This is a genomic window from Trichocoleus sp. FACHB-46, from assembly GCF_014695385.1.
GTDB lineage: Bacteria > Cyanobacteriota > Cyanobacteriia > FACHB-46 > FACHB-46 > Trichocoleus.
On the sequence record NZ_JACJOD010000006.1, the window covers coordinates 55,658 to 286,343 of the forward strand.

Below are 230,686 nucleotides of genomic sequence, written 5' to 3' on the forward strand. Positions count from 1 at the left end.
ATATATGAGCACTTCCAGCGACATGGTTTAGCAGAGGGCCGACTGGCTTCTCCTAACTTTAATGTTCAAGTTTATCTGGCTAATAATTCAGATTTAATTGCAGAAGGTTTCAATAACCAGCAAGCCTACGAGCACTACCTAACGTTTGGTCAAGGAGAAGGTCGTCCAGGCAGTGACTATGTAGGTGACTCTCTAGCTAGTGCTCGGTTAGTCGGATTGAGTGCTACTCCAAATAGCATCACGGATTTTGTAGGTGCTTCAGACACGGCAGATTGGTATCAGTTCACGCTTGATAGAGCAGGGGAATGGCGGCGATCGCTCAATGTGCAGAATGGTAAAGTGACGTTACAACTTGCCCAAGATAGCAACAACAATGGCGCGATCGAACAAGGCGAAATTCTTCAAACTTTAACTGCTACCTCGGCTACAACTCTTGCAGACACTGGCGGCATCCTGGAATCAGGCAACTACTATGTGCAAATTGCGCCTGCTAATTCTGAAACAAACACAAATTATTCCTTGAGTCTTGCAGTTAATCCTTCGCCTCTGTTGGCCAATAATACTGGACTCACTCTCAAAACAGGCTCGATGAGAGTGATTGATAGTAATCAATTACGAGTAGTAGATGCTGATACGAATGCAACTCAGTTGATTTACACGCTCAAAGATGTGCCTCTTAATGGCAGTTTGCAGTTAAATGGTTTAGCCATAAGCGTGAATCAAACCTTTACCCAAGATGACATTAATCAAGGTCGAGTCAGTTATCAGAACAATGGAGGAACTATAACCAGCGACTATTTTGGCTTTACGGTAACTGATGGGACAACTACCCTCGATAGCAACTTTAACTTTTCTCTAGGTCGTAACCTGCCCAGCCTGTTAAAGGATATCAATCCCGGAGCAGGTAGTTCTGAGATCTATGATCTCACTAATGTTAATGGCACGCTTTATTTTCGGGCAAATGATGGTGTTCATGGCAGCGAGTTGTGGAAGAGCAATGGCACGCCTGAAGGCACAGTTTTAGTCACAGATCTTAATCCAGGGGCATCATCCTCTAGCCCTATTTTCCTCACTAGTTTCAATGACAAGCTTTACTTTGCTGCTGCCATCAACAATGGCACAAGTTTCAGATCTGGTCTTTGGAGCAGCGATGGTACAGCAGAGGGTACAACACTTGTCAAAGAACTATTCATTGTCAATCACATGGATTCTCCACCTGAGAGTTTGCTAAACGTCAATGGTATTCTCTACTTCAGTGTTTATGATGAAGTTACAGGTCATGAGTTGTGGAGAAGTGATGGTACGGCTGAGGGGACCGTCTTAGTCAAAGATATTGCTACAGGAAGTGGAGGCTCTCGTCCTTATGGTTTGACCAACGTTAATGGCACGATCTACTTTATGGCAGACGATGGCATTCGTGGGAGAGAGTTGTGGAAAAGCGATGGCACGGTTGAAGGCACTGTCTTAGTGAAAGATATTAATCCAGGGTCATCATCCTCTGATCCTATATTTCTCATAAATGTTGATGGCACTCTTTTGTTTTATGGTACTGACGGTATTCGTGGGAAAGAACTGTGGAAGAGCGATGGCACAGCTGAAGGCACTGTCTTAGTGAAAGATATTAATCCTAATTCTTTCTTTGGTTCTTCGCCCAATTTCTCAGGCTATGTCATTAACAACACTCTATACTTTTCTGCTAACGATATTACTCACGGCTTAGAACTGTGGAAGAGTGATGGCACAGCTGAAGGCACTGTCTTAGTGAAAGATATTAGTCCTGGTGCTAGTAGTTCCTCTCCTTTACCTGGCTATGTCATTAACGACACGCTTTACTTTGCAGCCAGGGATGGTAGCAATGAGCTTGGGCTTTGGAAAACAGATGGTACTTTAGCAGGCACAACTCTCATCAAGGATATTGACCTTTGGTTTCAGGGCCCGTTTGGTAGTGAGGCCAATCTGGTGAATATTGATGACACCCTATATTTCACAGGTGATGGTGGTTCTAATGGTATTGAATTATGGCAAACAGATGGTACTCCAGAAGGAACATCAATGGTTGCAGACATCTCGGTTGGTTCTGGGAGCTCGTACCCAACTTATCTAACTAACATTAATGGAACACTGTATTTTACAGCCAATGATGGCGTACATGGAGCTGAGCTCTGGATGATCGAGCCCAGTGTGGTAGCTGGATAGGGATTAGGTTCGCGATCGCCTAAACACTCAAATATCGCCGCAGGAAGGTTTCGAGGGATTCCATTTTGATGTGGAAGGTAGATTCCAATCGCTCTATCTCCTTGGAAGTGCAGAAAAACTCATTAGCAAGGAGAGTTCGGAGAGTGCCCAAAGCCTTTTGGGTTCTGGAGTTAACTATACCAACTGCGGTTCTCACACTGTCGAATAGGAATAAGGGAGGGTTCACCACAATGGGATCGCGATCAAAGATGCGGCCAAAGATGGCAGGGATATCTGATCGCTTTAATATTTCGGGTCCACCCACCGCAAAGATTTGATTGTGAGCAGCTTCGTTAAAAACAGCATCAACGCTAATTCTGGCGAGGTCGTCGGTGCTGACGATGGAGGAACGATTGTGAGGATCGCCAATCAAGAGATAGATTCCGGTGTTGCTAAACTGCTCGGCGAGAGGCAGCAAGTTAGACGAAAACCCAGAGGGCCGCAGGATGGTGTAGCTGAGGCCGCTGTTTTGTAGATAGCGCTCCACCGCAAACTTGGCTTTGAAGGTGGGAGAGTCTTCATAACCGCGATCGCCTCCTAGCACCGAAATAAAGACGAAGTGCTGCACCCCATTCGCTTTGGCGGCATCAATTAAGTCAATATTGGCGCGGTAGTCCAGCGTTTGGGCATCACCATCACTAGAGCCAGTAGCGCCGTGAGCGCTAATGACGTATTGCACACCCTGGCAAGCCTTTTGGATATCGCGTTCTTGTCGCAAATCGCCAATAAAGATCTCTGCGCCACGATGTTCTAGTTCGGCATAGCGGGAGGTTAGCCGCACAAACGCTCGTACCGTTTTTTCTTGCTCACACAGCGTGTGGACAATTTTGCGACCTAGCCCTCCGGTGGCTCCAGTGACTAAAAACATAGGGGTACTCAACTGGAAGGTGAACTATCTGATGCAGTGTAGCAAGTTCAGTTGAAGAGTTTGCAACTATCTAAAGTGCGACCTCCAGTTCGACAGTTACAGGTGCATGGTCGCTAGGTTTCTCTAATTGGCGGGGGGCAACGTCGATGGTGCAAGCGATCGCGCGTTCGTACAAGGCGGGAGTTAAGTAGTGATGGTCGATCCGCCAACCACTATTGCGTTGAAACGAGCCAGAGCGGTAGTCCCACCAACTAAAGTGCCCCCCATCCTCAGTAAATTTGCGAAACACATCAGCAAAGCCCAGCTCTAGAACTGTTTGCAAAGCGGCGCGCTCGTGATCCGAGGCCATAATGTGTTTTTCACGGCCCTTGGGGTTATGGATGTCTCGGTCTTCTAGAGCAATGTTGAAGTCGCCACAAACTAAAATTTTGGGTTGGCTGCTGTCTTTAAGGCATAAAGCTGCAAGATACTCGCGGAGAACCTGGAGCCAACGCAGTTTATAGACATACTTTTCGCTGCCCACTTCGGAGCCGTTGGGGACGTATAAATTGACGATGCGAATGCCATCTAAAACCCCTGTAATCACTCGTTTTTGGGCATCAAGTTCACCTACTAAGCTTTCGCCTAAAATTGGGGTGAATCCAGCGGTGATATCTTCTAAGGGAGTGCGGCTGATTAGGGCAACGCCGTTGTAAGACTTTTGCCCAGAAATGTAGAGGTGGTAGCCTAAATCGGTGAAGGGCGATCGCGGAAAGTCAGCATCTATAACTTTGGTTTCTTGCACACACAACACATCAACCGGATTGGCTTGCAACCAGTTGAGGACATGCTCTAGACGGGTGCGAATGGAGTTGACGTTCCAGGTGGCAATCTTCATGCAGGCTCAGCGATCGGGTCTTTAATTTTAGGGTGTTTCAGTCTCCCTTGGGGAGTATGCCACGGGCTAGATGCCTTGACTAGTTCAGCTTGGTGAAATGCGAGATCAGTTTGAGCAGAGATAATAGGGGAGAACCTTAAACTTTGATTCCCTCTCGTTATGGAGAATGCAGAGTAGGGTGGTATGGCGCGTTAATAATGGCTGTGACCCTTGTGAGTTAGGAGGCGAGTAAATGGAAATTCAGCGCCGGATGGCTGTGGCAGCTAAGGGCATCGTTTTAGGTATCGCGATCGCGCTCTTGGCCAGTTCTACTCAGTCTTTCGTCTCAAACTCCCCCGTCTCAGCTTCTAGTCCGGCGGTTTTGTCTGCGTCTGTTCCAGTGGCTGAGGCTCCTGCCGTTACCCCAGCTTCTAGCGTATCTCCTGGTGCCCCAGCCGTGGAGAAGGAGGTGCCTTATGTGGTGACGCCGAATGAAGTCGTGGCTGAGATGCTCAAAGTGGCGAGAGTTACAGATCGTGATCAGCTCTATGACTTAGGCTCCGGTGACGGGCGGATTGTCTTGACCGCAGCTCAGAAGTACGGCACTCGTGGGGTTGGAGTAGAACTCGACCCGAAGCTGATTCAAGAGAGTAATGCCAGCGCTCAAAAGGCGGGTTTGGGCGATCGCGTCAAGTTTTTGCAGCAGGATTTGTTTCAAACCAACCTCCGCGATGCCACCGTAGTAACTCTCTACTTGTTGCCTGCCGTTAACCTTAAATTGCAGCCTAAGCTCTTGAATGAACTTAAACCGGGGTCGCGAGTGGTTTCTCATGCCTTTGATCTGGGCGACTGGAAACCCGATAAAACCTTAACGGTGAAAGTGCCTAAAACCGGCCGCATTCACGCGGTTTACTATTGGGTGGTGCCAGCGCAGGTAGCAGGCAATTGGCAAGGAACGCTAGCTACCCCGTTGGGAAGACAGCCAGTCAATCTGCTATTGCGCCAGCAATTTCAGCAAGTAACTGGTGTAGCGACAGCCGGAAATGCCACGTTGGCCATTAGCAATGCCAAATTGACAGGCAATCAAATTAGCTTCACCACTAACAAAAAAGTGCAAGGTCAAGCGGCAACGATTCAGTTTACAGGGCGGGTAGAGGGCAACACACTGAAAGGAATTGCCACGGTCCAAGGGGCGGGTTTACTGACTGGGAAGTACAATTTGGTTGCTCAGCGTCGGTGACAGTTGCGTCGCGATCGCGGGCTGCGAAGGAGCGAGGATCATTTGCACTATGACCTCCTGAATACCGAATTCTTGCTGCATTTGCGTTTGAATTTGCTGCAACAAGCGATCGCGGGCTAGCCCATCTCTCAAGTTCACTTGTAATTGCACACACAGCACTTCTTGTCCCAGAGCGACCGTCCAAAGCTTCAGAGCGTCAATGCTAACCACCGCTTCGTGCTGCATGAAAGTTGCTGCGAGGGTTGGGAGATCAATCTGCTGAGGGGTGCGTTCTAGCAGAATATTCAAACTTTGCTGAATCAGCGGAATGGCTCCAGTGGCAATAAATCCAGCCACAAGTAAGCTAATCGCACCATCGGCCCAGAGCCAGTGCAGCTTGCCGACTGCGATCGCTGCCAAGATGACGCCCACAGAACTAATGGCATCGGCCACCATGTGCAAAAAGGCTCCCCGCAGGTTCAAGTCGTGGTGACTGTCGTGATGCAAGAACCAGGCATTTAAGCTATTCACGCCTAAACCCACCACAGCCGTGATCAGCATGGGCAAGCTGAGGATTTCAGTCGGGGGAGATTGTAGACGGGCGATCGCTTCCCATCCGACCCAGCAGGCGATCGCGACTAAACTCAACCCATTGGCTAAAGCCGCTAAAATCTCCACCCGACGGTAGCCAAAAGGAGCTTGTTCAGAAGCAGGTAGACGAGCAATCCAGGTGGCTAACAGTGCTAAAGCGAGTGATAGCGTATCGGAGAACAAATGCCCTGAATCAGCCAGCAATGCCAAACTATGGCTGCGATGACTCACGACTAACTCCGCTAGCGAAAAACAACCCGTCAGGATGAGCGCTATCCACAGTAAGCGCAGCTTCTGAATCGGGGTGCTGCCTGGGTCTAGAGAGGCAGTGGGGAGGGAGTGGTCGCAATGCGAGGAGTGATGATGGTGAAGCATTAATTGAGGAAACAGGGAGCCTTAAAGCGATCTACTCTAGAGTAGATGCAATTTCTCTGATGCAAGCTCCCCATATAATCACAATTTTCCCGAAAACTGCCGATCTACCACTTTTTGTAAGGCAAGAATTTCCCAGACATCGTGAGTTTGACGCGATCGCCCTTCGGGTCTGTTTCCTTCTCTACATCCATCGTGAAGTCGATCGCACTCATGATGCCGTCTCCAAATTTCTCCTGAATCACTTCTTTCAACGGCATGCCATAGACCTGCATAATCTCGTAGAAGCGATAAATTAGCGGATCGGTTGGTACTACTGGCCCTAGGCCTTTGAGGGGATATTCAGTCAGCTCAGATGCTACGTCTGGCCCTAATCCTAAAGCCTCCACTAATTTACTAGCTTCATCCTCAGAAGCACTCGCTTGGCGATAAAACAAGGCGGCAATCCAGACTTCATCGCGTCCCAGAATTTTTTCTAAATCTGTAAAACTCAATCCTTGAATTTGCTTCGCAGCTAGTAGTTTCTGGGTAATTGCTGGAATCGTCATGAAAAATTCACTCAATATTCATCGATTCCACTAGTAACTAAAACTACACTACGTAGTTGTAACTAAAGTTACGGGTACATCCAGTTTGGTGTTAACGTCACCTCAGGAACATTTACCGCTTAAGCCAAGTCTAATGATTCTAGCTTCAGAGATAACTCTAAAGGAGGATGCTCTGGTATCCCAAGAATCAGTATTTTTCACTCACAGTTTGAGTGTTGCGCGGCGGGAGCGGCATTTTCATACCTGATGGTAATCTAGATAGTCGCTCTCATCACTGACCTGCATTGAGTAGAGACTACTGAAGAGAACTGGGATTGTAAGCAACAGGGGGCCAATTGAACATGACTACCGGATCGAGGTCATTTCCACAATCCTTATCTCCTTCTAGAGCAAGTGTTCCATCTACCCATAGGACTGTACAGGCAAGCTATCCCTTGTCTGGGTCTGGTTCTAGTATGTCTAGTTTGGCCCCTCAACGGAGTGACTTTGACAAAAACAAAACTCACTTTATTGCTACCTATCGGGACTGGCCGATTTGGCTAGTGCATGTGCGGATCAAACGCCAAACGGGCTTTGGCCAAAAATATCCTGTGTTGCAGTGGCAGCATCCCGCTGATCAAGGACAGGGAGGTCTACGCTACACCTATCAGATTCGCCCCCGGGAAAGTTTGAATCAAGCTTTAGAGATTGTGCGAATTTTGATTGACCAAACCATCGCGATCGCCCAACAACACGAATCCTAGTTAACCAAATAGTTAACCGGATGCCAATTTGTGAGCATGGCGCGTGGTTTCGGGCAACCGCCACTTGGTGGTGCAGCGCATCACATAATCGATCGCAGTCAGCAGACTAATGCGATGCCCTAACGAAATGTAGAGAGGTTTAGTGCCAACACGGGTCCGCAGCACGGCTCCAACCGTTTCACCCCGATGCTGAAGCGGTTGCCAAGCACCCCGCTCTTCTGGCACCTCGTCATGTTTTCCGACTAGTAAAGACTTACCAACTCCGACCGCAGGCAAATTCACTAGTAGCCCCAAATGAGCGGCAATCCCCATCCGTCGAGGGTGAGCGATGCCATGACCATCACAGAGCAACAAGTCGGGGGGAGTGGCGATTTGTTCTAGCGCATCTAGGACAGCAGGAATTTCTCGGAAAGACAAAAAGCCTGGAATGTAAGGAAAGGTGGTGGGACGACGGGCGATCGCGTGTTCCACCAGTTGCAACTCCGGAAAACTTAAGACGGCGATCGCGGCACGAGTAATGGTTCCACCTTCCTCAAAGCCCACATCAACCCCAGCGACGCGCTGCACCGCTCCTAGTTGGTCTTCCTTGATGATGTCACCGCGCAATTGCTGCTGAATTATAGTGGCTTCTTCAGCGGTGGCGGGCCAAGGATGCTGTTGTTGGATCTTCATAGAGAATGACTGTCGCGATGACCATCGGGCAGAATAGTAGTGCGATCGATATAGGCTGTTTCTAAATCCACGAGCTGAGCGCGATAGAGGTTACAACCAGCGAGCTGGGCTGCTTGAAGTTTGGCCTTTTCTAGGTTGGTGCGGCTAAGATTTGCAGAGGATAAATTTGCCTGACTCAGATCGGCATTATACAAATCTGCCCCAGATAGGTCGGCCCCAGTCAAATTCGCCCCTTGCAAATTGGCATGGCGCAGATTCGCTCGCGATAGATTTGCCTTTTGTAGATTGGCTCCAGCTAAATCGGCTTGATAAAGCTGAATATTGCTCATTTCCGCTGCTGGTAACTGGGCTGCCTGTAAGTTGGCATAAGTGAGATTGGCGTAGGGAAGATGAGCGGTGGCTAGGTTGCTTCCTTGTAAATTGATGTTAGGTAGCTCAGCTTCAAATAGAAAAACTTCCCCGGCATCAATGTTACTAAAATCTCGTTGCCCTTCGGCATAGCAAGATAGTATTTCTTTGGCACTGACCCTCTGCATGGTAACCATTCCCGACAGTACCTTCGTCAAACTCTTTGCAGGATTGACGCGAGATACATAATGAGCATTTATACTTAACTTGTAATTAAAATGTAAAATAGTGTGACAAAAAATACTGTTGCTTTAACGCTTTTTTAAGAATCCCTGATTGCGATCGCACTTATTAACCTATCTACTTAACCTATTTACATCGAACCTCCAAGCTTGCTGCCATTGTTTTATCCTCCAACTGTGGCAGATTAAAACTTTAGCCACATCTGTCGCCTTGGGGATACTCTCGCTGTAGTCATGAACAGACTATGAATAGGGTGTAGGTATAGGATCAATTCAGGTGCCAAGCTGCGTTTCTGCGCAAACAGACACTTTAACCCTGAGAGATGTCAAGATCTAAATAGGGACGTAACTGCACTGCCCAGAAATCTCTATGCCAGAACTTCGAGTCTCGATTGCTCAGCACTACCACGAGCGGACCAAATATGATCCGCAAACCCTTGCCAGTAAAAGCCATCACTTGGATTGGGAGAGTCAGCCTGTTCCGTTTAAGGAATACAAGATCGGCACTACCTTTGATCTCAAGCCTTATTTAACTGACTCACAAGAAGTCTTGGCTGAAGATGCAGAGACTGCTTGGTGGCAACGATTGTCGCGCCTGCTATTTTGCAGCTACGGCTTAACAGGCATGATTCCCACAACCGGAAGTCCAGTTTATTTACGGGCTGCGCCTTCAGCGGGGGGTCTGTATCCGGCAGAAGTGTATTTAGTTTCCCGTGGGACCCCATTCCTACCCGCTGGGTTGTATAACTATCAGTCTAAAAGTCACTCGCTGTGGCATTTCTGGGACAGCAATGTTTGGCAGAAATTGCAATCGGCTTGCTTTTGGCACCCTATTTTAGATGACACGCAGATGGCTTTAGTCACGACTGCGGTGTTTGCTCGCTCGGCATGGCGCTATCAAGACCGCGCCTACCGACGCATTTTTTTGGATGCTGGGCACTTGCTGGGCAACATTGAGTTAGCCTGCGCTCTCAATGACTACCGACCGCATTTGATCGGTGGATTTGCTGACGAGGCGCTTAATCAGTTGCTCTACCTCGATCCGGACCAAGAAGGAGCGATCGCAGTGATTCCGGTGGCCGATTTGCTAGAAGTGCAAGAAAATTTGCCGCTTTCGGTAACAGCCTTACCTTCGGCGACTCAGACCGAGTATCCCAGTATTCCTGATGGAGAGTTGCTGAGCTATTTCCATCAAGCTACTCAGATTCAGCCAAACGCAGCCTTCAAAAAGATCCCCAAAATACCACCACGAGCCAATCGAGAGAAGGCTCAATCGGATCAATACAATTTTCCGTTTTGCCTAAAAGTTTCTACGCTGTCTCAGCCGATTGTTTGGGGAGAGAACTTAGGGGCTATGCAAGAGACCATGCTCCGCCGTCGTTCTACCCGCGCCTACAGCGGAGAGTCAATTACCCTAGCAGAACTGAAAGCATTACTGGACTTTACTTACCAGCCTGAGCACTATATTGAACAGGAATTGGATGGGTATCCAGACTATTTCGTTTTGAACTCGATTCAGACCTTTATTGCAGTTTCTGGTGTGATTGGCTTAGAAGAAGGCTGCTACTACTACGCCCCGCACTCTCAGGAATTACGACAAATCCGCTTCAAAAACTTCCGGCGAGAGTTGCATTACTTATGCTTGGGGCAAGATTTGGGTCGTGATGCCGCAGCAGTGGTGTTTCATACGGCGGACCTGAAGACTGCGGTGGCTCAATACGGCGATCGCGTCTACCGCTACCTCCACATGGATGCGGGACACTTGGGGCAAAAGCTTAACCTGGCTGGCATCCATCTGGGTTTGGGTGTCAGTGGCATTGGTGGCTTCTTTGATAATCAGGTGAATGAAGTGTTAGGCATTCCGGTGGATGAAGCCGTTCTCTATATCACCACCCTCGGTCGCCCCCGCTAGCTGTTGACTATTCTGGTTGCCTAATCTGAATGGCCACAGGCATCTTCGTATTGGTAGGTTTCAATGCGGACAGCACAGCGATCGTACTGCCAACGAGTTAGTCTGAGTGAGTTTGCTTGGGGGCTAATCACGACCACAGAAGCATAGTCAGGCCCAACGCCGAAGGTTTTGGTTGCAGAGTGACTCGGATTAGATTTAGCAGTTGTTTTCACTGTAACCAGACCGACTTTCGAGGGACTATCGAGCGCGATCGCTACATCCTTTTGTTCGCCCGATTGCAGCTCCAATCCTTTCGGCTGAGCTTGATTGATCGTCACTTGGACAGGCTCAGGCATGAGATTCACCAGTCTCACTGTAGGTTCAGGACGACTCAGCTTGTCATTCAGCACTAGCCCTTGGAGTACCTGGCCTTTCTGAAATAGAGCTACGGTATAAAACTGCTCAGCTTCTAAATTAAAGCTCTGTTTTGGCTGAGACTCTGGCTGGGACGAGACGGAATTGAGAGAGAGGGCGTACTTTCCCGCAGGAATACGTTGGGATGGAATGATTTGCTCTGGAGAGTAAGAGGCATGAATCGGTTGCTGGTTTAAGTGCAGCGTCTTCACAGTGGGTTTAGCATCCAGCAGCCAGTAGTTCACGTAAGCCAAGTTCTCAGCCTGGGATGGCATCGCTAGTCCCACCCCAGTTGCGAGGACTGATAACAGCATCCAGCCTTGATGATGAAGTGGCATTGCTGATTCTCCTAACCCTTAGTGATAAAGAACTGCTGATGAACGGCTCGCTAAAAAATCAAAGCAATTTCGTGTCAGTCTCTATGCGCTTTACCCTCAACGGCGCGAACTAATAACGCACTGATTTTTGCTAAAAATTGCCTGATTCAAGGACAATTTCGCTGATTTCTCAACAAGGGAATGTAGTGAAGGGTACAAATAATACGGATGAGTGAAGCTATGGTACGGCTGAAGTCGTCAAGTGAGGCGTGAGCGGGATGGTGAGGCAAAACCACACCTGGTTATTGGCTGGATTGGTTCTAGGCATTTGGAGTTCCAACTCTCCCGCTTGGGCAAAAGAGTATCTGCTCAAATCCACCCCAGAAACTGTGATTTGGGGACGTTTGTATGGCAAGACAGCTAAGCCTGCTCTACGCATTCGATCTGGAGACACTGTAACCATTGAGACCGTCTCCCACGAAGGCATTTTGGAAGATCAGTCCCAGGATGGTACTGCCGCTGGAGCGATCGAGTTCTTGACTCAGAAAGGAGTGCCCGAAAAAGAGATCCTGCAAGACCAATTAACTGTCCGAGCGAACGTCCCTCATGATGGCAAAGGGCCTCATGTCGTGACTGGGCCGATCTATGTCGAAGGAGCCATGCCCGGAGATGTCTTGCAAATTGAAACTCTCAAGATTGAGCACCGTGCCTCTTATGGGTTTGTGAGTAGCCGTAAGGGTAAAGGAGCGCTTCCCGGAGAATATCCTGTCGGGGACAAGGTCGCTGATAGCAAATACATCAAAATCGTGACTGATCCTCAAGCTGTTCAGGCGATTCTGAGAACGCGCAAAGGACAGACTGCTTCTCAGCTCCAGTACGCCAACTTCAAGCGAGAAGGAATTACTGGATTAGGAATCCTGAAACCTGACACGCCTGGTTCGCCTTCCTATGAGATTCCCTTAAAACCATTCATGGGGCTGATTGGTGTTGCGCCTGAAAATGATGCTGAAACCGTAAACTCTGTGCCTCCAGGCCGTTATGGTGGCAATATTGACCTGAATTTAATCACAGCGGGAACTACGCTATATCTCCCTGTGCAAGTTCCTGGTGCCCTGATGTATACTGGCGATCCTCACTGTGCTCAAGGAGATGGAGAGGTTGCTTTAACCGCGATCGAGTGTTCTCTAAAGCCAACATTTCGGATTACTCTCCGCAAAGATCTTGCAGCTAAAAAAACATTTACCGCACCGTTCCTAGAAACTCCGATCGCCTTTGTTCCGATTGGGCTGAATCAAGATTTGGATGAAGCGATGAAGGATGCAGTGCGTAAAAGCCTGACTTTTATTACAGAAGTTACACCCCTCAATGGGCAAGAAGCTTTACAACTGAGCAGTGCCGCAGTAGATTTTGAGGTCACTCAAGTTGTGGATATCGTCAAGGGAATTCATGGAGTGATCATGAAAGATCTGATCAAGGTGAATCGAATTAAATAACCCGCAGAGTCGCACCCCACGCTCCAGGGCCTAAATAGGAGCAAACAACTAACAGCAACCATTAAATCTGCTTTGAATATCCAACGTGACTGAGCTGGGATATTCAAAGCAGATTTATTTTGACTGATACCTAAAGAGTCTCACTTCAACTACCCACACTTCAGCCTCCAGAACTATCTCTGAAAAGCCGAGCGACTTTAGATCAGGCTATCGCTAGATGTATGAAGGGCATCTTCTAACAAATGCTACTGATATACGACTGGCCTGGAACGGAGGAATAATTTGGATCTTGAGACAGTATTGGAATATACGTCTGATGCAGTTACCGAACTAGATAAAGACTGGAACTATACCTGCGTTAACTATAGTGCGGAACTTCTGCTGCGACGTAAACGAGCTGAGTTGTTGGGTCACTCTCTATGGGAGGTTTTTCCCGAACTGCTCAATACACCAGCAGAAGCAGAACTAAGACGCGCCATCACAGGTTCTATTGCTGTCAAATTTGAGTTGTTTCTTCCAGGGTTGTATGCGTGGCACGAAGTGCGGGCTGTCCCCACTGAACAGGGGTTAATCCTATTCAGCCGCGACATCTCAGATCGCATTCGTGTGCTCCGAGAGGAAGCAGTACGGGCGGAAATTCGGAATATGCTTGAATATGCCCCCGTACCTATCTGCATTATGCGAGGGCAAGAGCATCGAATTGAGATCCATAACCGCAGCTTCCAGCAACTAATTGGCGATCGCAATTTTGAAGGTCTGACGATGCGAAATGCCTTTCGGGAACTAGAAGCACAGGGCTTCTTTGAGCTGCTAGATCAGGTATATGCCACCGGCGAGACCTACGAGGGCAAGGAATTGCTAGTCCGCTACGATCGCCATGGTACCGGGGAAATGTATGAGGGTTATTTCAATGTCATTTACCAGCCCCTCTTAGATACCACTGGGCAAGTCTGCGGGATTTTAAGCCTGAATATTGAGGTGACCAAAGAAGTGCTGGAACGGCAGCGTGTTGCCCGGATTGCCACAGAGCGAGATGCCATTCTGCAACAACTGATTGAGGGAGTCATTGTCACAGATGCCGAGGGACGTATCACCTTTGTCAACGAGGCAGCCTCTCGGCTCCACGGAGTTGCCAAGTTAGATGTGCTGCCTGAAGGCTATACCGATACGTATCACCTTTATACAGTGGATGGTAAACCCTACCCTCCAGCAGAACTCCCCCTGAGCCGCGCTGCACTGCGAGACGAGATCGTGACTGAAGCTCGCTGGCGCATCCGGCGACTGGATGGGACGGAGGTGCTGGTAGAAGGGAATGCCCGCCCCATTTATGATGAGCAGAGTAGAAAGATTGCCGCAGTACTCACTCTTCGGGAATTAGCGGCTAAATCCTGAAATGCTACTTAATCGGGACTGCTTGATGCAGGCGATCGCGGTTAAGCAATAGCATGCTAAAAATATTTCTAGTTTAAAAGCTGGTGACAAGACTCGAACTTGCGACCGGCTGATTACAAATCAGCTGCTCTACCAACTGAGCTACACCAGCGCATTGGCTAAAAATCAGTATATCAAATTCTGCAACACTCCTCACTCCAAATTTAATTGAATTAAAAATCAGCGATCGCTTCATCCCCTGACAATTTATTTGCGTTTTTGCAAATCTCTCGGTACTATCTATGTTCAGATGGAAATCCGGTATCCCGACCGACTAACTGGGGTTTGAAAGGAGATTAAAGGTTATGGGTCTGTGGCAACGTGGCTCGAAACGACGAGAGGAGCCAGCTCAACGGGTAATTAGTAATGCACTCAAGTTCTGGACCAACATACTGCGTTGCTGCGGCCCGCAAATGTTCAATGGGTTGAAATTCAGTTCCCTGAGAGGCTTTGTCTCACTGTTCCTAGTCGGCATGACTTTGAGTGTAACGATCGCCGCTTGCTCTGGCGATGGTGGCAACACTACTACTGCTAGCTCTCCAGGTGCTACAGGTGGGAGTGCTGCCAAAAAAGAAGTTGAACTGACTCTAGTTTCTTTTGCTGTCACCAAATCAGCTCACGACAAGATTATTCCTAAGTTTGTGCAGAAGTGGCAGCAAGAGCACAACCAAACTGTGGTTTTCAAGCCCAGCTACGGTGGCTCTGGCTCCCAAACCCGCGCTGTCATCGATGGTTTGGAGGCAGACGTGGTGCATTTAGCCCTCGGCTTTGATGTGCAAAAGATTGAAAAGGCTGGACTAATCGAGGCGGGTTGGGACAAAGAAGCTCCTAACGATGCTGTGGCTAGCCGTTCTGTCGCCGCGATCGTCACTCGCGAAGGCAATCCCAAAGGCATTAAGGATTGGACAGATCTCGGTAAGGATGGCATAAGCTTCATCACCGCTGACCCTAAAACTTCCGGTGGTGCCCGTTGGAACTTCTTGGCGCTGTGGAATGCTGCTGTGAAGTCAGGTGCGGATGATGCCAAAGCCCAAGAATTTGTAGCTAAAGCCTACAAAAATGTGCCCGTTCTGCCCAGAGATGCGCGGGAAGCCAGTGACATCTTTTTCAAGCAGGGCCAAGGAGATGCCTTGATCAACTATGAGAACGAAATTCTCTTAGCCGCTGAAAACGGCGAAAAACTTCCCTTCGTCATCCCCGCAGTCAACGTCTCGATTGACAACCCAGTGGCTGTAGTCGACAAGAACGTAGACAAGCATGGTACTCGCGAAGTTGCAGAAGCTTTTGTGCAGTATCTCTTCTCTCCAGAAGCCCAGCAAGAATTTGCCAATACAGGTTTCCGTCTGAGCGACCTCAATGGTGCCCAAGCGAAATCTCTGGAAAGCAAGTATCCCCAAGTGAAAGATTTGGCCACTGTAAAAGATTACGGCGGCTGGAGTGAAGTCCAGAAGAAATTCTTTGATGATGGTGCTATCTTCGACCAGATTCAAGGCAAATAGGTAGTAGTCACTCGCTGACTCTCCTCTTTGTGCGGGCGATCGGGGCAGGCTTTTGGGATACTTGATGAGTTCAAGATCAACGGCTAAAAGCATCTGCCCCGATTTATTTTTGATCTCCTAGCTTGACCTAGGCTGCTGTCTTTAAATTGCTTTATGGCTGTCTCAACTATTTCTCCATCTGCTTCCCCTCAACCCAAAAATCCGGTTCAACGGCTCTTAGGGTTGTCTTGGCCTTGGCGGATCACGCTGGGGTATCTCACAATTATGCTGTTGTTGCCTGTGGCAGCGCTGATTGCTAAGGCAAGTACCGAAAAACCTGCTGACTTCTGGCGAATTGCGACTAGCCCTGTCGCCTTGGCTACCTATAACGTCACCTTTGTCACAGCTTTGATTGCGGCCCTGATCAATGCCGTTTTTGGGGTTTTAATTTCCTGGGTTTTGGTTCGCTACGACTTTCCCTTCAAACGCATCATTGATGCCGCGATCGATTTACCCTTTGCCTTGCCTACCTCAGTAGCAGGTTTGACTCTAGCCACAGTTTATAGCGACAACGGCTGGATCGGTTCTTTGCTAGCGCCTTTTGGCATTAAGGTCGCCTTTACTCGATTGGGGGTAGCGGTGGCAATGATCTTTATCTCCCTACCGTTTGTGGTGCGGACTCTCCAGCCTGTATTGCAGGATATGGAGAAAGAAGTAGAAGAAGCTTCTTGGTCTTTAGGCGCTTCTCAGTTCCAAACATTCCGGCGGGTGGTATTGCCCCCCTTGATGCCAGCGATTTTGACTGGCGTGGCGTTGGGCTTCTCCCGAGCGGTCGGTGAGTATGGGTCTGTGGTCATTGTGGCTTCTAACGTCCCGTTCAAAGACTTGATTGCCTCCGTGCTGATTATTCAACGCCTGGAGCAATACGACTATTCGGGTGCCACTGTGATTGGCACAGTTCTGTTGGGCATTTCGCTTCTAATTCTTTTGGCAATTAATCTATTGCAAGCTTGGGGACGGCGGTATGAGCTCTAGTTTGGCAGGTAAATCCTTTAATCCTGAAATCTCCCAGCCGAAAGCTCCAACTCCGACTCAGCAAAGAACTTGGGTGAAGGGAGTTTTGATTGGCATTGCGCTCTTTTACTTAGCGTTGGTCTTGTTTATTCCCGCTTTCAACGTCTTCGTGCAAGCGTTTAAGGATGGAGTAGGGCCGTTTTTAGGCAACTTGACGGAGCGCAATTTCCTCCATGCTGCCAAGCTCACGCTTTTAATTGCGCTGATTGTCGTGCCCATCAATACGGTGTTTGGGCTTTGTGCGGCTTGGGTGATTGCCCGCAACCAGTTTCGGGGACGCACTTTTCTCATTAGCTTGCTGGATGTGCCCTTTGCGGTTTCTCCAGTCGTAGCGGGCTTGATGATTGTGTTGCTCTACGGACGCAATGGCTGGTTTGGCTCTTGGCTAGAATCGGGCAATATCAAAATTATTTTCGCCATGCCTGCGATGGTGCTAGCCAGTGCCTTTATTACCCTGCCTTTTGTCGCTCGTGAAGTGATTCCAGTTCTGGAAGAGGCAGGCAGTGACCAAGAGGAAGCAGGCAGAACTTTAGGCGCTAATGATTGGCAGATTTTCTGGCGAGTCACGATTCCTAATATTCGCTGGGGCTTGCTTTACGGCGTGATTTTGACCAATGCCAGAGTCATGGGCGAGTTTGGGGCGGTTTCTGTGGTGTCGGGCAACATTGCTGGCCAAACTCAAACCCTGCCCCTGTTTGTGGAAGAAGCGTATAAGCAATACGCTACGCAATCGGCCTTTTCTGCGGCAGTTTTGCTCGCTTTTCTGGCGGTTGTGACTTTGATACTGAAGGAAATTTTGGAACGTAAAACCAAAATCAAAGATATTGAATAGGAGGCAGATCATGTTGACAGATGACAGCGATCGCTATGCTCCCCTAAATCGCGAAAACCAAGAAGCCACGGCTCTTGACGCATCCCAGCCATCGGGACAGGACTCTGCTGCGGATCATAGATACACTCAAACCCGCATTAGAATTCGTATCCCCAAGAACTACCATCAAGAACCTGTGATTTCTCGCTTAATCTCTCAGCATGGCCTCACGGTCAACATTACAGCAGCTCTGCTGGGGGCGAACGCGCGAGATGATGGCTGGTTTGACCTAGAACTTCAAGGCACCGCTGCCCAAATTGACAGTGCCTTGCTCTACTTAAATGAGCTAGACCTGGAAATTTGGCATGATTCGAGTGCTCAAGAGGATGGGTGGTAATGCGGGCACCCATGCTGGAGCAAGAGCAATCTAGCGGGATCGGGAAACCCCAGACAGTGCTCGGTGCTAGGCGATCGCGTCTGCCTCGATGCACTGAAAGCGCAACCCAAGTTCGCATCAAATTGCGGATTCCAGCCCAACGTCGTCAAGAACCAATTATTTCTCACCTGACAGCCCAGCATGGCCTCAGCGTTAACATTACTGCGGCTCGACTCAGCCCCAACCCTCAAGAAGATGGCTGGTTCGACCTAGAACTGCGGGGGACTCCTCAGCAACTTCAGCAAGCGTTAGCCTATCTGCAATCCCTGAACATCACAATTTGGGGTAAACCCAATCCAGATGGAGACGGTTGGTTGTGAGGGATAGGAACTAGGAGACAGGAGACAAAAAAGCAGGGTAGAACTGAAATCAATTCGTTCTACCCTGCTTTTTTGCTTTTACTCTTCAGTGTGGTTGAGAACCACCACTAAGCCATATTGTTCTCGATCGCCCAGCGTGCTAACTCTGTGCGGTTGTGTAAACCTGTTTTGCCCAGCATGTTGCTGACGTGGCTTTCAATCGTCCGTTGACTAACATTTAATTCGTCAGCGATTTCCCGATTGGCCATCCCACGGGCCACAAACTGCACTACCTTTAACTCGGTTGGAGTCAGCTCGACATCAAAGGGTACCTGGATTTTGGGGCCATTATCCACGCCCTTGGTTTGATGCTGCATCATCCGGGATGCTTGCTTCAGCGAGGACTCCACCTGAGCCACCAATTCCTCAGGCTCAAAGGGCTTGACCATGTAGACATCGGCTCCGGTGTTTAACCCTTTGACGCGGTCTTGGCTTTGTCCCTTGGCTGATAAGAATAGAACTGGAATCCAGCTAGTGCGAGAGTCCTCCCTCACATGCTTTACGAGTGAATAGCCGTCCATCTCTGGCATCATCACATCGCAAATAATCATGTCTGGAATATCTTGCTCCAGAATTTCTAGCGCTTCACGGCCATTTTCTGCTGTTACTACTTCATACCCGCGGAATTCCAGGTAATCCTTGACTAACAGAATTAAATTAGGGTCGTCATCAATTAGCAGTAGCCGTTTATGATCTCCCACGCTCGCTTCCTTCATGCTTTGTCACTCGCCATGCCTGGATTAATTAAAGTTTGTAGATAGAACTTTTTGTATTGTTGTCACATTCTACTAGACCTGTCACTGTCTGCTACGTATCCCTTCATTAATATAGTGCCTGATCAGGAATTGACAGTTAGTCTAGTAGGTTGCTGACTTCATCAATTATTTACCTACTTTAAGAATGGCAGGTGATTTTGGCAGCAGACTTAACAAGTTTTTTCATTATCAAAGTATCGTTGGCAAAATAGGCTTAATTCGAGTTGATTAGTATTTTTTAACAAGAGTAGCCATCGGTGCTTTGAAGCGAGAAATAACCTTAGGTTCGCTTAATCGTTAAGCCATGATGCTGGCGTTTTTTCCTCTACACAAAGTTAGAGCTGCGATCGCTCAATCATGCGTTACTGCCAGGGTTTCAGTGGCTGAATCGTCAACTTTTAGGTCGATTGTAGCGGTGGTTTCGGACGAATTCGGCAACGGATGAGTCAAAAAAGCAAATTCTGACACAATTTGATTGCCAATCAAGTGTTCTTGAATAATGCGCTCAATCACTTCTGGAGTCGCACTGTGATACCAAACTCCATCCGGATATACGACTAAGATGGGGCCTTGCTGACAAACGCGCAGGCAGTTGGCTTTAGTCCGAAAAACGTATGGAGATGCGGCAGCGCCTGAATCTGCGATCGCCTCCTTAGAAATCGCCCCAGTCGCAGCAGGAGGGGTGTCGAGCTTCAGTTCCTTCAAGCGCCGCTTGAGATAGTCCCAGGATGCTAAGCTCAATTGCTTGTCGCAGCACTTGGGCACCGTCTGGTCGGCGCAGATAAAGACATGCCGCTGGATTTGATCGAGCTTTAGGGCTTGAGCACAACTGGCAAGAGAGTTGCAATCAGAAGAAGCGCTAGCACTCATGACTCCTCAGGCTCTTGCCGGACGCGACGGATAGGCAAGTTCGCAATCAGAGCCGTGACTCGTTCATTGTTAGCTAGAGAAAATTCCAGACCCTCAGCGTCAATCTCAACGTAACGAGAGACCACGTCTAAAATTTCTCGCCGCATTTGATCCATCGACTCAGGGCTGAGGTCAGCGCGATCGTGAGCCAAAACAAATTGCAGACGGCGCTTCACTTCTTGGCGGCTACTTTCGTTGCCTGGACGGGGAAATAAGCGTTCTAACAGTTCATTGATCATGGAGCTTGGGGAGGGTCAAGAGTCTGGCAAAAGCATGGAATAGAAAGAGAGGCTAAAGGCTAGCGATGCGGTAAATGCAATCTGAGTAAAAGCCTTGACCTAGGAAAAGCGGTTTAGAGAATCTTGGTGGAAAAAAATCTACGAATGCGGGAGAAAACGCTGCCGTTGTTAGGGGTGAGGTCTAAAAACTCTACAGTTTCGCCTTCTAAGCGGCGGGCAATATTACTGAAAGCAGTGCCTGCGGTCGAAGGAGTCTCGGATAAAACTAAGGGTTCCCCTCGGTTGGTGGAAACGATCACCCGTTCGTCGTCAGGAATAATACCGATGAGAGGAATGGCCAGAATTTCTTGCACGTCTTGCACTGACATCATGTCATTGACCTGCACCATCGCAGGCTTGAGGCGATTGACGATCAGACGAATTTTCTTGACGTTATTGGCTTCTAGCAAACCCACGACTCGATCTGCGTCTCGGACTGCGGCGATTTCTGGGGTGGTGACGATCAAAGCTTCTTGAGCAGCGGCGATCGCATTCTGGAAGCCCATCTCAATCCCAGCAGGGCTATCCACTAGAACGTAATCGTAAGCTTTAGCTAAGGCGCTAACCACCTGCTTCATCTGGTCGGGACTGACTGCGTCCTTGGTGCGGTTTTGGGCAGCGGGTAACAAGGCGAGACGGCTTTGGCGCTTATCTTTCACTAGCGCTTGCTCTAGCCGACATTCACCCGCCAACACTTCCACCGCTGTATAAACGATGCGATTTTCTAGGCCTAACAGCAAATCTAAATTTCTCAGGCCAAAATCTGCGTCCACAACCACAACTTTGCGACCTCGTTGAGCCAGGGCCATGCCCAAGTTGGCTGTGGTGGTGGTTTTGCCCACCCCTCCTTTTCCAGATGTAACAACAATAACGCGACTCATGAGGTGGTTAGACGAATGAACTTTACTTCAACTTTCAATTAACTTTAACTTAAACCGCATTTTCACCGAAATTAATTCAGCGAGACTTATTAATCGTCTGCGATCGCCGCTTCCAATGCACCAGAACCAATATCGGTGAAACTGACGCAGAACCTAGAATTCTTCATTCAACCATTCTCCCGTCAAAATGTCAGGAGTTTTGGCCTGACTGGATAGAGATCAGCAGTTGAGTTTTAGCGAAATCGGCAGAGCGGGCGATCCGTATTCCTTCGCTGGTAACATAAGCCACTTCTGGGTAGTACTGCGCAGGTGGCTTTTCAGGAGCGCGAGCTAAAGACTCAGCAATCCGCAGTTGGGTCGGCTCCATTTGCAGCGCCATAATTCGACACTGGGTATTCCCACTCGCGCCCGCATGCGCCACACCCCGCAACCGCCCCCAAACCAAAATATCGCCGTCTGCAATCAGAGAACTGCCAGGGTTGATGTCTCCGAGCACCACAATCGTACCGGGATGGCGAATCTCGACCCCAGAACGCACCGTGGTCTGAATGTAGAGCGGATCAGCTAAGGCGGGCGGTGGAGTAGCAGTCGGTTGGCTGAGGTGAGCCACAGGAGCTTGTTGCTCAACTGAGTAGCCTGCGGTGGCTGCGGCAACAGCAGTTTGACGACGGCTTGTGGAGACCCGCTTGAGTTGCAGTTGCACTTCCAAGAGGGCATCGGCGATCGCCTGGAGTTGTCGCCCATCCAATAAGCGATCTCGTGCTATCAAATGCACAACGGTTCCGGGTTGCCAAAAGCGATCGCCTCCCGATAAGCGTTGCTTGAGTTGTTGCCACAAGTCCGCCCAAGTTAGCGCAGTCGGGGAAGGCGGATCTGTCGTTTCCGTTTCGGGAGGCAACATCAAAAGTAATTGCCCCTCTTCACTCTTAAACCGCACCTGGAGGTCTTTGATCAGAGGTTGTTCTGGAGAAGCTGACTCTCCGGGCTGAGCAGCCGCATCGGGAGCGGCATCAGGAACTGCGCCACCAGCCGTAACAGAACTTTCCGCAGCAGACTCGGCAGGTGCCGTTGGATTGAGAGGTGGCGCTGTACTTGTGGTTGTGGCTCCGGCAGATGCAGGGTTAGGAGTTACAACTGCGTTGCTTTGAGTGGGGGCAGCAGATGGAGCAGCAATAGGATTGTTGGAAGAATCAGAGGTCATGCGAAACGTGCCTAAGCGGTTAGAACCTGAAACGATTCTGGGAGACTTTGCAGATTCATTTCTCCTCATGGAGAGGGTAGGACTGTATTTTAACTAGGTTTGTTGAGCCGACGATAAACCGTAGCTAACCCATCGGCATCCCCCACATTGCCAGGAAACAGCACCACAGGCAAGTTGGGGAAGAGAGGATGGTTGGCGGGAGTGCAAACCATTGAGCAGCCTGCCAGAACTTGGCCTAAGAGTCGAGCAGTAGGCAAGTTTAAGCCTGTGCTCAGCACATCGTTGGAGGTAATGCCTCCTTTACTAATGAGAAAACCAATCTCGCGGGGTAATCCGCGCACGACATCCATTAGCAACGCTGAAACGGCTGTACCAAAGTCTAGGCGTACCTGCACATCTTCAAAGGTGAGTTCTTGGCGACTGGTGTAAACCACGGGCGTTTTTCCAGCATCATGAGCCTCACGGACTGCTTGCAACGTTTCGTCTAAGAGAGCAGCACGACTTCCCGCATCACCATCTTTTAACCGCGCCACCGTCACCTCAACCCCCACAACCCCTGGTTCTTGCAGCAGGCGTTCTAGCTGTTCCGTGGTTTTCTTGACGTGAGAACCCACAATCACTGCCCCCGGTTTGCCATCTCTGGCGTACTGGGCCATATCTTCTGGCGCAGTGGGTTGGGGAGGTAGGGCAGCTAGCGCGGTAAGCAAACTGGCCGCACTGCGAAACAAGAACCGCTTTCCTTCGGCCGCTACTGCCAAAATATCAGCTGCAAAGTGATTTAAGTCGGCTTGGTTTTCCGCATCGACTACGCCGCATTGATTGTGGTTGAGTTGCAGCAAGCGATCGCGCACCCCAGCTTGAATGTCAGCCGTGAGGAAGCGCTCAACTTGATCAGCAGTAATACGCCCTTGAGTTTTCTCCTCCACATAATCAGGCAGGTAGCTGTGGTGGTAAGCAAACACAGAGTCATGGGCAAATTCGGTTTCATGCACTGGAGTTGGCACCCCATTCACCACCAAATAATGGACGCTGTCTCGCGTGAATCGCCCACCCTCAAAGAAAGCAGGGACGAGAAAGTGAGCGTCAAACGGACCCAACTCCTCCGCGATCGCATCGGTTTCGACGGGGTAGTGACCACGTAGCGTGGAGTCAGAGCGACTAACAATTAGAAAATCTTGGATGGATTCGAGGGCGATCGCTTGCTTTAAGTTCTGGCAAGCTTCCCGCGTCACGATTGTGGCTTCTTCGGGTGACAAGGCACGAGTATTGGTCAAAACAAAAAAGATGGGAGACTCATCAGCTAACCCGACTCGCAGCGTCTCTACATCCCAGCGAGTCAGGAGCAGACAGCTATGCACGGTCTGTGAACCCGTGGGGTCGTCATCTAGAACAATAATTTTGGGCTTGGTAGTCATGCTTAACTGAATCGCTGATTTTGCAACTTTTTCATTTCTGCTTGCACATCGACTGCGATGTCCAATGCCTGATTCAGCAATCGTCCATGCTCGCTGGCTTGATCATTAACTTGTAAAGTCGCTAGAGCTGTCAAGTTATTGTCAAATAAATCCGAATGGCGAGCAATGAAGCGTTGATTTGTTCGCAAAATCCTTTCCGTTTTCAGCGCCCGAACTAAATCAGCTCTGGTGAGCGCCAAAGCCTCAATTACCTGCTCACGATTGTTCAGAGCTACTTCTGAGTTACCTGCCGCTTCAATTTGATCATTAATGTCAATCGCTTTGATCACCGCGTTGTAGCGATCGACATCCATCACCAGATTAATTAGATGACGATTTTTCTGACTAAAGAGAATCGTCTGCACATCATCTACAATCAGCCCTACCACCGCACTGAGATGCAACGCGATTAGCAGAAAAGTGTGGTTGGCAAAGTTTAGGGCTAAAACCCAATAGCTGAGACCGAGGAGGGCGATCGCGAGTAGAGTCCTGAGAATTTCCCAGCTCACTTGCCTTCTGGTAGGAGGAATCAGCAAGTCACCGCGACGCATCCCACTCAGCCGTCGTAGCTCGCCTTTAGTAATCTCCAAGCTCTGTAAATCCGATCGCATCAGTCGATGCTCCTCGAAACCTGCTGTGCCCCTACCTTAGCAAGAGACGGATAGGGGCAGAGTTATGCTCTAGCCTTAATGAACGAGTTCGATCGCACGTTTGGCGATCGCTTCCGCAGTCAAGCCATTGAAAGCCATCAGTTCTCCGGCGCTGGCTGTGGTTTCACCTCGTTTCCAAGCGAAGGTGTCCCGCTTGCTAGTGCTGCGGAGCATGATCGGCTCTAGCATGCCGCTGGCACCGCCTGTAATGCCGAGCAGGGCATCGCCGCCAAATAGGGCTGCAAAGCCAGCATCATCCAAGAAAGTGCCGTCAGCTTCAGAGCAGGTGTCCCAAGCCACATCAGAGGCACGGTAGAGGCGACGGGGGTTGACGATGGAGACGACCCGCACCGCGAGTCCTTCTGTCTCCAAGAAGGTAGCGGCTTCTAATGCTGGAATGAGGGTCATGTCGCCAATCACGGCCAAGACTACGAGCTTGCCGCCTTCTGTACCTGCGATTTCTTGGAGCGTGACGGCTCCTTGCTCTAACCCTTGCTGAGCTTGGGCAAACGTGGTGCGAATCGGCAGAGGTGATTTGCTGGCTGTGATCACAATGCCTTTGTTTTTAGTCGTTAAGGCCCAGTCGTAGCAAACTTGGATGCTGTTGGCATCGGGTGGAAACAGCGGGAACACGTTGCCATTCCGCATCATGGCGGCAAAGTAGGCTTCCACTTCGGGCCGTTGGTGAGTCCAACCGTTGCGGCCTTGCTCTAAGGCTCCAGCCGTAAACAGCGTCACGGTGGAAGGGGTGGGGCGGCGCAGCTCAGACATGGCTTGCGTCACCGTTTGCCAAATCGGTAAGCCGTTGATGGCAAATGATTCGTAGGAACACCAGAGCGTACGGCTCCCCATTAATGCCAAACCTGCGGCCAGTCCTGCACAAGCATCTTCACTCAAAGGCTCGTAAACCTGACCTGTGGGGCTTTGGTTGTAGAGATCGTCGGTGGTGGGATGAATGATTTTGAGAGCTTGGTTGATGTTAGCAATTCCCGAAGCTTCGTTGCCGTCCGCATTTGTCACGATGTAGTTGCGATCGCGTTGCCCGACCGCAGCTACCAAGTGCCCCATCGCTGTCGTAGATACTTTAGGATCACCACCCACCGAGTACTCTTCTAGAGGTAGTTTGCCCAAGTCAGGCAAGGGGAGTTCCGACTCAGTCACCGCAGTTTTAGCGGATGGCCCCCCATTCGATCGCTCAAAATTGGTCCGCACCAGTTCCCAAGCTTTACTTGGCAAAGCGCGAGCTTGCAGTGCTGCCACAATATCGGGGTTGTCGAGGGTGTGGTGGGCGTAGAGGTTGTGGGATTTCGCACCGCGAGCATGTACCCCAGCCCCCTTGAGTTGCTTGATGATAAATACCGTCAGCTTGCCGCCCAACGCTGACTGAGCTGCTTGATCTACTCCTGCTAATACCGCCTGTGTAAACGCCAACCGCTGCTCAAATGAAAAAGCAGTGCTATCGACATAATCTCCAGATTGGTTCTGGTCATCGAAGGCTTTGGCATCCACCAAAATTACTTCCTCAAACCCATTGCCGCGCCAGAAAGCCAGCATTTCCTCATTAGACTTCAGCGACACCATGCTGTGGTGCTCTTGGCTAAAGCCATTCCAAACCAACACGGGTAGGAAATTGGTTGCTTCCGGGTAAGCCGTGTGGAAATGGGCCATCGAACTCATAATGTAAGGCTCACCCAAACCGCCATCGCCTACCGTGTAAGGAAATAGCGTGTTCCGGTGTAGAAGCGCCGCCGCCATCGCAAAGTGTTGCCCCTGTCCCAACGGTCCCGCCGGAGCCAAAATGCCCGGAATAAAGCCCGACAAGTGCCCTAATAGCCCGTGCTTTTCCCGGAAGCGATCGCGCAGTTGTTGCACCGTCTTGATGCCCATTGCTTCCAACGAGCGATCGAGAAACATCCCACTGTAGAACCCAGGTGCGTGGTGCCCCACCTCCGTAATGATGTTCTTGTGACCCAACATCACCAGCGCCGCATAAGCCTCCGCTTGGCTGGCAAACCCACCCGGATGCCCCGAAGCCTTACTTGCCGTCACCTGCAAAATCAGATAACGCAACGCATCCGCCGCTAGCATCGTTTGATAAACCGCTGCCTGATCCGTCGAACTCGCAATCGCCTTTTGCCCCTCCGCGATCGCCGGAGCTTGGCCATAGGCATCAAACCCAGGCACCGTATCACCAAAATACTGAATGCCCTCACAGAAAGCAGGAACAGCGGACATAGGATTCGGAGTGACTGCGGTCATGCTGAAGACACCTATTTGCAAAAACGGATCAGGTCAAATAACCCTTTCCCATAGTACAGGGAGGAGTGAGGGGTGAGGGTTGGAGGGTAAGGCAGGAGCTAAAAGAATTTAAGAAGTCGAAACACTAACACTTAAACTCGTTTGGAGGGGGTCTGGGGGACGCAACCGTCCCTCAGCGGGGGTTTGGGGGCGAGTGCCCCCAAGGCTCGGATTCGCAAATGATTCTGTAGATACAGACACGTACACCACTTCCTAGACAAGCTAACTACCATAGAGAGAACAACAGACGATCACCGTTCTGAAGCAGAGGACAAGCACTATGACCGCTACATTATCTGTGCCGCAGTCCATCGAATCTTGGCTTGGCGAAGAAGCCCAAGACCTCCTAACCCACAAAGCCAAAATTTCCAAAGACCTTATACATTTGCCTGGCCCCGATTGGATCGAGCGCATCTTTGCCCAGAGCGATCGCTCCCCCCAAGTTTTGCGGAGCCTCCAACAGCTCTACTCCTATGGCCGCTTAGCCAACACAGGCTACTTGTCAATTCTGCCCGTAGACCAAGGCATTGAACACTCTGCGGGTGCCTCCTTTGCCCCCAACCCCATCTACTTCGACAGCGAGAACATCATTAAATTAGCGATCGCCGCGGGCTGCAACGCGGTTGCCACCACCCTCGGCGTATTAGGCAGCGTGTCGCGCAAATATGCCCACAAAATCCCCTTTATTCTTAAACTCAACCACAACGAACTCCTCACTTACCCCAACAAATTCGACCAGATCATGTTTGCCTCCGTCGAGCAAGCCTGGAATCTGGGAGCTGTGGCCGTGGGAGCCACCATTTATTTTGGTTCCGAAGAGTCCGATCGCCAAATCCAAGAAGTCAGCCAAGCCTTTGCCCTTGCTCACGAATACGGCATGGCCACGATTCTCTGGTGTTACCTACGCAACGACGCTTTCAAGCAAGATAAAGACTATCACCTCGCGGGCGACCTCACCGCCCAGGCAAACCACCTCGGCGTTACCATCCAAGCCGACATCATCAAGCAAAAATTGCCTGAACTGAACAACGGCTATAAAGCAGTTGCCCAAGCCACAGGGGCAAGCTACGGCAAAACCCATGAGAAGGTTTATTCCGAACTCACCACCGATCACCCCATTGACCTGACCCGTTATCAGTTGCTCAACTGCTACGCTGGACGAGCGGGCCTGATCAACTCTGGCGGTGCTTCCGGTAAAAATGATTTTGCCGAAGCCATCCGGACTGCTGTGGTGAACAAACGCGCCGGGGGTTCTGGCTTAATCTCAGGCCGTAAGACCTTCCAGCGTCCGTTTGAGGAAGGAGTGCAACTCTTTCACGCCATTCAAGACGTTTACTTGTCACCCGATGTGACGATCGCCTGATGATTTCTTTGTGATTGACGCTTTGCGATTTGAGATTTTGGATTAATCTAGGAATCTGACATCTAACAAACCTGAAAGCGTAATGAAGCTGGCAGCACGAGTGGGGCAGGTATCACCTTCTTTGACATTGGCGATCGCCGCAAAAGCGAAAGCTCTGAAGGCCGAGGGCATTGATGTGTGTAGTTTCAGCGCTGGGGAACCCGACTTTGACACCCCCACGCATATCAAAGAAGCTGCTAAGCAAGCGCTGGATCAGGGCAAAACTAAGTACGGGCCAGCGGCAGGGGAACCGAAGCTGCGAGAAGCGATCGCCCAGAAACTGCAAAGCCAGAATCACCTGTCCTACCGAGCGGAACAGATTGTCGTTACCAATGGCGGCAAGCATTCTCTGTTCAATCTTATGCTGGCCCTATTGAATCCCGGCGATGAGGTGATTATTCCTGCCCCCTACTGGCTTAGCTACCCAGAAATGGTGAAGCTCGCCGCAGGAGTGCCTGTGATCCTCGAAACAGATGCTGCCAGTGACTTCAAAGTCACCCCCGACCAACTGCGCCAAGCCATCACGCCCAGAACGCGGTTGTTTATTCTCAACTCGCCCTCCAACCCTACAGGCGTTGTCTACACCCCCGATGAAATTCGTGCGATCGCTCAAGTCATCGTCGAGAAGGACATCCTAGTGGTTTCTGACGAAATCTACGAAAAGATGATCTACGGCGACGCAGAACATCTCAGCATCGGAGCGGTGAGTCCAGACGCTTTTGACCGCACCATTATCAGTAACGGTTTTGCCAAAGCCTACTCGATGACTGGCTGGCGAATTGGCTACCTGGCAGGCCCGACGGATTTAATCAAGGCAGTCAGTACGCTGCAAAGCCACAGCACTTCTAATGTCTGCACCTTTGCTCAATACGGGGCGATCGCGGCTTATACAGGTTCTCAAGACTGCGTGGAAGAAATGCGGCAAGCCTTTGCCCAACGCCGCCAAGTGATGCTAGATCACCTCAACGCGATTCCTGGTCTGAGCTGCCCGCCACCAGACGGAGCCTTCTACCTATTCCCCAATATCAGCAAGACTGGCCTCAAGTCCTTAGAGTTCTGTGATGAGTTGCTTGAAACCCAACAGGTCGCGGTAATTCCAGGTGTTGCTTTCGGTGCAGATGACCACATCCGCCTCTCCTACGCCACCGACATGACCACGATCGAAACAGGCATGGAGCGCTTAGCAGAATTTGTACGATCGTGTTTCTGAAGTAAGGAGTTGGAGGGGCGATCGCTGAGTTAGACAAGGCGGTCGCTCCTATAATAAATTGCCTTGTTTTTTATACCTATTTTCTAGTGGTTTCTAATGTTTTTAACATATCAGGATTGATTTGCAAGCTCTTTTATTTTCTTATCGTTATAAGAAACTTTTTTCTCCGAAATTGTTGCTGCACCTTGCGTTGTCAATAATCTAAAAACTTCTTCTGCTGCTTCAGGTGAATCTTTAAACTTGTTCTTGATACTATTAAGCAAAGTATCCTTCTTAGCTGGTCTATTTTTACTGTAGGTAACGAGATGCATACAATATGTTTTGATTGGCGAAACTAAAACCCTAGGTTTAACTGTAGTTTCTGTAACTGTAGCAGTAATTTTCTTTTCCTCTTTCTTGGTGCCTATACGCTCTGCTGAACGTCCTTGGCTTTTAAGTAAATTTACAACATGATCTAAGTCAGTATCATTTGAAATAATTGCAAAATGTGTTTCTCTATGTAGCTGTTGCATTAAGGCACCTGCAAAAAAGCAAATACCAAAATCTGCTGCATTTTTACCACCATTTGTCATTTTAAAGATTCTCAATTTATTTGAGCTCACTGTTGCACTCAATGGGATAAGCCAGTCAAGAGGTATTTTGGCTCCAGTTTGTGCGTAGCAAATTACAACTTGTGAGAATTGCTCCAAATTTTTTTGTAGCTGATAAATCTGATCAGGACAATTTTCTAAGTCAATTAATAGTACTCTACCTATCTCATCATTTTGATTAACGATTTGATCATCTTCCATCATGGATCTTCATGGATATAAGCTTACAAAACAATCTAAAAGTGAACGCTCAAACGTAACTAATTTATTTTTTCTATACAACTTTAATAAATTAAGCCAGTCCTTCGTTTCTTTGTATAGTTTTTGTGAGCCATCCTTTAGCATTTTAACTAGTAGAATTTAGTAACGATGCGTCATCTATTTGCCAGCAATCGTCCTATTCATCGAGAATACTATCTCAACAGAATCGCTCCAAGCCATCCCAGGTTGAGCGAACGGGTTCTCGTAGTCTGGGATCAGCTAAACCAACCTCTTCCAATGTGTAACTGCCGCGACCAAAATTACAGGGTGCGCAAGTAATCACGACATTCTCTAAATCATTGTTGCCACCTCTGGCGTGAGGCAGCAGATGATCGTATTGCAACCATAGAGCTTGGAAGGCGGAATGTTGTTCTGGATTCGTTTTTCCCCACGGTAGGGCATCTGGATAAAACTTTCTGAGGCGATCGCGGACTTCACCTCGGATGACTGGGACACCGCAAAATCTACAGTGGTAGCCGTCCCGTTGATGCAGAAAATGTTTTTGGGCTGCTGTTGGCATCCGATTTGGAACCCGTTGATCTTTCGGCAAGTGCGGAGGTGCGTTCGCTACAACTCGGTACTGCGTGTAAGGACTGTTGGCACCCCAGAGAGATTCTGTCCACTCTCGAACTGTGGGAATATCGGCAAGACAGATCAAAGCCTCAGCCAAATCAAATCGTCCGATAAGGTGGGCTGATACTGCTGCATCCAAATAACGTACGGCATCTGCAATTTCAGGAATTGGCTCTCGAAGACAGGGGCGATCGCTCAACCTCTTCTCCACAAGTTAAGTTGCATCAAAAAAGCCTCTAAATCGAGACAAGGGTGACTTGAACTGCGATCTAAAGGCTTGAGGTTTGCAGGTGAGTTAATACCTGTTAATGAAGCGAGTAAGTATTAACTAATTGGCTGTTTTTACTGTAGGTGGCATCACCACTTTCTTAGCTAAGCCAACTGCTTTGAGCGCTTTAATTGCCCACCAAGTGACATCAATTTCCCACCAATGGCGGCCTGCGGGTGCCACATTTGGCTGAGCGTGATGGTTGTTGTGCCAGCCTTCGCCATAGGTGATCAGAGCTGCCCACCAGAGATTGCGGGAGTTGTCTTCCACTTCGTAGGTGCGGTAGCCGCGCAAGTGAGAGACAGAGTTGATGAACCAAGTGCTATGCCACAACAGTACTGCGCGTAAAAACAGACCCCAGACCACATACGACCAACCACCGATCGCGTATAGCCCTAGGCCCATCGGGATTTGCAGAAACACATGATAGCGATCGAGGAAGCGATAGTAAGCATCACGAGCCAGATCGGGAGCGTATCTGTAGTACTTCTCGGGATTAAAGAATTCGTCACGCGGGTACAAAACCCAGAGCATGTGGCTCCACCAGAAACCGCGCTTGGAAGAATAGGGATCTTTGTCTACATCTTCAGCAAAAGCGTGGTGTTGGCGATGACCTCCAATCCAAAAAATTGGCCCGCCTTGTAGCGCTAAGGCTCCGATGGTGATGATGACGTACTCCAACCATTTGGGTACTTGAAAACTGCGGTGGCTGACGAGTCGGTGATAGCCCAAGCAGATGCCAATGCTGCCAAACAGCCAATGGAGAAACAGGGTAACGCCTAGAGCCGACCACGAAAAAAACCAAGGTGCCAGCAAAGCGATGGCATGAAAGCTCCCGAAAAAGAGCACATTAGACCAACTCAGCGACAGGGATGGCCTACCTGTAGCAGCAGGCGCAATGGAATTAGAGGTCATAAATTTCCTATTTGAATGCCGTACTTAACCAGTGCTGGGGAGTTTCAGAACTGGTGAACTCGCCCTCGCTGTTCACTGGTTGTGCCTTGGTTTTGATCGAAGTCAAAAAAGACCGCTACAGTAGGAGGATGCAAGCCATACTTACATAGCTTAGCAATCCCATCCAGCAATTGCAAGTGGTACTTGCATTTTATCTATGTCTGCTCAACGAAGTCTGACGCGACAGCGCCTCATTAACGCGGCCATTGAGCTGTTTACGGCTCAGGGGGTCACCGAAACCACAACAAGACAAATCGCTGAACTAGCAGAGGTCAATGAAGTCACGCTATTTCGGCATTTTGGCAACAAGCATGGCCTGCTGCTGGCGGTGCTGGAGGACTCTGGGATGTTTACCCAACTCGGCGAGTCTCTGATCCAGCAGGCCAACCAAACTAGCAATATTGCCCAAACCCTTAAAGACTATGCTAACGCTTGTCTCCAGGCGCTGGAGCGTGTGCCAGACTTTGTTCGCTCTGTGGTTGGGGAAGCAGGTCAGTATCCTGCCGAGAATCGCCAGGCTTTGGGGCAAGGCATCACAGAGGCGAATCGTTATGTTGCCGAGTATTTAGCCACAGTAATTCATCAGGGACATTTGCGAACTCTCCTTCCGGCAGAAAAGTTGGCTAGTCTGCTCAACGGCATGTTGTTGGGGTATGCCGTGATCGAGTTCACGAGTGAGTTTCACGAACTCTGGGAAAGCCGAGATGACTTTTTAGATAATTTGGTGGAGCTGTTTTTGCATGGAGCTGTGTTTCAGTCAGAGGCGCAGCTAGAAGCGATGACGGCTTATCCTGGGGAGGCGATCGCTCCTTTGGGCTCGGAATCTATAGCTGATCTTCCTGCTCCTTTAGTTCATGCTATTTTGCAACAAGCGAAAAAACGGGGGTTGCAAGAATATGCGATCGCCTACGTGCTGTTTGCAGCGGGTTTGAGTGTGTCTGAAATAAGTGCTTTGCAGCGATCGCAGCAGTTTAGTGCCACTCAGCAACATTGGTTGCAAGTGCTTCGCAATGGGGTGAGACAAGTACCAGTCAACCAGTGGATTTTGGGGCAACGCTATGGCTCCTATACTCGCAATCCCCTGACTCACTGGCTCAAAAGTCGTAAAGATGCCCAGTCTGCTTTGTTTCTTTCGGCTACGGGCGAACCGATTTCAGAGGTGGAAGTGCGATCGCAATGGCAGCAGATGATAGAGAACTTGTTGACCCCGGAAGGGCACCCACCCCGGATTGAGCAAGCCCAACCAACTTGGTGTGTGGAAATGCTGATGCGGGGGTTGAGTTTAGAAGACCTAAGTATGCTAATTGGTTGGGATATCACTCAGTTGCAAGCCTACGTGCAGCGGGCCAAAACTAAAGCGGCTCTAGAACAAGCGATTCGCCTCGATCAGAAAACATAGATTATGCCAAACTCAACTCACGGTGTGATTGCTGCGGGACATGCCAAAACAGCCGAAGCAGGGCTGGAAATGTTGCGCTTAGGGGGTAATGCCTTTGATGCGGCGATCGCAGCGGTAATGGCGGCTTTTGTCGTGGAGCCGACGCTGACTTCTCCGGCAGGAGGAGGGTTTCTTTTAGCGCATACGTCTCAGCAAGAAGATATTTTATTCGATTTTTTTACTCAAACACCTGGTTCTAAAAAGGCCCAATCTGCTTTAGATTTTTACCCGGTTGATGTCAACTTTGGTGGGGCGATTCAAGAATTTCACATTGGCTTGGGCTCGATGGGAGTACCAGGAAATGTGGCTGGCATTTTTCACGTGCACCAAAGGTTAGGTAGGTTGCCGTTTCAGGCGATCGCAGAACCTGCAATTCACTATGCCAAAAACGGTGTAGAAATTTCTGATTTTCAATATTTCTGCTTTCAAATTCTCAGCCCTATTCTGACCGCTTCGGCAGAATCACGCCAAATCTTTGCTCCTGACGGTCCATTGGTCGCACTTGGAACCAATTTGGTGATGCCAGACTTGGCAGAGACATTAGCTTATTTAGCTAAAACTGGACCGAAGGGATTTTATCAAGGTGATATTGCCCATCAAATTGCTCAAGACTGTGAAAACTCTGGTGGTTATTTAACCCTGGAAGATTTGCAGCAGTATCAGGTGATTGAACGTCACCCTCTGACGATTAATTATCGCGATAATATTCTATTGACCAACCCTACTCCTAGCTCTGGCGGCACTTTAATTGCGTTTGCTTTGGAGCTTTTGTCTGCGATCGATCTGACAGCTTTTGGGTTTGGCAGTGCTCAACATTTAGATCTTTTGGCTACAACGATGCGATTGACGAATGCAGCGCGTCGAGAGCAATCTTACCAACTCTTCCAGCAGGATTCTCAAGCATTTCTGGACGGTGCTCAAGTGGAAGTGTATCAGGCGCAGTTATCGAATGCCGTGAATAAGTGGGGCAGTACAACGCATCTGAGCGTGATTGATGATGAAGGCAATGCTGCGAGTGTAACTACCTCTAATGGCGAAGGTTGCGGTTACATAGTTCCTGGCACTGGCATCATGATGAATAACATGTTGGGAGAGGAAGATTTGAACCCAAATGGCTTTCATCAATGGCCGGAGAATACGCGCATTGCGTCTATGATGGCTCCTACGATTGTGTTGAAAGATCAACAGCCAGAAATTGTTTTGGGTTCTGGGGGTTCCAATCGAATTAGAACCGCAATTCTGCAAGTAATTTCTAATATTTTAGATTTCCAAATGCCTGTGGCAGCCGCAGTGGAGAGTCCACGAATTCATTGGGAAAACTCTGTATTTAATGTTGAGCCAGGATTTAGTGAGGCTGAGCTGAGCAAACTGCATCTGCCGCCGGACGATGAACGGGTGTTGTGGCAGCAGGAAAATATGTTTTTTGGTGGCGTGCATACTGTGATACGAGATGCAGACGGAACCATTACGGGTGCGGGCGACCGCCGTCGTAGTGGTGTTGTAATGAGCTGCTAATTTTGGGCTCGTTCAGCGACTCGTATGAAATCCTTGAATTTCTTCTGGCTCTTCGTACTCCACTTTGACTTCCTGGACGACCGCCATCTGTGGCCCTTTGTGACACCACCGAATCATCTCTTCCAGCAATTCTGGTGGACCCTCAAATACTGCTTCTACTCGTCCGTCGGGTAAGTTCTTGACCCAACCATTGACTCCTAGGGTTTCTGCGGCCTGACAAGTTGACATGCGATAACCGACACCTTGGACTCGCCCAGAAATCCAAACATGTGCTCTTGGGTGGTTAACGTTTGCCATTTAGCTGCCCTCTAATGCGGAACTCAGCGCTCACAATCGAGGCTTGAGCTTGACTATTAGTCTTATGAATGTTGCTCTCCATTTATGGCGCTGCCAGAAACTAACCTCTGTCAATAGTTGGGTTAAAGGTAATGATTTTAGTTAGAAGCTTATGTCTTGAGCAGGGTTAAGCCCACTGTACCGCTTGTTAAATTTCAGGGGTTGTTAATTTCAAGCTCCTATGACATACACTGACATTGCCAATAATCAAAAGCAAGCGATCCAAAGTTTCCAATCCTTTGATGCAGATACTCAACTTGCTTTTTTGTGGTTTATTTATGAGGAACTGAAGGGTTCTCTCACCCCCAAAGGTGGCCCTGACACCTCTGGTTTCGCGATCGCTCAAGGGGTTGTCGATCGCATTCAACAACTGCCTCAAGATCAACAGCTCCAAGCTCAACGGGATGTCGTAGCTGGCCAACCCTCGGAGTTTGGTACTTCTTATGGAGACTTCAACTCCAGCAACAGATTGGCTTTCTGGTATCTGTTAGCTCAAGGCATGGAGAACGGTCAGATCGTTAATGTGCCTTCTGACTATCAAATGTCTGGTGATGCTCAAGAGTTCTTTAATGCGATTAAGGGGCTAGAGTTTAATGACCAAATTACGTTTATGCGGAATGTGGTTTCCTGCATTGGTCCTGAGCCCAAAGAAGGCGCTGTTTTCACCTAAGGTGTTGGGTGAGCTGAATCGTCTGTAAAAGATTTTTGTGGTTGTTTGACCTAGTTTGTATAAGAAAAGAGCTTGGGGGCACCTGCCCCCAAACCCCCGCTGAGGGACGGCTGCGTCCCCCAGACCCCCTCCAGAAGTGCATTGGGGTGTTGAGTATACCTGATGAATAGGAGAAGGAGACTTTAAGGAGAAAAAATTTTTGGGTTGGATTTGGGGTAATTTTTTAGATCGGGCTAAAAGTTTTTGCGAATTCTGTGGTTCGTTTATGTCTGATCTACCTCCTCTCAATCCTGATACTGTCTGGGATATCCTTAACGACAAAATTGATGATGCGATCGCCAATGGTTTGGTTTGGCATTGTTTGGGATATCGCTACGATGACGTGAATGGGCATTGGGATGTAACGGATGTGGCTCCAGATTGGCGAGAGGCGTATCCTGAACCTCCAGATTTTATTGAGAGTCGCCCCGCAACGGTGAAGCTGACGCGATCGATTCCAGCAGAAAATAAACAGTTGCTGAAGGAGCAGTTAGGGTTTACTGGCTACAAGGTAGGTGAGCTGGTGCCTCGACTGACGCGCCGAGCCACAATGGCAAATTGGTTACTTAGTTATTTACGTAGTGCCAGTACTTAGTGGAACAAGTGCTTGGCAGAATAATTCCTTGGCAAAACAAGTACTTGGCGGAACAATTGTAGGCATTAGACTTGTCTCTATAGATACCGAGGGGATTCAGGTTTTCCCTCATATGGGGCAAGGTCTATGTTTCCTGTGCTACTCTCGTCTTTGGTTCTATCTGGCCAAGTTCATATTTCTGTCCCGGTGAATCAATACCCTTGGGGCTATCCTGGCTATCCTCATGGCGGCAATATCATCATTGTTCAGCCGCAGCAGATTCAGCCGCCTGTTCTGGTAGAGTTTGATGCGTTAGGCAAGGATTGGGGGAGTGTGTGGATCAATGGCGAAGAAGTCTACCGTCCCAAGCTTTATAATCGTCGGCAGGTGTTGAATCTGGCTCCTGGTAGCTATCGAGTTGTCCTGACTGGTATTACCAAGTACGATGTTTGGTCGGCGGGTTATCTGAATGTTGGCCGCACAGGTACGCTGCGAGTGGTGTTTTCTAAGACAGACGGCGTTTATGTCCAAGGCGACCCTAGCGCTTGGTTGGGCGATCGCGATGTTCGCAATGGGATGGAAGTTTGGCGGCGCTAATCTTTAGGAGCCATACTTGAGAATGGCTACGAATCCCTATGCTTGGTTGAAACAGTCCCTAGAAACCATTCACCGAGCGGATTGGTATCGTTCGGTGCAAACAATTGAAAGCCAAGCTGGGCCAGTAGTGCGCTTAGCAGGGCGAGAAGTGCTCAACTTTGCGAGCAACGATTACTTGGGCCTAACCAGTGACGATCGCCTGATTCAAGCGGCGATCGCAGCCACACAAAAGTTTGGTACGGGGAGTACGGGGTCACGGCTGATTACGGGGCATCGAGAACTCCATCGGCAGTTGGAACTAGCGATCGCGGCTCTGAAGCAAACTGAAGATGCGTTGGTGTTTAGCTCTGGGTATTTGGCTAATTTGGGCGCGATCGCGACTTTGGTCGGTAAGCGCGATTTGATCTTGTCGGATCAGTACAACCACTCCAGCTTGAAGAATGGAGCCATTCTCAGCGGAGCTACAGTAGTGGACTATGCCCACTGTGATGTGGCTGACTTGAGCACCAAGCTAACCCAACAGCGCGATCGCTACCGTCGCTGCTTGATTCTGACCGATAGCGTCTTTAGTATGGACGGTGATCTCTGCCCCTTACCAGAGTTGCTGGCGATCGCCACGGAGTTTGAGGCAATGCTGCTGGTGGATGAAGCCCATGCCACAGGCGTAATGGGAGCGACGGGAGCAGGTTGCGTTGAGCATTTCGGTTGTACTGGGCACCCCTTAATTCAAATTGGCACTCTGAGCAAAGCGCTCGGTAGTTTGGGCGGTTATGTGGCTGGCTCTGCTACTTTGATTGATTTCTTACGCAACCGCGCCCCCACTTGGATTTACACTACAGGTCTTTCTCCGGCGGATACTGCCGCGGCCTCAGCCGCGATCGCGATCGTGCAGCAAGAACCGCAGCGACGGGCTCAACTTTGGCAGAATGTAGCTCATCTCCAACAATTAATTGCGGAAAGTTGGAGCGATGCTCCGATTGCTTTTGAGCTAAAGCCCCTCCCCTCTGCGTCACCGATTCTTTGCTTTCAAGTGCCAGATGCGGCAACGGTGCTCCAGATAGGGCAAAAACTCAAACAAGCTGGAATTTTTGCCTCGGCGATTCGACCCCCCACGGTGCCGACTAGCCGAGTTCGGATTACGGTGATGGCTACTCACACTTCAGCTCACTTGCAACAATTGGCTGCTGCTTTAAGCCAAGTTACTACCTGAGCTGTCTGAATCCATAAACCAAAGTCCCAAAGCTACTGAAAGGTATGTTGGAGTTAAGACACCTCTGGGTGGGTATTGCTGTTTTCTTGAAAGTGTGCATAAAGATAAGCGCTTTGGCGGTTTTTTTAACCTGACAGAATTTTTAATCTAGAACCTCTATCTACAAATACTTATGATTATTTATGAATCAAAAAATAATTTTCACTTGTTCTCATCTGCCGCCACACTTGCCCTTGGGCTACCAGTTTTTCGAGGCTCCCGACTTTATTGAATGTGAGCTTTTGGAAGGGGAAACTTCACAAGAAGCTTTAGCCAGGGCTAAGACTGCTGGCCTGACAGTGGTCGGTTGGAGCGTCAAAAAATCGCACCCTAAAGTCTAAGGCTGGGGCTGCAAGGACTGGGCCGCAAGGATTGCGCTGCAAAGATTGAGCGATCGCTTGTCATCCTACCCAATTGGCCATAAAGTCGCATCAAACTGATAACTGTTGAACTAGCTGATACTAATTGATCGTGGTTGAGTTACCTGAATTTGTTGGAGCAGCGTTAATTTCTGTCTAGAGAGAGATTTTGTAGCGCGATTGCTAACTGAGGTTTAAGTTTTTTTACTAAATCGGGCACCCTGAACTTGAGAAAGGATCTGTCCTCGTCCAGATATCCGGGTTAGTTGCCATGCGCTGTCTTTCCGTATTGCTGTTGGGGTCTTCAGTGCTGAGCTTGCTAATGCAGCCCCCAGCGGTTGCCGCAGAAACCGATGCCGTACCAACTGAGGTGATTCGAGCCCAAGGGTTCTGGCCCCAAGCCCAGCAACTGCTGCAAGCCCAAATTTTGTTAGTCAATCGCATAGAACGGGCGGTGGCTGAGCCTGATCCAAATCAAGTGCGGGCGGCACGAGGGCAACTAACTTTACAGACTGCGGCTGTAGATCGGTTTCTTAAGAGCCAGTATCCCCTGCCTAACTTACTCTGTGCGCCTACCAGAATCCGAGTTGGCAATACAGAAGAACCGTTCACGGTTGGCTCTGGCCTTAGTCAGTCGCAGGGTACCGTTTACTGCAATCTATACCAATCAACTCAAAGATTAGCGTCCCTAGGTGATTTACTCGATCGCCGCCTGTTTATGCTGGCATCGATCGCGGAAGTGAAGCCACTACGAGTCGTGGGAGAACGACAAGCTCTCTCGCTCCCAGGCACCCCCACTCAAAGCCCTAACTTAGGCAAACCAGCCACCTACCGCTATGGCACCGCTCCCACTTTGCCGACTGAGAAGCCACTTGTAATTGGTCAAGCTGCGAAAACAGCGATCGCGGATTATGTGCCACCCATGTCACCCGCGATCGCCCCGCCTCCAGAAGCCGCTCCGCTTCTGCAATCGATCAAGCAACTGTTGACTCGTACCCAAAGCGCTTTCCCCAATGCAGCCAGCTTTTCCGCTCCCACTCGGCAAGTAGAAGCTCTAGATCAATACGCCTACGGGCTTTATCCCAAAGAACGTCAGCTTTATGCCAAGTTTCTAGAGCAGCCCAACACTGGTATTGCTCGTGTCCTGTTGTCTGAGGCTTACCGCCCCCCACCCAGCGCTTTACAGAATCGCTTAGAACCCACGGTCGCTGAGCGCTTTCCATTTGTCCCTTTGGTGCAGTCTGAGGCAAAATTCACCCCTCGATTTCTGCTGGAGATTGAGAATGGCCGCTTTCAACTCGTGCAGTCTGGCTTAAATTACGGTTTTTTGGCTCCGATGGGAGATGTGCCGATAGAGTCTTTGCAAGCTACACTCCCGACTCAGCAAGTGGAGTTAGCTCCTGATCTGCGGCAATTTTTTCTCACTTATGCGCCACCCAATCAACTCGACGCGATTCAAACCGATCGCCGCCGCTTCTTGAGTGGAAAAGTCAATAACCTAGCGCTGAATCAGCCATTAATGAGCCAAGCCCCCATTAGCTTGAACCAAACTTATTTAATGCGATCGCTGCAATTCCAGATGCCAGAGATTGTGATGAGTAGAGAACCTGTGTCTCGTAGCGATCGCCGCTATCTAGATCTGTTACTAGAAACCCCTAGTAGTGACCACCTTCTAGCGTTTCGGCCAGTGATTCGGCACTCCGATGGCACCTACACTGTCTTGTGGCGAGTCTTGCAGCAGTTTCCAGACCCCCAGATTCAGGATCTAGATAAGTACGTCAATTTAGATTAACGGGCCAATTCCTGGTTGGGACCAATCTGCGCTAGCGTAGAATTGATGTTCACTGTTTAGTTTGCTGTGCTACCCAATCGACGCCCCACTGTACGGGCTGGCTTGGCTGCCTCGCTGCTCGTTGTCTTAACGGCTTGTGCCAACAGCTCCACAGGTAATGTTTTCAAGGACTCTCTAGCGGCTGATTCTAAGTTGCGAGAGAGTACTGGCAATGTGGGGCAACCAGGGGGTGATGGGCAAACTGCAACGAATGCCAACCGACCCGCTGACTTTCCGGCAGAAATTCCGATTTATCCAGAGTCACAATTACAGGACATTGTTCCAGTCGCTAGTCCGACTCCTGCCAGTCCTACCCCGACAGGTGCCGCAACGAATGCCACTGCCAACCCAACGGAGAAGGCAACTGGACAAGCCCAATGGACCAGCGGTGATCCGAGTAACTTTGTACAAAGCTTTTATTTACAGCAGTTGCAAACCAATGGTTGGCAATTGGTAAGTCAGGCGACTCAAGATTTGCCTGCTACCTTGGTGGCACGGCGGAATGACTTACAAATCACAGTGGCGATTGGAGCTACGGCAACTTTTGCCTTGCCTACTCCCAGCGATCGCCCTGATAATGCTAGTCCTGATACTGCTAGCCCTGCCCCTAGCTCAACCCCCATCCCTAGTAGTTCATCCACCAGTACTGTATTCACGATTGATTACGCCTACGAGAGTGGCAGTGTTGCGTCTCAAGCGGTCAATCCCAATTCTGAGGCTCCCCAACCCGGTGATTCGGAGTTTGTCGGTCCCGTTTTAGAGGGAGCCACCGCATCAGGTACAACCAGCCCAGCCACATCCACACCTGTTACGGCGAATCCTCAAGGGTTCACCGACCTCGATAAAGCCCCAAAAGAACTGCGGTCTTACCTCAAAGATCTGGCACAGTTAGGAGTTTTACCCCTCCGCTCTAGCGACACCAAAAGCGCTGCTGCCAATCGCTCAACCCTGTTTGAGCCAAACAAAATCATTACTCGCCGTGAGTATGCCCGCTGGCTAGTTACAGCCAACAACCGCATTTATAGCGATCGCTCTGGGCAACAAGTTCGTTTGGGTTCTAGTGGTACCAAGCCTGTATTTCAAGATGTGCCGAAAACTAACCCAGATTTTGAAGTGATTCAAGGGCTAGCTGAAGCAGGTATTATTCCGAGTCCCTTGTCCGGTGAGGCGACTGTAGTCAGCTTTCGGCCCGATGCTCCATTGACGCGCGAAGTCATGTTGTTGTGGAAGTTGCCGCTCGATACCCGCCAAGCTCTGCCCGCTGCTTCTTTGGATGCAGTGAAAGAAACTTGGGGCTTTCAAGATGCTGGGAAAATTGATCCGAAAGCGCTGCGAGCGGTCTTGGCTGATTTTCAAAATGGGGATTTGGCCAATATTCGTCGAGCTTTGGGATATACCACGCTCTTTCAACCCAAAAAATCAGTGACGCGGGCAGAAGCCGCTGCTACCCTTTGGTACTTTGGCTCTCAGGGAGAAGGGTTGTCGGCGCTGGAGTTATTGCAAAGTCCGTCAGGGGTGACTGCGTCGCCTCGCCCAGCTGGTCCTTAAAGGATGGCTCATTGTTTTAAGCCTAAGTCCTGAAGGGTTTGTGAGAGCCGCACCCCCTGAGGGCACGCCTCTCACAAACCTCAACCGGATAATTATTTAGGACAGCTACAGCGCCTTCTATAAATCTCAGGAAAATAAATCTCCTTAAAACTCCTTCGGTTGATCCCCAGAATTGCCTAGAATGAGGCCAGAGCCCTATTAGGAGAGGCATTTGCTATGCCCAAAACTGTTGCGGAAGTCATGAGCCGCAATCCCATCACCGTTAAGCCTGAAACCCCGCTTCAGGAAGTGGTTCAGATTTTGGCAGAGCGACGAATCAGTGGCCTACCAGTCGTTGATCAGTCCGACAAATTAATCGGTGTTGTTTCCGAAACAGATTTGATGTGGCAGGAAACTGGAGCCACCCCCCCTGCCTACATCATGATTTTAGATAGTGTGATCTATTTAGAAAATCCATCCCGTTACGAGCGGGACTTACATAAAGCCCTGGGTCAAACTGTGGGGGAAGTGATGAGTCGCGACCCGGTGACGACAAATCCCGATCAACCACTGCAAGAGGCCGCTCGTTTAATGCACGAGCGTAGTATTCATCGCCTGCCTGTTTTAGATGCCACGGGTCACGTCATTGGGATTTTAACGCGGGGTGACATTGTCCGAGCGATGGCTGCCCACCAAGATTAACAAAATCAATTGCTTGAAAACATTGATAGATCAGGCACCTAGTGCCGCGATCGCCATTTCCATACCAAAAGCGAGATTATCAACATGAGTATTACGCCCGAATCTGTGCAAGCTTTACTGCACTCAGAAGACTTTGGCGATCGCCTGCGAGGAGTGAATCAACTCCGCCAGCTAGAGCCTGCTACGGCCTTTGAACTGATTCAAACCGCAGTAGCAGATAGTAGTGCAAGAGTTCGCTATGCGGCGGTCAGCCAGCTTTCCTCCCTGGGCCACCACGATCTAGCTCAAACCGCAACGATTTTGCGCGATCGCTTACACAATGACTCAGAGCCTGATGTGCAAGCTGCCGCTGCTGATTCCTTGGGAGCCTTGAAACTACAGGATGCGCTGGAAGATCTACAGCAACTTTATCAACAAACCCCAGAGTGGTTGGTGCAGTTCAGTATCATTGCGGCCTTGGGAGAACTCGGTGATCCCCGTGGTTTTGAGTTGTTAGAAACGGCCCTGACTTCTGAAAACGAATTAGTTGAAATGGCGGCGATCGGTTCGCTTGGGGAATTAGGCGATCGCCGCGCTATTCCTTTGTTGGTGTCCTATGCCTCTCATCCTGACTGGCAAGTCCGCCATCGGTTGGTGCAAGCTTTAGGACGACTCGGTGGAGCCGAAGCGCAGTCAGCGTTGACAACGTTAGCTCAAGACCAAGTGCCGCAAGTAGCTCAGGAAGCCCAAGAAACCTTGCAATCTGTCTAAAGAAACTGTATCAAGCGACTGCGAAGCGGACATGGGTTTTCCTTAAAGTTCAGCTAGTAGGAACAATTTGTCGTCCAGCTAAGTCCATAATATTGGGCAAGGCGAATTACCCATCGCTGAGCCCAGACTAAATTTTAGAAATATGGCATTAAGCTAAGCCCACCCTAGTCATAGGGCGGGTTTTATTTTGTCAAAAAACATGCTTCCTGCCTGCGTGTTATCACCACAATAGTTCGAGCTTAAATTGATTGAAATTAACCCAATCATGAAGGTACTCATTAAATTCTCTACAGCTGAATACCTTCTAACTTAAAGAATGAGTGAAGATTGCCCTGCCACGATGGTACTTCCCACTAGCCGTGTATAGAGTAGTTACGGCAGGGTCAAGCAAAAGACAGTTTCATTCAGGTAGGTAGTCGTTTTAACACTTAGCTTCTAGTCGCTAAAACTGTTGAAACTTAGTGTAGTTCCTGGTCTGAATTACGCGATCGCTACAGTAACCTGGCTGGAAAAGGATGAATTCCTACATCCAGTCTTCCGACTCAGTTCTCAAGCCAGGCTCTAGGCCGTTCGGCCCTTAGCATCTACCGCCCCATCCGATGCACGTATCGTGTGGTCCTTATCAGTCTGACTTCAGGACTCCAGCTTGTTTCAGCTGGGAGCTCAAAAAATTTCAAAGGTAATTAGTACCACCTTAGAAAGGCTTTTGCCTACGTCACGCATTACTTACGGAGACACAACATGAATCCTTGCAAATCTTTAGTAGCTGTAGCTGCTATTTCTACCCTAATGAGTGTTTCTGCTCCTGCACAAGCTTTTAGCTTCGCGGGTGCTACCTCTAATACAGACGGGAGTTTCTCCTTCGCCAACACGACTAATGTTCAGTTTGACTTCTTTGCATCCCATGGTGCATATCAATCTGATTTCAATGTCTATGACTCCAGCAAAAAGTTCGTGACAACCTTATTCACAGAGCTTCAGGCCAAAGACCCAGGTAGCAGCAACAAGAACGATGCGAAAGGAACCTGTCCTTTATCCGTACAGCCTTGCCAAACTACCTTTACATTCGCTAAAGGTGTCAGCTACTTCCTCGGCTTGACTGCCAAGGGAGCCAAAACTGTCTATACAGATTCTGCTGAAACCTCCTTCAATTTCGTCAGCGGTAGTGAAACCTTTGATTACTACACAAACTTCAAGGGTAATGGCTCCGACTTGAGTCAACGAACCAAGAAAACCATCACTGCTGCACCAGGAACTACCTTGATTGCTGTAAATGATTCTTGGAAAGGGGACAGAGATTATAACGACTTTATCGTGACTGCGGAATCTGTACCTGAACCAGGCACAATTGGTGCATTGCTAGGAGTCGGTGCGCTTGGTTTCATGGGTCGTCGTCGCAAAGCAGGTGCAGCTGAGAAAGCGTAAATAAGCCGCAATTAACAACCTGAGAAAAAGGTGAGCAGCTAGAAAAACTGTTCACCTTTTTTTACTATGGTTTACATAAAAATCGCTGCAATCGCAATTAGTAGCCAGGACTTAGCAATTACCAACCATGATTGTTAACCCAAACTTCAGGGATCTACATGGGTTACGCCGTAAGTTGAATCATGCGACCTTGGACGACACTGTGAAGCAGCCTCACTTCTATTTACTCTTTCCCAACATTTTTGGCTACATGGGTGGCATTCAAGTTTACTCTGCAGTGTTACTTCGGGCGTTGCAGGAGTTATATCCAGAAGCTGAATATGATGTGTTTCTAAAATATGACCGCTCTGACAAAGTTAACCTTCAAGACTTGGAGTTTTTGCCTCAGACTCGGTTTCACTACTTTGGGCAATCTCATGGCGATCGCAATCTATGGCGACGGTATGGGATGGCGAGCCTAGCAGCAGCCAAAATGGTTGGCTTAGGGCTTCGGCAGCGCCCGACCCTGATTTTGACAACCCACTTAGATTTTTACAGCGTGGTCTTTGATTGGTTTAAGCGTCTGACGGGGGTACCGTACGGCGTGGTTTTACATGGCTTGGAAGCTTGGAATGTTGAGAACGCAGCGCTCAAGGCTGTGCTCCAGCGAGCTGACCAAGTGATGGCAGTCAGCCACTACACGCGCGATCGCTTGTTACGCGAACAGTCTCTGCCGTCAGATCATGTAACTGTGTTGCCCAACGCCTTTGATGCTAGCCGCTTTAAAATTGCGCCTAAACCAAACTATTTATTAGAGCGTTACAGTTTAACTCCTGATCAACCCGTGATCTTGACTGTCTCTCGCCTTGATCAAAATACTGGCTACAAGGGTTACAACCAAATTATTCAGGCATTGGTAGAAATTCGGCATCATATCCCAAATGCCCACTATGTGCTAGCTGGTAAGGGGAACAATGTGCCTTACATAGAAGCATTGGTGCACCAGCTCAATCTTCAAGATTGTGTCACCCTAACCGGATTTGTGCCCGAGTCAGAACTTTGCGATCACTACAATCTTTGTGATGTGTTTGCCTTACCAAGCCGTGGAGAAGGGTTCGGCATTGTTTATTTAGAGGCTTTAGCTTGCGGCAAACCAGTTCTGGCCGGAAACCAAGACGGAGCCGTTGATCCCCTCCTCAATGGGGAAATAGGCTGCTTGGTTGATCCCGATGATGTAGAGGCGATCGCGAAAAATCTCACACAGATCCTCCAGGGAACTCACCCTAATTCTTTGCTGGGCCAGCCAGAAATTCTCCGTCGAAAAACCATTGAGAATTTTGAGTTTGCCCAATTTCGCCGCATCTTATCTCAATCATTACAGTCCTTGCAACTACCGCAAATCTAGACTTGCAGCTCGCGATGCCTCTCCTGAATGAACTGACACGAGCTCAAATTAGTCTTCTGACTATATTTTTGAGTGAGGTTTCGGTACAATGGTAATAGTAGATTAATAATTCTAAAAACTTAAAAAGCCTGAGAAGCGTTGTCCTTCATGCAACGTAGATTGAGCTATAGAAAGTCAACTTGTTTCAGTCTTGATCTAGTGAGTAATTTCTGTAATAAGTTTCAGTAATTACCGTAGTGTTAGGCTGGCGACTTCCTTCTAGTGTTTAAAGGCATGACACTAACCAACTCAGGCTTGAGTGAAAGAAGGTTACTAGGTTATTCTCAGGGTGATTGCTTAACAAACCAATGTTTGTTTATCCACCTGAAAACTACGGGGTTTTTTAAGTGATTTCGGTTTCACTTCGGCCTGTAGGGCGCAATTGGGGCACAGTTAGCTTTGCTTCTACCCTTTATCTCTATCCAGTTCTAGATTTACTGCTTGCAGAGGTTCCAGCTCAGTGGCAAGCAGAGCTTAGGCTAGGGCTACAAGAAGCACTAGTGAACGCGGCGAAGCATGGGAACAAACTAGACCCTAGCAAGACAGTTCTAGTTCGCTTCTCTGTAGTGGAAAATCAGTACTGGTGGGTGATTTCAGATCAGGGATCAGGGTTCGCGCCTCCTACCTCTTGTAGCTCTGGTTGTTCAGAACACCTACCTCATAACGAGAAAGAATGCGGTCGGGGTCTGTACATTCTTTACCAAGTGTTTGACCGAGTGCAGTGGAACGCTTCTGGGACTGAGTTAAGACTGTGCAAAGAGGTGAGTAATCGTTTCAAGTTGCCTCTGGTTCGCTAATAATTTTGGCTTTTATATCCAATGTCCTCATTTGGGGCATTCTAGGTGAGATGCCACTCACTCAAGCAGCATCTTCAGTAATGTAGGCTACTATTTTTGAGTGATCAGGCACTCGTGCTCCTAAAAATCAGTCACTGGTGTCAGGATTCTCGTTGAACAATATGGTTAAAACTGTGAAGCGATCGCACAACTGGTTATCTCGCTCGAAAAATCTCGATTTATTCTTGTTGGCTGGTTGCTCCTGCCTCTTGACCCTGATTTACCAGCCAGTCGGCGAAGCGTTTTCTAGCTCTGGAGCGATCGTGAAAGGCACGACTTCGGTAGCGACTACAGCTATTGTGGAAACTAAATCACGGGGATCAAGCGCAATTCAATTGACGTTGCCAGAGCGAAAGCTTGATCCCAGTCAGGACGCGGAAGCTGATCAGAGTTAAAACATTCTCGTTAAAGCTTGCTCAGGTGCTTCAGCCTGCGGAAGCTCAAACTTCGGAATCGGAGCTGGGTGGGTAGCTGGCTGGGCGATGGCCATGTGTTGGGCACGGAGGCGCAGACACAGAACGATCGAGCCATCCAGCGGCTTGGCGAAAACGGGCTAAAGCTTCTTCTGGTTGATCTTTGAGCAAAAAAACTAAAGCGGCGGCGGCTTGTTCGCTAGCACGCACTTTCCGGTTAGACTTTAGCCGATGCCAGTCCATGTCTGTTAAGGTCAAGCGGGCTGCTAGGGCTTGAGCCAGTTCGAGAGTGCTCAATTCTTGCAGATGTGCGGTCTGAGGGGCAGTGAGACCTTGAGCGATCGCTGCTGGTTTGGAAGTTGCATCCGGCATAAGCAAGTCCTAAAGGCGTGTGAGCTGGGTTGGCATCTAACCCTACTTTACTATTGTTGTCATGAAGCTACCGCCCGAATCATCATCGCCTTCACCGCCTGAACCGGATGCCGAACTGACTCATGCTGATGAATCTTCAGCGACTTTCGATCAAGAGTTTGCGGAGACGGTACAGGAACTAGAGCGATCGCTGCAATCTCTCAAAGAACGTTACACTCAAATTCAGGACGACCAATCCCGTCAGAACAATCTGCAACAGCATTTGGACCAAGTGCAACGTGACTTGCGACGGACGCGATCGCAGGAAGTACGCCAAGAACTCCAAGCAGAACTCAAGCAAATTCGGCAGCAGTTAGATGCCTTGGAGGTCGCCCTAGAAAGCCAGTTACTCTCCTGGAACAGCTTGAAGGATGTTTTCTGGCAAGCGATGCGTTTTGGTGGTTTGGGCGTTGTTGTAGGCTGGATTTTGAAGTCCTGTGCCAATTAGCCCCCGATTTTAGTGTTTAACGATGATAGCGACACGACGGATTGCAGAAGTATTGCGCAGCGGTGAACCCAATGAAGCGATCGCCGTTCAGGGTTGGGTGCGAACCAAGCGAGAGTTGAAGGGCTTTGCTTTCGTAGAAGTTAACGATGGCTCTGCTTTAGCCAGCTTACAAGCGGTGCTGAACCAAGACTTGCCCAACTATGAGGAAGTGCTGAAGCAGGCCAACACGGGTGCCTCGATCGAGATTTCTGGGGTTCTAGTTCCTTCTCAGGGCAAGGGACAGCGAATTGAGCTGCAAGCCCAATCGGTAACGGTTTACGGAGAAGCCGATCCAGAGAGCTTTCCTTTACAGAAGAAGCGGCATTCGTTTGAGTTTCTGCGTACTATTGGTCATTTGCGTCCTCGCACGAACACCCTAGGGGCTGTATTCCGGGTGCGGAATGCTTGTGCCGCTGCGATCCACGAATTTTTCCAAGAGCGGGGCTTTTTGTGGGTCCATACCCCTGTGATCACGGCGAGTGACTGTGAAGGGGCGGGGGAAATGTTTGCAGTCACGAACCTGAATCTGAAACAGGTGCCGCTAACGGACGCGAAAGAAATTGATTACAGCCAAGACTTTTTCGGGAGACCTGCCTACTTGACGGTGAGTGGGCAGCTCGAAGCCGAAATCATGGCAATGGCATTCAGTAATGTCTATACGTTTGGTCCGACGTTTCGAGCTGAGAACTCTAACACTTCCCGCCACTTAGCTGAGTTCTGGATGGTGGAGCCAGAGATGGCTTTCTGTGACCTAGACGGCGATATGGATTTGGCCGAAGCGTTCCTGAAACATATCTTCAAGACGGTGTTGGAGCGCTGCCCGGAAGATATGGAGTTTTTCAATCAGCGGATTGATGATACAGTGCTGGCGACGGCGGACAACATCATCAATAATCAGTTTGAGCGGCTGACTTATACTGATGCGATCGCCCTACTGGAGAAATGCGATCGTAAGTTTGAGTACCCTGTGGAGTGGGGTCTAGATTTGCAGTCGGAGCATGAGCGCTACTTGGCGGAAGAAGTATTCAAAAAGCCTGTAATTTTGACAGATTACCCAACGCAGATCAAGGCGTTCTACATGCGCCTAAGTGATGATGAGAAAACGGTGCGGGCAATGGATATTCTGGCCCCTAAGATTGGGGAGATTATCGGCGGTTCGCAACGGGAGGAGCGCCTAGATGTGCTGGAGCGGCGGATTAAAGCCCAAGGATTAGACCCAGAGATTTATTGGTGGTATCTCGATTTGCGTCGTTATGGAACGGTGCCCCATGCGGGTTTTGGTTTGGGGTTTGAGCGGTTGGTGCAGTTTATGACGGGGATGACGAATATTCGAGATGTGATTCCGTTCCCGCGTACGCCTTTAAGTGCTGATTTTTAGTTTTTGGGGCTAAATCCGAGCCTTGGGGGGACTCGCCCCCAAACCCCCGCTGAGGGACGGCTGCGTCCCCCAGACCCCCTCCAGAAGTAACCCTTACTCTCTTCAGTTCCTCTTGTGGATGCTAGTCAGAGCTATGTTTACCTATGCTTTAATCTGGTTCCCCCAAGCTTGGGGGGTAGGGGGGCTTGTTTAAGCTTTATCTATTTAAGAAATTGGGCTGGAACGATTGATTGTGGCTGAAAAACGAGTTTTGATTTGGTATCGCAATGATTTGCGGCTCCATGACCATGAGCCTCTGCATGAAGCGCTGCAGGCTGGGGCTGAGGTGGTTCCTTTTTATTGTTTTGATGCTCGGCAGTTTGATCAAACCTCGTTTGGTTTTCCAAAGACGGGGGCGTTTCGGGCGCAGTTTCTGTTGGAGGCGATCGCAGATTTACGGGAAAGCTTGCGATCGCTGGGCAGTGATTTGGTGGTGCGTCGGGGTTTGCCTGAGGCCATCATTCCGGAACTAGTTAATCAACTGCAGATCTCGGCGGTTTACTGTTATGGCGAGGTTACGTCTGAGGAGACGGTGATCGAAAGGGCATTAAAAACTGCACTACAACCTTTAGGGGTGGAGCTGAAGACTTTGTGGGGTCAGACGCTTTATCATCCCGATAATTTGCCGTTTGAGATTGCTGAGCTACCGGAGCTGTTCACCAATTTCCGGAAGCAGGTGGAGAAGTATGCCAATGTCGATCCCGCGTTGCCGAAGCCTCAGAAGTTGCCTTCTTTGCCCGACGTAGAGGTGGGTGAGTTGCCGCAACTGGCAGATTTGGGTTTGGAGCTGCCTGTTGTGGATGAACGTGCGGTGGTGCAGTTCAAAGGTGGGGAGACGGCAGGGCTGGCAAGGCTGCATGAATATTTTTGGCAGCGCGATCGCCTCAAAACCTATAAGGAGACGCGCAATGGCATGTTGGGGGCAGACTATTCGTCGAAGTTTTCGCCTTGGCTGTCGTTGGGTTGTTTGTCGCCGCGTTACATCTATGAGCAGGTGCAGGAATATGAGTCCCAGCGGATTAAGAATGATTCAACCTACTGGCTGATTTTTGAGCTGCTGTGGCGCGATTATTTCCGGTTTGTCTGTGCCAAACATGGCGATCGCGTGTTCTATCGCTCTGGCTTGCAAGGGTTGGCGATCGCATGGAAAGATGACCCGGAGCGTTTTGAGCTGTGGAGGCAAGGGCAAACGGGTTTTCCGCTGGTGGATGCCAATATGCGAGAGCTGGCGGCAACGGGATTTATGTCCAATCGCGGTCGTCAAAATGTCGCGAGCTTCTTGACGAAGAATTTGGGCATTGATTGGCGAATCGGTGCGGAGTATTTCGAGTCGATGCTGATTGACTACGATGTGTGCAGCAACTGGGGCAACTGGAACTATACGGCTGGTGTGGGCAATGATGCCCGTGGCTTCCGCTTTTTCAATATTCTCAAGCAGTCGAAAGATTACGACCCGCAGGGTGAATATGTGAAGCACTGGCTACCAGAGCTAGCCAATGTTCCTGCTGCGAAAGTACATGAACCGTGGAAACTGCAACCTGTCGAACAACAGCGCTTCAACGTCAGAATTGGTGTGGATTATCCGCGTCCAGTAGTGGATCTATTCAAGTCGGCGGAGGCGAATGAGAAAATCTATAACGCTGCCACTCCTCAGAATCAGCGCCCGATTTCTAAACGCAGCGGTAAAACGGCTCGACTCCGGTAATTGGTGCTACCACTAGCAGCAGAGGGTTGTAGAAAAATGGGTAAGGCCAGGACGAGCAAGCCAACTAAGAAGAGATAGGCTGCTAGGTCAAAGATGGTAAATCCTTGGGAACTACGTGTTCTAGTCTGAAAAAGCCCTTTAGTCTGAAAGCGTCTATTCATCGGTAGTTTGCCCTGTGGAGGTGGCGGAGGAGATGCTTGTAGTGTGCCCAATTGCAGTCTCCTGTTCTCGCTTCATCCACCTTGCTGATAAGCAAATCAGGACAAAGGCGATCGCCTTTGGGAAAGAGTTAATAGCTGCGATCGCTGAAGCCAGATGCTAGGTTAGCGGTGAACTCAACGGCAAGTGAGTTTTGGCGGTTGGGCTAGGAGGGGCAGATGAAAAGCGAAAAGGACAAGATGCTGAGCAGTGAGCTTTATGACCCACTCGACCCTCAACTTTGCGCTGAACGCCGTCGGGCTCGCCTGTTAATCAAGACGCTCAATGATTCCCGCGATGACCAACCGGAGGAGCGTCGCCGCATTATCCAAGAGTTGTTCAAAATCACAAATGAAGAGGTTTGGATTGAGCCACCGTTCTTCTGCGACTATGGCACTAACATCACATTGGGCAATAAGGTTTTCTTTAATTTCAACTGCGTTGTTTTAGACGTTGCCGAAGTTTTGATTGGTAGCAATGTCATGTTTGGGCCTGCGGTGCAAATCTACACAGCGACTCATCCACTCAGCGCTAGCGATCGCCGTACAGGTTTGGAACTGGCTAAGCCAATAGAGATCGGCTCAGATGTCTGGGTTGGCGGTGGTGCCCTGATCCTTCCGGGTGTCCAGATTGGGGCGGGTTCAGTCATTGGGGCAGGCAGTGTAGTGACGAAGAGCATTCCAGAGGGAGTACTTGCAGTAGGCAATCCTTGCCGTATCATTCGTGAGGTGAAGGATTAGCTTTGGGTAGAGAGCGATCGCCTCTCAACAGTGACGAAATTAAAGCATTGTGGAGTGATTCGGTCAGGGTAAAATTTTCGCCCTATACTGGCTAGACATTCTCAGGTGAGATTGGGAGCATGGGCAGTCCCCCTTCTGAGCAGCCAACTTTTGATGTGGTGGGTAAATCGCGATCGGATGATCTAGGAGCGATTCAAGCGCTACCTAAGTTAACTCCAGCGGTGGTGCAGCGGGTGCAAGAGGGGTTAGCGGCAGCTCGCGATCGCACAGTTCGAGCCAGTATTCAATCAGCACTAGATGAGACAGAGGCGATCGCGAGAGGTCAGTTTGAGCGACCCGTATCAGGTGAGTTTCGGCGAACTGTGTTGCGATCGCTGATTCACAGTTTGTTTCGGGTGCGAGTGGAATATCCGGAGCGGATTCCCCAAGGCCCAGCTCTGCTTGCAGCTAACCATCTTAATCACATTGACCCGTTCTTGCTGCTCTCGGAAGTTCCAGGTGTGCCGTACTACCACATCTTGGCGGATGCCCGGACGCTCTATAACAAGTGGTGGAAGCGGCAGGTGTTACGGCAGGCGCGGGGGGTGATTCCGGTCGAGCGGCGCTGGCGAGAGGAAACTGCGGTGATAGAGGCGGCCAAATGCGATCGCCCCGATTTGGCTGAGCTAGCAGCGGCTTTGGAGCAAGATGTTCCGGCGGGGAATGCGATCGCGGCTTTGCGGCAAATTGATCGGGCGGTGCAAGCAATTTTTGCTCACGGTGATGGCATTATCCTGTTTCCGGAGGGGGGATTGGGCACGCTAGAAGGACAATTGCGTTTACCCTTAAAACGGGGGACTGTGATCTATGCATTGCGGGCAGGAGTACCCATTGTGCCAGTTGCGTTAATCGGCACCAAAGACCTCTATTTTCGTAAAACTTTAACGGTCAGGTTTGGTGAACCGCTGCACTTTCCTGCCTCCCATCGCCCCAAACCTCATGAAGCCCAAGCCGCCATGGACGCATTGCAAGCGGCTTTGCTGCAACTGTTGCCCCTAGATTATCAGGAACCAAACGGGGTGAGGCTATTCCGCAAATCTCTGAATCACCTGTTTTGGTAAAGTATCGCGATCGCTGGAAGAAAACTATGGATCGAACTGAGTTAGCCTTTACCCCCGCTGTTGAGCAAGCACAACTGATTCGTGCCAAAACAGTGTCGCCGTTAGAACTAGCCGAGCTGTATCTGGAGCGGATTCAACGGTTAGATAGTCAGCTTGGTAGCTATTTCACGGTCACCGCAGAGCAGGCGATCGCAGATGCCAAAGCCAAAACAGAGATTCTCGCTCAGAACAACGTTGATGAACTGCCACCGTTTTTTGGGGTGCCGATTTCGGTTAAAGATTTGAGTGCGGTGCTAGGGGTGCGTTGTACCTACGGCACTCCGGTAATGAAAGACAATATCGCTAACTATGAAGATGGCGTGGTGACGCGGATCAGGCAAGCAGGCTTTGTGATCCTGGGCAAAACCGCAACGTCTGAGCTGGGTTCTTTTCCTTACACAGAACCTCTAGGCTTTCCTCCCGCTCGAAACCCTTGGGATTTGGACTACACGCCCGGTGGGTCTAGCGGTGGGGCAGCAGCAGCAGTGGCGGCAGGGCTATGTGCGATCGCTCAAGGCTCTGATGGTGGTGGCTCGATTCGGGGGCCAGCGGCTTGTTGTGGGTTGGTGGGCATTAAGCCTTCTAGAGGCCGAATTAGCTATGCACCTGTAGGCGATCGCTTGAGTGGGCTTGCCACCAATGGCCCTTTGGCCCGCACCGTCACAGACGCGGCAGCCCTGCTAGATGTGATGTCCGGTTACACCACAGGTGATCCTTATTGGCTCCCAGACCCGAATCCTTCCTTCCTTAAGGTGGCAGAGCAAGCCAAAGCTACGGCTGGGCAACCTGTACCACCGCTCCGAATTGCGTTCTCGACTGCGGTGCAACCGATTGGAGAAGCTGAGCCCGTTTGTCAGCAAGCGGTTTTAGATACAGTGAAGTTGTTAGAAAAGATGGGGCATCAAGTTGAACCGGGTTGTCCTGACTTTGCGGATCTGGTAGAGCCGTTTACAGTGGTTTGGCGAGCGGGAGTGGCAGCATCCGGAATTCCAGGGGAGTATCTGCAACCGATGAATCGCTGGATGCTAGAGCAGTCTGATTCTTGTGGGGAATATCTGCAAGCGGTGGGGATGATGCAGACGATCGCCCGTCGCATTGTGGCTTTCTTCAATACCTATGATGCGCTGGTGCTGCCTGTCTTTCTGCACCCCACAATTCGGGTGGGAGAATGGGCTGACTTAGACCCTGCCGAAACCTTGCAGAAAATTACCAATTGGGTCGCTCCTTCGCCGCCATTTAATGCCAGTGGTCAACCTGCGCTCGCCATTCCAACCGGATTTGATCCGCGAGGGTTGCCTGTGGGGGTGCAAATTGTGGGGCGACCTGCGGCGGAGTCTACTCTGATTGCTTTGGCGGCTCAGATTGAAGCCTTACAGCCTTGGAGCGATCGCCGTCCTCGCTTCGCTCTTTGAGTCAGCGTCAACATGAAATTGAGATTGCCTTGGCCACCTGTTCGGCCCCGTCGTACTTGGACCCCCTATCTCGTTTTGGGGGGAGCATTGCTGCTAACCACCGTTGCGACTGCTTACGTGGCGGCTGTGGCGCGAGCCAAAGACCAAATACGATTCGAGAATGCAGTTCAGCGGACTGAAGATGCAATTCAAAATCGTTTAGAAACCTACATCGCCCTACTACGCTCCAGTAGTGGATTGTTTGCTGTCAATCAGGGCCTTACCTCAGCCCAATTTCGCACTTATGTAAAACAGGTAGAACTAGGGCGGCGTTATCCAGGCACTCAAGGGATTGGGTTCTCGGTACGGCTGACGACAGACGACAAGGATGCTTTTATTGGTGAGATGCGACAGCAGGGCTTTACTAACTTTGCCATTCAACCAGACTTTCCGCGAGCCGAGTACCACGCCATTATTTACTTAGAACCCTTCGACCAGCGCAATCGAGCAGCCCTCGGGTTTGATATGTTTACAGAACCAGTGCGGCGGGCAGCGATGGAGCAGGCTCGTGATTCTGGAGCTGCGGCAGCTTCGGGTCGAGTGACTCTCTTACAAGAGATTGAGCAAAATAAGCAAGCAGGTTTTTTGATCTATGTACCGCTGTATCGTACGGGGGATACTCCTGGTACAGTCGCCGGGCGGCGGTCAGCTTTGCAAGGCTTCGTCTACAGTCCTTTCCGAGCCGATGACCTGATGGCAGGTATCTTCGGCAATGAACAATATCCAGCGGTTGAGTTCCAAATTTATGACGGATCTGATCGAAACCCACAAAGCTTGCTGCACCGCTCGGATCGATTGCGGATTCACCAACGCTTGCCTTACCGTCCTCGGTTCACTACATCTAGGGCGATCGCCATTGCGGGTCGAGCTTGGCACATCACTTTCACCTCTAGCCCAGAGTTTGAACTAGCTTCTAGCAAGAGCTTCGTACCATACATTGCCTTGAGTGGAATTGGGTTGAGTTTGGCGCTGTTTTGGGTGACGCGATCGCAAGTACAGGCTCGGTCTGTCGCTGAGCGATCGCTGGCGGAGTTATACCAGTCAGAACAAGCGCTGCGCCAGAGTGAAGAACGCTTCCGGACGCTAATTGAGCAATCACCTTGGAGCACCCAAATTTTTGCACCTGATGGTCGCACGATTCAGGTGAACCAGGCTTGGGAAGAACTGTGGGGCATCACGCTAGAGCAGTTGGGTGACTACAACGTTTTGGCCGATCAGCAATTGGTCGAGAAAGGTCTCATGCCCTATCTTCAACGGGGATTCGCCGGAGTCGCCACCGCTATCCCAGCGGTCTTGTATGACTTGGAAGCTACGCTACCCGGAATCGCTTCGCGCTCAGACTCTCAGTGTTGGGTGAGAGCCTTTATCTACCCCGTGAAGGACAAGCAGGGCCGCCCGCGTGAGGTAGTACTCATGCATGAGGATATTACTGAACAAAAACAAATAGAAACTGCTCTCAGAAATAGCGAAGGGCGCTTCCGGCGTTTATTTGAAGCAGATATTATCGGTTTGTTTTTTGCGGGGCGCACTGGCAACATCTTGGAAGCCAACCACGCCTTTCTGCAAATGGTCGGTTACACACCCGAAGACTTGTCAGCAGGTCGGCTGCGTTGGGATGCCTTGACTCCTGCTGAATATCGTTATCTAGATGAGCAGGCCATTCTAGAAGATCAGAGAGGTGGCGTTTGCTCTGCTTACGAAAAGGAATTCATTCGCAAAGATGGCAGTCGGATTCCGGTTTTGGTGGGTGGTGCCCGGCTGGAAGAAGATCCGAATGTAGGAATTACCTTTGCCTTAGATTTAACCGAGCGCAAGCGAGCAGAAGAGGCGCTACGATTCCTCGCCCAAGCTAGTACGGTTCTTGCTTCCTCTCTAGAATACGAAACTACGCTCACGAGCGTTGCTCAACTGGTGGTGCCCACTTTAGCGGATTGGTGTGGGGTGGATATCATTCAGCCCGATGGCGCGGTGCAACAACTGGTGGTTGCCCATGTTGATCCAGCCAAAGTCGAGCTAGGACATAAACTCCGCCAGCAATATCCGCTCGATCCGAATGCTTCCACAGGTCTAGCCCAAGTGTTACGGACTGGCCATGCCGAACTTTACCCAGAAGTCACTGATGCCATGCTGGTGCAGGGAGCCCGTGATCCTCAGCATTTGAAGCTGATGCGGGAAATTGGCTTCAAATCTTTAATGATCGTGCCGCTGGTAGCGCGTGAGCAGATTCTAGGAGCTATCATCTTTGTGGCTGCTGAGTCAGGTCGGCGCTATGGTAAAGCTGACTTGGCCTTGGCCGAAGACTTGGCTCGTCGCGTAGCGATCGCGGTGGATAATGCCCGCCTCTATGCGATTGCTCAACAAGAACGCACCCAAGCCGAAAATGCCAACCGCACAAAAGATGAGTTCTTAGCCACCTTGTCCCATGAGTTGCGAACCCCCTTAAATGCCATGCTGGGTTGGACGCAATTGTTGCGATCGCGCCAGTTTGACGAAGCGATGGTGGCACGGGCTTTAGAAACAGTGGAACGCAACACCCGCTCGCTGGCAACTTTGATCGAAGATATTTTGGATGTTTCCCGAATCATCACGGGTAAGTTGCGGCTGAAAGTGCGTCCGGTGGATTTGGTAGCAGTGATTGAAGCTGCGATCGAGACAGTGCGTCCTGCTGCCGATGCTAAGCAGATTCTTTTGCAATCTGTGCTGGACTCATCGGCCAGCCCGATTTCTGGGGATAGCGATCGCCTCCAGCAGATTGTCTGGAATCTTCTCTCCAATGCCATTAAGTTCACCCCATCCGGTGGCCGAGTGCAAATTCAGCTAGGGCGGAACCAGGCTCAGGCGGAAATTATCATCAGTGATACAGGGCGAGGTATCAACCCAGAATTTTTGCCTTATATCTGGGAGCGCTTCCGCCAAGCAGACAGTTCTACCACTCGCTCCTATGGTGGCTTAGGATTGGGACTGGCGATCGTGCGGCACTTGGTAGAACTGCATGGCGGAGTAGTGCAAGCCGAAAGTCTAGGCGAAGGCCAGGGAGCTACTTTTAGGGTTAAATTGCCCTTGATTATGGCTCGCTTAGAATCGACCAGCCCTGAGCCAGCTTCTACGACTAGCAGCAATCTAGGCGTCTCAGAACCATCTATCGATCTGCAAGGTTTACGAGTGCTGGTGGTGGATGATGAACCCGATGCCCGCGAATTTGTCGCGACTGCTTTAGAACAATGCGGTGCGAGTGTGATTGCGGCTGCTTCTGCCACAGAAGCTTTGGCGGCCATACAGCAGCAACGCCCAGATGTGCTGGTGAGCGACATTGGCATGCCAGAGATTGATGGCTATACCCTGATTCATCAAGTGCGATCGCTACCAGCCGAGCAGGGAGGGCACATTCCAGCGGCGGCCTTGACTGCATATGCTAGAGAAGACGACCGAAACCGTGCACTCCTAGCTGGTTTTCAACTGCATGTCTCCAAGCCTGTGAGCCCATCCGACCTGATTGCGACAGTTGCCCACTTAGCAGGACGTACCACCCCTCACTCAACTTAGGACCACGATTGCTTCCGACGCTCAGCAACAGCTTGGCGGGTGCTGCGAGCTTGAGCCACTAAGCTTCTAGATTGGGCTACTGCTCTGGTGCATCGCATCCTAGCTCCTAAAGCAATTTCGGTATTTCGCTCCAGCGCAGTCTTGAGGCCAGCAAATCGTCCTTCTAGACCATCCACCTTCTGCCTAAGATCCAAAACATCAACTTCTAACTTCTGATCATTCGCTTTCAAGCTGGCAATCTCAGCAATCAAATGCTCGATGGTGAAAGCCAGATCCAAGTTTTGCCGCAGGGCTTCTACCACTAAATCGGCTTTGTCTACGCCAGTCATAGCCGATCGCAACTCCAGAGCTTCAAAAACTTCTGCTGGGATGTTTAGCCCTTTGAGGTTTGGATTCATAGCACAACTAGAAGGGTCATTACCCTTTCCCTCTCATGAATGAATTGAGCAAAATCAAAAAAGCAGAGTTGGTTGCTTGACAGACTCTAGGTGTGTCTTCTGTGCCAATTTCTACTAAATCACTAAATCATGAATCAGTCTATCGTGGCGGCAAATTGGGTTTTAGCGTTGGCCTTAAGAGAATTCGCTATAAGCCGTAAATCTATCTAGGCTCATGGATGCAGGCTGAGGTGGACTGTCCAAACTGTCCAGCTTTTCCTGTTGCAGTTGCAGGACTAACCACTGAATTTCATCCTGCAACACCATCTCAAATCGTTGCCCGATCGCCGCTTGGTACGGATCACTCGGCGTTGGCTCGGCTTGCTGACTTTCTAAGCGCAACCGACAAGTCATTAAGCGGTGCTTAATTAACTTCAGCCGCTCGGCTGGCTCTATGTGGCTAAAGAAGAAAACCTTGATGCAAAACCGCGATCGCGCATTCACCCAACTTTCGTGGGGGTGAGCCATCATTTCTTGCTTCCAGCGATCGCGTCCTTGAGATGTAATTTGGTAGATCTTCCGGCTGGGGCCTCCCTGACTCGCTTCCTCAGTTTGAGTCATGATGTCACCCCGGTCCTCTAAGCGTTTGAGCAAGGGATAAATCGCCCCATAGTTGACGCTAATACAACCACTCATAAACTGCTCTAGCTGCTGTTTGAGGCGATATCCATGCAACGGTTGCTGTTGCAGAAGTCCGAGAGCGGCTAGTTCAAGCATGGGCTAATTCAAAGAATTTGCTTATAACAAATTGATATACCTAGTAAGTGTACCGAAATTTGTAAAGCAAAGTTAAAATTTCAGAAACGACGTTCGAGTGGTTCGTTCAAGTTATGCCACAGTCTGCTGACGTAAAGCCTCAAACCTCAGAACGATTTCCGCTACTGCTGGCCAGTCGAGCGTTGCTGCTGATCCTGCTGGTAACTGTATCAGGCTGCGGAATTTTCACCAAAGCAGATGCAGAAGCACCTCGGCAGCAGAACGGAGGGGCACGCGGTGGCCCAACTCCAGTGGATGTGGCGATCGCTGAAACTGGCTCCTTGCAAGAAAATTTGGAATTTACCGGAACAACTCAGCCGCTGCGGGAAGTATCTCTGCGGGCTCAAGTGGAAGGCCAATTGCTCGATCTCCTCGTTGATGCGGGGGATACGGTTAGTGAAGGTCAAACAGTCGCCCAGTTAGATGCTTCGCTGTTGACTACCTCAGTCACGGAAGCCCAAGCGGAATTAGCTACCCGCCAGTCGGAAGTGGCTCAAGCGGAAGCGGAAGTGAATGATGCCAGGACGCAGGTGGAAGAATCGCGGCTCCAACTGCAACAAGCCCAATCCGATGCGGCGCGGCTCCAACAGTTGTTGCGTGAAGGAGCGATCGCCGCTCAGCTTGCTGAACAAGCCCAGACTGAAGCTCGTACTGCGGCTCAAGCTCTACGCTCGGCTCAAGAGCAAGTCCGCACCAGGCAGCAGGCAGTGGTGGCGGCTCAAGGGCGGGTGGCAGCTCAGCGAGCTGTGGTGGCTCAAGCGAACGAGCGGCAATCTTATGCAACGCTGAGTTCCCCGGTGACAGGTGTGGTGCTGAAGCGAGAAATGGACCCAGGCACTTTGGTGCAACCAGGCACCGAGATTCTGCGCTTGGGTGATTTGAGCAGCGCTAAAGTCATCGTCAACGTCGCGGATAAGCAACTCGGCACCATTCGCCAAGGGCAAGACGTGCGGGTGAGCTTAGATGCGTTTCCCAATCAAGTCTTTAGTGGGGAAGTAACTCGGATTACGCCTGTGGCAAATGCTCTTTACGTCCCGATTGAAGTTACGATTCCCAACGAGAATGGTCGTGTGGGTAGTGGGCTATTTGCGCGAGTGAGTTTTGTGCAGGGGCGATCGCAACGGGTCGTAGTGCCAGAATCGGCCATTCAGTCAGAGCGAGGTCAGCGAGACCAGCAAGGCCAGCAACAGCGCACTAACGCCACTAGTAATGCCACTTTATTTGTCGTGGATGGCAATACCCAAGAACCCAAAGCCGTGGCCCGCTCTGTCACCTTAGGCCAGCAAGCTAACGGGAAAGTGGAAATCTTGTCTGGCTTGCGCGTGGGTGAAGAGTTTGTAGCTCGTAGTGGCCGACCGCTTAAGGATGGTGCCCCGGTGCGTCTAAGCATTCTCTCGGAAACTCAACCTGGCCAAACTCAAAAACCGACTCAACCCACTCAAACCACCCAGCCTACCCGAACGACTCAACCTAATCCAAACCAAGGGAAACAGCGGTAATGCAAGCTCCTCAACCCAAAGGCTTTAGCGTCAGTGCGATCGCGATTCGTCAGCATATCGGTACCCTGATGCTGACCCTAGCCGTGATTGTGGTGGGAATTTTCTTCCTCACGACGCTGCAAGTTGATCTGCTGCCCTCCATTACCTATCCCCGGATTGGGGTGCGGGTAGATGCGCCGGGAGTTTCTCCAGAAGTGGCAGTCGATGAAGTCACCAAGCCCCTGGAAGAAGCGCTTTCTGCAACCGAGGGAGTGGTGCAAGTCTATTCCCAAACGCGCGAAGGACAGGTGAGTTTAGACCTGTTCTTTCAGCCAGGTGGTGATATTGACCAAGCTCTGAATGAAGCCACGGCTGCCTTCAACCGAGCTAGGGGGCGTTTGCCAGAAACGGTAGAGGAGCCGCGCCTCTTTAAGGTTGATCCATCGCAATTACCTGTTTATGAGTTTGCTCTAACTTCGCCTTCCCGTGAAAGCGTGGATTTGCGCGTGTTTGCCGATGAAGAGCTAGCCCGTGAGTTAGGCGTTGTCCCTGGGGTTGCTTCCGTCGATGTCTCCGGTGGTGTGGCCGAAGAAGTCCGAGTCAACATCGACCTCAACCGTCTGCAAGCGTCTGGTGTGGGGCTGACAGATGTATTGAATACCCTGCGCGATCGCAACGTCGATGTGGCTGGAGGTCGCATTCTAGGCTCTAGCGTAGAACCACTGACCCGCACCGTGGGTCGATTTCAAGACGCCAACGAAATTGCTAATTTGTCATTTGAAACGAGAGGCAGAAGCTCCGCTACGAACCAAGCACCTAGTAGCGGAACCACACAAGGGGGGAACAGTACTTCCTCTGCAAGTTCTCCTCTGACTAGTCGGGTTTACTTGCGAGACTTTGCTGAGATTATTGACGGTAATGAAGAACAGCGTGTATTTGTGGCGCTGAATGGCCAGCCTGCCGTTAAAGTCAGCGTGCAAAAGCAGCCCGATGCCAACACAGTTGCAGTGGTAGATGGTGTCAAAAAAAGGCTGGAAGCCCTCAAGCAGTCTGGTTTAATTCCAGAAGACTTAGAGATCCGTCCAACCTTAGATGAGTCGCGCTTTATTCGTAACTCCATCTCCGATGTGACAGGTTCCGGGATAGCAGGCGCAGGTTTGGCAGCTCTCTCAGTTTTGGTGTTTTTAGGTTCATTACGACAGACATTCATTATCTCTCTCACGATTCCTTTGTGTGCCTTGGCGGCGGCGATCGTGATGAAGCTGTCTGGTTTCTCCCTCAACGTTTTTAGTCTAGGGGGGCTCGCCATTAGTATTGGCCAAGCGGTGGATACCTCTGTGGTCATTTTGGAGAACATTAATAAGCGAGTCGCAGAATCAAGGCAAAGTGCAGGCGAGGGAACTGCAACTGAGTATTCGACCCAAGCCGCGAATGAAATCGTTGAGGAGAGTAGCCGAGAAGTTGAGTCTTCCTTGGTGGCAGCGACTGGAGCCAACTTAGTGTCGGTCCTGCCATTTGTCCTAATTGGTGGTTTTGTCTCCTTACTCTTCAACGAATTAATTCTCACCATTTGCTTTGCGGTAGTTGCTTCTCTCGTTGTTGCCGTCACAGTGGTGCCGATGCTCTCGGCGCGACTGCTGATGCTGCCTTGGTCGAGTCATGTCGATCGCTTTTGGATATTGCGGAAATTTAACGAACGCTTCGACTCAGCCACTCGTAGCTACGCTAATACTTTAGCCAAAGTGGTGCGTCACCGATTGGTCGTGGTTGCGATCGTCATTGTCGTTTTAGGTGGCGGCAGCTTATGGATGGCAGGTCAAATTTCTCAAGAAATTTTGCCACGCATCAGCACAGGTCAAGCCAACTTATCGGCTCAGTTTCCCCCAGGTACCCCGCTCGAAACCAGTCAGAAGGTGATGGCTAGAGTCGATCAAATTCTGCTGGAACAGCCTGAGACAGATTATGCCTTCACGACCGTCGGTGGCTCTTTGTTTGGCAGCAACACGAGTGCCAACCCGCTCCGTGCTACCAGCACAGTTACACTCAAGCCTGGCAGCGATGTTGAAGCTTATGTAGCTCGAGTCAGCAAAGAGTTTGACAAACTAAATTTGGCTGGTATTCGACTGCGGCTGAACCCTGGCCAAGTGCGAGGCATTGTGCTGAATAACTCTCCAGTGCGGGGGGCAGAAATTGATGTAATTCTACAAGGCCCGAATGCTCAACAACTGAGCCAAGCTGGACGCCAGGCGTTGCAAGCTTTGGATGATCGCGTTGCTCTCGCCAGCTTCCGACCCGATGCAGATGAACGCCAACCAGAAGTACAGATTCGCCCAGATTGGGAACGTCTGGCTACTGTTGGTTTAACGACTCAAGATATTGGTGACACCATCCAAACTGCCCTAGAAGGCTCAGTACCCACGCAACTCCAGCGAGGTAACCGCTTAGTGGATGTGCGAGTAGAACTCAATCAGACAGCCATCCAGCAAGCCTCTGAATTGGCTCAACTTCCCTTGTTTGTTGAAGATAGCCGCCGGATTCGACTTGGTGATGTGGCTCGGATTGAAGAAGGTCAAGCACCCGGCGAAATTCAGCGCATCAACCAGCGGCAAGTATTTATCATTGCAGGCAGCTTGAATGAGGGAGCTAGTTTGGGCGCAGCCCTGGAGGAAGTCAATACAGTCCTAGCTGGAATTGAGCTACCCGAAGGAGTATCAGTGTTGCCTAGCTCTGCAGCGGAGTCAAGTCGTCAGTTGCAAGATTCTCTAAAGACCCTTGGTGGGCTGGCTGCGTTTCTGGTCTTTGTGGTCATGGCGGTGCAGTACAACTCCCTGATTGATCCGTTGGTAATCATGCTGACTGTGCCCTTAGCGCTAGCAGGTGGCATTTTAGGTCTGTACGTCACCAAAACCGCGATCGGTGCCACAGTCGTAGTTGGAGCCGTTTTGCTTGTGGGGATTGTGGTCAATAACGCCATCATCATGGTGGAACTAGCCAATCAGATTCGAGAAGAGGAGGGTTGCGATCGCCGCACCGCCATTCTCACCGCCGCTCCTCGACGTTTACGTCCGATTATGATGACCACTGTCACCACCGTTCTAGGCCTATTTCCCCTCGCGCTGGGAATTGGAGAAGGGTCAGAATTTTTGCAGCCTCTAGGGATCGTGGTTTTCTTTGGGATGTCCCTTGCCACAGTGCTCACTCTATTTATCATTCCCTGCTTCTACACCTTGCTCCATGATTGGCATGGTGGCTTCGGACGCAAACGGCGCTTGGCTCCTCAACCCATTCCTGTGGAAGTACCCCCTCCTACAGTTTCTGGGCGACGCTAAAAGCTAACTCTTGGTAGACGCAGAACGGAGAAGCGATCGCTACCGTTGAACTAGCGTTTTCCAGAGTTTCTATGTCCTCTGCCCCTCAATCCCGTTATCGCCGCAAAGAAATCCTTCGGGGTATCTTTGCGGTTTGTCTGATTATTGTTGGCATCAGCCACTTCGTCAGACCAGAACAATACGCCCGCATCGTACCGCCACCGTTTCCCCCCTTCGCCTCCGTCTACATCAGTGGCGTTTTTGAGATTCTAGGGGGCATTGGCTTAATGATTCCCTTCGTTAGTGTGGCAGCAGCTTGGGGCTTAATTTCCCTGTTTATTGCGGTGTTCCCTGCCAATATCTACATGACATTGCACAACATCAAGATTGACGGGATCCCCCAAAACCAAGCTCTGTACTGGGCTAGGCTTCCTCTCCAAGCTGTGCTAATTGCCTGGGCCTACTGGTACACCCGTAACCCAGAAACCCAAGCAGGAAGTAACTTAATCCCTAATTCCTTCCCCGAAGCGAAGACGCACTAATTTAGTAAACAACGGAAGTTAATTTGTTTTGGAGGGAGTCTGAGGGACGGTTGTGTCCCTCAGCGGGGGTTGGGGGCAAACGCCCTCAATGGCCTGGTTCTTAGCAAATACTTAACGATTGTCGTACCGCTTCCAATAACGGTGATGACGGATCACCTCATCCGTACTCGTCTCAAACGGATAAGACCCACCCAAAACCCGAATCTTAGAACACCCAAACAAGCTTTGTAGCCTGGTTGAAATGGGTAGCAAACTGTTGATCACCTGCGATCGCACATTGCTACTCGTACAAGAAATAATTAGCTCCACCCCTCGCTCTAGCGGTACCAGTTGCCAATCGCAAAAACTAAAGAGCGGGTTGAGCGTACGACTGAAAGAACTAGAAAAACGTTGATACCGAGCAGCGGCCTGACTAAACTGCTGAGCGATCGCGGTATCGGTACTCCCAGAATGAGGCTGGTCATCTGGCTGTGTATTCATTCTTACCGTGTGTGAAGTCGCGGACTTGGATTTAGTATTCTTACGCGACCCTGGGATTCCAATCAAGCCCGTTTTTACGGCTTATTTTGCTCCTCGGAAATTTTTAGTTAAATCCGCGATCGCCTAGTGCTTTTATATACGTCCACATCACCGAAAAATAACTTTAGCAATTAAATAACTTCACTTTCACTACCAGCATTTTCTCAACCCAATGGGAGGAAAACAAGCTCATGCCGTTGGATGACCACACCGTAGGAGGTGACAGCAGCGCTGCCAAAGCTAACTTGAGATCAATCGAGCCCTTACTCAAGTAACAGCAGGAATTGCATCATGGCTTACTCTCTAACTCAAATCAAAGAAGTTTTGGATGGATTGGGATATAACCTAGGCCCCAACGGCATTAACGGCAACTACGACGCCACCTTAGATATCTACACTCAGGCAGCATTACGCGAATTTCAAGCCCAATACAGCTTGCCAATTACAGGCAGATTAGATGCCGCAACAGAAATTAAAGCTGGACAAATCGTGAAAAATCTTCAGTACAGCTTGAATCTAACCGTCAATGCTAAGCTGCCTGTAAGCGAATTTTACGGTCCTCTGACTCTGCGAGCCATGAAGACCTTCCAACAAACTTATAGCTTGCCAGCAACTGGAATTGCTAATTTAACCGTTCGGAAAAAGCTGGACGAAGAAGCTAAAAAGCGTCTGCCTCGTGGTGCAGATTTCAATGCTCTCCAAGAGGAAGCCCTACAACAAGTAGTCTAATAACTGCTTAAGCTTAATCATTGTGACGAACTTCTTGCTCTCATCCCCCCTACTCAGGGGGTTTTTTGCGTTTTTAGCTTTTCTACAAGTTAAAGCAAATAGCTGCCAACCCACCTGAGTTAGTCTCTGGTAAGCCTCCAGGGCATCTAGTTGTAGTTTTAGTTGAGAAAACGGCGATCGCCTGAGCTTGTTGGTCTGCATTTGCCTCAACTCCCAGGAGCTTCAGCGTTCTAGGCAGTTCTGCTTCTAGCACCTGTTTGCGTGGGCAGTTCCCACCTGCATGCAAGAATGCAAACGCAGCTCTGAGAGTTTGAGTAAAGCAAAGTTCCAGCCCTTGATGTGGTGCTCGATTCTCTGCTTCAGCCTCGATACAAAGTTAGAAAAGCTATCTACTTGCGACTGATTGGCTAGATTAATTAGCAGCAGTCATCTTTAAGCTCTGCTACAACCAGGACTCCTCCATGCAACCGCTTGCCGCCTTGCCACATCGCTGTTGATGCTGCTTCGTGTAGAGCAACAAAATTTTTGCCATGTGCTGGATAAAAAGCAATTCCGCATGAAACTGTGAAAGCAGCCTGAATCTTGAGATAGCTCCCGTCGGGAAAACAGTAGGAGCGTTCCACTGGGGGTACGAATGAAAAGTGCTGTCTGACCATGCCACAAACTTTCATTCCGACTGAGGCAACTTCTGCCATCTGTCTTCTACCTAGAAAAACTACAAACTCATCTCCACCAGAACGAAAAACGCTTGCATCTTCTGGCGTGACCTGGCGGATCAGATAGGCAAGCTGTTTAAGTTTGTGATCCCCTGCTTGATGACCATAGCGAGTTAAAGAGGATAAATCCATCAATGTCTAACAAAAGCATTCCAAACTGATCCTGCTCACCCACCAAATAGGCAAAGTGCTCCTGCATTAACTTCAGAGTAGGTAAGCCAGTTAAAGGATCATGGTCTGGATGGTCCATTTTGCTCTAGCAATGTATTTCAAGCTCAAATAACAACGTAACTCTGGAGCTGCTTTTAACGGGCGGCAGGGAGTGCCTTGTTTTACAATTTGATTAGAATTTAACCTTACTTGCTCGCAACGACCCTGAGACAGAAGTCTGATAAGATTAAGAGTTTGCAGAGAATCACGCGCATGCGGTCAGGAGACACCCGATATGGCTCGAATGTATTACGACGCTGATGCCAATTTAGACTTATTAGCTGGAAAAACCATTGCAATCATTGGCTATGGCTCTCAAGGTCATGCCCACGCTCTCAATCTCAAAGATAGTGGCATGAACGTCATCGTCGGGCTGTATCCAGGGAGCAAATCTGCTGCAAAGGCCCAAGAATCAGGCTTGACGGTTAAAAGCGTAGCTGATGCTGCGGCTGCGGCTGACTTCATCATGATCTTGTTACCTGATGAAGTGCAAAAGACCGTATACAAAGAAGAGATTGAACCCAACCTGAAGGCAGGCAAAGTTCTTGCTTTTGCGCACGGCTTCAACATTCACTACGGTCAGATCGTGCCTCCTAGCGATGTAGACGTGGTGATGGCTGCGCCCAAAGGTCCTGGTCACTTGGTACGTCGGACTTATGAGCAAGGCCAAGGGGTGCCTGCTCTGTTTGCGGTGTATCAAGATGCGTCTGGTCAAGCTCGCGATCTGGCGATGGCTTATGCCAAAGGCATTGGTGGCACCCGTGGTGGCATTCTAGAAACTACTTTCCGCGAAGAAACTGAAACTGACTTGTTTGGTGAGCAGGTGGTTCTGTGCGGTGGCTTGAGTGCGCTAATTAAGGCTGGCTTTGAGACCTTGGTGAATGCTGGCTATCAACCAGAATTGGCTTACTTTGAGTGCTTGCACGAAGTGAAGCTGATTGTGGATCTGATTGTGGAAGGTGGCTTGGCGAAGATGCGCGATAGCATCTCCAACACAGCCGAGTATGGTGACTTGACTCGTGGTCCTCGCATTGTCACCGATAGCACTCGTGCTGAGATGAAGAAGGTGCTGAGTGAAATTCAGTCGGGTCAGTTTGCCCGTGAGTTTGTGCTAGAAAACCAGTCGGGTAAGGCTGGGTTTACAGCGATGCGTCGTCAGGAAGCAGAACATCCCATCGAGGACGTGGGTAAGGATCTGCGGGCGATGTTTAGCTGGTTGAAGGAAGCCTAAGTGTAGGAGGACTTGGGGGCACCTGCCCCTAAATCCCCATTGAGGCCCCCGCTGAGGGACGGTTGCGTCCCCCAGACCCCCTCCAAAAGGGTTTGGTTTTCTTTCCGCTTTTCGGTGGAGAGGTTTTAGAGTTTAGGGAGCGCTTTGTTCTTGTTCTAGGGCTTTTTCGGTGCGTTCGTAGGGTTTGGTTTTGGGTCGCCAGGAAGGAAAGATACCTGCGATCGCGGAATTCAGAGCAGTACGGGTGCTAAGGCTGGCTCCACTCAGGGGTTGGGGTAAAAAGCTGTCGCCTAGGGCTATGAATAAAATGGCGACTAGCAAAATCAAAGGGATTGGTAACTTGCGGGACATGGCAGGGCTTACCTAAAGGGAACTGGCATCCTCAATTTCAGTTTTCCCTTAAACTTCAAGCCATCCGTCTCATTAAGAGCAGCGTAATAATTATTTAAATTGCTGAGTCTGCTAGCAACTCAATTACGAATTGCGAACTCCGAATTGCGAATTAGGGTTATGCGGCTGCCACTTGGCCGAGTTCTTCAGGGTGCAGGTGGGAGTGCAGTACTTGACCATCGCGGAACCAGACGATGCGTTTGGTGAGGCGGGCGACATCGGGTTCGTGGGTGACGATGACGATGGTGATGTCACTGGCGTTGAGCTCGGTGAAGATGTCCATTACTTCTTTGGTGGTGCGGGTGTCGAGTGCACCTGTAGGTTCGTCTGCGAGTAACAGCACGGGGCGATTGACGATCGCGCGAGCAATGGCGACTCGTTGTTGTTGTCCACCAGAGAGTTGGTTGGGTCTATTGTTCATGCGGTTTCCTAAGCCCACTCGTTTCAAGGCTTCTGCGGCGCGATCGCGGCGTTCGTCGTTGGGGATGTTGGCGTAAACCATCGGCAGCATCACATTCTCTAAAGCGCTAAGTTGCTGCAATAAATGGAATTGTTGGAAGACAAACCCAATCTTGCGATTGCGGATATGGGCGAGTTCGGCATCTCCGAGGCGAGCAACATCAACACCATCTAGGTAGTAGCTGCCAGATGTGGGGCGATCTAAGCAGCCGATCATGTTCATCATGGTGGATTTCCCAGAACCGGAAGCGCCCATGATGGAGCAATATTCTCCTTTTTCAATCACCAAGTCTACATCTGCGAGCGCTCGGACTTCGGTTTCACCGGAGCCGTAGGTTTTCGCAATATCTTCTAGTCGGATAATCACAGAGTTTGGCATGGCGATCGCTCCTACAACTCCTTAAGCAATTTTCTGATGCATTATCTTTTAGGCGCTTTATGCGCTTCTTAAGGCGACGATGGGGTCTAGTTTAGCGGCTTGACGCGCAGGCACAACTCCGAAGAACAAGCCAATGCCACCCGAAACGCCCACTGCAACCAGAATTGCGATCGGGGAAACGCCTGCTTTTAAGGGAGTAACTGCACCCACTAACCCAATGCCACCAACTCCGATAAAGGTACCGATTGCGCCTCCTAGAGCAGCCAAAATTACTGACTCAATCATGAACTGAATCAGGATGTCTTGCTGGGTTGCGCCAATAGCTTTGCGGAGGCCAATTTCATGGGTGCGTTCTCGCACGGACACCAGCATGATGTTCATGATGCCCACGCCACCAACGAAAAGGGAGATACCTGCGATCGCCGCTAGCATAATGGTCAGCGCTCCAGTGACGTTGTCCACTACCTCCAAGGCATCTTTTTGCGATCGCACCGTGAAGTCATCATCTCCAGCGATTTTATGTCGCAGTCTCAGCAAATTGGTGATTTGAAACTGGGCAGCTTCCACACTTTTCTCGTTTTTGGCCGAGGCGACAATGAAGGTTAAGTCGATGCCATAGGGAGACGTGCGCCCGACAATGCGGCTGGACATGGTAGTGAGTGGGATATAAAGCGTGTCGTCTTGGTTGTTGCCTAGAAAGGCTCCTTTCGCCTCCATGACCCCAACGACTTGAAAGCTGACATCTTTAATCCGAATCTGTTTACCAACAGGTTCTTCACTACCAAACAGCTTTTCGGCAATTTCAGCGCCAAGTGCAACGACTTGGTTATTGCGTTCTAAATCCAGTTCACTGATAAAGCGGCCTTGGCCGACTTCAAAGTCACGGGCCGTAAGAAATTCTGGTGTGGTGCCAATGATGATGGAGTTGCTGTTCTTATTGCGATAAGTGATTAGTTGCTGACTGTTGATTTGGGGAGCGACGGCATTGACGGATGGAACTTGAGTCGCGATCGCCTGAGCATCAGCCAGAACCAGCGTTTTGGGAACTTCAAAGGTGGAGCGCTGGGCTTCTCTCGATCCAGGCACAATGAACAACACGTTCGGCCCTAAGGATTCAAACTGCTCGGCAGCGTACTTCTGGGCTCCTTGCCCGATTCCTACCATCGCAATCACGGAAGCGTTGCCAATAATGATGCCGAGCATGGTCAGGCCACTTCGCAGTTTGTTGGCAGTAAGGGTAGTAACGGCCATCTTGACGCTTTCTAGCGGATCCATGCTGTGACCTCACAAAGGGCTTGGTAGAACTTGAGCTGACTACAACTTCACCCTAGCGTACAGGCGAGATGTCTTGTTCATTAGACTTGAATCAAAATCTTGAGGGCGCTTGCTCCCAAACCCCCGCTGAGGGCCGCTTGCGTCCCCCAGACCCCCTCCAAAAAGTTGCTAGCTGAATTTAGCTGGCTGATCAGCCGCTTCATAGACTTCATAATGGAGGAATGCAGAGACGAAACTTTATCTGGGCGGGTGCGGCAATTGTTGGCTCGGCCTGGGGCTTATCTTATTTACGTGGAAACTCAAGCGCTATGACAACTACCAACGAAAACTTTGAAATTACTAAAACAGAAGCAGAGTGGCGGCAGATTTTGACGCCAGAACAGTTTCAAGTACTGCGTCAGCATGGAACAGAACGGGCTGGCACTAGCCCACTAGACAAGCAATATGGTCAGGGCACTTATATCTGTGCTGGTTGTGAGTTGCCACTATTTACTTCTGAAACTAAATTCGATAGCCGTACGGGTTGGCCTAGCTTCTATGCTCCGATTGAGGATGCGATCGCGACTACTACTGATAAGTCTTGGTTCATGACACGAGTGGAGGTACATTGCCGCCGTTGCGGGGGGCATCTCGGTCACGTGTTTGACGACGGTCCTCGGCCTACAGGGCAGCGCTACTGTATGAATGGAGTTTCCCTGAAATTTCTTCCTAGTCAGGCAACTTGAGACCTAACCCCAGCCCCTTCCCTACTAGGGAAGGGGAGACAGATTTATAATTCTTTTTGGCTTGGGAGAGTGGATTGGGGGAGATTGGTCTTAGCGATTTTGGGGGTCGAGTCCCATGAGCAACCGATAGCGATTGGTTTCAGGGATATAGCGTCGCCCCCGGATTTCATCTGGGATTTGATTACGAATCACCTGTCGCATGTCAGTCACGACTCGCGGCACAGTCGTAAAATAGCCATGCTCGGTGGGATCGGTAATGCGGGAGATGATATCGGTGCAGTCGATTGGGTAGACGTTGCGAGGCAGTTGTTGTGGTTGCATAGGGCCATCGGTGCCCAAGCGGGGAGAGTTCCCTTTTAAGGTGTCGCTAGCCCACAAAGCTAAGTCGTTGCGGTTGAAGTAGACGCTAGTGCGACGAGTAATGCGAGGCAAGGAAAATAGCTTGTAATCGAAATCGAAGGCATCATCGTCTTCATCGGCTGCCGTCAGCAACACTTGATCAAAGATCCTAGGTAACTGAACGACTTGCTTTTTGACTTCTTGCAAGGCAGCTCGTAACACATAAGCGCCCATGCTATGAGCGATCAGGTGCAATCGTTGGTTGCAGCGGGGCTGAGAGTTCTGATTAATATCATTAATAAAATCAGCCATTTTTAAGAAGGCGCGCGCAAAGGCGACCCCAGAGGCCGCGGCATCTAGGCGATCGTTTTTGTAGGCGACAGCATCGCGCGATCGCGGATTGGTCAACAGCAAGGAACCATCCGACGGCCAGGAAAAGACACACATATTCAGCCGCAAGGGACGTGTCGGCTCAATGGGGTCGTTAGCTGTCAAAACTTGGTGTAGCCGAGCTGCCTGACTTAAAGCTCCGCGAAAGGAAGTATTGAAGCCATGAATAAAGATAATGGTATCTTCACCTGTCTGAGCCATCTGTTGACGCACCTGCTCAAAGATGGCTTGGCTACCCAACACAGGTGGGTCTGCCAATAAGTCCTCAGAAGCGACTCGAATCTGAATTTGATCAAAGTTGCTGCCTGACACCTCGGCTCGACCAAAGCGTAAATTTGCTAAACCATCGTCGCTAAAGTTACTACCAAAGTCATCAGGGTCTGCGGCTCGATTAGGACGGCGGTTAGTAGCAAAGTAAATTCTAGTCATAGGCCAACTTTGAGTGACTGTTTTTTAGCGGCGGTACTGTCTGCAATCATGTGGTTAAGTTAAGCAGAATTGAGCAGACTACCTGTAAAAAATCAGACCATAATCTAGGATAGCTTGGGAGAGATTGCACGCAGTTCTTAATAGTTCTGTGGAGTTTGATGTAGTATCTGAAGCAATGGTTTGAGTATGAATTTCGAATTATTTTTTGTGTCTCACTTAACTAATTAATATTTTCTGGCACCGTTCCTGGCCTGATTCCAACTCTAAATTCAAAGAATATTTGGATCGGAAACTATCTTTAAGAGAGGTAGTTTGCTGAAATTAGAGTTTATGAATACTGTCTTGTTTCACTTGGCTTTTCCAGCAGCTGACATTGCTCAAACTAAAGCCTTTTATGCGGAAGGATTGGGATGTACGGTAGGGCGCGAGAATGCTACCTCTGTGATCCTCAACTTATACGGGCATCAACTGGTAGCTCACACGACTTCAGAACCACTCATCCCACAACGAGGCATTTATCCCAGACATTTTGGGCTGGTGTTTACCTCAGAATCCGATTGGGAAGAATTGCTAGAGCGATCGCAACAACGGCAATTGCGCTTTTACCAAGAACCAAAGCGCCGATTCCCCGGTCTGCCTCTAGAACACCGCACCTTCTTTCTCGAAGATCCCTTTCACAATCTGCTGGAGTTTAAGTTCTACTGCCATCCAGCGGCAATTTTTGGCGATCGCGACTTTGCTCAAGTGGGCGATCGCTAGAGCTAGAACCTTGGAGCGGAGTTTGGAGACAGGAAGCCACGGCTTGCAAACTTTGGGGATGAGACACCATCCAAGCATGGCTCGGCACCCAAACTGGCACACTTTGACCCACAGGCATCAGCGAACTATTTGCAGGCACAATCATCAAGTCTAGCGGGGTCCAAATGGAGGTGAAATCGAGCTGTTTCAAGATCTCAGCATCTTGATTTAAGTCTTGCAAAAAAGCACTGCCAGGCCGCATTTGTCTGCAACCAGGCCGCTCAGAGCCGTAGGCGAGCCAGGTACCTTGATGGGGTGAAGCAATGGTGACAAAACGTTTAACTTGGGCAATTCCGCCTAAGCGCTGCACGTAATAACGGCTAACGATGCCACCCATACTGAAGCCAACTAAGTCAAAGTGTTGCTCTGGTGCAAAGGTTCTAGCTACATAATTAGAAACTTGAGCTGCTAGATGTTCCAAGCCTAAATGACCGTTGTTAGGCGTTAAGCTAAGACTGTGGACTGAGTAACCTAATCGCGTTAAGCAACGAGACATGGAGTGGAAGACGGCTTCGGTGTCGTTAATGCCGTGAATTAGCAACACTGGATGGCGAAAACCCATGCAACTCCTTAATGTGTTCTGCTTACACTTCTAGCTTAGACAGTAGCGATCGCAATTTTGAGCTTGATTTAGGACAGCTAATAGACTGGCTAAAGACAAAAGCTAAGGGTAAAAGCCAAGGGCAAATAGTTGATTCTGAGCAGCAACCTAAAAGTCTGAAAAGCAGTTTGGCTTAATCTAGCTCTTGGGAGATAAGTATTTGTACTCCTTATGCTGTCAATAAACTTTTGTAAATTAATGTTGAGTAATCTTGTGCTTTTGAATCAGAAAATTTCATAATTTTCATAATTAAATCAATTAGATTAAGCAGCTCTAAGTCTCAGCTAGCTTCAATCTTTCGGGTTTTCATTCAACTCATCAGGACCAACGGTAGGAGCGGGTATCATGTTCGGTTTTATTAAGAAACTAATTAATGGAATTTTGGCCTTTGTAACTAGCTTCTTTAACAAGAAGTCATCCGCAGATGCGCCCAGTGCTGTGCCACAGCCTAAGCGGAAGTCAGGCTATTTCATGGAATTTGATGACTCCTCAGCGAATGGGCAACCTGTCAAGATTGAAGCTGCAAAAGCTGAACCCGTGAAAGCCCAACCTGCCAAGGTTGAAGCTACTAAGGTCGAAGCTCCCAAAGCGCCAGAGCCCGCTGCTCAACCTGGGAAGGCTGAAGCTAGAAAGGCTGCCAAGGCTGAGGCTGCGAAAACTGAAGCAACGCCACCCGCTCCTGCTCAGCCCGCTCCTGCCGCTGCGAATAACCAGAACGGACAAAAGTCGTCTGAACCTGCGATCGCATTTTCTAGCTTTGGCGATCGCCGTCGTCCTGGCCCTAACATGAGTTCCTTCTTGGATATGGCTCGCCAAGTTAAAGTTCCTACCTAGTTGCTAGGTTTTGAGGCTCTCCTCTCCTAATTTGCCTCTTTTAAGTCTTTTTCAACTTGACTGCAAAAATACCAGAGCGCTATAGAGCTGAAAAGCAGGGTCCCAATGGGTCTCTGCTTTTCTTTCTATGTCAATTTGCGGTTTGATGCGGCTTAAGGGGGGAATATGGTCTGCTGTAGTTTCAGCAAAGCCTGTGAAATCTGACCAAGTTTCTAGATTGGGCAATTTCTGATTCAGAAACGCGATCAGGTGGTTCCAATTAATTCGAGTGGTGGTCTGGGGCGTTACCTGGTCAGCAATCGCGGCATCTTCTTGAAACAGATAGTTACTGTCGCAGAATCGTAGGATGGACTGGCGGCCCGGAATATGCAAGTCCCAAACATGCGCGTAGTCTTGGGTCTGTTCTTTCCATTGCAGCTTGCCCCAAGCTCCTTGATCAATCACATCACCAAAAATAGGCAGGAGTCCTTCAACCCGCCGCGTCACCTCTGACCACTCAAAGGTTAGCGACCCGACTTGATCAAATTCGTTGTGGCAAACGACAGTAATTTGGGGGGCAACTGATTGAAAATGTAGGACGCGAAAGACGCGCAACTTTTCGATTTCAGCTAAACCCGCCCAATACACAGGAATCTGAGCGTTACGTAACTCTTGGCCATAGACTTGCAGTTCCCCAATGGGGCCAGTGCGGTACAGTTGCCAACTGCGACTGGGTAGTTGCATCCGGGCGGTATAGGCATCCAGCTTCATGATGCGAGCAAAATTCTGGGCGGCGACGTTTCTGGCTTCCCCCGTTACTGGGGCCAGCATCAAAAATCCGAGTTCCGTGTTGGCAGGGTCAGCCGTTGCTTCAGCGATCGCTTGTTGCCGTTGCGCTTTTACAATTGCTTCCACTCGTTGTATCCCTTGCCGAGCTTGCGTCGCCACTTTGGGATGCAGTGAGTTGCGGAGGAGCTGCCGATAAACTGTCTCAGCCGCTTCTAGCTTCCCTGATACTTCATGCATGCGCCCTAGATACAACTGCACCCAAGGATTTTCTGGCATGCGCTGTAGCAATGTTTTCAGCAATTGGGCGGCAGTGCGATAGTCCTTGCTGTCAAAGGCAGCCGCTACTTGTTCCAGCTCAGTCATATATTTCTTCAGCTCACCCTGGCAATGTGGTGGAGATGGGACTCGGAGTGGCCTCAGCCACTGCAGCGACTAGAGAGAGGGCTACTAAGGGAGCGGTGACAGCTTTGAGAATGCGCTGCCCCAAGGACACAGGTTGATATCCTAGCGCGATCGCTTGCTCAACTTCCGCCTCTGTCCAGCCACCCTCTGGCCCAGTCACAATTACCATTGAGGATAGCGCAGACAGCGACGGTTGCTGATTCCCAAACCCTAAATCTCTCTGTAAGCAGTTCAACAGATGGGGGGCATCGTAGCGAGTGACGCACAAGTACCCAACAACCTTAGGTGTGCCCGGAGTTGTCGCTAGCAATTGCTGAAGTTGAGGCGCTAGTGGGACGGGTTCCAGAATCGTAGGCACCACTTGTCGCTCAGACTGCTCTGCTGCTTCTTGAGCAATGCGCCGCCAACGTTCTAGTTTTTGGGGGCTGGGATGCAGCAAGGTGCGATCGCTAATTACAGGCGCGATGCAGCTAGTGCCTAGTTCGGTAGCTTGTCGTACCACCTCATCAAATCCACTGCCTTTCGGTAAAGCCACAACTAGCGTGATTGCAATAGGCAACTCAGTATCAACCGTCAAAGTTTGAATAATCTGTGCTTCTAGTGATTGATCTGGGCTCGCCAATAGCTCTGCTAGCCACCACTGACCTTGTCCGTTCATGGCAATAAAGCGATCGCCAGAGCGGAGCCGCAAGACTCGACTCAAGTAATGCTGTTGCTCTGCGGTTAAGCAAATTTGTTCTTGATGCAGTTGAGTGGGCGCGATCGCCAATCGTTGCAACTCAGCCAAGCGATACTCCTAAGCCAACTTTTCTATCCTGCCACTTAGTGTTCTGATTTATCTATTTTTCGGCCTATTTTAAGGTTCAAAAGGTTTCTGGAACTGAGGTAGGTTCTGACCAGTGCTTAAGCCCACTTTACATTCGCGTGAATCTACATAAGCTTTTTACCAGAGCAGGGAAGTGAATCCAAAACATAGAAAAGGATGAAGGGTTGATTACTCAATGACTTCCGTACGATTACGGCTGTACTGGGGCGGTTGATAGAACAAAGTTTGAGATAGAACAACCTCTCTCTAATCCCTAGAATTCAAACTTTATAATTTAGATTTCTTGGTTCAGGAAAACTACTAAAGATCTCTTTGCTTTTAGATAAAGTCAATCCTGGTAATGCCTATCATGAAGCAAACCAACTGATGATTCAAAAGCTGAACTCATGAAAATAAAATAATAGATTTTATGTGGGAATTTTTTAGCAATTTTTTATCTTCGGATCAATTTATTCCACATGGGCATTGCTATCTATGGCAACCTCACTTAGTTTGGCTGCATGCGATTTCAGATTTAGCGATCGCCCTAGCTTATTACTCAATTCCTGTTTTGTTGCTTTACTTTATCCACAAGCGCCGCGACATTCCTTTTCCGTGGATTTTTCTGCTCTTTGGCGCTTTCATTATTGCTTGTGGCACCACCCATATCTTAGAGGTTTGGACCCTCTGGTATCCGATTTATTGGGTGTCTGGCACAATCAAGGCTTTCACCGCCATAGTGTCTCTCTTCACCGCTCTGGAACTGGGACCACTAATGCCGAAACTACTGGCCTTACCGAGTTCTGCCCAGTTAGAAAAAACTAATCGGGAATTAGAGCAACAGATTCTAGAACGTCAACAAGCGGAATTAGCACTCCAAGCCACTCATAGCCAACTAGAGATTCGGGTGACAGAACGCACTGCAGCGCTCGCTCAGGTCAACAAGGAACTGAGGTTAGAAATTGCTGAGCGGCAACACATGGAAGCCACGCTGAGAGAGAGTGAGCAACGGTTTCGGGCAACTTTTGAACAAGCTGCGGTGGGGATCGGCCATGTTGGTTTGGATGGGCAATGGTTGCGGGTTAATCAAAAGCTCTGTGACATTGTTGGTTATAGCCGCTCAGAGCTACTCAATCTAACCTTTCAAGACATTACCCACCCTGATGACTTAGCCGCCGATTTGGGACATGTTCACCAAATTTTAGCTGGGACAATTTCGACTTTCTCGATGGAGAAGCGGTACATCTGCAAAGATGGCTCTACAAATTGGGTTAATTTAACTGTTTCACTGATGCGGGAAGCGACTCAGCCCAAATATTTCATTTCTGTGATTGAAGATATTTCTGAGCGGCGGCAGGCTGAGGCAAAACTACAAAAGTCTTTGAAAGAATTATCAGATATTAAGTTTGCTTTAGACCAAGCGGCGATCGTGGCTGCCACTGACCAAAAAGGTACGATTAATTATGTTAATGACACGTTCTGTGAACTATCCCAGTACAGCAGAGAGGAACTGATTGGAAAAAACCATCGCCTGATTAACTCTAGTTATCACGACTTGGATTTCTTCCAAAATTTTTGGGTCACGATCTCCAAGGGCAAAGTTTGGAAAGGGGAAATTAAGAACCGTGCTAAGGATGGTAGTTACTACTGGGTTGATACGACCATCGTGCCTTTTCTTAATGAACAGAGTCAGCCGTTTCAGTATCTTTCGATTCGTTTTGATATTACTAATCGTAAGCAAATCGAAGAAGATATGAGAACGTCGCTTCGAGAAAAAGAAGTTTTACTGAAGGAAATTCATCATCGGGTTAAAAATAACTTGCAAATTATTTCCAGTTTGTTGAATTTGCAAGCTCAGTATCTGAACGATAGTGCGGCGCTGGCTATTTTTAGGGAAAGCCAAAACCGAATTGAGTCAATGGCACTAATTCACGAGAAGTTATATCAGTCAAAAGATATGGCCCGAATTAATGCTTCTGAGTATATTTATGATCTTGTGACTAATTTGTTTTACACCTATGAAATTAATTCTGAGGCGATCGCCTTAAGAATTAATATAGATGAAATTTGGTTGGGTCTGGATACTGCGATCCCCTGCGGCCTAATTATTAACGAATTGGTATTAAATGCACTCAAGCACGCATTTCCCAAGGGGCACACTGGAGAAATTTGTATTTCTTTTGGTCTTAGAGATGCTCATCACCTGATGCTTGTGGTCAGCGACACTGGAGTTGGTCTTCCAAAAGATTTGGATTATCAAAACACCGATTCTTTAGGTTTGCAGTTAGTGAACGCACTAACTCAGCAGCTTGAGGGGGTTATTGAAATTAATCAGAGTAATGGCGTCAAATTTGAGATTGTGTTTTCTAACTAAAACTCACCTAGGAAAATGACAACTATAAACATAATGGTGGTTGAGGATGAAAGCATTGTCGCCAAAGATCTGCAAAACAGATTGAAGAAATTTGGCTATGCAGTGCCTGTGGTTGCTGCTTCTGGTGAAGAAGCTATTTTGAGAGCGTCCGAGAGTCACTTGGATTTAGTCTTAATGGATATTCGCCTCAAAGGTGCGATCGATGGAATCGAAGCAGCTAGACAAATTCACCACCGCTTTCAACTACCAATTATTTACTTGACGGCCTACGCTGATGACGACACCTTAGCTCGTGCTAAACAAACTCAGCCGTACGGCTACATATTGAAACCCTTTAAAGAACGAGAACTCAATACAACGATCGAAATTACTTTAGCCAGGCATCGGTTAGAGAGGCAGTTGCAAGAGCGAGAGCAGTGGCTGTCAACTGTTTTGAGAAGCATCGCTGATGCTGTGATTACAATTGACACGACAGGGTTGATTACGTTCATGAACCCCGTGGCTGAAAGTTTGACTGGCTGGCAGCAAGCCCAAGCTCTTGGGAAGCCCACGATCGCTGTTTTCCAAACCGAGGATGAAGCCACTCAGAGCATCCTCCAGCAGCCCATCAGCAGCTTCTTTGACACCAGCCTGGGCATGAAAACTGCCGTAGAAACCAGCCTCAGATGCAGTGACGACCAAGATATTCCCATTGAGTACAGTATTACGCCGCTACAGAACGACCAACACTTAATAATGGGCGCTGTTTTAGTATTCCGCGATCGCACAGAGCAACTCAAAGCCAAGGCAGCAATCCGCCAGCAGGCTGAACAAGCTCGGCTCGTAGCAGAATTGCAAAAATTGAATCAACTCAAAGATGACTTTTTGAGCACGGTGTCCCATGAGCTACGGACGCCGATGTCAAATATGAAAATGGCGCTGCAAATGTTGACGATCGCTACCAACGCTGAACGCCAACAGCGGTATTTGGAAATCTTAAAAGCAGAATGTGCTCGTGAAATTGACCTAATTAACGACCTACTAGATTTACAGCGTTTAGAAGCAGCATCTTATCCCACGTTTCTAGTAGAGGCGATCAATTTACAGGATTGGTTCTCTAGCTTAATTGAGCCTTTCCGTTCCCGCCTGCAAGAACATCAACAGGTAATCAAGATTGACCTGCCAGAAAACTTTCCGCCCTTAATTACCGATCGCGCCAGCTTAGAGCGCATGTTAGTCGAATTACTGAATAATGCTTGCAAGTACACCCCGGCGGGTGGCCAAATTATTCTGAAGGCAGAGCAGGTGACTAGTACTTCACCACCTTTTGAGTCAGTTCCTCTCACTTGCCTAATTATTCAAAATCAAGCCGAAATTCCCCCAACAGAACTCCTGCGAATTTTTGATAAGTTTTATCGGGTTCCCCATGCTGACCCGTGGAAGCAAGGAGGTACTGGTTTAGGCCTAGCCTTAGTCAAGCGGCTGGTAGAGCAGCTACAAGGTAACATTCAAGTCGAGAGCAGCCACGGGTGGACGGTTTTTACGATGCAGCTCCCACCCTTGAATTTAGTGACCAATCCAGAAAGCTAAGGCCCAAGATGGGCTTAAGCTACGCTGACTTGTGAGGTGTCTACTGCCTGGGTGCCGTCCACTTTGGCTGCCATACCTGTGATGTGTTCCAGAATCTCTGAGTTAGGCACAGAGCCTTTGAGGATAATCGTGCCCCCGTTCTGGTCAATTTCTAAGCTGTCAATTTCACTAATCTGGGGATCACGATCGAAGGCGATCGCAACTCGCTTCGACAAACCCGCCGGGTCATATTCACCTTCAAGTCCCATATGCTCTGGAGCGGGCGGAGGTTGATGCATACCCGCCTTCTCTCGGAGTTCTAAGTCATACTCACCTGTAAGCCCAGGAGTCATCCCCGCTTCGTCTGGGTGCTTCTGAGTCTCCGACTGGAATTTTTTACTGCACTCCTGACCAAAGTGCCGTTCTAGCCAAGTCATAATTCCACCCCATAGGAGAGATAGGTTCTCGTATCCTCTATTACAAACTGGATGAGCCTAGTGTGGCATCTCTCGTTTGGTATGAGATGAAGGCGGAAAGAAGTCAGGAGTTAAAAAGCGAGAAAAGAAAAATCTCGAAACACTTACAATTACGTTCGTTTGCAGGGGGGCTGGGGGACGCAACTGTCTCTCAGGGGGGTTTGGGGGCGAGTGCCCCCAAGGATCGGATTTCGTAGATCTTAAGAACTACGGCTTTTGGTTGGCTTGCACATAAGCTGCGATCGCTTCGGTAGCCAGTTGAGACACCTTTTTACCTTGCTGAGTGGCCATCGCTTGCAGACTGGCATAAAGGTCTTCTCGAACCGTGATGCGGCGGCGGATTTTGCCAAGCCCATCAGTCTCGCTCACAGTAGCGATCGCTTCATCGTTAGCAGTGCTGATGGTAGCGGCGTAGCTACTCACAAGCTCGGGCGGTTCAGATTGGTAAGCCACAGCAAACTGCCGAATTGCCTCTAAGCCAACGCGATCGCAGAAGTCGCCAAAGCTTTCCCCTGGTGTGCGAGATTGCTTGAAGTAGACAAAAATTGGCTCTAGTCCAATTTCTAAGTCATTGATGTGGAGCTTCTCCACATAAGGCTGAGATAGGCGGGTTTGGTTCGGAGAAGCCCCGAGCCAGACTTGGTAATGCTCTGGAGCACTGCCCACAAAACCGAGTTCTGCTAGGTAAGGACGGGCGCAGCCGTTAGGGCAACCTGTCATCCGAATAATAAAGTGCTCCTGCTCTAGACCCACTTTGTCTAGCAAAGCGCGAATCCGCTCCAGAATCTCTGGCATAATTCGCTCAGATTCGGTGACAGCCAAACCGCAAGTGGGCAAAGCAGGGCAAGCCATCGAATAGCGCACTAGAGAGTCGATCTGCTCGGGATCAACCTGCACACCACAGCGATCGAATATGGCTTGAATGGCGGCGCGATCGCTAGGAGCAATGTCACACAACATCACATCTTGACTACCCGTCAGCAAGATGGGCAGATTGTACTGCTGCACCACTTCTCGCAACGCAGTTCTCAGTTGAAAGGCACCTTCATCTTTGATGCGGCCATTCTCCACAGAGATGCCGAGAAATAGCTTGCCATCTCCCTGTTCTTGCCAGCCGAGAAAATCTAGATACTTAAATTCGGGTAACGGCTTGAAGGGTTGCAATGGCTTGCCAAAGTACTGCTCCACCTCGCTGCGGAACTTGTCAACCCCCCACTCTTCCATCAAGTATTTTAGGCGGGAGTGACGGCGATCACTGCGGTTGCCATTGTCTCGCTGCGTCGCCACGATCGCTTTGACTGCCTCGTAAATGTCCGCTTTATCGACATAACCTAGCGGATCGGCAATGCGAGGAAAAGTGTCTTCTTTGCCGTGGGTACGGCCTAAACCGCCACCTGCCAGAATATTGAACCCCTCTAGCTCGCCCTGCTCATTGGTAATCACGACCAAGCTCAAATCTTGCGAGTACAGGTCGATGGAGTTATCTCCTGGAATCGTGACCGCAATTTTGAATTTACGGGGCATGTAGTAAGTGCCATAGATCGGCTCCTCACTGTCCTGAAAAATGGTGCCATTACCGTTTTGTTGCCGAGCTGCCTTAACCTCTGGACGCTCCTCAGCACTGACAAACTTTTCGCCATCCAACCAAATTTCGTAATAAGCACCTGTTTGGGGGGTGAGTAAGTCGGCAATGCTGTTGGCGTACTCATGAGCGTAGATATACTCAGGCCGATTCTTGTAGGGCGCGGGCGGTGCCATGACGTTGCGATTCAGGTCGCCACAAGCTCCTAGCGTGGAACCCATGCTCTTGACAATCGCGGCGATCGCGGTTCGCAGATTTTTCTTTAGGATGCCGTGGAGTTGAAATCCTTGGCGGGTCGTAGCGCGCAAGGTGCCATTGCCATAGTCGTCTGACAATTGGTCCAAAGTCAGGTAGAGCTGGGGGGGAATAAAGCCACCTGGACTCCGAGTCCGCAGCATAAACTGGTAGTCTTTCTCCTGCCCTTTAACCCGGTTGTCCCGATTGTCCTGCTGATAGGAACCGTGAAACTTCAGGATTTGAATCGCATCTTCTGTAAAACAATTAGTATCAAGTAGCAATTCACTGGCAACAGGTTCACGTAAAAATTGGCTACGTTCCTTAAGACCTTCTACCTTAGAAGGTTTGCGAGCCACGGGAGTCGGAGTCGGAGTTTTAACCATCGGAGTTGCGGTACGAATTGAAAATAGTCAGAGGTGTGGAATACAACCAAACGTTGCAGTTAAAGTCAGGTCTGAACCATAAAGCCTTTAGTTAGTTCAGAGCCTCAGTAGTTCTAAGCTTTTTGATTCCCGGTAATCCGCCCGGAATTACGGTCAATCTATTTATTTTATCATTGCATTTGCTGGGTCAACCTGCTTGTCAGGAATTTTGCATGAAAGTCCACCCTAACTTGAGGGAAAAGGGAGTTCTAAACCAAGCAGATTCAAGTCTAACGCTAGCCAACTTTACTCATTCAAGTTGCAACCCAGTAAGTTGATGATATCGCTTCAGAATTTCTCTGTAAACTCGTGTGAAGCAAAGCGAGAAAGCAGAGCTACAACCAGCGAACTCAGCATTACATTGACAAGCACTCCTTATCTTTCGGGTTAAGGTGCTCAAAACAGATATTTCGCTGTTATACAACTGCTGTAAGCAAAATGCTTAAGTTAAAGTGACGGCTGAGTTTGTTGTTAAAATTAAGCCATCAAACTCAAAAATATTATTTATTGAAGCTAGTTTTTAACTATTAAAAAAGCTCCTAACACCAAAGTTAGGAGCCGACTAAAGCTGAGTTGAATTACTATTCAGTCTTGCTGAGCTGATGTAGAGTTGCTGAAAGGCTGCATCAGAACTAACGGTTAAAAACTAGCAGATGAATGCCTACAACTTAGCCTGTTGTCATAGCGGCCTTGAGGCAATATTAAGCCTAAGTAGCTTCAGTGAGTTTAGAAGCGTAGACCTGCACCAGCTTGGAAGCTTAGAGAATCAGCAGGGCCATTTTGGTAAGCGTTAATGCCCCACTTGGTGTTACCGTAAACCACTACATCTTTGGTGACTTTGGATTCAACACCAGCAGTTAATATAACTGCATCATCGTTACCTACTGGGGTTGGCTGGCCGTTTGCTTCCACAAAAGAATAGCCAACACCGCCATAAACTTGGGTATTTTTAGTGATCCCTTTGTCATAGGTGATCATCGGAATGATAGCGCTAGTGTCGTCGCTGTAAATAACTGAACCGCGCAGAGAAACGGGAGCTTTGCGAAGGCCGAAGCGACCATCAATCGTGCCGCCAAAGGTTGCAGCATCATTGTTTTGGCCACCGTTGGTGACACCTGCCGCTACACCTGCACCGACATAGCTATCACTGAATCCTTTTCTAGGTTGAGCAGAAGCAGAACCAGCAGAAAGTAGAGGTGCGATCGCAATAACAGACAAAGCAGAAAAAGCAGCAATAGATTTCAGAGAGAGTGTCATTTTGGTTCCCTCAAAGGGTGAAGTTAATGTTTGCGTTCCTGAATTTATAGTCGAAGAACCTGCTTGGAAAGTTCCAGGATAAATTGACTTAATTTCAGATTTCTAGAGGTAGCAGATCTGGGATTTTTGACTCTCTAAAAAGACTGGCCAGCTCAGAATTTTCACCTTCAAAGCAAAAAAACCATTATCTATATTTTCTAGATAAAGGTTTGCTGGATGTGATCCGATATTTCTAATCTAGCGTGTCGGATTAGTTTGAGTTGGTTGACACAGTCGCTTTCTCAACTGGCACAGATAGCATCAAGTCAAATTAATAGATGCCACTAGCAAGAAGTTACTCCGAGCACTAGGTTTTCTGATGAAGAATACATAATATCCAAACCAAGAAATTGGCCTCCGGATATTTATTGAAAATAGATTAATTAGATTGAGAAAATAGATGGAAGTCTGGTGAGATTACCGAACCTCAGAAGATTTTTCGTCGTCCTCTGACTCTAATTGCGCTTTAGAAACCACAACTAAGTTAGGCAACCCATCTAACTTTTCTTCGATAACGGTTTCAGGCGCGGACGGTGCAAAAATAGTTAATCCTTGCGGGACACACTCTAGTTCGATGGGAGTTGTACCAATTAGTTCCCCATCCAAAACTACCTTCTGGGGAGGCTGAGTTGAAACTTTCAGACGTTTTGCTCTCAAATAGCCAATGTCATCCCGCTCGGTGGCGTTGCCAGTCAGGGCAGATTGCAGCAGATGATAGGAAGCTGCGATCGCCCCTGCTACATTGCGGGGAGCCACTACCGTTAGGTCAAGCAAACCATCATCAAAAATCACCCCAGCCGGTCCCTGCGCCAGAATTGAAGTGGGTGGGGCTGCATTGGCCACGGTAATCGCCGAAGCGGAAACTTGAATAATTTGGTCATCTGTTTCAATTTCTGCGTCAAAGGCAGGTAGCTGCCCCAGTTGCTTGACTCCGGCTAGGATGTAAGCCAGCATACCCAAGCGATTTTTAGAAGTGCGGTCTGCTTGTTCAACCGTCTCAGCTTCAAAGCCAATCCCAGCTAGCAGGAGCATGGGTTTGCCATTACAGTAAGCCGCATCTACCTTTTTAGTTTCTCCGGCCAAGATGGTGGCGCAAGCAGCTTCAATGCTGTCAGGAATGCCGAGCGCATTGGCAAAGGCGTTAGCGGTGCCGCGTGAAATCACCCCCAGAGGAATATCGGTACCGACCAGAGCGGCTGCGGTCGCCGATAAAGTGCCATCCCCGCCAGAGGCGATTAAAGCTTCCACTCCTCGCTGCACCGCGTTATAGGCAAGTTGATCCGCATCGACTGTCTTGGTCGTCGATAGAATCTCTAGCTCCATCTCTGGCTCCAGCAAAGCCCGAATTTTAGCTAAATCTTGGGCTGGGTCGCTTTGGCCAGCGATGGGATTGAAAATGAGGCAAGCTGAGCGGATCATAGGGATGCAGACGGGGGCTGTAGATGAAAGGTTGCAAACGTCTCTATTTCAAGTCTTAGAACTTGAAAGCTAAACGCCATCCTTCTCGGGAGGCGTTGTTAGGATATCTGTATGAGCGCGATCGCCCAAAAAGCTGAAACTCTCAATTTATAAAGCTTATGCCCGACCCATTAATGTACAGGCAGGACCATTTTGTGGTTTTGGCAGCTAATCAGCCAGAACAATTTCTCACGGCTGCTGAACTGCTCAGCAAACTGGAGGCGATTTTAGCCCAACGCCAAGACAGCCTGCCTCAAGATTTGCAGAAGCTTAGCTCTATCCCAGACCAGGCCCAATATCTGCTAGACACTTCTTGCGAACTCGATATGGGGCCTGGGGATTTTTTGCAGTGGTATGTAGTCAGACTGGAAAAGTAAGGAACGTGGGGGTTGCAATTGCTCAGTCAGTGGCTTGAGGCTGGGCTGGGGGTGCAGTAATCAGAGCCACTTCAATCTGACGCTCTACTGGTTGGGTTAGTTGGACTCGAATGCCAGGACCAAAAAACCCTTCTATTTTTGCTTGCTTCTGCTGCCAAGTTTCCAAGGAAATGAGCGGAGAATTGAACTCCAAAATCAAGGCATAAGCAGCATCAATTTGGGTTTCGCGAATGCCGATCAGCTCAGGACGCTCCTCATTGGTAGGGCTTAACCCTAGGTGGCTCAGCGAAGAGTCTAAATGAGCAGATTGGCCGTACCGATAGCGAGTCACATCTTTACGAATCTGATTCTGGGTTGTGGTGGCTTGCTGATCCCGTAGCTCAGCGATCGCTGGTGGTGTGGGTTGTGTATAAGGAACTGGCTTGAGTTCTGAAGCTATCAGCGCCAACCCTCCTAGAAGTAGCGGAATGCCATAGAAGAATCCCACAAGATTTAAGGTGGCGTTACTAGAAAAGTAAGCTACAAAACCGATTAAGGTTAGAGCCCCACCTACTCCTAATCCCAGCGTTCCTAGAGAAGTTTGACGTAACATATTTGTTAATGAGATGAATTAAGCGGTGTGCAAAGTTAACCTTTATATCATTACCTTTACAGGAAGTTTGGTGGACCTAAGCTCCGACAATTTTTCTCTGAAGCCTAAAGTTTCTTGCCAAAAAGCAGAGCTAGAGGCCAGAAATCAGAGCTAGAAGATTGTGGTTAGCAAAGTGAGCGTTCATGAATAGCGAGATATGCTGGAGGTGCCGAGGCGCGATCGCCCACTTCAGCGGGAGGTACTCTGGGGAGGCTTGGCCATCTAACTCATCTTTATGGTTCATCTAGATAGTATGAGTGCCACTCTCAGCGAATGTGATTCAGTCCCTTTTTACGGTCTTCAGTAGGTCCGAGCCATGATCAAAGACGAAAAGCAGCCATCCGCAACCAAAGGTAAATTATTAGAGCAGATTGATTCTCTCAAGCGAGAAGATGAAACGCTCTACAACATCTTGGCCGTGGATGTTTGGGCACTGGCTAAAACTATGGATGAGTTCCAGCCAGGCTTTTGGGCCGCTTTTATGAAAAACCGCGAGAAGGCACTCAAGCGCTTCATCACTGAAGTAATGCGGACTAAGACAAGTGATAGCAAGCGACCACCTTTTCTGCACTAGTTCTGCGCTCGTCTATCCTGAGACTGAGGCATGTCTATATTAATTAGTGTTACCAATTCAAGGTAAATCACAGGCTAAATCCCAGTGACTTGCAGCTCTTAACCTGGGCTAGGTCATAAGAATAGAGTTGAGCCCGTGACTAGGGCCGAAGATGGTTTATCTTACTTAATAGAAGTAAATATAAAGATACAAAAATGAACGCCGAAACCATTAAAGAGCGGATTACGCTGATTAAAAGCAAGCGGGAAACTTTACTAAGATTACTAGAACAGCCTGATTTAGGAACTCTGAGAATTGATGTGAATCAGGCCTTAGAAGAGATGGATGATTTGATTGACGAATTTCAACGAACCTTCCCAGAAGCAGGAAATCTCTAAACTTCCATCGCCTTAACCCCTTGCCTGGAACGACTTATCTTCCAGGCAGTAAAGGTTGTGGATGCTTAGGCACTCGCATTCTTAGCTGCTTGCCCTAGTTCTTTCACCAAAGCTACAAGTTCATGAGTCGCAACGTCTTTCTTGCAGAAAGCGTCAATTTTGGCTGTTTGAATCATCACCTCTGTTTGAGGATCGTCTACTGATGAGTAAGCGATGATGCGAATATTGGGAGCAAAGCTTTTAATCTGGGTGGATGCGCTTAAACCATCCAAAACTGGCATTTGTAAATCAATAATAATTACATCAGGGTGCTGATGCTTAACCAGCTCAACTGCTTCTTGACCATTACTCGCTAGACCAACCAGTTCAATGTTGGATTGGTTCTGTAAAGCCAGCTTGAGGCTGAGTCGAGTCAACTCATGATCATCGACAACAAGGACACGGAGGGCAGAGCGCATACAGGATAACATGACTACTCAGTCAAGTAAGAGACATTTCAGATTTAGACAATTTTAGTCTAGTAGTAGGCACTACTGAAATCCCTCTACCGTTGGGGCGAATCGCAAGAAGGAATTTATGGCTAGCGGGTGACTGCCAAAATCACGGTGGTTTAGGTGGGATTTTATACCTTGAAAACTATTTTTGATGGTCTTGATAGTTATCTCATGTTTAGCAGCTTAAGCATTGAGTTATACAGGTAAGGTGACGTTCCTAAGCCGCTTCTTAAGTTGCTTAAGTTGTTGAGCTGGCTGCCATCTCCATGAGAATTTTTTGCGAGCTGAGTTCTGGACAGTCCGCTGCGGGGCGACGTTGAATGTAGCGGCCATTTGGTTGTAGTTCCCAGGCATGGCGGTTGTCGGAGAGCATGGTTCCCAAGATTTCTTGTAAGTCTTTTTTCAGGTCTGGGTCTTCAATGGATACGACTGCCTCTACACGGCGGTCTAGGTTGCGTGGCATCCAGTCGGCACTGCCAATAAAGACTTCATCCTCCCCTCCGTTGTGGAAGTAAAAGATACGGGAGTGCTCTAGGAAACGGCCTACGATACTAACAACACGGATGTTGTCGCTGACACCTTTGATGCCAGGTCTGAGGCAACAGATGCCACGAATGATGAGGTCAATTTGGACCCCTGCTTGAGAAGCTTCGTATAAAGCCACCATAATTCGCTTGTCTACCAAAGCGTTCATTTTGGCGACGATGCGACTAGGCAAGCCGTTTTTGCAGTTTTCAATTTCTCGGTAGATCAAGCTCAACATGCGATCGCGCAAGTTAACTGGAGCGACTAACAACTTGCGATAGGACTGTTGGCGGGAATAGCCCGTTAGATAATTGAACAGATCGGTTAAATCAGCCCCCAACTCATCACGACAGCTCAACAAACCAATATCGGTATAGATCCGCGCTGTTTTGGGGTTGTAATTTCCGGTGCCAATGTGGACGTAGCGACGAATGCGGTTCTCTTCCCGGCGCACTACCAAGGCAATTTTGGTATGGGTCTTCAGTCCTACTAGGCCATAAACCACATGCACGCCCACTTTTTCCAGCTTGCGGGCCCAGTTGATATTGTTTTCTTCGTCAAAGCGAGCTTTGAGTTCTACTAAAACAGCTACTTGCTTGCCATTCTCAGCAGCAGCAATCAGGGCGTTGAGAATGGGCGAGTCGCCAGAGGTGCGGTAGAGCGTCATTTTGATCGCTAGCACGTCTGGATCATGGGCGGCATGGGTAATGAAGCGCTGCACCGTCCCCGAAAACGATTGGTACGGGTGATGCACCATCAAGTCTTGCTTCCGAATCAAGCTGAAGAAATCTTCCCCATCTTCTCCTTCTGGGCCATTGCGATCGCTCGTAGGTTGACTCAAGCGCCGCAAACGAGCTGGGACAACGGGAGACCAAGGAGCATCTTTAAGATCTGGCCGTGGCAAGGCCAAAAAGGACATCAGATCGCTCAGTCCCAGCATGCCTTCCACTTCGTAGACATCGCTTTCCTCGAGCGACATCTCCTGAATCAACATTTCTCGTACTGCTGGGGGAGTGGAAGATTGAATCTCCAAACGCACCACGGAACCGCCAAACCGCCGCTTCCGTAACTCCTGCTCGATCGCAAGCATCAAATCATCGGCTTCATCTTCTTCCAGTTCGAGGTCGGCATTGCGGGTAATCCGGAAGGGATAGTACTCTTGGATGTTCATGCCTGGAAACAAAGACTCCAGGTTATGAGCCACCACTTGCTCCAGCGGCACTCCTGTCCAAGCTCCGCCTTGGCCCTTGTGCTGTAGCTGTAAGTTTTCCGGTAACTGCAAGAAGCGGGGTAGCACTTTAGGAACTTTGACGCGGGCGAAAAATTCTTCCTCCGTCTCTGGATCTTGAATCACCACCGCCAAGTTGAGGCTGAGATTGGAAATGTAGGGGAAGGGATGGCTCGGATCAACCGCCAGAGGCGTGAGCACTGGAAAAATCTGCTCTTCAAAGTAGCGCTGCAAATAAACCCGCTGCTCTTGGTTTAAGTCCATGTAGTCGAGCAGATAAATGCCTTGGTTGGCGAGTTGGGGCCGCAAGGCTTGCTCAAAATGCCGATGCTGCTTGATCACCATAGGTCGCAGGCGATCGCAGATGGCATCGAGTTGCTCTTGAGGATTGCGCCCCTCTGAGGTGAGCTGGCTGACCTTCGCTTCTACCTGCTGCTTCAGGGCCGATACCCGCACCATAAAGTACTCATCCAAGTTAGAGCTAAAAATGCCCATAAACTTGAGGCGCTCTATCAAAGGAGTACGAGGGTCAAAGGCTTCATGCAAGACCCGGTTATTAAACTCCAGCCAGCTCATCTCGCGGCTGAAATAATACTGGGAGTCAGTGAGGCTGGGCTCAGCAATGATCTTTTTAGTTTTCGGCATGGTTCTGAGGCAATCACGGCAGCGTTATCTGGACAGCAGGAGTAGCAGCGTCACAAGCCAGCTCGCTTAAAACACTTGGTCTTCCATCCCTATCCACCATTCTCCTAAATTCATTAGAGATTGGTGGATGTCAGCTAGCTCATTAGCATATTCATCTGCGGGTATGCTGTCTCGCCGCTCTTGCAGTTTTTGCAAGCGTAATTGCAGCAGTAGCCAAGGCTTGGCCATACCATTGGTGGCCTCAATATACTGAGCGATCTCGTTGCTATTCATTGCTAAATTTATAATTAATTTTCTTAAGCTATTTCATTGTAAGGATTGATGCTGCTGAAACACGGCCAAACAGAAAACAGCCACGAAATAAAACGTGACTGTTTGAGTGTGGTTGCAGGTGATTTAGCTCAGCTCAGGACTGAGAAAACTGTCAACTGCTGCGATTGAGAGCAAGTGGTTTAAGCCGCTGCTGCCAAGTTTTGAGAAACGAAGTCCCAGTTCACGACATTCTCTAAGAAGGCTTGAATGAAGTCAGGACGACGGTTTTGGTAGTCGAGGTAGTAGGCGTGCTCCCAAACATCCAAGGTTAAGAGGGGAGTTTGGCCGTGAGCGAGCGGGTTTTCAGCATTGGGGGTCTTGGTGACCTTGAGGGTGCCGTTATCAAGCGCCAACCAAGCCCAACCGCTACCAAACTGAGTTGTGGCTGCGTTCTTGAACTCTTCAACGAACTTATCGAAGCTGCCAAAGTCAGCATTGATTTTGTCCGATAGAGCACCGCTGGGAGAACCACCACCGCTGGGCTTCAGGCTGTGCCAAAAGAAGGTGTGGTTCCAGACTTGAGCCGCGTTGTTAAATACACCGACTTTATCTGGGTTTTTGAAGGTGGCCTGGATCACTTCTTCGAGAGATTTATCCGCCAACTCAGTGTCTTGGGTGAACTTGTTCAGGTTAGCCACGTAACCTGCGTGGTGCTTGTCGTGGTGGAACTCTAGGGTGCGTGCTGAGATATAAGGTTCTAGCGCGTTGTAGTCGTAAGGTAAAGGGGGAAGTTCAAAGGCCATGTGTTCAATCCTCTCCGAATGGCTGGTGGAGCGATCGCGGGTAGCAAGCCCAGTTCAATCGGCGATCGCTTCTGTCCAATGCTGCATGACAGCACTGGTAGAGACAGCAATTTACGATAGGATTTTATATCAAAAGTCCGGTGAGAGCTAGAGCAAACCTGGAATCCTAATCATTTAGCCTATTTCAAAGCTTTATTCAGGGCGTTAAAGTTTTAAGTCGACGGCAATTCGATGGGCACAGGCAAAGCCAGAGAAAGCGACCGCATTGAGTCCTTGCCCCGGAAAAGTGCTGTCTCCCGCGCAGTACAGCCCTGGCACCGTAGTACGATTGAAGGGCATACCCAACAGTCCCAACAATTTGCGCTTAGGGATAGGGCCATAGGTGCCGTCTTGCCGCCCTAGGAAGCGACGATGAGTCCGAGGGGTGCCCACTTCTTGATAGTCCAGTGCTTGCTCTAACCCAGGAAAAATCTTCTCTAATCTTTGTATTAAAGTTGCTGCGGCTGCTTCTTTTTTTTCTTCGTAGTCACTGGGGGATAATCCTTGCCATTCCTCCAGGTAACTAGGGGTAAAGGTATGGATGATGTGATGACCTGGCGGCGCTAAGTCAGGGTCGAGCAAAGTTGGGATCGAGACAAAAATCGTACTTTGAGACTGCTCCATCCGCTGCCAGTCTTCCAATAGAATGTGATGGCATTCCGTACCAGTCGGCAAGGCTTCGGCTTTCACGCCTAAATGCAAGCTAAGGAAACTGGGAGATTTTTGATAGCGTTGTTGCCACTTCTTCTCAGCAATGGGCATTTTATCGGTCGGCAGCAAATGCTCGAATGTATCCCAGCGGGTGGCATTAGAGACGATTCGCTTGGCTCGATAAACCTTGCCAGAAGCGAGTTCTACTCCGACTGCTCGGCCATTCTCCATCAAGATCTGCTTGACTCTGGCTTTATACTGAATCTGACTTCCCGCTTTCTCTAAACCTTCGACCAATTTTTGAGCAATTTGACCGACACCGCCTTTGGGGTAGTTGATGCCGCCATAGTGGCGATCGCTAAACACCATCCCCGCATTGATCATCGGAGTTTTATCAGCCGGAACCACAGACCAGCAGTAGCACTCCATGTCGATAAATTTCAGCAGTGCCGGATCTTTGATGTAGCGGCGGGCAATATCTCCGACATTTTGAGGCAAATACTGGACCAATCCCAAACAAGCCAAGGGATGCTGAAAAAACACGCGCATCAAATAGCGAGGTTCTTCCAACGACAGCAAATCCATCGCATTGAGACAGTTAAAGACTTTCCAGCATTCATCGTAAAACTGCCGAATGCCCTCGCGCTCGTGGGGAAACTTGGCAATCAGTTCTTGCAAGAACTTCTCATAGTCTCGGTGAACTTTTAGATCTAACCCGTCGGGTAGGTGGTAGTGAATTTGCACTGGATCTGGAATCGTTTCCAGACTCATATCCACCGCCTGCAAGGCTCGCGTCAGCAAATTTGTAGTGCCTTGCTGACCAAAGCCAAAAATCATCGAGGCTCCCACATCAAACCGATATCCAGCCCGCTCGAAATAGCCAGCGCTCCCCCCAGGAATCAAGTAACGCTCTAAGACTAACACTTGAGCTCCTTTAGCCGCGAGTTGGGTCGCTGTTACTAAACCGCCAATCCCAGAGCCAATGACGATGGCATCAAATTCTGTGGACTCAGCAAAGGCACTTTGACCAGAAGCAACGGGAGATGTATTGAAAGCAGGCATGACCCAAGGAGATTGCAGAACAGTGCAGGAAGCAGGTAATGAGGACTAAAACAACGAGTTGGCGATCGCACTCACCTTTGTCAGTCCACCCGCTCCTCTGTTCAGTGTATCTGAGTCTGTATATCTATACGGCGATCACCCTAATGGCAATCATGGCCGTGATCAGCAGTGATTAATCGGGGCGATCGCTAAATTGACAACGAAAATATAACCAAAAAAGAGGGGACCAGTCTGCTGCCGCTAACCGATCCCACCTGCCGATCCTTAGAGAGGAGAACACTTGAAGTTAATATAATCTTATTGAAAATGATTGTCAATCACTAATGAAAATAAGTTGCAACAAGTATGATGAATTTCCAGTGGCGATTGCATCAGAATCCGATGAAGTGCCCTTAGTGGTTCGCATCTATGCAGAGGGGAAAGGAGTATCATAGTGAACGCTTGAGACCTAGCAATTTCTACCTCTTTAACTTCTGGCTATGGCTTTGCAACTGCGAGTTTATGTTCCGCCCCATCCTTTAATTAAGCACTGGCTCGCTGTAGCCCGTGACATTTCGACTCCCCCCGCCCTCTTTCGCAGTGCCATGACCGAGTTAGGGCGCTGGTTAACCTACGAAGCCATCCGGGACTGGTTGCCTACCGTAGAAACCACGGTGGAGACTCCTCTCAGTCCTTGTGCTGCCACGTTTGTAAATCCAGAAGTACCGGTTGTGGTAGTGCCGATTTTGCGGGCAGGTTTAGCACTATTAGATGGAGCGCAAGCTCTGTTGCCCTTGGCCTCAATTTATCATTTGGGTTTTGTGCGAGATGAAACTACCCTAGAAGCCAGTTGCTATCTCAACAAGTTGCCAGAAGTATTTCCACCCGAAACCCATGTCTTAATTAGTGAACCGATGTTGGCAACGGGTGGCACCATTATGTCAACAATGGCAGAATTGACCCGCCGAGGAATTGATCCAGCCTTCACCCGCATTATTTCTGTAGTGACGGCTCCTCCAGCTTTACAAAAGCTGAGCACGGCTTATCCCAGCTTGACGATCTACGCGGCTGCCATTGATGAAGGGACGAATAGCCACGGCTTCATTGTGCCAGGGCTAGGAGATGCGGGCGATCGCACCTTTGGCACTTAGGACTTCCCCTACTCCATGAATTCGTAGTAGTTACGCTAAGCTGAACACTAAAGCAGGACAGTACGAGATGAGCAATCGAGACGGTTTCACAGGCGGCTTTATCGCAGGAGCCCTCTTTGGCGGCATTGTGGGTGGCATTCTAGGCACCCTCCTGACTTCCAATCGCTTGCAAGAGTCGCTTCCCGGTGATGACGCTTTGAGCGGTAAAGGTAAAAAACGCAATCTCAAGCCTCCCACCGAGCAGAGCATTGAAGCGTCCCGTCGTGGCTTAGAAGACAAAATTGCCCAACTTAACGAAGCCATTGATGATGTGCGCGAGCAACTCAGCACCGTAAATGGCAGACCAGAAGAACGCGAAGTGGTGGGTTGGGAAGAGCAGGCCCAACGCGATCGCTAACCGAAGCGTGTCAAACCAAAAGTTTCAAATAGTTGTCCTGCCAACTCAAGCAACAAGCTGTAATACTTCCCAAGGTGTAACTTCTGCTTGACCAATCTCGAAGGCACTGATATTCGTTAAAGTAAATTCAAGCCTAGATTGCTTGTATCTCTTCTAGAAGGAAGCCAGATTATTTATGAATTCCTCAGTAGCGCTGCTGACTGATACCTTTGCTACTTTCCTGAATATCTATGTGGTTCTGTTGATTTTCCGGATTCTTTTAAGCTGGTTTCCTAACATTAGCTGGTCTGATCCACCGTTCTCCATCGTGAGCCAGTTAACGGATCCTTACCTCAACTTATTCCGCTCTTTTATTCCTCCCTTGGGTGGCATGGATTTTTCCCCCATTTTGGCTATTTTCCTGCTGCAATTTTTGGCTCAGATTTTCAGCAGCTTGCAGCAGGGTTCCTACGGGATCTAAACGTGGAATTTGAGTTAGCTGTCGTTAAAGCTAGTTGACTCAGTCGCTCAGCTAACGACGGACCATGCCAGTAAAACCTGCCGCTTTGAACTGCTTTAGCTTTAAAGGAGTAGGTTGGCTGGCTGGAACAGTAATTCTCAATTGAAAATCGCTGACACCCGGTGGCAACTCATCAATAGAGCCCAGGCGGGTACGATTTTGCATGACTAGATCATTATTGGCATCGTAAATGCGGCCAAAGATATCTGCATTAATCACGGGCTTGCCAGAATCGTTTTGAGCTTTGCCAGTCACCAGAAAGCAGTTGGCGGGCATCGCTGCACCGCCACTCGTGACAGTTCCCTCGGCTAGCTCCGCTGGACATTCGTGATAAGAAATGTCAAACAACTTAATTTGGGTGAGTGCGATCGCAGCAGGACTCACCAGCCAACTGCCTACCGAGAATAGGCAAGCAATCACAAGGACAGCAAAGGCCCGAAAGCGCATAAACTTCACTGTAATGACTCAATAACGACTAGGTGAGCTGATTGTAAAGCAGCCTAAACTCAGCTTAGCGTGAATTGGCTCTAAACCTTTTCAGTTCGCTGAGCCTGCTTCGCTGAGCCCTTCTGTAATAATAGAAATTTAATCTTCGCTGTAAAAAGTTAATATTTTTATTAATGATTGGTGCGAAGTTCAACTCCTAAAAGCTCATCAAAAACGCCGAAGATGACTCCCAAAATTTCGGCAATTTGATAGTAAAGCTGATTGATCAGCGCGGAGTGATGTAGAAATAGAGATTGGTTTTGAGGTTGGTTCATCCACTTTAGCTACCATCTGCCATGACCAAAGCTGAGATTGAAGCGGTCCTACAAGCAGCATTTAGCCGATGTGATGCCGTCAACTACCCGCTCAACGAGCAACAAAAGCAAATTCTGCTGGGCCTGGTAGTGGAATTAGAGCGTTTACAGCGCCAAAGTAACAATGGCGATGATCACAGTGAAGAGAATCCGCTGGATGAACTGACTGTTGAGCAACGAAGCCTTCTCCTAGAATTTGTCAAAGAGCAAGAGCAACAAAACCATCCCTGGAAAATTAAGCTACTCAACGATTGGCTACACAATCGCAACTCCGCCTCAATGCAATTTATTCGTGAATTGTACGGCCCGCAGTGGCTTAATCGAGTTCAACCTAGGCACGTTGCGGCCTACGCCGAGCTAGACAATCGCGAAACCTTAAAGGTCAAAGTGGGCGATCGCATTGAAGTTTGCAACAGCCTCTGGGAATGGGTTCAAGAATCAGGCCCCTGCGCCCCAGAATGGTTTCCTTGCACCGTCATTGGCATCGCTGAAAAAGACGACAACGGCCAAGCCTACACCAGTTGCTTGATTCGCTTCGACAGCGGCATGGAATACGAAATCCAAGGCATCTACCGCTGGAACCGCTACAACTGGCGCTGGCCTAATACATAAGTCAAATTTTTGGAGGGGGTCTGGGGGACGCAACCGTCCCTCAGCGGGGGTTTGGGGGCAATCGCCCCCAATGGCTCGGTTTTAGTTAACCTACAAGCCCAAATAATCCCGCAACGCTTGCCGCATCACCTCCACCGGAGCCGTCTGCCCCACCCAAATTTCCAGGGCCGCTGCTCCCTGCTGTACCAGCATCTCCAACCCATCGATCGCGATCGCTTCTTGCTGCTGCGCTTGTCGCAAAAACCGTGTGGGGCTCGGCGTATAGATCAAGTCATAAGCGATCGCACCTGCCGCAATCTTGGTCGCGATTGCGTCTTCTAATGGCGATGCTTGATCATGGGGATGCATGCCAATCGGCGTACTGTTCACAATCAAACCCGCATCAGGCAAAAGACTCGGCAACTCCTCCCAAGCATGAATCGTCAGCTCAACCGGAATCGGAGAAGTAACCCAACTTTGTTGAAACGCCGCTAACTTTTGGCGATCGCGCCCCACGACCTTCACCGCCGCGCAACCCAACTGAGCACACCCTGCTACGACTGCCCGCGCCGCACCACCATTGCCTAAAATCACCGCCGTTGTTTGGCTCCAATCGCGATCGTAGATTTTGAGGGGAGCCAGAAAACCAATCACATCTGTATTCGTGCCGCTCCAGCCTTGCTCTGTGCGCCAAACCGTGTTCACAGCCCCAATCGCCTGCGCCACATCCGACACCTGATTCAGTAAGGGAATAATGGCTTGTTTGTGCGGAATCGTAATACTGAATCCGCGTAGGTCAATGGCAGCAAATCCAGCGATCGCCGTGGCTAAATCTGATGGTGCGACGGGCAGAGCTACATAAACGTAATCCAAATCCAGCGCTGCGATCGCCGCATTGTGCATCACGGGTGAGAGCGAATGCTTGATCGGGTCTCCAATCACACCCAAAAGTTTAGTTGTGCCTGTTATTAACTTCATGCCCTGCTAGCTATTTAGATCCTGTTGTCAGAATAGAGCTAGCTGTGAGCGATCGCGCCTGTTGCATCCAGATCGCCACTGCTTCCACAGGAGGACACAAATCAGGTCGCTGCATCATGGCAACTTGCAGACGCATAATTTGGGGATGCAGCCGATGCAAGGGTGTTTGGGCGAGTTGAGCGCAAGAGGCAATCCCTGCATGTAGCAACAGCCCGCAATATTGACAGCCCACATTGGGAATTTTTGCCAGGTCAGCTAAAGCCACCCATTTGTTGACATGCTGAATATGGATTTGCAGTTGAGCCGCTAGGTGCTGTTTCTGAGTTGGTGTAGCAGCTTGCTGCAATAGCTGTTGAGTAGTGTGAATGCCGTGATCTTGTAATCGAGTCTGGTCTTCTTGGCTCAGACCTGGCAGTTGTTCAATGGGCCAGCTACAGGGCCTTAGGGGTTGAGGACGAGACCCAGAACGATGGCGATCGCGCGTACGCATAGTCGTGTCATTAGCAGAGAATCCTATTCTGGCGCATGTTGCCCGGATCTGCTGAGAGCAGCGTTCAGAAAAGCCACTGCCCGCCCCGGAAGCGCGATCGCGGAAACAGAATTCGCATCAAACTGTGAGCCGCTAGATAAATCGCGAGCCAAATTGAGCTGTAGTGCCACAAAAAACCGGACATGGATAAGTTGCGATCAATGCCAAATAAACCCACTGTTTTTAGTAACAACACAATAAACACCGCTTCCCATAGCCCCGCTAACAGTTGCAAGGCTCCCGGCCAGTCGCGGTCCCAACGCAACTTTTGCAAGTAGGTGTATAAGGCATCCCACCCTAGCCCAAACAGCGCTGCATAGAGCAGCACCCAGAAAAACTGGGCACTCGCACCGGGGCCAATGTAGCCGAGCGCAAACGGCAGAGTCGCCAGGACACCGACTGTGGCGAAAAGAAATAACCGAGTTTGCCAGCGTCCAAATAAGGTAAGTGTCATGCTTTTACCCTCAACTTGAGGACCTCAGCCACTAGATTGATGAAAAACCAGTAGGTAAAGGATATTACAGAACTGTTAAATCTAATCTGCTATGGCTGAGCATATCGAGTTTCATGCAGCAACTTCTAGCTGAAGTCACCGCTACTTTTCTGGCTCTACTCCCCATTGCCAACCCCGTTGGGGCGGTACCTTTGTTCTATAGCTTAACCGCTTTAGATTCCAAAGCTTATCGTCAGGCGCAGGCTCGGAAAACCTCACTGAATGTGATTTGCGTCTTGATTATCTTTTTTCTAGCGGGCAGGCTGATTTTAGAATTTTTTGATCTTTCCTTAGGAGTCTTACGAATTGCGGGGGGCTTGCTAATCGCACACACGGCTTGGGAAATGGTGACTGTACGACCCAGGCTCACTCCCCCAGAACGAGAGGAAGTTGCAGAAAAAGAAGATATTTCCTTCACGCCAATGGCTGTGCCCATGTTGAGCGGTCCGGGTGCGATTGGTGTAGTGATGGGTTTGTCAGCGAGATCAAGCCATTTGCTGGACCATTTAGGCGCTCTGATCGGAATTCTGCTACTAGGTGGCATGATCTACTTTTGCCTTTCCGTAGGCGATCGCGTCATGGCTCGTTTAGGTAAGAGTGGCGTGGGCGCTTTCAACCGCGTTTTAGGATTTTTCATTTTGGCGATCGCCGTACAGTTCATTGCCGAAGGGACGATCGCCCTCCTCAAAGATTCGCTTCCGGAGCTATTCAACTAGGTGGCTGTTAAGAGGGAGGTTGCCCAATCATCCACTTGAACCACTGACTCAGCGATCGCACAGGGTGTAAGCGTTGCAAACTAGGAGCGCGCATTTTTGCTAAGTCTGCCACTGCGCAAAGAGCCGCATATTGTAAGCCTAAGAAACTATCGACTGCTGCATAGGGGCCACCTAGCGTCATCGCTCCCGCTGCATACATGCGCCCTCGACCATTCCGCATTTCTACCAGCTCAAAATCATTAGCTACACTCAAGCGACCTAACGGGTTGAGCGGCAAACTGTACTGCGTCACCAAATCATCTAGAAGCGGGTTTGTTTTGACCTTTGCTTCTAAACCCGTGGCATCAATGACAAAATCTGCTTCCAAGCGCATCTGCCCCTTCAAGTTTTGTTCTTGAATGTAGGTCACAGGGCGATCGCGATCGTCTCGTTCTACCCGTTCGACTTCCCCAAAAGTAATTTGATACCAACCTTGACTCAGCCCCTCTTCTACCATGCGTCGCCAATCTCCGCGATCGGCTGTAGTCGTGCCACCCCAAACTGCTAAAAGACTCTGCCGCTGTTGCGGATCGGCTTGCTCTAGCATGGTTCGCAGCTCCCCGCTCCAGCAAGCTTTCGGCCAATTGAACGGTTGAAATTCGTAATGATTTTCGACGTGACGTTGGGCGAAGCCAAACTTGTTGCCTTGCGGTTTGGGCGAGCGCATCAAATGCAAAACCGCAATGTGAGGATTTTTTTGCCGCGCTTCGTAGAGCCGCTGCACAATCCGCGAGGCTACAATCCCCCGCCCTCGAATTAATACAGTGCCCCCCTGCCGTTCCAAGTGTTCATACACATGGTCGTGATTTTCGTAAGCATTCACCACCGATTCAAAGTCTTTCGTTTGCTCGCGATAAGCTTGCAAGTCAGGCAAAAACTGAATCGCGGGATATCCGGTGGCAAGTTGCACATAGCGGGCCACCAAGAAGGCATGATCGCGTTGCTGCGAGGTTGAGCGAGAATAGGCGATCGCGTACCGTCCATCATTGGTTTTGCGAATTCCCCGCACCCGCCCGTAGAGAAACATTTGCTCCCAACCGATCCGTTTAGCTTCGCGATCGAGAGATGCAAAGACATTGCTAGCCCGTGGGGTATAGGTTTCAGCAAAGGTTGGCTCGGCAAATACCTGCCACAGATATTTTAGTGCTAGAAGGAGTCTGCCTTTGCTCAAGTCGTGCCAAGCTTCCCGCAACGCATAGCTGGGCCAGCCCCAAATATTGTCCGGGCAAGAATCAGAGTTGGAGCGCAGCCGTTCATGCGAGGGAATCTGAGAGTTGAGGCAGAGACGTTGATAGCGAGCATAGGGCTGAGGCTCCATGCCTAAAGCAATAATTTGGGCTGTGTGGACTCCACAAATCCGCAACAAATCAACCCAGCAGAAGCTACCTAACCCTGCTCCGATCGCAGCGTAGTCAGTTTCTTGAACGGGTAACCCTGTGGCAAACAAATCTTGTACTGAGACTTGCTGATTTTGGAACAGAGCGGGTGGAAAAGAGGCATCAGCTAGATTGACCTCTGCGGGACTCGGCAACTCTGTGACGGCAAAACGAGGATCAGGTAACTGAGTTGCCGCCAGAGAAGGTGGAGTTGAAGGAGATGCGGCAGGTGCAGGAGGAGTGACGGCGAAGGAAATGGCGATCGCATAGGGGCCAATCTGGATCGTGTCGCCGTTGGCCAAGAAACTGCGATGATGCAGCACTCCGTTGACTAGCGTGCCATTAATGCTGCTTTGATCGGTCACGACTAAGCCATCTGGCTCGAAGGTGATCAAGGCATGGAAGCGGGAAATATCATCACTAGCTAGAACAACTCGGCAAACTCGTTGTTCTCCCATCAGAGCGGGCATGTGAGCAAATTCTCGTCCTAGAGCGATCGGCACCGTCAAAACTGGCGATCGCCGCTCCCCTGTGACAGGTTCTTCCCAGCTCAATTGAATTTGGAATGGTGCAGCCCCCATCATGGGCAACTCCTATCACCTGATGGCTACGTTGGCGCCAGTATGACACTGACTGCCGCTGCTAAGGAAGCCCCACACCAATGACACCCTGCCGCTACATGCTCATAGGCCAAAACTTGGTGGCATTTGGGGCACTCAAGGCCGTAGACAGCACTAGCTACCGGAACCACAGCGGGCAATGAACTGGAAGCAGGAGTGGGAACAGGAATAAGAGCAGGAATCATAGGAGTGGCAAAAAACTGGGGTGTTAAAAGCAGCGTGGCCATAATTGGCGCGATCTCAGTAACGGTCAGATCTATTTGGCCTAACCTAATCTGGCTACCTACCTTGAGCGCTGCCTCGCCCTGCATCAAAGGCAAACCATCAATTACAGGAGGATTTTGATCTCGCAGATTGCGCAAATAATAGTGCTGCTGGCGCGGTTGCCAGAAAATCTCAACATGCAAACCAGAGACAGTAGGGTGCGATAGTATCCAATCACAGCGTTCTGGATCACGCCCAACCCGGAAACCGCCCGCATTCTTGGTAGGTTGAAAGGGATGCAGCGTTTGAGTTTTGGTCAGACCTGACTCAGTCCAGGCGAAGGTGATTTCGTACATCGTCCCAGCTTTTAATGACTTGCTATCAATTACCTCAGCTGTAGTGGGGGCAATTCCCTATTCTGTTTCGCCAGATTTATGAAATAGCTAGGATTTACAAGTCTGATCTTCTGCCTAACTTTGTGTTTTCTAATGAGTAAATTTGCTTATCAAAATTCGGCTGACAATCTTGATATTGTTTTTTTGCAACGCAATAAAAGCAGCGGATTATTTTCTTGTTTAGGTAGAGCAATCCTAGATGGGGTGCACCTCCCACAACCCATCAAATTGATCAATCATTTAGGATTGCTATATTTCTTTCAGATAGAAAAGTACAAAATTCTTCTGATTGTGATGTGTCTCACAGCAAAATTAATTAAATCTTTATTAAATATCAAAGAGATTAACTCAGTCCGTTGTTGTAGCTTTTCACGGAGCATAACTTATGGCTACAAGTGGCGCTCCCAAACGAGACAATATTAACCAGGATGAGGTGACTAAGTTTTGGGGGCGCGAGATGACAGACCTCGCCCCCCGAGAAAAAGAACTGGTGGTGATGCTCTGGCAGAAGCTCAAGCAACGCCGTCAGAACCCGTCCAAGTCACCAACTACATCGCACAGCTTAGATCTCCGGCTTTTTGGGTAAAGCGCAGATTTTCGCTGTAGTCCACTGGGCAATCGATCACGGCTGGGACATCCTGAGCTAAAGCGGTTTTCAAGGTGGGAATCAAATCGGTTGCAGATTCAACTCGGTAGCCTTTCAAGCCCATGCTTTCAGCCAGCTTGACAAAGTCAGGATTGGTGAATTTGACAAAGGCAGAATGGCCATAGTAGTTCTGTTGCTTCCATTCGATTAAGCCATAGCCACCGTCGTTAAAGATGATGGTGACAAAGGCGGTGCCGACTCGTAGCGCGGTTTCTAGCTCTTGGCAGTTCATCATAAAACCACCATCTCCAGTTACCGCGACTACCTTACGGTCTGGGTGCACCAGCTTAGCCGCGATCGCGCCTGGAATGGCAATGCCCATCGCCGCAAACCCATTGGAGATAATGCAGGTGTTAGGGCGATCGCAGTGGTAGTGCCGCGCCATCCACATTTTGTGTGCACCCACATCGGAGATCACCACGTCCTCTGGCCCCATGACTTGCCGTAGGTCGTAGACTAGCTTTTGGGGTTTAATGGGGAAACCATCATCCTTGGCATACTGCTCGTAGTCAGCTTGAATGTCTGCCCGTAAGCTAATGGCATAAGGCTCTGGCTGGCCTTGGCGGTTAGAGCGCTTCAATATTTCTTCTAGGGAATCAGAAATATCTCCCACGACATCGGCGATCGGCATATAGCTGCTATCAACTTCTGCGGTGGTTTCGCCAATATGCACAATCGGAATCGTGCCGTTGGGGTTCCACTTCTTGGGTGAATACTCGATTAAGTCGTAACCAATCGCAATTACTAAGTCAGCGCGATCGAAGCCACAACTGATGTAGTCGCGCAATTGCAAACCCACTGACCACAAAGCTAAAGGATGGGTGTAAGGAATCACCCCTTTGCCCATAAAGGTATTCGCCACAGGAATGTTGAGTTCTGTAGCGAACTTAGTCAAGGTTTCGCTAGCATGCGCCCGAATTGCTCCGTTACCTACCAGAATGATCGGGTTTTTAGCATTAGCGATCGCCAATGCCGCTTGCTCAATGCTGTGGAATGAAGCGTAGACTTTCTCCATCGAGCACTTGGACAGGGGTTGCCCTGGAGCCGTCATGGCGGCAATATTTTCTGGGAAATCGATGTGAACGGCACCCGGCTTCTCGCTTTCAGCGATCTTGAACGCTTTGCGGACGATTTCTGGAGTGTTGCTAGGGCGAACAATTTGGGCGTTCCACTTGGTTACGGGCGCAAACATGGCCACTAAGTCGAGGTATTGGTGCGACTCAATGTGCATGCGATCAGTGCCAACCTGCCCAGTGATAGCAATTAGCGGAGCACGATCTAGATTGGCATCTGCCACACCAGTCATCAAGTTGGTGGCACCAGGGCCGAGGGTGGAGAGGCAAACTCCCGCTTTCCCCGTCAAACGACCATAGACATCTGCCATAAAAGCAGCGCCTTGCTCGTGACGAGTGGTGATGAACTGAATTGAGGAATGGCTTAAGGCTTCCAGCATGTGGAGGTTTTCCTCACCGGGTAAGCCGAAAACGTAGCGAACTCCCTCATTTTCTAGGCACTTAACCAACAGTTCAGCAGTGTTGATTTGACCTGTCGTTTCACCCATGTCATTTCACCCAAACGGTTTTGATATTGACGAATTCATGAATGCCCTGAATGCCTAACTCTCGCCCATATCCCGATCGCTTAATGCCACCAAAAGGCAGGCGCGGATCGGATTTGACAAGCCCGTTAATAAATACAGCACCCGCGTCTAGTTCTTCGATCAGGCGGCTTGATTCGTCTGCGACTTGGGTCCAAGCACTGGCTCCCAAGCCAAAAGAAGTGCTATTAGCGAGGCGAATCGCTTCATCGATATCTTTCACCCGAAATAGCAGTGCCACCGGACCAAAAAATTCTTCTTGGTCGGCAGGGGTACCAGGGGGAAAGTCGGTGAGAATTGTAGGAGCGTAGAAATTACCAGGGCGCTCTTTTATAGGATGCCCACCCACTGGCGCTCTTGCACCTTTTTCTAGGCAAGCCTGTACCTGCTGGTCTAAATCTTGCAGGATGCCAGGGGTAGCTAAGGGACCAATATCAGTGTCGAGATTCATGGGGTCGCCGACTTTCAGCGCCTGATACTGCTCGACTAAGCGGCGCTCAAACTGATCGGCGATCGCCTCAGCAATAATAAAGCGCTTGCCAGCAATGCAAGATTGGCCGTTGTTCATGAGGCGCGCAGTTACAGCAGTGGTCACTGCTGCCTCTAGATCTGCACTCTCTAAGACAATAAAAGGGTCACTGCCACCCAACTCCAATACCGTTTTTTTGATTTGTTTCCCACAAGCAGAGGCGAGACTAGCGCCTGCATGTTCGCTTCCCGTTAGGGCGGCTGCTTTGACGCGATCGTCAGCAACTAGAGTCGCCACGCGATCGGAACCGATCAGCAGCGTTTGGAACACTCCAGCTGGAAAACCAGCTTTATCAAAAACGTCTTGGATGGCTAAGGCGCACTGGGGCACGTTTGAGGCATGTTTAAGCAAGCCAACATTTCCGACCATCAGAGCAGGTGCGGCAAAGCGGAAAACTTGCCAAAAGGGAAAATTCCACGGCATCACCGCGAGCACTGCCCCAATGGGTTGGTAGCGCACAAAGCTCTGACTGGCATCGGTTTGAGTGGGTACATCCGCCAAAAATTCTGCGGCATTTTCTGCGTAGTAGCGGCAAACCCAGGCGCATTTCTCTACTTCAGCGATCGCTGACTTGAGAGTTTTGCCCATTTCCAGGGTCATGATTTTGCCGAAGTGTTCTTTGTTCGACTCCAGAATCTGCGCGGCGGCTTGCATCCATTCCGCCCGTTGCGCGATCGCAGTTTTTCGATACTGCTGAAAGGCTTGGTCTGCTTGCTGAAGTTTAGCTTCTAGTTCTGCGTCTGTAAGGGGTTCAAATGTCTTGAGCGTCTCTCCCGTGGCTGGGTTAATCGTTGCGAGCCCCATATCCAACCTCCCGTTGAACACAAATGAGGTAGCTCATCTAGCTCACCTTTGCTAACTCAAATACCCCAAGTGCCTCAAGTGTCTGATTCTGCTCAATTCATAGACGCTCAATGCGTAAAAACAGACACGGAGCCAGCAGTTCTAAAAAATTCTCAGCTTTCGCAGCGTGTTGAGAAGAGGTTTATCTGCTGTAAAGAAATGGCAATCAGTTGGATACTTGGAGGGTAAGAGATTAGTCAATGTGCTTACTAAATCAGTTGTGTAGCTACCAGCTGCTAGCACGAGTCTAACAACAAATTTCTTGAATGGCGGATATTGAGCCCTTGATCCCTATCCCAAGTAGGAGACAACCTCCAACCCGGAGGCCAGAGGTTGTTTGATCAAGATGCAGATCTGGTAAATCGAAATTAGCGTTACCTGGCAAGGCAAGATCTGAGCGGAGACCTAGGTTTCGTAAACGCTTACTTTACGGTGTTGATCTCAACTGAAGTAGAAGTCTGACTGGTGGAAGTTGTAGTCGTTGAGGGCGCAGTTGTAGAACTGGAGGGTAGCTGCGGTAGGCCTGTGCAGGCATTTGGCACTTGCCCTGCTAAACGTTGCTGCTTTTTAGCTTGGTTGAGTTGATGCACATACTGAGCCCGCGCTTGACCGCGCAGTTTTCCACCTTTGTTAGAACGTAGGTTAGCAGCCTTACCCTCAGCGCTTAAAGGGCTTTGTTGACAAATTGGCTGAAGATTTGGATCGGTTGAGCTAGGCTGCTCGGAGATTTTCTCTGTTTTTTGCGGCTTCTGCTGCTTTTGGGGTTTGCCTTTAGCCATTGCAGGCATTGTCACGGTGGCGAGGCAGACAATGATCAGGCCCGAATACAATAATTTCTTCATGATTGTCTGGGGAAACTTAAGAATGGGTGATGCTCTAGCAATCGCGAATTGCAGCGGGAACGAAGCCTGAAACCTGAACGAAAGGAAGCGAAATCTCCCTTATGCAAGAATGGACGAAGTATAAATTTATACTGTTCCTGAGGAGTAAAAAATTGCAGAAGTTGCTCTTGTCTGGAAGCCTCGGTCTATGAGTAAAGGCTCAGAGTCCAAGATTCAGTATGCCCAACTTCGCAGTAAAAAATAATCGCCGCTTTGTCTAGGGGGATGACAAAGGGCGATCGCTAGAAAGTATTTAATTTGCAATTGTGGGTGAATCTTGGTTGAGGCTGCCTTAAAGCCTGAGTGATGGTTTCTGGCGTTGCTGCGATTGAGTGTACTTACACACCGGCTGATTCATCGTTAACAGAAGAATCTGAAGCATTCCAATCAACGCCCCAAGAGTAAGCAAGTAGCTCCGTCCAGCTTTCAGCATCGCCATCAATGGCTCCAAAGCTGAGAAATGGATCAAAGGCACCCGCAATATCGAGTGGGGAGTCTTGCTCAGGGAATTTGTTTTTGTCTAGAAGTGCAGTTGGCTTGGAGTCTGCAAACATGGTCTTCTCTTGAATTCATCATTCCATGTCAGCCCATGAAGTGTCGTGACACGAACTTGAGCCAATAGATATTTCTAAAGATGCGCCAAGACTCCGGACAAATCCTGTCTCGAAAGGCTAACGTGCTCCCCTTCTGAGGTTCAGTATAAATTGAGGGGAGCTGTCATGCTTACGGAGGACAAGCACTCAGTTAGTTTGCAATTGAGCTTCTAGGGTTTTAGCAATGCGATCGCGGGTTTCCTCTAAGTGAGCTTTGGTGTATGTGTCTAGCTTGCGGCCTTGTTTGCGTAAGGTATCGCTCAGCGAGCCATGTAATTGTCGTAGCTCATACCATGCTAGGGTTCGGGCATCTTCTGGAGCTTCCCGCTTCCGCAGCACCATCGCAGTTAAGAGATTCAGATGCTCGCGTTGCAGGGCGCGATTGAGGCTGGAGAATTTCATCGGCTGGTCACTAGGCCGCACCACTCCTTGCCAAATACTGGTTTGAATGGTGTCAAATAGTTCTGGCAGCGTTAAAGCTTTTCCAGCCTCGGTTTTGAGCTCTGTATCTTGCAGTCGGCTGAGGCGATCGGCAGAGAGGAGATCTCGCAGCACAATGCTTTGGAGAAACAAGACGCGATCGTGAATGGGATAATCCAGATTGAACACTGGAACGTTGGTGCCCCAATGGTTCCAGCGTGAAGGAGCTAACTTGTTGAGGAGTTGGGGCGAGAACTGGAAGGACTCTTCATTGAACACATATTTCTGGACCAAGGCTAAGGCTTGCCGCTGTTTTTCCACCGGAATCGGTTCTAACGGTAGACGGCCAGCCGCATCTCCCCCGTGGTAACGACTTAAGGATTGACCACCGATAAAGTTGTTGGCATTGAGGGCGTAGCCCAAGTAGTAGAAAAAGATGGTGTCGAAGACGTCCCGAACTTCGCTATAGCTTTCTCCTGCTACGGGATAACGCTTATCGAGCCGTTTCCACATTTCACGAGCGTTGTCCATCTGCCATTGTGAGTAGAGCAAAACATCGCCACTCAAATCAAAGGCGTTTACCTCTGGATCGAGACCTGCGATGACGTCTTCGTCGGTGGCATAGGCTAGGTGAGCTTGCGGAGCGCGTTGGGCGATCGCTTGTAACCCCCGAATTTCTGCCTGCGGCACCGTCGCGATAATGGGTTTGTAACCGTACTCGATCGCCCACTCATCGTAGGGACCGACCACCTCAGTAAAATAGTCGCCCTGCTTGCCGCCTTGAGGAGCTAGGTTAGCAGCGTTGTAGTCCATCACCGAGGCAACTAGGCCCTGAGATTGGGTGAGTTTAGTATTGTTCAAATCTTGGGGCGGAACCATTGTGCTGCCGTGGAAATTATGCCGCAACCCCAATGTATGCCCGACTTCATGAGCAATCAGCTCTCGCATGAACTGATGGATATATTTCTGCATTTCCGCTCCACTGGGCATGGCGTTTTGCAACAAGGAGAGGGAGAGGTGCCCAGCGGCAAACTGGTGCGCTAGCTCCATGCCATAACAAGCATCCTGCTCGTGGGTTTGCTGCACGATCCGAGCGACCGCAGGGGGAATGGCAGGCTGAGCGATCGCAGAGTCAGATTGCATGGCCCGCAAGTAACGAGGCTGCACTCCGCCTAGGGCACACAAGTTTTTGGCAGTGGCTGGGCCAGAAGGCTGACCAGAAGGTTGGCTTTGGGACACCAAGGCCTGAAAACCTTGCTTGAGATAGCGAATGAAGTTGCCATCGACAATAATGTCAGCGTCGAGAATTTCGCCTGTGAGCGGATTGACGCGAGAAGGCCCCATCGCAAAGGCGCTGTCGAAGGAGTTGAACCAGCGAATCGTGTTATAGCGAATGTCCGCAGGGTCCCAAGTGGCGTTGTCAGGCATCTGCTTGACTTCGATCGCATTCAGGAAGCCAATTTTCTCAAAGGCCCGATTCCACATCAGTACGCCTTCTTGGACTGCCTCGCGGTACTCCAGCGGCACTGTGTTCTCAATCCAAAAGACAATCGGTTGCTTGGGAGGTGACAGAGCTGCGTCAGGGTCTTGTTTCTGTAAATCCCAACGGTTGATGTAGCGAACAAAAGGTTCTCGGCGGTTGTCATCGGAAAAATCTTGATAAGCCGTGATGAAGTAACCCACGCGATCGTCTGCAATCCGAGGTCGATAGGGATTGTTTTTGGGCAACTCCGAGAAGCTGTAATGAACTCGCAAGGTCAAGGCGCGGCTGTCAGGTAACGCATTGATATAGGAGGGAGCACCCTCTCCGCCTCCGCCAGAAAAGCCATACACTGACTCAATTTCCACATTGAACGGAAACGCCTTAGCTGGACCGAAGTAAGACTTATTGGAATCGATGCTGTAGGGGCTTTCTAGCATCCAGCTTACGACTGGAGAGAGGCTGGCAAAGTCATTGAGCAGGAGGGGGCCTAAATCCACCAAGACAGTCTTGCGTTTGGGATGGATACTTTTGATCGGTAAGGACGCGAGGACAGAATCACTAAAGGATCGGTCAAGGGATCGTTGGAGTGGATCACCAGCGCGGGTGCGGAAATAGGTGTTGGGCACCACGAAATGAATGTTCTGATTGACTCGGCGAAACTGAAAGAGAAAGTCTCCGGTGGGCAAGCCACTGTAGAGTCCGCTTTCTCCAATTCCAGATTCTAAAGTCATTGTGGCCAAGAAGTTTTGGTTCAACTGTCCTGGCTTGATTTCAGCGTAGAGTTTACCTGTCTCTTTGTTGCGATAGAGGGTAAACAGTCCGCTGATTTTTTGAGTTTTCTTAATGACTTTATCAAAGGGTTGCAGATCGGGTAGGTCTGATGCCTCATCTGCATCTTCGGAGGAATCGTCCGATGCGGCGATCGCGAAGGGCTTGGAGTTAACCAAGCTTTCAGCATTTCCCCCTGCCTGATCCAAAGCCTGATCTATGGTTGGCTCGACCAGGGGTTGGATAGTGGCTGGATCGCTCGTTACGAGTGTGGAGTTGGGTGCGATCGCTGCATTGGTGCTGACATTGGGTTCGTAAGCCTGGACTAGACCCATTCCTAAAAATAGAAATAGGCCACAGAGAAAAGCGATATAGAACGAAAACTTTTTCATTTCACCCACTGCGCCCCTACTGCCAATGACGAAAAGGTAAACGGTGCGGGAGGGTAGGGAGAAACTCCTGCACCATTAAATGAAGCATTCATACTAAAGCTATCCCCAAATAACGGGGGAAATAGCGCAAATTCAAACAATCTACGGATTGTCCTAACTAGGACTCTGTATTGAATTCAGTCAGCACGCCATAGATCGCCCAAATTGCCATCGCTCGCAAATAATGGCTCGCTCGGAACGTACCATTCGCAGTGATGGCTTCGGGTGTGCGGAATTGCAAACCATGAGTATAGATTTGCTGGACTACTGCCTCGGTGAGTTGGAATGCTTCAGCCTTCCTCTCCATCTGCAGCAAAAAAGCAGCGAGTCCGAAGTTAATTCCAGTCCAAACTTCCAATGGATGGGTGGCTTGGGGGTTTTCGGGAGAGCCATCGGGTTTGACTCCATTGGCTGCTCCAAATTTCCCCTCAAAGAACTTCAGGAAGCAGGCTTCGTAGACGGTGTTTAAGGCTGAGCGGGCGCAGTCTAGAGGGACGACATCTGGCAAGCTGAGCAACCGCGCGTAGAACTGACCACAGAGTTGGTCGGCCATCACTACATCCGAGCCACTTTCACTGTCGAGGCGGTAGTATTGACCATTCCAGAGTTTGGCTTGGTAGAGGGGACGTGCTTGAACCAGCCAAGTTTGATAAGTTGCGATCGCCGCTTCAATCTCCGCATTAGAGGTATCTGTGTGCTGATGAATCAAAATCTGGCCAATCGCGATCGCGGCTTCCAGGGCAGCGATCCATAAAGCACCGCAATAAGCACTAATTCCCTGTAAGCGCCAATCATCAAAGGTTTGGTCGGGAGCACCGGAGTTTTCCGGGATGCCATCGCCATCAAGGTCAAAGGTTTTGAGATAAGCCAACGCAGCTACAACCGAGGGCCAACATTCTTCTAAGAACTGAATATCATTGGCTCCGGTTAGCAGGTAATCCCGGTAGACCTGCAAGACAAAATCGGAGGGCAAATCTTTCCAGAGGTTGCAGTCTTGGTAGCTGGTGTAGTTGGTTTTCTCCCAGACATGCTCGTTTGGTGCGCCTAAATCGTGAGGAGTGGCGTTGGCAATTTTTCGTAATGCGGTAGGGCTTTCTGCGCCAATGGTGTAGTAGTAGCCAATCACACGAGTGCGATCGTCAGTGGCAGGAATAGCGCGGGCAAAAGCTCGGACCACAGATTTTTCTAGCCCTGGCCACAGCATCAGCAGCCCGAAGGAGCCATACAACCGCACATCTAAGCTTTCGTACCAGCGGTAGTCGATACACTCTAGAACTGCAAACTGGCCAATGGGGTCGCGATCGCTTGCCGCACTCCATAACGCTCCGCCATCCGTGAGGTCGTACAGCTCATTAAACAGGGCCATCTTGAACCAGTCGGGCAAATCGGCTCGCTCTAGAATCGATTGCTGCCACGCTTGAATTTTGGCGTTCCAGTCTTCGTAGTGCTTGAGCGCTGTCCGAGCCATTGACCAAGCATTTTGCCCACTGCGACCAAAGAAATCGGTATAGCGGCGGTAGTACTCTACCCCAGCCGCAAATTCAGTAACGGGGAAGTCCCAGGCCAACACAAAGGGAATCTGGCGCGACTCACCTGGGGCAAGGGTAAACCGGATGGCGATCGCTGCGCCGACTTGCTCTCCTGCGGCAGCAGGAGTCTCGTCGCTACAGTCTGCCAAAGAACCATCTTGGGCAAAGGTCTGCCAAACGTCGGCTCCATCTCCCACAGAGTTCCAACGAGTGTGGTAAAACACTTCTGAGGTGTAAGGAGGTGCGAGAGAAGCGATCGCCCACTGGCCCTCTCCTTCCTGCGGGTTGGCGTTAGGGTCTCGCCCTGCTCGGTCTAACAAGCACCCCACCCGATGACGATCCACCACCCATTGGTTAAAGTTACCTTGGCTATCGCTTAAGCGCGGCTGGTACTCATACACGGGACTGCCATCATCCCGCACCCGGATATCGGGTGACTTGTTGGCATTGGTAAACCAACCCACCATGTTTTGCCAGGTCAGCATGATGCTGAGAGTGATTGGTTGATCAGTGGGATTATGGGCAGTCCATTCAAAAACCGCGATCGGATAACTGGCTTCCTGGTAGTTGTGCGCCCATATTGGTGAGAACTGCTGGCAGGTTAATTCGGCTTGAAACACACCAGAATAGACGAACCAACTTCTGGGATAGAGCGCGTGATAGGTGCCAGATTTTTGGGGGTACCATTGCCACTCGCTGAGGCTACCGTCTGTAGGGGGTTCGGTGCAGAGGGCGTAAGCTTGAGGAGTTGCTGTGCCAACTTGCTCGAAAACACTAAACTGGCAGGCTGAAATCGATTGAAAAACGTGTTCTCCGCCGTCGATGTGCCAGAGATTGAAGTCTCCCCGTGAGGAACGACCGATACACCCAGCCCCAAAGCCGCCTAAAGGCATGCCATGCCAGGGACCATCATCTAAATTGCTAGGGTAGCGAACGGTGTAAGGCTTGTCCCAACCTAGACCAATAGGCCGTTGCCAAGCACAAGCAGGAATTGCTGAAAGAGGATGCTGATTCGTCATCTCCCGATTTTAGAGGCTGCTGCCCCACTTGAAAATTCGGGAGTTGAAATTGTGGAGAATTTACTGAAAACGATACACAGAAGTCGTGGGTGTTTCCCAGAGTAGCGTTGCATTTCCTGAAAAGGGTTTAGTCGGCGCAACCTTAAGCGCAGGCCACAAATTATCTTCTAAAAACTGGTAGTAAAACTTGGAATGTAGAGCATAACTGCCTGGTTGACACTCAGCGGTAATCTTAAAAGATCTCTTGGTAATGTATTTGTCAAGATAACGGTATGGATGATTAACTTTTCTCCATCCTCTGATGTTGCGATCGCAAATCGTGGAACCAGCAGGTAATTGATTCAATACCTCCACCATTTCTTGCGTTGTAATTACCCGATTGGCTCCATACTTGCCAGACATGTACTCATAATCCATATTGAGATTGATGCCAATTGAAACCACGATGCCTAATAGCAAAGAGAAAATCGTAATATTGTCAACCAGGGTTTTTGACTGGGAATTAGTGTCAAATGCTGCAAGGCTGAGAACAGTAAAGATAATCGGACTAAATAAAATCGGCATTTTAAAGTGGATGGGATACACACCTGTATGGTTAGAAGCGGCGTAGAAATAGACCAACCAGGTGAACGCTAAAAAAACAAAAATAGTTTTGTTGCCTTTAAGCTTAAAGCTACCTAGGATTAAAACTAAAAATAAAAATGTAATGGCAATGATAGTAAAGAGCCAAGAAGCATTTAGAACATAAGCTTGTCTGCCCAATTCTGCATAGTTGAACAGAATTCTGCCGATTTTCTCCCAGGGTGTATAAGCTTGAACTTCTCGATTGGAATTGAAGACAGTGAGGAGGATTTCCTTTGTATTTACCCAGCCACGGCTGACTTCACCTTTCCAATAAGGCAACAAGCAAACGATTGCCGATATGACGGAAATAAGGGGCCATAAGCACTGGCGCGATCGCTTCCGATTTTTAGCAATAAATAAAATAGAGCTGGCAATGAAAACGACAGGCATCACAAACATGGTGCTGGAGTGAAGACTAGCCAGAATCGCTAAAACCACGCCATAAGCTGCCCAGGAAAGTATTTGAAGCTTCGTAGAAGCGTTACCTTCTAGCTGAAATTGGTAGAGTAGTGCAAAACAAATTAAAAAGAATGGAATTGGACTAGGGTTCCATTCATAGGTGTTTAAATAAATATCAACAAATAAGCTGCTATACCAAAATCCTGCTAAGCCTGCCAAAAATAATCGTTTTGTTGGAGGCAAATTTTCTAAAAGCTGGTAAACCAAATAGATCAGCAGTGGAATGGATAAAAAAGAAAATAAAGCATTAGGTAGGGCTTGAAAAACTGGCTCAGGTCCAAAGATGGTAAACGGAAACACCAAATAATAATAAAGTGGCAATGTGTTGAAACCGCCAATTGAAGAGGCTGGTCCCAAACTGGGCCAAACTCCTTGCCACATTTGCATGTAGATATTGGCATCTCGAACTTGGTCGGGAGAGAATCCTACATCAAAAGTGTTGTACTGAAACACACTCACCACTCGGCTAAAGAAGCCAAAACCGATCGCTAGAAGAATGAGAATTTTTCCAGCTAATTCGGTTGGATTGGCTGTGTGCGTGAGGAGCAGTTTTTTAAGTCTCATTGCTAGCTCAAACGTTATGAGTGATTTAGGTGTTGATGTAGAAGTTAACCCTGTGAACTGAAGATGATTTAAGCAACTGGAATGAACAGAGGCCGAAGATACAAGACTGTACTAACGATCGCGATTGCTACCACAACTCCCCATATCACCCATAAAACCCTAGCGATCGGTGCTAGCGTTGGCTGAGTATTGGCTTGCTGACTGAAACTAAAGGGCAGAAGGCTGATTACGTTATATTCCTTCAGATGATCACTGATTTTTGGGGGCAGTTGGCTTGGACAGCGATTGGAAATAGAGCTATTGGCTAAGCAGGCAACATTGATCATCCGCTGCCCTAGACGGAACTGGAGGCGTGAGCCTGGTGCGCCTACTAGGGTCTGGGTTTCCTCCATTTGTCTGGGCATTGCCACTGAAGTGAGTTGAATTGCGATCGCTAAAACAATCAAACCCCGCATTACCCAAGCGGTGAGTCTTCGGCTATGCAGTAACCGTTGAATAAAGAGGGCGAGCAGAGGAATCAGCAAGAGATGGACGGAGGTGACGTGGTATCTCGCTCCCCAAGCCGCATCTCCATGCCAAAACACAAAGCGACTGTAGGCCAAGAGATGCAACCCTAAGTTGATTACGCCAGCGACCAAGTAAAACTTGATAAATGGATGCAATTTTCGCCAAAGCAACACTCCCAGAACTATGCAGGGGATGAGGAGGGGGTCATAGAGAAAAATGCTTTTAGCGGGAGAGAACAGCGCTCCCAAAATACCGATGGAGGGATGATTGATTAACGGATAATTAGCTGGTAAATCTGGCAAGCCCTGCCATAAAGGATCGGTCGTGAGTTGTTGTTGCTCGACAAATTTACCAGTCGCCCAAAAGTTACCATACCGCCAGTAGTCTAGAATGCGGCTCAGCAGGGCTAAGGGTAAAAAGCCCACAAACCAGAGGCAGACAGCTTGTGCAGTTTTAGCAGGATTACGGCTTTGGTAAAACTCACAACTGGCTAAAAAGAGTAAGACGGTGACGACGTGTAAGGTGCTGGTAGAGCGAATCAGTAAGGCTGCGCCTAAAGCTAGACCACTCAGAAGCACAAAGTAACGTTGTCGATGGTGTATGTAAGCCAAAGCAGCAGCGTATCCGAGCGTCACCAATAGTAACAACTGATTGTTATGTTGCGGGATTTGGGCGTAATGCAACATTGTTGTCGTGAGGAAAAGCGTGGCACTGGTCAGTCCAGCAACTTGGTCGTCAAAGTTAAACAGACGCAGCAGCCAGAAACAGGCCACAACGGTAGCGGCATTCAGGGGAATAAAGATCAGAAAGTTAACGGCTAAGGTGCGCCATTGCCAGGAAGCGACCGCAGGAAAGAGCCGATGCAGTTGTGTGCCAACCCAGTCTCCGGGCAACATCAACATTGACTGCCCCACTTCATAGGCGATATACCGCTTTCCACCTGTGCCCATGACGCCAAAACGGATATCTCCTCTGACTTTGGGCGTCATGTCAGGCGTGATAATAACTTCTTCCGTTCCGGTCCACCAAGCATGAGCCATTTGTAGCCGCAAATCTGTGTCTAGCCCTATCGTGTCTGAGGTGACAGCGATCGCCCAGAGCGAAGTGATCAGCGCGATCGTCAGGATGGTCTTGACGGCAGTTTTTCCAGCCAATCTTGGTGGCGTATCTTTGGCCTTAGTGAGCTTGCCGAGTGGGCTGAGCCGTTGCATGTTGGTGCGCTCCAGTAGATCTCAGGGGGCTAGAACTTTGATGTAGTGGATGATGCAGTTAAGTTTTGAGTTCTGGCTGTGATGTTGTAAATCTGTGCCAGGTTTAATCTCGCCTTACTGATGGATCAACTCAGAGGTGCCTGGGGCTGGATAGGATAAATAAACCATGCGCTTGGCTTCCCGTCGTCCTCTTGCTACGGAGTCCAAGACCATGCCACAGGTCAGGCTCAGAAAAGCCAGCAGCATAACTGAGGCGGAGAGGATGGCTGTCGGAAATCGCGGCACTAATCCTGTGGACAAGTAGGTGCTCACAATTGGCACACTCAAACTAATAGAAGTGAGGGCTAAAAGGAGAAAAATCAGACTGAAGAATAGGAGCGGTCGTATCTCCTTAAACAGCAGCAAAGCGGTCCCGACAATCCGCCAACCATCACTAAAAGTTTTCAGCTTGCTGGTAGAACCGGGCGGCCGAGATTTATACCAGGTCGGTTCTTCCGCAAAAGGCATTTTTAGTTCTAGGGCGTGAACTGTAAACTCGGTTTCAATTTCAAAGCCATTGGATAGTGCCGGGAAGGATTTGACAAACCGCCGCGAGAAAACCCGATATCCCGAAAGCATGTCGGAAAATCGAGCACCGAATAGCATCCGGACAAAATAGGTCAACATCAGATTGCCACCACGATGCCCGAGCCGATAGGCGGCTAGTTCGCTAGGGGTACTCCGGCGCATGCCCACCACCATATCTAATTGATGCTCCAGTAAGCGAGCAACGAGATGCCTGACGGCTCCAGCTTCGTAGGTGTTGTCGCCATCTACGATCACATAGATGTCGGCTTCAATGTCAGCAAACATCCGCCGCACTACATTGCCTTTGCCAGGAATCGGCTCATAACGCACGATCGCGCCTGCTGCATCTGCGATCGCGGCTGTATCATCTACTGAGCGATTATCGTAGACGTAGATTTTGGCTTCTGGCATCGCGGTTTGGAAATCCGCAACCACTTGGGCGATCGTCAACGCTTCGTTATGACAAGGAACTAAGACCGCCACACTAGATGTCAGGCGAGCTGTGGGCTGAATGGTAGGAAACTGTTGCAGCATGAGCGGATGTCCTTTTGACGTAAATGATTCGTGGGGCTACGAACAGGACTGTTGCCAAGTTGTTTTTTGATCCACTGGCTGGGTTTGGCCACGAGGAACGGTTTTCTCGTTTATAAAGTGGATTTCAAAGTTTTTTAGTTGCTTCAGCCCTTGATGGCGGCCATTCCAACGACGACAGAGATACTCGCCATAGTAGGGATATAGTTTCTTGCCGATACCTCGATTCAGGTTAATGAAATAGGTACGCCATTGCATGTTGTGATAGATGGCGTTGCGCGTCTGCACAGTCGGTTTTTCATAAGAAACAGCGCTGCCATCTTTAAGCAAATCAACTTGTGTGCCATCAGCAAGCTGACCGGGAATCACATACCAACCATCGTCTCTAGGAGGAGAAGGCGCAAAGATACTCCACGATTGATCGAGACGAGTGACGCGGCTAATCCAATCTACAGAGTTGAGCGTTCTCCGGTTAAAGACTTCGGGAGCAAAGCTGCGTAGATTCCAGATAAAGGTATAGGCAAACAGCAGTAGCGTAATTAGATTCAAGGGACGAGGCGATCGCACCTCTATCGGGCGGAACTTGAGGGGTTTGGTAAACTTCCCAGCCGTGCGGCGATTGGAAGCAACGGTCTCGTAGAATTTAGTGCCAACTGACATCACAGGCCGCCAGCGCAGCACCGGAGTCAAGAACTTGAATACAGGAGATAGAGAGCAAATATAGGCGATCGCTTCAAACTTATAATGTCTGCGTTCTTGCCAATCGACGACCACCCAGGAATTGTAGGTTTGCATATCTGCAAAGATGGTGGGATCTTCCTGTGCCATCAGTAAGGGGATATTGGGTAACAGGAGAAAGGTGCGGAGGAGATGGACTACTTTCTTGCAGAAGCCACATTCGCTGTCGTAATAGATCCGCAATCCTGCTCGTTCTGGCGTGTACAGGCGTTTGCCCCAACTGTCCCAAACCTCACTGGGGATGAACACTAACCAGCAAAAAACACTTAAAACTGGAAAGATGCCGATCTGAAGACTGAGACCAAAACCGATGTGCAGCGAGATAAACGTGAGAATGGTAGCGCAGCGGAACCAAGTCGTGCGGAACGGCACGAAGAGAAATAAAGGCCCAATCCACTCCAGCCAGAGTGTGCTTAAGGTAAAAAAAGTGAGTAAAGGTGGGAACTTGAGCAGAAATTGACCAAAATGAGTTGCATACTGGTCAAAGCTCAAAGCATAGTAAACTGCGTTTCCTTGCGGCCACCAAATCGGGCTAGTGGTTTTGAAAGCGGCGGAAAACCAGTAGACAAAGCAGATTTGTAAGGTGAGCGCCAGAGTTGCCCCAGATAGTACCCGTTTGGGTAGCGGTTTAGGAGAAGTGTTGAGGGCGCGCTCAATGGAGTAGTAGGCTCCCAGCGGTAGAAACATGCACCAAAATAACAGCGCTCGCAACACATCATCAGCCGCGAAGATTAGCGCTGGATTGCGGTTATGGAGGGAGACGACCAAGGCCCAAGAGGCGATCGCGGCAAGGCGAGTTTGGTAGCCTACCAAGAGCGCTAAAGCCATACCGCCAGCAATAAGGAAAATCAACGCTTGCACGAGGGGTTGACCGCTGATGGCATGAATGGACCAATAGCCTGGTTTCCACAATTCCTCTGTTAAGAGCGATCGCGGCAACACACCTGCATCGGTGTAGTGAGCTACTAGATCTCCCGAACGAATGAACAAATCTGTGAGCAGCAGTAGGGCGATGCCGATGCGAAAGAGAGCCAAGGAACGTAGGTCTAAGCCAAACAGTTCTTCTAGCTTGCTCCTAGTTTTGATTAAAGATTTAGATTTTTGCGCCTCAGCCACCATACTTCAACCTCAGAAAAATCTTTTGTTAAGTTCGCGTTTAGAGATCTCGTTGTTATTTTTAGTAGGGCAAACGTCGGGGATAGTGAGCCACCGTTCTTCGCGATCGCCTGGTTAATCGCTGCCAAGCTTGGCGCACAGGCTGTCGGGTTGGGGTGGGCAACCAGCGCAGGAGACCACTCGCCAGCCAATGCCCCATGACTCGCAAACGATGGCGCAGCGTTGGCATGCGCTGGAGATAAATCCAATGGCGCATTACACAGGCGATCGCACCTTGTAAGGTAAGACCAAAGCTACAGACCACAGCGGCGTTGGTACCCAGCGTTAACATCTCTCCTAAATGGAGATAGCGAAAGGAAAGCAGTGGCTTCTCTGTGATTACAGCGCGGAGATTACGAGCAGCACAACTGGCTTGTTGGTAAGCGGCTTGAGCAGTCGCCGGAACCAGTTGTCTTCCCGCATCTTGAATCGCGGCTAAATCTCCCAGAGCAAATACCTCTGGATGATCTACAAGTTGCAGTGTGGGTAACGTCAGCAGTTGCCCTTGAGCGTTTTGTTGGCAAGGGAGATTCCGGACCCAATCAAGCGTTTGGGTGCCAGCAGTCCACAGCACTAAATCTGTATCTATCGTGTGGGTTTGTTTTTGCTGGGTTAACGTGATGTGGTTGGATGCGATCGCCTCAATGCCAGTTTCTAGCTCAACCTGTATCCCTCTCTGCCGTAAGGCTTTGTAAGCGGCTGCTCGACTAGCACCTGAAAAAGTTTTGAGGATGCGATCGCCCCGCTCAATCAGCCGCACTTGACCTCTACTCGTGAGGCGATCGGCTAGTTTACAAGCAAGTTCTACCCCGTTTGGTCCACCGCCGATGACAGCGACTCGAATTTGGTGTTGCCTGGACGCTTCTAGAAACCGCAATCTCTCTTTCAAATGCACAGCATCTGCCAAGGAGCGAAAGGGAGAAGCATGTTCTACAGCGCCAGGGATGCTACCTAAGCAAGTTTCTCCGCCTACCGCCAAAACTAGATAATCATAGGTGAGAGAGTCACCATTACAGAGATAAACATAACGAGCTGTTAAATCAATGCTAGAAACGGCTTCCTGGCAAAATTCAACCTTGTTATGCGCCAGCAGTTGTCGATAGGTCGGTGCAATTTCCCAAGCCTGTAGTTCACCTGTCACCAATTCATAAAGCAGCGGCGTAAATAGAAAATGATCTTTCGGTTCAACCAGAGTGATTTGATAGTTTTTTAACTGCGATCCTAGGGTGCGCTGCAAATATAAGGCTGTATAGAGTCCCCCAAATCCTCCTCCCAAAATACAAATTTGTACCGGACCTCGACCCGGACGTAAAACGGAAGGGGTTTCAGGTTGATCTGCAAGCCTATTTTTTTTGCAGTACATTATCTTTTCCACCAATAGGGTTAGCAGCGCTGACAGCCTGAGGGAGCAGAACGGATTACTCTTAGCTCTGTTGCAAAGGGCGATCGCTATTGCGAAGGTTGATTGATCGGTGATGATGCAATTTGATCTCCCATCACTTGCTTAAATTGTTGGGCTAGCTCGACCGAGCGTATTCTTCTAGCAGGTTGATTGAGGTGGTAATGGGTATCGGCAAAAAAGCTAGAGTCTGTTTTGAGATTGAAGGAAGTTGGATCGTGAAGCAGCGGTGCGATCGCCGCTAACTTAGTTGCTGTTTTCTGCACATTCTCAATCGTCTGTGGGTCATCACTGGCATAGAGCCAAGGTAGTCCCAAGACTAAAGTGGCTCCTTTGGCTTCTACTTCTTGGCGAAACTGCACAATTCGTTGGTAGGCGTAGTCGGAAATGGGAGCCTTAATTTTCATCTGCCACCACTTAGACTTGGTGCGCTGCTTCAATACCGTGGGGTCGCCATTCTGGGTAATAGGGTCGGAGTAGTAACCTGTCAGCTTGCCTTTCTCCACCACATCTAGAGAGGATTTGGTCAAAGCTCGCAAAGTTGGGGCTCCCACCATCAACGTGTCTTGAGCCAGTTGCTGAGTAGGAATCCTGCCTAGCCCAGGCTTGCCGATCGCGATGCCAAACTGCCCAGAGCGATCGCCAAAGCCATCCTCATCTAACAGCAGTAGATATTCAGGGATCAGCAGCACCACATCTCCGGGCCGAATCTTATCCTTGACGCTGGGGAGAATCACATCTAAACCAATTGGGCCATCCAAGCCCAAGTTCAGCACAGGTCTCCCTAACTCTTGCTGCATCACCCCAGCATCAACCGTGTAGTGTGCCCCAGAGCCACCTAAGATCAAGACTCGTTTGGATTCCTGAACTTGATCAGCTAGTGCCATCTTTTGCTCATACATGATGCGTAGCCAGCTCAGTTCACCGCCATAGCGGGCGTTGTAGATGTAGCCAGCCGTCCAGGCTAAACCTGCGATCGCAACCCAACTAGTGAGGTTCAGAAGTTTCCGCATTAGAACTCAAAGTAGATAAACTGCGAGGGAGTATTGGCAGCCAGTAGAACCGTCAAAGCGAGTAAGGCTCGTGAGACCCAAGGAGAAGTGAGCAAGTCATATTCAGACTCACGTTTTTGCCAAACCGCTATATGTTCAAGTAACAACACTAAAGTTGCGAGTCCCAGGGTTAAGGCCAAGACGGTGGCTTCATTACCGCTGAAAGAACTAAAAGCACTGCCAATGTTGGCAAAAGAGTACGCTCCTGGACTGACCAGAGTTTGTAACTTGGTGGCTAAACGATGCACATTGGTCTCCATGAAAAACAGACATCCCAAGATGACTGAGCCAAAGGTCAAGATCCAGGAAATGAACTGAGGCATGAACAACCGCTGACCGACAAAGCTGTAAAAAGGCCGCCCCGCATAGCGCAGGACTAACAGCAGTAGACCGTGATAAGCACCCCAAAGGATAAAGTTCCAGGCGGCACCGTGCCAAAATCCCGAGAGAGTAAAAGTCAGAAACAAAAAGAAAGGTGCCCACTGTTTCCTAGAACCCATCAGGGGTAGAAACACATAATCTCGGAACCAAGTGCTAAGAGTGACATGCCAGCGTCGCCAGAATTCGTTAATGCTTTGGGAGGTATAAGGAGCTAGGAAATTGGTAGTGAGCTTGACTCCTACAAACTTGGCCAGACCCAAGGCCATAAAGCTGTAGCCAGCGAAGTCAAAATAAATCCTTAAAGTAAAGAGATAAGCCGAAAACCAGACTAGCCAAGCATTACCTGTCTCTTCTAGGTCGATATAGGGAGAGATGTTATCGGCAAGGACAAATTTCATGAATAGGCCCAGGGAGAGCCAACGTAGACCTGCCTCAAAGTTATCCAGCGTGAATTTAAAGCGAAACGCTTCAATTTGGGGGAAGAAATCGGCTCGGCGTTCAATCGGACCTGCAACAACTTGGGGAAAGAAGGAGACAAAGTTGACATAATCAACGATTCCAATGGGGCGCTTCTTCTTGCTGGTAAAAGAGTCAACCACAAAGGCAACCATCTGAAAGGTATAGAAGGAGAGACCCGGTGGAATCGCTCCCATGCCTGGGATTCCACCTTGCGCCTGCCAACTAGTAGCAACCCCCGGTAATAGCAGCCCTAGGACATCCTCTACAAAGAAGTTGAGGTACTTGAAGTAAGCAAGGATGGCAATATCGATCGCGACTAAGCTAGTGGCAATCATCTTGGCTTCCCATCCTTGGCGACGCAGCATCAGCCGTACCAGGATGTAGTTAAAAATAAGTTCGCAGGCAAAGATGATAAAGCTAGAGCGCGAGGCATTGACAAACAGGAACAATGACATCGCCGCTAAGCCAACACTGTCAAAAGAACCTCGCCAGAGGTTGAAGTATTGGCCAATCCAGCGAACCGTGAAAAAAGGAATACTAAAGAGTAGTAATACCCACCAGAAGGAGAACTCTGAGAAGTTCAATTAACCCATCCTCCCCAAGCTGCAATTCATCCGTTCCAAACCTTGACCAAGCTTGATTCAGAGATTGATCAGTAGAATCTGAGAGAGCCTTAAAAATCCCGCTTGGTTTACATCAGCCACACATTTAGGCTCTCGAGTTGTCAACTAGCTACCACTAATGCGGTTCCACAAGCCACCCCAACCAGAAGCTTTCTCTGCCTTCTCTGCGGGAGCATTGAGGGCTGGCTCAGCTTTAGCGCCGCTCAGTGCGGCAGCAATGTCAAACTCTTGCACTAAGAAGTTTGCGGCCTTCTCAACCGTGGGGTAATCCCACAAGAGAGTAGAAGGAAGTTCTAGCTCAAGCCAGTCTTCTAGCTCTCCTACCAGAGTTACTGCATCAATAGAGTCGAGACCATAACGAGTAAGCGGCTCTTGCACCTTAATGTTTTTGGGATCAAGAGATAGCTGCTTGGCCAATTGGCTGACTAGCCACTGTTGAATCGCTTCAGTTGGAGAAGTCTCGATCGCCTGACTGCTGCCTGAATCAATTGGGCTCAAAACTTCGCTAGGCTTGTAGCTGGAGTTCTGAAGTTGCATTGGTTTGATCCCCTTGTACTTTTGATGTTGCTAACTGAAAAGGAACAATAGAGAAGAGTTTGTCTTCTTGGTAGAGCCGTAATAGCTCCTGAGCGATCGCTTCGTCGTTAATCCGAGAAGCAAGACTGTGAGCAGGGCGGAACTTCAGCGCCAAGCGTCTGAGACAAAGCGCTAGCCATTCTCCCTGGGCAAAAAAGGCACCTAAATGGTGGCGGTTGTGGAGCCACATATGGATGCAAGCTGCGGCTGCATGTAAAGTGCAGTACTGCTTAGCCAGGTCAAATAACTCTGGCGATTGGTCGTGCCCAAATTCAAAGGTGGAATGTTCTAGGCTGTGATCGAGGGCATTGAGTTCTTCGAGCAGCAGATGGGTGAAGCTCACGATTTGCTCTAATACCGCTGGATTGAGATCAGGATCTGCTTCCAGGGTTTGCAGTTGCGCTAGTGTTAGCTCCAAGCCTTGCAAGACATCATCCGCGCCACGGCTGAATAGCTCCAATTTGCGACCGTCAAAGGTGGGGACTGACTGCTCTAAGGAGAAGCAATCGGCTAGGCGAGCTTGCAGCGCTTCTAAGTTTTTACCGCGTTGGCGCGATCGCTGTTTTGCCAATTGGCGTAATTGCAGCAGCAGGGCATGTAAGTTCACGACCGTACTGCCGTCAAAGACGCTAATGATGGCGTTGTCTCTCACCACTTTTTGGAAGATACCCCAATCATGGGCATCCCGCATGTAGTAGCGTGCCCCCAGCACCACCGAAACATCCGCTACCATGCTCTCTAGCTGCGTCGTGACAAAGTATTTCACGACTGCTGACCAAACGCTAAACTGCTCAGGCACCACATGGAACCCTCTAGCGGCACCGATAGTGGCGCAATCGCAGATCAAAATATCTAGAAAAGCATCCACCAGAGTTCGCCGAGGCTGCGGCATGTCAAAAACTGTTTTGCCATACAGCTGGCGGTTCAGAGCGAAGTTGAGTGTGGTTCTCAACGCAGTATCTGCGGCTCCTTGGGAGAAAGCGGCGCAGAGAGCCCGAGTCACCTGAAATCCTTTCAATGCCCACTCTAGGCCCGCTCCTTCGGCCCCGATGAGGCTGGATTCTGGGATAAAGCAGTCCTTGAAACCAATACCGCTCATGTCAGAACCACGAATGCCGTGGGTCAGGAGCTTGGGCAGGTTGTAGTAGGAGTTGGGATCGAGTTGTTTTTTCTCCACCATGAAGAGCGATAAGCTCCGGGCTCCCCCTGACTCATCGGTTTTAGCCAAGACAAAGGAGACACCAGAGATAGTCGCTCGGTTAATCGGCCACTTTTCTCCATTCAGGAGATAGCCGCCTGGAACCTTGGTGGCTTGCACATCACTCCCTACCAAGTCGCTGCCATGCGCTCGTTCTGAGTAAGCGAGGCACATCGCGCCATTGTGGTCTTTGATAAAGCTAGCTAACCGTTGCTTTTGTTCCTCAGTGCCTGCCATCCAAACCAGATAAGACCAGAACAAGGTAGTGAAGCTAATGGAGGTCGTGAGATCCCGTCGAGACATGACGCGAACGAACGCGACAAACTCCTCAAAAGAGGTGAACTCGCCGCTGCATTCGGTTGGGATGTAGTAATGATTGAGTTTCCAGTTGTAGAGCCAGTTGAGCAGAGCTTCAGGAAATTCTTCTTGCTCGTCTAGCGCTACAACCTGTTGAAAAGACATCACGCTATCTGGATTGCCAGGATCTCCGAGATCTCGTTCCAGGGCTTCCGCGACCCAGTATTGTTTGAGTGAATGCATGACATTCTCCTTGGAGCGATCGCAATGTGAGCAGAGGCTACAATAGAGCCGTAGCCAGGGTTTAGTGAGTGGTTTGAATGCGCTGAAGGAGAGAGTTGACATCTCCTTGCAAATGGCGGAAGTTAGACCGAATTTGGGGATTCTCGCTCCAGTCTGCTAAGACTTCTAGTTCTCCAGCCAAGAAGCTAGACCGACAAGCTTGGCGCTGAATCTTGCCACTGGAAGTTTTGAGGATATTGCCTGGTTTAACGAGGACAACCACATAAACTTGCAGCTCATGTTGCTCAGCGATCGCCTGTCGAATCTCACTGATCACCTCATCGACATCTAGGTTTTGAGCTTGCCGCTCGACTTCTTGCACCACCACGAGTCGTTCTTCTCCCTCAAGCTCGACAGAGAAGGCTGCACCATAGTCAGGGCGCAGAGCTGGGCTCACTTCCTGCACTGTCCACTCAATGTCTTGGGGATAGTGATTCGTGCCTCGGATGATGATCAGGTCTTTGATCCGACCTGTGATAAATAACTCCCCATCTTGCATGAACCCTAAGTCGCCGGTGCGGAGGAAGGGGCCTTCTCCAGTATCCTGCAAGTAAGCTTGGAAGGTCGTTTTGGTTTCTTCGGGACGTTGCCAGTAGCCTTGAGCGACACCGGGATCTGCTACCCAGATTTCGCCGACTTCGTCTGCTGCACAACGAGTTAGGGTTGGGGAGTTGGCGATCGCCACTTGAGTCTCACAGACTAAACGCCCACAACTGGCGATCGTCCGGACCCCTTCTGTTTGGGTCGGCGGTGCCAGCACGATGCGATTTTTCTCGATCGCGGCAGCCTCAACCGTACAGATGACAGGCGAAGTGCGGACGGGGCTGGTAGAGACAAGCAAAGTGGCTTCGGCTAGTCCGTAAGCGGGCGCAAACGCATGCCACTGAAAACCGCAAGGAGAAAATGTTTCATAAAAGCTTTCCATGACCCTCGGGTTAATCGGTTCGGCAGCGTTGCCTGCTCCTTGCCAACTGCTGAGGTCTAGCGTTTCTAGTTGAGCGGGAGTGACTCGCCGGACACATTGGTCGTAGGCAAAGTTGGGGCCTTGGCTATGGGTGGCTCTATAACGTGAGATAGCTTGCAACCATCGGACGGGCTGTTTAATAAAGGCAAACGGCGACATCACATAACAAGGCGTGCCGTTGTAGAGCGGCTGAGTTAACCCTTCCACCAAACCGTAATCATGGAAGTAAGGCATCCAAGTGACGGTCACACTCTCCGGGGTATATCCACAAGCTCTTTGCAGATATGCGGAGTGAAACATGAGATTCTTGTGGCTGATCATCACCCCTTTGGGTGTAGAAGTCGAGCCAGAAGTATATTGCAGATAAGCCAACGTGTTGCTGTTCACGTTGGGGTCTTGCCACTGCTCTGCTAAGGTGAGATCTACCTGCTCGGTGTCGATCCACCGCATACTTTGAAACTCAGGAAATTCCAATCCTGCATTGGCCAAGATATCGAAGATACGACTGGTGGTTAGCACCACCGAAGCTTGAGCATCTTTGACGATCGCTCGTAACCGAGGTAGCGTTCGCTTCAGACGACTGCCATCTGGAGGCGGTACCGGGATGGCAATTATGCCTGCGTAGAGACACCCACAAAAAGCTGCGATCACGTCTAAGCCTTGAGGATAGAGCAGTAAAGCTCGTTCTCCCTGAGCTTGGTGCTGTTGTAGTAATGCTCCGATCGCACGGGCTTGACGATCCAGTTCGGCATAGGTAAGGGTAGGTCCTGCCGTTTTGCCATCAACCAAAAATGTGTAAGCGTGGCCTTCGGGCTGCTGCTGCGATCGCCAACGCAATAACTCGATTAGTGTAGAAAACTCAACGATGGGTTGAGAAAGACATTGGGTCATCTCTAGACTCCGCAAGGATAGAAACCAACTCTAGGGAGTTCCTCGGTTACGCTCTGGCCAAAGTTGGAATTTTAAGCTTTTTATTATGTGAATTTACTTAAGCCTTACAGTGAACAAGACCTAAGTTGCTTCTCTAAGTAGATACTGAACTTACGTGCAGATACTGGCATACCAAAACTAGCGATCGCCAGTCTTTTAGATTAGATTTATCAAAAAAAAATTTTTTCATACTCCTAAAGAGTGAGATATTGCCTCAGTGAGTCCCCCAAAATGCTGGTTTTGGGGCAATCTGAGTTCAACTAGAAATCAAATTTTGCTTGAAAGAAATATAAAGTTTCTGTATAGTTACCGATTTTGTGGTCGGAAGTACAGTTAACTCTGCTAAATACATGCTCAGAGTAGATAACGAATCCTCGGTAATTACGTAAACATTTCTTAATCAAACAGTGCCGATCGCCTGAGATGGGTATCTTCTCAGCCTGGCGATCGCCCACTTGAGCCTAGAATTGCTTAGGAAAAGGCCTACTCTAGCTAGTAATACGGCTTTTAGTAGCTAATCAGCTCACCTGGCTGGGGCTAAATCTCTATTTAATTTTCAAGTTGCAGTAAAAGTACTTAGATTTTTGGCTGAACCATGAAGCCTGTCTGAAGCGCGCCTTTCCGGCTGTTGTCACTACAACAAAATTGCACTTCCAGCCAGCAATTAAACAAGTACTTAGCACAGCAACCGTAAATTCACTAGGTTCTCTATCCATCGATAAAGAGCAAGGAAAGAGATGTTGAGCAGCAAAGCAGCCTAAGTGATTCCAGTCCTGCCTTTCCGGTCAAGGTGCAGTTTTAACGAACCTCAAGCTTGCTAACTGAGATTAGCTATGTCTACCAGCGATAGATACCCCAGTGTGATCAGCTCTATTTCGCAAAACATGAGTTTTCTGATTTACCAGCAAACCGAACCCTAACGCTAAGGCCCCCTTAGGTAAGGCAACCATGAAAATCCTGCGCTTTAATCTCCCACTCACCATCATTTTTATCGGTATTTTATTTTCTTTATGCCTGCAAGCTCTGGTACCCAACGATGTCTTTTACAGCGGGGATGGTGGACTCAAAGCTTTATTGGCACAGCAGTTTAGCGCTGGAAAGCTCCACTTTGATCTCCGCTTACCAGCAAATAATTGGATACAGAACCTTTGGGATGGTGGACTGTATCCTTTTCGGCCTCCTTTTGTCTACAACGTAGAAAGCCGTTACTTTATTACATTTCCTTTCACATTTCCTCTGATTACTGCGCCTTTTCACGCTTTGTTTGGGTTTAGAGGTCTTTACGTCATTCCTCTGCTGGCCACCTGGGCTTTATGGTTGAGCTTTTATTCAGCTTGTCGGCGACTGAAACTGGGTAGAACAATTACGGCGATCGCTCTAGTGCTTCTGATTTTTGCTGCACCACTTTCTTTATATAGCGGCATGTACTGGGAACATACTTTAGCAGTTGCCTTAGCCTTTCAGGGTTTGGCTATAGCATTAGTTCCACCTGCTCAAGGTCTCTCTACTAGAGATGCAATTGTTAGCGGTAGTCTAATTGGTTTATCTGTATGGTTTCGGCCTGAATTTTTGTGTTTGGTTGGCATCATATTTTTTTGGTTATGTGCAACTCAGATCAAAGCGCTACAAGATCTTAAAATCATCTCAGACAAAGCTGCTGCTTTTGCCGTAAGCATGCTTTTAATGACGGCATTGTTTTTCAGCCTTAACTTGCTTATCTACCAACATCCCTTAGGAATCCATTCGGTTCAAATTGTCGAAGAGTTCTCGCTAAAAGAACGGCTAGTAGAGGCATTCAGTAATTTCAAACAACTACTATTTAGCCTGTCCTATTACTTCCCAATTGTTTTCTTTTCATTAATCTACGTCTGCTTAGCCTTAGTCAGCGGTAAATTAAAACTGACTGGCAAAATGCAGGTAATTTTGATAGTTAGTACTTTGTTTGTCTTGGCAGTGCCTCTGATCGTGCCCGCAGGCGCAGGTGGCAAACAATGGGGGCCGCGTTTTTTATTAATCACGGTGCCACTCGTTTCTTTACTAGCAGCAATGCAGCTCAAGCTACTTTTACAAACTTATCAACGCAACCTACAGTTGGCATTATTAGGATTATTTGCTGTATTTTTGACCACTGGTCTGTATATCAACAGTTATTTGGGAGCCGTTGATTTAGCTCGTAATTACCAAGTAATTTTGCCCGCGGTTAAGGGGTTGCGATCGCAACCTGATCCAATAATTGCTATGTCTCATGAGTATGTCGCTCAAGCCCTAGCTCCATCTTTACCCGATAAAACATTTTTCTTGACTGAAGATAGCCAAGCAGTGAAGCATCTGGGTGGAACGCTATTAACTCAGGGATATAAAAAGTTTTTGTATGTTTGCTACCCCCATCGCGACTGCAATACTCCTCAAACTAGCCCAGATAATTTAAAGTTTTCGCAAGCAAATCAGCGATTTACGCTACAGTTCTCGGATTTGGGTAAGTTGGGTAAGTATCCCATCTATGAAGTGTCGATCATGCAGAGTTCTAGCGACGCAGACGCTCCATCTAACCAAGTTTGAAATGAGGCATAGATAGCCCAAGCTTATGTATAAGCACTTTAAAGTTCTTGGATTTAAGTTTGTTGTTTCCCTAGAAACTCTGCTGATCCTGGCGATCGCGATTGGTGTTTTGCTCCGCTTGATTAACTTAGATAACCGCGAGTTTTGGTACGACGAAGTCTTGTCACTGCTTTTGTCAACCGGGCAAAAAACTGCTTATCGTGGGCCCAAGGATTTACCTGTTGTCTTAGCCCAATACACTCCTTTACTGGACTTACCACCAGAAGCTACAGTCAAGGATGTTGTGAAAACAGTGGTCAACCTCCTGAAAGGTCTTGCAGGCGGAGAGCCCCATCCCCCCCTCTTTTTCCTGGCGCAACATCTGTGGCTACGTTTGTTTGGTAATGGAGTGGCAGCAGTGCGAAGCTTGGGGGCCTTACTCAGCGTGGGAGCGATCGCCAGTTCCTATGGTTTAGGACGAGTGCTGTTAGGCCATCGTGGTGGCTTGCTCCTGGCGGCACTCCTAGCGACTAATCCTTTTTATCTCTTCCACTCCCTTAACGTGCGGATGTATGGTCCGCTAGTGCTTTGGGCCGTGCTAAGTGCCTGGGCTCTGCTAGAAATCATTGGTTTCAAGCAGCAGAAAGCCAACGATGTTCAACAAAAAGGCCAAAAGACCCAAGAAATTCTTTGGAGCCTCATCTTCATTGGTTCTGTAACGGCTGGACTGATGACGTTTTACCTTTTTGCCTACTGGGTAGTAGCTCTGGCGGTCGTGGTGCTCTATTTAGACTGGCGGCGATGGTGGCATCATGGGCTGCGCTTTGGAGCAAGTGTGTTGTTGACTGTTCCTTGGGTGCTGTGGGGGACTAAACAACAACTCCGGAATGCAGACTTAGGGCGCTTTGATGCTCCAGCGGGCTTTTTAGGAGCTACGATCGCCCATTTAGGAGATGTTGTTAATACCCTAGGCACGCATCTGCTCTTGGGAGACTGGGTGACTAGCCTGCCACAAACCATCATCACAACTGCGGGTGTAGCCGTGATCGGGCTACTGTTGGTCGCAGTGCCCAGGCTCTGGAAGCAGAGTGAACGGCGAACCTTGGGAGTCGCTTTGATTTTAGGAATTTTCCCCTTACTGCTAGCCCTGGGTTTGGACGTTGTCACAGGTAAGTTTACTTTGGGGTTTGGTTGGGGAAGGAGTATGATTGTCATCCTGCCCGGATGTTTACTGTTGCTCGCAGTGGGCTTGGAACAGGCATTTGTGAGCTGGCGTCAATCGGTAGCTGCGGCTGTTTTGCTGTTGTATATCGGCATTAATGTTGGCGACTTTACCCTCAGACCGCGCTCGATGTTTCATGAGTTATCAGAGATCATCACCACTACATCCCAGGCAGGGGCTAGCAATCCGACATCTACTTTAATTGTGATGAACTCTCAAGCCTGGGGGCATGTGATGCGTTTGGCATACTACATTCCTCCTGAAGCACCTGTGACGCTATTAGCGAGAGAGAGCGGTGATTTAGCACCATCCCTAGAAAAGGTTCTGGAGGGACAAAGTGTTTCTGAAAAAAGCTGTAAGGAATTCTCAGCATCTAACTGTTTGGCTTCAACTCCAACTGCATACGATCGCGTGCTCTGGTTAGAGAGTGCGAAACCCGTGTGGTCTCCTAGCACCACCGAAGCTGAAAAACAGCAAGTGCAACAGGTGCTGGATCAGCACTACAACCCAGTCCAAACTCAGCGTTTAACTGGCACGATGCTTTTGGATGATTTGACCGTCCGTCTTTATACCCGTTCTCCTGCAACCTGAGGCTTCTTAGATGAGTACTGATCCATCCCGTCCCCTTTTAGCTCCACCTTCTGGCTCCTTAACAATTAGTGAACCCAAGGTTGATCCTGCCCTCCAACTGGATGCTCCTGAAGCATCTCCTTCTTCTAGCGTTTATTTATCCCTGGTGATTCCCACTTTCAATGAGAGTGAGAACATTGAAGCCATGATTGAGCTGCTGAGCAAGCTGCTGGATCAGGCGCTTCCAGGTAACTATGAATTGATTGTGGTGGATGACGATAGCCCAGACTATACCTGGAAAATTGCGCAGGAGATGGTGAGTCAATATCCGCAACTCCGAGTCATGCGACGGCAGCAGGAACGGGGACTCTCCACTGCTGTGATTCGGGGCTGGCAAGTGGCTAGAGGAGAAGTGCTTGGGGTCATCGATGGCGATCTCCAGCATCCCCCAGAAGTTTTGTTGCAGTTGGTCGCCGAGACGCAGCAGGGGGCAGATTTGGCCACAGCAAGCCGCCATGTCGAAGGAGGTGGCGTGAGTAGCTGGAGTGTGGTGCGGCGGTTTCTATCGCGTGGCGCTCAATTAATTGGATTGATCATTTTACCGGGGGTGATTGGTCGAGTTTCAGACCCGATGAGCGGCTACTTCTTGGTGCGACGGAGCGCGATCGCCGGAAAAACGCTGAGTCCTGTAGGCTACAAAATTTTGATTGAAGTGTTGGGCCGAGGCAACATTGGCCGAGTTGCCGAAGTCGGTTATGTGTTTCAGGAACGCCAAAGCGGCGAGAGCAAGGTGACTTGGAAGCAGTATGTCGAATATCTCCGTCATCTAGTTCGTTTACGTTTAGCCTTGTCTCCCTTTGGTCGCTTTATCCGCTTTGGCTTTGTGGGGCTAACAGGCTTGTTTGTGGATATGTCGGTGTTCTATTTGCTGCGGGAAGGTTTACAACTAGGACTAACCAGAAGCAACATCATTTCCGTGGAGTTGGCAATTCTTAATAACTTTCTCTGGAATGATGCCTGGACCTTTAGCGATATTTCTAGTCGGCAACAAGGATGGCGGCAACGTGCCAAGCGCTTGCTGAAGTTTAATGTGATTTGCTTGATGGGTTTGATCCTCAATACTCTTATTGTCAACTTTTTGTTCAATGCCTTGGGCATGAACCAGTACGTTGCCAAACTGATCGCGATCGCAGTAGTGCTGTTCTGGAACTTCTGGATTAACCTGAAATTGAGCTGGCGGGTCACCGAAGTTAAATAGAAGTTAAATAAGAGATAGGCAGCGGCAGCAAAAGCGTCTTGCAAACAGGCGCTCAACCTAAATTTGTGAGAGACTGATCGACTTGAAGGAGAGCACGCAGACGAGTTGCTGAAATTGGGTGTGGCAATTCATAATCTGGGTGACTGACCTTTGATTCTGGAAAGCGCTTGCTTTGGGTGCTAGCACTTGAAAACTTTGCTTCACAGCCGCTGGCTGCATCTCCTACTGCTGTTGTTTTGGCTAGTGATTGGTCTAGGGCTGCGTTTCCTCTGCCTTGACTTGAAATCAGTTTGGACTGATGAATTTGCCACTTTGGTCTTTAGCTTAGGGCACAGTTTCAGGACAGTTCCTCTGAATCAAGCGATCGCCCTAGACACGCTCCTGCAACCTCTACAGCTAGAACCACAAACAGGAGTCGCTGCGGTACTGGAGCATTTGATGCAGGAGAGTACCCATCCTCCGCTCTATTTTGTGCTGGCTCATTGGTGGCTGCAATGGTTTCCGTCCCAGGAAGGTTTGGTGTCTATTTGGGCGGCGCGATCGCTACCTGCTATCTTGGGAGCGCTCTCGATCCCCGCGATGTTCGGCTTAGGCTGGCTCGCTTTTGGGTCTCGCTTAGTTGGGCATCTAGCAGCCGCTGTTATGGCTGTTTCTCCTTATGGCATCTACCTGGCTCAAGAAGCGCGTCACTATACCTTAGCTGTGTTGTGGGTGATCGCTTCACTCAGTTGCTTGGTTGCCGCTGTGCGATCGCTACGGGCGCATAAACCTTTACCCGTCCCAAGTGGGCTGGGTTGGGTTGCAGTCAATGCCCTAGGGATGGCCACCCATCACTTCTTTGTTCTAACTTTATTAGCCGAGGCTCTGATATTACTAGGGTTTTGGCTTTTGGCTGCTTGGGCAAGCCTCTTCAAAAAGCATGAGCAGACGTTTCAGTGGCCAACGCTCAAGCTTTGGGGACGAATTTATACGGTGGCCGCTGGCACCATAGCTGGCATCGTAGTTTGGCTGCCCACTTGGCAAGCTGTTTATGGCAACCAGCTGACTGATTGGATCTATAGCGGTAGTCGGGCTGGACTCGGTTGGTTCGATCCACTGCTACAGGCTTTGGTGGGATGGATCACCATGTTGGTCTTTTTACCCATTCAAGCACCGAATCCCGTGGCGGTGATTGTTTCTGGCCTGGGTATGCTGCTCTTTTTGGTCTGGTCAGTGCCCTTAATTTATCGAGGATTAAGGCAGCAGTGGCAGCACTTCCAGAGTCGCTTAGCGCTGCAAGTATTGGGTGGCTTTGTTCTGAGTGCGATTGCCCTCTTTTTTGCGATCGCTTACGGGTTAGAAACCGAGATTAACAGCGCCTTTCGTTTCAACTTTGTTTATTTTCCCGCTGTCATTGCCTTGTTGGGAGCCAGCCTCGCCGCTTTTTGGTCTGGGTCTGTCGGGTCTCAACCGAGGGCATCTACAGCAAGAATAGTGGGTGGTTTCTGGAAATGGTGGCAACCCAACGGTAAAACGGTGGTGCTCGTTATTTGGCTGGTTGGTCTGCTGAGTGGCCTAACCGTTGCGACAGGATGGGGTTATCAGAAAACGCATCGGCCTGATGTAGTGGTGCAGCATCTCCAGCAGGCAGCTCAATCTCCTACCTTGATTGCGATCGCCCATGCGACTCACGGACAAACAGGCAGGCTGATGGGTCTGGCTTGGGAACTAAAACACCAGCAGACCGCAGGGGCATTAGCCAATCCGCTCTTTTTGCTGGCCCACCAAGATCAAAATCCGTTATCTAGTGCGATCGCACTTCAGCAAGCTTTAAGCCAATTGCCTCGACCGCTGGATCTATGGTTGCTGAACTTCCCTAATCCAGACGAGACACAGAGTTTAGCTTCCCTACTGGCGGCAGAGCGCTGTGTGGACGATCCGCAGCACAAACATCGCACTGATGGCTACCGATATCGTTTGTACCGTTGTTAAACAATTGGGATCACTTGGTAAACTGCACCTGATAGGCCATTAGCTCTAACCCAGACACAGAAAGGTTGATCGCTTCACAAGCCCAAGTGCTGGCTTGCAACTGCTGAAACGCCGACTCCGTAAGTAAAATCTCATTAGTTCGGGCCAGGTCTTCCCCTAGCTTGGAAGCTAAGTTCATCTCGTTGCCGTACAGATCTGCTCCTGCTACCAGCAACACTTCCCCGTAGCCAATGCCAATGCTAGCGTACAAATCCATTGCATCTGGTAGGCCAGAATTGACAGCCGCTAGGCTTTTTAGGATATCCACCGCAGCGCTCACCGCAGCATCAACAGTCGGAAAAATCGCAAATAAGTTATCAGCTTCTTGTTTGATTACAGTTCCTCGGTCCTGTTCGACGAGAGGCGTTGCGATCGCACCCAAGCGATGGATCATGGCTAGGAAGTGCGTAATGCCATACCGAATTGTGAGTCGAGAAAAGCCCGACATATCCAGCACCAAAATTGCGTGAGTTTCGGCAAAAATGGTGTGAATTTGAGCGTCAATCTCAGCTGCCTTTTCGGGGTACTCGTTGCGAACTTGAAGTAGGCGGTGCAATTCAGCTTTGGTGTTTTGAGGGTGCATAGAGTCAGGAGAGATATAGCGATCGCGACTACTTTAGCAACCCTCGCATCCTGCCTAAGACTTTCCGGAAACTAATGGCTGTAAACGTTGCACAATCTGTGTCGCCTGCATCACACCTTCCATGCGATCGATCGGTTGCCCACCCTTAAATAAGACCAGTGTGGGCAGTGCATGAATTTGGTATTGCGAAGCTAATTCGGGGTAGGTTTCGGTGTTGATTTTTACGACGCGCAGTTGCTCCTTCATCTGAGCATTCACTTGCTCTAGAATCGGACCCATGACTTGGCAAGGACCACACCAAGGCGCATAGAAATCTACGAGTGTGGGTAACTCAGAACCAGATAACAATTCTTGAAAATTACTGAACTGTTTTTTGGTAGCCATAATACACAACCCAGTTGCTGATCATTGCTTTGATCCTAGTGCAAATCTTTTGTGGCTCATCTGTCCTCGGTTAAGGAGTATCTCAGCTAAGGGGCGGTACACAGGTAATGAATCATTACCAAATTTAGGACTACTCGTTAAGCAACGGAGTGGGGACGTAAATGGCCTAAGATGATTGAGCAATTGGCCACTGAGTTTGAAAAGAGGAATTAGGTATGGAGGCGTTGCAAGAGACTGCATCGAAACGATTGCCAGGACAAGTCGCGATCGTCACTGGAGCATCTAGAGGCATTGGTCGCTCTATTGCGTTGGCGCTTGCGGCTGAAGGAGCCAATGTTGTAGTCAACTACGCCAGTTCTAGTACTGCGGCAGACCAAGTTGTAGCTGATATTACTGCGATGGGCAGTAACGCGATTGCGCTACAAGCCGATGTCTCCAAAGCGGATCAGGTCGATGCCTTGTTCAGCGCTGTGATGGAAAAGTGGGGCCGCATTGATGTTCTGGTCAACAATGCTGGGATTACGCGCGATACCTTACTGTTGCGGATGAAGCCAGAGAACTGGCAATCTGTGATTGATCTCAACCTGACTGGTGTGTTTCTGTGCACCAGAGCGGCCAGCAAAATTATGCTGAAGCAACGCTCTGGCCGCATTGTCAATATCACGTCTGTGGCAGGACAAATGGGCAATCCAGGCCAAGCAAACTACAGTGCAGCTAAAGCTGGGGTGATTGGTTTTACCAAGACTGTCGCCAAGGAATTAGCGAGCCGGGGGGTAACAGTTAATGCTGTGGCTCCTGGTTTCATTGCCACCGATATGACCAGTGGCTTGAACAACACAGACGAAATTCTGAAGTTTATTCCCTTAGGCCGCTACGGACAGCCAGAAGAAGTCGCTGGCTTGGTGAAGTTTCTAGCCGCTGACCCCGCCGCCGCTTACATCACCGGACAAGTGATGAATGTCGATGGCGGCATGGTAATGGCTTAAGGGTCTCGGGAAGGAAATTATTGTAGGGGCAATCTCTTGTGGTTGCCCTCCACTATCGGCTATTGGCTCACTATTAGCTCAGAGCGACTTATCAACATCTGCACCTACATGAAGGCAATATCGCAGTTACTTGATAAATCCTGAAGCGGACTCTAGAAAAAATTAGTCTCAGCAAGCTAGAACTGTAGAACAAGACCATGATGGTTTAAGGCGCAAATTTCCTAATTGGGACACTGCTGAGGCAAAGCAATGAGGAATGACGACAGAAAGGCGATCGCCCGTGAACTCAGAAACCATACTCTGATTCTGGGCGGCTTCATTATCTGTATTTGGTTGCTAGAAATTGTTGATTCGTTTGTTTTAGGCAATGCGCTTAACGTCTTTGGCATTCGCCCTCGAAGTATTAGTGGCCTGCGTGGCATCCTATTTGCGCCGTTTCTACATGGCGGCTTAGGACATTTAATGGCCAATACCATCCCTTTTCTAGTGTTGGGATGGTTCGTGATGCTCCGAGAAGTCAGCGACTTCTTCATCGTTAGTCTGATTACAATTCTGGCAAGTGGCTTAGGCGTGTGGTTGTTTGGCTCCCCTAACTCAATTCATATCGGTGCCAGCGGTTTAATTTTTGGCTACTTTGGCTTTTTATTATTACGGGGCTACTTTGAAAGAAGCGCGGTAGGGATCGCCTTTTCACTTCTAGTGGGCACTCTCTACGGCAGCTTGATCTGGGGAGTCCTGCCCGTGAGTAATGGCATTTCGTGGGAGGGCCATTTATTTGGTTTCCTCGGCGGAGTCTTAGCAGCTCGTCTTCTAGCGCGACGCAAAAAACCTATCTAATAAAAAGGGTGAGCCAGGTATTAGACTCACCCTTTTTACTATTAGCTAAACTGTCCTAGCTGCAATGCAGCCTTCACGAGGCGCTGAGTTAGATGCGAGGATTGGAGCGATCGATAATTCCACGACCTTGGTCGTCAATATCGAGTTCTTCGCGGCGAATTTGCTCTTCCGCCTGCACGGTATCGCGCTCTACTTCTTTGCGGATCTTGACTTCTTCCCGCAGCACTGCTTCCTTATGGATGTCAGCTTGCTCTTCGTAGATCTCGACTCGAGCCACTTCTCCTTCGCGGAAATCAGCTTCTCCAGCGGGAACAGCAGTTCCTGCATTTGTGGGAGTCGTGCGTTCTACAACGATCCGCTCTTTCTCAACTGGAACTTGAACTCGGGTAGTTTCGGTTTCTACACGCTTGCCAACATTAACTTCCCCAGTTTTGACGCGGGTCTTGTCAGCAATCAGTCTTTCTTCGTACAGATTCACTTGCTGAGTATTTTGGGCAGACAGATTCCGGTCAGTTAGATTGCTGCCAGAAATGTCGCGATCGCCACTGTCAGAGCCTTTCACTTTACTTTCAACTTTGTCCCACGCATCACGAGCAGCATGCTTGGCTTTATCCCAACCTAAGCCTGCATTACCCTGACGGGTTTCATAGTGGTTCCGTAAGTCTGGCTCAATCTCGTCAAACTTTCTCCCGGTGTTGGCATGCAGACCATATCCCTCATACCCAGTCTGGTAGGCTGGCTTATAATCGTCATACGTGTGGCCTGGTTCCACATAAGGCCGAGAGTTGTAATTATTGCGCCAGTAGTCGTCTTCTACAGTAGGGTCAACGGATTCAGCTGCACTCTTACCAACTAAACCCCCAGCGACTGCTCCAACTGCACTACCAATGACTGCACCTACTGGGCCGCCAATCACACCGCCCACAACTGCACCTACTGTCCCAATTCCAGCGGCACCAATGCCAGTGCCTACGGGGTGAGCACCAGGTTGACCAGAGAGCGGATCACGATTCGCATCGGGCTCATGGGTGTCGTTTTTTTGATTCAAATCATGGTTTTTATTTTTGTCTAAATCAGCCATATTTTTCCTCCTGTTTTCTTATGGTTGGCAAACAACAGACCTAAATTCTGTTTTACTGCCACCTTCCCAGCCTAGGCGGTGGTTTTGGCAGGGCTTTATACCTCAAGTAAGACTTAGGGGATTTTGATAAATTTTTATGGCTTAAGTCAGATCTAAATCCACTCGATGTAACCCGATCGAGCCAGAAAATCTCCAGCTATAGGTACTTTTCAGCAGAGTGATTTGAGAAGGGAATAGATAAAGAAACTTTACGATTTTTAATCTTGAGAGTTTGGATAGCTTTGACGACAGCAACATCAGAATTTCATAGCCTCAAGCAAATTTATAACTTAGGCTTTTTATCCCTGAAGTAGCCTCAATTCTGTAGAGTAATAAGAGGCGATCGCCAGCTTATTCTGTAGTTAAACGTTTATTAATTCTTTGTTAATCATGGGTCTAAAAGTTCTTGAACATTTTGATGGCAGCTTTGAGCTAGAGCCAGCTGCTCAAGAGAGTTTATTTAACCTATTGCAAAGTGAAGCTTTTTTGCAGCAAGTTTCGCAACAGTCGCAGTGCCAGCAAGTAGAATTTACGAAATTATTATTTCAACCTGTGCCTTATAGCACTTCAACTCCTAAAGGAATGCCCCACGAATTTGAAAAGTATCATGGGTCTAATAACTATGTGATTGTCAATGTGCCTCCTAATTTTATGTTTAACGCTAAAATTTTTCGGCCTAGCCGCTTATGTGCGGTTTATCACAAACTTGGATAAAACTATCTCCTTGAGCAGAGTATGACTTCCACAACTAATATCCCTGTTCTCGCTGACCTAGAATATATTGCTTACATCGATGATGCGGGTCAAGTGAATGACCAGTATCAAGGCAGAGTAGGCGTCTATGCCATTTTTGACCAAGCGAAAATCCTACAGTTTATTGGTTATTCTCGCGATATTTATCTCAGTCTTCAGCAACATTTAGTTCGTCGTTCGCAATCGTGTTACTGGTTCAAAGTTCAGACGAGCGATCGCCCTAATCGTACCGTTCTAGAAGCCATCCGAGATGCCTGGATTGCAGAAAATGGTACTACGCCTATTGGTAATGCTGAGGAGCAAAATCTTTGGAATCAGCCAATTGATGCCAAGCTAACTATGACCGAGGAAGAACAGACTGATTACCGTGAAGCTGATGAAATAACTCAAGTAAAGTTACTTAAGCGTGTAGCCAGACGCGTCGAAGAACAAGTCTTAGCAGAATTACAAACCAGAGGTGTGCAAATGCAGATCCGCTTTAACCCTAAATTAAAAGAGACAGGTTTGTTAGATCTCAAATAATTAGATCCGAATTTTCAAAAAAGCTAAAGGTGTAGCGATCGCCCCTCATCAGGAAAATCCCAAAAAAAGGAGCCTAGTTTATTTAGGCTCCTTTTTAATTGAGACAAATTAAATAGCAGTCATACTGCTTACTTGATGCTTGCCTTAGCACCTGCTTCTTCAAGTTGCTTCTTCACATCTTCAGCATCAGCCTTAGCCACGTTTTCTTTAACGGGCTTAGGTGCAGCTTCAACGAGGTCTTTCGCTTCTTTCAAGCCTAAGCCTGTCAGAGAGCGGACCACTTTCAGAACCGCAATCTTCTTGTCAGCAGGAACTTCTTCAAGACTGACAGTGAACTCGGTTTGCTCTTCTACTTCTTCCGCAGCAGCAGCGCCAGGGCCAGCCATCATCATCATGCCACCAGCGGGAGCAGCAGCGCTAACACCGAAAGCTTCCTCGATTTGCTTCACCAAGTCAGCTGCTTCTAACAAGGTCAGAGACTTTAGTTGTTCCAGAATTTGGTCAGTTGTAGCAGACATGAGTTAACTCCTAGAAATTTTTTGCGTAAACCGTTGGGCTAGGAAAGTTAGAACTTGGTAAACATCCAAAATCTAAAATCCAGAAACAAAAAGCATTAAGCAGCTTGTTGGTCGTCTTTCTCAGACACAGCCTTGATGGCACGAGCCAGAGAGCCAGGAACTTCGTTGATCCCGACAGCCAGCTTGGTAGCGACACCATTGATTGCCCCAGCAATCTGAGCAATAAGCTGTTCTTTAGACGGTAAGTCACCGATCGCTTTGACATCCTCAGCACTGAGGACACGACCTTCCATCACACCGCCGCGAAGCTCAGTCTTCTTCGTGGCTTTTTGGAAATCTTGGTAGGCCTTGATGGCACCGCCAATGTCGTCCTTCACTAGCAAGAAGGCAGAAGACTGAGATGCAAGTTCAGTCATCGGTTGCCAGGTTTCATCCCCGTCAACCGCAATCCGCATCAGCGTATTCTTAGTTACTGTGCATGTCGCGCCTTTTGGACGTAAACGTCGCCGTAGATCAGTAATCTCAGCAACACTCAGGCCCTTATAGTCGATCACGAACGCAAGTTGGGCCTCGCTCAACTGTTGTTTGAGTTCCGCCACGATTGCCTTCTTATCTTCTAGCGTTCTACCCATACTTGATATCACCTCCTTAAAAAAACGCAGAATGCCAAACTTTAACCCGTCCCCTCATCAAGACAAACGTAAGCCAGAAAAAAACCCGGACGTTGAGCCGGGTTAAACACTACAGTGGTTGGTCTTCAAAAACTAGACTGACCAATTACTAGTAGAGTTAAAACCTCGGCAGGAGATTAAGCAATTTGCGCCTGCTGTCTCTGGCTTTGTTGATTCAATTGGGAACTTGTGGGTAAAACTTGTTGCTCCTCCACTCTGGAGAATTTGTTTTGATGCAGGACTAACCTTAAGCTACGTCAGTCAACTTCAAGTCTCGGAGAGCATTGATGTCTACTTCGATTGAAGGCCCCATCGTTGCAGAAACAAAAACCGATCGCCAGTAACGACCCTTAGCACCAGAAGGACGGTTGCGGTCAATCGTCTCTTGCAGGGCTTTTAGGTTAGTCAGCAAATCTTCGGTTGAAAAGTCAGACTTACCAAAGAGAACGTGGACAATTCCCGTCCGATCAGCCCTGAATTCCAGTTTTCCGGCTTTGAATTCTCCGATGGCCTGGCCTAAATCAAAGGTAACTGTACCACCTTTAGGGGAAGGCATCAAACCCCGGGGACCAAGCAAGCGACCTAATTTAGCCACTTGAGGCATCATGTCAGGCGTTGCAATCAAGACATCAAAGTCCATCATGCCCTTTTGAATCTCGTCAATCAACTCTTCCGAGCCAGCGATATTAGCGCCAGAGTTGTTGGCTTCAGCTACCTTTTCACCACGGGCAATGACCGCAACCCGAACCGCTTGTCCAGTGCCTTTGGGTAAAGCCACAGTGGTTCTCAGTTGCTGATCAGTGTATTTGGGATCAATCCCAAGACGAATGTGTGCTTCTGCTGATTCTGTAAACTTCGCAGTTGCTGTCTCTTTCAAGAGGTTGAGCGCTTCTAACGGCTCATACGCTCTTTCTTCTACTTTTTTGTTCAGCTCTTGGAGCCGACGCGATACCTTTCTTACCATTTTCTTCTCCTGGGGTGTTTAACGAAGCGTTGCTTCTCCCCCATAATTAATTGTTTAATACTCGATTTCTAGTCGCCGACCGTAATACCCATGTTACGTGCAGTGCCTTCCACAATTCTCATGGCAGCATCAACATCGTTAGCATTTAAGTCGGGCAGCTTCGTTTGAGCAATCTCTCGCAACTGAGAGCGGGTGATCGAACCAACTTTTTTAGTATTGGGTTGACCAGAACCCCGGTCTACGCCTGCGGCTTTGCGAATAAGCACAGAAGCAGGAGGGGTTTTGAGGATGAAGGTGAAACTGCGATCCTCATAAACAGAGATTTCTACAGGAACCACTAGGCCTGCTTGGTCCGCAGTTCTAGCATTGTATTCCTTACAAAACATCATGATGTTGACACCATGCTGACCGAGCGCAGGGCCGATCGGGGGTGCAGGGTTCGCCTTGCCTGCGTTAATGGCCAACTTAATGACCGTAACTACTTTCTTTGCCATTTATCTTCTAGCTCTGTTTTTGAACCTGATTAAACTCCAGTTCGACAGGAGTGTCCCGCCCAAAGATGGAAAGCAAGGCTTTAAGCTTGCTCCGCTCTGGACTCACTTCAATCACTTCCCCTTCAAAGTCTTTGAAAGGACCTGAGAGCACCAGAATTTTATCTCCGGTTGCCATGTCAATCTTGATGACTGGCTTTTGCTCTTGCGCGCGCTTGAAAATACGTTCCACTTCTGCCGCACCCAAAGGCATTGGCTTCACGTGGCCTCGTCCGCGTCCATAACGACGCTTTTGCTCAGCGCCGACAAAGTTAATCACATTCGGGGTGTTCTTGACAACCTGCCAAGTTTCATCGTCCATGACCATGCGAATTAATACATAGCCAGGGAAGACTTTTTCTTCCGAATTCTGCCGACTGCCATCTTTCCGAATCTTGACAGCAGGAGTTTGAGGAATTTCGACCTGGACAATTCGCTCGGCGACATCCATCGTTTGGACTCGCTGTTCCAGGTTGGTTTTTACCCGCTTTTCACAACCGGAAGCGACTTGAACGGCATACCAATGAGAAGCATTCGGATCAAATGACTCTTCATTGGTTTCCATATTCGCTTCTGGTGCGATGGAATTGTATGATTCATCCGATGCAGAAGTCATCAAAACACCTTTCCTGCGACCCAGTCGAAGAAGTTGTCCACCAAGTAGATGAGGGTTGCAGATAGGGTCACCATCAGCAGTACTGCTAAGGATTCACTGACGAGCTGTTGACGACTTGGCCAAACAACCTTATCTAGCTCTTCTTTGGATTCTTTGAAGAAACCAACTGCATCAAATCCTGAACTTTTCTCTTGTGTTTCTACTTCGTCTTTTTTGGCCACAATTGCCTATTCCCCTATCAGTGCAGCTATGAGCGGTTTCCCGCTTAAAGTTGGGCAACCCTGCTCAAGAAATCTGCAAGCAAGTATGCACTGTTGCTTCGCCCAAAGTAGGAACTCAATTACAATGCTCGGTGGATCGCCCAGACAACAATTCTACTCGAAAGCAGGCGGTTTTAGCCCCCGTTACCCGTTAAGGAGATACTTCCGAGTAGAACCGTCATGGTAATCATCCAGCGCGCCCTGGAGGACTCGAACCCCCGACATCAGGTTTTGGAGACCTGCGTTCTACCAACTGAACTAAGAGCGCCCAAGTTGAGCTCAGGCTCAACGCTCAGCTTTTGCATTGTAATTCTAAAGCTGCGTTGCGTCAACCTTAGAGCGGTGGCGGCTGAGCTTGATTTAGAGGGCGCGATCGAAGCGCTGTTTAATGCGAGTTGCCTTACCAACGCGACCGCGTAAGTAGTATAGCTTAGCGCGGCGCACCTTGCCTCGACGAATCACCTTGATACTATCAATGCGAGGAGAGTTTACTAGAAACACTCGCTCTACACCCACGCCTTGGAAGACGCGACGCACCGTGATCGTTTCGTTGATGCCACCATTGCGCTTGGCAATGACTACACCTTCATAGGGCTGAGTCCGCTCTTTTCCTCCCTCTTGAATGATGACGCCCACCTTAACGGTGTCGCCCACATAAATGTCAGGGAGATTCGTCTTTAACTGCTCCGCTTCTATTGAGCGGATAACTTCCTGCGCGTTCATAGGTTTTCAAAAAACTCACAGTCTCCAATAGTAACTCGAAGAAGGGCTTTCGGTCTAGTTTTTTGTTTTTAGAATTGCTTTGCTTACTGCAATTTTTCCGCATGCAGCGGTGAGGGCAAATAACGTTTTTGGCGTTGTTGGTAACGGGTCCACCCCAGAACGAGGCTAAAAACTAGGGTGGAGAGCAAGACGACGCTGGCTCCAGAAGCAATGTCAAAGTAGTAGCTAATGTAGATACCCACAAAGGCGATCGCGGCTCCTAATCCGCCGGAAAGCAGCATCATGGTGCCAAAGCGATTGCTTAAGAGGCGAGCGATCGAAGCAGGAATCACGACGGCTGAAATGATTAAAGTTACCCCCAACACTTGTAAAGTCGCCACTAGTAACGTTGCCATCATCAGGGCAAACAGCGTATCCATTGCAAAGACTGGTACGCCATGCACCTTCGCTACTTCCCGGTCAAAGCACCAAAACAGCAAGGGTCGGTAGAAGATGAAAACTAGACTGAGCAAGAGCACCGTCACGGCTGTTACGACCCAGAGGTCTGTAGGCGTAATGCCCAGTACATTACCGAAAAGAGCGGCTTCAAAACTTTGAGTAAAGCTGCGATAGGTGCTGATAACGGCAACGCCCAAGGCAAAGCTGGCGGTGGTAACGATACCGATCGCGGCATCAGAGTAGATTTTGCGGCCCGTGAGGTATTGAATCAGCAGGGCAGTGCCAAACCCCCAGATTCCGGAACCGATGTAGAAGTTGAAGCCTAGAACATAAGTAATTACAGCACCTCCCAAAATGGCGTGAGATAAACCGTGGGCGATGTAACTCATGCGTCGGGTGGTGATGTAGACTCCCATGACACCGCACAACAGCCCTGCCATCATCCCGACCCACATGGCTCGACCAAAGAACTCGTATTGAAAAGGTTTGAGCAGGAACTCCATAGTCAGTCCAGACGTTGGGGCAAGAAATTAGACAGATTTAGAAGGTAGAGATTTGTAGAGGGCGGGGGGCAGGTTGGCTTGCATTTCGTGCAGCAAGGAGGTGGCTCCACTGGCAACCAAAATCCGATCATTTTGCCGAAATACCACCATTTCACCTCGGAAGGTTCTCCCCAAGCTTTCGGGTGTGAAAACGTCTTTGGGTGGGCCTTGGCAGATCAGGCCGTGGTTGAAGCAGATCACCCAAGGCAGGTGCGTGGCAACCGAATTGAGGTCGTGGGTAGAAATCAAGATGGCTAAGCCCTGTTGTCCCAACTCGGCTAACAAGTGTAGTAGCTCGTGCTGCACATGCAAGTCCGAACTGCTGGTTGGCTCATCGAGTAACACGATTTCGGGATCGCCCACGAGCGCTCGCGCTAGAAACACTCGTTGCTGCTGTCCGCCGGATAGTTCACCGATGGGTTGACGCGCTACATGCTCAATGCCAACTCGGCTGAGTAGTTCTCTGGCCTTGGCGCGATCGCAAGCAGAGGGCCAAGGCCAAATCTTTTGTTGTCGATAACGCCCCATCATCACCACTTCTTCTGCGGTGACAGGGAAACCCCAATCTACTGTCTCTACCTGAGGAACATAGCCTACCTTGATGGGGGAAGTTCCTGGTTTTAAGCGGCGTCCCCGATACCAAACTTCTCCTGACCAAGGACGCAGCAATCCCACAATCGTCTTGAGTAAAGTACTTTTACCACTGCCTGAAGGCCCCACTAACCCTGAAAACTGGCCTGGGTACAAAGTGAAACTGACATCTGTAAAAATGGTTTGGCTTTGATAGCCACAGGCAAGATGTTTTACTTCCAGCAAAGGTTGCATGCTTTCTACCTTATGGCTTGCTTATGGCTTGGCTTTAGCGGTGGCGGTTGGTCCGACAATGTTGGCCGTTTCTAGGCTATCTACTAGGCTCGGATCACCGCCTAAGTTCTTCGCTAGGATACGGAGGTTTTCGACCATCATGCCGATGTAGGTGTGTTCAGGATTGGTATTTTCCATCGCATTGGCCGAGCCTTCACCGGGTAGGTCATCATCACTGGTATTGTCGGTTTTGACATTGGCTTCGCGGGCAATCTGCTCTTCCACTTTGCTAGGAAATACTTCCGACCCAAAGATAGCAGGGACTTGGGTAGCTCGAATTTGATCGATCAACTTAGCGACATCCTGAGCGGAAGGTTCGTTGAAGTCGGAGGGTTGAATGGCACCGATTATGTAAACTCCATATTCACGGGCCCAGTACGCCCAAGAATCGTGATAGGTCAAGAGTTTGCGATTTTCGGGCGGAATGCTGGCGACCACTTTTCGGGTGACTTGGTCGAGCTGGTCTAAGCGTTGTAGATAGCTTTTCAGGTTGGCGGCGTAGTAGTCAGCTCCAGCGGGATCTAGAGCGGTGAGTTGCTCAGCAGCTTGCTGAGCATATGCCGCTGCATATTTGGGGTTGACCCAGAGGTGCGGATTGGGCTTACCGCCTGCTTTAGGGAAGCTGGCATCAAAGATCCACTGGTCTTGTGCGATGGTGTTGGTACCCACTTCGTAGATTTTCGTCTCTTTGGGCTTAGCAGCCTCAGCCAACTCTAAGGTAGGGACTTCTAGCTGTAAACCATTCGCAATAACTAAATCAGCTTGCTTGATCAACTCACCATCGGAGGGACGAGGTTCAAAGGTATGAGAGTTGGTTCCTTCTGGAACAATGCCTCTGACATCAGCGCGATCGCCCGCAATATTGCTGACGATGTTCGTCAAAGGAGCCACCGTGGTGATCACAATTGGCTTATCTTGAGACTGGCGATCGCTCGACTGGCTAGATTGAGCGGAGGAGCTGGCAGGGGCTGAACTAGGAGAAGTGGCAGTCTGAGTTGGGTTGCAGCCTAGCAGTAGCAAACTCAGAAGTGGCAGAACGACAAAGGGCTTCATCCTGGCTTTCCTTCACGGGGGGCATAGAGAATTAGAGCTTTAGCTTGCTTAAACAAGCAATGCCCCGCTGGGGCATCTGAGCGCTAATTTTTCGCTTTTTAAGAATAAATTTGCTTTTGTTTTGCCTAAAATCTCTCTAAAGAAAGACTTTAGGTGAAGAGATCCAAGCAATGTTATTTTTTCGTGTCAAGTTAGTCACAATGGCCTGACTTCCCCTTGGTTTGAGTTATGAGGAAAAGCGCGGCGAGGAAGAGCGCAGCGATGGGGAAAAGCGATCGCAATTGCCTGATCAGACTGCCTCAGGCTGAGTGTGAGAGAAGTGAACTAGAGTAGATGTCAGGCTCACGCAGCCCTACCTAGCTGAATTTTCAGTTAAGGCGATTCGTAATTAGTGCAATTATTGCATCGTGATTTCTCATGTCATTGTCAGCTTTTGTGCGTCGCGCTACCGGGCCTGCTTTACTCGCCCTTTGCTTAACCACTGTTTTATTGATTTCAAGTGAAACTGCCGCTACCTTGGCACTTCCCAGCGTTTCTGCCACTCCTAATGCTAAGACTAAGCCTGATATGAAGTCGTCTTCTAGTGTCATGCCTGCTGCTTCCTTGACTCAAGGAGTAAGAAAAACTGTCCTAGGTAACGGTTTAACGGTTTTAACCAAAGAACTGCACACCGCTCCTGTTGTCAGCGTGCAAGTGTGGTATCGGGTTGGTTCGCGGGATGAACAAGCAGGTCTCAATGGGATTTCCCATCTGCTGGAACACCTCATGTTCAAAGGAACCAACAATCGTCCGATTCAGTTTGGGCGTTTGTTTAGCGCGCTCGGCAGTCAGTCTAATGCATTTACCTCCTATGACCAGACGGCCTATTTTGGCACTGTAGAGCGAGACAAGCTGCAAGCGCTGCTAGTTTTAGAAGCAGACCGGATGAAGAACGCGCTAATTAATCCTGAGCAGCTCAGGAGTGAAAAGCGAGTGGTGGTTTCAGAGTTGCAAGGCTATGAAAATGAACCAGGTTACCGCTTAGAGCGAGCGGTACGCAGAGCTGCATTTCCCCAAGAGGCTTATGGTTTGACGATTGGCGGCACTAAAGCGGATGTGGAGAGCTTTACGGTTGAGCAGGTGCGAGACTACTACCGCAAATACTACAGTCCCAGCAATGCCACGCTAGTAATTGTGGGAGATTTTGAGACTGAACCCACCTTGCAAATTGTCAAATCAGCTTTTGGGCAAATTCCGAATCAGGAGAAGCTGGGGACCGCAAAACCCGTACCAGCGATCGCCCCAACTACGCCAAAACCTGTCGCTACTCAGGCACCGATTATGCTGCGAGAGCCAGGAAGTGCCGCTCTGCTGCAAGCAGTTTATCCATTGCCTAATTTGAGCCATCCAGATGTGCCTGCACTCCAAGTCATGGATTACATTTTGACCGGAGGCCGTAGCTCTCGTTTGTACCAAGCTTTGGTGGAGTCCGGTTTAGCCAGTGAAGCGGGTGGCTATGCTGCGAACTTACTCAGCTCTGGCTGGTATAGCTTGTCTGTGACCGCAGCTCCTGGCAAAAAGCTGAGCCAGATTGATCGAGTTTTGCAGCGATCGCTTGCCAATCTCCAAGATAAGCCCGTGAGCAAGGCAGAACTCCAGCGAGCTAAAAACCAATTACGCGCTTCCCGGCTGCTGCAAAACCGTGATGTCACGAGTCAAGCCATGCAGCTAGCCGATGACCAAAGCGTCGCGGGAGACTACCGTTATAGCGATCGCTTGTTAGCCGCGATCGCCCAAGTCAGTGCAGCGGATGTGCAGCGTGTCGCCAAGACTTATTTCCAGCCCGCTAGCCGTACCGTTGGCTTCTTTGAACCGACTCAACTGCAAGCAGACGCCGGAGCGACTGGAGCAGGAACGACCCAAACGACCGAAAATCTTGGTACGGGCAAACCCGTTGATCCGGCGGAACTAGGGCGATATCTACCCCCCTTAGAGACAACGACCTCTAAGAACAGCCAAGCCTTGCCAGAAGCAATTACGCTGAAAAATGGCTTACGCATCCTCTTGCTACCAGACACCAGCACGCCAACGGTTACGCTCAGTGGTCACATTGCCGCTGGCACCGAGTACGACTCCAATGAGAAAGCAGGACTGGCTGACTTAACTGCCGAAAACGTGATGAACGGCACCAAAACCAAAGATGCCTTGACGTTGGCTGAAACGCTGGAAGATCGCGGAGCTGACTTAGCCTTTGATACCAATCGCGAAGGGGTGACGATTGATGGCGATGGCCTAGCAACCGATCTGCCGTTACTGGTGCAAACTTTGGCTGATGTCGTACAAAATGCTTCCTTCCCTGCCGATGAGGTGGCGTTAAGTCGGCAGCGAGCTTTGAGCGACTTGCAAGAGCAATTAGATGATCCCCGCTCCCTGGGTCGTCGCCAATTTCAGCAGGCAATTTATCCAGCGAATCATCCCTTCCACAGCTTCCCTACCCCTGAAAGCCTGAGGCAAATTACCCGTGACGATGTAGTGCAGTTTTATCACACGCATTATCGACCGGACAAAACCGTTTTGGCTTTAGTCGGGAACTTTGACCCTGCACAGGTGCGATCGCTCCTGAAGCAAAAACTAGGAACTTGGCAAGCAGCTGGGCAAGCTCCGAAACTCAATTTCCCAACCGTAGCTGCTCCCGAAAAACCGACTTATTTAGCGGCTCCTTTGCCCGGAAAAACCCAATCAGTCACTTACTTGGGCTACCAAGGGATCGATCGCCAAGATCCCCGCTATTACGCAGCTTTAGTGCTAAATGAGATTTTGGGAGGTAGTACGCTTTCTAGCCGACTCGGAACAGAAATTCGCGATCGCCAAGGACTGACCTACGGCATTTATAGCTATTTCCAGGCTGGCACCTCGGCAGGACCATTCTTGATCTCAATGCAAACTGCACCCGAAGACTCGCAGCAGGCGATCGATAGCACGTTGGCTTTGCTGAACCAAATGCGTGAGCAGGGAGTCAGTGCATCTGAAGTCGCGATCGCGAAGCAATCTTTAGCCAGTGGCTATCCGGTGGAACTGGCTGACCCTGAGATTCTCTCTGAGCAAATTCTGCTGAATGAGGTTTATGGCCTCAAGCGGGAAGAGTTGCAGCAGTTTAGCGACAAGATTCAAGCCGTGAGCGTTGAACAAGTGAACCAAGCCATCCAAGAATTGCTCCAACCGGATCGCTTAGTGGTAGTGACCGCAGGTGCACCAGCCGCAGCCGCCCCCTAAAAAATTAGGACAGCAGAATTAGGACAGCGATCGCTCTGCTGTCCTAGAGCAAATTGGGTTAACTTAGATCTAAAGATCAGCTCCTATCAGTACTCCTCGATCTCCATGAACATCCTCAGCAATTTGATTCCTCAAGCGTCTCAGCCACCCCGTGTTAAGCAACGTCGGGGAATCGAGATTAAGTCTCCGCGCGAAATTGAGATTATGCGGGAGTCAGCCAAAATTGTCGCGACCGTGTTGAAAGAAATCTCCCAAATTATTCAACCGGGGATGACAACTGCTGACTTGGATGCTCATGCAGAAAAGCGGATTCGCGAAATGGGAGCTACACCCAGCTTTAAGGGCTATCATGGCTTCCCTGCCTCCATTTGCTCCAGCATCAACAACGAAGTGGTGCATGGGATTCCTAATGCCAAAAAGGTGATTCGCACCGGAGATGTGGTCAAGATTGACACCGGAGCTTACTTCCAAGGCTTTCATGGTGACTCTTGCATCACCATTGGCGTGGGAGAAGTGACCCCAGAAGCGGCTAAGTTAATCCGAGTGGCTGAAGAAGCCCTTTACAAAGGCATTGAGCAAGTCAAAGCGGGCAAGTACCTACTAGACTTGGCGGGTGCGGTGCAAGACCACGTCGAGGCGAACGGTTTCGTGATCGTAGAAGACTACACCGGGCATGGCGTAGGTCGTAACCTGCACGAAGAGCCTTCTGTATTTAACTTCCGCACTCGCCAAATGCCCAACGTAAAGCTGCGGGCAGGCATGACCCTAGCGATCGAGCCGATTCTGAATGCTGGCTCTAAAGTCACCCGCACCTTGCAAGACCGCTGGACCGTGGTGACGGTAGATAACTCCCTCTCAGCCCAGTTTGAGCACACCGTTTTGGTGACTGAAGACGGCTACGAAATCCTCACCGATCGCACCAAAGTCTAGACTTTAAACGAACCTTTAGACGAACCAATAAAAGAGCGATCGCTTGCGACTAGGGTTCTGGAGGGCGATCGCTCTTTTATGGCTCTATAACCTGATGAGTCTATAGCTTGGGGCCGTGTCTCAGTGGTTGACGAGGCCGAGTCATGGTTTTGGTAGAAATGCCATCAACGCGGCTCGATAAATCTTTGACCTGAGCATTTAGCTCCCGTTGCCGTTCAATCAGTGCTCTAAAGTCGGCCTTGGTCGCTAAGTTAGCGCGGTTTGTCGGGATCTGCTGCTCGATATTATTCAGGCAAGCATTTAAGCCAGCCGCAAATTCGTAGCGAGTCACGGGGCGATCGCCGCGAAAGGTGCCATCCGGATATCCAGAAATGCAGCCAGATTGAGGTTGTGGATTGCTGCTAGGAGCATTCGCAGGCGCAGTTTGAGCTAGAGTTTGGCTGGGCAAGGAGGCGATCGCTGTTACTCCTAATGCGATCGCTATTCCCAAAGAAGACCTGATTGCCTGACCAACAAACGCAACTCTAGACATCGCTGCTGCTCCTTGACACTAATTCCACCTTATCTGATCAGAATTTGATTGGAGGCCGAGAGTTCCCATCATCTTGCCGTGGTCGGAAACCACTGGCCCTAGTCCCGCATTTATACTGACCTTTTCCGTTGTACTTTGTGCTCAAGTGCTGAAGATACGTAGATGCCGCGAGGCCGTCTTTGCGCCTCAGCATTTCTATAAGTCAGTCGTACTTTAGTTCCTGTCAGAATTGATCATGTTAAATACTTTTGCCCAGCACCTCAATCTTGCTACTACTGATGTTGAAGCTTTGCTAGCCTGCAACTTGTCCGAGTTGTTGGCAAACCCCGCAGTTCAACAAAAGCTAGCTAGCCTGAATGTTGAGCTACTACGGCAAACCTTACCCACTGCAGGTCAAGTCTTAGCAGAGAACCTGCCCCCGTTCTATATCTGGTTGAAAACAGAGCTAGATGTGAAGCGGGTGCCAGATAGCCCTGACCATGCCACTCGCTGGGTTGTCAACTTCCTCAACAACCAAGAAAGCTTAACCCGCTTAGTCGAACTGCACCAACCCGTGCCCCGTCCCGCCATGGAACGCTCCATCCCACGGTTAGTCAGCTTATTTGATGATGTAGAAGACACCAGCATTCGCCAAGAATGGCAAACCGCGATCGCCGCCCTATGCTTAGTATTAGCAGTCGGAGCCCGCGAAGCAGACAAAACCGCTGTTGCCTCTTAAGCTTCAACTCCTTGCACTGCCCCCTCAGTCCCCCAATACTAGGGGAAGCTGGATTCAGAAGTTACAACTATATCCGTACCTTTCTGGAGGAGGTCTGGAGGACGCAGCCGTCCTTCAGCGGGGGTTTGGGGGCAAGCGCCCCCAAGGGTTCGGCTCTTCAGCAGAGATGAAAAACCAGAGGAAACATCCCTCAAACCAATGACCGCTTTCAGCACAGCACCCGTAACCAACTCATCCCACCGCGATCGCGCCCCCATCGGCAACCCCCTCAGCGTCGCCCCCATGATGGATCGCACCGATCGCCACTTCCGCTACTTCATGCGGCAAATCACCCAGCGAACCCTGCTGTACACCGAAATGGTGACGAGTTCCGCAATTTTGCACGGCGATCGCGAACGATTACTAGCCTTTTCCCCCGAAGAAAAACCCTTAGCGCTGCAAGTGGGCGGAGATAACCCCAAAGACCTTGCTATCTGTGCCCAAATTGCCGTCGACCTAGGTTACGACGAAATCAACCTCAACGTCGGCTGTCCTAGCGATCGCGTCCAAAATGGTAACTTTGGCGCTTGCCTGATGGCCCAACCAGAACGAGTGGCCGATTGTGTCGCTGCCATAATGCAAGCAACGAGCATTCCAGTCTCCGTCAAGCACCGCATCGGCATTGATGATCGCGATCGCTACGAGGATATGGTGGAGTTCGTCCAAACGGTTGCTGCCGCAGGTTGTGAGCGCTTCACCGTCCATGCTCGTAAGGCTTGGCTGCAAGGGCTTAGCCCTAAAGAAAACCGCGATATTCCCCCCCTCCGCTACGCAGACGTGCATCGGCTGAAGCAAGACTTCCCCCACCTATTCATTGAGATCAACGGCGGTTTCACTAGCTTGGCCCAGGTGCAAGAACAGTTGTGCTCGGTGGATGCGGTGATGATTGGTCGTGCTGCCTACGATCAGCCTTATCTGTTTGCCCAAAGCGATCGCCTGATTTACGGCGAAGAAACCAGCCCTTCCACTCGTCAGGAAGTGGCTGAAGCGATGTTGCCATACATTGATTTCTGGACGGCTCAAGGTCTGAAACTTCACAAAATCACCCGTCACATGCTGCAACTGTTTGCGGGGCAACCGGGAAGCCGAATTTGGAAACGACATCTCACAGAAAATTCTTGTCTCACAGGTGCTGGCTCTGAAGTCGTCCGTGAAGCTTTAGCGCTGGTATCCAAAGGCGCAACCGCTAGGATGCTTGCAGAGGTCAGCCATTCAAGGAGCGATTGATCTACCTCATCTCGACAGATTCAGTCTGGGATTCTTGCGCTAACTGCTGTGTAGTAGCCGCGATCGCCACCTGCGTAGCTTCTGGTAAAGCAAGCTTCTCAGCACTGTGCGGGCTTTGGAAGGTTGCTTGAGCGTCGGTTTGCTGGCAAGCAATCATGGTTTTGACATGCTCTAGCTCATCATCTCGCACTGCCACAAACACATCATAGAGCGTCTCAATTTGGGGACGGCGCTGCTCCGAACCCAGCGACATTTGAAACTCATCAAACAGGTACATATCACCTTCCAAGTAGTACTTGGTGGCAACTTCAGGTGCGGGCTCGGCCTTGAGAGCCGCCTCATGTTTTTGTAGAAAGGTGTCGTAAGTCTGGTAGGCATGTTCTTCCACCAACTGCATAAAGTGATAAGCGGTTCGTGGTGAAATCATATAGACAGGCACCAGAATCCAGTAGTAGACAAACGCCCCTGCTCGCGCTAGCAATCGATCGAGCCAAAAGCGATCGCCTCCTAGTGCTTCCGCAATCAGGAGATGGTGCAACTCGTTCCAAGCTTCAGCGAAGTGAATTTTTAACCAATCCGATTTGCGCCACCAGCCCATCGTTTCGTACAGATGCAGCACTGACAGGTAGGCAAAATAGGGCACCCGCGCCACTGTTTCCAGCACGAAAAAGCGACGGTAGACCTGTACTGACAAATCAGGGCCATCGTCCTCTCTATAGAAGGTATTCAACACAGCGACCAGCAAGTTAACCAGCAGGCGAATCATAAAGCGAAATTTCTACAGCTTCTTCTATGAAACTGATGGAACCGTAACTCGCATCAATATTAGGAAGGAACTCAGGCTGTCATGCAATAGTTTTGGTATTTCCGGATACAGAGCGCTGATAGGCCGTGAAATATTCAAGTTTTACGGGTGGAAAAATTAGAATACGAAGGTAGATGCTTGGCCGTTGCCGTCATCATCCCTAGCCCCAAAATAGGTAAAAATTATGCTGCTACCAGAGCATAATTAACGTTGGGGCTGTAACAGCGTTTGCTGCGTTAGGGGTGTCATGGTCACACCGAGTGTTTTGTCATATCTTGATTTTGTTTTGCAGTTTTAATAAGCGATCGAAGAACCTGGAGGAATTGTGATGTCGTCCTCGGAGCAACGCTTTTTTCCGCTTCGTCAAATTAGTAGCTACGCCCTGGTGATTGTGTTGAGCGTTGCTTTGACTTTGGCTGTGCTGTGGACTTTTCCCTCAGCTTGGCTTCCCAAGGTTTCAGCGCTGATCAATCAAGCCACGCAGATCAGCTCTGCTACCGTGGAAGCTCCTGCTCCTGCGATTGCCCCCGATGTCGCCCCTAATATCGCGCCTAGCCAAGAAACCAGCCGTAATTTTGTGGCTGATGCTGTGAATCAAGTCGGGCCAGCCGTGGTGCGGATTGACACCGATCGCACAATTACCACTCGTCCAGCAGACCCCTATTTTGATGATCCTTTTTTTAGTCCCTTCTTTGGCGATGGCTACTCACGAGCACCACAGGAATATCATCAACGAGGTCAAGGCTCTGGTTTCATCATCGATCGCAATGGCATTCTCTTGACCAATGCCCATGTGGTGAGTGGAGCAGATACGGTTAGCGTGACGCTAAAGGATGGTCGTACCTTCAAGGGAGAAGTGCGCGGTATTGATGAGCCGTCTGACTTAGCAGTGGTGAAAATCAACGGCCAAAACCTGCCTGTGGCTCCGCTGGGTAACTCTAGCGATGTGCAGGTAGGGGATTGGGCGATCGCCGTCGGCAACCCCTTAGGTCTAGATAACACCGTCACCCTAGGCATCATCAGCACCCTCAACCGTTCTAGCGCTCAGGTGGGCATTCCAGACAAACGCCTCGACTTTATCCAAACCGACACAGCCATTAACCCTGGCAACTCTGGTGGACCGTTGCTAAGCGATCGCGGTGAAGTGATTGGAATTAACACCGCCATCCGCGCCGATGCTCAAGGCATTGGTTTTGCCATTCCCATCGATAAAGCCAAAGCGATCAAAGATGTGTTGATTCGCGGCGGCAAGGTACCCCATCCCTATATTGGAGTGCGCTTGCTCACCCTTACCCCAGCACTGGCGCAAGAATCTAACCGCAACCCCAATTCTCCTTTTACGGTTCCAGAAGTGAATGGCGTTTTGGTGATGCAGGTGATGCCCAATAGCCCAGCGGCAGCAGCAGGTTTACGTCGGGGTGATGTCATTACTACTGTGGACGGCCAATCGGTCAAAACTGCTGAGCAATTGCAGCGATCGGTCGAAAAAAGTCGGGTCAATCAGCCTTTACAGTTGCAAGTGCAGCGGGGTGAACAAACTCAGCAACTATCCATCCGACCGGGAGATTTGCAAGATGCGCCTCGTTCCTAAATAAAATGACCTTGAAACTTAAGCCCCAACCCCTTCCCTGGCTGACAAGGGGTGAGAAATTCAAAGTTCCTCTCTGGAGCGGCGAGGGGTTTTGGGAGCGGTCAGCCTGGTAACCAACTACGGTTCAATAGCCCTACCGAGTCCTTTTTATGCTGGATACCCTGTTCCGTGCTTACACTCCGTTGCTGATTTGGCCAGGGTTAGGGCTATTGCTCCTCCGGTTCGTGCCTGAGCGGTTTCCTCAGTTGTTGGGGCAAGCCTTGTATTGGGTGGGGGTGCCTTTACAGTTACTGGTGCTCGGACGACAAACTGAGTGGTCCGATCGCGTTGGCTTCATTCCAGCGGTAGCAGTCGGGGTGTTGTTGTTGAGCTTGGGGTTATCCTTAATTTTTTGGTGGACTGCACAAAGGCAATCTAGCTTCATAGAAATTACTGCTGACTCAGCTCCGAGTCCAATCACCTCAACCTCTAGCAGCGCCACAGTATCTCCCAGAGCAAGGCTCGGCAGCTTTATTTTGGCGGCGATGTTGGGGAATACGGGCTTTGTTGGCTTAGCTCTGGCCCAAGTATTATTTGGCATCGATGATCTAGGCTGGGCAGTCCTGTTTAGTGTCACTAGCAATGTGGTGGGCAACTACGGCATTGCTGTGTTTATTGCTAGCTACTTTGGCCACAGCGCGACTAAGAATCATTGGTGGATTCAGTTGCGGGATGTAGTAACCGTTCCGAGTACCTGGGCTTTTTTCTTAGGATTTAGCACCCGTTCAATTGTGCTACCAGAGGCGATCGCGACTGGCCTGGATCAAGCGGTTTGGGTCGTGATGGCTAGTGCTTTGTTACTCGTCGGGTTACGTCTCGGTTCTATTAAAGGCTGGCGCAGTCTCCAACGTGCTATCTTGCCTACCCTACTAAAAGTTTTGATTGTGCCTGGGTTGGTGGGACTAGGGGCAACATGCTTTGGTGTAACAGGAGTGCCTCGATTGGTTTTGGTGCTGATGTCGGGTACACCCACAGGGTTGTCGGTGCTGATTTTGGCGGAGGTTTATAATCTCGATCGCGAGTTGCTCACAGGTAGTATTGCTCTCAGCTTTATCGGGTTGTTGTTGGTACTACCACTCTGGCTGACCTGGTTTAGCTAGCACTCGTTAGTTATTTCTTATTAATTATTCTTCTGGTCGCCTTTAGTTTTGGTGAAGTCTTCTAGCTTCTTGTTTTCTGGTAACTCAACAAACACTTTTTCACCTGTTTCTAACCCCTGCAAAACCTGAGTTTGGTTGCCAATCGTAGGACCAATGGTGACAGGTTTAAAGGTGGGCTGATTTTTGGCATCGGTCACTAAGACCCCAGTTTGGCCTTCCTGAGTCACGATCGCGACTGTCGGAACGACCAAGGCTTGATCCAACTGTTTGCCTAAAAAGGTGAGATCAACATTCATGCCCGAGCGCAGCTTGTCTTTCCCCGTCACCAAAGCGACCCGGATTTGGAAAGAAGTTACGTTTTGCTCCTTAACCGCCGCAGGGGCAATCAAGCGGACTTTGCCCTGAAACACTTGATCGGGAAAGGCATCGGCCACAATCTCCACACCCTGCCCTTCTGACACTTGGTTAATATCTACTTCGGGCACTTCAGCGAGCACTTCTAGTCCACTGGCGAGAGCGACGACGGAGGTAGAGGTGGCGGAGGAGTTAGTCGAAGCGGAGGTAGTAGGGGTGACAAACGCTCCTGCTGTGGCGTATTTCTGTGTAATGATTCCGGCGAAAGGGGCACGCACAGCCGTATCGTCGATCTGAGTTTGCACGGCTTGAACTCGGCCTTCTGCTTCCCGGACTCGCGCCTCGGCCACGGCAATATCTTCTGGACGCGAGCCGTTTTGCAAATCTTCTAGACGTCTTCTGGCTTCTCGCACGCCTGCTTGGGTTTGTTCGACACTGGCTCTGGCTCGGTCAGCTTCACTAATCACTTCGTCCAGGCGATCGCGAGAAATAGCTCCCTCTGCGGCCAAACTTTCGTTGCGGCGGACGCGATCGCTGGCGAGAGCTAGTCGAGCTTCAGCTTCACGCACTTGGGCTTCGGCTTGGGCCACGCTGGCTTGCACCTGACCAATTGCAGCAGTCGTATTGCCAACGCGAGCCTTGGCTAGGTTAGCTTGAGCTTGAGATAAATTTGCCTGAGCCTGAGTTAGCTCTGCTTGAAAGGTGCTGTTGTCCATCCGGGCAACCACATCGCCTGCTTCCACGCGATCGCCTTGCTCGACGTACAGCTCTTTGACAATCCCGGCTGCTTTGGGGCTGAGATTGACGCTTTGGATGGGGACTAGCGTGCCGTTAGCAGTAATGCGGACCCGCAAATTTTCAGCTTGCACAGGCACAGTCAACTCGGAAATATCTTCTCGGGGAGCTGCGGCTCGGTTCACGAGGAAGGCAGTTCCGGACACACCCAGCACTCCAGCCACAATTAGCCCCAAGATCCAGGGGGTCGGTTTCTCAACTTTGCCAATTATGGGCAGTTGCATGGAAATGCTCCTAGGAAGTAGCCGCTCGAAATAACCACAAAGACAAGGCTGCGCCCAGCATGGAGAAGGCACGAAATTAAAAGGTGCAATATCCCAATACGCTAGGGCGCAATATTACAAAGTGTGACATATCTTAGCCTGGCATTGATGGGGCCTTACTTCATCCTACTAAAGGGAGTAAAGCCGCAGGCTCAGGCTAGCGATCGCCCTGTTGCTCACCCTAGCTGGTGAGTTAACCCATCTAATTCTTGAGCTAGTTTAAGCATGCTTCCGGAAGAACCGGAGAGATGGAAAATGGTGAGCAGAAAATTCTTGCGCGTGTTCGTCTACTTAACTGAAATTTATTTATGAAACGACAGATCAATCAACTTCCCTTTACCGCTAGTTTGGCGCTTGGAGCCGTCTTGTTTAGTCTGGCTATCAGCAATCTGGCGATCGCTCCAGCCCAAGCTCAAGTGCTGCAATCCGGAACTCTAATTATCACTCAGACCTGCTCAGCCACCAGAGCGATCAATGGCCCCAACCCAGGGAACACCAGAGTCGCGAAGAATCAACGCTATCAAGTGATTGGATTTAATAGCGCCGAGCGGCGATTTGTCTTAATTAAAGTCCCTAATGCTAATCCTGAGCGCCGTTGGGTTAGTGCTAACTGCGGCACCTTCCAAGCAGGTTCGGCTGCTAATGGCAACGCCCCAAATGGCAGTACTAGTGAGACGAGAACTCGCCCCTCCAATCCTAGCAGTACAACCCTGCTTCCCTTCTTTGATCAATCCAACAACTTAGAAGTACATCGCTTTCCCGCAGGTCGGCCCGCCGATATTACGCCACCAGCACCTAGCTTGACCGCCTTTGACCAAGCCGTGTTGCAGACTTGTGGCCCCATTGGCAGTACAGTCAATGCCAACCGCTTCAAGCAGCTAATGGCTAATCATCCTGAGGTGCTGCGCCAAATTCAAACCGCTGTGGGGGGTGAACTTCTACCCGGACGGAATACGCAAGCGGAATTTCTCGATGATCTCACAGCAGCCTGGTCAGATCGGGGTGGGTTCGAACATATCTTTTGCGGGGAGCTAGAAGGCCCACAGAAAATTGGTGGGCTACACTTTGTCGGTCGCTACCTACAATTGCAAAACGAGAAGATAGGGGGCCGCTTAGGTAACAACCTCAACCGCGAAGAAGTAGAGCCCGGCGTGCTTTATACCTTAGGAGTGGTGGTTAAGCGAGGCAACCAAACCTGGACCGATACGATCAAAGGCTACCCGCTAATCAGCGATGCTCAAGAGATGTTATTAGACGCAACGAAAGCCTTTAAAGTCCGGGGCAACGCTCAGGGAGCCTGCTTATATCAAGTTCAAGACCAGCTCACGGGCAAATCTTACCAAGCTGTGTTTGTCAAAGATCGCAATGCCATTGTTACCTTTTATCCCGATGCCACACCCAGCGGCAGACCTTGCCGTAGCTAAGGTGCATCTTTAGGGCGAGGAGAAGCCATAAAAGCTTTTAGGGGTTTAGCATTTGAGCCAAATTGGGGAGCCAGAAACGTGAATGAGTGCTCCAAATGCTAAACCCTTTGAGGGCGATCGCAGTCAACAGTGCCTCATCAACTCCTTTGGGCTGGGTAAAGCATTCAGTTTTGAGTTGATGGTCTTTGCTTCTAGCTCAACGGCTGAATGCTTTACCCCTACCGACACCTCTATCACAGGCTACTGCTAGCTTGCAGCTTTGGGTTCTGGGATAGTGATGTCTATGGGAGTGACTTTGACCTTGGGGCCGAGGCTCGTTAAAGGGGGCGCGATCGCTTTAGCGTTACCCACCACTAGCGTCACAATATTCTCTGGTTTGAGATATTTTTGAGCCACTCGCTGCACATCAGAACTGGTGGTTGCTTCCACCCCGCGCTGATAGCGGAAGATAAAGTCTGCTGGGTAGCCGTAGTACTCATAGCGCATTAATCGCGAGAGAGTTTGTTCTGGGTCTTGGAAGTTGAACACAAACGAGTTGAGCACTGAGTCCTTGGCATAAGCGAGTTCCTGGGTGGAAACAGGAGTAGTGCGAATGCGCTCAATCTCTGCCATAACCGACCGAATAAAGGGCACGGTGGCATCCGATCGCGTTTGTCCCCCTGCTAGGAATACACCTGGATAATCGTAGCGAGCACTCCAAGCTGAATAGACCGAATAAGCCAAGCCCTGGCGCGATCGCACCTGATTGAATAAGCGTCCACCAAAGCCATTTAGTACGCCATCCATCACTGTTAGGGCTGGATAGTCAGGGCTATTGAGTTGGCCGCCCAAGTGCCCCACTTGCACATAACTTTGGGTCAATTGCGGTTGATCGACTAGGAAGACCCCACCCTGATTAGCTTGGGTAACCGTTGGTAAAGTCGGCTTGATCGGTTGCGTAGCTTGCCAATCACCAAACTTGGCCTGAATCAGCGATCGCATTTGTTTGCTGTCAAAGTCACCGACAACGCCCAAAATCATGTTGTTGGGGTGGAAGTAGGTTCGGTAAAAGCTCAGCACATCATCCCGCGAAATATTGTCGAGGGTGGCGTATTCCACAATCCGAGCATAGGGGCTGGTTTCTCCATACAGCAACTGTTCAAACTCTCGACCCGCGATGTCGTCGGGAGTATCATTGCGTCGAGCAATGCCGCCTCTGGTTTGAGTTTTAGCGAGGTCTAGTTTGTCTTGGGCAAAGGTGGGCTGACGCAGAACCTCAGTGAATAAACCAAATACTTCTCCCAAGTCTTCTGCCAAGGCATCAAAACTGGCACTGCCTGAGGCGGCGCTGATGCCTGTCTCCACAGAGGCAGCCAGTTGTTCTAAGCGTCGGTTCAGGGTATCGGCGGGATGCTGCTGAGTGCCTCCAGTGCGAAGGACAGTCCCGGTCAATCCGGCTAAACCTACCTTATCGCTCGGTTCTAGGCGATCGCCTGTGCGAAATAAAGCCGTCCCACTGACGAGGGGCAACTCATGGTCTTCCATCAAGTACACAATGATGCCGTTTTTGAGTTGAAAGCGGCTGTACTGAGGAATTTGAACTTCTGGTAGGGGAGGGAAGTTTAATTCGGTGTAGTGTTTGGCGGTGAGGGCTGAGGCAGGCGCAGGCCTCAATGCTAGAAGGAGCAGCGTGAGGAAAGCGAACCCTACGGCCAAACGACGCACAAATTTTCTGCCAAGGCTGCCTTTAGGCAACTGAAACTGCCGCACGATCAATCGAGCCTCCTGTGGCTATGAATAAAACTGAACATAAGACGAAGAACGGCCATCAGGTAGTTATGAAGTTTGAGGTAACAGCCGTCCGATGGTGCGGTTTTCGGGGCGGAAGGTTTCCCGGGCCACTCGTTGAATATCAGCGGGCGTGACTGCCGCGATCGCATCCAATTCTTCAAACAAATTCCGCCAACTACCCGTTTTGACTTCGTATTCCAACAGTAGGCTGGCCATGCCAGAGTTGGAGGTGAGCGATCGCAGTAAGCCAGCGCGTGACTGGGTTTTAACGCGATCGAGTTCTTCCGCAGAGACGGGTTCTGTTTTCAGCCGTTCAATTTCTGAGCGCAAGCTGGTTGCCACCTCATCAACGGTATGGTTGGGGGCAGTCAGGGCATAAAACAGCATCAAGCTGGGATATTTATCACCGGGAAAACCGCTAAACCCTTGAGCCGAGAGCGCAATCTGCTGCTTTTCTACCAATGACTTGTAAAGCCTCGAAGTGCGTCCGTCACTCAAGATGCTACCAATCATCTGATAAACCACATGATCGGGATGGTTCATCGCGGGTTGGTGGTAACCCTCTAGATACCAAGGCTGTGAGAGTAAGCGCACCGTCACTTCTTTGGTTTTGGTTTGGGGTGGCTCCACTACCGTTAGCTTGGGTGGCGCGGAACGAGCTTTGTAACGGCCAAAGTAAGTTTGGGCTAGGCGTTTTACTTCTGACGGATTCACGTCCCCCACCACGGCAATGGTTAGGTTGTTGGGGACATAATAGGTGTCAAAAAATTGGGCAATATCTTGGCGTGTCAGGTTTTTGAGATCTTCCGGGTAACCAATGACAGGCCGACGGTAGGGGTGCTTGTCGTAGGCAGCATCTAGAAAAGTTTCGATCATTTGGCCGATCGGTGAGTTGTCCACTCGCATCCGCCGCTCTTCCAAAATCACGTCTTTTTCTTTGTAGAACTCACGAAACACGGGTTCTAAAAAGCGCTCCGACTCCAGCGACATCCACAGTTCTAGCTTGTTAGCTGGAAAACTGTAGAAGTAGCGGGTGGCATCTGAAGAGGTAGTGGCGTTGAGGCCCACTCCTCCGGCTTGCTCGACAATACGGCCATACTCGTTCTGTTGAACGTAGCTGACTGCTTCAGCCTCAGCCTTCTCAAAAGCTTGCTTGAGCTGAGCCACTTTAGCGGAATTTTTCGCAGCTTCAGCAGCCCTGATTTGCTTGGCTAAGGTATCTAGGCGATCGAGTACTGCTTTTTCTGCCCGATAGTTCTTGCTGCCGATGCGTTGTGTACCTTTGAAGGCCAAATGCTCTAGAAAATGGGCGACTCCAGTTTTGCCATCTGGTTCGTCGGCTCCTCCAACATCAGCATAGGTAAGGAACGAAACCACGGGGGCTTGGTGCCGCTCCAGCACGATAAACTTCAAGCCATTCTCAAGCCGAAACTCAGTCACCCGATCCATGACTCGACCCAGATAGGGCTGAATAGAAGGAGCAGGTGCGGGAGTCTTAGCCTCAGTTTGGGGGGTGGCCGCAAAGGCTCCACTAGGTAGCATGGCCCAACTCAGCAGGAGGCTAGCCAAACCGATCGCGATCGCTTGTGGCCACTGGCGCGGTCCTAACCGTGGGATCGGCTGTGGTTTGACGAGCGATGTCAAAACTCGAAAAATTTGATTGAACTGAATCATGAACTTTGAAGCGAACAGCACTGATCTACAGGATAAAGACTGCTCAGCCATCTCGTTCGTTTCCACCGCATCTCGGCCCAAAAACTCAGTTTCAGTTTTTACGGATATAGTTGCGATCGCCGTGAAAAGATTTGATAACTTACAACGCCGAATCCCGTAACTTCAGCGAGATCAAGCGAAGCTAGAAATAGCAATTAGGTTTGCGTGACGTTCCGCCCAGCCATTTGGTTGGGCTTTCTGCTGGCTAGCATCACAGAGCTTAATGGTTGCGGAGATTTTGGTAGCGGTAGAAGTTAAAGGTGTCGAATAAGCCGCCAACTAGACCGCAGACGAAGCCAATAATCACGAGACCTTGAAATGGCTGCCCACTGCCGAATGTAGCCAAAAACTGTAAAACCTGCTTAACTCCCGTTGCCCCAACCGACTCTAACAAGGGGACGAAGCCTAGTAAAGAGAGACCGATTAAAATAGCTCCCACTAAGATCAGAGGAGCAGTGAAGCTCAAAACACTTGTCAGCAGTAGCGAACGGAGAAAAGGGGTTAAAATACTCATGCAGGGAAGGATACTCCGGTGGGACTGACAATGAGTATGGGGTAAGCATACTTACTGGTTTCTACAATAATCGCGATCGCTCTAATTAAAAGTAGATTTCAAAAATCTTAAATCTTCATTAAAAAGGTTGTTGAAGAACTGTGGCCGATCCCGCCATTTGATTGAGGCGATCGCTCAGAAACTTAACACTGCTTCATTAGATTGAGTGGGGTTTCACCTTTCAGTCAGGCATTTTCTGACTGTAGTTCTCGAATCATGCTCTACCCGAATCAGGATCTATCGGCTTATTCTGGATAAGGTTGTTGCCTGTTACATCCTCCCATTGAGCGAAACGACACCCGGTTCCAATTTTGGTTTATGGACTCAGCGATTGCTGGCAGCGGTTCTGCTAGGTGGACAAGTTCTCATCCATCTCCTAGCCGGTAAGATTCACCGTCGCAACACCCTCGATCAGATGGCAGTGGCGGGTCCAGATTCTCTGATGATTGCCCTCGTTACAGCTGCTTTTGTCGGCATGGTGTTCACGATTCAGGTAGCGCGTGAGTTTATTACCTTCGGAGCGAGTAATGCTGTCGGAGGCGTCCTAGCCTTATCTCTCGCTCGCGAACTAGCGCCAGTTCTGACTGCGGTGGTATTGGCAGGGCGAGTTGGTTCTGCGTTTGCGGCAGAAATCGGCACGATGCAAGTGACTGAGCAGATTGATGCGCTTTACGTTCTCAAAACTGACCCGATTGATTACTTAGTTATTCCGCGCGTGATTGCCTGCTGCCTAATGCTGCCAATTTTAACTCTCATGTCTTTTGTGACTGGCATGGCAGGCGGCTTATTGATTGCGACGAATCTCTACGACCTCTCGCAGTCCACCTTTCTCAACTCAGCCCGGAATTTTTTAGATGTGGGCGATTTACTGAGTTCTGTGATTAAGTCAGTTGTGTTTGGGGCGCTGATTGCAGTCATTGGTACGAGTTGGGGCCTGACTACTACAGGCGGTGCTAAAGGGGTAGGGCAATCTACAACTACCGCAGTGGTGACAGCGCTATTAGCAATCTTTATCTCTAACTTTTTTCTGTCCTGGCTGCTGTTTCGGGGCACAGGTAGTGCAGTGCTGGAAGGGTTGTAAAGCCGCAACCCCTTAGAATAGTAGTGCACTCAACAAGAGGGTTAGCACCTGTGACTGCCACTCCTGCTTCCAACCAATCCACTTCTGTCGTGGAGCTATCGCCTAGCTACGTTTTGCCAGTGGTCCTGGTTTTGGGTGCGGTGCCGCTTTTGCTAGTTCAAGTTTGGGTTGGCTTGGCGATCGCGCTATTTGGCCTATTCTTGCTGTTCCAAGCCGTCACACTGCGCCTACGTTTTACTTCTACCGATTTAGACATTTATCGTGGTGAAACATTAATTCGCCGTTTCGCTTACCAAGATTGGCAAAACTGGCAGATCTTTTGGCCTCAGGTACCCATTTTGTTTTACTTCAAGGAAGTGCAGAGTATTCACTTTCTGCCCATCTTGTTTGACCCTAAAATGCTGCAAACTTGTTTAGAACAACATTGCCCCAAAGCGAATTCCAACTAAGAAATATAGTTTGTGATAATTTCCTATGAACTCAGACGAACTTCCAACGCCAGAACCCACCTTTGAAGTCAAGCTATCTCCGCAGCCGTTGAACTTTGGGGACGCGATCGCCGAGATAGGGCCGAATGGTACCGCAGACCCAGCCCAAAGAGTGGCTGAGTTGGAGCGTCGAGAGCAAGCGTTACAACAAGAGATCCAAGCCCTGCAAGCAACCTTAAAGCAGCAACAAGACGAACTAGCAGAAACCCAGGCCACAATGGGGCGCTTGGTGCAAGAAGGGCTGCGGGAATTAGAGCAGCGCAAGCAGACGCTACAAATTGCTGTAGAGCAGTTGGAGCGACGGCAAGAGCGCGTTCGGACCGAAATGCGAACCACCTTTGCGGGCGTGTCTCAAGACCTAGCAATTCGGGTGCAAGGATTCAAAGATTATTTAGTGGGTAGCCTGCAAGACTTAGTCAATGCAGCTGAAGAACTGGAACTCGTACCTGAAGCAGAAGAAGCTCCAGTAGCGGTGGTGACGGAAACAAAGTCAGCAGAGCGCCAAGCTGCCCCCAATCCGCAGTTCGCGGAGCAATCTTTTCAAGACCAAACCAAGCAAATTCGTAGCTTACTCGATCGCTATCGCAACTCACCCGACTACTATGGGCCACCGTGGCAGTTGCGACGCACCTTTGAGCCGGTCCATGCTGAGCGGGTGTCCAACTGGTTTTTTACCCAAGGGGGCCGCGGAGCACTGCGGACAATGGGCAGCCGCTTACAAAATATTTTGGTTTCTGCTGCCATTGTTTCCATTTTGCGTCGGCTGTACGGCAACCGCGTCCGCACTCTGATCTTGGCTAATACCCCGGAACGATTGGGCGAGTGGCGACGCGGTTTGCAAGATTGCTTAGGCATCTCTCGCGCTGACTTTGGTCCAGAGCAAGGCATTGTGCTATTTGAAGCGCCAGAGCCGCTGATTCAAAAAGCCGATCGCTTGGTCCAAGAAAATCAATTGCCGCTGATCATTGTGGATGACACAGAAGACCAAATTAGCTTGTCTCTATTGCAGTTTTCCCTGTGGTTGGCTTTTGCACCGGACCCTCAAATGCCAAGATTTTTCTAGAGACTGAATGAGTTTGCAATCTGAACGGGTGAGGGGAAAGAGGCATGGCACTTTGGCTAGCGGTGAACGCGATTCTGTTAGGGGTGGCTTATCTTTTGGGGTCAGTTCCACCAGGGTACTTAGCAGGTCGTTTGCTCAAAGGCATTGATATTCGAGAGCATGGTTCTGGCTCTACAGGCGCTACCAATGTCTTACGGACTTTAGGCAAGGGTCCAGCGATCGCAGTCTTGCTGATTGACATCTTGAAGGGAGTTCTCGCGATCGCCTTGGTGCGTTGGTGCTATTCCTTAGCACAAACCCAAGCACTCGCAACAGCAGCAGGCAGCGTCGCAAGTGGCTCAGCCTTGGATTGGATGGTGACGCTAGCGGGTCTGGCGGCGCTACTGGGACATAGCAAATCAATTTGGCTCAAGTTCACAGGTGGTAAATCAGTAGCGACTGGTTTAGGGGTGTTGCTGGCACTGTCTTGGCAAGTCGGTTTGTCCACCTTCGCCGTTTTTGGTGTGGTGATGGCAGTTTCGCGAATTGTCTCGCTCAGCTCTATTACAGCGGCGATCGCGGTGTTGGTGTTTATGGTGCTGCTCGGCCAACCTTTGCCTTACCAGTTGTTTGCGATCGCGGGTGGCTTGTATGTAGTGCTGCGGCACCGCGCTAATATTCAGCGACTATTGGCAGGGACCGAACCTAGAATTGGGCAGAAACTAGCTTCAGAGTCAGAGCAAGGGTTGGAGAGCAACTAGTTATTGTAACGACCCCATTTGAGTAAGGCAGTCACGATATAGAGCACGATCGCGGAGCCAATAATGGCAGGGATAATGGGCACACCTTCAATCCGCCACTCTAAAAATCCGAAGCTGAGATTGTATTGCCGCTTCAAGAGGTTGGTGGTCCATTCACCCAGCCACACCCCTGCCAACCCGATGATGAGCAAACCGAAGATCTTGCCGGGGATTTGGCGAGGAATCAGCATGTTACCCACGCCAGCACACACCATTGCAATGACAAGTTGTACAAACAAACGAGAGATATCCATTCCAGCCTCTCTGGTAACTTCTGATAAATATGTGTATCTAAGCTACCACTGGCCATCCTGAAACTAGAAAAAGTAGCCAAAATGTAGAGGAGGTGCCTGCCAAAGGCACCTCCTCTAAACTTAAAACGCTATCCTATAACCGAAAAACGACCACCGAAAAGGGAAATGAACGCGATTACTTCTGACCCGTTACTTTGCTAACTAGGTTGCGAGTACGATCAATTTTCTTCTCCAAGCCACTAGTTTCGGGGACAGCTTCTTGGTCAGGCTTGATCTCCCTAGTGTAGGGATCTTTCATCTTGGTTGGGTCTTGGCCTTCTTGTTGGCGGCGTTGATATTCCTCTTCCCGAATGCCTGTGCCAGCGCGGATACTATAGGCCCGGTCTATCTTCTCTTCAGGGGTTAAAGTGTTGCTGGTGCTGGCAGAAGCGTAGCTAGGTTGCTGTAAAAAGGCTAATGAGCCACCTAGACTAATTAACGTAATCAATCCCAAAACTAGGACTTGTTGCAGTAGGGCTTTCCCTAACTTCAAGAAAATTCCTGGCATTAAAATTCCCTCATAATCTATTAACTCAGGCTGAAAGGCATCCTACAAGCCAGCGATCGCACTGCCTTCTGTCAGAGGGAACATTCTGGCTATACAAAGCATCTTGCCCTATGCTTTTGGGCTATTGGATTGGATAGGTTCCCAGGACTGGTGAATCTTGAGACCTCGACTTTCCATGATCTGCTCAAATAAGTCGGTGGGTAGGGCTTGTTCTACAGGCCAAACGCCTGGTTTCTTGAGTTTGCCCGCCAACATCAGCTCCGCCAAAGTCCCTGTGCCATACCCTGCTGCGATCGCCGTATTTTCGTGAACTAAAGTAGAGCAACAACGAACCGCCTCGCCTGCTTTTTGACCCGTGACTTCAGAGCGAATAGCGACACCAATGCCACTAAAGCGATCGGTAAAATCGGTCATACGATGGCTGACCTGAGACAAAAACTCAATCACCGCAGAGTTCCGCAGCCAGCTAGAAGGCCACCAGTGGGCAACGCTCCAAGTGAGATAGTTATAAAAATCTGGGACAGTCCCAAACTTCGTGACTACAGTTTTCACTTCAGGGAAGGTGTCGGGCAGCGTAAAGGCTTCGGGCATGTCAAACCAGTAAACCCCAGTTCGCCCGTAAGGTGCCGGAAACTGAATGGCTTCGCGATCGCTATAAGGCTTGATTTCCTGCCATTCGTTATCTCTCCACACCTCAAAGGGACGGCGCAGACCTAAAAACGTGGTTCGCATCACCGTAATGCCAGCACCTCCCGATCCACCCACCACATAGCTTAAGTGGATGCGCTCCGGTTGGTCTAACTGCTCGACGTCCCGGCGCACCATGCTGTTGGAGATGCCTGGAAAAATTCCAGTATTCACGATCGCGGTGACGCCTGCGGCTGCGGCTTCTGCCTTGTAATCCACCGCTTTGCAGGTAAAGGAGCGATGATCACTCACATCGAGATAATCCACGCCCAGCTCAATACAGGTTTTGAGCACACTGGCATCGCGATAGGGAAAAGGCCCTGCACAGTGGATGACCAATTGGGATTGGCCGATCGCCTCTCGGACTCTATCGGATTCTGCTAAGTCAAGCGCTAGAAACTGGACCTGCGGACCTAAGCGATCGCCAACCGCTTGTCCAGCGATCGCATCTCGCCCAGTAATCGTAATCTGAGCTTGTGTATGAGCTGCAATATCTGCTGCCACACTGCTGCCGATCCGCCCACTGCCACCGAGAATTAAAATTTGCTCCGTCATCAACCCAACACAAATCAACTCAGCAAAGGGACACAGCCCCGTTTTTATAGTTCACCAGCTTCACCGAGTTTCTACCTCAGTAGTGGGAACGACCTTTTTCTCTACTTAAAGACTGAACTATCGAATTTCCCCTTCCCTATGAGAGAAGGGGCGAGGGATGAGGTCTTAAGACATCCGAAACACTGATTTCGCGACTGACTTGAGAGAATTACCCGCATCAGAGATAGCTGATGCGAACGGTTGTTGAGCGTGGATGAAGACACGGGCACAGTTACGCCCAGGCATCCCAGAAATAGATCCACCCGGATGCGTCCCTGCTCCAGTCAGGAACAGCCCGTCAATCGGTGTTTTGTAGTTTGCCAGCTCTGGAAGCGGGCGGAAGAACACCATTTGATCAAGGGTCATGTCGATGTGGTAGTAGTTGCCCTTGTAAGAGCCTAAGCGCTCTCCTAATTCAGCAGGGCTTTCTACCCGACGGGCAATGACAGAGTGTTTCAGATTGGGAGAGTAGTCTGCCAGTTTTTCCACACAGCGATCGGCCACTTTGTTTTTTAGCTCATCCGTCCACCCGGTACCGCGTAGCCCAGTGCCTTCTGCACCATGAATTTGGTAAGGGGCAAAGAACTCGATCCAGACTGTATGTTTGCCTTCAGGAGCTAGTGAGGGGTCGAGCATTGAGGGCATGACCACATACATGGATGGGTCAGAATCGGGGATATTGCCCACGCTCGCTTCACTGTGAGCCATTTCTACATGCCTGACAGAATCGGCAATCAAAATCGAACCGATCGAGTATTCATCTTGATGGTTATAGCGCTCAAATCGTAATGGCTCCGAGAGAGCGAGGTCAATCTTGAGGATTGTTTCGTTGTTGTTGACAATCCGCCGCTCCAGACGCTCCCGTAATTCCGGATCAGCACTATCCACATCCGAGTGATCCATACATTGCAGGAATAGCCGCTTCGCATCAATGTTGGAAATCACGCCTTTGGTGGCTCTGTATTCGGTGCCACCCGCCACCCGAACGCCCACCGCTTTCCCGTCATCGATCAAGACTTTTTCTACATGCTGATCGGTCAGGACTTTACCGCCCAAGCTAGTCACTAAATTCAACAGAGCTTTGACTAAGGCCCCAGTGCCGCCTTTGGGCCGAGCCATACCGGGGTTGTGGCGCATTGCCATCATGATCGCGCCTACCGCATTAGTCTTTTGGGAAACGGGAGTACCCAACTCGGCAGCTAATCGAGCCAGAGGAGCCTTCAAAAACTCAGAATCAAACCACTCGTTGAGAATGTCTTCCGCGCTGGTGAGCATCGTGCGGATAAAGTCCAGCGTCTTGTTGGTAGAGCCAATGACAGAAAATAGGTCTTTCATCTTTTTGATGTCGTAGTTGCCCACGATATCAATGATGGATTTGGGTGGCGCATTGAAAATCGGTACCATCGAGCCAATGACCCGCTGCCAGAAATCTGTGTACTCCGCATACTTCTGTGCATCTCGTTCACTGTAGCGAGCAATCTCTGCACAAGTCTTTTCAACCGAGCGATGGCCTAAAAAGTATTTGCCGTCAGGGTGAGGACAGAATACGACCGGATCGCAGTAGAGGTACTCCAAGCCATATTTTTCTAGTTCCAGTTCCTCTACAACCGGACCTAAGTGGATAAATTCATGGTCGATCGCGCAGAGATTGAACTGAAAACCAGGAGCTTCTTTAGGTAAAGCTTCTTCCGTGGTTGCTGCGCCACCCGGCACAGACCGCTTTTCCAATAGGAGAACGCTATAGCCCGCTTTGAGTAGGTAAGCAGCACAGACCAAACCATTGTGGCCTGCACCAATAATGACAACGTCGTATGTTTCCATGAAATGAAGCTCCGAAGGCGTAATCCTAAATCAATCAAGTAGGTGGGATAACAGCTTAGGTTTAGACTCAGTTTTGGACCCAGTTTTGGGCTGACTTTTGGGCTTAGGTTTGGCGATCGCGTTAGTTCAGTCTCGTCCATCAGCTTTCGCTAACCTTTGGCCTCAGCACCAAATCGAAAATCGCATAGAGCTAAGCCACAAACCGCACCAGCCGTCTTTAGACGGAAGTGCACGATCTAAACAGACTCTAAGAAGCTGTTAGGAGAAAACTAATTAAGTTAATCAAAAAATAACTTTTTATAGTTTATGAATTTTAGCCTGACAAGAAGTATCAGCAAAAGAATATAGATTTTTCGAAGTGATTCTATACCTTTGGGTGGATGACGGAACTAATTATATTTATCAAATCTTTGAATGTTTCTTGAATATTAATAAAAACTAGCTTTAGATTGCTGCTGACCTGAAAATTTATAACTTTAGTTATTCTGCCAATTCTAACTAGATATGCTAACCTTTGTGCAACACCAAATCAAAGGTTTCTTCCTACTGAAACAGCCTTTTTTATCAGCCGGGAGAAGGATGAACCTGGCTAACCGCCTGAGTAATCTCAGAGATAGTTCCGATCCTAATGATTACTAGCAGGAGAGTTTAGAAATGGTAACAACGCTTGACGATACAAAGCGGATGATGATTGGTACCAAGCTAGCTGATATTAAAGCTCTTCAAGAGCTGGTCATCGCTAATGAGCAAAGATTCATCAGCGAAATCAATGACCAAGATATTCGTCATCGTTTCCAAGAGATGCTCAAAGATGACCAGAAGAACATGGGCGTCTTGGAAACCGTAATTGTGCAGTACGGTATTAAGTCTGAGCCTAAGCAAACCATCCGTCAGTTCGTTGACAAGTTACAAGAATTGATGGGCGGTTCTGAGCTAAGCATTTTTGAGAAAGTGTTCCAGCATGAACTACTTAAGCATCAACTAGTGATGAGCGGAGTGGTCGTCCACAAAGCGGCTCAGAAAGTCGGCGCTGACGTTGAACTCGCCATCACTCCCCTCAACACCGTCAACTTTGAAAACCGGGCGCACCAAGAGCAACTCAAGGGCGTACTAGAAGTGCTAGGTGTGCGTGAACTCACCGGACAAGAAGCGGATCAAGGTCTGTGGGCACGGGTACAAGATGCCGTTGCTGCTCTCTCTGGTGTAGCGGGCAGCGTGATCACTCAGAACTCGGATAAATCTGACCTGAACATCCAAGATGTGATCCGTTTAGACCACAACAAGACCAACACTCTGTTTACCGAAATCCTAGGTTCTAACGATCCTCAAAAGATCCAAGAGTACTTTGGTCAGCTTTACAAAGACTTGAGCGTTCATGCTGAAGCAGAAGAGCGGGTAGTTTATCCTGCTGTGCGTCCCTTCTACGGTCAGAATGACACTCAGGAGCTATACGACGAGCAAGCTGAGATGAAGCGCAAGCTTGAAGAAATCAAGGCTCTCAGCCCTGCTTCTTCCGAGTTTAAGGATAAAGTGCGCCAGTTGATGGAAGCGGTGGGCGACCACATCCGTCAAGAAGAGAGCACTATGTTTGCGGCAATTCGCAACAACCTCAGCAGCGATCAGTCTGAGCAATTGGCAACTCAGTTTAAGGCTGCTAAGAGCCAACTTCAAGATCAAATGTCTGCTTCTAAGAAGTAGTTATTAACTGCATTTGAATCATTATCTGTTTAGCAAACCTCAATAACCTCAATGTTCCCACCACTGTAGTGGTGGGAATTTTCTAAGTTTTGCAAGTAGCAACATCCAAGGAGTTGCAAGTGATGGCTAAGGACAAGAACCAAAACATTCTGGATTTAATTGCTACTGACCACCGCAAAGTTGAGCAGATCTTTTCTCAAATTGAGAGTGCGTCTAATTTAGAGCAGTTATATCGATACTTCAACCAGCTCTATAAGGAAGTCAATTTGCATGCGCGGGCCGAAGAACTTGTTTTCTACCCTGGGCTGAGAGAGTACGAGGATACAGATGCAATGATCGCCGAAGCAGAATCAGAGCATGAAGAGGCGGCTGCACTTTTAGAAGAAATTAAAGCCCTTAGCCCTGACTCAGCCGAGTTCAAAGAAAAAATTGCTGAACTGAAGAAAGCTATTCTGCACCACGTGCAGGAAGAAGAGTCAGAAGTATTTGAGACTGCGCGAGATGGCATGGATGAGCAGCAACTCAAGCAGCTAGGCCAAGAGTTTCAGGAAGCCAAAACTAAACTTGAAGATGAGGTCGTAGAAGCCGCTTCTCTCTAAAGCTGCGAAGCAACTGGGCGATCGCCTAGTTAAACCGCCAATTGAGTTGATTACCTAAGTTGAAATTCCAGCAAAGCCAAAGAATTTAGCAAGTTGGTAATATCCCCTTATAGGGTTCGATCGCCGTATGAAGCGTTGAGTGCAACGCCTCGTGCGGTTTAATTTTTTGAGAAAACGAGTAGGTTGGGTAGATGATAAGAAAATGATGCGTTGCCAAACTGCTTGGGTCACGATCGCTGCCACTGATTTCGATCGCTTGCTGGAGTTTTATCGCCAATTCTTGCAGCAAGACCCTCAGCTTCTGTTGCCAAATGTCTATGCTGAGTTTCGGCTTCCGGGGTTAAAGTTAGGAATTTTTAAGCCGAAAACTAGCCATCAATCAGAGTTTCAAGCTCCAGAACATAGTGCCATGAGTTTGTGTTTGGAGGTGGAAGATTTAGACACAGCGATCGCTCAATTAGAGGCGATCGCTGCTCCTCCCCTAGGTGAAATCATTGTGGCTACTCATGGGCGTGAAATCTACGCTTACGACCCGGAAGGGAATCGTTTGATTTTGCATCAAACTATTTAGACAATAGATGAAACCGAGTCTAGGTAAGGCTCAGCGAAGGCAGATGTAATAGGCGATCGCGGCCGTTAATCACTATAGAACTGTATAGGCGATCACACAGAGGGTAATATTACCAGGGCCAGTTTTGCTACGGTGATAGTTAGATTAAGAGTGATTACTATGTGCTTCACCAACGCCATTTACTTCGATCAAAGTTAATCGCTTGAATGACACCTTGAATTCAAATGATTCAAGGCTCTAAGTTTGGCTGTCCTTGGCGTCCTGTCACCCTACAACCTCACACAGAAGATGGACTCAACATCGACTCGTCTGCCAAAAGGCCAGCAAATTCAAAATCGCTTGCTGGCTAAATTACCCAGTCAAGAGCTGGAACTTCTGCGTCCTCACCTAGAGGAGATTGAGCTGACTCATGGTCAACCCCTGATTCTGCCCTATGAGCCGATTCCCTACATCTACTTTCCGACTACGGCACTCGCTTCTTTAGTGACGGTGTTGGAGGATGGGGCAACTGTAGAGTCTGGTTCGGTTGGCTGTGAAGGCGTTGTGGGTTTGCCTGTCTTCTTAGATGCTGGCATCACTCCGATGCAGAACATGGTCCAGATTCCGGGGCAGGGCATCCGAGTTAGGTCAGACATTGCCAAGGCTGCCTTCGATCGCCGGGGAGACTTCTATAGCTTGATTCACCGTTATATCCATACTCTCCTGGTTGTCGCGTCGCAGTCCGCTGCTTGTAACCGCCATCACGCCATAAAAATGCGGCTCAGTCGCTGGCTACTGATGAGTAGTGATGGGGTAGGTTCAGAGGAGTTGGCTTTAACCCAGGAGTTTCTAGCAACGATGCTAGGAGTGAGACGCTCTGGCGTGACAGAAGCAGCTCTACAGCTACAGCAGGAGCAGTTGATTTCCTATGGTCGAGGCAAGATCCGGATTCTAGATCGGAAAAGATTAGAGGCATCATCTTGTGAGTGCTACCAAATGGTTAAGAATGAATTCGCTCGCCTGTTGAGTTTGGAAAGCGATCGCCCACGTTAGCTAGTTGCTAACCGCGTCCTCTATCTCCGCGCTAAAACACTGCGGAAACAGGGCGGCTGCAAATGTATTGGCATTATTAGCAGGAAGCATTCCGACTGGGAACTCTAAATTTTATTAGAGTGCTTTAGCGTGGAGTGCTTTAGTAGCCTTGTGAATCACCGTAAGTTGAGGGAAGCCTATGCCCGTACAAGTGCAAACCCAGCGATCGGGCCGCTTTATGGACCCTTGGCCTTACTTAACCTTGGCTACAGCGGTAGTAATGTTGCTGGCGTTAATCAATGCTGGTTTTGTAGGCAAGACGTTGCTCGCCACGAGCCTGAATGTAGACCCTGAAGAAGCGACAGAACTCCAACCCATTCAGGTTGAAAAAACACCGATTGGCGCATTGCGAATCGACACCGAAGCTACGATTCCAGACAACCAGTGGGTCACCTACGAAATTCAACTGCGCGATCGCCAAGGCAATCTACTCGCCAGCGGGATTAAGCAAGCCTGGAGTGAGTCAGGCACTTGGAATGAGGAAGGCGAATCGGGCACTTGGCAAGAATCCGATTTAACGGGTGGTTTGGATGTCCGCCCTAACCAATCCGAACCCATGACGATCGCGATTCAGGTTTTGGACTATACCAACACTTCCGGGCAAGAAATTGATCAACCTGTGCCGATCACAGTCACAGTGCAGAATGGGGTGGTGGATGGTCGCTATCTCTGGGCTGGGTTGATCGGCACCACTAGTTTAGCCCTGTTGTCGTTAGTCGCTGTTCCGCTTACAGGTGCTCAGGTCATCGAAAAGACTATCCCAGATAGCGATGTGGGCGATCGCGCGGTAATGGGTGGGAGCGATCGCTTGGTGCGGGTCACAGTAGACATTACCTCTGATGAAACTTCTCCGAAAGCATTAGAAGTCGAGTTGTTCGTTAAAGACCAGAACGGTGAGCAGATCTATACCAATTCGTTTCCGGTCAAGCTCAGCTTGTCTAAAGAAAACGGCAAAGTAGATGAAGGCACTGGTACACTCACCGTGTTCTTTCTACTAGAGCCGCGCAGTTCCTATGGCTTCTACGCCGAAGTGGTTCCTGATGGCCCAATTGACAAAACCGAATTAGTCGTTCGGGATGGAGCCAAGACTTTAATTCCTGTTCAGGTGGTTCACCTAAAAACCATTTAACTCAATGTTTGTTGGTCCCTATTTGTTGGTCCCTATAAGTTAGGAATGAGATCATGACTTCTGCATTTGCGATCGCGGCTCTCCTGGTTACAGGTATTACTCTCACCGCTGGGTACACCCAGAGTTCTTCGCTACACCTCCGAGAAGAACGGCAACCGATGTATTGGCCCCGATACGGCACCAGTTTATCGGGTCGCTACCACAACCGCCTTTGGCTGGCTAACCCGGAACGGACCAGCTACGGTGAGTTTCGTGGGGGTGGCCCTGGAGCAGGCAAGTAACATGACATCTCTAGGGCAAGCGACCATGCAGGCTGGGGAGCCAGAAAATCTCAGTCTAAGTCGGCGGCAGCGGCATTTGTTGTTAGCAGCAACGGCGATTTCTTCGAGTTGTGGATTAGCAATTGAACTGCTGCTGGGCACTTTGGCGAGTTACTTAGTTGGCAATCAGGCGCTTGCTTATGGGGTGGCAGTGGGTGGCTTTTTAGCCGCGATGGGAGTTGGGTCTTATTTAAGCCGATTCATTGCCGTTCCTGACTCAGCCAATGAACTAGTAGCAGTTCAGTCAGAGAGCGATCGCCTGCGACAGGAGCAGCAGCAACTCCTAACCACCTTTGCCCAGATTGAACTTGCGATCGCGCCGCTGAGTGCGCTGCTGCCACTAGGGCTATTCATTTTATTTGTGGTCAACGGTCCCGTCTGGATTGGGTTGTTTCTAGTGACGTTGCTGTTGGGCACCCTGGCAGGTTTGGAAGTGCCGCTGCTGACTCGAATCTTGGAGCAAGAGGCGGGAGTACGAGATGCTCTCTCTGGGGTTTTAGCGCTGGATTACTTGGGGGCACTGGTGGGGTCGTTGGCGCTGCCTGTGGTTTTGTTACCCACAGTAGGGATGTTTCCGTCGGCGGCGTTGATTGGGGCGTTACCTGCTCTCATGGTGTTTGCCCTCGGTCGGACTTTCCCCCAACTACGACGTTGGCGGCGCTGGGGTCTAGTGGTTTGTTTTGGCCTCTTTGCCTTGGCTCCGCTGACTGTGCCATTGGGCGATCGCTTGGAAAACACGCTCTACAACGCCCCAGTGATCAGCCGTATTCAGTCGCCTTATCAGCGGATTGTGCTGACTCGCCAAGCAGGAGACGTGCGCTTATTTCTGGATGGAGATTTGCAGTTCTCCACCTTAGATGAGTATCGCTACCACGAAGCTCTGGTGCATCCCGCCATGAGTGCCAGTCGCGATCGCCGTCGAGTACTACTGATGGGCGCAGGAGATGGCTTAGCGCTGCGGGAAGTGCTGAAATGGCCCGAAGTGGAGCGGGTATTGTTAGTTGACCTAGATGCAGCAGTGATTAATTTGGCGCGACGACATCCCTTTCTCGTGCAAGCCAATGCTCACGCTTTGGATGATCCGCGTGTAGAGGTCAGGCAGGCGGATGCTTTCTTAACCGTACCGACGCTGCCCGAAACCTTTGATGTGATTATTGCAGACTTTCCAGACCCCGACCGAGACACACTTGCTAAGCTCTATGCTCAAGGCTTTTATCAACGTTTATTAACCCGCTTAGCGCCTGCTGGAGTATTGGTGACGCAGGCATCGAGTCCCTTTTTTGCCCCGCGAGCCTTTGCCTGTGTCGCCGCAACGCTGGAATCAGTTGGTTTATCGGTGCATCCTTACGTCACGGATGTCCCCAGCTTCGGGCCTTGGGGCTTTGTTTTGGCAATGCGTGCCCCCTTGCAAGCTGCAACGCTGAAGTTACCTGTTGCCACCAAGTTTTTGACGGAACCACTGTTGCAACAACTCTTCCAACTGCCTAAAGATGTGCAACTTGGCAATGTAGAAATCAATCGCTTAGCAAACCCAGTGCTGGTGAAGTATCAAGCTGATCCACGTTGGGCAGCTTATCACTAAGGAAGAGAGGTGGAGGATGATCACATTAGTTTGGCTTGGCGTGATTGCAGTGGTGGTAGTTGGTGTAGTTTTGGTCGTGCGCCAGTCGCAGGGGCGTTTACCCAATCAAGGCGATCGCGCTCAACTACCTTCCCTAGCCCGTACCATCTTCACCTTAGAGGTGGGAGATATTGTGCAATACATGGGCACCGACTGGGTCGTAGAGGGCAAGCTCACCTACGACAGCAACGGCTACACCTGGCTAGAGTACTTGTTGCAAGATGGCGATCGCCTCCGCTGGCTTTCCGTAGAAGAAGATGACCAAGTGGAAGTCAATTTCTTGGAGCCAACCCAAGGTTTAGATATTCCTAGCACGCCTCCCACGCATCTCACGTTTGGCGGTGTGGCTTATCGGCAAGTGGAAGCGGGCACAGCGCGAATGACTCGTGCCGGCACCACCTTAAACCGCCAAGCCGAACAATGCCGCTACTTTGACTACGCCGCCTCTGATGACGCCTCTAACGACCAAGTGCTCTCCGTCGAAGATTGGGAAGGAGGTTTAGAAGTCACAGTCGGAACTCGGATTCGTCCTACGGCTCTGACTCTGCTACCTGGGGATGGTCACCGAGTTTATGGTGCCTAGGTTTCTCCTTTTTTTTAGATTTTTCCCTTTTTTATAGATGATTGGCGATCGCTCATGACCACCTCCACACTTAGCTCTCACCATCTCTCCGCGATTCTTCCGGCTGCCGCCGCTGTATATTACTGGACAGAAGCTGATTTTCTCAGCTTGCTGCAAAGCGTGGTTGGGCAAGTCGGGTTGACGATAGTAGGAGAGCTGGCATTTACCTTTCAGCCCCACGGCATTTCTGCGATCGCCATGCTAGCGGAATCCCATGTGGCTCTGCACTTCTGGCCAGAGAAAGGCAAGGTCACGGTTGACATTCACGTTTGCGATTTTGAGCAAGGCAACCAGATTAAAGCTGAACAATTAGCGCAACTGCTGAGCCTGCAAATTACAGGTGAGAGTTGTGTAGAGCATTGGCACTGTTTGTCGATTACTAGTTAATCCTGTGGTAGGGAAAACTGGGAGGGCTGTTGTGAGTAGATGAATGGGTAGCTTTTTTTACCTCTTTTGGTTGTATGTAAGCCGATTTGAACTTAGGGGGAATTATGGAGATAGCATCCGCCTAGCGATTTCTCGGCACTACCAACCATGCAGACTTCGGTAAACGACTTAACCTTGTCCCAAAGCTTTCTAATGAAAGTGATTAATGGGATGCCTGACCCCATTTTCATCAAGGATCGTCAACACCGATGGCTGTTTCTCAATGATGCCTTCTGCGAGTTTTTAGGCCATAGCCGCGAGACTTTACTAGGCAAATCAGATTATGATTTCTTTCCGCAACACCAATCAGAGGTCTTTTGGCGGCAAGATGAGCTGACCTTCACGACGGGCAGGCCTCAGGAAAACGAGGAGAGCTTTACCAATATCCGTGGAGAAACCTATGTCATTGCCACGAAAAAATCAGTCTTTGTGGATGACACAGGCAATACTCTGCTGATTGGCAGCATTCGCGACATCAGCGCAGCGAAGCGTGTCGAAAACGAACGCCAGCAAATCGAAGCAGAACGCCAGCGATCAGCTCTGGCTCTACAACAGCGTGAAGAGCAAGTGCGCTTATTCATCGAACATACCCCTGCGGCAGTGGCGATGCTCGATCGCGAGATGCGCTACCTGATGGTGAGCCGCCGCTGGCTAGAAGACTACGGTTTAGGCGATCGCGACATTCAAGGTTGTTGTCACTACGACCTCTTTCCAGAAGTTCCCGATCGCTGGCGGGAGGTGCACCAACGTTGTTTGGCAGGAGCGGTGGAATGCTGTGACGAAGAAGTGTTTGCCAGAGCAGATGGCACGGCAGATTGGCTGAAGTGGGAAGTACGGCCTTGGTACGAGCGCACTGGCGAAGTGGGCGGCTTGATCATGTTTACCCAAGTGATCACTAAGCGCAAGCAGGCAGAATTGGCCCTGCAACAAGCCAACGAAGAATTAGAGTGTCGGGTGGAAGTCCGAACCGCCAAGTTGCAGCAACTCGTCGCTCGACTCCAGCAGGAAATTGGCGATCGCGAAGCCAGTGAAGAACGCTTCCGAGCCATCTTTGAAAACTCTGGCATGGGAATTGCGGTCGTGGGGCCAGACCTGAAGTTTCGCCAAGCTAATTCTTGCTGGCAACAATTGCTGGGCTACAACGCAGCCGAATTACCCACCATGACCCCTCAAGACCTGACCTTGCCGGAAGATTGGGCGATCGAAGAACCCTTGTGTCTAGCTTGCATCATGGGCACGAGAGACAGTTTTCAGCGAGAACGCCGTTTTCTTTGTGCTGACGGTACCTTAGTCTGGGCCAACTTAACCGTTTCCACCATTCGAGATGCCAGGGGGCAGTTTCAATTCTTTGTGGCGATGGTGGAGGACATTACCGAACGCAAACGGGCAGAGGATGAACGCCAGCAAGCGGAATCAGAGCGCGATCGCTTCTTTACCCTGGCTGGCGATATGTTGGGCATTGCTGGAGTGGATGGCTACTTCAAGCGGATCAACCCCGCCTTCGAGCACACACTGGGTTACACAACTGAGGAGTTGACGGCTCAGCCATTCCTTGATTTTGTCCATCCTGAGGATCAATCAACGACCGCTGCCGAGGCGGCCAAACTTCTGAGTGGCAAAGGCAGCATTTCTTTCGAGAACCGCTACCGTTGCAAAGATGGCTCCTACCGCTGGCTCTCTTGGACTTCCACACCCTACGCGCAAGAAGGGCTGATCTACGCCACTGCTCGCGATATTACCGAGCGCCAGCAAACCGAAGAAGCGCTCAAAGCTAGTGAAGCCCAGTATCGCGACCTAGTGCAGACGGCTAACTGTATCATTCTCCGCTGGGATACAACTGGCACGGTTCGGTTTATTAATGATTACGGAGCCCGCTTTTTTGGCTTTGCCACAGGCGAACTGATTGGTCAGAATGTGGTTGGCACCATCGTTCCTGAAACCGAAACCTCTGGCCGAGATCTGCAAATGCTGATGATCGCCATTCATCAGCACCCCGAGGACTACGCTCACAACGAAAATGAAAATCGCTGCCAAGATGGACGACGGGTGTGGATTGCCTGGGCGAATAAACCGATTTTGGATGAACAAAATCAATTGGTAGAAATCCTGTCGGTGGGCACGGATGCGACCGAGCGCAAACAGACGGAAGAAGCTTTGCGTCAGAGCCAGAAGCGCTATGCCACTTTGGCTGCCACGGTTCCGGTGGGCATCTTTCGGACCGATGCCGAGGGTGGCTGTATCTATGTCAATCAGCGCTGGTGTCAGATTACGGGTCTGACTCCCTCAACAGCTAAGGGTATCGGTTGGGCGGGGGCGATTCATCCTGAAGATAGCGATCGCGTCTCGCTCGTATGGCAACAATCTATCCAGGCTAAACAAGCCTTCCGCCTGGAGTATCGCTTTCAGCGTCCTGATGGCTCCATTTCCTGGGTTTTTGGTCAGGCAGTGGCAGAAAAGGGCATTGAGGGCGGAGTGGTAGGTTATGTAGGCACCGTGACAGATATTAGTGAACGGAAGCTGGTTGAAGAGGAGCGCAAACAAGCAGAAGCGCAATTGCAACAGCAAACCACAGACCTGGCCGCCGCCCTGCAAGAACTCCAGCGCACCCAGGCCCAAATGGTGCAAAGCGAAAAGATGTCGAGCCTGGGGCAATTAGTGGCAGGAGTCGCCCACGAAATTAATAACCCAGTCAACTTTATTTATGGCAACCTCAGCCATGCTCGCACCTACACGCAAGATCTGTTGGGCTTGGTGCAGCTTTACCAGGAATACTACACCACGCCAGTTCCAGCGATCGCTGCTGAAGCAGAGGCCATTGATCTAGAGTTTCTGTTAGAGGATTTGCCGAAGCTGCTTGATTCGATGCAGGTGGGAGCCGAGCGGATTCAGAAGATCGTGACTTCGCTGCGGACTTTCTCGCGCATGGATGAGGCCGAGGTGAAAGCAGTAGACCTACATGATGGCATCGACAGCACCGTGATGATTTTGCAGCATCGCCTCAAAGCTAAGAGCGATCGCATTGAAATTCCAGTGATTAAGCATTACGGCGATTTGCCACGGGTAGAATGCTACGTCGGCCAACTGAATCAGGTGTTTATGAATATCTTGAGTAATGCCATTGATGCACTAGAGGAGGCGCTAGAGCAGGGTAAGCATTTTATCCCCACGATTCAAATTCAAACCGAACTAACTCCTCATCAGGAGGCAATCATTCGGATTTCAGACAATGGTTTAGGCATTCTTGCCGCCATCCAGCAACGACTCTTTGATCCTTTCTTCACAACTAAAGCGGTGGGCAAAGGCACAGGCATGGGGCTGTCAATCAGCTATCAAATCGTCACCGAAAAGCATGGTGGCTCACTGGCTTGCACCTCCCAACTGGGTCAAGGCACCGAGTTCGTGATTACAATTCCGTTGCACCAAGCTGCTCACCTTAACTAAAACTATCAGAGCTAGCAATGGTAACGACATTTGCAGAACTTTTGTTGGATCATGGAGCCGCAGCTTTCGATCAACAGTTGTGTTTGAGTGAATTGCTCGGCGAGCATACTTGGTGGTTTGACATGGAAGCTGGCACGTTGGAGTTTAATGAAACTTTGACCTTTCCAGTGCAAATTCTAGGCAGTGAGTCAGATAGTAGCCAAACCTGGTTGTGGAGCTGGGCTAATGCAGAGAGTCATATTCCTGAACAGTTGTTGCAAGATGCATTGGAGTTAGCGGCTTTTGGCGATCGCGCTGCAATTGCTGAACTTAAGCAACCACAACTATCGCTTAGCGATGAAATCAACGGCCATGCTTTATCAATGGTTGCGAGTGGGCTTTGCAAAGCGAATGCTTATTACTGCGCTCCCTATGCAGGTGGAGCTTTGTTCGTCTTACTCAAGCAAGCCAATTATCGTTGGCCGATTGATGACCCGATCGCCCGAATTGCCTTTGTGTTTCCCCAGTTCATTTCAACTTTTGCACTCAGCAATCATCGCCAAGCCTTTGCCTATTACCTCAGCTTTTACAACTTAGAAGTTTCAGAGCGAGAGAACTATGTACTGGGACGGTTTAACGGCGATCGCGTAATTACAGCAAAATTCGATCAAAACCAGCGCTTGATTGAATTGACAACACAAGATTAGGACCAATTAACCGAACTTGTCTTTCCATTCGGGACGGAGGAGACCGTAAAGATACATATCGTGGCGATCGCCGCTGCGATGGATAAACTCTCGATACACGCCTTCACGCTGAAACCCAAGCTTCTCGTATAGGGCGATCGCGCGATCGTTGTAGCTAAAGACAGTGAGTTGGATACGGTGCAGGTTTAGCTCCTCGAAGGCAAAGGTCAGCGCCAGTTGCATCGCCTCAAAGCCATAACCGTGGCCCCAGTGCTCCTCCCCAATGGCAATGCTGATCCAGCTCACTTGGTGATTCCACAGGATGCCGTCTAGTTCTACATAGCCCAATAGCATGTCATTGGGGGCTGTAACCGCAGGCTCATTGCTGCTGACAGCACGCACCGCAAAGATGAAAGCATGATTAGATTTTTGGCGTTCTTCTAACCATTGACCTAAAAACGCTTCAGAGTAGGGGTAAGCAGGCTGAGCATCTAACAACCGTAAAAAGTCAGATTGTTGATACCAATGCGCCAAAGCGGGTAAGTCTTGGGGCATCCAACTAGTTAATCGGACTCGGCTTCCAGACAGCGAAGTTTTAGCCAGCATGAATCACTACACTCTGCTGCCCACCAGTTCTGCCACTCGCTCTATAACCCTCAAACTTAAAGGCATTAGCTGTCAGACTGTCTGGCTAAGAATTGCCGCAAACTCAAAAGCGCCACGGTTTGCCCCGCATTTAGCGGTAGGAGCGAAACCCCTTCCAGCCGCGATTGCAGCCAACCGTCGCCCCAGCACCACTCATGGAAGCCATCAACGCCTTGACTTAAGAGCAAGCGCAGACAATTTGGTTCCGCCACATCCACCTGATGCTGAATTGCGATCGGACCCAGCCAACTGGTAAATGATAGCCCAGCATGCAACTGTTCTGGCAATCCGGGGGATAAGCGTTCTGGCCACAACCACTTTTGCAGTTGAGCGGGTTGGAGCAAACTATCCCGAATGTTAGCGGCTGAGGCGTTGACCTCAATTCGCAAGTTGCTTTGTTGAAAAGTACCCCACATAAGCTTGAATGGCGGCTCCGCAGATCAGTTGGTTCTCTAGTTCTTTCAGTATGCCAAGTTCAGGCAGTTCTTAGCCGAACCGTGAGCAACGCGATCGCTTTGGCTGCGTCCCTGGCTTGCTTCAGGACCAGAAAGACCTTGGCGAGATCCTGGCGATCGCTCCCAAGGCCATCAACCCACAACTTAGAATAGAAATAGTGAATTAAGAAATGTAAGGTTTTTTCATGGCGGATCAGTTAATGCGGGCAACTGCGGCTGATGGCGGCATTCGAGCGGTAGGAGTGATTACAACTCGCCTCACCGAAGAAGCTAGACAGCGGCATCAGCTCTCCTATGTAGCAACAGCAGCTCTGGGGCGTACCATGTCCTCCGGATTGCTGTTGGCCTCCAGTATGAAACGGCCCGGATCGCGAATCAACATCCGGATTCGCGGCAATGGACCTTTGGGCGGCATTTTAGTCGATGCGGGCTTAGATGGAACTGTTCGCGGATATGTCGATAATCCAGAAATTGAGCTACCTCCCAATGACAAAGGCAAATTGGATGTCGGTGGTGCGGTAGGTCACGAAGGTTATGTGTATGTGGTGCGGGATGTGGGCTATGGCTATCCCTACTCCAGCACTGTAGAGATCGTCTCTGGTGAGGTTGGGGAGGACATCGCCAACTATTTAGTGACTTCCGAGCAAACTCCTTCAGCCTTGGTGGTGGGCGTATTCGTCGGTGCGGAAGGTGTAACCGCATCAGGAGGCTTGTTGATCCAAGTCTTGCCTAAAGCGGCTCGCGATGAAGAACTAGTAGCAACTCTAGAGTCTCGCATTGGCCAATTGTCTGGGTTTACCCCGCTGTTGCAAGCAGGCAAAACGCTGCCAGAAATGTTCGAGCAACTGTTGGGTGATATGGGATTAGAAATCTTTCCAGAAACTCAGTTAGTCAGGTTCCACTGTGGTTGCTCCTTCGATCGCATGCTAGGGGCGCTCAAGATTTTGGGCGAAACGGAACTGCAAGACATGATCGAAAAAGACAACGGCGCTGAAGCCACCTGTCACTTCTGTAATGAGGTTTATCAAGCCAGCAGTGATGAACTAGCGCAACTGATTTCCGAGTTGCGAGCCGAATCCTAACGAAAGTCCGGGAGGCTAGAGAAAGTCTACGAAGAGTGTCATCTAAACCTAAAGATTTGACTTTTTGGGGCTTGAGGAGGGTAGGATGACAACTACTGCATTTGCTTTGGAGCAGCCAGAGCCGCTGCACTACGAATTGTTAGGTGGGAGTTGTTAGGTGGGCTATGACCAGAGATCGCGGAACTCCAGACCGTAGGCCAGCCGATCGGCCTCTCCGGATGAAGAATTCAAGCAACCCCGACCGCCCCCCTGCTCCTCGCCCCTCAACCCATCCGACTCCGCGTCCTGTGGTCAGAGCTGTACCTCCAGACCCAGTTCGGCCTGTGGTTTCGACGCTCGGTCAGACGGAGCAACCTGCTTATGCCGTACCGGGGTCTGCTCCCCCGCCGCTGACTCAGCCCCCTAGCCCGCGCGATCGCAGACGGTTACGATTGCCCACAAGCATAAGATTTTGGGGCTTGACTACCTTGTTGCTTACGGGAGGAGCGGCAGTTGTCTCGGTGGCGTTGTTGGTCCGATCACCTGCGTTGCCGAATTGCCCCTCGATCTTCTGGCCGATGGCATCTGCTTCCATGCGGCTCTACTGTGCTCAAGTTGCAGCCAACAAGCAGACCGTGAAGAATTTGCTAGAGGCGATCGCGCTAGTTCACAACTTGCCTCCCGATCATCCTTTGCGGTCCGATATTGACCGCTCGATTCAACAGTGGTCATCAGATATCCTCAACTTGGCTGAGACTTCTTTCAACGCCGGCAAGCTTGACGAAGCGATCGCTACAGCTCGCAAGATTCCAGAAAACACATCGGCTCATGCCCTTGTGAATGAACGGATCGAGCGCTGGCAATCGATTTGGGAGAAGGCAGAGGCGATTTATCAAAAATCAGAATCCGCCATGCGAGAGCGCAAGTGGCATCAAGCCTTTACCGAGGCAGTGCGCTTGCTTTACGTGGGTAATACCTATTGGGAAACCACGAAGTATCAAGAACTCAACGAGCGCATTCGAGTTGCTAGGGAAGAAGGCAACAAGTTAGCCAAGGCCGAAGAACTGGCGGATATTGGCGGTCTCGACAATTTGCTCAAGGCGGTTAAGTTGGCGGAGTCGATCAGCCCCAACAGTTACATCTATAAAGAGGCACAAACCGCGATCGCCAAGTTTGGTCGCAAAATGCTGAACTTAGCCCAAGCGACGCTAGAGGAACGCAACGCAACAGAAGCGATCGCCATTGCCCGTAAGATTCCTGATAGTGCCAACTTAGAGGAAGAAGCGCAAGACTTTATTGATCTGGCTGATGCTCAAGCTCAAGCCTGGCAAGGGACGGTCGCAGACTTAGAAGCCGCGATCGCTCAAGCGCAAAAGCTCGATCGTAAGCGTCCCATGTACGCTAGAGCCCAGCAGTTGATTACCCGCTGGCAGCGAGAAATTGAAGGTGTCGCCCATCTCGATCGGGCCCGTCAATTAGCGCAAGGGGGGACTCCGAATGCCTTAGGATCGGCGATCGCAGAAGCAAGTTTGGTCAACCGCTCCAATCCTCGCTGGGATGAAGCTCAGAAAGAAATTGCTCGCTGGCGCGGCCAAATTGAAACTACGGAAGATCGGCCTTACCTCGATCGCGCGGATGAATATGCCTTGGCGGGAGATGCTAACTCGCTGCAATCCGCGATTAATGAGGCCAGCCAAGTCGGTCCAGGTCGCGCTTTGTACGGTGAGGCCCAAGACAAGATCCGCCAGTGGACCAGGGAAATTCAGCGGCAGCAAGACCAACCCTACCTAGACCAAGCAAGAGCCTTTGCGAGCAGTGGAGATTTGCCCAGTGCGATCGCTACCGCCGACCAAATCACCTCTGGTCGGGCGCTCTATGATGAGGCGCAGGATGAAATCCGCTCTTGGCGCAGCCTAATTCAAGCAGAGCAAAATTGGCAGGAAGCTCAAAGCTTAGCGACTGCCGCAACCCCAGATGCCTTAGCAGCGGCGATCCAAAAAGCGGATCAAATTCCCGCCTCCAGTTCCCTACGAATTGATGCTGAATCCGCCATCAATCAGTGGAGCCAATCTATTTTAGTGCTGGCCCAAAACCAAGCCAACTATGACTTACCCAGTGCGATCGCGATCGCCCAAAAGGTTCCCGCTCGTACGGAAGCCTATGCCCAAGCCCAGCTCCAAATTGGCGAGTGGCGGAAGGCTCTACAACCCCCTGAACCTCCTAAAGTTCTTGTAGAACCCACTCCTCCACAGATTCGCCCGATCAACTAAAGTTTGGAGCTACTCCCTTGAGCCACCTGTTGATAAAAGGACTCAAGCGCTTTCACACAACTTGAGTCATCAAAAAGTTGGGCATGGCCTTGGGTAATGCGCTGCTCGATCTCCTGCCGCCACGCAGAATCTAGCCCTAACTTAACTGCGATCGCCACATATTCTTCTGGAGTAGCCGCGATCGCCTCCGGGATGCTCAAAGCTTGCAAAATTCCTGCTGCATGTCGTCCTCGCATAAATTCGCCTGGGCAAGTGACGACGGGTAAGTTACAGGCGATCGCCTCTAGGGTGGTATTGCCGCCAGACCAGTCAAACGTATCCAAAAAGATATCGGACAGTAAATTGAGCTGCAAATACCCTGCTTGGTTTTGTCGAGGCAAAATCACACAATAGTCCTCGCTGTTTAAGCCCACGGCTGCAAAAGCCCGCTGTAAGCGCTGACGAAACTTTTCAGTGACAGCAGCACTAAAGTGAGCGAGAAAAGCAAACTGGGCGTCGGGGACTTGTTGGGCGATCGCGGCAAACACAAAGTCGTACTGCGGCAGGTACTTGAACAGTGACTGACAAGACAAATAGACCACCGCATCGGGGCGCAATCCAAAATCAGCTCTAGTCTTAATTAGCTCGGGAATAGTAGGTTTGGCATAGGCAATACCGATTTGGGGTAGCCGCACCAATTGCTCGGAGTAGTGTTCCTCGCCATTCTCTGGTTCCATCAGGTCGCTAGAGAGGAAATAGTCAACCGTGGGTAAGCCCGATGTCACCGGATGCCCCCAAGTCAGACATTGCACCGGAGCCAAACGCAGACTGGCAATCTGGCTAGCTTTGGGATGCATGCCAATGTCGAGGAACGTGAGTACGTGTAGTTCATCGTTTAGAATTTGCTGACACATGCCTGTCAAATCGCCAGAAATCTGATGAAAGGCATCGCTGTAACGTTGAATTCCCTGCGTAATCGCGTCCTGCTCTCGATTCAGGGAATAGCAATGAATTTCAAATTTTTCGCGATCGCAATGACGCAGCCAACCCAAAAACAACTTGCCGACTGTATGCAACCGTAGACAGTCTGATAGGTAGCCAATGCGAATTTTGCCGCTTGGACTTAAAGGTGGCATCGGTCGATCTTGCACCCACTGGGGATAGTTGGTCGCCATAATCTGATGCACCAACAGCCCGTATTGTTGTTGTAAAGCGCGATCGTTTTCACCCTGGTAAGCCAGATAGAAGTTAGCGTAACGACTAATACCTTCAAGGGCATTTTTGCTAGCTTCTGGCGTAGATAAGTCGAGTTCAGCCCCAATGCGGGCTAAGCCTTGACTGAACCGCTGCCGAGATACTGCAATCTCCTCGGTGGTTGCGTACAGAATAGGTAAAGTTAACTGCTGGGCTAGCTTGAGAGAAAGATCATTCGGTAGCAAACTCAAAGCATCGGTAGCAGCGGCGATCGCGGCTTCAGTTTGGCCGTCATCTCGCAAGGCAGAAATTAGGTCAAAGTAAAGCTTTGTGGCAGTCGGATAAGCCTGCACCGCTTCCCGGTAGAGCTGAATGGCCGCGTCGTACTGCCCCAAGCGCTGAAAACAATCGCCCAAGCACTTATAAACTCGCTGAATTAGTTCCGGGGCGACTCCTGTTTTCTCGGACCTGAGAAACTTCTGATACCGCTCGATCGCCGCTTGGTATTTGCCTTGGCGGTACAAAGCGAAGCCTAGATAAAAGTCGGCCTGCATGCGAGACTCATCTGCCTTGGCTTTATAGGCAGTGCCCAAATCCTGGAGCGCAACCGGATCGCGAGGGCTCAGTTGGTGAGCTTTTTCCAGAGCTTGAATGGCATCTTCTAGCTGATGCTCTGCGATCAAGCTTCTGCCCATCTGCTGGTACTGCTCATAGGTTTCGAGGTTTGCGGGTGGCGTGGGTAAAGAGAGCGCTACAGGCTGAGGTGGCAGAGCCGCTTGGCTAATAGGGCTGGCAATAGGGCTAATACCAGAACTGGTGTCAGAGCTGCTATCTAGAGCAATTAAGCGTCGATTATCCACCGCTGCGATCGTCATTGGAGCACTGTAGGGCGTTGATGGAGGTGCTTGCTGAGCTGCTGCCATCAACGTTTCACTCACAGTTTTCGCCATCTGGAGCCAAGAGAATTGTTTAGCCTGCTCTAAGCCTGCTTTGATTAGTGGGTCGCGCAAAGTTGGGTTCTGCACATTTTGCAGCGCGGCAGTCAGTCCTGCAACATCTGAGGCCTTGACGTAAAGGGCAGCTTGACCCGCCACCTCTGGGATGGAACCATTGGGGCAAGTAATGACAGGACAACCACAAGCCATTGCTTCTAAAATAGGTAGCCCAAAGCCTTCGTACTGGGAAGGGTATACGAGCGCGATCGCTCCAGCATAGGCCATTCGTAATTCGGCATCGTTGAGTTGCAGCAGATGAACTCTAGTGCCTGCGGGTAAACAAGCACTCAGATCAGGTTCCAGCGTGGAGTTTCCACCTGTGCAAACAATACTGAAGTTGGCAGCATTCGCGAGTTTGGCAAAGGCTTTGCAAAACAAAATGGTGTTCTTGTAGCCGTTTCTCGTGCCGACCATCAAGAAATAGGGTTGCGTAATCTGGTGCTTCTGTTTAAACTCATTCACCTCTGCGTCACCAGCCGGGACAAAACTGGGTTGTACCCCACAAGGCGCAACGGCGATCGCTTCCGGAGCAATGTAAGGAAAGAGTTTAGCTAAGTCCCGTGCAGTATTTTGAGAAATTGCGATGTAACGGTCAGCATGCTGAATGGCATAGTGCTTGACCCGCCACATAAACTCGTCTACATCCCAGCCAATTTGCTCCGGAATCATGTCATAGGCCATGAATACCGAAGGCGTTGAAATCGGAGTGGTGTAATAAGTGGAAATAAATAAGCTAGCCTGCTCCTCGTCACAAATTTGCTGAAGAATGGCGCGATCGAGAGCAGCGTTGCTATAGCTATAGGGCGGAATGAGGCGATAGCGAATCCCAGGAACTCTCGGCGCAGAACCATTACGGTCTAACACTAAAAGATGATCAGCAAAATTGCTTCTAGACCATTCCGCTAACAAAGTTGACCAAACACGAGCAATACCAGTATTAGAAAACTGAAAGAACATGCCATCAATGACAATCTTAGGCATTTTATTCAGGTAATACTTTTGAATAAAAATGCCGCGATTACGGACATGCAACTTCAATTGATTGAGTCGCCCATCTCGACCTGTTGTATTTTGGTTATGGGTAAATAATTGATGCTTAATATCTTCAGGAATTGGAGTGAGTGAATACCCACTGGATTTAGCGCGATGACAGAAGTCAACATCATCCCAATATCCTGGCCCATAGTCTTCGCACCAACCACCAAAGCTTTCTAAAACCTGTTTTTTGACACACAAAGCCCAGCCTTCTAAATAAACTTCCCCAGTTTCAGTTTGTTTAGGGCCTGGGCCTGCCAATCCTTCGCCAGCAAGCTGACATAGGTAGGGAACCGGAGTAGTCAACACCTCAATGTCGTTATTAAGAAATAAAATATACTCGTTGCTGGCAACTTGAATTCCTTGATTATTTGCTGCGGCAAAACCTCGGTTTTCAGAATTGCGAATTAACTTAATATTATGAGTCTGACAAAATCTCTTTAGAGCATCTCTGGTAGGGGGTTGACTACCGTTGTCAATAAAAATAATTTCAATATCAGATAAATGCTTTAAGTTGCGTCCCCAAATTTCTAATAACTCACCGTGATCCCACCAAGGCACAACGATACTCGTGGAATAAGCTACCTTATCTAAAGGATTTGTATTTTTATGCGCTTTACTAGCTTCTACCCAAAAACAGCTCTGTCCGTGGGACCAACAATCTGCAATGCTAATGTCACGAAAGCCAGCTTTTGCGAGCAATTGACGTAATCGAGGAGCCGTAAAACCAGTTTTGTGAAACTCACCCGGATGACTTTGAAGACCAAAGATAGTATCAAGCTGCCAGCCCCAACGCTCTGATTCGGGTTTATCAAGCCATTGCCGCAAGCACCATTCTAGGTTGGGCAAATTCATGACGAGTTGGCCTTCCGGCTTTAGAACTCTAGCCCACTCTTTTAATACTTGAGGCACCTCATACTTACTCAGATGCTCTAGCATGTGCTCAGTAAAAATTTCATCCACACTACTTGGAGGAAATGGCAAATTAAAAATATCCATTTGGGTAATATTTGGACCAGCTAAATATTGGTCTACATTGATATACCCTGGTTTGATTTTTCGGCCACAACCCAAATATAGTTTTAAAGGATTAGCTGTTTGCTGAATGGATTGATTAATCATTGGTTTTGAATTCAAAGTTATCTTGAATTGGAGGCTAAAAAAGCTTGTTGATGAACGACTTTTGATAGAAATTTTCTAATGCCTTGACACAGGTAATATCGTCATAAAGGCGGGAATGGGCAGCCTTGATTTTTTGGGAGATTTGATGACGCCACTTGGGATCTAGGCCTAAACGAGCTGCAATTTGAATGTATTCTGCCTCGTTAGCAGCGATCGCCTCTGTCATTCCTAATTGTTTGAGCACGGCGTAGGAGTGGCGGCTACGCATCATTTTTCCAGGGCAAGTCACCACAGGTAAGTGACAAGCGATCGCCTCTAGAGCAGTATTGCCTCCTGACCAACTAAATGTATCTAGAAACACGTCAGCAATGCCATTTAAGCTTAAGTAGCTATTGTGCCCTTGGCGAGGCAAAATCGCGCAGTAGTCAGGGCTTTTGAGGCCATACTGAGCAAAAGCTCGCTCTAAACGCTGAGAGAACTTTTCAGTAATCGCAGCACTTTTGTGCGAAATAAAAACAAATTGTGCTTGCGGTACTTGTTGAGCGATCGCAGCAAAAATGTAATCATATTGAGGGAGATATTTAAATAGAGTTTGACAGGATAAATATAGAACTGCATCTTCTCGCAATCCAAAATCAGCGCGAGTTTTTGTGGCTTCACTTAGGTCAGGTGGACTGTAGGCAATACTAATATTAGGTAAACGTACTAGTTCTTCTGAATAATGTTTGTCTCCATCTTCAGGTTCCATCAATTCACTCGATAAAAAATAGTCGATGGTGGGAGAGCCTGTAGTAACTGGATGCCCCCAAGTAACGCATTGAACTGGGGCCAGACGCAGACTAGAAAATAAGCTCATATAAGGATGCATTCCTACATCCAGAAACACTAAAATATCAAGCTCGTCTTTTCTAATTTGTTCACCGACCGCTTGGATGTAATCCAATTCGATCGCTTCTTTAACAGGCAGATGACGAAAAACATCACTAGAAGCTCGGAAATTTTCCGTATGCTCATCGGAATGGGGATGCAAGTGATAGGAGTAAATCTCAAAATTTTGGCGATCGCTATGCCGCAACCAGCCTAAAAACAGCACTCCAACTGTTTGCTTCCACATACAAGCAGAGGCATAACCAACCCGAATTTTTTGCCTAACACTTGGTTTTTTAGTCGCTAAAGGCTGCATCAATTCAGGATATTGCGCAGCCATTAGTTGATGAAGTAACTGAGCAAATTGAACTTGCTGCTCCAGATCATTTTGGCCTTGGTAATGCAAATAGAAATTGGTTTGAGACCCTAAGCCCTTCAAAAAAACAGCGCGACTTTCTGCACTATTAACATCAGCTCTTGATTGCACATATTGAATCAGCTGAGCTAAACCTTGGTTAAACTGCTGTCGATAAGTTGAGATCTCTGTGCTTGACTCGTACAGAATTGGCAAAACTAGGTGGCGATCGCGCTCAAACAGCACCATATCTGGAAAGAGCTGAGCGGCTGTAGCGGCTGCGGCGATCGCGGTTCTCGTTTGGCCGCTGTTCCGTAAAGCTGCAATCAAATTAATGTGGAAATCAGGCTTTTGAGGATACTGCTTTACTGCGGCTTGGTAAATTTCGGCGGCTCTCTGGGATTGATTGAGATGTTGCAAGCAGTCGCCTAAATAACGATACACTCGCTCGATAGCCTCTGAGGCAATTGCTGGTGTTAGAGATGCGAGAAACTTCTCGTAAGGAGCGATCGCGGCTGCATAATTGCCTTGACGGTAATAGCTAAATCCTAGATAAAAATCAGACCTCAACTCTGATTCATTAGCTTGCAATTCATAGGCTTGCCCTAAATCACTTAAAATTTTGACATCCCGAGGATTGCGATCGTGAGCGATTAAATAGTTGCTAATGGCAGCATCAAATTGTGATCGAGTAACGAAGATTCGTCCTAAAGCTAAGTAAGCCTCTACCAAGTTGGCATCTAGCTTGATCGTGTTTTCATAAGCTTGAATCGCTGATTCGGTTTGCTGAAGTTGCTCAAATACCATACCTAAACGGTAATGATGCAGAGCCGTGAAGCGGCTGATTTCTAACGCTTGTGATAGCGTTGAAAAAGCCTCTTGATGACGACCCATTCGATAATAAAGATGTCCTAAGTCACTCCAGATTTCTGCTTGCTTAGGCTCTAATTGTAAAGCTTGCTGATATTTCTGTTCTGCTGCTGTTAAAGAATTTTGCTTTTCTAGAGCTGTTGCTTCTTGATATAAAGTTTGCCAATTTTCCATACTATTCTCTTAACTCTAAGCAGCTCTAAATCAGAAGTCGTTACAACGACCAAAATTTATTGCTTTAGTGATTCCCAATGACGCGCTGGTAGAATTCCTCTAAAGCTGTGACACAAGTTAAATCATCATAAAGAAATGACTGGCGATCGCTCATTTGCTGCACAACTTGACTTCGCCAATCACAATCCAAACCTAATTTAACGGCTATTTCAATGTATGCGGCTTCGTCTTTAGCAATTGTTGCAGTTACACCCAATCTCTGCAAAATCGCGTAAGAATGCCGTCCTCGCATAAACTCGCCGGGGCAAGTGACGATAGGTAAGTTACAGGCGATCGCTTCTAGAGTGGTGTTGCCGCCAGACCAAGCAAAAGTATCTAAGAAAATATCTGATAGTAGATTAATTTGCCAATAATCAATCTGGCTTTGTTTCGGCAAAATAACACAGTGCGATCGGTAGCTGAGATGATATTGAGCAAAAGCAGCTTCTAAACGCTGTTCAAATTGCTGAGTTAATCCTGGATCAAAACCAGAAATAAAAATGAATTGAGCTTGCAGCACTTGCTGAGCGATCGCCGGAAAAATGTAATCGTATTGAGGGAGATATTTGAATAAAGATTGGCAGCACAAATAGGCGATTGCATCTTGCGGAATCTGAAAATTCGATCGTGATTTAGTGAGGGGTGGCAGTTGTGGTTTGGTGTAACTAATACCGATATTGGGCAGACGCACTAACTTCTCTGAGTAGTGAGCTTCTGCGGTTTCTGGCTCCATCAAGTCACTAGAAAGGAAATAATCGATTGTAGGGGAACCAGATGTAATCGGATGTCCCCAAGTGACACATTGGATTGGGGCGAGGCGCAATCCCGCAAGCGAGGTCACAAAAGGATGCATGCCAATGTCTAGGAACACCAAAATATCGAGTTGATCAGCCCGAATTTTGCTTCCAATATTTTGAAAATCTGCCTCTAGAACTTCTTGCAAAGGTAAATGATTGAACTCATGACTATGCTGACGAATTTGCTCTGTTATCTGGTCAACTGCTGGCCCCAGGTGATAGCAGTACAGCTCAAATTGGTCTGAATTATGATGACGAATCCAGCCAACAAAGAGTTTACCAACTGTATGCTGCCACAGAAAATTTGAAATATAACCGATTCGGATCTTTCGCTGCTGATTAGGCTGTAGAGAACGAGGTTTTACCTGCAGCGGCTTGACCCAATCAGGATAGTTGGTGGCCATGATTTGATGCATTAGCTGCCCATACTGAACCTGTAGCGCTAAATCATCTCGACCTTGATATTGCAAATAGAAATTAGTTTGGTAGCCAATTCCCAATAGCGCTTTTTGGGCTACTTCAGGTGTTGTTAAATCAATAGTTTTTACTAAGTAATTTAACCCTGAAATAAAATGCTCTCTCCACTGTTCAATCTCAGCTGCATTCTGATACAGAATGGGGAGCATTAGGTGCTGTGCTCGCAGCAGATGTAGATCATTAGGAAGATGTTGTAAGCCTTGAGTAGAAGCGGCGATCGCCTTCTCAACCTGTCCAGAATTTTGCAGCAGTGCTATCAACTCGTAATAAAACTCATTAGCTTCTGGATAGCGTTGAATCCCTTGGTAATATAGGGCGATCGCCTCGGCAGACTGCTCTAGTTTTTGTAAGCATTCTCCCAAGTACTTATAAGCCCGCTGCATTGTTGGGGCGGCTGCTTCAAGGTTGGGAATGTGGATGAATTCCTGATATTGCTCTGCTGCTGCTGCATACTTTTCTTGGCAGTAGAAACTTGACCCTCGGTAGAAAGCGGCTCTGGCTTGATAGCGACTAGCTTGTAGATCCAAAGCTTGACCCAATTCTTGCAAAGTCTGGGGGTCGCTAGGATTAAGTTGATGCGCTACTTCATAAGCTTTAATCGCTTCTGGAAATTGAGCTTTAGCCGCCAGCACTTGACCTAGCTGGAAATAGCTCTGAGCCTGCTGGGGATGAACGGCGATCGCCTGCTGATACACCCTTTCTGCTTCATCGAGCTTACTGGATGCCATTAACAATCGCCCTAGCTCGCTGTAGGCATCACTCAATTTTTCATTGAGTTGAATAGCGTTGCGGTGGGCTTGGACCGCCTGATCGCGATCGCCTAGTTTCTCCAGAACTAAGCCTAATTTGTAGTGATAGCTAGGTTGTTGGCGATTGAGTTCGAGGGCTTTCAGCAGCGCTTGAGCCGCTAATTGGTACTGCCCCATTTGGGAATAAAGCCAGCCCAAATCGTGCCAAACTGCGTCTGCTTGACTCTGGACTCGCAAAATGGCCTGATATTGCTGTTCTGCTGCTTGAAAGCGTCCCTGCGCTTGGAGGGAAACTGCTTCACGATGCCGCGCTGCCCAAGTTGACTCCATAGGAATTCGCGATCGCCAGAGAAATCATGGCAAGCTTACGGCCTGCCCTTCTCTGAGTTTGCCTCAATTTGCCGAACAACTGTCAGGGCTGAGTAACTAACTCCTGCAGTGCCCTCGCCTGGATGAGTGGAGTCACCTACCAACCAAAGCTTCTGAATCGGCGTGCGATTGGCAAACCCAAAAGGGCCGAAGGTGCTGACTCGCTGCCCAATGCCACCCACAATGCCCTGTTCGCGTCCGGTGTAGTGGGCAAAAGTTCGGGGCGTGGCCGATTCTTGGTGCAGGATGGTCTCTGGTGTGAGATGGAAGAATTGGCTGAGCCGCGCGATCGCTGTTTCGGTATATTGCTGCTTCAAGCTTTCATAGTTGGGGCACTGCCACCACAGCGTCGGATCGGTAAAAGAAGAAGCCACGATAGTAGCCTGGCCTTCTGGGGCACGGCCATCCCCAGGATGGCTTACCGAGACAAACAACGAGTTATTTTCCCCAATTGGCCCATCGTAATCGTAGAGAAACTGAAGATGAGGCGGGCATCCGCCAGGAATGGCACTTTGGTCTACGCCGAGATAAATCACAAACGCTCCAGACGCTTGAGGTAATTTATCAACTCGTTGTTGGTAGCCAGAGGGAATGGCTTCGCCCAGCAGCGGCACTAAGTTTTGCACCGTGACATTTGCCACCACCTGATCAGCAGGTTCTGTCCAAACGTCATTGGTTTTCTGATTACGAATCGTGACCGCCTTCACGACCCCTGCTTCTACGTGAATCTGCTCGACGCTGTGGCGCATCAGTAAACGACCCCCATCTCGCTCTAGAGCTTGCACCAGGCGATCGCTGAGCACCTGCATACTGCCCTGTAAGTGAAACAACCCGTGGGGCGCTTGAGACACTCCTAAAGCTGTAGCTGCGTAAAGCAGAGCTGTGTTCTCCGCGTCTACTTGGGAGTAAAGCTTCAGTTGCAAATCTAAGAAAGTTCGCAGGCGCAAGTTATCAGCTAAGCGATAGCCACGCAGCGCATCCCCCACGGTCGAAAAAGTATGGGGCAAAGTTAGAAGCGTATCAGGCCGTACTGCTTTGGTGAGCTGCCAAAAATCCCAAATATTGCGGGGCGGCAAAATTGGGTCGCGCCCTTGGAAGGCCCAACTGTAGCGAAACAAATCAGCTAAAAGTTGCCAAAACGGTTCGCTGCCCGGAAATTGTCGCTGTCGCTCAGCTCGCCACTGGTCTGGATCGCGCCAAACATGAATCGGTTCAGTTTCACCCGGAAGCAAAACGGCACAGGCAGGGTCGCAGGGTGTTGCCTCCGGAGGCTCAATTTCTAGCTCACTAAAAATTCGATGATGAATGCCGCCTGGTTCTAGCCCCGCAACTTGAGTTGCTCCCACATCAAAGGTAAAGCCGCGACGTTTAAAGGTAGAAGCACAGCCCCCCGGAACTAACGCTTGGTCTAAAACAAGAACTTGATAACCACGATGAGCCAGTAATGCGGCTGTGGTCAGACCACCAATGCCTGCTCCTACCACAACCACGCGATCGCCCTTGCTGCCCATAAACGCAAATTCTTAACTTCTTTATATTTCTTAATAAATTATAGGCAGGTGCTGTTTTTTCTGGGACGAAAGGGGGTCTTGAATTGCCGTCTTGAACTTACATTAAAACCAGCGATCGCCCTGCTGATACCGCATTAGAGGCATTGGAACAAACCAACTTCAACAAATACAAATCGTTTCTACATGGAATCTTGAAGAAACGGCTCAGTTCTCAGACAGTGCTCAGACTATAGTGGCGGTAGAAATGGTTGCCCAAATTGAACCCCAATTAAACTCAGGGTTTGTTAGACTCACACCGAATCGCTCAGACGGCCATTGCATCTTCTCACCGTCGTGGTTTTGGCTGCTGCTTGGCGGATGCCATGTCGAATTTCATGCAGTTTCTTTAGCGTTGGTTTTGTTCTGCTTAGCGATCGCTTCAGCTCCACTAGCAATTTCACGAATTGTTGTGGACTTGTAATCATTTAGCTAACAGCACTCCTGCGCTTACTAAGATAGATGAAGAACTCAGCTTGTTCGGAAGATTCATGACCCCAACCCTGATCAAATCGCCCCAGGCTCCTCGACTGAACGCACCCACGGTTCGTCGCTTAGCGAATGGCCTGACGATCGTTGCAGAGCAGCTACCGATTGAAGCGGTCAACCTCAACCTCTGGCTGAATGTAGGCTCAGCGATTGAGACTGACGCCATTAATGGCATGGCCCATTTTCTAGAGCACATGGTGTTCAAGGGAACCGCGCAGCTAGCGAGTGGAGAATTTGAGCGCTTGATTGAGGAGCGGGGCGCAGTGACGAACGCTGCCACCAGTCAAGACTACACCCACTACTACATCACGACGGCTCCCAAAGACTTCGCCGAGTTAGCACCTTTACAAATGGATGTGGTGCTGAATGCCGAAATTGCAGATGAAGCCTTTGAGCGAGAGCGATCGGTGATTTTAGAGGAAATTCGTCGCTCGGATGATAATCCACGTCGCCGTACTTTTGCCAAAGCGATGGAAGTCGCATTTGAGAAGTTACCTTATCGCCGTCCCGTGCTTGGCCCTAGTTCTGTCATTGAGCAACTAACTCCCCAGCAAATGCGGGACTTCCACACCCAGCATTATCAGCCCCACTCGATGACTGCGGCAGTGGTAGGCAATTTGCCTGTAGAGGAGCTGATCCAGATTGTGGAAACATCCCTCGCCCAGGTACAAGCGCATCGGCCCGCGATCGCTGCTCAATCTTCTCTCCATGATTTGCCCAGCTACAGCCTAGAGCCTGCCTTTGACCGAGTTGTACGGCAAGAAGTCGTCGATGATAGCTTGCAGCAAGCTCGTTTGGTAATGGCCTGGCGCGCCCCTGGATTAGCAGACCTCCAAGAAACCTACGCGCTAGATATCTTGGCAACCATTTTGGGTCAAGGCCGCACGGCTCGCTTGATCCGCGACTTGCGAGAAGAGAAAGGGCTTGTCACCAGCATTGCTGCCAGCAACATCACTTTTGAGATGCAAGGAGCCTTCTACATCTCGGCCCAGCTGCCAGCAGAAAACATTCCAGTCGTAGAAGCCGCGATCGCCGATCATATCCGTCGAATTCAAACTGAACCTGTCACCGAAGCAGAAATTGCCCGCGTTCGGACTCAAGTGGCGAATCGGTTCATCTTTGGCAACGAAACCCCCAGCGATCGCGCCAGCTTGTATGGCTACTACCAAGCAATGGTGGGAGATTTGGCTCCAGCCCTCAACTACCCCGCGCACATTCAAGCGTTGGATGCGGTCAGTTTGCAAGCCTCGGCCCAGCGCTACCTATCCACCGAGGCCTATGGCGTAGTGGTACTGAAACCTGCTGCTTAAATCAGACTCTAATCAGCGTTATGTGGACGACCATCGCTGCCCAGATCACTCAAGCCACAGGATACGAATTCCAAGTCAGCAATCAGCGCTCTGTAGGGGGCGGTTGTATTAACCAAGGCTACGCTCTACAGGGTTATCTGAAGGGCAATCCTAGCTCTGACAAATCATCCGACCCAACTGCTTGTACTTACTTTGTCAAGTTAAATCAAGCGGCCCAGGTTACTATGTTCGAGGCCGAGGCTTTAGGGCTGCAACAAATGCGAATCCAGCCGACGGTCCGGGTTCCTGAACCGATTTGTTGGGGCGTGGCAGAAAACTCCGCTTATATAGTTTTGGAGTGGATTGAGTTGGGACGGGGCGATCGCCAGTCTTGGGAAGCAATGGGCCGCCAGTTAGCTGCCATGCACCAAGTAACCAGTCCAGTGGGTTTCGGTTGGGATCGCCCTAACACCATTGGTTCCACGTCCCAAATCAATCCTTGGACAAAAGATTGGGCAGAATTTTTTACTCAACACCGCATTGGTTATCAGTTAAAACTAGCTCAGCGACGGGGAGGGCACTTTCCGAAGCAGGATCGGCTACTAGCTGCTATTCCTGAACTGCTAGCCAATCACCAGCCGCCACCTGCTCTCGTGCATGGAGACTTATGGTCGGGTAACGCTGCGGTGGCTGCAACTGGCGAACCTGTGATTTTTGATCCTGCTACCTATTTTGGCGATCGCGAGGTAGACATCGCCATGACCGAACTATTTGGGGGCTTTCCACCGGAGTTCTACCAAGGCTACAACCAAGCTTGGCCTCTAGAGGCAGGCTACAAACAGCGAAAAACGCTCTATAACCTCTACCACGTCTTGAACCACTTCAATCTTTTTGGCGGCAGCTACGAATCACAAGCCAACCGCATGATTGAGCAAATCTTGGCCTAGTCATTGCCATCTCTGACTCGGAGAATTTCTAGCGATTAACCCGATTTAGCAGCCAAAAAGAAGAAACCAGTCCCGCAAAGTGGCCCGCGATCGTATTCGTGTTAGCTTGCACTACAAAGAAGTCGAGGGGCTGAATAGTCGGAATATTATTTACACCATATAAAAGAGGAGAATTTTGAGGCTGGGCGATCGCTCGGGCAATCAAGCCACCGACGATGGCCTCCGCTCCTACAATGGTCAACAACATGCCGACCAGATTGAGCACAATGCCAAGTTGCAAAAGTTGAATCGTATCTGCCTTACTAGGGCGCAGGCTAGTATTAGGCGCTCGTAGTTGACGAGAGATCCGCACATATCGAAATGACCAGTAGATACTGATCCCTAAAGCCACCAATCCACAGACAGCAAAGAAAATGCCAAAGCCAGTACCCGCTCGCGTGGCATTGGAAGCCGCTCCAGCTCGACCGCTAAAGCTAGCCAGAATTAAAACCCCGGTAGAAACAACCCCTAAGACTGCTTGGATACTGAGGCTAATCCAGCCAGTCCAGCGGAAGTTAGTGGCAATTTGACGAATTGCAGGCGGAATTGCAGAAGAGTCTGGCTGATTCAACATGATGCTCTAAACGGGCGTAATAACCTGGCTGTTCATCTATCCAAGGTAACTAAAGCATAACTTTATTTGTTATCAGGCTCAGCCATTTGTGGGGTAGGTTAAAAAAATTGTTTTAACGACCTTGGGTAAGAGTTGCAAAGTGATGAATTGCCTACAGAGCGATCGCTCTAATCCAGCCTATTTCTTTATTCTGCAACCCTAATTGCTATCCTTAACCTCGCCTATACCCTTAGTTGCTCCTCAGATTTTAATCCATGCAGATCATCCATTTGGATGAAAGGTGAAATCTGATGAAAATCTGGCAGACGAACTCAGAATTAAATGTCTAGAATTAATATTACGCCCTCTAATTACTTGAGTAGAGGGGATGAAGGACGGGCACTCTAGTCTGTAATTACCAAGCTAAATTCAACATGACTCTCTGAATCTAGTGTGAGAGTTAACGGCACTATCTAGAGCTTTTCGAGAATATGCATCTACTCTCCTTTAAGTCATGCCAAGCTCACTGTTCTAGAAACTAGCCACGAGTTTAGGCACCACAGGCTTACATCAACTAAGGGCAAATAGATAGCAACAGAGGACTAATCAGATGGGTTGGCACTCTTGCGCTATTGCTGTTGTCTAAGACTGTAACGTCAACACCCTAGCTTTAAAGTGGATTGATTAATTATGGGTTTAACCATGCGATTTGAAGATATCTACCAGTTTTTCCAAGATCCCCCACCGATCTATCTCAATAAAGAACTCGCCGTTTGTTACGTCCTGTCAGTATTGCAGCGAGGGGATTCTTACGGAACCGAGTTGATTCAACTTTTAGAGAACGAGTATCGCACCTATCGTCTCTCAGATACAGTCCTTTATAGCGCTCTAAAATTTCTGGAGGATGAAGGAGCCATCCAGGGTTATTGGCGCAAGGTAGAAGGACGAGGACGGCCACGCCGGATGTATCAAATTCGTCCAGAGTGGTCTGAGCGGGCTCAAGAATTATCTCGTCTCTGGCAAGGATATGCAACTGGCAACTTGCCACCCGGTGACAACAACTAAGCTTGGTGGGCCGTAGTTCCTAGAATCTGTCGTAAGGCTGCGATCGCGCTAGTCCCAAACAGAGCTAAGGTTGTGCGGTCTCACCTACTACCAACTAGAAGCAGATTAAAACCTTTCTATACTTATGTAAAGTATAGGGATATCGTTTGTTATTCCTACCCCATCTTTATGAACGCTGCCATTCTGCCATCTATATTCGTGATGACCTTACTGATGGTGGTGGGTCTCATGTTTTTCATTCGAGCTTCCGTCAAAGACAGAACGCGAGCAGTACAACTGATTGCAGAACAGGCAGAGGAATCGTTACTCAACCGAGTGCAACAATACTTTGACCAACGCGCCTACAAAGTTGCAGCCCTCGATCCAGCCCAAAACCAAGTAACATTTCAAGGCGTGGTACGGCCTAGCTGGTTTTTGGCCGTCTTCTTAACGGTATTGGCTGCCGCAGGCATTTTGTGTTTGGCTCTAGTACTATCAATGCTTTTGCCTGGACTGACACAGATTTTGCTAGGGACCGTGCTTCTGGCACCTCTAGCAGGCTTCTTTTACTGGCAAAAAGCGAAGCGCCCAGAACAAGTTTCCCTCAAGATTGAACCCCTTGAGTCAGAAAAGTCTCAATCTTGGAGCCGCGTTACAGTCACAGCTCATCGAGATGAGTTGGCCGAATTGCAGCGAGCCCTTAACTTAAGGGTTTGTGATTAATTCGCTTCTCCTGCGCCCTACTATCTAGAGAAGGCTTGAGAGCTAAATCAAATGACCCCATTCAAACGTTGTGGTTTGAGTGGGGTCCTTGTTTATATCAGTCCAACTGATTTCCCGTGTCAGCAAAGTATTAAATGTTCCCAACAGACTCATTTGCAAGCTCGACCAATTGAGCTTTAGTGACTGGTGACAGCCACAGGTGCATCTTCTGTATCACCAATCAATACTCTCAAACTGGGAAACAAGAAATGGTTCTCTTCGACATACTGTGCACTGAAGAGCCCTTTTTCAGCCCAGAAGTACCGGTCCGTGGTATGCTCGTTCCGCCTTACAAGTAGCAAAGCTGGGGGAAGAATAGCTTGTGCTTGAATGAATTTTCGAGCAGCTGTAACTGGTTTTTCTTCGCCACTTTCAATGCTAAACTGAGGCACTAACTCCAGAATCCTGCGCCCTTCTAGGCGACGACGACTTTTGCGCTTGCGTCTCCTGGCCAATCTCGATACCTCCTCTTTCTGCCGACAGGTGTAGTGATAGTTACAAAACCGTCGCAAGTATATCGGCTTGAGTTCAAAATTTCAACTTCTTTTAAGTCGTTGATACAAAACTCTACAACTGGCTTCAACAAAGACTAGATAGACCTTTTGAAAGGTCCTATCAGTGGATGAACGCCTAATAATCTTAATAAGACTTTGAAAATCTTTATATTAAAAACACAAAACTAGGCTAGAAACTCATAAAGAGCCGATAGATAGATGTATATGGTGGCAAAACATGGCCAACAACGGAGTGTTAGTTCAGGGAATGTAGAAGGGTTTGTTTTGAGGTAAACCATCTGCGACTGTCTGCATGCTGATACCTACTAGCTCAGAATTTGTGGCGCTTTGTCGCGCTCAGGTAGAGCTCTTGACCCAGGGGTTAGGAGCTTCTCTCAGCGTGGTTTACCTGACCGAAGAAATGGCGGATGGCACTGAGGCCAAGCTAATTCCAGTGGTGGCTTATCCTGAGAGCGCTGCTGCTTGGGATGATGAGCACTTTTTATTACCTGCCGCAGAAGCAACACTGCCGCGCTTGCTAGCGGCAGATGCTAACCCTGCTACGTCTACTCAGTCTGCTTTGAGCCCACCGTTCTTGGCAGAGGATGAAGTTGGCCCCAATCCAGAGCAGTTCCATAACGAGGCTTTACAGCACCAACGCCAAGTTGTATTGCCTTTGATGCATGAGGGTATGGTGATGGGACTGCTCGTGACCGAGCGAGACGATCGCGCTTGGAGTGAACAGGAGCGATCGCAAATTGAACAAGTAGCTCATACCTTAGCGTTGGGCTGTGTCTTAGACCAACGCAGTCAATGGCTAGAACGGGAACAGCATCAACAGCGGCGGCTCCAGGCTCAACAATCTAATCTGTTCGACACATTGTTACATCAGTTTCGCAATCCCTTAACGGCGATGCGAACCTTTGGCAAGCTCTTGCTGCGACGCCTTGGCACCGGAGACCCAAACCGGGATGTGGCTAGCAGCATTGTGCGAGAGAGCGATCGCTTACAGGAGTTGTTACAACAGTTTGACCAAGCTATTGATTTGGGTAGAGCTGATTCAACGCCTTTAACACTCGCTCCTGCTCAGACAGACAGCTCTACACCGCCCAATACCGCTGTGCCTGCCAGTTCGCAGTTTGAGTCGTCGGTTGACTTTGCCATTGACCGCTCTGAGTCAAGTGTCAATCGGGCGAGTAGTATTCGATCTGGGCCTTCTGTGCCTTTACTGCCCGCGGCTGGATTTCTGACAGGTGTCAATCTCAAGCTAGAGCCTTGCGCGCTCGCTAGTATCCTAGAGCCTCTGATTGCTTCGGCGAGCGCGATCGCGCAAGAACGAGAGCTAGCGCTATATACCCATATGCCATCTGACTTGCCTTGGGTGAAAGCTAATGCCAAGGCGCTCCGAGAAGTATTAAGCAACCTGTTGGACAATGCCCTGAAATATACACCCGCGCAAGGGCAAGTCTATGTGGAAGTCAGTACAGGCTGGTCTGTGCCCCTACCCCGCAGCCATGCTGACTGGTTAGGCATTGCTATCTGGGATACAGGACCAGGGATTCCTCCTCAAGATCTGGCGCATTTGTTTGAGCGGCACTACCGGGGGGTACAAGCCCAGACTGGGATTCCGGGGACTGGGTTGGGCTTAGCGATCGCCCATGATTTGGTGCAGCAAATGCAAGGCGAGATTCAAGTGTTTAGCCCCGCGCAGCAAAGCAGCATTGTGCATTTTGTGCGGTCTCTTCCCCTGACGGTGGGACCAGGAACCGCTTTTGTCGTTTGGTTACCGCTCGCTTCAACGGCCAAAGCCACCTAAAAAAGCCCTCAAACAAAAAGCTGCTAAACAAAAACGATCGCAACTACGAAGGTCACGATCGCTGTTTGGTTGAGTGGGAAGTTGCGTATCTAAATTGGAGTGCTTAAGTCAAACTGAAATGTTTGCAGTTTAACTATGGCGCTTATGACGCTAATTGAGCTTACTGATTGGTAGAACCTGTGGGGAGAACCAAATCAGAGTTCAGCGTTAGATTCAGGTCTTGGTTGGGATCAACTCGAATCAAGGTAACGCGATCGCGGCCTAGGAAGAGCCCGATTAGACCACCGATGCCAGCACCACCCAGTACTTCTTCAGTGGCGATCGCTCGGTCTCCAGTCACAGCAGCCACCGCTGCGGCAGCAGCAGCACCCAAAGCGGCATCCTTGACGATGGTGCCCGCGCTAGCGCCCTTACGCACCTCTTCGGTCGTGGTGATTACTTCAGAGCTAGCATTCAGTTGAATTCGCTGACCACTAGCCAAGACGAGTTCTCGGGCAACGAACTGAGAACCACCTTCAGCAGGGCGCAACTCACCAACTACCCGGCTTCCCGATGGAATGAGTACAGTCCCTTGAGAAGTGGTGATGTTTTGAGCGACTGTGAGGGTCAAAGGTGCGGTTTCATCGGGCGTGACCAAAATTCTCTCAGCTTCGCCATATTTCACCGGAATGGTGGTGCCAGAAGGAATTCTGACTTGAGTTGGCGTTTGGACAGGGGGACGCTGGCCTACGACATAGGGAGAGGTAATGGCCGTTGCTTGTCCAGAGCTAACCAAAGCTTGGTAGATAAAAGCTGCAACTTCAGCTCTAGTCGCGACTTCGTTAGGATTCAGCAGTCTGATGTTGGGGTAGTTGACCACAATCTGCTTGTCTGTGGCCGCCGCGACGCTGCTCCGAGCGTAGCTGGGAACTTCAGCTGCATCAGTGTAGTACTGTTGCAAGACGGTTTCTACTTCAGTGCTAACGGAGTAGTCTAAGCCGTTTGCCAAGGAAACCAGAACTTGAACACGAGGAATATTTTGGTTGGGTCGGAAGACGTTACCAGGGTAGCCAGCTAAGAAGCCAGTTGTGTAGGCTTCCTGAATCGCGCTATATGCCCAATAGCTCTGAGACACGTCCACAAAGTTTACAGCAGACCGCTCTTGAGACCGACTAAAGGCTTTGCGGATCATGGCCGCGAACTGAGCGCGAGTTACAGGCTCGTCGGGACGGAATGTGCCATCAGGGAATCCAGCGATGACATCTCGCTCAGAGAGTTCACGAATAAAACTAGCGGCCCAATAACTAGAAGAAACGTCAGAAAAGCTAGTGGTTTGTGCTTGAGCAGGCATCATCATAACCATTGGGGCAGATGCGCCGGCAATGGTGCTCAGGGCTAAAAATGCAGCGGTTCCAGACTGCCAACGGTTGAAGCTAGACATATTGAGGGCGTTCTCCAAAAAACAAGAAGCAAATCCGTTATCTTAATCAACTAGACCTTATTAGAGGTAATTTGTTCCTAAAACTATCTAGGGTTAGAAATTCAGTGATTTCAATGACAAATTACCTAAAATTCCGCAATTTCTGGCCTAAGTTGACATTTGACATTCTTAGCTTATGGACGTATGGGGAACTCAATTAGTTTCTCCAATCCGGAGAATTTAAGCGGCCAATTTTAGGGTTGTTAGTAAAAGGGATACAAGTGCCCTGACCCAAATTCGGGCACCAAAGCAAAAATGGGAGCTGAAGCAAGTTCAACCCCCATTGATTAGGACCCATTGATAGGACAGCGATCGCCATCCGTCTATAAAATCTTGTGCTTACCCCGCTTGGGGAGCGTTGGCGCAAACGTAATTAATAACGGCTTTGGCACTACTGCCTGTGGCAGGGTTAGCGAGTCTACCGCGATCGCTATAGTCAAACTTCTGGAGCACTTTGCGGCTCTTATCATATGCGGTGAGCCGTCGTAGCCGAGTAGTGCCTGCCTTGCAGTCTACAGAGCGGTAAATTACAGCGCCGTAAACAGGCTGGTTGACTGGGGAATCTAGAAACACGTTGTTAGGCTGCTTGAAGTCGCGGTACTCCCAATACCACACGCTACCGCTACGATTCTCAATGGAACTGGCATCGACTAGAAAGCGATCGCCCACTGAGTTGACGGTGACTTGGACCCATTTTTCGGCTAAGGCTGTGGGAGCGTGAGCCAGTAGAGCGGCAGTCACAGCTAATTTGAGCAAATGTCGCATAAGCATTGAGTCTTTCAGGAACGGCTATGTTTAATTGTCCTGGGCGTTGGTGCCAACCGCACGTTCTAAAACTGAACCATCTACGGTTTTATAATCGGCAATTTTCCAGGCTCCATCGATTGATTCCAAGCTATAGCGAACCAATCTGGTTTGAAAATCGGTTTGGCTCGGATCAACTTTGCCGTCACGGTATAGGGTGCGGTCTTCAGTGATTTTTAGCTCTACCGTGGCTTTGTTTTGATCAGCCACAAATCGCTCGACCGACTCTACTTTTTGCACGCCAAAGCGGTAGTAAGCTTGGTTGTCTTTGAGCCAGGCGATCGCGCCATCGTCCCTAACCAAGGAACCATACAGTTCTCCCGTGGTGAACTGCTGTACAGGTTGCCGATCGAAAGGGGGAGCGAAAATGCGTGACTTGGCTGTTAGCCATTCTGTAATCAGCCCCACCGCTTGATTCTGTGAGAGAGCCGCATTATTGGCTGCGCCTGTCTGAGTGGGCACTACCACTCCCGATGTTTTCGGGGAGGAGCTATTTTGGTTCCTCGCAGGTTGGGTAGCTGGTGGCTGAGCAGAGTTTTGGTTGGTAGGGGCTGAGCCAGAACGGCTCCGGGTTAGATATCCCTCTACATTCTGAACTGCCTTTTGAGCATAAGTATCATTCGGGCGCTCATCCACGGCTCGCTTAAAGTTCAACAGCGCTGAAGGGTAGTCTCCCTTCTTGGTTGCGGCATAGCCAGCTTGCATGTAGCGCTCATATTCGTTTTGAGAAGTAGGGGAAGCGGCATTAGCAGGCGTAGAGGAGGTAGAAGCAGAAGTAGAGGAGGTAGAAGCCGCGTTTCTAGAAGCAGCCGCCGGTCTAGAAGCGGCGTTGGGTGACTTCAGTTTCTGATAAAGACTAAGAACTTTGTTGGTATAAGGACTGGTGGCGGCGTTGGTGTAGCGGGTTGAGTCGCCCGTCATCCACCAAGCGGCAACTCGTTGCACTGCGATCGCTTCACTATTGCCACTCGCAGGATACTCATCTTGTAAGGCATCTTTGATAATGCAGGTGATGATAGTCCGCGCCGTATTAGCGTTAGCGCCAAATTGTTCTGGAGTCACTTCTCGACCCGTACAAAATTTTGCCCAACGAGGGATATTCCCCGGCTGCACTTGCCAATCGCTGTACAAACCATCCTGAGAGGTTCCGGTTTGCGGAGCGGCTTGTCGAATTGCTTCTACGAGTGCGTTTACCTGAGCGCTCGAGACTTGCGCTTGCGCTGGCAAAGTCCACAGTCCCAAACTGACAATCAGTCCACCCAGAAATAACTTCATAGCTTGCCTCGTACCAACTCTAAGCAACTCGCAATAGTAGAAGTTAAAGCAATTATACAAATTTGTCTTTCCCTCATCAGACAGACCCTGAGGGAGATTAGTAAGTTCCAGGTGAGTATCACCCCAAAAAAAGGGTGGATTTGATGCACAGATCTCCTGGAACTCTGGAGGTCTATGGCTCAATCCACCCCTATAGAATAGATAAATCCATTCGGGCCATTACACGAGTTGATTAAAGCGGTCGATAGGCGCGGTAGTTGATGCTGGGGAAGATGTTGTCAATCTCCTCAACTTTTTCTAGCCAGCCTGAATCAACTTTGCCTTGGTTTAGGTCATCGTAGAGTTTGTTAAAGCGCATCAGGTGCGATCGCGTCCGGCGGATCGCATAGGGCACCATTGTCCCAGTCCGCATAATGAAGGCCCAGTCAGAAGATTGCGCCAGCAGCAGTTCGCGAGCGGCTTGGTTGAGGGCGCGCCACTCCAGTTCATCCGCAGGCTCTCGTTTGCCCAATTCAATCATCCGCTCCGCCGCTTTGTGCAAGTGCGGGTAGATCCAAGCATTGGTTTCATTGAGCCAGTATTCGTGGAAACCTTTGTAGCCCCAGCTTGACTGCGAGGGCTTACAAACCTGCTGGGTTGGGTTGAGGCGCAGGTAGTCGGCTAAGTGGGTCATCTGGTAGGTTTGCTGGTCGTACCAAGATTTGCGGAACAGGTAGTCAATAAACCAAGGACCTTCGTACCACCAGTGACCAAAGAGTTCAGCATCATAGGGTGACACAATGATCGGCGGTCGCTGCATAATGCCATGCAAGTGCTCCACCTGACGCTGACGGTTGAACATAAAGTTGCTGGCGTGGTCTGCCGCTTTTTCCTTCGCCCAATAGGGGTCGTACAAAGCTTTGTCCCCTAAACCCAGACCGCGTCCCGTAATCTTGTGGTACTTAATGCCTACGTTCTTGCGCTGGCCGTTGGGCATGATGTAGGGCTTGATGTAGTCGTAATCGGCTTCCCAACCCAAATCTTTGTAGAACTCGCGGTATTCGGGTGCACCAGGATAGCCCACTTCTGAGGACCAGACTTGTTGAGAAGACTCATGATCCCGTCCAAAAGCAGCGACCCCAGTTTCAGTAAAGATGGGGGCATAAGTACCAAACCGGGGTCGAGGGCGAGCGTAGAGAATACCGTGGCCATCGGTGAGGAAGTAGCGCAGCCCTGCGTCGGCCAGCATCCGCTCTACTCCTTCGTAGTAGGCGCATTCTGGGAGCCAAATGCCTTTGGGCGGTTGACCGAAGTTTTCTTCGTAATGCTCGCAAGCGACTTTAATTTGGGCCCACACGGCTTGCGGATACATCTTCATGAGCGGGAAGTAGCCGTGAGTTGCCCCGCAGGTAATAATTTCTAAGTTATTGCTATCTAGAAACTGTTTAAATCCTTTAACTAAATCGCGATCGTAGTGCTCCCAGGTTTGCCGAACTTCCTTAAATTCTTTGGCGTAGTATTCGGCGAGGTAGCGAATATGCCCGTTGTGCTCGTTGTGATCAATTTCCTTCTCTAACAACTCTTCTAGTTGGGCGAGATGGTGATCAAAGCGTTCCTGTAATAGTGGGTCACGCAGCATAGACACCAGGGGCGGCGTCATACTCATCGTGATTTTGAAGTCAACCCCATCCCGTTTTAAGCCTTCGAATACCCGCAACAAGGGCACGTAAGTTTCAATAATTGCTTCATACAACCACTCTTCTTCCAGAACGTAGTCACTTTCGGGGTGTCTGACAAAAGGTAGGTGCGCGTGCAGGACGAGGGCAAGATATCCGATGCTCATAGAAATTCTAGGATAGACCGTTGTTTGATTCGGAATTCGGACTTACAGGATGCAAAGATTGTAAAGCGAAATTACGACAACAAGTAACTTACCGGGGAAGGCTGTGCTGTCTACACCTAGAAAAGTATCTTGAGAAGCAACTTAGCAGTTGATAGCAGTGGCTCAGTCTAGCAACTCAGCGCGATCGCTGTTTTTATTGTTCACCCACCTGTTGTAATGCCGGGAAGTTTCTCTGATATGCAAAAATCTGTTCTCTTTGTTGTTTGGGTGGTCACGAGCAGTCTGTGGGCAGGTCAAACAGCTCAAGCTGAAAGTTCTAAAGCTTTTCCAGCTCCAGTTCAGACGCCACTGCCAGCCCAAACTCAGCCGCGATCGCTCTTAGTTGCTGATGGTGCTGTGAGCGATCAAGCTCAAAACAGCAAACCAACTAAACCAACTCTAATGTTGCAAGATTTGCCACCTGGGTTTCAGCCGCTCTCAGGACCAGAGCTGACAGAACTGAGCCAAAGCTTGTCGGCAGGCGGGTATGAAACTGAAAGCTTGTTTGCGTTCCAAGAAGCCGAACATTTCGAATACATCATCGGCTTCACCACCCCCCTATCGACACCAGAAGCACAAGCTGCTTTTGACTCAGAACTACGCCAGGCTGGTTTTCTAGAGCAATTTGCCCAAGGATTTCAACAGGGTGCATCTGGCATTAAAATTTCCAACAAAGGCGCTTTGAAGAACTTAGATGGCATTGGTAATGCGATCGCAGGCTTTGGCTTTACGAGTAACATTCAAACTATTCCAATGCGAATCGAGTTAGTCGTCTTCCGGCGAAACCAAATCGGCGCGTTTCTCTGGATTATGTATCTTGACGGCGACAAACCCGTGATTTCAGTAGATCAAGTTGCTCAAAAACTAGACAGTCGTGTATTAGATGCTGCTAAAGCTACCCAGGTACCGCAAGTAGTATTGGACCAGTAAACCAATAGATTCTGAATAGAGCGGATATGGATCTGTCTAAATTAATAGATTTGACTGCAAAAGTTAGAGTATCAAAAGTGATAGGAAAGCCGTACTTTTTCTGACTCAGAGGAGATGAAGAAGTAGTCTGGGTCAGCCTTTAATAGATCTGTGAGAGTCGCCGATATAGCTAGCAGTCGTGAGAGCGATGCTCAGTTTTGCCTACTTAGTCGTCTGGAGCACCCTTGATCATGACTGATCATGCCGCCAATTCTTCCACTCCTCCCGTCAATACGCCTCCCACAAATGTGACTGGTCAGAGTGCAGCTGCTGCTCCGGAGGTTGTATCTACCCTAGATACTCCAGAAGCGATCGCAGAGGCACAGCTACCGATAGATGGACCGATGGATGCACCGATAGATGCAGAAGATGGAATCGCAGAGCTGCCTGCCAAGCAACACGCCTCGCTGTGGTCAGCCGTAACTCACAATCTGCACAATCTGAGTGATACGGTCAGTAATCGGGCCAATCAAGTTGGGAAGGCAGCTCGAAGCACAGCTACGGGGGTGGGAGGTGCGATCGCCCATACGACTTTAAAAGCTGGCCTTCAAGCGGGTAAAGCTGCCGTCGGACTGGGAGAAATCACAGCTAAGCAAACCCAGCAACTCTTGACTCAGGCAACTCAAGGGGCAGGAGAAGCCGCAGCCTTCGTCGGCAATAACCCAGTTTTACGCAAAGTTGGCACTCGCCTTAACTGGGGTTGGTTGCTAGATGCCACCAATCAAGTCGACTTAGTGAAAGCTGAGGCTGCTGTTCAGGACTTGCGACGCCAGCACCCCGACCATAGCCCTAGCCAAATTGCCCATACGCTCATGATGCAGAAAGCGGTGTATGCAGGGGGTGTGGGTCTAGCAACTAGCATGATTCCGGGCGTTGCTACAGCGCTCCTGACAGTAGACTTAGCAGCCAACATGGCTTTGCAGGCCGAAATGGTCTACCAAATTGCCGCAGCTTATGGCTTAGACCTACGTGACCCAGCTCGTAAAGGCGAGATTCTAGCTATTTTCGGGGTGGCTTTGGGTGGGGGCCGTGCGCTCAAGCTGGGACTAGGATTACTGCGAAATACGCCGATCGCCGGAGCCTTGGTAGGTGCGAGTGCGAATGCCGCCATGCTGTACTCGCTAGGTTACGCAGCTTGCCGCTTTTACGAAGCCCAACTCAACGAAGATGTCTCAGACGCCAAACTCTCTGAAGTGCAGCAAGCAAGCCAAGAGTATTTGCAAGTGGCGATCGCTCAGCAAGCGATTATGGATCAAGTTTTGGTGCATATGATTTTAGCTGGGACCGACAAACGCTCTTGGGACGAAATTCTACCGACCCTGAAAACGCTCAATTTACATCCTTCATCTCTAAAGACCATCGCCGAAAATTTGCAAAATCCCCAACCTCTATATCTTCTGCTGAATCAACTCAATCCCGATTTTGCCGTACCTTTATTAACTCAGAGCCGAAAAATCGCCTGTCAGAATGGCAAGGTCACACCCCAAGAAGCTAAGATTTTGGAAAGTATTGCCGAAAAATTTGAGATTGAATCCTCGGATTATGGAGCCTGTCAAGACGACGCTCGTTAGTGCTCCTATAGTTCAAGCGGCAAGCCATCCGGGTCTTGAAAAAAGGTAAACCGTTTCCCGGTCAGCGGTTCAGGAAACGAAAATAGCTCGATTTGGTCGCGATCGCCGACCCCAAATCCAACTTATAAGAATCACGCTCCGCCCGAAATGTTTCTTGATAATTGGCAACCCTAAAATCTCTACATAAAAATGTTTGGACTGCTCGTAGTCCGAGCAAATAATTGCCACATGATGAAATTTGTCTATTTTCATTTCAAGCTCCAATTTGTTGAATATTAGAGGAACTCTCGCTAGAGCTTTATACCTCTTTTATCAAAAGTTTATTATTTATTCTTGTTGAGCAAAAATTTGTGTTGTTATTTCGGGAAGCTTAGCTCATTAGCTAATTTCTGGAATACCAACATGAGATTTTTGAGTGCTTTAATTGGATTCACAGGTGGTTTAGTTGTAGCGATCGCCCCATCAACGCTGACTCAAGCCACAGACAACTCCTTAAGCTACTCAGCATCCCTGGGTTTACCAGGTAACTATAATGGTCCTGCTTGTATTCAATTAGGCCACTGGGATGGTAGTGCAGCGATCAATTTAGAAGCCAACAAATTTTATACTGGCATCCAAGTTTCTAACTCCAACATTAGAGTTACGAAAGCGTTAAATATCAACATCAATCAAAACTTAGGACAAGTAATCAAGCTGTCTAGCGATCGCGCCCTTTACCCAACCTTAAATCAAGGACAGTGCAAAATCAAAAGTGGAGCTTTGCAAGTTCACTCCTTAAACTGGTTCCGACGATGAAAACCTCGCTCAATCATCCCTTAAGCAATTTCTCGGAATTTTCTCTCAATAGCCCAGATTAGAATACAGGTATCCAAGTTTGGATTAGTCCATCATGGGACAAACCTTATTAGTTTTAGGTATTCTTTTCTTCTTAACCACTTCGGGCCTGAAAATGGACCGGGAATACCAGCGCGGGGTAATTTTCCGCCTAGGTCGAATCAGGGGAGTTAAAGGCCCAGGAATGTATTGGATTATTCCTTGGGTTGACCAAAAATCTCAGTTAGATATCCGTACCAAAACCGTTAATATTGAACCCCAAGAAACTGTAACTGCCGATAGTGTCACTATTAAAGTAAATGCAGTTTTGTATTATCGAATTATCGACCCTGCCAAAGCCATCAATAAAGTTGAAAACTATGAGATGGCAGTTTATCAAATTGCTCTCACTACTTTACGGAATGTTGTAGGACAAAACATTTTGGATGATGTGCTACAAAACCGCGACAAAATCAACTTCAAAGTTCAAGAAATCGTGGATGAAATCACTGAACCTTGGGGCGTGGTAATCGAGCGGGTAGAAATGAAAGACGTAGAAATTCCGCCCAATATGCAACGAGCAATGGCCAAAGAAGCCGAAGCCATTCGAGAAAAACGGGCGCGAATCATCAAAGCAGCCGCAGAACAAGAAGCTTCCGTTAAATTAGCCGAAGCCTCCAAAAACATTACCGAAAATCCATCTGCCCTAGAACTGCGACGTTTGCAAATGCTGACAGAAATCGGGGCCGAGAATAACACCACCACCATCATCATGATGCCGTCAGATTTTGTAGCAGTTGCTAAGCGCTGGGCCGAAGGTGGCGCAAACGGATCTACTCCCGAACCAACCCCCTACCAAGGCACCGCTATCCCCTTCGTCGCTCCTATAGAACGTCCCTTAGAGGATGCTTCAGAAAGCGATCGCCCTACATGAAAACTTACTTCTACTCCCCCTATCGTCAAAACCCTTTTGGAGGGAGACTGAGGGACGCAACCGTCCCTCAGCGGGGGTTTGGGGGCAAGCGCCCCCAAGGCATTTGATTCTAAGAATCTAAAATAAGTTGCTAGCGATAATTGTTAAACTGCAAAGCCACAGGCAAATCTTCCTGCTTTAGCCGTTGAATCACCGCCTGCAAATCATCCTTATCCTTGGCAGACACCCGCACCGCATCCCCTTGGATCGATGCCTGCACCTTCTTAAACTCATCACGAATCAGCAAAGAAATTTGTTTTGCAATCTCTTTGCTGATTCCTTTCTTTAACTTAATTTCCTGCCTAACTCGGCTGCCACTCGCCGACTCCACGGTGCCATAGTCAAAGATTTTGAGCGACAGATTACGCTTTGCAGATTTTGTTTGCAGCAACGTATGAACGGCATCCAGCGTAAACTCGCTATCTGTATTAATTGTAATGACATCTTCACCAAGCTCGACCGTCGTCTTGGTGTCTTTTAGGTCAAAGCGGCTTTTGATCTCACGAATTGTTTGATCGATCGCATTCACCAACTCTTGACGATCGAAATCACTCACAACATCAAATGAAGAAGTAGCAGCCATATAACCACAAAGAATATTAAACGTTCAAATTTAGATTAATGCAGGGAAGTCAAGCTCGTACCCATCAATGTGGCAATACACAGAGTACCAAGGCCAAACATTAGCGATCGCCCTAGCGGAATATCCAGAATGTAAAATAGCGAAAACAGCAACCGTGCCACCAAATACGCGATCGCCGCTCCCGCCACCCAAATAGAATCTTGCTGCGTCACATAAGCCATCAAAGCTGCTGCCGCAAACAACATAAACGATTCAAATGAGTTCTGGTGCGCCCAAGTTGCTCTCTGAGCGTAAGGCGGTAACTTCTCAAAAACTGCTCGTGGCGCTCTGGAGTCATACCCAACCTGTAGCCGACCATAGGCGACAACGAGAAAGGGAATATAGACAAGCAATGCAGCCCCAGCAATGCTGTAGAGCAAAACTGCTGCAACTGGCAATGACAGAGACATTGTTTACCTCAACAAAGAGTTAGTCAAAGTAAAACAGGGTAATAATTCGGCGCTGCTCTTCAGCGTCTTGACAGGTTTTGAGCAACGTCTGACTGTCATGGAAGGCAAAGCAAATTAGCTGCTGGCAGCGAGAAACAATCTCTAGGTTGCACAGCGCACTTGCTTCAGCCAAAGTTAAACTGTCATTCTCTGGGTTCTCTACCAGGTGCATCACCTGGGCCAATTGTTCGCGAGATTCGCGGGGTTGGCGCTCCAAACTTTGAGGCAGAATTACCGTCAGCAAGTTTGGGTCAGCCCGCATGGCACCCCGAATGGCTGCGGAATTGGTTCCTGTTGCCCCGGAGGTAATGAGACGATTACCGGATAGCACCAAGGCATAACTCATCATTTCAATTAAGTGTTGATGAGTAATTGGAACGTGACGTGACCCCAGCAAGGCGATGCGTTTAGACCCTGTTTGCTGAATGGTCGCCAGCTCTTGTAAGAAATCGTCTACTTTAGGCAGATCTATCGATTGACTCAAAGCCAGTCTCAGGCTGAACAACCTCGCTATTTTACCAGACAGAACCTTGATTTAACTGCCTGTATGCTCAAGTCGAACATAACTCAACTGAGTAGCTGCATGGCTTCCTCACACCAAGCTAGCCAATCTGCCTCATAGCCGATGCCTTTGCGGAGAGTCAAGTAGCGAAACTGAGCTTCTATTGGTAACGCTTGAGGGTTAGCAAAATGCTGCTCCTCAATGCTGCGATAGAAGGCTAACTGTTTGGCATGTAAGTCACGACGTCGCTCTAGTTCTTGCAAGATCACGTCACGGGGCACTAAGTTGCCTGAAAACATTTTGACTAACAAGGCTTCTCTAGTTGGGCTGGGGTCACTAGCTTGCCCCAGCCAATTAATCAATTGCTGCTTACCCAGTTCGGTGACGTGATACAGCTTTTTATCTGGTCGGCCAGCCTGAGCGATCGCTTCTACCTCAACCCATTGCTGTGCCTCTAGCTTGCCTAACTCCCGATAAATCTGCTGATGACTAGCTTGCCAGAAAAAGCCTACGGAGCCGTCAAATTGTTTTGCCAGGTCATAGCCACTCTGAGCAGAGTCGGTTAAAAGCACCAAGATTGCATGAGCCAAAGACATAGTTCTTAACAATTGGCATATGCAATTTTTTGCATATAAACTGGTTTACATATTCAACTTATTGCATATCAATGTATCTCGAATAGCTTAAATCTCAAATTTCAGCCATTTCAACCCTGGAGTAACTGTCTTATGGTTAGTACGGCCCAACCGACGCAAACTCAAACAGCATGGTCTAAGGCGATTCCCCCCACCAGCACCAATGCGATCGCTCAACCTATAAAAGAATTTGGCCTCACGCCCTTATCGGTGATTTCGGGGGCAATTCCTCCCGGATTAAGGGGTTCACTCTATCGCAATGGTCCCGCTCGCCTAGAACGAGGCGGCTACGATGCTCAGCATTGGTTTGATGGCGATGGTGCAATTCTCGGCGTGCATTTTAGCGATGGGGGTGCCACTGGAGCCTACCGCTTTGTTCAAACAGCAGACTACCAAGCAGAAGCCCAAGCAGGTCGCTTACTCTATGGCGGCTATGGCACCATGCCCTCAGGCTCCCTATGGGATCGGCTGACAAAAGGGACAAAAAATGCCGCGAACACCTCGGTGCTAGCTCTGTCGGACAAACTTCTAGCGCTGTGGGAAGGCGGACAGCCTCACGCCCTAGACCTCCAGACCCTAGAAACATCAGGTATAGAAAGTCTGGGCCAACTGGGTGGAGAAAAGCGCTATTCGGCTCACCCCAAACGTGACCCGCAAACTGGCGAGATTTTTAACTTTGGCGTGGGTTATGGCAAAACAGGCATACTCCACGTTTATCGCAGCGACAAAACAGGCCAAATTCGCCAGCACAACGCGATCGCCCTAGATGGTTTCCCCTTAATTCATGACTTTGTCCTAGCAGGGCCGTATCTGATCTTTTTCATCCCCCCTGTGCGGCTCAATCCTTTCCCTGTCCTGCTAAAACTGCAAAGCTACAGCGATGCCCTGACCTGGAAGCCCGAACTCGGCACTCAAATTTTAGTTCTGGATCGGGACACTCTCGCTGTAGTGAGCCGTGGCGAAGCAGATCCTTGGTATCAGTGGCACTTTGGCAATGGCTATGTAGACCCCAATGGCGTAGTTGTTGTAGATATAGTTCGCTATCCAGACTTCCAAACGAATCAGTATCTGCAAGAAGTCGCAACTGGAAAGACCCACACGATCGCTCAGGGCACTTTATGGCAACTCCGACTCCAGCCTGAGTCAGGTAAGGTTCTAGCCATGACAGAACTGCTCGATCGCGGCTGCGAATTTCCCGCAGTGAATCCCCAAGAAGTCGGGCAAGCCTCTCGCTTTACCTATCTCTCCGCTCATCGTCCTGGGATAGATATTAGCCAAGAAATGTTTGGGGCGATCGCTCGTTTTGATCACCAAACTGGGCAAAGCATGACCGCTGATTTAGGCGATCGCTGCTACCCCACAGAACCCATCTACGCGCCGGATTGCGAGAATTCTGACCAAGGTTGGATTCTGACTGTGGTGTTTGATGGCAAAACGGATCGCAGTGAAGTGCAAATTTTCGCTAGCGATCGCCTGAATGATGCTCCGGTTTGCCGGTTAGCGTTGCCTAGTATCATTCCCTTGGGCTTTCATGGCACCTGGAAACCAAACTAGGCCTAAAAAACCTACTGGAGGGTTACAGCGGGTTCTAGATTCAGTTTTGCCATGAGCTGATTAATGTCAAAATGCTCCGCTACCATTTGCTGGACATACTGCATCTTGATTGGCTCATGCAGACGCACCTGACCAAAAGCACGGTCAATGATTTCTACCGTGGTCAGTGTATCGAGGTCTACGGAGAGAATAGGAATTTCTAGATCGTCCGCGCGACTAATAATGGTGCGCGAAGGTGGCAAATGCCCAGTCAGAATCAGGCACTGCGTCGAGGTTTCCAGGGCAGCGAGCTGAATATCTGTGCGATCGCCTCCCGTGACCACCGCCATATTGCGTGCTTTTTGGAAGTACTTCAAAGCGGAGCTAACATTCATCGCCCCGATCGTCAGGCTTTCCACCATCAGATCTAAGCGATCGCCTCGGCAGAGTACTTCGGCATTGAGCTGATTGACCAGTTCGCGCACACTGACACTCCGCAGCAAATCACTGCGGGGAAATAGCCCTAGCACAGGAATTTCATGTTGCGCTAAAAAGGGCCGCACCACCTTGTCCACCGTTTCTAGCTGCTCTTTGGGAATATCGTTAATTAACACGCCAATCAAGCGATCGCCCAATTGCTGCTTGGCAGCCAGCAACCCATCCACCAGCAATAACGAGTGACAACGCGCCACCAACAACACAGACGCATCCACCGTTTCTGCTACCTGGAGGAGCGAGAGATCAAACAAACTCCCCTCTTGCAGCGTTCCTGGTCCTTCTAAAAGCACCAAGTCTCCTCCCTGCATCTGCAAGTATTGCGTCAGGATTTGGCGATAATTGGTGTGGTCCAAGCCTTGAATCCGACTTTGCACCGTCTGCTCATCCAAAGAGAGCAACGTTGGCTGCAAGCGATTTTCAGATAAATTTAGAACCTGAGAGAAAAACCGCACATCTTCATCCAGCGCATCCGTTCCAGATTCGCTTAAGCAGGTGCCCAAAGGCTTACCATAGGCAATGTCTAGGCCTCGCTCTTTCAACTGGTAAGCCACACCCAGGATCATGGCTGACTTACCACTGTAAGCTTCCGTTGATCCTACTAACAAATACTTCGGGGACTTTGGCACGTCCTCACTCCTGAATTAACCGCTTTGAACTTCGCTTGCTATCCCCTTTATTGTACGGTGATAGAATGCTCGACTCGGAATTTGACTTAGTCCTCTAAGCGCAAGAGCTTGCGGTAGAAGGCTTGCGAGAAATCAGCATTGCGACTGCGCTTGAAGGTCATCAACAAGTCAATCAAGCAATCGACAAACTCAAAGTTAGCCATCATTAATTCGTAGCTCAGCTCCGCATTGCCTTCAAACTGCATTCGGCAACGAGTTAAGTCTGCGGGCAACATGGATACGTTCCAAGTAGCAATAAATGGAATCCCATCCCCGCCCTCAATTTTGCGCTGTCCTTCTAAAGCTCCCTTCTGATAAAGGCTGATGGCAAGGGGCAGCACATTTCGCTTGTTGCCCTGATAGTAGGGCATATAGACGTTGACATCCCGGCTAGCAGCTGGCTGGAGTTGTTCGATGGACATGCTCGAATTTTCCTTAATTTCGGCTTTATTCAAACCCCGTGACAGGCAGGATACCTAGAAACTTTCTTGGTAAGTTGATGACTGCCAGTAGATAGTATTCCCGATTCCTCTCAGTATTTAAACACCTGAGCGACTTGGTCTTGGGTGAGCTTGCCTGCAACTCGACTAAGACGCTCCTTAATTACGGCAGAGCTGGCAGTCGATTATGGCTTTGCTGTAGTATTCTGAGTTGACCTAATGCACTTCGATCCAGACGTTTCGAGTTAGGCAAACGACCCGGATTCCAGATGCCTCTGCTGAATTTTTTTCTGCATCTGGAGCTAGATTGCCTATTCTGATATTTAACACCTGCTTCAGAATTAAAGTTATGGCACCTCTGGTTGCAAATTACTACTTGACATATCGCTGCAACGCCCGCTGCCACTTCTGTGACATCTGGGCATTGGAGCCGCCACATGAAGCGAGCTTTGAGACTATCAAGCAGAATCTACAAGATCTACGACGGCTGGGAGTTAAATATGTAGACTTTACAGGTGGTGAACCACTGCTGCGAGCCGATGTAGCGCAGATCTATACGGAAGCAAAGCAGCAGGGCTTCCAGACCAGCATGACGACGAACACGATTCTCTATCCCAAGAAGGCGAAAGAGATTCAAGGTCTGGTTGATTTTCTTAATTTCTCGCTGGATGGCGGTGACGCTGAGACTCATGATCAGTCGCGGGGCGTGAGAATTTTTGACACCCTAGTTGAATCGGTTAAACTCGCTCATTCCTTGGGAGAGCACCCGGTTCTTAACCATACAGTGACAGCTCAAAATTATGAGCGGATTGGCGAAGTGGGTGAGCTGGGTCTTCAGCTAGGGGCGCGCGTTTGGCTCAACCCTGCTTTCACCGCTCACAGCAACTACAACGATAAGAAAAACCCAACGCCTGATATGGTGGCCGCGATCGAAGCAGCTGCTAAGAAATTTAACAATGTTGGTTACAATAAGGCTGCCCTGGCTTTTATTGAGGCTGGTGGTAATGACACCAAAAATCCACGCTGCAAAGCGGTGGATGCTGTGATCGCTATTTCACCCGACGACAAATTGCTCCTACCCTGCTATCACTTTGCTCAAACGGGTGTCCCGATTGAAGGACGGCTGTATGAACTTTATCGCCAAAATGAGGTGGTAGAGGAATATCGTCAGTCGCAGGGCAAACTATCTGTCTGTGAAGGCTGTACGGTTTGGTGCTATCTCATTCCCAGCTTCTTCAAGGGTGTAGATAAATATTGGTGGTTGAATCAAATAACCTATGCGGGAGAATTCCTGGCCCGGAAACGATTCCTTCAGCGAGTTTGAGTCCCTTGGCTCTCTTTTGACTGACTTATCGGAGGTAGAAGAGGATTTAGAAACTCCCTCTTATAAGGGTTTTAGAGGTCGGCGACGCAAAGCTGCTTTTACACTCACAATGATTTGGAGTGGCACGATCGCCCTCCATTTATTTTCTTGGGGCATTTGGGTTGTGCTTGGCTTAACCACGGTTGTGGGAATCCACGCCCTGCGCATCATGCTGGCTCGACCTTTACCAACTCCAGAACCTTTGGCAGAAGCGAATCAAGCAGATTGGCCTTATGTCTCTCTGCTGGTTGCGGCCAAAAATGAAGAGGCAGTGGTTGGCAAGCTGGTCAAGACGCTGTGTAATCTGGATTATCCTGTCGATCGCTACGAGCTTTGGGTGATTGATGACAGCAGCACCGATCGCACCCCAATTTTGCTTGATCAGTTGGCCAGAGAGTACCCGCAACTTAAGGTTCTGCATCGAGCCGCAGGCGCGGGCGGTGGCAAGTCGGGAGCTTTAAATCAAGTTTTACCCTTAACTCAAGGGGAAATTCTGGCGGTCTTTGATGCAGATGCTCAGGTGTCTCAGGACTTGCTGAAGCGTGTATTACCCATGTTTCAACGGCCTCAAGTGGGTGCGGTGCAGGTGCGAAAGGCGATCGCGAATGCTGGCACTAACTTCTTGACCCAAGGGCAATCGATCGAAATGGCGCTGGATGCTTTTTTCCAAGAGCAACGTATTGCCCTTGGCGGAATTGGTGAGCTGCGCGGTAATGGTCAGTTTGTTCGGCGCTTAGCTCTAGAGCGCTGTGGCGGCTGGAATGAGGAAACTATTACGGATGATTTAGACTTGACTTTCCGCTTACACCTCGATCAGTGGGACATCGATTTTCTAGCGGTGCCTGCGGTTGAAGAAGAAGGGGTGACTCGCTCAGTAGCCCTTTGGCATCAACGCAATCGTTGGGCAGAGGGAGGTTATCAACGGTATTTGGATTACTGGCGTTTTCTGGCTCGCAATCGTCGGCTTAGCCCTCGAAAGACGTTTGATTTATTCGTTTTTTGGCTGATCCAGTACATTTTGCCGACCGCTTCCGTACCCGACTTGTTGATGGCGATCGCTCGTAATAGCTCACCTCTCCTCAGCCCGCTGGCTAGCTTAACGCTGATGCTCTCGTTTATGGGCATGTTTGTCGGTTTACGACGTTACCAGCAACCTAAACTAGCGGCAACTCCAGGCGAGGCTCAGGCAGATTTAGACACTTCTTTCTGGACGAGGCTGTCGCAATCTTTGCAAGGAACTGTCTATATGTTCCATTGGTTGGTGGTTGTAGCCAGCACAACGGCGCGTATTTCAGTGCGACCGAAGCGCTTGAAGTGGATCAAGACCATCCATCAGGGCGCTGAAGATGAAGTTTGGTTGGATCTGCCAAAGCAAACCTAAGCGGACGAAAGGGCGATCGCGATAAGACCGCTGTAAATAGAATTTCTGGAAACGGTTGGTGTTGAGCTAGCCGTTTTTTATTTAGAACGGCACTTCATCTGCTTCCGCGCCTGGATCGGTTTCATCCCACTCGCTAATCGGGGGCGCGACCACTAACTCATTTCCGTCAGAAGTCCAACCGCTCTCCAAATCAACTACCTTGCCTCCGAAAAACTCTGCTAGCCGCTTGGCTGCGCGCGTGACTTCGTCTTCTTCTTGCCAAGGAATGTTTTGCAGTGATGGCGGCTCGACCGCGGCACTCGCATCTGCTGTAGCAACGGGTTCTGATGGATCAGCGGTGGTAGATGTAGTTTGGGTCGGCTGGGAATAGCTCGACTCAGGAGCAACAACAGGACGACTAGCGTTTTGTGGCCCTGGGGTTGGAGGTTGGAAACTACTTTGTGGTGGTCTTTCGGTCAATCGAGGGGGCTGAGGTGCGATCGCTCCAGAAGATTGAGCATTGTTCTCAGGAGGTGTTTGGATGGCAGGCGCGGGTTCAGCGGCAGTGGCTACGACTAGAGCTACTTTGACGGGATATCCCACGGCTTTCTGAAACGCTTCCTCGACTATTGGCAAACTGCGCTGAGCAATCTTGACCAAAGGTTGCGATCGCACTCCCACTTTGGCTTGTTGTTTGTCCAGCCCTAGCAGGTAGCACTGTTGGCCCAATAATGCTTGTGTACCCCGTAACTCAATACAACCTAGAACTTTTTGCCATAACTGCTCTAAGTTCAGCGATGGGGTAGCTTCGGTTGCTGGCGTCCCTCTGTCTATCGGATCAACGAATGGTGGCTCTTGTGCAGCCGCTTCTTGCCAATTATCGGGTTCGCTAATCGAGGTAATCAGAGGTTCAGGCTCTGTCAATTCGATTGCTATGGTTTCTACAGCGGCGATCGCTTCATCAACTTCTACATAAGTGGTTTCAACCACATGAGCTGCGCCATTCTGAGCGGTTTCATGGACTACAGTTTCAGTTACAACTGCCGCTTGAATATGACTGCTGGTTTCTACCGTTTCTGAAATCGATGCAATAGTGGGCTGAGGGGCAGAAATTAACGCACTTAATGCACTGCGAAATTCCTGGTCGTGCAAGAGAGCTTGGGCGATCGCACCTGCCAAAACTTCCAAATCTGCCGCTGGAGTAGAGAGCTGATATTTGCTGGCAACCTGAGTCAACAATTGCTGCAACTGACCAGCCACATTAGGTGTTTTGCCATTAGACGAGCTGATCGCTGTTGGTTTAACAGCTAAGGAAGTTGAAGATGTTGTGACAGGTTGAATTGTCGGTGGAGCTGGAATCCATTGGGGTGCAACAGGAGCAGCACTCACGACAGACGTTTCTACCCCTAACTCAGAAGGCAACAAACCTAGCAGCGTGACTTCCAGCCATAGACGCGGCTGGGTGGTGTTTTTAATTTGCACCTCGGCAGCTCGGAGATACTTTTGCCCCTCTAAAATTAGGGCGATCGGGAGTTGCTGAGCAAACTGACACAATTGCGCCCAAGTCGGCGGCGTGATGGCAACTAAATCTCCTCGACTCGGCGCAGTTTTGGCAATGAGTAGATCGCGGTAGAAACTGGCTAGATTTTGCAGGACGATCAGGGGTTCACGACCCCGATTCATCAAGTGACGTGCCCCATCGAGAACTTGAGCAGGGTCGTTGGTGGCGATCGCTTGCAACAAAGCCAACAAGTCTCGCTCTGGCACCGCTCCAACCAAATCCCAAACTCGCTCCACCGTCACTTGCCCTTCTAGCAAGCTCAGTTGATCTAATAAGCTCTCGGCATCCCGCAGTCCACCCTGGGCAATCTGACCTACCAGTTGTACTGCATCGGGAGCAATGTTGATCGATTCGTTGTGGGCGATCGCGCTTAAGTGGTGCACCATCGCCTCTAGGGGAATGCGCCGGAAGTCGAACCGCTGGCACCGCGAAATAATCGTAGGCAGTACCCGCTGCGGATCAGTTGTCGCCAACACAAATACCACGCGATCGGGCGGTTCCTCCAACGTCTTCAGCAGCGCGTTGAATGCGGCGGTACTAAGCATATGACATTCATCGACCACATAAACCTTGTGGCGACACTGAACCGGGGCGAATTGCGATCGCTCGATCAATTCCCGAATGTTGTCTACGCCCGTGTTGCTGGCTGCGTCGATTTCAATTACGTCTAGCGCAGAACCATTGGCGATCGCTCGGCACACTTCACATTTGCCGCAAGGGGTTTCTGTAGGAGCGTCACTTTGCAGGCAATTGAGTGATTTAGCCAAGATTCGAGCACTGGAGGTTTTTCCTGTTCCTCTGGCCCCTGTGAATAGATAGGCGGGTGCAATCCGCCGTTGCCGTAGTGCATTCGTCAGCGTGGTCGCGATCGCTTCTTGCCCCACAAGTTCTGCAAAAGTTTGGGGCCGATATTTGTGGTGTAGCGGTTCGTAGGGCATTGATTTAAGGGCAGTCCCAAAGCTCGGGAGTCAAAAAAATCTGCGGCAATGGCAGAGCAGATATCAGTATAGAGTTCTATACTCTAACCACTGCAATCCTACAGTTTGAAAGCAAGTTTCCTGCGTAGCCAAACGCTAGGTCAGATAAGATTTCTTAAAAGGCTTAATAGTACAAACGTTTTAGTCTATTTTATCGTAGTGATTTCGAGATTGTGTGAGGAATGCGATCGCCCTTTCAACTCGCTTGTTGCAGTTCGGCGTAGTGCCAGCGGGTAAGATTCGCTTCGGTGTGGCTGACTAAGATACCAAGAGATTCTAGGCTTTCGAGATAGTCGGCGATCGCTTGTTTTTTCCGGGCGGCTCCTTTGAACTGCGCTACGACTTGCTCTACTGTCCACTCACCACCATTAGTTCTGAGTAGATCACGAATGGCGGCGAGTTGATCTTTGGGTTTCTTGGGTCACGCGATCGTAAATTTTTTGGACCTACGTTTACTTTAAACAGCCTCTCAAAACCCATCGGAAACACAACCTGCTAGAGTGATGCAGCGTCTCTCTTTGCACCAATGACTCATGCCTGATTCTGCCAAAATTCAAAGCATTTACACCGATGGAGCCTGCTCTGGCAATCCTGGCCCTGGTGGGTGGGGAGTCGTCGTTTACTTCACCGATGGTTCCAGGCAGGAATTAGGCGGTGGCGCAGCGGCAACTACCAACAACCGCATGGAAATGCAAGCCGCGATCGCTGCGTTAGAGTTTCTTGCCACTGCTAAACAAAGCGAACCGATTAGCCTTTACACCGACAGCGAGTATGTCAAAAATGGCGTGACCAAATGGGTCGCGGGTTGGAAGAAGAAAGGGTGGAAAACCGCGCAGGGCAAAGCCGTTTTGAACCAAGATTTGTGGCAAACCCTAGATGAACTGAACTCGAAACAGGTAGAGTGGCGATATGTTCGCGGCCATGCGGGAGATGTGGGGAACGAACGCTGCGATGCGATCGCTCGTAGCTTTTCCCTGAGCAGACCTATAGCCTTGAAGCAACGCTCGCCCCAAACAGCAAACTCTAAGAATTCCATAGAGCCAGAGTTAGCCTTAGTCGCGAATACACCCTCAGGGTTGCCCACAACTGCCACATCTGAATCAGACACAACTGACATTGCTAGCACCAACGCCGTACAACAATCCAGTGTCAATCTTGCTGAGCTTTCCACGATGGATGTGACTATGACAGATTCCATTGCCCCCGCCCCTTTAGAAAACCTCGATAATTTGCCCCGCGAGGTTCGTGTTGCCCAACTCCGCAACTTAATTGAAACGCTCCGCATCTCGGATGAGATTGCCAAGCAGGGATATTTAATTAGTAGTTCCGAATTAGCTGATTTGATGGATGTCAATGCCAGCGCCGTGACCAGCCGAGGTGACAATTGGGTTTGGCGCAACTGGGTCGTCTCGCGAGTGCGCCGTGAAGGCAACCAGATCCTCTGGCAGCTAGAACGGGTAGACTAGCTGCAAGTAACGTTCAAATATTCAAGCTGCATGGTAATGGAAAAACGACGTTGGCTACAAATGGCTTTGCAGCTAAAAGGCTCAGTCATTCCGTCTGTATTTCCTCGAACCCTATTATGTGGTTTTTTTGGCGTTTTTATTTCCATTCTGTTCCACTTCGGCTTACCAGTCGCGCAGCCGATTTTCGCAAATGTGATTCCTAGCATCGTCCTAGGTTTGCTGCTCGTTTTTCGGACCAACACCGCTTACGAGCGTTTTTGGGAAGGTCGTAAGTGCTGGGGACACTTAGTCAACACGGTACGGAACCTCGCCCGCCAGATTTGGATTGGGGTCGTAGAGCAAAGTCCCCAAGACCGCACCAATAAAATTGCTGCCCTACGCTTACTCGTTGCCTTTGCGGTTGCTACCAAGCTGCATCTGCGCCAAGAACCCGTTAATAGTGAGCTCGAACCCTTAGTGCAGCGATCGCAATATTTCAAGCTTCAGGAAATGAACCACCCACCGTTAGAAATCGCCTTCTGGATTGGGGATTATCTTCAGGAGCAATATAGTCGCGATCGTCTCAACCCCTACCAACTCTCAGGCATGCTCCACCTCCTTGATGAAATGGTCAACGCTTTGGGTGGGTGCGAGCGGATTCTCAAAACTCCGATGCCGATGGCTTACGCTATTCACCTTAAACAGTTGCTCTTGATTTATTGCCTCCTATTGCCTTTTCCCCTGGTAGCTGAAATCGCTTGGTTTACGGGACCAGTGGTAGCGCTGGTTAGCTTTACCTTGTTTGGTATCGAAGAAATTGGAATTGAAATTGAAAATCCCTTTGGTCGCGATCCCAACGATTTACCGCTGGATGCCATTTGCAGCACTATGCTCCGCAACATCGAAGATCTAATCACGTTGGCTCCTTGCACTCGTTCTTACTCAGATAGCTCTGCGATCGCACCTCTAGAATCACCGACCTCTTGAAATGTTGCTCAAACTCAGAAATTTTTGTTGGGGACTGGCGCTTTCAAATACTTGTGCTATATTAAGAAGTTGGAACAAGATTTCCCGTCAGCACAGAGATCTACGCGTAGGTGCTGAATCTACCTGGGAAGTTGGTCAGTAGAAGTATTTGCAAAATTTATCGATGACGAAAGTTGTTATGAACCAACAGGTTATTCACCCAATGGTGAAGCTGCAGCGTCAGGTGCGATCGCTGGTTGACTCAAATTTGATCAAGCCAACCGACAGCATCTGGAAAATTGCCTTTCTATATGGCGATGAGTGGCCCCATTGGAAGCAAGAACTGCAAGCTTACGATTTCACAATGCAAGATCCAGTTATTGACCTCTTAGAAGTTGAGGCTTGGGAAGACGAAGAGTAATTCACGAAAACAGCTATAGCTTGAGGGCAATCCTGGGCGATTGCCCTTATAGTTCTCGTTCACCAACGTGTAAGCTCAGACTTTGAATTAAAGACA

212 protein-coding genes, 2 tRNA genes, 2 pseudogenes and 1 other annotated feature (2 of these 217 cut by a window edge) are annotated in these 230,686 nt (G+C 49.5%); of the genes and pseudogenes, 103 read left to right on the top strand and 113 right to left on the bottom strand.

Annotated features, from left to right (window positions below; all coding sequences use genetic code 11):
* Positions 1–2,196: the 3' portion of an ELWxxDGT repeat protein gene (locus H6F72_RS00530; RefSeq protein WP_190431083.1), read on the top strand. It extends 825 nt beyond the left edge of the window; only the last 2,196 of its 3,021 coding nucleotides appear in the window; its start codon lies off the left edge, out of view; the stop codon is at positions 2,194–2,196.
* A gap of 19 nt (positions 2,197–2,215) precedes the next feature.
* Here the strand turns inward: H6F72_RS00530 and H6F72_RS00535 are convergent, their stop codons facing one another.
* Entirely contained in the window at positions 2,216–3,103 is an 888-nt protein-coding gene (locus H6F72_RS00535) for an SDR family oxidoreductase (RefSeq protein WP_190431084.1), read from the bottom strand.
* Positions 3,104–3,173: 70 nt separating this feature from the next.
* Positions 3,174–3,980, bottom strand: a complete 807-nt coding sequence (xth, locus tag H6F72_RS00540) for an exodeoxyribonuclease III (protein WP_190431085.1) — start codon at positions 3,978–3,980, stop codon at positions 3,174–3,176.
* Positions 3,981–4,212: 232 nt separating this feature from the next.
* Here xth and H6F72_RS00545 point away from each other — a divergent pair, with 232 nt between their 5' ends.
* Complete coding sequence (locus H6F72_RS00545) at positions 4,213–5,199, top strand: cyclopropane-fatty-acyl-phospholipid synthase family protein (protein ID WP_190431086.1); 987 nt, start codon at positions 4,213–4,215, stop codon at positions 5,197–5,199.
* On the opposite strand, the gene H6F72_RS00550 is transcribed toward H6F72_RS00545, so the two are convergent.
* Positions 5,158–6,144, bottom strand: a complete 987-nt coding sequence (locus H6F72_RS00550; RefSeq protein WP_190431087.1) for a cation diffusion facilitator family transporter — start codon at positions 6,142–6,144, stop codon at positions 5,158–5,160. The two genes, H6F72_RS00545 and H6F72_RS00550, sit on opposite strands and share 42 nt — an antisense overlap.
* A 104-nt stretch (positions 6,145–6,248) precedes the next feature.
* A complete protein-coding gene (cynS, locus tag H6F72_RS00555) occupies positions 6,249–6,689 on the bottom strand; it encodes a cyanase (protein ID WP_190431088.1) in 441 nt (146 codons plus the stop codon).
* A gap of 455 nt (positions 6,690–7,144) precedes the next feature.
* On the opposite strand from cynS, the gene H6F72_RS00560 reads away from it, so the two are divergent.
* Positions 7,145–7,432: a hypothetical protein gene (locus H6F72_RS00560; RefSeq protein WP_190431089.1), complete on the top strand. Its 288-nt coding sequence runs from the start codon at positions 7,145–7,147 to the stop codon at positions 7,430–7,432.
* A 12-nt stretch (positions 7,433–7,444) separates the two neighbouring features.
* Here the strand turns inward: H6F72_RS00560 and nfi are convergent, their stop codons facing one another.
* On the bottom strand, positions 7,445–8,104 hold the full coding sequence (gene nfi, locus H6F72_RS00565) for a deoxyribonuclease V (RefSeq protein ID WP_190431090.1): 660 nt from the start codon (positions 8,102–8,104) through the stop codon (positions 7,445–7,447).
* On the bottom strand, positions 8,101–8,640 hold the full coding sequence (locus H6F72_RS00570) for a pentapeptide repeat-containing protein (RefSeq protein ID WP_190431091.1): 540 nt from the start codon (positions 8,638–8,640) through the stop codon (positions 8,101–8,103). Before H6F72_RS00570 ends, nfi begins: the two co-directional genes overlap by 4 nt.
* 424 nt (positions 8,641–9,064) lie before the next feature.
* Here H6F72_RS00570 and H6F72_RS00575 point away from each other — a divergent pair, with 424 nt between their 5' ends.
* A complete protein-coding gene (locus tag H6F72_RS00575; RefSeq protein WP_190431092.1) occupies positions 9,065–10,606 on the top strand; it encodes a SagB/ThcOx family dehydrogenase in 1,542 nt (513 codons plus the stop codon).
* Positions 10,607–10,626: 20 nt separating this feature from the next.
* Here H6F72_RS00575 and H6F72_RS00580 read toward each other — a convergent pair whose 3' ends face one another.
* Complete coding sequence (locus H6F72_RS00580) at positions 10,627–11,337, bottom strand: DUF4397 domain-containing protein (RefSeq protein WP_190431093.1); 711 nt, start codon at positions 11,335–11,337, stop codon at positions 10,627–10,629.
* A gap of 257 nt (positions 11,338–11,594) precedes the next feature.
* On the opposite strand from H6F72_RS00580, the gene H6F72_RS00585 reads away from it, so the two are divergent.
* Both H6F72_RS00585 and H6F72_RS00590 read left to right on the top strand, forming a co-directional pair.
* Positions 11,595–12,809, top strand: a complete 1,215-nt coding sequence (locus H6F72_RS00585; RefSeq protein WP_190431094.1) for an acetamidase/formamidase family protein — start codon at positions 11,595–11,597, stop codon at positions 12,807–12,809.
* Positions 12,810–13,091: 282 nt separating this feature from the next.
* Positions 13,092–14,201: a PAS domain-containing protein gene (locus H6F72_RS00590; RefSeq protein WP_190431095.1), complete on the top strand. Its 1,110-nt coding sequence runs from the start codon at positions 13,092–13,094 to the stop codon at positions 14,199–14,201.
* A gap of 78 nt (positions 14,202–14,279) precedes the next feature.
* Here H6F72_RS00590 and H6F72_RS00595 read toward each other — a convergent pair.
* A tRNA-Thr gene (locus H6F72_RS00595) sits at positions 14,280–14,352 on the bottom strand.
* A gap of 193 nt (positions 14,353–14,545) precedes the next feature.
* Here H6F72_RS00595 and H6F72_RS00600 point away from each other — a divergent pair.
* From H6F72_RS00600 to H6F72_RS00620, 5 genes are all read left to right on the top strand, one after another.
* Positions 14,546–15,739 carry a sulfate ABC transporter substrate-binding protein gene (locus H6F72_RS00600; protein WP_190431096.1) on the top strand — a complete coding sequence of 398 codons (1,194 nt, stop codon included), beginning with the start codon at positions 14,546–14,548 and terminating at the stop codon, positions 15,737–15,739.
* Positions 15,740–15,892: 153 nt separating this feature from the next.
* Positions 15,893–16,753 carry a sulfate ABC transporter permease subunit CysT gene (gene cysT / locus H6F72_RS00605; RefSeq protein WP_190431097.1) on the top strand — a complete coding sequence of 287 codons (861 nt, stop codon included), beginning with the start codon at positions 15,893–15,895 and terminating at the stop codon, positions 16,751–16,753.
* The gene (cysW, locus tag H6F72_RS00610) at positions 16,743–17,624 is read left to right on the top strand and encodes a sulfate ABC transporter permease subunit CysW (RefSeq protein ID WP_190431098.1); all 882 of its coding nucleotides are present in this window, start codon (positions 16,743–16,745) and stop codon (positions 17,622–17,624) included. Before cysT ends, cysW begins: the two co-directional genes overlap by 11 nt.
* Before the next feature lie 10 nt (positions 17,625–17,634).
* Positions 17,635–18,000, top strand: coding sequence for an NIL domain-containing protein (locus H6F72_RS00615; RefSeq protein WP_190431099.1), 366 nt, complete (start codon positions 17,635–17,637; stop codon positions 17,998–18,000).
* Entirely contained in the window at positions 18,000–18,359 is a 360-nt protein-coding gene (locus H6F72_RS00620) for an NIL domain-containing protein (RefSeq protein ID WP_242016719.1), read from the top strand. The genes H6F72_RS00615 and H6F72_RS00620 overlap by 1 nt, the downstream gene beginning before the upstream one ends.
* A gap of 107 nt (positions 18,360–18,466) precedes the next feature.
* Here H6F72_RS00620 and H6F72_RS00625 read toward each other — a convergent pair whose 3' ends face one another.
* From H6F72_RS00625 to H6F72_RS00660, 8 genes are all read right to left on the bottom strand, one after another.
* Positions 18,467–19,114 (bottom strand): response regulator transcription factor, encoded by a 648-nt coding sequence (locus H6F72_RS00625; RefSeq protein WP_190431100.1) that lies wholly within the window; start codon positions 19,112–19,114, stop codon positions 18,467–18,469.
* Positions 19,115–19,504: 390 nt separating this feature from the next.
* Positions 19,505–20,023, bottom strand: a complete 519-nt coding sequence (locus tag H6F72_RS00630) for a ferredoxin (RefSeq protein WP_190431101.1) — start codon at positions 20,021–20,023, stop codon at positions 19,505–19,507.
* Positions 20,020–20,301, bottom strand: coding sequence for a cell division topological specificity factor MinE (gene minE / locus H6F72_RS00635; protein WP_190431102.1), 282 nt, complete (start codon positions 20,299–20,301; stop codon positions 20,020–20,022). The genes H6F72_RS00630 and minE overlap by 4 nt, the downstream gene beginning before the upstream one ends.
* Before the next feature lie 113 nt (positions 20,302–20,414).
* Entirely contained in the window at positions 20,415–21,221 is an 807-nt protein-coding gene (gene minD, locus H6F72_RS00640; protein ID WP_190431103.1) for a septum site-determining protein MinD, read from the bottom strand.
* 190 nt (positions 21,222–21,411) lie between these two features.
* On the bottom strand, positions 21,412–22,422 hold the full coding sequence (gene minC / locus H6F72_RS00645; protein WP_190431104.1) for a septum site-determining protein MinC: 1,011 nt from the start codon (positions 22,420–22,422) through the stop codon (positions 21,412–21,414).
* An 89-nt stretch (positions 22,423–22,511) separates the two neighbouring features.
* Positions 22,512–23,837 (bottom strand): four-carbon acid sugar kinase family protein, encoded by a 1,326-nt coding sequence (locus tag H6F72_RS00650; protein WP_190431105.1) that lies wholly within the window; start codon positions 23,835–23,837, stop codon positions 22,512–22,514.
* 2 nt (positions 23,838–23,839) lie between these two features.
* On the bottom strand, positions 23,840–24,487 hold the full coding sequence (locus H6F72_RS00655; RefSeq protein WP_190431106.1) for a hypothetical protein: 648 nt from the start codon (positions 24,485–24,487) through the stop codon (positions 23,840–23,842).
* 75 nt (positions 24,488–24,562) lie between these two features.
* The gene (locus tag H6F72_RS00660; RefSeq protein WP_190431107.1) at positions 24,563–26,785 is read right to left on the bottom strand and encodes a phosphoketolase; all 2,223 of its coding nucleotides are present in this window, start codon (positions 26,783–26,785) and stop codon (positions 24,563–24,565) included.
* Positions 26,786–27,104: 319 nt separating this feature from the next.
* On the opposite strand from H6F72_RS00660, the gene H6F72_RS00665 reads away from it, so the two are divergent.
* Positions 27,105–28,187 carry a class I fructose-bisphosphate aldolase gene (locus H6F72_RS00665; RefSeq protein WP_190431108.1) on the top strand — a complete coding sequence of 361 codons (1,083 nt, stop codon included), beginning with the start codon at positions 27,105–27,107 and terminating at the stop codon, positions 28,185–28,187.
* An 82-nt stretch (positions 28,188–28,269) separates the two neighbouring features.
* Entirely contained in the window at positions 28,270–29,436 is a 1,167-nt protein-coding gene (locus H6F72_RS00670; protein WP_190431109.1) for a pyridoxal phosphate-dependent aminotransferase, read from the top strand.
* A gap of 110 nt (positions 29,437–29,546) precedes the next feature.
* Here H6F72_RS00670 and H6F72_RS00675 read toward each other — a convergent pair whose 3' ends face one another.
* The 3 genes from H6F72_RS00675 to H6F72_RS00685 form a co-directional block, all read right to left on the bottom strand.
* The gene (locus tag H6F72_RS00675) at positions 29,547–30,230 is read right to left on the bottom strand and encodes a PIN domain-containing protein (RefSeq protein WP_242016720.1); all 684 of its coding nucleotides are present in this window, start codon (positions 30,228–30,230) and stop codon (positions 29,547–29,549) included.
* Positions 30,231–30,444: 214 nt separating this feature from the next.
* The gene (locus H6F72_RS30985; protein ID WP_190431110.1) at positions 30,445–31,071 is read right to left on the bottom strand and encodes an HNH endonuclease; all 627 of its coding nucleotides are present in this window, start codon (positions 31,069–31,071) and stop codon (positions 30,445–30,447) included.
* Positions 31,072–31,188: 117 nt separating this feature from the next.
* The gene (locus H6F72_RS00685; protein WP_190431111.1) at positions 31,189–32,043 is read right to left on the bottom strand and encodes a fatty acid desaturase; all 855 of its coding nucleotides are present in this window, start codon (positions 32,041–32,043) and stop codon (positions 31,189–31,191) included.
* A 196-nt stretch (positions 32,044–32,239) separates the two neighbouring features.
* Here H6F72_RS00685 and H6F72_RS00690 point away from each other — a divergent pair, with 196 nt between their 5' ends.
* On the top strand, positions 32,240–33,481 hold the full coding sequence (locus tag H6F72_RS00690; RefSeq protein WP_190431112.1) for a TetR family transcriptional regulator: 1,242 nt from the start codon (positions 32,240–32,242) through the stop codon (positions 33,479–33,481).
* Between the two features lie 3 nt (positions 33,482–33,484).
* A complete protein-coding gene (ggt, locus tag H6F72_RS00695) occupies positions 33,485–35,035 on the top strand; it encodes a gamma-glutamyltransferase (RefSeq protein WP_190431113.1) in 1,551 nt (516 codons plus the stop codon).
* Between the two features lie 12 nt (positions 35,036–35,047).
* Here the strand turns inward: ggt and H6F72_RS00700 are convergent, their stop codons facing one another.
* Positions 35,048–35,332, bottom strand: a complete 285-nt coding sequence (locus H6F72_RS00700; RefSeq protein ID WP_190431114.1) for an acylphosphatase — start codon at positions 35,330–35,332, stop codon at positions 35,048–35,050.
* A 220-nt stretch (positions 35,333–35,552) separates the two neighbouring features.
* Here H6F72_RS00700 and H6F72_RS00705 point away from each other — a divergent pair, with 220 nt between their 5' ends.
* The 12 genes from H6F72_RS00705 (at position 35,553) to H6F72_RS00760 (ending at position 47,748) form a co-directional block, all read left to right on the top strand.
* Complete coding sequence (locus H6F72_RS00705; RefSeq protein WP_190431115.1) at positions 35,553–36,041, top strand: orange carotenoid protein N-terminal domain-containing protein; 489 nt, start codon at positions 35,553–35,555, stop codon at positions 36,039–36,041.
* 265 nt (positions 36,042–36,306) lie between these two features.
* Positions 36,307–36,675 (top strand): DUF1823 family protein, encoded by a 369-nt coding sequence (locus tag H6F72_RS00710; RefSeq protein ID WP_190431116.1) that lies wholly within the window; start codon positions 36,307–36,309, stop codon positions 36,673–36,675.
* A gap of 126 nt (positions 36,676–36,801) precedes the next feature.
* Positions 36,802–37,251 carry a hypothetical protein gene (locus H6F72_RS00715; RefSeq protein ID WP_190431117.1) on the top strand — a complete coding sequence of 150 codons (450 nt, stop codon included), beginning with the start codon at positions 36,802–36,804 and terminating at the stop codon, positions 37,249–37,251.
* A gap of 22 nt (positions 37,252–37,273) precedes the next feature.
* On the top strand, positions 37,274–38,461 hold the full coding sequence (bioF, locus tag H6F72_RS00720; RefSeq protein WP_190431118.1) for an 8-amino-7-oxononanoate synthase: 1,188 nt from the start codon (positions 37,274–37,276) through the stop codon (positions 38,459–38,461).
* Positions 38,462–39,130: 669 nt separating this feature from the next.
* Positions 39,131–40,651, top strand: coding sequence for a hypothetical protein (locus H6F72_RS00725; RefSeq protein WP_190431119.1), 1,521 nt, complete (start codon positions 39,131–39,133; stop codon positions 40,649–40,651).
* 66 nt (positions 40,652–40,717) lie between these two features.
* Positions 40,718–42,238: an S-layer homology domain-containing protein gene (locus H6F72_RS30990; protein ID WP_190431120.1), complete on the top strand. Its 1,521-nt coding sequence runs from the start codon at positions 40,718–40,720 to the stop codon at positions 42,236–42,238.
* Positions 42,239–42,454: 216 nt separating this feature from the next.
* Positions 42,455–42,919, top strand: coding sequence for a CBS domain-containing protein (locus H6F72_RS00735; protein WP_190431121.1), 465 nt, complete (start codon positions 42,455–42,457; stop codon positions 42,917–42,919).
* A gap of 84 nt (positions 42,920–43,003) precedes the next feature.
* Positions 43,004–43,669, top strand: a complete 666-nt coding sequence (gene nblB / locus H6F72_RS00740; protein WP_190431122.1) for a phycobilisome degradation protein NblB — start codon at positions 43,004–43,006, stop codon at positions 43,667–43,669.
* Between the two features lie 741 nt (positions 43,670–44,410).
* Positions 44,411–45,094 carry a PEP-CTERM sorting domain-containing protein gene (locus H6F72_RS00745; RefSeq protein WP_190431123.1) on the top strand — a complete coding sequence of 228 codons (684 nt, stop codon included), beginning with the start codon at positions 44,411–44,413 and terminating at the stop codon, positions 45,092–45,094.
* Between the two features lie 127 nt (positions 45,095–45,221).
* Complete coding sequence (locus H6F72_RS00750) at positions 45,222–46,478, top strand: glycosyltransferase (protein ID WP_190431124.1); 1,257 nt, start codon at positions 45,222–45,224, stop codon at positions 46,476–46,478.
* 386 nt (positions 46,479–46,864) lie between these two features.
* Complete coding sequence (locus tag H6F72_RS00755; RefSeq protein WP_190431125.1) at positions 46,865–47,314, top strand: ATP-binding protein; 450 nt, start codon at positions 46,865–46,867, stop codon at positions 47,312–47,314.
* A gap of 161 nt (positions 47,315–47,475) precedes the next feature.
* The gene (locus H6F72_RS00760) at positions 47,476–47,748 is read left to right on the top strand and encodes a hypothetical protein (RefSeq protein ID WP_190431126.1); all 273 of its coding nucleotides are present in this window, start codon (positions 47,476–47,478) and stop codon (positions 47,746–47,748) included.
* 45 nt (positions 47,749–47,793) lie between these two features.
* Here H6F72_RS00760 and H6F72_RS00765 read toward each other — a convergent pair whose 3' ends face one another.
* On the bottom strand, positions 47,794–48,138 hold the full coding sequence (locus H6F72_RS00765; protein ID WP_190431127.1) for a DUF6439 family protein: 345 nt from the start codon (positions 48,136–48,138) through the stop codon (positions 47,794–47,796).
* A 61-nt stretch (positions 48,139–48,199) separates the two neighbouring features.
* Here H6F72_RS00765 and H6F72_RS00770 point away from each other — a divergent pair, with 61 nt between their 5' ends.
* From H6F72_RS00770 to H6F72_RS00800, 7 genes are all read left to right on the top strand, one after another.
* Positions 48,200–48,625, top strand: coding sequence for a TRAFs-binding domain-containing protein (locus tag H6F72_RS00770; RefSeq protein WP_190431128.1), 426 nt, complete (start codon positions 48,200–48,202; stop codon positions 48,623–48,625).
* 22 nt (positions 48,626–48,647) lie between these two features.
* Positions 48,648–50,042, top strand: a complete 1,395-nt coding sequence (gene asnS, locus H6F72_RS00775; protein ID WP_199295739.1) for an asparagine--tRNA ligase — start codon at positions 48,648–48,650, stop codon at positions 50,040–50,042.
* 232 nt (positions 50,043–50,274) lie between these two features.
* Positions 50,275–51,786, top strand: a complete 1,512-nt coding sequence (locus tag H6F72_RS00780; protein WP_190431129.1) for a DASH family cryptochrome — start codon at positions 50,275–50,277, stop codon at positions 51,784–51,786.
* 377 nt (positions 51,787–52,163) lie between these two features.
* Positions 52,164–52,724: a sugar O-acetyltransferase gene (locus H6F72_RS00785; protein WP_190431130.1), complete on the top strand. Its 561-nt coding sequence runs from the start codon at positions 52,164–52,166 to the stop codon at positions 52,722–52,724.
* A gap of 119 nt (positions 52,725–52,843) precedes the next feature.
* Positions 52,844–53,824, top strand: a complete 981-nt coding sequence (locus tag H6F72_RS00790; RefSeq protein WP_190431131.1) for a 1-acyl-sn-glycerol-3-phosphate acyltransferase — start codon at positions 52,844–52,846, stop codon at positions 53,822–53,824.
* A gap of 26 nt (positions 53,825–53,850) precedes the next feature.
* Complete coding sequence (locus tag H6F72_RS00795; protein WP_190431132.1) at positions 53,851–55,275, top strand: amidase; 1,425 nt, start codon at positions 53,851–53,853, stop codon at positions 55,273–55,275.
* Positions 55,276–55,287: 12 nt separating this feature from the next.
* Positions 55,288–58,857, top strand: coding sequence for a CHASE domain-containing protein (locus tag H6F72_RS00800; RefSeq protein ID WP_190431133.1), 3,570 nt, complete (start codon positions 55,288–55,290; stop codon positions 58,855–58,857).
* On the opposite strand, the gene H6F72_RS00805 is transcribed toward H6F72_RS00800, so the two are convergent.
* Together H6F72_RS00805 and H6F72_RS00810 are read right to left on the bottom strand one after the other, a co-directional pair.
* Entirely contained in the window at positions 58,854–59,255 is a 402-nt protein-coding gene (locus tag H6F72_RS00805) for a hypothetical protein (protein ID WP_190431134.1), read from the bottom strand. The genes H6F72_RS00800 and H6F72_RS00805 overlap by 4 nt on opposite strands.
* A gap of 174 nt (positions 59,256–59,429) precedes the next feature.
* On the bottom strand, positions 59,430–60,011 hold the full coding sequence (locus H6F72_RS00810) for a PadR family transcriptional regulator (protein ID WP_190431135.1): 582 nt from the start codon (positions 60,009–60,011) through the stop codon (positions 59,430–59,432).
* Between the two features lie 113 nt (positions 60,012–60,124).
* On the opposite strand from H6F72_RS00810, the gene H6F72_RS00815 reads away from it, so the two are divergent.
* The 3 genes from H6F72_RS00815 (at position 60,125) to H6F72_RS00825 (ending at position 65,378) form a co-directional block, all read left to right on the top strand.
* A complete protein-coding gene (locus H6F72_RS00815) occupies positions 60,125–61,549 on the top strand; it encodes an efflux RND transporter periplasmic adaptor subunit (RefSeq protein ID WP_190431136.1) in 1,425 nt (474 codons plus the stop codon).
* Positions 61,549–64,857, top strand: a complete 3,309-nt coding sequence (locus tag H6F72_RS00820) for an efflux RND transporter permease subunit (protein WP_190431137.1) — start codon at positions 61,549–61,551, stop codon at positions 64,855–64,857. The genes H6F72_RS00815 and H6F72_RS00820 overlap by 1 nt, the downstream gene beginning before the upstream one ends.
* 71 nt (positions 64,858–64,928) lie before the next feature.
* Positions 64,929–65,378 (top strand): DoxX family protein, encoded by a 450-nt coding sequence (locus tag H6F72_RS00825; RefSeq protein ID WP_190431138.1) that lies wholly within the window; start codon positions 64,929–64,931, stop codon positions 65,376–65,378.
* 111 nt (positions 65,379–65,489) lie between these two features.
* On the opposite strand, the gene H6F72_RS00830 is transcribed toward H6F72_RS00825, so the two are convergent.
* Positions 65,490–65,858 carry a hypothetical protein gene (locus H6F72_RS00830; protein WP_190431139.1) on the bottom strand — a complete coding sequence of 123 codons (369 nt, stop codon included), beginning with the start codon at positions 65,856–65,858 and terminating at the stop codon, positions 65,490–65,492.
* Positions 65,859–66,188: 330 nt separating this feature from the next.
* On the opposite strand from H6F72_RS00830, the gene H6F72_RS00835 reads away from it, so the two are divergent.
* Positions 66,189–66,626, top strand: coding sequence for a peptidoglycan-binding domain-containing protein (locus tag H6F72_RS00835; RefSeq protein ID WP_190431140.1), 438 nt, complete (start codon positions 66,189–66,191; stop codon positions 66,624–66,626).
* Positions 66,627–66,708: 82 nt separating this feature from the next.
* Here the strand turns inward: H6F72_RS00835 and H6F72_RS00840 are convergent, their stop codons facing one another.
* Entirely contained in the window at positions 66,709–66,879 is a 171-nt protein-coding gene (locus H6F72_RS00840; RefSeq protein ID WP_190431141.1) for a hypothetical protein, read from the bottom strand.
* Positions 66,880–67,042: 163 nt separating this feature from the next.
* Complete coding sequence (locus H6F72_RS00845) at positions 67,043–67,474, bottom strand: GGDEF domain-containing protein (RefSeq protein WP_199298814.1); 432 nt, start codon at positions 67,472–67,474, stop codon at positions 67,043–67,045.
* Between the two features lie 313 nt (positions 67,475–67,787).
* Here H6F72_RS00845 and ilvC point away from each other — a divergent pair, with 313 nt between their 5' ends.
* Positions 67,788–68,783, top strand: coding sequence for a ketol-acid reductoisomerase (gene ilvC / locus H6F72_RS00850; protein ID WP_190431142.1), 996 nt, complete (start codon positions 67,788–67,790; stop codon positions 68,781–68,783).
* Positions 68,784–68,915: 132 nt separating this feature from the next.
* Here ilvC and H6F72_RS00855 read toward each other — a convergent pair whose 3' ends face one another.
* The 3 genes from H6F72_RS00855 to H6F72_RS00865 all read right to left on the bottom strand — a co-directional run bounded on the left by H6F72_RS00855 (position 68,916) and on the right by H6F72_RS00865 (position 71,286).
* Entirely contained in the window at positions 68,916–69,134 is a 219-nt protein-coding gene (locus H6F72_RS00855) for a hypothetical protein (protein WP_190431143.1), read from the bottom strand.
* A gap of 157 nt (positions 69,135–69,291) precedes the next feature.
* On the bottom strand, positions 69,292–70,011 hold the full coding sequence (locus H6F72_RS00860; protein WP_199298816.1) for an ABC transporter ATP-binding protein: 720 nt from the start codon (positions 70,009–70,011) through the stop codon (positions 69,292–69,294).
* Positions 70,012–70,068: 57 nt separating this feature from the next.
* Complete coding sequence (locus H6F72_RS00865; protein ID WP_190431144.1) at positions 70,069–71,286, bottom strand: ABC transporter permease; 1,218 nt, start codon at positions 71,284–71,286, stop codon at positions 70,069–70,071.
* 308 nt (positions 71,287–71,594) lie between these two features.
* Here H6F72_RS00865 and msrB point away from each other — a divergent pair, with 308 nt between their 5' ends.
* A complete protein-coding gene (msrB, locus tag H6F72_RS00870) occupies positions 71,595–72,011 on the top strand; it encodes a peptide-methionine (R)-S-oxide reductase MsrB (protein ID WP_370527421.1) in 417 nt (138 codons plus the stop codon).
* A 90-nt stretch (positions 72,012–72,101) separates the two neighbouring features.
* On the opposite strand, the gene H6F72_RS00875 is transcribed toward msrB, so the two are convergent.
* Positions 72,102–73,169 carry an alpha/beta fold hydrolase gene (locus H6F72_RS00875; RefSeq protein WP_190431146.1) on the bottom strand — a complete coding sequence of 356 codons (1,068 nt, stop codon included), beginning with the start codon at positions 73,167–73,169 and terminating at the stop codon, positions 72,102–72,104.
* Between the two features lie 330 nt (positions 73,170–73,499).
* Between H6F72_RS00875 and H6F72_RS00880 the strand changes: the two genes are divergently transcribed.
* Positions 73,500–73,928: a VOC family protein gene (locus tag H6F72_RS00880; RefSeq protein ID WP_190431147.1), complete on the top strand. Its 429-nt coding sequence runs from the start codon at positions 73,500–73,502 to the stop codon at positions 73,926–73,928.
* On the opposite strand, the gene H6F72_RS00885 is transcribed toward H6F72_RS00880, so the two are convergent.
* Entirely contained in the window at positions 73,861–74,529 is a 669-nt protein-coding gene (locus H6F72_RS00885) for a triacylglycerol lipase (RefSeq protein WP_190431148.1), read from the bottom strand. The two genes, H6F72_RS00880 and H6F72_RS00885, sit on opposite strands and share 68 nt — an antisense overlap.
* 384 nt (positions 74,530–74,913) lie before the next feature.
* Here H6F72_RS00885 and H6F72_RS00890 point away from each other — a divergent pair, with 384 nt between their 5' ends.
* Complete coding sequence (locus tag H6F72_RS00890; RefSeq protein ID WP_190431149.1) at positions 74,914–75,402, top strand: hypothetical protein; 489 nt, start codon at positions 74,914–74,916, stop codon at positions 75,400–75,402.
* A gap of 51 nt (positions 75,403–75,453) precedes the next feature.
* On the opposite strand, the gene H6F72_RS00895 is transcribed toward H6F72_RS00890, so the two are convergent.
* Complete coding sequence (locus H6F72_RS00895; protein WP_190431150.1) at positions 75,454–76,533, bottom strand: tetratricopeptide repeat protein; 1,080 nt, start codon at positions 76,531–76,533, stop codon at positions 75,454–75,456.
* A 13-nt stretch (positions 76,534–76,546) separates the two neighbouring features.
* Complete coding sequence (locus H6F72_RS00900; RefSeq protein WP_190431151.1) at positions 76,547–77,359, bottom strand: 16S rRNA (uracil(1498)-N(3))-methyltransferase; 813 nt, start codon at positions 77,357–77,359, stop codon at positions 76,547–76,549.
* 448 nt (positions 77,360–77,807) lie between these two features.
* On the opposite strand from H6F72_RS00900, the gene H6F72_RS00905 reads away from it, so the two are divergent.
* Together H6F72_RS00905 and H6F72_RS00910 are read left to right on the top strand one after the other, a co-directional pair.
* Complete coding sequence (locus H6F72_RS00905) at positions 77,808–79,751, top strand: PAS domain S-box protein (protein ID WP_190431152.1); 1,944 nt, start codon at positions 77,808–77,810, stop codon at positions 79,749–79,751.
* Positions 79,752–79,766: 15 nt separating this feature from the next.
* On the top strand, positions 79,767–81,320 hold the full coding sequence (locus H6F72_RS00910) for a response regulator (RefSeq protein ID WP_190431153.1): 1,554 nt from the start codon (positions 79,767–79,769) through the stop codon (positions 81,318–81,320).
* 14 nt (positions 81,321–81,334) lie between these two features.
* Here the strand turns inward: H6F72_RS00910 and H6F72_RS00915 are convergent, their stop codons facing one another.
* The 4 genes from H6F72_RS00915 to H6F72_RS00930 all read right to left on the bottom strand — a co-directional run bounded on the left by H6F72_RS00915 (position 81,335) and on the right by H6F72_RS00930 (position 86,731).
* Positions 81,335–81,736 (bottom strand): BON domain-containing protein, encoded by a 402-nt coding sequence (locus tag H6F72_RS00915; protein ID WP_190431154.1) that lies wholly within the window; start codon positions 81,734–81,736, stop codon positions 81,335–81,337.
* A gap of 246 nt (positions 81,737–81,982) precedes the next feature.
* Positions 81,983–83,977, bottom strand: a complete 1,995-nt coding sequence (gene sir / locus H6F72_RS00920) for a sulfite reductase, ferredoxin dependent (RefSeq protein WP_190431155.1) — start codon at positions 83,975–83,977, stop codon at positions 81,983–81,985.
* A 765-nt stretch (positions 83,978–84,742) separates the two neighbouring features.
* Complete coding sequence (locus H6F72_RS00925; RefSeq protein ID WP_190431156.1) at positions 84,743–85,273, bottom strand: hypothetical protein; 531 nt, start codon at positions 85,271–85,273, stop codon at positions 84,743–84,745.
* A gap of 456 nt (positions 85,274–85,729) precedes the next feature.
* Complete coding sequence (locus H6F72_RS00930) at positions 85,730–86,731, bottom strand: YegS/Rv2252/BmrU family lipid kinase (RefSeq protein WP_190431157.1); 1,002 nt, start codon at positions 86,729–86,731, stop codon at positions 85,730–85,732.
* A 158-nt stretch (positions 86,732–86,889) separates the two neighbouring features.
* Between H6F72_RS00930 and H6F72_RS00935 the strand changes: the two genes are divergently transcribed.
* A complete protein-coding gene (locus tag H6F72_RS00935; protein WP_190431158.1) occupies positions 86,890–87,147 on the top strand; it encodes a chlororespiratory reduction protein 7 in 258 nt (85 codons plus the stop codon).
* A 22-nt stretch (positions 87,148–87,169) separates the two neighbouring features.
* Here the strand turns inward: H6F72_RS00935 and H6F72_RS00940 are convergent, their stop codons facing one another.
* Entirely contained in the window at positions 87,170–87,739 is a 570-nt protein-coding gene (locus H6F72_RS00940) for a DUF2854 domain-containing protein (RefSeq protein WP_190431159.1), read from the bottom strand.
* Positions 87,740–87,869: 130 nt separating this feature from the next.
* The gene (locus H6F72_RS00945) at positions 87,870–88,022 is read right to left on the bottom strand and encodes a hypothetical protein (protein WP_190431160.1); all 153 of its coding nucleotides are present in this window, start codon (positions 88,020–88,022) and stop codon (positions 87,870–87,872) included.
* Positions 88,023–88,094: 72 nt separating this feature from the next.
* Here H6F72_RS00945 and H6F72_RS00950 point away from each other — a divergent pair, with 72 nt between their 5' ends.
* Positions 88,095–88,352, top strand: a complete 258-nt coding sequence (locus H6F72_RS00950; protein ID WP_190431161.1) for a hypothetical protein — start codon at positions 88,095–88,097, stop codon at positions 88,350–88,352.
* A 194-nt stretch (positions 88,353–88,546) separates the two neighbouring features.
* Entirely contained in the window at positions 88,547–88,729 is a 183-nt protein-coding gene (locus H6F72_RS00955; RefSeq protein ID WP_190431162.1) for a hypothetical protein, read from the top strand.
* Between the two features lie 65 nt (positions 88,730–88,794).
* Here H6F72_RS00955 and H6F72_RS00960 read toward each other — a convergent pair whose 3' ends face one another.
* The 5 genes from H6F72_RS00960 to crtH form a co-directional block, all read right to left on the bottom strand.
* Complete coding sequence (locus tag H6F72_RS00960; RefSeq protein WP_190431163.1) at positions 88,795–89,199, bottom strand: response regulator transcription factor; 405 nt, start codon at positions 89,197–89,199, stop codon at positions 88,795–88,797.
* 262 nt (positions 89,200–89,461) lie between these two features.
* On the bottom strand, positions 89,462–91,621 hold the full coding sequence (gene ppk1 / locus H6F72_RS00965) for a polyphosphate kinase 1 (protein WP_190431164.1): 2,160 nt from the start codon (positions 91,619–91,621) through the stop codon (positions 89,462–89,464).
* Positions 91,622–91,687: 66 nt separating this feature from the next.
* Positions 91,688–91,894, bottom strand: a complete 207-nt coding sequence (locus H6F72_RS00970; protein WP_190431165.1) for a hypothetical protein — start codon at positions 91,892–91,894, stop codon at positions 91,688–91,690.
* Between the two features lie 179 nt (positions 91,895–92,073).
* Entirely contained in the window at positions 92,074–92,676 is a 603-nt protein-coding gene (locus H6F72_RS00975) for a superoxide dismutase (protein ID WP_190431166.1), read from the bottom strand.
* 204 nt (positions 92,677–92,880) lie between these two features.
* Positions 92,881–94,428: a carotenoid isomerase gene (crtH, locus tag H6F72_RS00985; protein WP_190431168.1), complete on the bottom strand. Its 1,548-nt coding sequence runs from the start codon at positions 94,426–94,428 to the stop codon at positions 92,881–92,883.
* Positions 94,429–94,466: 38 nt separating this feature from the next.
* Between crtH and H6F72_RS00990 the strand changes: the two genes are divergently transcribed.
* The 4 genes from H6F72_RS00990 to H6F72_RS01005 all read left to right on the top strand — a co-directional run bounded on the left by H6F72_RS00990 (position 94,467) and on the right by H6F72_RS01005 (position 96,415).
* Complete coding sequence (locus H6F72_RS00990; RefSeq protein WP_190431169.1) at positions 94,467–94,604, top strand: hypothetical protein; 138 nt, start codon at positions 94,467–94,469, stop codon at positions 94,602–94,604.
* Between the two features lie 303 nt (positions 94,605–94,907).
* A complete protein-coding gene (gene upp, locus H6F72_RS00995; RefSeq protein WP_190431170.1) occupies positions 94,908–95,558 on the top strand; it encodes a uracil phosphoribosyltransferase in 651 nt (216 codons plus the stop codon).
* Between the two features lie 67 nt (positions 95,559–95,625).
* Positions 95,626–95,955, top strand: a complete 330-nt coding sequence (locus H6F72_RS01000; protein WP_190431171.1) for a hypothetical protein — start codon at positions 95,626–95,628, stop codon at positions 95,953–95,955.
* 175 nt (positions 95,956–96,130) lie between these two features.
* Entirely contained in the window at positions 96,131–96,415 is a 285-nt protein-coding gene (locus H6F72_RS01005) for a YggT family protein (RefSeq protein ID WP_190431172.1), read from the top strand.
* A gap of 51 nt (positions 96,416–96,466) precedes the next feature.
* On the opposite strand, the gene H6F72_RS01010 is transcribed toward H6F72_RS01005, so the two are convergent.
* Together H6F72_RS01010 and H6F72_RS01015 are read right to left on the bottom strand one after the other, a co-directional pair.
* Positions 96,467–96,901, bottom strand: coding sequence for a hypothetical protein (locus H6F72_RS01010; protein ID WP_190431173.1), 435 nt, complete (start codon positions 96,899–96,901; stop codon positions 96,467–96,469).
* A 170-nt stretch (positions 96,902–97,071) separates the two neighbouring features.
* The gene (locus H6F72_RS01015) at positions 97,072–97,215 is read right to left on the bottom strand and encodes a hypothetical protein (RefSeq protein WP_190431174.1); all 144 of its coding nucleotides are present in this window, start codon (positions 97,213–97,215) and stop codon (positions 97,072–97,074) included.
* Positions 97,216–97,236: 21 nt separating this feature from the next.
* On the opposite strand from H6F72_RS01015, the gene H6F72_RS01020 reads away from it, so the two are divergent.
* The gene (locus H6F72_RS01020; RefSeq protein ID WP_190431175.1) at positions 97,237–97,866 is read left to right on the top strand and encodes a hypothetical protein; all 630 of its coding nucleotides are present in this window, start codon (positions 97,237–97,239) and stop codon (positions 97,864–97,866) included.
* 90 nt (positions 97,867–97,956) lie between these two features.
* Here H6F72_RS01020 and H6F72_RS01025 read toward each other — a convergent pair whose 3' ends face one another.
* The 3 genes from H6F72_RS01025 to H6F72_RS01035 all read right to left on the bottom strand — a co-directional run bounded on the left by H6F72_RS01025 (position 97,957) and on the right by H6F72_RS01035 (position 99,806).
* Positions 97,957–98,823 (bottom strand): shikimate dehydrogenase, encoded by an 867-nt coding sequence (locus tag H6F72_RS01025; RefSeq protein ID WP_190431176.1) that lies wholly within the window; start codon positions 98,821–98,823, stop codon positions 97,957–97,959.
* A 10-nt stretch (positions 98,824–98,833) separates the two neighbouring features.
* On the bottom strand, positions 98,834–99,313 hold the full coding sequence (locus H6F72_RS01030; protein WP_190431177.1) for a DUF4332 domain-containing protein: 480 nt from the start codon (positions 99,311–99,313) through the stop codon (positions 98,834–98,836).
* A gap of 64 nt (positions 99,314–99,377) precedes the next feature.
* Positions 99,378–99,806 carry a hypothetical protein gene (locus H6F72_RS01035; RefSeq protein WP_190431178.1) on the bottom strand — a complete coding sequence of 143 codons (429 nt, stop codon included), beginning with the start codon at positions 99,804–99,806 and terminating at the stop codon, positions 99,378–99,380.
* A gap of 113 nt (positions 99,807–99,919) precedes the next feature.
* Between H6F72_RS01035 and H6F72_RS01040 the strand changes: the two genes are divergently transcribed.
* Positions 99,920–100,561 carry a MarC family protein gene (locus H6F72_RS01040; protein ID WP_190431179.1) on the top strand — a complete coding sequence of 214 codons (642 nt, stop codon included), beginning with the start codon at positions 99,920–99,922 and terminating at the stop codon, positions 100,559–100,561.
* Between the two features lie 7 nt (positions 100,562–100,568).
* Here H6F72_RS01040 and H6F72_RS01045 read toward each other — a convergent pair whose 3' ends face one another.
* Positions 100,569–102,560 (bottom strand): FHA domain-containing protein, encoded by a 1,992-nt coding sequence (locus H6F72_RS01045; protein WP_242016721.1) that lies wholly within the window; start codon positions 102,558–102,560, stop codon positions 100,569–100,571.
* Positions 102,561–102,583: 23 nt separating this feature from the next.
* Positions 102,584–103,156, bottom strand: a complete 573-nt coding sequence (locus H6F72_RS01050) for an FHA domain-containing protein (protein WP_190431180.1) — start codon at positions 103,154–103,156, stop codon at positions 102,584–102,586.
* 424 nt (positions 103,157–103,580) lie between these two features.
* Here H6F72_RS01050 and H6F72_RS01055 point away from each other — a divergent pair, with 424 nt between their 5' ends.
* Positions 103,581–103,781, top strand: coding sequence for a hypothetical protein (locus tag H6F72_RS01055; RefSeq protein WP_190431181.1), 201 nt, complete (start codon positions 103,581–103,583; stop codon positions 103,779–103,781).
* Here H6F72_RS01055 and H6F72_RS01060 read toward each other — a convergent pair.
* The 16 genes from H6F72_RS01060 to H6F72_RS01135 all read right to left on the bottom strand — a co-directional run bounded on the left by H6F72_RS01060 (position 103,744) and on the right by H6F72_RS01135 (position 128,412).
* Complete coding sequence (locus tag H6F72_RS01060) at positions 103,744–105,381, bottom strand: acetolactate synthase large subunit (RefSeq protein WP_313930017.1); 1,638 nt, start codon at positions 105,379–105,381, stop codon at positions 103,744–103,746. The genes H6F72_RS01055 and H6F72_RS01060 overlap by 38 nt on opposite strands.
* A gap of 22 nt (positions 105,382–105,403) precedes the next feature.
* Complete coding sequence (locus tag H6F72_RS01065) at positions 105,404–106,771, bottom strand: NAD-dependent succinate-semialdehyde dehydrogenase (RefSeq protein WP_190431183.1); 1,368 nt, start codon at positions 106,769–106,771, stop codon at positions 105,404–105,406.
* A gap of 461 nt (positions 106,772–107,232) precedes the next feature.
* Positions 107,233–107,652 carry a hypothetical protein gene (locus tag H6F72_RS01070; RefSeq protein ID WP_190431184.1) on the bottom strand — a complete coding sequence of 140 codons (420 nt, stop codon included), beginning with the start codon at positions 107,650–107,652 and terminating at the stop codon, positions 107,233–107,235.
* A gap of 377 nt (positions 107,653–108,029) precedes the next feature.
* On the bottom strand, positions 108,030–108,245 hold the full coding sequence (locus tag H6F72_RS01075; RefSeq protein ID WP_190431185.1) for a hypothetical protein: 216 nt from the start codon (positions 108,243–108,245) through the stop codon (positions 108,030–108,032).
* Between the two features lie 186 nt (positions 108,246–108,431).
* Positions 108,432–111,347, bottom strand: coding sequence for a zinc-dependent metalloprotease (locus H6F72_RS01080; RefSeq protein WP_190431186.1), 2,916 nt, complete (start codon positions 111,345–111,347; stop codon positions 108,432–108,434).
* A gap of 157 nt (positions 111,348–111,504) precedes the next feature.
* Positions 111,505–113,934 (bottom strand): GH116 family glycosyl hydrolase, encoded by a 2,430-nt coding sequence (locus tag H6F72_RS01085; protein ID WP_190431187.1) that lies wholly within the window; start codon positions 113,932–113,934, stop codon positions 111,505–111,507.
* 60 nt (positions 113,935–113,994) lie between these two features.
* On the bottom strand, positions 113,995–115,581 hold the full coding sequence (locus tag H6F72_RS01090) for a hypothetical protein (RefSeq protein WP_190431188.1): 1,587 nt from the start codon (positions 115,579–115,581) through the stop codon (positions 113,995–113,997).
* Positions 115,582–115,649: 68 nt separating this feature from the next.
* Positions 115,650–117,299, bottom strand: a complete 1,650-nt coding sequence (locus H6F72_RS01095; protein WP_242016722.1) for a hypothetical protein — start codon at positions 117,297–117,299, stop codon at positions 115,650–115,652.
* 114 nt (positions 117,300–117,413) lie between these two features.
* Positions 117,414–118,400: a glycosyltransferase family 2 protein gene (locus tag H6F72_RS01100; RefSeq protein ID WP_190431189.1), complete on the bottom strand. Its 987-nt coding sequence runs from the start codon at positions 118,398–118,400 to the stop codon at positions 117,414–117,416.
* A 36-nt stretch (positions 118,401–118,436) separates the two neighbouring features.
* Positions 118,437–120,254, bottom strand: a complete 1,818-nt coding sequence (locus H6F72_RS01105; RefSeq protein WP_190431190.1) for a DCC1-like thiol-disulfide oxidoreductase family protein — start codon at positions 120,252–120,254, stop codon at positions 118,437–118,439.
* Positions 120,255–120,312: 58 nt separating this feature from the next.
* The gene (locus H6F72_RS01110) at positions 120,313–121,653 is read right to left on the bottom strand and encodes an NAD(P)/FAD-dependent oxidoreductase (RefSeq protein ID WP_190431191.1); all 1,341 of its coding nucleotides are present in this window, start codon (positions 121,651–121,653) and stop codon (positions 120,313–120,315) included.
* A gap of 86 nt (positions 121,654–121,739) precedes the next feature.
* On the bottom strand, positions 121,740–122,702 hold the full coding sequence (locus H6F72_RS01115) for a hypothetical protein (RefSeq protein WP_190431192.1): 963 nt from the start codon (positions 122,700–122,702) through the stop codon (positions 121,740–121,742).
* Positions 122,702–124,165: an MBOAT family protein gene (locus H6F72_RS01120; protein WP_190431193.1), complete on the bottom strand. Its 1,464-nt coding sequence runs from the start codon at positions 124,163–124,165 to the stop codon at positions 122,702–122,704. The genes H6F72_RS01115 and H6F72_RS01120 overlap by 1 nt, the downstream gene beginning before the upstream one ends.
* A gap of 144 nt (positions 124,166–124,309) precedes the next feature.
* Positions 124,310–124,741 (bottom strand): acyl carrier protein, encoded by a 432-nt coding sequence (locus H6F72_RS01125; protein WP_190431194.1) that lies wholly within the window; start codon positions 124,739–124,741, stop codon positions 124,310–124,312.
* Positions 124,710–126,518, bottom strand: a complete 1,809-nt coding sequence (locus tag H6F72_RS01130) for an acyl-CoA dehydrogenase family protein (RefSeq protein ID WP_190431195.1) — start codon at positions 126,516–126,518, stop codon at positions 124,710–124,712. Before H6F72_RS01130 ends, H6F72_RS01125 begins: the two co-directional genes overlap by 32 nt.
* A gap of 61 nt (positions 126,519–126,579) precedes the next feature.
* A complete protein-coding gene (locus H6F72_RS01135) occupies positions 126,580–128,412 on the bottom strand; it encodes a fatty acyl-AMP ligase (RefSeq protein WP_190431196.1) in 1,833 nt (610 codons plus the stop codon).
* A 987-nt stretch (positions 128,413–129,399) separates the two neighbouring features.
* Between H6F72_RS01135 and H6F72_RS01140 the strand changes: the two genes are divergently transcribed.
* The 4 genes from H6F72_RS01140 to H6F72_RS01155 all read left to right on the top strand — a co-directional run bounded on the left by H6F72_RS01140 (position 129,400) and on the right by H6F72_RS01155 (position 136,010).
* Positions 129,400–131,010: a dolichol-phosphate mannosyltransferase gene (locus H6F72_RS01140; protein ID WP_190431197.1), complete on the top strand. Its 1,611-nt coding sequence runs from the start codon at positions 129,400–129,402 to the stop codon at positions 131,008–131,010.
* A gap of 25 nt (positions 131,011–131,035) precedes the next feature.
* Positions 131,036–132,802, top strand: coding sequence for a glycosyltransferase family 39 protein (locus H6F72_RS01145; RefSeq protein ID WP_190431198.1), 1,767 nt, complete (start codon positions 131,036–131,038; stop codon positions 132,800–132,802).
* A gap of 10 nt (positions 132,803–132,812) precedes the next feature.
* Complete coding sequence (locus H6F72_RS01150) at positions 132,813–134,039, top strand: glycosyltransferase (protein ID WP_190431199.1); 1,227 nt, start codon at positions 132,813–132,815, stop codon at positions 134,037–134,039.
* Between the two features lie 186 nt (positions 134,040–134,225).
* Positions 134,226–136,010 (top strand): glycosyltransferase, encoded by a 1,785-nt coding sequence (locus H6F72_RS01155; RefSeq protein ID WP_190431200.1) that lies wholly within the window; start codon positions 134,226–134,228, stop codon positions 136,008–136,010.
* Between the two features lie 10 nt (positions 136,011–136,020).
* Here H6F72_RS01155 and H6F72_RS01160 read toward each other — a convergent pair whose 3' ends face one another.
* Both H6F72_RS01160 and trxA read right to left on the bottom strand, forming a co-directional pair.
* Positions 136,021–136,632 carry an adenylate/guanylate cyclase domain-containing protein gene (locus H6F72_RS01160; protein WP_190431201.1) on the bottom strand — a complete coding sequence of 204 codons (612 nt, stop codon included), beginning with the start codon at positions 136,630–136,632 and terminating at the stop codon, positions 136,021–136,023.
* Positions 136,633–136,686: 54 nt separating this feature from the next.
* Positions 136,687–137,016, bottom strand: coding sequence for a thioredoxin (gene trxA, locus H6F72_RS01165; RefSeq protein ID WP_190431202.1), 330 nt, complete (start codon positions 137,014–137,016; stop codon positions 136,687–136,689).
* Positions 137,017–137,231: 215 nt separating this feature from the next.
* Here trxA and fabG point away from each other — a divergent pair, with 215 nt between their 5' ends.
* Complete coding sequence (gene fabG, locus H6F72_RS01170; RefSeq protein ID WP_190431203.1) at positions 137,232–138,002, top strand: 3-oxoacyl-[acyl-carrier-protein] reductase; 771 nt, start codon at positions 137,232–137,234, stop codon at positions 138,000–138,002.
* Positions 138,003–138,251: 249 nt separating this feature from the next.
* Positions 138,252–138,839 carry a rhomboid family intramembrane serine protease gene (locus H6F72_RS01175; protein WP_190431204.1) on the top strand — a complete coding sequence of 196 codons (588 nt, stop codon included), beginning with the start codon at positions 138,252–138,254 and terminating at the stop codon, positions 138,837–138,839.
* Between the two features lie 88 nt (positions 138,840–138,927).
* On the opposite strand, the gene H6F72_RS30025 is transcribed toward H6F72_RS01175, so the two are convergent.
* Positions 138,928–139,920, bottom strand: a complete 993-nt coding sequence (locus H6F72_RS30025) for a YsnF/AvaK domain-containing protein (protein WP_242016723.1) — start codon at positions 139,918–139,920, stop codon at positions 138,928–138,930.
* Positions 139,921–140,349: 429 nt separating this feature from the next.
* Between H6F72_RS30025 and H6F72_RS01185 the strand changes: the two genes are divergently transcribed.
* Positions 140,350–140,673: a hypothetical protein gene (locus tag H6F72_RS01185; RefSeq protein ID WP_190431205.1), complete on the top strand. Its 324-nt coding sequence runs from the start codon at positions 140,350–140,352 to the stop codon at positions 140,671–140,673.
* Between the two features lie 21 nt (positions 140,674–140,694).
* The gene (locus tag H6F72_RS01190) at positions 140,695–141,234 is read left to right on the top strand and encodes a GIY-YIG nuclease family protein (RefSeq protein WP_190431206.1); all 540 of its coding nucleotides are present in this window, start codon (positions 140,695–140,697) and stop codon (positions 141,232–141,234) included.
* A gap of 128 nt (positions 141,235–141,362) precedes the next feature.
* Here H6F72_RS01190 and rplL read toward each other — a convergent pair whose 3' ends face one another.
* The 11 genes from rplL to H6F72_RS01245 all read right to left on the bottom strand — a co-directional run bounded on the left by rplL (position 141,363) and on the right by H6F72_RS01245 (position 148,413).
* Complete coding sequence (rplL, locus tag H6F72_RS01195) at positions 141,363–141,752, bottom strand: 50S ribosomal protein L7/L12 (protein ID WP_190431207.1); 390 nt, start codon at positions 141,750–141,752, stop codon at positions 141,363–141,365.
* Between the two features lie 95 nt (positions 141,753–141,847).
* Positions 141,848–142,384: a 50S ribosomal protein L10 gene (gene rplJ / locus H6F72_RS01200; protein WP_190431208.1), complete on the bottom strand. Its 537-nt coding sequence runs from the start codon at positions 142,382–142,384 to the stop codon at positions 141,848–141,850.
* A gap of 69 nt (positions 142,385–142,453) precedes the next feature.
* Positions 142,454–142,606 (bottom strand) — a sequence feature (ribosomal protein L10 leader region).
* Between the two features lie 64 nt (positions 142,607–142,670).
* Positions 142,671–143,387: a 50S ribosomal protein L1 gene (rplA, locus tag H6F72_RS01205; RefSeq protein WP_190431209.1), complete on the bottom strand. Its 717-nt coding sequence runs from the start codon at positions 143,385–143,387 to the stop codon at positions 142,671–142,673.
* A 68-nt stretch (positions 143,388–143,455) separates the two neighbouring features.
* Positions 143,456–143,881: a 50S ribosomal protein L11 gene (rplK, locus tag H6F72_RS01210; RefSeq protein ID WP_190431210.1), complete on the bottom strand. Its 426-nt coding sequence runs from the start codon at positions 143,879–143,881 to the stop codon at positions 143,456–143,458.
* A 7-nt stretch (positions 143,882–143,888) separates the two neighbouring features.
* Positions 143,889–144,482 (bottom strand): transcription termination/antitermination protein NusG, encoded by a 594-nt coding sequence (gene nusG, locus H6F72_RS01215; protein ID WP_242016747.1) that lies wholly within the window; start codon positions 144,480–144,482, stop codon positions 143,889–143,891.
* Between the two features lie 50 nt (positions 144,483–144,532).
* Entirely contained in the window at positions 144,533–144,754 is a 222-nt protein-coding gene (secE, locus tag H6F72_RS01220; protein WP_190431212.1) for a preprotein translocase subunit SecE, read from the bottom strand.
* Positions 144,755–144,988: 234 nt separating this feature from the next.
* Positions 144,989–145,061, bottom strand: a tRNA-Trp gene (locus H6F72_RS01225).
* A 92-nt stretch (positions 145,062–145,153) separates the two neighbouring features.
* Positions 145,154–145,516, bottom strand: a complete 363-nt coding sequence (rplS, locus tag H6F72_RS01230; protein ID WP_190431213.1) for a 50S ribosomal protein L19 — start codon at positions 145,514–145,516, stop codon at positions 145,154–145,156.
* Between the two features lie 83 nt (positions 145,517–145,599).
* Positions 145,600–146,457, bottom strand: coding sequence for a metal ABC transporter permease (locus tag H6F72_RS01235; RefSeq protein ID WP_190431214.1), 858 nt, complete (start codon positions 146,455–146,457; stop codon positions 145,600–145,602).
* A gap of 27 nt (positions 146,458–146,484) precedes the next feature.
* Complete coding sequence (locus H6F72_RS01240) at positions 146,485–147,321, bottom strand: metal ABC transporter ATP-binding protein (RefSeq protein WP_190431215.1); 837 nt, start codon at positions 147,319–147,321, stop codon at positions 146,485–146,487.
* 21 nt (positions 147,322–147,342) lie between these two features.
* Positions 147,343–148,413 carry a metal ABC transporter substrate-binding protein gene (locus H6F72_RS01245; protein ID WP_190431216.1) on the bottom strand — a complete coding sequence of 357 codons (1,071 nt, stop codon included), beginning with the start codon at positions 148,411–148,413 and terminating at the stop codon, positions 147,343–147,345.
* A 417-nt stretch (positions 148,414–148,830) separates the two neighbouring features.
* Here H6F72_RS01245 and H6F72_RS01250 point away from each other — a divergent pair, with 417 nt between their 5' ends.
* Both H6F72_RS01250 and map read left to right on the top strand, forming a co-directional pair.
* A complete protein-coding gene (locus H6F72_RS01250; protein WP_190431217.1) occupies positions 148,831–151,665 on the top strand; it encodes a pitrilysin family protein in 2,835 nt (944 codons plus the stop codon).
* Positions 151,666–151,770: 105 nt separating this feature from the next.
* Positions 151,771–152,595 carry a type I methionyl aminopeptidase gene (gene map, locus H6F72_RS01255; RefSeq protein WP_190431218.1) on the top strand — a complete coding sequence of 275 codons (825 nt, stop codon included), beginning with the start codon at positions 151,771–151,773 and terminating at the stop codon, positions 152,593–152,595.
* Positions 152,596–152,880: 285 nt separating this feature from the next.
* On the opposite strand, the pseudogene H6F72_RS30030 reads toward map, so the two are convergent.
* Positions 152,881–152,974, bottom strand: a pseudogene (locus tag H6F72_RS30030) (S-layer homology domain-containing protein); the annotation flags it as partial.
* A gap of 388 nt (positions 152,975–153,362) precedes the next feature.
* On the opposite strand from H6F72_RS30030, the gene H6F72_RS01265 reads away from it, so the two are divergent.
* Complete coding sequence (locus H6F72_RS01265; protein ID WP_190431220.1) at positions 153,363–153,845, top strand: hypothetical protein; 483 nt, start codon at positions 153,363–153,365, stop codon at positions 153,843–153,845.
* A gap of 198 nt (positions 153,846–154,043) precedes the next feature.
* Positions 154,044–155,111 carry a tRNA dihydrouridine(20/20a) synthase DusA gene (gene dusA, locus H6F72_RS01270; protein ID WP_190431221.1) on the top strand — a complete coding sequence of 356 codons (1,068 nt, stop codon included), beginning with the start codon at positions 154,044–154,046 and terminating at the stop codon, positions 155,109–155,111.
* Between the two features lies 1 nt (position 155,112).
* Here dusA and H6F72_RS01275 read toward each other — a convergent pair whose 3' ends face one another.
* Positions 155,113–155,877, bottom strand: coding sequence for an alternative oxidase (locus H6F72_RS01275; protein WP_190431222.1), 765 nt, complete (start codon positions 155,875–155,877; stop codon positions 155,113–155,115).
* A 367-nt stretch (positions 155,878–156,244) separates the two neighbouring features.
* Between H6F72_RS01275 and H6F72_RS01280 the strand changes: the two genes are divergently transcribed.
* Complete coding sequence (locus H6F72_RS01280) at positions 156,245–157,507, top strand: HhoA/HhoB/HtrA family serine endopeptidase (RefSeq protein ID WP_190431223.1); 1,263 nt, start codon at positions 156,245–156,247, stop codon at positions 157,505–157,507.
* A gap of 149 nt (positions 157,508–157,656) precedes the next feature.
* A complete protein-coding gene (locus H6F72_RS01285; protein WP_190431224.1) occupies positions 157,657–158,646 on the top strand; it encodes an AEC family transporter in 990 nt (329 codons plus the stop codon).
* 20 nt (positions 158,647–158,666) lie between these two features.
* On the opposite strand, the gene H6F72_RS01290 is transcribed toward H6F72_RS01285, so the two are convergent.
* A complete protein-coding gene (locus H6F72_RS01290; RefSeq protein ID WP_190431225.1) occupies positions 158,667–160,019 on the bottom strand; it encodes an efflux RND transporter periplasmic adaptor subunit in 1,353 nt (450 codons plus the stop codon).
* 347 nt (positions 160,020–160,366) lie between these two features.
* Here H6F72_RS01290 and H6F72_RS01295 point away from each other — a divergent pair, with 347 nt between their 5' ends.
* Together H6F72_RS01295 and H6F72_RS01300 are read left to right on the top strand one after the other, a co-directional pair.
* Positions 160,367–161,482, top strand: a complete 1,116-nt coding sequence (locus tag H6F72_RS01295; protein ID WP_190431226.1) for an EndoU domain-containing protein — start codon at positions 160,367–160,369, stop codon at positions 161,480–161,482.
* An 82-nt stretch (positions 161,483–161,564) separates the two neighbouring features.
* A complete protein-coding gene (locus H6F72_RS01300; protein WP_190431227.1) occupies positions 161,565–161,732 on the top strand; it encodes a hypothetical protein in 168 nt (55 codons plus the stop codon).
* Here the strand turns inward: H6F72_RS01300 and H6F72_RS01305 are convergent.
* Positions 161,729–163,231, bottom strand: a complete 1,503-nt coding sequence (locus H6F72_RS01305; protein WP_370527422.1) for a M16 family metallopeptidase — start codon at positions 163,229–163,231, stop codon at positions 161,729–161,731. The two genes, H6F72_RS01300 and H6F72_RS01305, sit on opposite strands and share 4 nt — an antisense overlap.
* 66 nt (positions 163,232–163,297) lie before the next feature.
* On the bottom strand, positions 163,298–164,926 hold the full coding sequence (locus H6F72_RS01310) for an insulinase family protein (RefSeq protein WP_190431228.1): 1,629 nt from the start codon (positions 164,924–164,926) through the stop codon (positions 163,298–163,300).
* On the opposite strand from H6F72_RS01310, the gene H6F72_RS01315 reads away from it, so the two are divergent.
* Positions 164,925–165,086 carry a hypothetical protein gene (locus H6F72_RS01315; protein ID WP_190431229.1) on the top strand — a complete coding sequence of 54 codons (162 nt, stop codon included), beginning with the start codon at positions 164,925–164,927 and terminating at the stop codon, positions 165,084–165,086. The genes H6F72_RS01310 and H6F72_RS01315 overlap by 2 nt on opposite strands.
* A gap of 99 nt (positions 165,087–165,185) precedes the next feature.
* Here H6F72_RS01315 and H6F72_RS01320 read toward each other — a convergent pair whose 3' ends face one another.
* Positions 165,186–165,479 carry a hypothetical protein gene (locus tag H6F72_RS01320; protein ID WP_190431230.1) on the bottom strand — a complete coding sequence of 98 codons (294 nt, stop codon included), beginning with the start codon at positions 165,477–165,479 and terminating at the stop codon, positions 165,186–165,188.
* Between the two features lie 322 nt (positions 165,480–165,801).
* Between H6F72_RS01320 and H6F72_RS01325 the strand changes: the two genes are divergently transcribed.
* From H6F72_RS01325 to plsY, 4 genes are read left to right on the top strand one after another with little or no spacing between them, the layout of a single operon-like run.
* Complete coding sequence (locus tag H6F72_RS01325) at positions 165,802–166,599, top strand: MlaE family lipid ABC transporter permease subunit (protein WP_190431231.1); 798 nt, start codon at positions 165,802–165,804, stop codon at positions 166,597–166,599.
* A gap of 50 nt (positions 166,600–166,649) precedes the next feature.
* The gene (locus H6F72_RS01330) at positions 166,650–167,048 is read left to right on the top strand and encodes a DUF3119 family protein (RefSeq protein ID WP_190431232.1); all 399 of its coding nucleotides are present in this window, start codon (positions 166,650–166,652) and stop codon (positions 167,046–167,048) included.
* A 25-nt stretch (positions 167,049–167,073) separates the two neighbouring features.
* Complete coding sequence (locus H6F72_RS01335; protein WP_190431233.1) at positions 167,074–168,150, top strand: DUF3086 domain-containing protein; 1,077 nt, start codon at positions 167,074–167,076, stop codon at positions 168,148–168,150.
* 44 nt (positions 168,151–168,194) lie between these two features.
* Positions 168,195–168,890, top strand: a complete 696-nt coding sequence (gene plsY, locus H6F72_RS01340; protein WP_190431234.1) for a glycerol-3-phosphate 1-O-acyltransferase PlsY — start codon at positions 168,195–168,197, stop codon at positions 168,888–168,890.
* Here plsY and H6F72_RS01345 read toward each other — a convergent pair.
* The 4 genes from H6F72_RS01345 to crtO all read right to left on the bottom strand — a co-directional run bounded on the left by H6F72_RS01345 (position 168,887) and on the right by crtO (position 172,832).
* Positions 168,887–169,183 (bottom strand): hypothetical protein, encoded by a 297-nt coding sequence (locus H6F72_RS01345; RefSeq protein WP_190431235.1) that lies wholly within the window; start codon positions 169,181–169,183, stop codon positions 168,887–168,889. The two genes, plsY and H6F72_RS01345, sit on opposite strands and share 4 nt — an antisense overlap.
* A 175-nt stretch (positions 169,184–169,358) precedes the next feature.
* A complete protein-coding gene (locus tag H6F72_RS01350) occupies positions 169,359–169,730 on the bottom strand; it encodes a hypothetical protein (RefSeq protein WP_190431236.1) in 372 nt (123 codons plus the stop codon).
* A 108-nt stretch (positions 169,731–169,838) separates the two neighbouring features.
* Positions 169,839–170,972 (bottom strand): saccharopine dehydrogenase family protein, encoded by a 1,134-nt coding sequence (locus tag H6F72_RS01355; RefSeq protein WP_190431237.1) that lies wholly within the window; start codon positions 170,970–170,972, stop codon positions 169,839–169,841.
* 165 nt (positions 170,973–171,137) lie between these two features.
* Positions 171,138–172,832: a beta-carotene ketolase CrtO gene (crtO, locus tag H6F72_RS01360; RefSeq protein WP_190431238.1), complete on the bottom strand. Its 1,695-nt coding sequence runs from the start codon at positions 172,830–172,832 to the stop codon at positions 171,138–171,140.
* 654 nt (positions 172,833–173,486) lie between these two features.
* Between crtO and H6F72_RS01365 the strand changes: the two genes are divergently transcribed.
* The 11 genes from H6F72_RS01365 to H6F72_RS01415 all read left to right on the top strand — a co-directional run bounded on the left by H6F72_RS01365 (position 173,487) and on the right by H6F72_RS01415 (position 185,016).
* Positions 173,487–174,530 (top strand): hemerythrin domain-containing protein, encoded by a 1,044-nt coding sequence (locus H6F72_RS01365; RefSeq protein ID WP_190431239.1) that lies wholly within the window; start codon positions 173,487–173,489, stop codon positions 174,528–174,530.
* A 122-nt stretch (positions 174,531–174,652) separates the two neighbouring features.
* Positions 174,653–175,129 carry a hemerythrin domain-containing protein gene (locus tag H6F72_RS01370; protein ID WP_190431240.1) on the top strand — a complete coding sequence of 159 codons (477 nt, stop codon included), beginning with the start codon at positions 174,653–174,655 and terminating at the stop codon, positions 175,127–175,129.
* Between the two features lie 139 nt (positions 175,130–175,268).
* Positions 175,269–175,700, top strand: a complete 432-nt coding sequence (locus H6F72_RS01375; RefSeq protein ID WP_348252004.1) for a VOC family protein — start codon at positions 175,269–175,271, stop codon at positions 175,698–175,700.
* Positions 175,701–175,988: 288 nt separating this feature from the next.
* Positions 175,989–176,732 carry a Crp/Fnr family transcriptional regulator gene (locus tag H6F72_RS01380; RefSeq protein ID WP_190431241.1) on the top strand — a complete coding sequence of 248 codons (744 nt, stop codon included), beginning with the start codon at positions 175,989–175,991 and terminating at the stop codon, positions 176,730–176,732.
* A 178-nt stretch (positions 176,733–176,910) separates the two neighbouring features.
* Positions 176,911–177,900, top strand: a complete 990-nt coding sequence (locus H6F72_RS01385) for a hypothetical protein (RefSeq protein WP_190431242.1) — start codon at positions 176,911–176,913, stop codon at positions 177,898–177,900.
* Between the two features lie 53 nt (positions 177,901–177,953).
* Positions 177,954–178,181 carry a hypothetical protein gene (locus H6F72_RS01390; RefSeq protein WP_199298817.1) on the top strand — a complete coding sequence of 76 codons (228 nt, stop codon included), beginning with the start codon at positions 177,954–177,956 and terminating at the stop codon, positions 178,179–178,181.
* A 1-nt stretch (position 178,182) separates the two neighbouring features.
* Positions 178,183–179,802: a polyamine aminopropyltransferase gene (locus tag H6F72_RS01395; protein WP_190431243.1), complete on the top strand. Its 1,620-nt coding sequence runs from the start codon at positions 178,183–178,185 to the stop codon at positions 179,800–179,802.
* A 16-nt stretch (positions 179,803–179,818) separates the two neighbouring features.
* Positions 179,819–180,424, top strand: a complete 606-nt coding sequence (locus H6F72_RS01400; protein WP_190431244.1) for a DUF4178 domain-containing protein — start codon at positions 179,819–179,821, stop codon at positions 180,422–180,424.
* A gap of 54 nt (positions 180,425–180,478) precedes the next feature.
* Entirely contained in the window at positions 180,479–180,850 is a 372-nt protein-coding gene (locus tag H6F72_RS01405) for an S-adenosylmethionine decarboxylase family protein (RefSeq protein ID WP_190431245.1), read from the top strand.
* A 147-nt stretch (positions 180,851–180,997) separates the two neighbouring features.
* The gene (locus H6F72_RS01410; RefSeq protein WP_190431246.1) at positions 180,998–184,330 is read left to right on the top strand and encodes a PAS domain S-box protein; all 3,333 of its coding nucleotides are present in this window, start codon (positions 180,998–181,000) and stop codon (positions 184,328–184,330) included.
* Between the two features lie 17 nt (positions 184,331–184,347).
* Positions 184,348–185,016 carry a DUF6882 domain-containing protein gene (locus H6F72_RS01415; protein ID WP_190431247.1) on the top strand — a complete coding sequence of 223 codons (669 nt, stop codon included), beginning with the start codon at positions 184,348–184,350 and terminating at the stop codon, positions 185,014–185,016.
* 6 nt (positions 185,017–185,022) lie between these two features.
* On the opposite strand, the gene H6F72_RS01420 is transcribed toward H6F72_RS01415, so the two are convergent.
* Positions 185,023–185,601, bottom strand: coding sequence for a GNAT family N-acetyltransferase (locus H6F72_RS01420; protein ID WP_190431248.1), 579 nt, complete (start codon positions 185,599–185,601; stop codon positions 185,023–185,025).
* A 65-nt stretch (positions 185,602–185,666) separates the two neighbouring features.
* On the bottom strand, positions 185,667–186,056 hold the full coding sequence (locus H6F72_RS01425) for a hypothetical protein (protein ID WP_190431249.1): 390 nt from the start codon (positions 186,054–186,056) through the stop codon (positions 185,667–185,669).
* A gap of 224 nt (positions 186,057–186,280) precedes the next feature.
* Between H6F72_RS01425 and hslO the strand changes: the two genes are divergently transcribed.
* On the top strand, positions 186,281–187,177 hold the full coding sequence (gene hslO, locus H6F72_RS01430) for an Hsp33 family molecular chaperone HslO (protein ID WP_190431250.1): 897 nt from the start codon (positions 186,281–186,283) through the stop codon (positions 187,175–187,177).
* A 164-nt stretch (positions 187,178–187,341) separates the two neighbouring features.
* Positions 187,342–189,426 (top strand): chromosome segregation ATPase, encoded by a 2,085-nt coding sequence (locus H6F72_RS01435; protein ID WP_190431251.1) that lies wholly within the window; start codon positions 187,342–187,344, stop codon positions 189,424–189,426.
* Here the strand turns inward: H6F72_RS01435 and H6F72_RS29565 are convergent.
* The 5 genes from H6F72_RS29565 to H6F72_RS01470 form a co-directional block, all read right to left on the bottom strand.
* Positions 189,423–193,751, bottom strand: coding sequence for a glycosyltransferase (locus H6F72_RS29565; protein ID WP_199298818.1), 4,329 nt, complete (start codon positions 193,749–193,751; stop codon positions 189,423–189,425). The two genes, H6F72_RS01435 and H6F72_RS29565, sit on opposite strands and share 4 nt — an antisense overlap.
* Before the next feature lie 34 nt (positions 193,752–193,785).
* Positions 193,786–196,017 carry a tetratricopeptide repeat protein gene (locus H6F72_RS01455; protein ID WP_190431252.1) on the bottom strand — a complete coding sequence of 744 codons (2,232 nt, stop codon included), beginning with the start codon at positions 196,015–196,017 and terminating at the stop codon, positions 193,786–193,788.
* Between the two features lie 64 nt (positions 196,018–196,081).
* Entirely contained in the window at positions 196,082–198,409 is a 2,328-nt protein-coding gene (locus tag H6F72_RS01460) for a glycosyltransferase family 41 protein (RefSeq protein ID WP_190431253.1), read from the bottom strand.
* Between the two features lie 35 nt (positions 198,410–198,444).
* On the bottom strand, positions 198,445–199,959 hold the full coding sequence (gene crtD, locus H6F72_RS01465) for a C-3',4' desaturase CrtD (protein WP_190431254.1): 1,515 nt from the start codon (positions 199,957–199,959) through the stop codon (positions 198,445–198,447).
* Between the two features lie 290 nt (positions 199,960–200,249).
* The gene (locus H6F72_RS01470) at positions 200,250–200,423 is read right to left on the bottom strand and encodes a hypothetical protein (protein ID WP_190431255.1); all 174 of its coding nucleotides are present in this window, start codon (positions 200,421–200,423) and stop codon (positions 200,250–200,252) included.
* Between the two features lie 63 nt (positions 200,424–200,486).
* Here H6F72_RS01470 and H6F72_RS01475 point away from each other — a divergent pair, with 63 nt between their 5' ends.
* Positions 200,487–201,794, top strand: a complete 1,308-nt coding sequence (locus tag H6F72_RS01475) for a pitrilysin family protein (RefSeq protein ID WP_190431256.1) — start codon at positions 200,487–200,489, stop codon at positions 201,792–201,794.
* A 20-nt stretch (positions 201,795–201,814) separates the two neighbouring features.
* Entirely contained in the window at positions 201,815–202,720 is a 906-nt protein-coding gene (locus H6F72_RS01480; RefSeq protein ID WP_190431257.1) for a fructosamine kinase family protein, read from the top strand.
* A gap of 28 nt (positions 202,721–202,748) precedes the next feature.
* On the opposite strand, the gene H6F72_RS01485 is transcribed toward H6F72_RS01480, so the two are convergent.
* Positions 202,749–203,333: a DUF3611 family protein gene (locus H6F72_RS01485; protein WP_190431258.1), complete on the bottom strand. Its 585-nt coding sequence runs from the start codon at positions 203,331–203,333 to the stop codon at positions 202,749–202,751.
* Between the two features lie 681 nt (positions 203,334–204,014).
* Between H6F72_RS01485 and H6F72_RS01490 the strand changes: the two genes are divergently transcribed.
* Both H6F72_RS01490 and H6F72_RS01495 read left to right on the top strand, forming a co-directional pair.
* A complete protein-coding gene (locus H6F72_RS01490) occupies positions 204,015–204,377 on the top strand; it encodes a PadR family transcriptional regulator (RefSeq protein WP_190431957.1) in 363 nt (120 codons plus the stop codon).
* A gap of 168 nt (positions 204,378–204,545) precedes the next feature.
* Positions 204,546–205,079, top strand: a complete 534-nt coding sequence (locus tag H6F72_RS01495) for a cofactor assembly of complex C subunit B (protein WP_190431259.1) — start codon at positions 204,546–204,548, stop codon at positions 205,077–205,079.
* A 176-nt stretch (positions 205,080–205,255) separates the two neighbouring features.
* Here the strand turns inward: H6F72_RS01495 and H6F72_RS01500 are convergent, their stop codons facing one another.
* Positions 205,256–205,573 carry a DUF3155 domain-containing protein gene (locus tag H6F72_RS01500; protein ID WP_190431260.1) on the bottom strand — a complete coding sequence of 106 codons (318 nt, stop codon included), beginning with the start codon at positions 205,571–205,573 and terminating at the stop codon, positions 205,256–205,258.
* 352 nt (positions 205,574–205,925) lie between these two features.
* Between H6F72_RS01500 and H6F72_RS30035 the strand changes: the two genes are divergently transcribed.
* Positions 205,926–207,428, top strand: coding sequence for a GAF domain-containing sensor histidine kinase (locus H6F72_RS30035; protein WP_190431261.1), 1,503 nt, complete (start codon positions 205,926–205,928; stop codon positions 207,426–207,428).
* Between the two features lie 160 nt (positions 207,429–207,588).
* Here H6F72_RS30035 and H6F72_RS01510 read toward each other — a convergent pair whose 3' ends face one another.
* The 4 genes from H6F72_RS01510 to H6F72_RS01525 form a co-directional block, all read right to left on the bottom strand.
* On the bottom strand, positions 207,589–208,848 hold the full coding sequence (locus tag H6F72_RS01510) for an S-layer homology domain-containing protein (RefSeq protein ID WP_190431262.1): 1,260 nt from the start codon (positions 208,846–208,848) through the stop codon (positions 207,589–207,591).
* A gap of 378 nt (positions 208,849–209,226) precedes the next feature.
* Complete coding sequence (locus tag H6F72_RS01515) at positions 209,227–209,658, bottom strand: surface-adhesin E family protein (RefSeq protein ID WP_242016724.1); 432 nt, start codon at positions 209,656–209,658, stop codon at positions 209,227–209,229.
* A 24-nt stretch (positions 209,659–209,682) separates the two neighbouring features.
* Entirely contained in the window at positions 209,683–210,966 is a 1,284-nt protein-coding gene (locus H6F72_RS01520) for an ARC6/PARC6 family protein (RefSeq protein ID WP_190431263.1), read from the bottom strand.
* A 232-nt stretch (positions 210,967–211,198) separates the two neighbouring features.
* Entirely contained in the window at positions 211,199–212,788 is a 1,590-nt protein-coding gene (locus H6F72_RS01525) for a glycoside hydrolase family 57 protein (protein WP_190431264.1), read from the bottom strand.
* Positions 212,789–213,025: 237 nt separating this feature from the next.
* Between H6F72_RS01525 and H6F72_RS01530 the strand changes: the two genes are divergently transcribed.
* Together H6F72_RS01530 and H6F72_RS01535 are read left to right on the top strand one after the other, a co-directional pair.
* On the top strand, positions 213,026–213,757 hold the full coding sequence (locus tag H6F72_RS01530) for a hypothetical protein (RefSeq protein ID WP_190431265.1): 732 nt from the start codon (positions 213,026–213,028) through the stop codon (positions 213,755–213,757).
* Positions 213,758–213,987: 230 nt separating this feature from the next.
* Entirely contained in the window at positions 213,988–215,367 is a 1,380-nt protein-coding gene (locus H6F72_RS01535) for a hypothetical protein (protein WP_190431266.1), read from the top strand.
* Positions 215,368–215,436: 69 nt separating this feature from the next.
* Here the strand turns inward: H6F72_RS01535 and H6F72_RS01540 are convergent, their stop codons facing one another.
* Positions 215,437–215,619 (bottom strand): VOC family protein, encoded by a 183-nt coding sequence (locus tag H6F72_RS01540; protein WP_242016725.1) that lies wholly within the window; start codon positions 215,617–215,619, stop codon positions 215,437–215,439.
* A gap of 150 nt (positions 215,620–215,769) precedes the next feature.
* Here H6F72_RS01540 and H6F72_RS01545 point away from each other — a divergent pair, with 150 nt between their 5' ends.
* Positions 215,770–216,162, top strand: a complete 393-nt coding sequence (locus H6F72_RS01545; protein ID WP_190431267.1) for a hypothetical protein — start codon at positions 215,770–215,772, stop codon at positions 216,160–216,162.
* 94 nt (positions 216,163–216,256) lie between these two features.
* The gene (locus tag H6F72_RS01550; protein WP_190431268.1) at positions 216,257–217,114 is read left to right on the top strand and encodes a slipin family protein; all 858 of its coding nucleotides are present in this window, start codon (positions 216,257–216,259) and stop codon (positions 217,112–217,114) included.
* 130 nt (positions 217,115–217,244) lie between these two features.
* Here the strand turns inward: H6F72_RS01550 and H6F72_RS01555 are convergent, their stop codons facing one another.
* From H6F72_RS01555 to H6F72_RS01570, 4 genes are all read right to left on the bottom strand, one after another.
* A complete protein-coding gene (locus H6F72_RS01555; RefSeq protein WP_190431269.1) occupies positions 217,245–217,736 on the bottom strand; it encodes a YajQ family cyclic di-GMP-binding protein in 492 nt (163 codons plus the stop codon).
* 35 nt (positions 217,737–217,771) lie between these two features.
* Positions 217,772–218,185: an MAPEG family protein gene (locus H6F72_RS01560; RefSeq protein WP_190431270.1), complete on the bottom strand. Its 414-nt coding sequence runs from the start codon at positions 218,183–218,185 to the stop codon at positions 217,772–217,774.
* A 19-nt stretch (positions 218,186–218,204) separates the two neighbouring features.
* Positions 218,205–218,708, bottom strand: coding sequence for a DNA recombination-mediator protein A (locus H6F72_RS01565; RefSeq protein ID WP_190431271.1), 504 nt, complete (start codon positions 218,706–218,708; stop codon positions 218,205–218,207).
* 83 nt (positions 218,709–218,791) lie between these two features.
* Positions 218,792–219,322, bottom strand: coding sequence for a PadR family transcriptional regulator (locus H6F72_RS01570; protein ID WP_190431272.1), 531 nt, complete (start codon positions 219,320–219,322; stop codon positions 218,792–218,794).
* A gap of 132 nt (positions 219,323–219,454) precedes the next feature.
* On the opposite strand from H6F72_RS01570, the gene H6F72_RS01575 reads away from it, so the two are divergent.
* Positions 219,455–220,915 (top strand): carotenoid oxygenase family protein, encoded by a 1,461-nt coding sequence (locus tag H6F72_RS01575; protein WP_190431273.1) that lies wholly within the window; start codon positions 219,455–219,457, stop codon positions 220,913–220,915.
* Positions 220,916–220,926: 11 nt separating this feature from the next.
* Here H6F72_RS01575 and H6F72_RS01580 read toward each other — a convergent pair whose 3' ends face one another.
* Both H6F72_RS01580 and ebsA read right to left on the bottom strand, forming a co-directional pair.
* Positions 220,927–222,018: a DRTGG domain-containing protein gene (locus H6F72_RS01580; protein WP_190431274.1), complete on the bottom strand. Its 1,092-nt coding sequence runs from the start codon at positions 222,016–222,018 to the stop codon at positions 220,927–220,929.
* A gap of 86 nt (positions 222,019–222,104) precedes the next feature.
* Positions 222,105–222,479, bottom strand: coding sequence for a type IV pilus biogenesis protein EbsA (ebsA, locus tag H6F72_RS01585; protein ID WP_190431275.1), 375 nt, complete (start codon positions 222,477–222,479; stop codon positions 222,105–222,107).
* Positions 222,480–222,846: 367 nt separating this feature from the next.
* On the opposite strand from ebsA, the gene H6F72_RS01590 reads away from it, so the two are divergent.
* Together H6F72_RS01590 and H6F72_RS01595 are read left to right on the top strand one after the other, a co-directional pair.
* Positions 222,847–223,821 carry a radical SAM protein gene (locus H6F72_RS01590; RefSeq protein WP_190431276.1) on the top strand — a complete coding sequence of 325 codons (975 nt, stop codon included), beginning with the start codon at positions 222,847–222,849 and terminating at the stop codon, positions 223,819–223,821.
* Positions 223,775–225,241: a glycosyltransferase family 2 protein gene (locus H6F72_RS01595; RefSeq protein ID WP_190431277.1), complete on the top strand. Its 1,467-nt coding sequence runs from the start codon at positions 223,775–223,777 to the stop codon at positions 225,239–225,241. Before H6F72_RS01590 ends, H6F72_RS01595 begins: the two co-directional genes overlap by 47 nt.
* Positions 225,242–225,322: 81 nt before the next feature.
* On the opposite strand, the gene H6F72_RS01600 is transcribed toward H6F72_RS01595, so the two are convergent.
* The gene (locus H6F72_RS01600; RefSeq protein WP_190431278.1) at positions 225,323–227,719 is read right to left on the bottom strand and encodes a DNA polymerase III subunit gamma/tau; all 2,397 of its coding nucleotides are present in this window, start codon (positions 227,717–227,719) and stop codon (positions 225,323–225,325) included.
* A 572-nt stretch (positions 227,720–228,291) separates the two neighbouring features.
* On the opposite strand from H6F72_RS01600, the pseudogene rnhA reads away from it, so the two are divergent.
* The 3 genes and pseudogenes from rnhA to H6F72_RS01615 form a co-directional block, all read left to right on the top strand.
* Positions 228,292–228,720 (top strand): annotated as a pseudogene (gene rnhA / locus H6F72_RS30995) (ribonuclease HI); the annotation flags it as partial.
* Positions 228,721–229,260: 540 nt separating this feature from the next.
* On the top strand, positions 229,261–230,190 hold the full coding sequence (locus tag H6F72_RS01610; RefSeq protein WP_304940901.1) for a bestrophin family protein: 930 nt from the start codon (positions 229,261–229,263) through the stop codon (positions 230,188–230,190).
* Between the two features lie 163 nt (positions 230,191–230,353).
* Positions 230,354–230,590 (top strand): DUF4327 family protein, encoded by a 237-nt coding sequence (locus tag H6F72_RS01615; RefSeq protein ID WP_242016726.1) that lies wholly within the window; start codon positions 230,354–230,356, stop codon positions 230,588–230,590.
* Positions 230,591–230,677: 87 nt separating this feature from the next.
* Here the strand turns inward: H6F72_RS01615 and H6F72_RS01620 are convergent, their stop codons facing one another.
* A protein-coding gene (locus H6F72_RS01620; RefSeq protein ID WP_190431281.1) for a protein kinase crosses the window boundary here: on the bottom strand, positions 230,678–230,686 show its end. The gene runs 1,224 nt beyond the window's last position; the window shows 9 of its 1,233 coding nt (coding positions 1,225–1,233); its start codon lies beyond the right edge, outside the window; its stop codon occupies positions 230,678–230,680.

Bases quoted from the DNA above. Each gene is read 5' to 3' on its own strand.
- H6F72_RS00570 (WP_190431091.1), bottom strand. From the start codon at position 8,640: ATGCAGAGGGTCAGTGCCAAAGAAATACTATCTTGCTATGCCGAAGGG.
- H6F72_RS00895 (WP_190431150.1), bottom strand. From the start codon at position 76,533: ATGACTGAGCTGGAACAAGTAGCGGCTGCCTTTGACAGCAAGGACTAT.
- H6F72_RS01035 (WP_190431178.1), bottom strand. From the start codon at position 99,806: ATGACACTTACCTTATTTGGACGCTGGCAAACTCGGTTATTTCTTTTC.
- rplS (WP_190431213.1), bottom strand. From the start codon at position 145,516: ATGAACGCGCAGGAAGTTATCCGCTCAATAGAAGCGGAGCAGTTAAAG.
- H6F72_RS01100 (WP_190431189.1), bottom strand. From the start codon at position 118,400: ATGCTGCAACAGTTTCCTACCATTCAGCCCACAGCTCGCCTGACATCT.
- H6F72_RS01395 (WP_190431243.1), top strand. From the start codon at position 178,183: ATGACATCTCTAGGGCAAGCGACCATGCAGGCTGGGGAGCCAGAAAAT.
- H6F72_RS00915 (WP_190431154.1), bottom strand. From the start codon at position 81,736: ATGACTTGGCTAGAACGGCACTTTGGTCAGGAGTGCAGTAAAAAATTC.
- H6F72_RS01290 (WP_190431225.1), bottom strand. From the start codon at position 160,019: ATGCAACTGCCCATAATTGGCAAAGTTGAGAAACCGACCCCCTGGATC.
- H6F72_RS01615 (WP_242016726.1), top strand. From the start codon at position 230,354: ATGACGAAAGTTGTTATGAACCAACAGGTTATTCACCCAATGGTGAAG.
- H6F72_RS01040 (WP_190431179.1), top strand. From the start codon at position 99,920: ATGCAGCAACTTCTAGCTGAAGTCACCGCTACTTTTCTGGCTCTACTC.
- H6F72_RS01080 (WP_190431186.1), bottom strand. From the start codon at position 111,347: ATGAAAAAGTTTTCGTTCTATATCGCTTTTCTCTGTGGCCTATTTCTA.
- minC (WP_190431104.1), bottom strand. From the start codon at position 22,422: ATGACCTCTGATTCTTCCAACAATCCTATTGCTGCTCCATCTGCTGCC.
- H6F72_RS00580 (WP_190431093.1), bottom strand. From the start codon at position 11,337: ATGCCACTTCATCATCAAGGCTGGATGCTGTTATCAGTCCTCGCAACT.
- H6F72_RS01070 (WP_190431184.1), bottom strand. From the start codon at position 107,652: ATGAAGAAATTATTGTATTCGGGCCTGATCATTGTCTGCCTCGCCACC.
- H6F72_RS00615 (WP_190431099.1), top strand. From the start codon at position 17,635: ATGTTGACAGATGACAGCGATCGCTATGCTCCCCTAAATCGCGAAAAC.
- ppk1 (WP_190431164.1), bottom strand. From the start codon at position 91,621: ATGCCGAAAACTAAAAAGATCATTGCTGAGCCCAGCCTCACTGACTCC.
- H6F72_RS29565 (WP_199298818.1), bottom strand. From the start codon at position 193,751: ATGATTAATCAATCCATTCAGCAAACAGCTAATCCTTTAAAACTATAT.
- H6F72_RS01410 (WP_190431246.1), top strand. From the start codon at position 180,998: ATGCAGACTTCGGTAAACGACTTAACCTTGTCCCAAAGCTTTCTAATG.
- H6F72_RS00885 (WP_190431148.1), bottom strand. From the start codon at position 74,529: ATGGGTTTTCGCCATCCAGTGTTGCTAATTCACGGCATTAACGACACC.
- H6F72_RS01455 (WP_190431252.1), bottom strand. From the start codon at position 196,017: ATGGAAAATTGGCAAACTTTATATCAAGAAGCAACAGCTCTAGAAAAG.
- H6F72_RS00535 (WP_190431084.1), bottom strand. From the start codon at position 3,103: ATGTTTTTAGTCACTGGAGCCACCGGAGGGCTAGGTCGCAAAATTGTC.
- H6F72_RS01085 (WP_190431187.1), bottom strand. From the start codon at position 113,934: ATGACGAATCAGCATCCTCTTTCAGCAATTCCTGCTTGTGCTTGGCAA.
- H6F72_RS00710 (WP_190431116.1), top strand. From the start codon at position 36,307: ATGTCTGATCTACCTCCTCTCAATCCTGATACTGTCTGGGATATCCTT.
- rplJ (WP_190431208.1), bottom strand. From the start codon at position 142,384: ATGGGTAGAACGCTAGAAGATAAGAAGGCAATCGTGGCGGAACTCAAA.
- H6F72_RS01295 (WP_190431226.1), top strand. From the start codon at position 160,367: ATGAAACGACAGATCAATCAACTTCCCTTTACCGCTAGTTTGGCGCTT.
- H6F72_RS00655 (WP_190431106.1), bottom strand. From the start codon at position 24,487: ATGCGATCGGATTTACAGAGCTTGGAGATTACTAAAGGCGAGCTACGA.
- H6F72_RS00975 (WP_190431166.1), bottom strand. From the start codon at position 92,676: ATGGCCTTTGAACTTCCCCCTTTACCTTACGACTACAACGCGCTAGAA.
- H6F72_RS00955 (WP_190431162.1), top strand. From the start codon at position 88,547: ATGAACGCCGAAACCATTAAAGAGCGGATTACGCTGATTAAAAGCAAG.
- H6F72_RS01030 (WP_190431177.1), bottom strand. From the start codon at position 99,313: ATGCGTACGCGCGATCGCCATCGTTCTGGGTCTCGTCCTCAACCCCTA.
- H6F72_RS00770 (WP_190431128.1), top strand. From the start codon at position 48,200: ATGAAGCTACCGCCCGAATCATCATCGCCTTCACCGCCTGAACCGGAT.
- H6F72_RS00575 (WP_190431092.1), top strand. From the start codon at position 9,065: ATGCCAGAACTTCGAGTCTCGATTGCTCAGCACTACCACGAGCGGACC.
- H6F72_RS00660 (WP_190431107.1), bottom strand. From the start codon at position 26,785: ATGACCGCAGTCACTCCGAATCCTATGTCCGCTGTTCCTGCTTTCTGT.
- H6F72_RS01115 (WP_190431192.1), bottom strand. From the start codon at position 122,702: ATGCGGAAACTTCTGAACCTCACTAGTTGGGTTGCGATCGCAGGTTTA.
- H6F72_RS01015 (WP_190431174.1), bottom strand. From the start codon at position 97,215: ATGAACCAACCTCAAAACCAATCTCTATTTCTACATCACTCCGCGCTG.
- H6F72_RS00625 (WP_190431100.1), bottom strand. From the start codon at position 19,114: ATGAAGGAAGCGAGCGTGGGAGATCATAAACGGCTACTGCTAATTGAT.
- H6F72_RS01490 (WP_190431957.1), top strand. From the start codon at position 204,015: ATGCGATTTGAAGATATCTACCAGTTTTTCCAAGATCCCCCACCGATC.
- H6F72_RS01150 (WP_190431199.1), top strand. From the start codon at position 132,813: ATGAGTACTGATCCATCCCGTCCCCTTTTAGCTCCACCTTCTGGCTCC.
- H6F72_RS01380 (WP_190431241.1), top strand. From the start codon at position 175,989: ATGGACTCAACATCGACTCGTCTGCCAAAAGGCCAGCAAATTCAAAAT.
- H6F72_RS01560 (WP_190431270.1), bottom strand. From the start codon at position 218,185: ATGTCTCTGTCATTGCCAGTTGCAGCAGTTTTGCTCTACAGCATTGCT.
- H6F72_RS00545 (WP_190431086.1), top strand. From the start codon at position 4,213: ATGGAAATTCAGCGCCGGATGGCTGTGGCAGCTAAGGGCATCGTTTTA.
- H6F72_RS01515 (WP_242016724.1), bottom strand. From the start codon at position 209,658: ATGCTTATGCGACATTTGCTCAAATTAGCTGTGACTGCCGCTCTACTG.
- H6F72_RS00905 (WP_190431152.1), top strand. From the start codon at position 77,808: ATGTGGGAATTTTTTAGCAATTTTTTATCTTCGGATCAATTTATTCCA.
- H6F72_RS00560 (WP_190431089.1), top strand. From the start codon at position 7,145: ATGTCTAGTTTGGCCCCTCAACGGAGTGACTTTGACAAAAACAAAACT.
- H6F72_RS01125 (WP_190431194.1), bottom strand. From the start codon at position 124,741: ATGCAACTTCAGAACTCCAGCTACAAGCCTAGCGAAGTTTTGAGCCCA.
- H6F72_RS00785 (WP_190431130.1), top strand. From the start codon at position 52,164: ATGAAAAGCGAAAAGGACAAGATGCTGAGCAGTGAGCTTTATGACCCA.
- H6F72_RS00860 (WP_199298816.1), bottom strand. From the start codon at position 70,011: ATGCCAAACTCTGTGATTATCCGACTAGAAGATATTGCGAAAACCTAC.
- H6F72_RS01530 (WP_190431265.1), top strand. From the start codon at position 213,026: ATGCAAAAATCTGTTCTCTTTGTTGTTTGGGTGGTCACGAGCAGTCTG.
- H6F72_RS01020 (WP_190431175.1), top strand. From the start codon at position 97,237: ATGACCAAAGCTGAGATTGAAGCGGTCCTACAAGCAGCATTTAGCCGA.
- rplA (WP_190431209.1), bottom strand. From the start codon at position 143,387: ATGGTAAGAAAGGTATCGCGTCGGCTCCAAGAGCTGAACAAAAAAGTA.
- H6F72_RS01300 (WP_190431227.1), top strand. From the start codon at position 161,565: ATGAGTGCTCCAAATGCTAAACCCTTTGAGGGCGATCGCAGTCAACAG.
- H6F72_RS01475 (WP_190431256.1), top strand. From the start codon at position 200,487: ATGACCCCAACCCTGATCAAATCGCCCCAGGCTCCTCGACTGAACGCA.
- H6F72_RS01540 (WP_242016725.1), bottom strand. From the start codon at position 215,619: ATGAAAATAGACAAATTTCATCATGTGGCAATTATTTGCTCGGACTAC.
- H6F72_RS00795 (WP_190431132.1), top strand. From the start codon at position 53,851: ATGGATCGAACTGAGTTAGCCTTTACCCCCGCTGTTGAGCAAGCACAA.
- H6F72_RS01045 (WP_242016721.1), bottom strand. From the start codon at position 102,560: ATGATGGGGGCTGCACCATTCCAAATTCAATTGAGCTGGGAAGAACCT.
- H6F72_RS01095 (WP_242016722.1), bottom strand. From the start codon at position 117,299: ATGCAACGGCTCAGCCCACTCGGCAAGCTCACTAAGGCCAAAGATACG.
- H6F72_RS01190 (WP_190431206.1), top strand. From the start codon at position 140,695: ATGACTTCCACAACTAATATCCCTGTTCTCGCTGACCTAGAATATATT.
- ilvC (WP_190431142.1), top strand. From the start codon at position 67,788: ATGGCTCGAATGTATTACGACGCTGATGCCAATTTAGACTTATTAGCT.
- rplL (WP_190431207.1), bottom strand. From the start codon at position 141,752: ATGTCTGCTACAACTGACCAAATTCTGGAACAACTAAAGTCTCTGACC.
- H6F72_RS01175 (WP_190431204.1), top strand. From the start codon at position 138,252: ATGAGGAATGACGACAGAAAGGCGATCGCCCGTGAACTCAGAAACCAT.
- H6F72_RS01245 (WP_190431216.1), bottom strand. From the start codon at position 148,413: ATGAAGCCCTTTGTCGTTCTGCCACTTCTGAGTTTGCTACTGCTAGGC.
- H6F72_RS00930 (WP_190431157.1), bottom strand. From the start codon at position 86,731: ATGATCCGCTCAGCTTGCCTCATTTTCAATCCCATCGCTGGCCAAAGC.
- H6F72_RS01315 (WP_190431229.1), top strand. From the start codon at position 164,925: ATGAACTTTGAAGCGAACAGCACTGATCTACAGGATAAAGACTGCTCA.
- H6F72_RS01405 (WP_190431245.1), top strand. From the start codon at position 180,479: ATGACCACCTCCACACTTAGCTCTCACCATCTCTCCGCGATTCTTCCG.
- H6F72_RS00875 (WP_190431146.1), bottom strand. From the start codon at position 73,169: ATGACTAGAATTTACTTTGCTACTAACCGCCGTCCTAATCGAGCCGCA.
- H6F72_RS00815 (WP_190431136.1), top strand. From the start codon at position 60,125: ATGCCACAGTCTGCTGACGTAAAGCCTCAAACCTCAGAACGATTTCCG.
- H6F72_RS00880 (WP_190431147.1), top strand. From the start codon at position 73,500: ATGAATACTGTCTTGTTTCACTTGGCTTTTCCAGCAGCTGACATTGCT.
- H6F72_RS01545 (WP_190431267.1), top strand. From the start codon at position 215,770: ATGAGATTTTTGAGTGCTTTAATTGGATTCACAGGTGGTTTAGTTGTA.
- bioF (WP_190431118.1), top strand. From the start codon at position 37,274: ATGGCTACGAATCCCTATGCTTGGTTGAAACAGTCCCTAGAAACCATT.
- H6F72_RS00790 (WP_190431131.1), top strand. From the start codon at position 52,844: ATGGGCAGTCCCCCTTCTGAGCAGCCAACTTTTGATGTGGTGGGTAAA.
- H6F72_RS01310 (WP_190431228.1), bottom strand. From the start codon at position 164,926: ATGATTCAGTTCAATCAAATTTTTCGAGTTTTGACATCGCTCGTCAAA.
- H6F72_RS01415 (WP_190431247.1), top strand. From the start codon at position 184,348: ATGGTAACGACATTTGCAGAACTTTTGTTGGATCATGGAGCCGCAGCT.
- trxA (WP_190431202.1), bottom strand. From the start codon at position 137,016: ATGGCTACCAAAAAACAGTTCAGTAATTTTCAAGAATTGTTATCTGGT.
- H6F72_RS00600 (WP_190431096.1), top strand. From the start codon at position 14,546: ATGGGTCTGTGGCAACGTGGCTCGAAACGACGAGAGGAGCCAGCTCAA.
- H6F72_RS00825 (WP_190431138.1), top strand. From the start codon at position 64,929: ATGTCCTCTGCCCCTCAATCCCGTTATCGCCGCAAAGAAATCCTTCGG.
- H6F72_RS00890 (WP_190431149.1), top strand. From the start codon at position 74,914: ATGTTCGGTTTTATTAAGAAACTAATTAATGGAATTTTGGCCTTTGTA.
- H6F72_RS00675 (WP_242016720.1), bottom strand. From the start codon at position 30,230: ATGATGGAAGATGATCAAATCGTTAATCAAAATGATGAGATAGGTAGA.
- minE (WP_190431102.1), bottom strand. From the start codon at position 20,301: ATGATCAATGAACTGTTAGAACGCTTATTTCCCCGTCCAGGCAACGAA.
- H6F72_RS01460 (WP_190431253.1), bottom strand. From the start codon at position 198,409: ATGGAGTCAACTTGGGCAGCGCGGCATCGTGAAGCAGTTTCCCTCCAA.
- H6F72_RS01400 (WP_190431244.1), top strand. From the start codon at position 179,819: ATGATCACATTAGTTTGGCTTGGCGTGATTGCAGTGGTGGTAGTTGGT.
- H6F72_RS01590 (WP_190431276.1), top strand. From the start codon at position 222,847: ATGGCACCTCTGGTTGCAAATTACTACTTGACATATCGCTGCAACGCC.
- H6F72_RS00650 (WP_190431105.1), bottom strand. From the start codon at position 23,837: ATGACTACCAAGCCCAAAATTATTGTTCTAGATGACGACCCCACGGGT.
- H6F72_RS01265 (WP_190431220.1), top strand. From the start codon at position 153,363: ATGTTAAATACTTTTGCCCAGCACCTCAATCTTGCTACTACTGATGTT.
- H6F72_RS01595 (WP_190431277.1), top strand. From the start codon at position 223,775: ATGCGGGAGAATTCCTGGCCCGGAAACGATTCCTTCAGCGAGTTTGAG.
- H6F72_RS00820 (WP_190431137.1), top strand. From the start codon at position 61,549: ATGCAAGCTCCTCAACCCAAAGGCTTTAGCGTCAGTGCGATCGCGATT.
- H6F72_RS00690 (WP_190431112.1), top strand. From the start codon at position 32,240: ATGTCTGCTCAACGAAGTCTGACGCGACAGCGCCTCATTAACGCGGCC.
- H6F72_RS00865 (WP_190431144.1), bottom strand. From the start codon at position 71,286: ATGGATCCGCTAGAAAGCGTCAAGATGGCCGTTACTACCCTTACTGCC.
- H6F72_RS01285 (WP_190431224.1), top strand. From the start codon at position 157,657: ATGCTGGATACCCTGTTCCGTGCTTACACTCCGTTGCTGATTTGGCCA.
- hslO (WP_190431250.1), top strand. From the start codon at position 186,281: ATGGCGGATCAGTTAATGCGGGCAACTGCGGCTGATGGCGGCATTCGA.
- H6F72_RS00745 (WP_190431123.1), top strand. From the start codon at position 44,411: ATGAATCCTTGCAAATCTTTAGTAGCTGTAGCTGCTATTTCTACCCTA.
- fabG (WP_190431203.1), top strand. From the start codon at position 137,232: ATGGAGGCGTTGCAAGAGACTGCATCGAAACGATTGCCAGGACAAGTC.
- H6F72_RS00950 (WP_190431161.1), top strand. From the start codon at position 88,095: ATGATCAAAGACGAAAAGCAGCCATCCGCAACCAAAGGTAAATTATTA.
- minD (WP_190431103.1), bottom strand. From the start codon at position 21,221: ATGAGTCGCGTTATTGTTGTTACATCTGGAAAAGGAGGGGTGGGCAAA.
- H6F72_RS00735 (WP_190431121.1), top strand. From the start codon at position 42,455: ATGCCCAAAACTGTTGCGGAAGTCATGAGCCGCAATCCCATCACCGTT.
- H6F72_RS00925 (WP_190431156.1), bottom strand. From the start codon at position 85,273: ATGACACTCTCTCTGAAATCTATTGCTGCTTTTTCTGCTTTGTCTGTT.
- H6F72_RS01610 (WP_304940901.1), top strand. From the start codon at position 229,261: ATGGAAAAACGACGTTGGCTACAAATGGCTTTGCAGCTAAAAGGCTCA.
- H6F72_RS00845 (WP_199298814.1), bottom strand. From the start codon at position 67,474: ATGGATTTATCCTCTTTAACTCGCTATGGTCATCAAGCAGGGGATCAC.
- sir (WP_190431155.1), bottom strand. From the start codon at position 83,977: ATGGTTAAAACTCCGACTCCGACTCCCGTGGCTCGCAAACCTTCTAAG.
- H6F72_RS00945 (WP_190431160.1), bottom strand. From the start codon at position 88,022: ATGAACCATAAAGATGAGTTAGATGGCCAAGCCTCCCCAGAGTACCTC.
- H6F72_RS01480 (WP_190431257.1), top strand. From the start codon at position 201,815: ATGTGGACGACCATCGCTGCCCAGATCACTCAAGCCACAGGATACGAA.
- H6F72_RS01055 (WP_190431181.1), top strand. From the start codon at position 103,581: ATGGCTACAAGTGGCGCTCCCAAACGAGACAATATTAACCAGGATGAG.
- nusG (WP_242016747.1), bottom strand. From the start codon at position 144,482: ATGGAAACCAATGAAGAGTCATTTGATCCGAATGCTTCTCATTGGTAT.
- H6F72_RS01010 (WP_190431173.1), bottom strand. From the start codon at position 96,901: ATGCGCTTTCGGGCCTTTGCTGTCCTTGTGATTGCTTGCCTATTCTCG.
- H6F72_RS01140 (WP_190431197.1), top strand. From the start codon at position 129,400: ATGAAAATCCTGCGCTTTAATCTCCCACTCACCATCATTTTTATCGGT.
- H6F72_RS01280 (WP_190431223.1), top strand. From the start codon at position 156,245: ATGTCGTCCTCGGAGCAACGCTTTTTTCCGCTTCGTCAAATTAGTAGC.
- H6F72_RS00760 (WP_190431126.1), top strand. From the start codon at position 47,476: ATGGTTAAAACTGTGAAGCGATCGCACAACTGGTTATCTCGCTCGAAA.
- H6F72_RS01240 (WP_190431215.1), bottom strand. From the start codon at position 147,321: ATGCAACCTTTGCTGGAAGTAAAACATCTTGCCTGTGGCTATCAAAGC.
- H6F72_RS01250 (WP_190431217.1), top strand. From the start codon at position 148,831: ATGTCATTGTCAGCTTTTGTGCGTCGCGCTACCGGGCCTGCTTTACTC.
- H6F72_RS01535 (WP_190431266.1), top strand. From the start codon at position 213,988: ATGACTGATCATGCCGCCAATTCTTCCACTCCTCCCGTCAATACGCCT.
- H6F72_RS00765 (WP_190431127.1), bottom strand. From the start codon at position 48,138: ATGCCGGATGCAACTTCCAAACCAGCAGCGATCGCTCAAGGTCTCACT.
- H6F72_RS01600 (WP_190431278.1), bottom strand. From the start codon at position 227,719: ATGCCCTACGAACCGCTACACCACAAATATCGGCCCCAAACTTTTGCA.
- H6F72_RS01550 (WP_190431268.1), top strand. From the start codon at position 216,257: ATGGGACAAACCTTATTAGTTTTAGGTATTCTTTTCTTCTTAACCACT.
- H6F72_RS01135 (WP_190431196.1), bottom strand. From the start codon at position 128,412: ATGACCCAATGTCTTTCTCAACCCATCGTTGAGTTTTCTACACTAATC.
- H6F72_RS01110 (WP_190431191.1), bottom strand. From the start codon at position 121,653: ATGTACTGCAAAAAAAATAGGCTTGCAGATCAACCTGAAACCCCTTCC.
- H6F72_RS30025 (WP_242016723.1), bottom strand. From the start codon at position 139,920: ATGGCTGATTTAGACAAAAATAAAAACCATGATTTGAATCAAAAAAAC.
- H6F72_RS00750 (WP_190431124.1), top strand. From the start codon at position 45,222: ATGATTGTTAACCCAAACTTCAGGGATCTACATGGGTTACGCCGTAAG.
- crtD (WP_190431254.1), bottom strand. From the start codon at position 199,959: ATGGGCAGCAAGGGCGATCGCGTGGTTGTGGTAGGAGCAGGCATTGGT.
- cynS (WP_190431088.1), bottom strand. From the start codon at position 6,689: ATGACGATTCCAGCAATTACCCAGAAACTACTAGCTGCGAAGCAAATT.
- nfi (WP_190431090.1), bottom strand. From the start codon at position 8,104: ATGAAGATCCAACAACAGCATCCTTGGCCCGCCACCGCTGAAGAAGCC.
- H6F72_RS01275 (WP_190431222.1), bottom strand. From the start codon at position 155,877: ATGATTCGCCTGCTGGTTAACTTGCTGGTCGCTGTGTTGAATACCTTC.
- cysW (WP_190431098.1), top strand. From the start codon at position 16,743: ATGAGCTCTAGTTTGGCAGGTAAATCCTTTAATCCTGAAATCTCCCAG.
- H6F72_RS00910 (WP_190431153.1), top strand. From the start codon at position 79,767: ATGACAACTATAAACATAATGGTGGTTGAGGATGAAAGCATTGTCGCC.
- H6F72_RS00940 (WP_190431159.1), bottom strand. From the start codon at position 87,739: ATGTTACGTCAAACTTCTCTAGGAACGCTGGGATTAGGAGTAGGTGGG.
- H6F72_RS00970 (WP_190431165.1), bottom strand. From the start codon at position 91,894: ATGAATAGCAACGAGATCGCTCAGTATATTGAGGCCACCAATGGTATG.
- xth (WP_190431085.1), bottom strand. From the start codon at position 3,980: ATGAAGATTGCCACCTGGAACGTCAACTCCATTCGCACCCGTCTAGAG.
- H6F72_RS01435 (WP_190431251.1), top strand. From the start codon at position 187,342: ATGACCAGAGATCGCGGAACTCCAGACCGTAGGCCAGCCGATCGGCCT.
- H6F72_RS01090 (WP_190431188.1), bottom strand. From the start codon at position 115,581: ATGAGACTTAAAAAACTGCTCCTCACGCACACAGCCAATCCAACCGAA.
- map (WP_190431218.1), top strand. From the start codon at position 151,771: ATGAACATCCTCAGCAATTTGATTCCTCAAGCGTCTCAGCCACCCCGT.
- msrB (WP_370527421.1), top strand. From the start codon at position 71,595: ATGACAACTACCAACGAAAACTTTGAAATTACTAAAACAGAAGCAGAG.
- crtO (WP_190431238.1), bottom strand. From the start codon at position 172,832: ATGGAAACATACGACGTTGTCATTATTGGTGCAGGCCACAATGGTTTG.
- H6F72_RS01495 (WP_190431259.1), top strand. From the start codon at position 204,546: ATGAACGCTGCCATTCTGCCATCTATATTCGTGATGACCTTACTGATG.
- H6F72_RS01355 (WP_190431237.1), bottom strand. From the start codon at position 170,972: ATGACGGAGCAAATTTTAATTCTCGGTGGCAGTGGGCGGATCGGCAGC.
- dusA (WP_190431221.1), top strand. From the start codon at position 154,044: ATGACCGCTTTCAGCACAGCACCCGTAACCAACTCATCCCACCGCGAT.
- H6F72_RS01145 (WP_190431198.1), top strand. From the start codon at position 131,036: ATGTATAAGCACTTTAAAGTTCTTGGATTTAAGTTTGTTGTTTCCCTA.
- H6F72_RS01160 (WP_190431201.1), bottom strand. From the start codon at position 136,632: ATGCACCCTCAAAACACCAAAGCTGAATTGCACCGCCTACTTCAAGTT.
- H6F72_RS01335 (WP_190431233.1), top strand. From the start codon at position 167,074: ATGAACTCAGACGAACTTCCAACGCCAGAACCCACCTTTGAAGTCAAG.
- H6F72_RS00550 (WP_190431087.1), bottom strand. From the start codon at position 6,144: ATGCTTCACCATCATCACTCCTCGCATTGCGACCACTCCCTCCCCACT.
- H6F72_RS00715 (WP_190431117.1), top strand. From the start codon at position 36,802: ATGTTTCCTGTGCTACTCTCGTCTTTGGTTCTATCTGGCCAAGTTCAT.
- ggt (WP_190431113.1), top strand. From the start codon at position 33,485: ATGCCAAACTCAACTCACGGTGTGATTGCTGCGGGACATGCCAAAACA.
- H6F72_RS00705 (WP_190431115.1), top strand. From the start codon at position 35,553: ATGACATACACTGACATTGCCAATAATCAAAAGCAAGCGATCCAAAGT.
- H6F72_RS00725 (WP_190431119.1), top strand. From the start codon at position 39,131: ATGCGCTGTCTTTCCGTATTGCTGTTGGGGTCTTCAGTGCTGAGCTTG.
- H6F72_RS01425 (WP_190431249.1), bottom strand. From the start codon at position 186,056: ATGTGGGGTACTTTTCAACAAAGCAACTTGCGAATTGAGGTCAACGCC.
- H6F72_RS00855 (WP_190431143.1), bottom strand. From the start codon at position 69,134: ATGTCCCGCAAGTTACCAATCCCTTTGATTTTGCTAGTCGCCATTTTA.
- H6F72_RS01575 (WP_190431273.1), top strand. From the start codon at position 219,455: ATGGTTAGTACGGCCCAACCGACGCAAACTCAAACAGCATGGTCTAAG.
- H6F72_RS01520 (WP_190431263.1), bottom strand. From the start codon at position 210,966: ATGAAGTTATTTCTGGGTGGACTGATTGTCAGTTTGGGACTGTGGACT.
- H6F72_RS01320 (WP_190431230.1), bottom strand. From the start codon at position 165,479: ATGAGTATTTTAACCCCTTTTCTCCGTTCGCTACTGCTGACAAGTGTT.
- cysT (WP_190431097.1), top strand. From the start codon at position 15,893: ATGGCTGTCTCAACTATTTCTCCATCTGCTTCCCCTCAACCCAAAAAT.
- asnS (WP_199295739.1), top strand. From the start codon at position 48,648: ATGATAGCGACACGACGGATTGCAGAAGTATTGCGCAGCGGTGAACCC.
- H6F72_RS01525 (WP_190431264.1), bottom strand. From the start codon at position 212,788: ATGAGCATCGGATATCTTGCCCTCGTCCTGCACGCGCACCTACCTTTT.
- H6F72_RS30035 (WP_190431261.1), top strand. From the start codon at position 205,926: ATGCTGATACCTACTAGCTCAGAATTTGTGGCGCTTTGTCGCGCTCAG.
- H6F72_RS01130 (WP_190431195.1), bottom strand. From the start codon at position 126,518: ATGCATTCACTCAAACAATACTGGGTCGCGGAAGCCCTGGAACGAGAT.
- H6F72_RS01470 (WP_190431255.1), bottom strand. From the start codon at position 200,423: ATGATTACAAGTCCACAACAATTCGTGAAATTGCTAGTGGAGCTGAAG.
- H6F72_RS00630 (WP_190431101.1), bottom strand. From the start codon at position 20,023: ATGAGTGCTAGCGCTTCTTCTGATTGCAACTCTCTTGCCAGTTGTGCT.
- plsY (WP_190431234.1), top strand. From the start codon at position 168,195: ATGGCACTTTGGCTAGCGGTGAACGCGATTCTGTTAGGGGTGGCTTAT.
- H6F72_RS00585 (WP_190431094.1), top strand. From the start codon at position 11,595: ATGGTGAGGCAAAACCACACCTGGTTATTGGCTGGATTGGTTCTAGGC.
- ebsA (WP_190431275.1), bottom strand. From the start codon at position 222,479: ATGTCCATCGAACAACTCCAGCCAGCTGCTAGCCGGGATGTCAACGTC.
- H6F72_RS01025 (WP_190431176.1), bottom strand. From the start codon at position 98,823: ATGAAGTTAATAACAGGCACAACTAAACTTTTGGGTGTGATTGGAGAC.
- H6F72_RS01235 (WP_190431214.1), bottom strand. From the start codon at position 146,457: ATGGAGTTCCTGCTCAAACCTTTTCAATACGAGTTCTTTGGTCGAGCC.
- H6F72_RS01185 (WP_190431205.1), top strand. From the start codon at position 140,350: ATGGGTCTAAAAGTTCTTGAACATTTTGATGGCAGCTTTGAGCTAGAG.
- H6F72_RS01370 (WP_190431240.1), top strand. From the start codon at position 174,653: ATGGCTAAGGACAAGAACCAAAACATTCTGGATTTAATTGCTACTGAC.
- H6F72_RS00805 (WP_190431134.1), bottom strand. From the start codon at position 59,255: ATGAATCCAAACCTCAAAGGGCTAAACATCCCAGCAGAAGTTTTTGAA.
- upp (WP_190431170.1), top strand. From the start codon at position 94,908: ATGGCTTTGCAACTGCGAGTTTATGTTCCGCCCCATCCTTTAATTAAG.
- H6F72_RS00835 (WP_190431140.1), top strand. From the start codon at position 66,189: ATGGCTTACTCTCTAACTCAAATCAAAGAAGTTTTGGATGGATTGGGA.
- H6F72_RS00960 (WP_190431163.1), bottom strand. From the start codon at position 89,199: ATGTTATCCTGTATGCGCTCTGCCCTCCGTGTCCTTGTTGTCGATGAT.
- H6F72_RS01390 (WP_199298817.1), top strand. From the start codon at position 177,954: ATGACTTCTGCATTTGCGATCGCGGCTCTCCTGGTTACAGGTATTACT.
- H6F72_RS01350 (WP_190431236.1), bottom strand. From the start codon at position 169,730: ATGCCAGGAATTTTCTTGAAGTTAGGGAAAGCCCTACTGCAACAAGTC.
- H6F72_RS01365 (WP_190431239.1), top strand. From the start codon at position 173,487: ATGGTAACAACGCTTGACGATACAAAGCGGATGATGATTGGTACCAAG.
- H6F72_RS01570 (WP_190431272.1), bottom strand. From the start codon at position 219,322: ATGTCTTTGGCTCATGCAATCTTGGTGCTTTTAACCGACTCTGCTCAG.
- H6F72_RS01050 (WP_190431180.1), bottom strand. From the start codon at position 103,156: ATGTACGAAATCACCTTCGCCTGGACTGAGTCAGGTCTGACCAAAACT.
- H6F72_RS00670 (WP_190431109.1), top strand. From the start codon at position 28,270: ATGAAGCTGGCAGCACGAGTGGGGCAGGTATCACCTTCTTTGACATTG.
- H6F72_RS01065 (WP_190431183.1), bottom strand. From the start codon at position 106,771: ATGGGGCTCGCAACGATTAACCCAGCCACGGGAGAGACGCTCAAGACA.
- H6F72_RS00990 (WP_190431169.1), top strand. From the start codon at position 94,467: ATGAGGACTAAAACAACGAGTTGGCGATCGCACTCACCTTTGTCAGTC.
- H6F72_RS01000 (WP_190431171.1), top strand. From the start codon at position 95,626: ATGAGCAATCGAGACGGTTTCACAGGCGGCTTTATCGCAGGAGCCCTC.
- nblB (WP_190431122.1), top strand. From the start codon at position 43,004: ATGAGTATTACGCCCGAATCTGTGCAAGCTTTACTGCACTCAGAAGAC.
- H6F72_RS01075 (WP_190431185.1), bottom strand. From the start codon at position 108,245: ATGTTTGCAGACTCCAAGCCAACTGCACTTCTAGACAAAAACAAATTC.
- rplK (WP_190431210.1), bottom strand. From the start codon at position 143,881: ATGGCAAAGAAAGTAGTTACGGTCATTAAGTTGGCCATTAACGCAGGC.
- H6F72_RS01385 (WP_190431242.1), top strand. From the start codon at position 176,911: ATGCCCGTACAAGTGCAAACCCAGCGATCGGGCCGCTTTATGGACCCT.
- H6F72_RS01510 (WP_190431262.1), bottom strand. From the start codon at position 208,848: ATGTCTAGCTTCAACCGTTGGCAGTCTGGAACCGCTGCATTTTTAGCC.
- H6F72_RS00665 (WP_190431108.1), top strand. From the start codon at position 27,105: ATGACCGCTACATTATCTGTGCCGCAGTCCATCGAATCTTGGCTTGGC.
- H6F72_RS00810 (WP_190431135.1), bottom strand. From the start codon at position 60,011: ATGCTTGAACTAGCCGCTCTCGGACTTCTGCAACAGCAACCGTTGCAT.
- H6F72_RS00830 (WP_190431139.1), bottom strand. From the start codon at position 65,858: ATGAATACACAGCCAGATGACCAGCCTCATTCTGGGAGTACCGATACC.
- H6F72_RS00700 (WP_190431114.1), bottom strand. From the start codon at position 35,332: ATGGCAAACGTTAACCACCCAAGAGCACATGTTTGGATTTCTGGGCGA.
- H6F72_RS01420 (WP_190431248.1), bottom strand. From the start codon at position 185,601: ATGCTGGCTAAAACTTCGCTGTCTGGAAGCCGAGTCCGATTAACTAGT.
- H6F72_RS01005 (WP_190431172.1), top strand. From the start codon at position 96,131: ATGAATTCCTCAGTAGCGCTGCTGACTGATACCTTTGCTACTTTCCTG.
- H6F72_RS01105 (WP_190431190.1), bottom strand. From the start codon at position 120,254: ATGGTGGCTGAGGCGCAAAAATCTAAATCTTTAATCAAAACTAGGAGC.
- H6F72_RS00800 (WP_190431133.1), top strand. From the start codon at position 55,288: ATGAAATTGAGATTGCCTTGGCCACCTGTTCGGCCCCGTCGTACTTGG.
- H6F72_RS01555 (WP_190431269.1), bottom strand. From the start codon at position 217,736: ATGGCTGCTACTTCTTCATTTGATGTTGTGAGTGATTTCGATCGTCAA.
- H6F72_RS00685 (WP_190431111.1), bottom strand. From the start codon at position 32,043: ATGACCTCTAATTCCATTGCGCCTGCTGCTACAGGTAGGCCATCCCTG.
- H6F72_RS01345 (WP_190431235.1), bottom strand. From the start codon at position 169,183: ATGGATATCTCTCGTTTGTTTGTACAACTTGTCATTGCAATGGTGTGT.
- H6F72_RS00620 (WP_242016719.1), top strand. From the start codon at position 18,000: ATGCGGGCACCCATGCTGGAGCAAGAGCAATCTAGCGGGATCGGGAAA.
- H6F72_RS01485 (WP_190431258.1), bottom strand. From the start codon at position 203,333: ATGTTGAATCAGCCAGACTCTTCTGCAATTCCGCCTGCAATTCGTCAA.
- H6F72_RS00935 (WP_190431158.1), top strand. From the start codon at position 86,890: ATGCCCGACCCATTAATGTACAGGCAGGACCATTTTGTGGTTTTGGCA.
- crtH (WP_190431168.1), bottom strand. From the start codon at position 94,428: ATGCCTGCTTTCAATACATCTCCCGTTGCTTCTGGTCAAAGTGCCTTT.